Origin of the sequence: Bradyrhizobium agreste, assembly GCF_016031625.1 — a bacterium.
GTDB lineage: Bacteria > Pseudomonadota > Alphaproteobacteria > Rhizobiales > Xanthobacteraceae > Bradyrhizobium > Bradyrhizobium agreste.
Window position 1 is genome coordinate 55,621 of the sequence record NZ_JACCHP010000005.1, and the last position, 228,586, is coordinate 284,206.

The following is a 228,586-nucleotide window of genomic DNA, read 5'->3' on the forward strand; positions in this document are numbered from 1 at the left end:
GCCGGCCGCGGCGGGCACGATGAGACGAACGTTTTCGGTGGGCTTCCAGCCGGCAAGGCTCGATCGCGGCAGGATCGCTGCGGCGGAAAGGCCGGCAGCACCGGCGAGCACACGACGGCGGGACAACAAAGTGTTCTGAAATGTGTTCTGAATTTTCTTGGGCACGAATCCACTCCTTGCTTCTTGCTTTGCGGGAAGCGTAGGGAACAGCACGTGCGACCGCAAGTCGCGCGCGATGACAAGTGCCGCGCAGCGGGCGGCACGACGACGCAGGCGCAAACTCATTTACCTTGCGATGGAATTAAGCGGCTCTGGAGGCTCGCTCGATGCGCGTACTCGACGCGCAGCGACAGGCCGCTTCGATCGAATCCTTCGACGGCCTCAGTTGAAGCTGAGCAGCTTGAACAGCGGTGTAAGGTAGCTCATCTCCTGACCCGACGTCGGCGTGGTGCGGCTGATGAAGTCGAAGATCTTGCCATCCTGAAGGCCGTAATTCGCCAGCCGGCGCACGCGCCGGCTCTTGTCGAAATAGACCGCAATGACGCGCTGATCGACCACCCTCTGGTTCATGAAGGCGACCGGGCGCTCCGAGCGCTGCGAGATGTAGTAGAACACTTCACCGTCGAGGGTCGCGACCGTCGACGGCGTGCCCATCACGATCAGCACCTGATCCTGGCTCGCCCCGATCGGAATCTGCTCGAGCGCGCCGGGCGGCAGGATGTAGCCCTTCTGGAACTGCTCGCCGGTGCAGGCCGCAAGTGCCACGCCGACCACGGCGGTGGCCGCGAGCATGCGTAGGCCGCGCCAGCAGGCGTGAAGGCCGCGCCGCATGTCCGCGCGCGGGCTGATCTCGTTCGTTGTCGTCATAGCGGAACTGATTCCGTCCCCTTGCGTCGCGCGAGGCGCTGAAGTACCGGGCTGGGCGTCTGAATGCAACTCGCGCGCGCCCGCTTGCGGAAACCACAATGCTTTGGCCGTTCAATCACTTCAGGAAACCCCGGCGAACCCCGCCAGGCACCATTGAGGTCATCTATGGCATGATCGTGACGCAGGCGCGAGAACCCATATTTTACCGGGACTTGGGCGTGCCCGATACGGTTAACGGGCGCTTCGACCTGTTGCTGCTGCATCTGTGGCTGCTGCTGCGCCGCCTGCGCGCGGTTCAGGGCGCCACGGAGCTGTCCCAGGCGCTGTTCGACCGCTTCTGCGAGGACATGGACGACAATCTGCGCGAGATGGGGGTGGGCGACCAGACCGTGCCGAAGCGAATGCGGGCCTTCGGCGAGGCCTTCTACGGCCGCGTCCAGGCCTATGACCAGGCGATGGAAGCCGGCGGCGAGGCGCTGGCAGCGGCGATCTGCAAGAATATCTTGAATGGTACCGGCATGGACCAGGCGCGGCGGCTCGCGGCCTATGCGAGGGCCAGCGAGGCCGATCTTGGCCGGACCGACGAGGCCGCGCTGCTGCGCGCGTCCTTCAAGTTTCCCCCGGCGCTGCCAGAGGATGTCACGCCATGAGCCGACCAGATACCGAGCGCGATCCCTGGCGGGCGCCTGTCATCGTTGCGCAGATCCCGGATGCCGGGCTGCATCGCGATCTCGAGGCTTCGGTGGCCGAGAGGCAGGCGATGGCCGAGCTCGCGGGCCTGCGCGAGATCCTGTCCGCCCATGCCAGCTTCGATGTCGTGCCGAAAAGCGGCGGCCGGGTCCAGGTCATGGGCCTCGTCCGTGGCCGGATCGGCCAGACCTGTGTCGTCACGCTGGATCCGATCGAGAGCGAAATCGAGGAGGAGGTGGACCTGATGTTCGCCCCCGAAGCCGAGGCGCGCCGGCTGGCCGATCTGATCGAGGAGGCGCAGGACGACGAGGCGCTGCCCGAGGTTGCCGACCCGCCCGAGCCGATCACGGGCGGCATCATCGATCTCGGTCGCCTCGCCACCGACGTCCTGTTCCTGGCGATCGATCCCTATGCGCGCAAGCAGGGGGCCGTGTTCGAGGCGGAGGTCACCGCTCCCGACCCTGAAGACCATCCCTTCGCGGTGCTGAAGGCATTGCAGGACAAGAAGAAGGGCCGGTAGGGGCATTTTTCGCTCGCGACCGCCTTCCCAGGGCGCGAGCCATTTGCCTCGGTGGTTTGAGACAGCTGTTTATCTGTCTGATTTCAATGTATTCCTCGCGAAATCCGCGGCCGGTGGCCGGATCGCCCCGAATGCAAAAGGCTGGGGGCAAGAGGTTGTTTCGGGGGTACAAAACGCTATTGTCGCGCCCCGGTCCGGGTGCGGCGTGGCGCTTGGCCGGTCGTCATCCCGGTGGCGAACCCATTTTGCGGCCCCGCTGATTCCCAAGACCGCACCAGACCAGGTTTCCAGGACTTTCATGCCAAGCAAGGTTCGCATCGCGCTGGACGCCATGGGGGGCGATGTCGGCCCCGCGGTGGTCATTCCGGGTGCCGCGATCTCGCTTGGCCGGCATCGCGACACCGAGTTCCTGCTGGTCGGCGACCGGGCCAGGATCGAGCCCGAGCTCGACAAGCACCCGAATCTGAAAGCCGCCGCCAAAATCGTCCATACCGACGTCGCCGTCAGCATGGAGGACAAGCCGAGCCAGGCGCTGCGGCGCGGCCGCAAGACCTCCTCGATGTGGCTTGCCATCGATGCGGTCAAGAAGGGCGAGGCGGATGTCGCGATCTCCGCCGGCAATACCGGCGCGCTGATGGCGATGGCGCGCTTCCACCTGCGCACCCTGCCGGGGATCGACCGCCCGGCGATCTCCGCGATCTGGCCGACCCTGCGCGGGGAGTCCGTCGTGCTCGACCTCGGCGCCACCCTCGGCGGCGATGCCCACCATTTGGTCTCGATGGCAGTGATGGGCGCCGCCAAGGCGAGCGTGCTGTTCAACAAGACCCGGCCCACGGTCGGGCTGCTCAATATCGGCGCCGAGGAGATCAAGGGCCACGAGGAGATCCGCGAGGCCAGCGAGATCCTGCGGGCCCGGAACCTGCCGGAGCTGGATTATATCGGCTTCGTCGAGGGCGACGGCATCGGCAAGGGGCTCGCCGATGTGATCGTCACCGAAGGCTTCAGCGGCAACATCGCGCTGAAGGCGGCCGAGGGAACCGCACGGCAGATGGCGGAATTGCTCCGTCACGAGATGCAGCGGAGCTGGATGTCCAAGCTCGGCTACCTCTTCGCCCGCAGCGCCTTCCAGGCCCTGCGCGACAAGATGGACCCCAACAAGTCCAATGGCGGCGTGCTGCTGGGACTGAACGGGGTGGTGGTCAAGAGCCACGGCGGAACCAACGCCGAAGGCTTTGCCTATGCGATCGATGTTGGCTATGAGATGGCTCACTACGATCTCCTGAACAAGATCAATCAGATGCTCAACCGCGAGGGTGGTGCACTCAAATCCGTGCAGCCCGCGCCGGAGGATGTTTCGTGACTCAAATTCGTTCGGTCGTGCTCGGCTGCGGCTCGTATCTGCCGGAGCAGGTGGTGACCAACGCCCAATTGGCGGCGCGCATCGATACCTCCGACGAGTGGATCGTGCAGCGCACCGGCATTCGCGAGCGGCACATCGCGGCCGAGGGCGAGTTCACCTCGCATCTGGCGCTCAGGGCGGCGCAGGCCGCGCTCAACGACGCCGGCGTGGACGCGCAGTCGATCGAGCTGATCGTGCTGGCGACCTCGACGCCCGACAACACCTTCCCCGCGACCGCCGTCGCCGTGCAGCACGGGCTCGGCATCAATCATGGCGCGGCCTTCGATCTCCAGGCGGTGTGCTCGGGCTTCGTGTTCGCGCTTGCCACCGCCGACAATTTCCTGCGCACCGGCGCCTACAAGCGCGCGCTGGTGATCGGCGCGGAGACCTTCTCGCGCATCCTCGACTGGAACGATCGCGGCACCTGCGTGCTGTTCGGCGACGGCGCCGGCGCCGTGGTGCTGGAGGCGCAGGAGCAGCCCGGCCATGCCGCGACCGACCGCGGCATCGTGACCACTCACTTACGCTCCGACGGCCGCCACAAGGCCAAGCTGTTCGTCGACGGCGGGCCGTCCTCGACCCAGACCGTCGGCCATTTGCGCATGGAGGGCCGCGAGGTCTTCAAGCACGCGGTCGGCATGATAACCGACGTGATCGTCGACGCCTTCAAGGCGACCGGGCTCGATGCCGAAGGCATCGACTGGTTCGTTCCCCATCAGGCCAACAAGCGAATCATCGACGCCTCCGCGCACAAGCTGCACATCGCGCCGGAGAAGGTGGTGCTGACGGTGGACCGTCACGGCAACACCTCGGCGGCCTCGATCCCGCTGGCGCTCTCGGTGGCGCGCAAGGACGGTCGCATCAAGAAGGGCGACATGATCCTTCTGGAGGCCATGGGCGGCGGCTTCACCTGGGGTTCCGCGCTGGTGCGCTGGTAAGCCACATCGATAAAATTTTGCCGGAATCGCTGCCGATTATCGCTACCTCGCATTGATGTGCGGTGTTGACCGCACTATCGTAAGCTCATAATTTCAGACGAGAATTGTTCGCCGTGAGGTGGGGCAGGGCGATGAGCGAGACCAGCAAAACCGTAACGCGTGTCGACCTGTGCGAGGCCGTCTACCAGAAGGTGGGCCTGTCGCGCACGGAATCGTCCGCCTTCGTGGAACTCGTGCTGAAGGAGATCACCGACTGCCTGGAGAAGGGCGAGACGGTGAAATTGTCCTCGTTCGGGTCCTTCATGGTGCGCAAGAAGGGCCAGCGCATCGGCCGCAACCCCAAGACCGGCACCGAGGTGCCGATCTCGCCGCGCCGCGTCATGGTGTTCAAGCCGTCGGCGATCCTGAAGCAGCGGATCAACGCCCAGCACCGCACCAACGGCGACGCCACCAAGGCTCAAGAAGAGGCGTAACCGCCTTTCGGAAAGGACTGGCCTTTGGACAAGGCGCCGGATGCGTTCCGAACCATCAGCGAAGTAGCGCAGGAACTCGACATTCCGCAGCACGTGCTGCGGTTCTGGGAGACCCGCTTCTCCCAGATCAAGCCGATGAAGCGCAGCGGCGGCCGCCGCTATTACCGCCCCGACGACGTCGACCTGCTCAAGGGCATCCGCCGGCTGCTCTATGGCGAGGGCTACACCATCCGCGGGGTGCAGCGGATCCTGAAGGAGCACGGCGTCAAATCGGTGCAGGGCCTCGCCGACAGCGCGGCCGCGGTCTCGTTCGGCGCCATCGAGGACGCCATCGGCGCGAGCCTGATGGAGCCCGAGGACGAGGTCCCCATCAAGGGCGTCACCGACACCGACGATGACGACTACCAGGGCGATGAGGAGGAAGGCATCGACTTCCGCTTCACCGAGATCGACGACGAGGAGATCCTCACCACCTTCCGCAAGGGCGGCGCCGCACCCGCCGGCCCCAGCGCGCTCGACCGGGAGCGCCTGGGGCGGGCACTTGCCGACCTCGTCGCCTGCAGGGAAATGCTGGACCAGGCCCTGAAGGACGGCTAGGGGCGGGCCCGCGGGCTTTCCGGGCAGTTCCGGGGGCTTTGGGCGCGGACACACCAAAATGGTGTGACCTCGCCTTGCGCAAAGCGGCGATCCTAGCTAATGGAACGGCATTCGGAGCGTGGCGCAGCCCGGTTAGCGCACTAGTCTGGGAGACTAGGGGTCGGAGGTTCAAATCCTCTCGCTCCGACCAAATTTCCTCAATAAAATCAAAGTTGTTCTAGGGCGGTTGGTTTGCAGCCTACCGCCCGTTTGCAGATAGTTTGCAAATTCCGTTCACTCCCTGTTTCTCTTGGGCGACCCCTCAGTTAGTGAACGGGCAACTTGGAAGCATCTTCCACAATTGCAGTGAGACGAGTCAGCACTTCATGAGCGGCTGAGCTCGGAGAAATAGGCTGCCCGTCCGACGAAGTCGGCGGATCATATTTATCGCCGCGATCCCACACCGGCACGAGTCGAACACTCGCCGCTTTCAGTTCGACAAATTTGCTTTTCTGTGGGTCTTGGCCGCCCAGTGCCGTGACTTGAAGGGTCCCGCCCGGACCGAGGGTCCCATCAAAGCGCCAAGCCCCTGGTCCCACCCCTAATGCCACAGAGGCGGGCTCCCTATCAGTGATAGGCTCTAGGCCGTGCAAATCTGCGTTCCGGGCGTGATGGGTGTATCGCAAGATCGGCTTGGTTCGGCGAGCATGACGCATTTCGCTCCACCACCGATAACTTTCGGGCTCACCCTTGGCCCCTTGTTCTAGCTTTGAATAAACGCGTTGTGCGGCTGTGAGAAGATCCGACCATGCTAGTTCGATTTCGGTCAACTTCGTCGCCGTATCCATGGCATGAACGGCCGACTTTGCTTGTCCCAGTGCAACCTCAGCCTGCTGAAGCGCGATCGCTTTCATCCCACCTCTGATCTCAATGACCCATTCAAGACTGCCCAGCTCTGTCGCGGTAGTCCTCAAGTTTTTGGATAGCATTCGCCGCCAGCACGCCGCGCCTGGCAAGATAGGTATCAATGATCTTTTGTGCCTTATCCACAGTCCAGGTCATCGCCTCGGCGAGCTCCGGCGCCGTCGCCCCAGCCTCAGCTAGCAACGTCGCCGCGGTGCCTCGGTTGTCGTGGAAGTTTAGGTCACCGGCGCCAACGGCGTCCGAGTCCTCGCGCCAATGATCATTGAAGTATCGCTTGGTGTAGGCCTTGCCGGTGGGTGTCAACATCACTAGGGCGCCAACGCGGGGCAGGGTATCGAGATGCGCCTTCAGCTCCCGGGTAGCCGGAATCCAAAGCATCTTGCCGGTCTTGCTAGATCGGATTTGCACGCGTTGCCCATCGTATCGCGTCCAGGCGAACTTGCGAACGTCGCTGGCGCGCATAGCGGTGTTTCGGACCAGGATCATGGCGGTCACCATCGCAGGCCGCGCGGTCTTGATGAACTGCTGCTGTAGCTCCTCCGACCACGTCTTATCGGCCCGGTCGCTCTTGTAGAGCCGGTGGAAGGTCGGAATTGGGTGATGCTTGATCCGGCGCTGCTCTTTCGCGAACGACAGCACGCGGCATAGAGCCGACATGAGATTGTCTGCCGATCGGCGCGAGGTCTTGCCTAGCTCCTGGTGCCATGCGAGGGCGTCCGCTGCGAATGCGTCGGCGTCGTCCGCATTGTTGAACGTGTCCTCTGGGACCGTGCCCCACTTCTGCTCAATGCGCTTGAGCTTCCAGGGATACTGCTTGCGAAATTACGGTGACAGTGCACTCAACTGACCTAACGCGCGGCGCTGTATCGTGTCGCAGGGCTTTGCGTCGACCCAAATGAGTGCACACGGTAATCGTAGTGGCACGATCTTGGGTTCGTCGCAGGTGCGGGAACGATCGCAGTCGGCGGTGCTGCGTCGAACTAGCCTCACGTTGAAATAGGCCAGGACTGTTACTAAGCGACCGAAACACTGCGTCAGTCGCCCCGCTGAGAAGAACTCTTTGGGACAGAAACAAATCGCCCAAAAATTCCATCGTGAAATCATCAGGATAGGGCCATCAGTCAGGTTCATAAGGTCATCCGCACTTTTTTGCGTAAAGTGCAAGTGTGAGCGGTCACTCAGTAAGCCATTGTTTTACCACTCGAAACTGATTCTGTTTTGAAGCCCATTGCGAAAATTTGACAAGGCCGTCAAATCAAACGGTGACGGTCCGGCGAAGGTCCAAGAAATTGATTGGAGGACCATGCCGTGCGTCGAATGCCTAAATTGAAAGTGAAAGTACCAGGAGCTTCTGTTAGCGCCGACGGCACAATCGGAATTATTGGGGCCATCACCCGTCTTAGTGGTCTTATGCCTTGTCTGTCACTTTGCAGCCGTTCGTATGGCTCCGTTTCTTTTCAATTGAGTGTGGGGGATCAATAGATGCTCACTGTCTCTGCACTGATCGATGAATACATGACGGATCAAACTTCCAAATATCATGCACTCAGCTATCGCGTTCGCCTGAATAACGCTCGGTATCTCTCAAGGATTAGAGCAGATCGTGGCAATCAGGTTGTGAGTGGAATAACCCGTCGCATGTTGGGCTACTGGTATAAACGTTGGTCCGAGAAGGGCGAGACTTCTGGACGGATTTTTATTTCTCAACTTCGCGCCATAGCGTTTCACGGTGTTTTGCAGCGAGACGATTCTGATTGTTACCGCCTCGTACGAATACTGGATACCTTTGAACTTCCTTCCAGACCCGCGCGCGACGTTCGTCTTACGTTTGCTCACGCTGAAGCAATAATCGAAAGAGCTCATTTTTGCGGATGGTGTTCGATGGCGATTGGTCAAGCCTTCCAGTACGAACTGCTCATGAAGCAAAAGGATGTCATTGGGGAGTGGGTCCCTGCCGAAGCATTCAAAGGAGCTAGCGATGTTTGTCACGATGGCAAGTGTTGGACCTCAGGAATTCGATGGGAAGAAATCGACGACCAATTTATCCTCAGGCACCCGACGAAGAGCCGCGAGCGTCATATCAATGTTGACCTGAAACGTGCTCCGCTAGTCATGCAAGAACTGCGAACCTGGGCCCACCCAACGAAGGTCGGTCCCTTGCTGCGCAAAGAATATCCTAGCAATGGTCCAGTTCTTATCTGCGACGTAACTGGCCTGCCATGGATTGCCTCCGAATATAGGAGAAAGTGGCGAATACTGGCCGACGGGGCCGGGGTTCCCAAAACCGTAAAGAACATGGACAGTCGCGCGGGCGCAAAGGTCATTTCAATAGCAGGCCGCGACATCCGCGTGTTCGAGCGGCACCGACCCGGTTCGCTCGATTTAGTTGGAGTCCGTTAAATCACAGCTTGAAAAGGCGCGCGCTTGCTCCACGACGGCATTCTATTTGGGGGTGGCGCATTTGTGCATGCTGGGCTCTGCCTTCTTGTTTTATGCATGACGCGACGAATCGAGTTCGTCATGAGTAGATCTCTACTTTCTTTGAAGGGCTCAGCCCGCTGCCAGGCTGAGTCACCCTGAATAGGTGCGCCATCACCGCAATTTCCATCTACCTCAAATACCCCACCACCATCCTTGTCGTCTCGTCCACCAGCACCTTCACCATCTTCTCCGACAGCATCTCGGCGCCGTTCAGCACCGTGTTGTGCGCGATGGCTTCGATCGTGCTCACGCACATGAACGCTGCGAGCGCGGGGTCGATCTTGCGCATGTCCTTGCGGTGGCGTTCGAGATAGGCGCGCACGAGGGCGTGGATTTCGTGGCTGTAGGCCTCGACCTCGGCAAGGTGGCCGGAGCGGGGGATCTGCTCGGCGAGGATGCGGTGCAGGTCGGGGTCGATGTGATGGGCCTCGATCGCGACCGTGACGAGGCGGCGCACGGCTTTCTCGATCGGCAGGTCGGCAACCTCCGCGAAGGCAGCGCGGACGAGCCTCATGATCGCCTCGTTGTGACGGTCGATCACGGCGGCGACGAGCGCCTCCTTGCTGGGAAAATATTGATAGAGCGAGCCGACGCTGACGCCGGCGACGTCCGCGATGCGGTTGGTGCTGGCCTTCTCAAAGCCTTCCCTGACCAGAATGCGAGCAGTTGCCTCGACCAGCGCCTCGACCGTGGCGCGGGATCGCTGCTGCGAGGCTTTTTTCCGGGGTGTTGTCGGCGGTTTGCGGGCCACGGTCTTGTGATCTGAATGCGAGTGGAAAAAGCGAGTGAATGCTCGCATTATATCGACAAGTGGCGGCGGGTCGGCAAGCCTCTTCGTCGCCAGGTCGAAACAGGTGGAGGGGATGTGGCGATAAGCGTTGCAAGACTTGTATCGGCGTTTCAGTTCTGCCCGGGTGCTTGCGTATTCGGTGCGCGGGCCTCGCGCGATCCCGCCCCGAGCCTGCAAAGCCGCGCCTTCAACCTGCTGCTGCGGCAGCTCCCTTACAAGGCCCAGCTCGCATCCGCCGAAGCGGTGCAGGCGCGTGTGCAGAAGCTGGCACTGGCGCCGGCCTCTCATGAGCCGATTGGACTGGGCCGCGATGTCGAGGTGACCCTGACCAAGATGGGGGGATGGCCGGTCTACTACACCGCGCCGTCCTCGGGCCACGAGGGCTGCAACTACGTCATGTTCCTGCATGGCGGCGGCTACATCAACGAGATCGTGCCGGCGCATTGGCGCTTCGTCGGCGAGATGACGCGCAAGGCGCGCGTCTCGTGCGTCGTGCCGATCTACCCGCTGGCGCCGCGCGCGACCGCCAAGGACGTCGTGCCGGCGACGGCCGAGCTGCTGCGCATGCTGCTGGAAGACGCAGGCGAGGCAAAGGTGACGGTGGTCGGCAATTCGGCTGGCGCTGGCCTTGCGCTCGCCGCCTGCCAATGGCTGCGCGATCGCGGTCATCGGCAGCCGAGCCGGATGCTGCTGATCTCGCCCGCGGCAGATGCATCGGTCAGCCGTCCGGAGCAGCTTGCGATCGCGGCGCGCGATCCGATCCAGGACATTCCGGGCATCGTCGAGGCGGCACGGCTCTATGCCGGCGAGCTCGATGTCGGCCATCCCTTCGTCAGCCCGCTCAACGGCGGCTTCCGCGCGCTGGCGCCGATGACGATCTTTTCAGGCACGCGCGATCTGCTCTATCCCGACAGCGTCGATCTTGCCGCAAGGGCGAGGGTGGTCGGCGTGCCGGTCGAGCTGCATCTGCTGCGCGAGCAACCGCACAACTTCGCGCTGATGCCGACGCCGGAAGGGCGGCGGGCGCGTGCGATCATCTTGCGTGAGGTGGCTTAGAAGGAAGGCGTGATCATTGTCACAGAGCGCAGTGCCGCGATCGGTCTGGCGCTGGCGGTGTCAGCACGGAGGGATAAGTGGCCCCCGGGGCGTTTCCTCTTGGATCGGTCGTCCTGGTATCCGTGGTCCTGATACCAGTAGTTTTGCGGGGCCTTAGGCGCGGCCCTTGATCTCATAGTGACCCGGCACGCATTTGTAGCGCTCGAGGCGCCAGTTCGCGTGATAGATCGGATGCTCGCCCATCCATTTCGCTAAGGGCGCCTGCGCACCGATCGCACACTGCATCATCGAAATCTCGGGCGTCATGTTGCTGTCGGTCACGATCTCCTCGACGCAACTGCCCAAGCTGGCTGCGCCAAGCCGGCAAAGTACGGCAACGACGGTCACGAACATTCCTATCACCTCGTCGGTTGTTTCTGACCACGAAGAGGATGCAAGCGGAGTGCCAGAGCCTGTGACATGCAAACAACACGCGGGCCTAGTCGACTCAACCCAGCGTCCACCCCCCTTTTGGCGATTCGGATTGTAAAAAAATTGCCATTAACCCGAAGCCGGACAAACACGGGGAACCCGCCGAAAAACACCTGGGGATGATCGATCGCCAGGGCCGCGCGGCCTATGAGCCACGTCATAACGCCTGCAGAGCATCACGCGCAGCAGCGCGCGGGCCACAGGCGCCCGGTAGCCGTGGCGCGTTCAACGTGGCGTAGCTCGAGTGGCGCGAATAGTCCGTCCGCCGAAATAGGGAAGGCGAAGATGCCGGCACACCGGCTTTTACCCGCGGATGTCGCGCTGCTACAGTTTTGTGCGCGCTGCGGTCAGCGGCGCCGCGACCAAGAAAGACACCGACAAGGGGAGGGACCGAAGTCCCATGAAGGATTTTGCTGGAAAGATCGCAGTCATCACCGGCGGCGGCACGGGAATGGGGCGTGAGCTCGCGCGGCAGCTCGTCGCCGAAGGCTGCAATGTCGCGATGTGCGACGTCTCGGAAGCGGCCATGGCCGAGACCAAGCGGCTGTGCGAGGCCGAGAAGCTGCCGCAGGGCCTGCGCGTCACGACGCACATCGCCGACGTGGCGATCGAGGATCACCTGAAGCGGTTTCGCGACGAGCTCGCCGAGCAGCAGAACACGGACAGGATCCACCTGCTGTTCAACAATGCCGGCATCGGCGGCGGCGGCAGCCTGTTCACCAACACCCGCGAGCAATGGGAGCGCACCTTCAACATCTGCTGGGGCGGCGTCTATCTCGGCGTCCGCACCTTCCTGCCGATGCTGGTCGCCGCGGACGAGGCCCACATCGTCAACACCGCGAGCGTCAACGGCTTTTGGGCCTCGATCGGCATGAACCAGGCGCACACCGCCTACAGCGCGGCCAAGTTCGCGGTGAAGGGATTTACCGAAGCGCTGATCAACGACCTTCGCCTGCACGCCCCGCACGTCAAATGCTCGGTGGTGATGCCGGGCCACATCGGCACGTCCATCGTTTCCAATTCGCGCAAGGTGCAGAGCGGCGACGGCTCGGAGCGGCTCAATGCCGACGAGGTGGCGCTGACCCGCAAGCGCATGGCCGCGGCCGGGGCGCCGGATGCCGACACGATGTCGGACGAGGACATCCAGGCCGCGTTCGCCGAGCGCGCCCGCAGCTTCCTGGAGGACGCGCCGACCACCGCCGCGCAGGCGGCGAAGATCATTCTCGACGGCGTCAAGGCCGAGCGGTGGCGCATCCTCGTCGGCGAGGATGCGAGGCGCCTCGACGAGCGCGTGCGCGCCACGCCGGAGCAGGCTTACGACCGTGCCTTCTACGAAAGTTTCACGCAGGAGGTCGGCTGGCGGCTCGGTTGAGGCCGTCTCCATGCACGAGGCGGACGCGCAGCCCGCCGCCACGGGTCAGACTGGTTCGTGCGCCCAGCGAGGCGCGGCAATATGGGTATGATGATCGTCATGGCAAGAGATGCCCGAGTAATTCTACGTGCCAGCTGCTGCCAATGTTCGGCGCGCACCATGAGCTCTTGGAAGCTCACGCATCCGTCGTGACCTGTTCAAGCGATGTTGATCTCAAATGCCTGTAATGGCGCGCACGGCGGCTTGGTGGGGGACCTGAAATGGTTTAGTCAAGCGAGGTAACGCGACGACCAGAGCGTAGCTCCCGATGATGCCCGCATGCCTCTCCGACGACTGGACCTTTTGCCCGGAACGAGAGGACATTTCAGCTGAGTTCACGCGGCTGCTCACGGCGGCCCAGGAGGGCGGCGCCACGATCGCGGAATGCCTGATGATCGCGCGGCAGCTCAAGCGCGGCGACGACCGCTCCTGGCATCGCGAGTGGAAGAAGCTGGCGCAGACCAATCGGCAGCGCGCGGAGGCCGCGTTCGCGGAGGGGCACCTCGCCAGCGCGCAGCGCAATTGGCTGCGCGCGATGAACTATTATGGTGCCGCAGCGATGCCGCTCGACCCCGCCGACGAGCGCCGCTGGGTCGCGGTGCTGGCGATGCAGGAATGTGCGCGCCGCTACCTCGCCGCGCGCAGCCCGGCAGGCGAGGTGGTGACGATACCCTGGCTCGACGGGCATTCGCTGCAGGGTTACTTTCTGCTTGCGCCATCCGGGAAGGAGCCCGCTCCGACCGTGATCTGCATCGGCGAGCCTGGCCACCGCAAGGAAGAATTTCTGTTCAAGCTCGTGCCGCACGCGCGCGAGCGCGGCTTCTCGATGCTGGCGCTCGACCTGTTCGGCGATCAGCGCGACGACTTTCTCGAGGCGCTATTGCGGCGCCAGGATCTCGAGAGCGCGATCCCCGGCGTCATGGATTATCTGGAGACGCGGCAGGACGTCGACTTCGCGCGCGTCGGGATCATCGCCGATGGCTGGGGCTCGTCCTTCGTGGCGCGCGCGGTCTTGCAGGAGCCGCGGCTTGCCGCCGCCGTCTGCGACGGCGGCCTGTGGGACCTGCACGAGCGAGCCTTCTTCGCCAGCCGATTCGCGATGAGTGACGTCAGCATCGTCCCGGTGCCACATGCGCCGCTGATGGCCTCCAGCGCCGATTGCCCCGTGCTGATCACGCTCGGCGAGGACGGCTGGCTCAAGGCCGATCGGGCGCGTCAGCTCGTCCGGAACTCCCGGCTCGGCAGCTCGGATGTCATGCTGAAAGTGTTCACCGCGGCGGAGACCGGCGCAGCGCAGGCCCATGCCGACAATCCCAGCCTTGCCAACGAGTACATCTTCGACTGGCTCGAATCGCGCCTCCGCGCCGCCAGGCGGATCTAGCAGCCTTCTCCCGGGTCAGAAGTCGAGACTGAGGCGGACGCAGGCCTTTTCGAGACGGGTCTTCAGTGTCGCGAGCTTGGTGGTGAATTCCGTCAGCTCGGCCTCGTCGAACTCCTGAAAGACGAATTCCTTGATGGTCTTGTACTGCTCGTTGAGGCTTGCCAGGTGCTTCTGCGTCTTCTCGGTCAGGGATAGCCGGACCACGCGCGCGTCGGTCGGCGAGGGGCGGCGGCGCAACAGCCCCTTCTTTTCCAGCAGCTTGGACTGGGTGGTGACGAAGGACGGATCGACGTGGAGGAGCTTGGACACGACGTTGACCGGAATACCGTCGTCCTTGTCGAGGTCGGAGATGGCCATCAGGATCAGCCATTGCGGGCCGCTGATGCCGAGCGTCCTCGCCCAGAACTGACGCAGCTCCTCGAGATACATGTTGATCGACGATATCTCCCAGGTGAAGCGCCTGATGATATCCAGGTTGCCGATGGTGCGCAGGCGCGCTCCTTCCTTCCTCGTCGCGGACACAGCGTCACTCCCGCAAGCTGATTCTCTTCCGATCGTTCATTTGCGGCGGGCATAGTCCACGCAACTCTGCTCTGACGCAAGTGCAGAGCAGGCTAATTTTGTCACGAAAACTACAAATATGATCGGATCAGCATTTTTCGCTCAGCCCCCGGCCTGTTGCGCCGGAGACACAGGACTCGTGAAACCATAAAGCTGATCTAATAAACTATTTTGATTAACGGAACGGCGCGGGCATATTGCGTGACGACGGTGGGGGGTTCTCGATCGTCCCGTTGCAGGTGGTTCGCTCACGTCCCTCGCGAATGCGGGTACGTCCGAAAACGCGAAGCGGCCGAGCGGATTGATGAAGAGACGGGGATCTGGGGGGCCTTACGGTCCGGTCTCCGTGAATGAGCAACTTGGAGGTTTTAAATGAAAGTGGTGAAGAGCCTTTTGCTCGGCACTGCGGCGGGATTGATCGCCGTTGGTGGAGCTCAGGCAGCCGATCTTCCCGTGAAGGCCAAGGCGGTCGAATACGTGAAGATCTGCTCGCTGTACGGCGCCGGATTCTACTACATGCCGGGCACCGATACCTGCATCAAGCTGGGTGGTTACGTCCGCGCCGACATGATCCTCGGCGGCGCAGGCGATTATAACTTCCAGCAGGGCGCCAACGCGGGGTCGAACAACCGTTTGACCAACTACTATTTCGGTCGCGCTCGTTTCGACTTCAACGTCGACACGCGCACGGCGACCGAGTATGGCGTGGTCCGCACCTATGCCGACGCGGTCTTCACGTGGGATACGCAAAGCGTCACCGGCAGCAACCCGTCGACCATTTCGGGCACGCCCAACACTTCGGCCACGCTCGGTCTGTACCATGCGTTCATCCAGTTCGCCGGCTTCACCTTCGGCCGCACGGTCTCGATCTTCGACGCACCGTGGCAGAGCTATCCGGCTGGCGGGCCCGACACCATTCCGGGCGGCAGCAATCACACCAACGGTGTGAACCAGGTCGCCTACACGGCCGATTTCGGCCAGGGCATCACTGCGTCGTTCGCGTTGCAGGATGAGACGTCCGCGACGAACGGCCAATCGAACCTCTGGAACGTATCTTCGGGTACGGCTGCCCAGTTCGTGACGGGCGTCTATGGTGCCAACTCCTGGGGCGGCACGCGTTCGCCCGACATCATCGGTGCGGTTCGTGTCGACCAGGCCTGGGGTCTCGCCCAGCTGTCGGTTGCCGCGCATGAGCTCCATACAGCCTATTACGGCGCGACTGAACTCACCGGTCATCCCTCCGACAAGTGGGGCTGGGCCGTGCAGGGCGCTTTGTCGATCAAGAACATCCCGACCGGCGCGGGTGACGTGATCAACCTGCAGGCTGTCTACACGGACGGTGCGACGCGCTATAACTTCCAGAGCCTGTTCCCGCAGAGCTTCTTCATGTTCAGCGGAAGCAGCAATGGCGCGTATCAGAGCACCGGGTTCGCCGGTCTCGCCGACGGCGTGTTCGGGACTGCTACCGGCATCGATACCGTCAAGACCTGGGGCCTCCGCGGTGGCTATACCCACAACTGGAGCCCGAACTGGGCCAGCGCCATCTACGGTGGTTATGCCCAGCTGAGGTACGGCACGACGGGCAAGGCCCTGATCTGCACCAACTTCGCGGCGATCGCGTTGGCCGGCGCGACCTGTAATCCGGACTTCAACTTCGCGGTGGTCGGTGTGAACACCGTGTGGACTCCGGTCAAGGGCCTCGCCTTCACTGCCGACTTGAGCTGGTCGCGTCTGGACCAGAAGTACTCTGGCTCCATCGCGAGCCCGGGCATTGCCACCGCTGCGAAGCCGGCGGCTGTGTACGAGCTGAAGGACCAGAACTCAGTCGCCATGATGCTGCGCGCTCAGCGCAACTTCTGATCCTCGATCGCGCAAAATCGATCGGAGAACCCCGGCGGGAAACCGCCGGGTTTTTTTCACGGGCAGTGGTTTCGAAAAACCGAATGGCCATTGCGGAACACGAAGGCGAGCCATGCGATTCGATGGCCTCAAATTTATTTACTTACTTGAGCTACTAAGCTATATAGCGCTCAGCCAGATACGAAAGTTGCGGCTCTTAGCTTCACGCTAAGCCTCCAGAAACCTCCGGCGATGCCCCGCCGGAGGTTTTTTGTCGTCGAGATGGGCACTAAAGCGCGATGAGATTTGGACGAATTGTCATCGCGCTTTAGGTCTTTGTTTGAGCATGATCTTTTCGGAAAACCGCTGCACACTTTTCCGGATCATGCTCTAGCTCAGCCGCGTATCGCGCGGGTGCGCATAGGCGGCCGGTAGGCGAGGCGGCTATGGCCGGCGCAATAGGGCTGGCCGTCCGGTGCCATGTTGCCGCAGAAGCAGAAATCGTCTGCCCCCGGCGTCGAGATCGGCCAGCGGCAGCGATTCTCGGACAGCTCCAGCAGCGAGCAGCGGTTGGCCTCGTCGATCGGGCCTGCAAGTACCGGCGCATCGGTCTCGCCATAGAGCGTGGCGAGCATCTCGTATTGCAGCCGCGGCACCGCCTTGCGCATCCGCGCCGGCGCCAAGCCTTTGTCCTGGCCCTTGCGGTCGTCGACCGTCCGGCCGCGCGTCAGATTGAGCCGCGACAATTTCCCGATCACCGCGTTGCGGCTGACGCCGATGTCGGCGGCGATCTCGCGACAGGAGAGGCCGGCCTCGAAGTGCTGCTTCAGGAGTTCGATTCGTTCGTCGGTCCAGGTCGGTGAGAGAACAGGCATTTGTCGGCGATCCCAGGTTGCAGATGTCGGCCATCCGCCGGCTCGAGACCCATCCGCTTCACGCACCGCGTGCGCTCACGTCCTGCCATTGTCGCGGATCGACAGAAGACCGTCCTTGATGGCGAGACGGATGCCTTCCTCGATCAAGGTACGTGCGACGCCGGGAACGCTGGTGCCGTGGGTGCCCTGTCTCACCAGCTTCTCCAGATACGCGATGGTCGAGAGCGCCAGGGTTACGGGAATGCGGTCAGTCTCGGCTTTTTCGGTGGCCATGGCCCGAACGCTAGCCTCTTACTCGGGTACATAAAAGTAACGATTAAGAGTCTATTTAGGTTCGGGGGTGGAAGTCAAATCGCGCCAAAGCAGTGGCTCACCTGGTTGGAATCGCTTGGGAATTGGACGCGCCGCGGCGCGCCGCGGGGAAGTCCGCGCGGCCGCGGGAGGTTGGCAGGTTAGGGAAGGGCGCGGCGGCTCAGCCGTGCACGATCGCCTTTTCGATCATGCAATGGATGCCTTTGGCGCCGTTGACGGTTTGGGTCACCCGGAGATCGGCCGCGAGGCTGCACAGCGTGTAGGCATCCTCGCGTGACAGATTTCGCGTTTCGCCGAGCAGCGCGATCATGTCGCGCAGCGCGCGCACCACGCATTGGTCGAGATCGGGGTCCATCGCCATGGTCATGTAATGCGTCGGCGTCTCGGCGCGGGGGTAATCGAGCTTCAGGTCCTTGCGCAGCGTCAGGCGGAAGCGGCCCTGCAGCGCGGTCTCGATCGCGGTGACGCAGACCTCGCCGTCGCCCTGCACGCCATGGCCGTCGCCGCAGGAGAACATCGCCCCCGGCACGAACACCGGCAGGTACAGCGTCGCGCCGGCTCCCAACTCCTTGTTGTCGAGATTGCCGCCCATCGCGCGCGGGATCAGCGAGGAGATGCGGCCCCAGGCTGGCGGCGGCGATACGCCCATCACGCCGAAGAACGGCTTCAGCGGCAGGTCGAGACCCCACGGCATACGGCCGACCATCCGCGTCCGGTCGAGCGGGATGTTCAGGATCCGCGTCTCGTGGAAATCGTCGGGCAGGGTGCCGGCCAGCGGCTTGATCATGTTCCAGCCCCAGTCCTGCCGGAGCTGGACGTCGAGGATCTCGACCGCGAGCACGTCGCCGGGCTCTGCGCCCTCGATCGCGATCGGACCGGTGAGGATGTGGCCGGGCAGCATGCGTTCGTTTGTGGCATGAACCCGGTGCATCTCGGGCGGAATATGAAACTTGTCGCCATCAGGCAGCATGTCGGGACCGCCGCTGATGGTGTCGACTGTCACCTCGTCGCCGCTCTTGACGGTGAGGACGGGCTTGAGTGCGGCTTCGAAGAAGCCCCAATGGCAGGTTTCCGGGCTGGAATGCAGGTGATGATGGGTCATGTGCCGCGTCCGCTTCCGTTTCATCAGCGCGGGCTTGACCCGGCGATCGATCCTCTTTCAAGAAGATTTCTGAAGATGGCGGGCCCGGTCAAGCCCCGCACAGACAGGCAAGGTCAGACAACAAGTCAGACAGGCCAAGTCATTCAGGCCAGGTGATTTCAGCGAGGCTCCCCTGTTTTTCGTTCTTTCCAAGACCCTCGGTACCGCGCTGCTGCCGATCAACCTTCTGGTCGAGCTCGGAATTGTGGCTGTGGTGCTGATGGCGACGCGCTTTGCCGCCTTTGGCCGCAGGCTTGCCATCACCACGCTGGTGCTGCTGGCGCTCGCGGCGTTTTCGCCGCTCGGCAATCTCCTGATCTACCCGCTGGAGTCGCGCTTCCCGGCGTGGGACGCCTCGCGCGGCGCGCCCGACGGCATCATCGTGCTCGGCGGCTCGGTCGACACCGATCTGTCGGCGGCGCATCGCACGCCGGTCGTCGCGCACGCGGCCGATCGTCTGTTCGCGCCGGCCGAGCTGGCGCGCCGCTATCCCAATGCGCGCATCGTCTTCACCGGAGGCTCCGCGAACCTGGTGTCGAACGAGGCCAGGGAGGCCGACTATTCCGCGCCGATCCTGGAGAATCTCGGCATCGCGAAGGACCGCCTGATCCTCGAACGTAGCTCCCGCAACACCTGGGAGAATGCGATCTTCACCAAACAGCTGGTATCGCCAAAACCCGGCGAGCGCTGGCTGCTGGTGACGTCGGCCTATCACATGCCGCGCTCGATGGGGATCTTCCGCAAGGCTGGATTTGACGTCGAAGCCTATCCGGTCGACTGGCGGATGGGGGGACGGGAGGATCTGTTCTCCTTCACTAATATGGGCGCGGACGGCTTGGGACGAACCGAAGTTGCGGTGCGCGAGTGGATCGGTCTTACCGCTTACCGCCTGATGGGCAGGACCGCCGAGTTGCTTCCGGGACCCGCCAAGGACTAGAACGAAGCCGCAAAACAAGAATACGCGGCGCACCATCGCCAGCGCGGAGGAAGCCATGCAGCAGCAGAGTGCAGACAGGATCGATCTCGCCGGCCTGGTCACGGATATCAACAGCCTGTTGCGGCTGAAGACGAATGTGATTGGCATGAAGTTGTTCGCGAGCGTCACAGAGATGGAGGCGATCCCGAAGATCCGCCGCCCGAACGCAGTTCACACCACCGACCAGATCGTCAGCATGGCCGCGCGCCTGGGCTGGACTGTCGGCATCACCGCCGACGATCTCGTAGGCAGCCAATGCCGCGCGGTGATCGGTCTCAGCCCCCAGGACGAGAAATGGCTCGCCGGCGAAAACTATGTCGGGGTCTGGCATGGTACGGCGGAAGACGCGCGCAAGCGCCAGGAGGCCCTAGACGTGGTTCCGTTCGGGCAATATCAGGCGCTCGCCGTCAGCCCGCTCGCGAGCGGCCGGCTCGATCCGCCCGACATCTGCCTCGTCTATGCGACGCCGGGGCAGATGATCATCCTCATCAACGGGCTGCAATATACCGGCTACAAAAAGTTCGAATGGAGCGTGGTCGGCGAGACCGCCTGCGCGGATTCCTGGGGGCGGGCGCTCAAGACCGGGGAGCCCAGCCTGTCCTTGCCATGCTATGCCGAACGGCGCTATGGCGGCGTGCCGGACGAGGAGATGCTGATGGCCTTGAAGCCCTCGCATCTCGCCAAGGCAATTGAAGGCATGAAGGCGCTGGCGAAGAACGGCCTGCGCTACCCGATCCCGCCCTATGGTATTCAAAGCGACGTCCGCGCCGGCATGGGCGTGAGTTACGCGAAGAAGTAAAGGCCGATCATGAGCTCTGCGAAATTCGACATCGTCGTCTACGGCGCGACCGGTTTCACCGGCCAGCTCGTCGCCGAATATCTGGCGGCGCATTACAAGGACGACAAGGCGCTCACATGGGCGATGGCGGGACGCAGCCTCGACAAGCTGAAATCGGTGCGAGATGCGATCGGCGCGGCCGCCGATACGCCGTTGATCACGGCGGATGCGTCGGATGCGGCATCGCTGAAGGCAATGGTGGCGCAGACCAAATCGGTGATCACGACGGTCGGTCCTTACCAGTTCTACGGCGAGGATCTGCTCGCTGCCTGCGTCGCTGCGGGTGTGGATTATTTCGATCTCTGCGGCGAGCCGGTCTGGATGCGGCAGATGATCGACAAGTACGAGGCGGCAGCCAAGGCGAGCGGCGCGCGCATCGTGTTCTCCTGCGGCTATGATTCCGTGCCGTTCGAGCTCGGCACCTTCTTCGTGCAGGAAGAGGCAAAGCGTGTGTTCGGCGCGCCTGTAGCCCGCGTGAAAGGCCGCGTCCGCGACATGCGCGGCACGCTGTCAGGCGGCACCGCGGCAAGCGCGAAGGCGACCTTCGATGCCGTCGCTAAGGACCTCAGCCTCGTTGCCATCCTCAACGACCACTTCGCGCTGACGCCTGATTTCACCGGCCCGAAGCAGCCCAAGGGCAACAGGGCGGTGTTCGAGGAGGACCTGCAATCCTGGGCCGCGCCATTCATGATGGCGCTGATCAACACCCGCAACGTCCATCGCTCCAACATGCTGATGGGTTTTCCCTACGGGAAGGACTTCGTCTACGACGAGATGGTCCTGACCGGCCCCGGCGAGAAGGGCGAGGCCAACGCCAAGCGCGTGATGGCGGCCAATGCCGAGAAGACCGGGCCGAACGCGCCGAAGCCGGGCGAGGGGCCCTCGAAACAGGAGCGGGAGAACGGCCTGTTCAATCTGCTCTATGTCGCGATCGCCCCCGACGGCCGCATGGTCCGCGCCGGCGTCACCGGCGACCGCGATCCCGGCTACGGCTCGACCTCCAAGATGATCTCCGAATGCGCGATCTGCCTGCTGCGCGATGCGAGCGACGTCAAGGGCGGAATCTGGACGCCGGGCGCGGCAATGCAGCACAAGCTGATCAAGCGGCTGCAGGACAATGCGGGGCTGACGTTCAAGGTGGAGAAGTAGGCACCTCCTTCGCCTCGCCCCGCTTGCGGGGAGAGGCCGACGCGCGCAGCGCGGCGGGTGAGGGGGCTCTCCGCGAGTCCAACGCTCACCATTTTTGCGGAAGCGCCCCTCACCCCAACCCTCTCCCCGTAAGAACGGGGAGAGGGAGAAGAGATCACACCGCCCGCGCATCATACGCGTACATGAAATCCATGCCTTTGGCGCCCAGCGGCAGCAGCCATTTCAGCATCTGATTGCGCATCCAGGCGCCGGCGGCGCTGAACTCGCGCTTGCTGTTGCCGTTGCGGCGAGCCATGGCGACGATCTTCTCGGTGCGCGGGCGGCGCTCGGCTTCGAAGGCCTGGAAGGTGGCGCCGAGCTCCTGTCCCTCCTGCATCAGCCGCGCAAGCCGCATCGCGTCCTCCAGCGCCAGCGAGGCGCCCTGGCCGGCATGGGGGCTGGTCGCGTGAGCGGCATCGCCGATCAAGAGCGAACGCTTGCGCGACCAGGTCGGCAGGGTCGCGACGTCGAGCGTGTCGGTGACCACGATGTTCTCGGCCGCTTCGATGATGGCGGGGATCGGATCATGCCAGCCATGATGGAAGCTAAGCAGATGCTGCTTCAGCGTGGCATGGTCGAGCGCGCGGAACATCGCCGCGTCCATGCCGTGCGCCGGCTGCGTGCTCCACCACATCACGCCGTCCATCGGATCGGGGCTGCAATAGCCGTAGCCGAAGAAGCCGCTCTGGCCGAACGTCGTCTCGACGTGCTTGCCGATGGGTCTGCCGTCGAGCACGGCGTGCGGCACGAAGCCGCCGAAGCCGATCAGGCCGGTGTCGAACGGCTGCGGGCCATCAGGCACGACCTGGCGGCGCACCACCGAGTGCACGCCGTCGGCGCCGATCAGGAAGTCGCCTTCGGCGGTGGTGCCATCGGCGAAGTAGGCGATGATCGGCTGGTCGCCGCGGTCCTCGATCTTGATCAGGCGCTTCTCGAAATACAGCGAGACGCAGGCGCACCAGGCCTTGTCGATCAGGATCTCGTTCAGCGTGGCGCGCGAGATGTTGACGGCCGGCTGGCCGAAGCGCCGCGCCATGTCGCGATTGATCGAGCCGAGCTTCTCGCCGCCCTGCGAATAGAAGTCGAAGGCTTCCGCGACCGAACCGCGGCGGACCAGCTCGTTCGCGAGCCCGATCTCCTCCAGCACATGCATGCCGTTCGGTGCGATCTGCAGGCCGCCGCCGATACCTTTCGAGTAGGGCCAGGCCTCGTAGATCGCGGATTCAATTCCGGCGCGGCGCAGCAGGATCGCGGCGACGGGTCCGGCGATGCCGGCGCCGATGATCAGCGCCTTGCGGGGACGGTGGGCCATGGCTTGCTCCCGACGTTTGCGTGATGATACGAGAGTGTTACGGTTGCTAAATATCTTAGCGACTAAGATATATGCCGAGTAAGATAAGAGGCCGGTCTTGTCAAGGACGAAGGCGCGCGCGGCGCTGTTGCTGGAGCTCGAGGAGGCGATGCGCAGGTCGTCGGCGCAAGGCGTGCTCTACGGCCAGACCGTCGCCAACGTTGCCGGAATTGCCAATTCCGACCTCGAATGTATGGACATCCTGTACCTCGAGGGCCGCGTCACCGCAGGCCGGCTCGCCGAGGTCACGGGCCTGACGACCGGTGCGATCACCGGCGTCGTCGACCGGCTCGAGAAGGCCGGCCTCGTCCGCCGCGAGCGCGACGAGAAGGATCGCCGCAAGGTGTTCATCGCGGTCGTGCCCGAGGCGATCGCCAACCTCGGCCAATTCTACGTGCCGATGCAGCAGGCGATGGAGAAGGTCTTTGGCGCCTATTCCGACGAGGAGCTGCGCTTGCTGCTGCGCTTTGCCAATGAGGCTCACAAGGGCGCGCTGGCGGCAACCGAGGCGCTGAAGGGGCTGCTCGATACGCCCCCGGAGAAACGCCCCGAGCTCAAGCTGAAGAAGCGTCCTCGCCAGTCCTAGCCTTGTAGGCCTGCGCGGCCGCGATCATGGCCCACATCGCGCCCAGCATCATCCAGAAGTGCCGCCAGTGGTCGGTGTCGATGACGAAGCTTTCGCCGACGGTGCCGAGGAAGGCGGAAAACACCGCGAGATAGGCGCGCTGCCACGGCACGCGGACGAAGACGTGGCGGAAACCCATGATGACGGTGGTGAAGACCAGCGCGGGATAACACACACCGGAGAGCCAGCCGCCGGACATGAAGGCGTTGAGGTAGGAATTGTGGGTGTCCTCGGGGAAGTAGCGGTGGAATTGCAATGGACCGATGCCGAACGGCAGGTCGAGCGCCATCTCCGCACCTAGGATGTGGCGGCCGAACCGGCCGAAGCGGCCTTCGTCATAGCTCTGGCCGAAGCTCGCGCGCTGCTTGAACATCTCGGCGGTGGCATCTAACGACAGCAGCACGGCGATCAGCGCGAGGCCAAGCACGGCGGCGACGATCGCCATGATGACGATGCGCGAGCGCTGCGCGTTGGTGCGGCTGGTCAGCACCATCAGCGCCAGCATGAAGGCGGAGGTCAGCGCCAGGCCGCCCCAGGCGGCGCGCGAGAAGGCGAGCAGGATCGCCAGCGACATGATGCCGAAGGCGATGACGTTGCGGAACGCCTTGGCCAGTTTGTCGGAGACCACGCTCTGGAGCGCGAACAGCGCCGGCAGGATCAGGAAGGCGCCGAGCACGTTCGGGTCCTTGAAGGTGCCGCGCGCGCGGCCGTACAGCGTGAGGAGATCGTTGCCGCCGGGAATCAGGTGAAAGTAGCCGGCGATCGCCAGCAGCGCGGCAATCATCGCCCCGACCACGAGGCCGCGGCGGAGCATGTTGAGCCGGGCCTCGGTGTCCTCGGACATGACCATGGCGAAGAACAATACGGTCACCGCCATGTACCAGGAGGTCGCGATCCAGCTCACCACCTCCGTCTGCTCGAACAGCGGAATCGCGCTGATGGTGTAGCCGACATTGAGCAGGATCAGCATCAACACCAGCGGCATCAGCACGAGCCGCAGGCGCAGGCCGGTGGCGAAGAAGGTGACGGTCGCGAGCAGCGTCGCGATCTCGTAAGGGCTCGGCTCGATGAAGACGATGGCGCCGGAGGCGCCGACCAGCCACACCAGCGCGCGCTGCAGCGCCAGCACGCCGGGCGCGACCGGTGCGGCAACGTTCACTCCACCGGCTGTTGCCGCATACGCCATCACACGCTCATACGCTTACACAACTCGTCGTCACAAGCATTGCTGTCATGCCCCGGCTTGACCGGGGCATCCAGTACTCCGCAGCGCCAGCCGTTTTCCGCAATAGGCGCCGCAGAGTACTGGATCGCCCCTTCAAGCCGGGCGATGACAGAAAAATCAACTCAATACGCGTTCTCGTTCTTGGTCAGCAGCGAGATCGGCGTCTTCAGGAGAATGACGAGGTCGAACAGCACCGACCAGTTCTCGATGTAATAGAGGTCGAACTCGACCCGCTTCTGGATCTTCTCTTCGTTGTCGATCTCGCCGCGCCAGCCGTTGATCTGGGCCCAGCCGGTGATGCCCGGCTTGACGCGGTGGCGGGCGAAATAGCCGTCGACGGCTTCGTCGAACAGCCGGCTCTGGAGCTTGCCCTGGACCGCATGCGGGCGCGGGCCGACCAGGGAGAGATTGCCTGAAAACACCACGTTGAAGAGCTGCGGCAGCTCGTCCAGGCTGGTCTTGCGGATGAAGCGGCCGACGCGGGTGACGCGCGGATCGTTCTTGGTCACGACCTTCGAGGCGGTCGGATCGGCCTGATGGTGGTACATCGAGCGGAACTTGTAGACGTCGATGCGCTCGTTGTTGAAACCGAAGCGCTTCTGTCGGAACAGCACCGGGCCGGGGCTGTCGAGCTTCACGGCGAGCGCGACCAGTCCCATCACCGGCAGCGCTGCGAGCAGCGCGAGGCAGCCGACGATACGGTCGAACAGCCATTTCATCACCAGGTCCCAATCGGTGATCGGCGCCTCGAACACGTCGAGCGTCGGCACCTCGCCGAGATAGGAATAGGAGCGGGGCCGGAAGCGCAGCTTGTTGGTGTGCGCGGACAGGCGGATGTCGACCGGCAGCACCCAGAGCTTCTTCAGCATCTCCAGGATGCGCGTCTCGGCCGAGATCGGCAACGCGAACAGCACGAGGTCGACGCGGGTGCGGCGGGCGAACTCGACGATGTCGTCGACCTTGCCGAGCTTGCGCGCGCCGGCACAGGTGTCGAGCGCACGGCTGTCGTTGCGGTCGTCGAACACGCCGAGCACGTGGATGTCGGAATCCTCCTGCGCCTTCAGCGCTTCGACCAGCTGCTCGCCGTTGCTGTCGGAGCCGACGATGATGGTGCGGCGGTCGAGCCGACCCTGGCGCGCCCAGGCCCGGACCAGCGAGCGCAGCACCAGACGCTCGGCGATCAGGGCTGCGAGCCCGAGGAAGTAGAAGGCGGCCAACCACAGCCGCGACACCTCGCTGCCGAACTTGGCGAAGAAGGAGATGCCGATGAAGAGCAGGAAGACGAAGGACCAGGACGAGATCATCCGCGTCATCTGCCGGAGCTGACCACGGAACAGCTGCACCTGATAGATGTCGGCGGCCTGGAAGCAGACCACGGCGGCGATGGCGACGGCGATAACCTCGGCTGGATAGATCCAGCTGAACGCCCCCGCGAGCGGCAGGACATAGCCGAGATAGACCGCGATGCCGACGAGGCTCAGCAGCATGAAATCGGCCAGGCGCACGAAACCGGCGATCACGATCGGCGAATAGGCGCGGGCGACCTTCTGGTTGACGACGTCGAGCGCCGCAGGCGAAAGCCGACGACGGCGCTCCACGAAGGGCTGGTCAGCGGGCTTCGCCGCAGCGCTGGCCGCGGCGTCGAGCATCGAGCGTGCGTTGAGCGGTTCCACGGGCGTCCACGTCCATTCCAAAAACCCGCGGCACGGCCTTGCGCGCCCGGGCAAGCATCCCCTGGCGCTTCGCTTATCGAACAAATCGGAAGATTCTCTAAAGCCGGCTTAAGGATGGTTAATGATTGGCAAATGCGTCGCGATAGCCGGCGAGCACGCCCTCGACCATTGCGGCCTGCGAGAAGTGTGTCGAGATGCGTTCGCGCAAGGAGAGTGCGCGTTGCTCGGTCGTTGGCGGATCGTCCAGCGCTGCGGCGATCGCCTCCGCCATGGCTTCGGAATCGCTGGGCGCGAACAGCGCGGGGCTGTCGATGCCCAGGATCTCGGGGATGCCGCCGATCTTGGATGCGATCATCGGAATGCCCGCGGCGCCGGCCTCGATCACGACGTAGGGCATGGAATCGCCGCGCGATGGGACGACGAGCAGCCGCCCCTTGGAGAAGCCGTAGCGCGCCTTGACGTGACCGATGAAGCGGATGGCGCTCGAAAGGCCCAGCCGCTCGACCTGCGCCTTCAGCGCGGCCGTCTCCTCGCCGTCGCCGCCGAGCGTGAGCGTGACCTTCTTGCCGCCTTCATGCAGGCGCGCCACGGCGTCGACCAGCAGGTCGGCGCCCTTGATGTGCCTGAACTCGCCGACATAGCAGAGGTCGGTCGCATCCTCGGCCGTGGTGACTGGCTCGAATTCCTCCGGCGTCACGCCGTTGAAGACGCAATGCACCACGCCCTTGGGCGTGCCGACGATGCGCTGATAGGTGTCGCGAGCAAAGGCACTCTCGAACAGGAAGAGGTCGGTCGAGTCCATCAGCGCGCGTTCGAGCCGCGCGTAGAACTCGCCCTTGAAGGTGTTGAGCGGATAGTGCAGCGAGCCGCCATGCGGGGTGTAGATGCGGATCGTGTCGTCCGAGCGCCGCCGCATGCGGATGAAGGCGCCGGCCTTGGCGCCGTGGCCATGCATCACGTCGGGCTTGAGCGCGGCGATAAGCCGGCGCATGCGGAGCCATACCAGGACGTCGTCAGGCGACGGTTCGCGGCGGATCGCCATGCGGTGCACGCCGAGCTTCAAGCGCGGCGCGAGCTCGGTCAGCGCCTTGTCGGCGCGCTCGCCGCCCGTGAGGCTGTCGGCGAGAATGCCGACATGATGGCCGCGGTCGACCTGGCCGTTGGCGACGTCGAGGATATGACGGAAGATCCCGCCGACCGGAGCGCGCACGGCGTGCAGGATGCGAAGCGGCCGGTCAGGAGAGGGAGGCATGAATCAAAACCAGCTCGACGGCGACTGCCGAACAATTCTCACGAAATAATCGAGATGGATTAAGGGGTCTCGTGGTTAACAAACGGTGACGGGCGCACGCGCGTAAGATGCCTGCGGTCACGATTAACCCAGCGGCAACCTTAATGGAGTGTAATCGCCCCGGTTGAGGTAGAGTCGCAGCATTGCCCTGCGGGAGTGTTCGATGCGTTTAGCGTTCTGGCGTGCCGGCAAGGACAAGGCTGTGATCGCGCGAGCCGTCGCCAAGTCCAAAGGCGAGGCTGCGCCCAAGACCGAAGCCAAGATTGAAAAGATCGAAGCGAAGCCCGAAGCGAAGTCCGTGCCCGTCATCGCCAAGCCGGCGCAGATCGAATCCGGCGACATCGACCTGCACGCGCTCGGTGCGGCCCTGGCGCGCAAGCGCGGCTGGGTCATCGTTCCGACGGTGCTGGCGCTCGTTGCGTCGCTCGCCATCGTCAATCTCGTCACGCCGCGCTACAAGTCCGAAACCCGCATCCTGATCGACGGCCGCGAGAACGTGTTCCTGCGTCCGAACAGCGACCGCACCGAGGAGCGGCAGGCGCTCGACGCCGAGGCCGTCACCAGCCAGGTGCAGCTGGTGCTGTCGCGCGATCTGGCGCGCGAGATCATCAAAAAGAACAAGCTCGCCGAGCGCCCCGAATTCGATCCCGTCCTGCAGGGCCTCTCGCCGCTGAAGTCGCTTGCCGCGCTCGTCGGCATCGGCCGCGATCCGTTCGCGATGACGCCGGAAGAGCGCGTGCTCGATTCCTATTACGAACGGCTTCAGGCCTACGCCGTCGACAAGTCGCGCGTGATCGTGGTCGAATTCCAGTCCGCCGATCCGGATCTCGCCGCACGCGTCGCCAACGCGATCGCCGACGGGTATCTCGTGCTGCAGCAGGCGGCGCGCCAGGAGCAGGCCAAGAACGCCAGCCATTGGCTGGCCGGCGAGATCGAGAATTTGCGCAAGAAGGTGTCGGAGGCCGAGGCCAGGGTCGAGGACTTCCGTTCCAAGTCCAGCCTGTTCGTCGGCACCAACAACACCACGCTGTCGAACCAGCAGATGGGCGAGGTCAACACCCAGCTCAACAATGCGCGCTCGATGAAGGCGGATGCGGAATCCAAGGCACGGCTGATCAAGGAGATGCTGCAGAGCGGCAAGCCGATCGAGGCATCCGAGGTCGTGAACTCCGAATTGATGCGCCGGCTGTCGGAGCAGAGGGTGACGCTACGGGCGCAGCTCGCCGAACAATCGTCGACGCTGCTCGGCAATCATCCCCGGATCAAGGAGCTGAGGGCGCAGCTCGGCGACCTCGACAATCAGATTCGCGACGAAGCGGCCAAGATCTCGCGCTCGCTCGAGAATGACGCCCGGATCGCCAGCGGCCGGGTCGATGGCCTCACCGTGAGCCTCGAGCAGCTCAAGAAGCAGGCGGCCTCGACCAACGGTCAGGACGTCCAGCTCCGCGCGCTGGAGCGCGAGGCCAAGGCGCAGCGCGATCTGCTCGAGACCTATCTCGCCAAGTACCGCGAGGCCAACACCCGCGAGACCATCGACACCGCGCCGACCGATGGCCGCATCATTTCGCGCGCCATCGTCTCGAACATGCCGGCCTATCCGAAGAAGCTGCCGATCGTGCTGATCGCGACGATCGCAACGCTGCTGCTCTCGTCCGGCGTCGTCGTCACTGGCGAGCTGCTGCGCCAGACCGCGCCGCGCGCGGCAATGGGCTCCGCGCAGGCGCCGGTGCGCCAGGAGCCGCTGGTCGTCCAGCCTGCTATCGCGCCTGTGGTCGAGAGGGGCAGCGAACCCATGTTGGATCCGGTGTTGGCAGAGCCCGCGCCGCTGCAGCCGGAGATGGCCGCCGACGTGGACACGAGCGAATTCGTCGAGATCGAACGTCTGGCCGACGATCTGCGTGCGGCGGGCGCCGCGGCCAGGAAGGTCACGGTGCTCGGCACGGCGCCCGGCGAAGCCATCACGCTGTCGACGCTGACGCTGGCGCGGAACCTGGCGCGCGATGCACGTGTCGTCGTGGTCGATCTCGCCGCGTCCTCGCCGACGATTGCCGCGGTATCCGCCGATGCACAGGCTCCCGGACTTGCCGAGCTGATGCAGGGCGAGGTCTCGTTCGCGCAAGTGATCACCCGGGACAAGCTGTCGCGTCTGCATCTGGTGATGGCCGGTCGTCCCGGCTTCGACCGCAGCCTGCTGCAATCGCCGCGCGTCGCGCTCGCGATCGACGCGCTGCTGCGGGCTTACGACCACGTGCTGATCGACGCCGGCAGCGCCTCCGACCTTCCGGCCGAGCTGTTGACGGCGCATGCCCGCGCCGTCGTGGTGCCGGACGCCGCGATGGCGAGCGATGCGCGCACGCAGATGTGCGAGCAGCTGAGAGCCGTCGGCTTCAGCGAGGTGGCGATGCTGAGCAAGCCGGTGCAGGCCTCGGACGCCGCCGAGACGCCGCGCGTCGTGGCGGCGTAGGCGAGGGAAGTCGCTGCCGGTTTCTTTCAATTTCCGCGCGGCCTCTTTCTTACCCTCCCTGGGGAGGGTCGATCCCGCGCAGCGGGAGCGGGGTGGGGTGATCTCTCCACTCGGGCACCGTTGGATGTGGAGAGACCTTCACCCCACCCCGTCTCACATTACGCTGCGCTCCATGTGAGCCGACCCTCCCCCTCCAGGGGAGGGTAAGTGAGCAGATCGCAAGTGGAGAGAGCGTTCGGCGTCTACCCGAACGCCTGCCGCAGTCGGCGGGCCATGTCGAACAGCATCTGGTTCTGCTTCACCAGCCGCTTGCCGTGGCTGAGCGAGGACATCGCCGTTGCCGCGAGCCTGCCGCGCGAGGTCAGGGGGACGAAGCTGTCGAAGATGTCCTCGTCGTCCTTGCAGAACATCCGCTTGTAATCGTCCGAACCGATACCGAGGTCGAGCGAGCGGTAGCCGCGCTCGCCATAGCGGTCGATGATGTAGCGCATCAGGATCAGGCCGGGGCTGTAGCGGGCGTGCTCGGACATCGTGTAGGTGTTGAACATCATCGAGAAGCGCTCGCCGTCGGCGACGCCAGCGAAGATCGCGATCACCTCCTCGTCGCATTCCAGCGCATGGATGTCGATGACATGACCGTCGCCGCGCGGCGCAAGGCAGGCGCTGCGCACGAATTGCTCGACGCCGGGTTCGGCGAAGACGTTTGGCAGCTTCTGCTCCGCCATCCGCGCCGGCTTGACGCGGAAGAACCAGTCGAGCAGGCGGCTGATGTCTGCGTCCGACGTGGCCATGTGATAGCGATAGCCGGCGAGGGACTGAAGTTTCTTCTCCTTGCTCTTGAGGCGGCGGCGGAGGGAATTGCTGATCCGCGATGCCGGCGGGCCGCCCGGCTCCATCACCAGTCGCGGACAGCCGTTGATCGCGCGCTGCCGCGGCAGGGCTGCAAACGGGTTTTGCTGGTCGTGCCAGCGCTCGGGCTGCTGCGTCAGCGCGAGCACGTCGACGTGCTCACCGAGTGGCGCAAGCAGTGCGTCGAGATCGGCGCCGGCGGCCTCTGCTGCGAACTCGGCGTTCCACAGGCCCATATTGAAGGTCGTGTGCTTGCCGCCCATGAAACAGGCGGTGCGCATGCCGTGGGCCTGGCGCAGCGAGAGCGGCAGCAGCAGGAGCGGCCGGCGCTCGGCGTCCCGCGCGATCACGATGAACGGGCGGGCACCTTCACGGGCGCCGACGAGGCGCTGCCACGGGCCGAGCAGATCGAAGCGCTGGTACGGCGTGAAGAGATGGCCGCTCGCCTCGAAGCCGCGCCAGACCACCTCGGCCTCGGCGAGATCGGTGACGATATCGACCCCCGCGATACGGCTCGCTTTCGACCGCGCTGGCGCTTCTGCCGTCCGGCTTTGCATCGCCGCAGCCATGGTCATTCGCGAAACCTGTCGAGAAATCGAAAATACGGAGTTCGGCCTGTGGCCGACCTTTGCAAACAAAGGTCAACAAAGGGTAATGACAATGGCAGAGGGAACGGACTGCCGGCGCGCGCGAAGGATGGGATTTTGGCTTCCGACGACAGATGGCTGGAACGGCTGCGCCTCGAGCTGGCCTGGTTCAGCGGCCAGGCCGTGCTGCGCAGTCGCGGTGCCGGCGCCATCCTGCGCTTCCGCTACGTGCGGCCGCGGCGGCGCGGATTCCAGCCGCTGCGCGAACACGAGATCACGCCGCAATTCCTCGATCGCGTCATCCGCGCGCTGAAGCGGTGGAACTACGATTTCATCGGCATGGACGAGGTCTGCCGGCGCGCGGTGACGCTGCCGGAGAAGCGACGCTTCGTGGCGTTGACCTTCGATGGCGCCAACAAGGATCTCATCACCTTCGCCTATCCGGTGCTGGCGCGTCACGCGGTGCCCTTCACGATCTATGTGCCGACCGCCTTTCCCGACGGTGTCGGCGAGGCCTGGTGGCTCGGGCTGGAACAGGTGATCGCGCGCGAGAGCCGCGTCAGCCTGATGATGGGCGAGAAGGAGCAGCGTTTCACCGTCGCCGACAAGGCCGGGAAGCAGGCGTTGTTCTCGTATCTGGAGAGCTGGCTGCGCTCGCTACCGCCGGCGGATGTGTCGGCCGCGATTGCCGATCTCTGCACGCGGTACCGGATCGAACTCGCCGCGCTCACGCGCGAGGGGTCGATGGATTGGGAAGACCTCGTCAGGCTCGCTGCCGATCCGCGCGTGACGATCGGCAGCGCGACGGTGAACTATCCGGTGCTGGCCAACATGAAGGACGCAGCCGCACTGCGCGAGATGACGATGGGCAAGGCCGTGGCGGAAGCGGCCTTTCGCCGCGAGATCCGGCATTTCGCCTTTCCGTTCGGCGACCGCGCTTCGTTCCGGCGCAGCCATGTCGTGATGGCGGAGCAGGCGGGCTTCGCCAGCGCGGTCTCGACGATCCCGGGCATCGTGGAGGCGGAGGGACGCACGAACTTGCGCGCGCTGCCGCGGATCTCCTGGGACGGACGGGTGCGCTCGCTGCGGATGCTGCGCGTGCTGGTGTCGGGCGTCGCCTTTGCGCCGGTGAGGCCGACCGGGAGCGCTACGAGCCAGACCTGACGCGATCGGGCCGCTGCATCCAGCTCACGATCGGCATCGCCGGGAGCACCCAGCCCATGCCGATGACGATGTAGTAGATCGCCTGCCGCCAGCCGGATTCCGCGATCCACGGCATCTGCGCCGCCGCCATGCCGAGCAGGGACCAGACAGTGGCCAGTACCAGGAGCAGGATGGCGCCGAGGAACTTGCGGGTGCGGATCGTCATGGGGGGGACTTTAAGGCTTTCGCGTAACTTGCGCTGCGGGAGCGGGGGACTATAAGGGGCATTCTGGTGTTCGCAAGCATCCATCTGACTCCACATGGATCGCAGGCAAGTAATTGATCTTGCGAACGTTTCCTTCCTGGCCTTCAATACGTCTAAACCGAAGTCCATACCGCTGTTTTGGGCAAGGCGGGACACTCGGCGGGACACTCCGCAAGGCAATTACCGGGCATTTCGACGTCCTCCGATTTCTCGGCGGGACACTCGAAGAACAGAACGGGAAACGAGCACCAATGACCAGCCTTAGGACCAAGACGAAGCGCCTCCAACTGGAACGCCGCAAGAAGCCCTACTTCATGAACACCGCGCCTGGGATCAGCCTGGGTTATCGCCGCCTTGAACTCGCCGGCTCCTGGTGCGTTCGCGCCGCCGATGGAGCCGGCAACAGTTGGCTCCGCGGCATCGATGCCATCGCCGACGATTACGAGGACGCGAACGGGGACACGGTCCTGACGTTCGAACAGGCGATCGAGCGGGCCAAGGAGCGCGCCCGTGGACTGCAGACCGATGTAAAGGCCGACCACAGCAAGGCGCCGCTCACCGTCGATGACGCGGTCAATCTGTACGAGGATGACCTGAAGGCCCGCGGTGGCGGCGTGCGCAATGCAACCGACATCCGCATTCATGTAAAGCCTGGCATGTTGGCGACAGAGGTGCAGGCGCTGACCAGCAAGGAGCTGCGGCCCCGACCTGTTCCGCGCCGCCTGCCGCTTCAACCTGGAGGGCATCGTGTCCAAGCACCGCGAGCGACCTTACCGCGCCGGGCGCTGCGAGCACTGGCGCAAGGTCAAGAACAGCGAGCATCCCGCGTTCAGTCGGGTGCGAGACGAGTTCTAGTACATCCGCTTCCGGGCGGACAGCAGATCAGTTGTGCTCGACGTAAGTCTTTCCGACTTTGACCCAAAGCGGACATGAGCACCTGGGGCCATCGCTACACTAAGCCATGAGCTTCTCGCCGCTCAATTGCACTGCTTGGCCGTTAGCCGTAAGCTCCCCACCGGGGTAGGCTTGAGGGAAGCCATGGTTGTCGAGACGCGCTATGTGACCAGCGGCGAGGTCTTCGTTGCGTATCAAATATCCGGACAGGACGGTCCGGACTTGCTCATGACGCCAGGCTTTGTATCGCATCTGGAGCAAGCGTGGGAGAATCCCAACGTCGCGCGCTTCCTCAACGGCCTCGGCTCGTTCTCCCGACTGATCCGATTCGACAAACGCGGCACGGGTCTCAGTGATCGTGGTGTCGGTGTCCCGCATCTCGATGAAAGGATCGACGATATCCGCGCCGTGCTCGACGCCGCAGGTTCTGAGAGAGCCTATTTGTTCGGTGTCTCGGAGGGTGGGCCGATGTCTATCCTGTTCACGGCGACCTATCCTGGGCGGGTCGCTGGTCTCATCCTGTTCGGCACGTATGCGCGCACAGTGGGCGCCTCCGTTCCGTTTGACGATTTTGCGGCCTTGGAGCGCGATATCCGGGCCAACTGGGGAACTGGCAAGAGTCTGCCAAGCTTCTCCCCGTCGGCAGCCGCAACTCCCGGGGCCATTGAGCGGTTCGCCAAGTTCGAGCGCTCGGCGGCCAGCCCGTCTGATGTGATCAATTTGTTGCGCATGAACCGCGAGATCGACGTGACGGCCATCCTGCCGTCGGTCCGTGTTCCTACGCTGGTCATGCATCGGCGCGACGACGTGCGCATTCGCGCACTCGCCGGCCGTGAGCTTGGTGAAAGAATTTCTGGCGCACGCTACACCGAACTACCAGGTAACGATCACCTCCCATGGTTCGGAGATCAGAATCGGCTCCTCGAGGAGATCAGACAGTTCATGGGTGTTTCCGCTACCGCCATCGAGGTCGATCGCGTCCTCTCGACTGTGCTGTTCACCGATATCGTCGATTCGACAAGGAAAGCCTCTTCGGTGGGCGACAGGCAGTGGCGTTCAACTCTGGAAGCGCATCATGCCGCGGTGCGTTCGGAACTGGAGCGGCATCGCGGTCGCGAAGTTAAGACCACGGGCGACGGATTTCTGGCCCTGTTCGACGGTCCGGCGCGCGCTGTTCGCTGCGCCCAGGGGATCGTCAGCGCGGTGCGGCCGCTCGATCTCGAAGTGCGGGCCGGCGTCCACACGGGTGAGGTCGAGATGATGGGCGATGATGTGGGCGGCATCGCTGTGCACATCGCAGCACGGGTAGCTCAGCTTGCGCATGCGAGCGAAGTGCTGGCCTCGAGCACGGTAAAGGATCTAGTGGCAGGTGCCGGCCTCAAGTTCGTCGACCAAGGACGGGTCGAGCTTAAAGGTCTCGCCGAGCCCATGCGCCTATTCGCAGCCGTCTGAATGAGTTTCGGTGTCGCCGATCCCGCCTTAGAAAGCTTAGACGCTATCGATGTCCCTTTGTGGCCCATCGCTGCCCAGCGGAATGCTCGGTGGGGCGTCGGCTGTCGGGTGTAGAGCGGAAACTGATTGCAGCGGTCTGGACCGCCGATTTTGAACCGACTCGGACCTGACGCAGATAAGCTTGTCGCGACGCAGCACATCATTTTGCGTGGAGGGTTCCACTAGCCATGATAGGGTCCGCAATGTTGGTTGGTGGGAGGGAGCAATGTGGAAGAATACGGCCGGTATCATTGTCGGCTTGATGCTCTGTATGCCAATCGCACATGCTCAGTTTGCCCGGCAGGACTTCATTCCGATACCGATTGAGGACATGACGGAGGCGGAATTCCTGACTGGGCAAAAAGGCAGGATCGTTACGATTGCGGGGGCGCTGCGTCTCCCGAAAATCGGTGAGAAACTTCCCGTAGTGGTGCTGATGCACGGTGGGGGCGGCATCGGCGGATCCAAAAACTATGTCGAAGTGTGGGCATCCGTTCTGAACACGGCCGGATATGGTACGTTCACGGTGGACAGCTTCAACGGACGCGGCGCCTTTTCGCGTGCTGACGTGGGCATTCCGTTCGGAAAGGTTACGCCGATCTCGCGGACCATAGACGCGTACCGCGCGCTGCAGGTTCTCGCGAAGCATCCCGGTGTCGATCCGACTCGGATCGTCCTCATGGGATTTTCGCACGGCAGTCATGCTGCCCTCTACGCCAATACCGAACGCTTCCAAAAGCAATATGGCTCGCCGGATCTCCAATACGCGGCGTACATTTCTGTGTACAGTTACTGCATTACCAGATTTCGCGGTGACGAGGGTCTGACGAAGCCACTTCTCATGCTGCACGGCGTCGCTGACGATTGGCTGCCAATCACCAAGTGCCGCGAGTATGCAGCGCGGCTACAAAAAGCCGGACGGAAGGTAAGCCTCATCGAGTACGCGGACGCACCTCATGCGTTCGACGCACCGGCCCTTGCTGCCGAGATCAAGGTTCCTGATGCCTATTCGGTTATCAACTGCTCGCTCGAAGAGGGCGAGAATGGAGCTATCTTGAACGCCGTCTCGAAGCAGCCCCTCACGCCGGAAGACCCGTGCGTGCGCAAGGGCCCGACGGCAGGCTACAACGAAGCAGCGATGAAGAAGGCGCATGAGGATGTGAAAGCGTTCCTCTTAGAGGTGTTCGCACAAAAATAGCCGGGGTTGAATTGGCCACGCCTGCGAGGAACCATGGAGGCAGCTTGGACTGTTGTTGGCCCATCTCGGACCTTCCGGCGTGTTTGCTCTTGGGCGGCCAACGGGGCACGAGCGGACATCAAGCGACCAGACGGGGTGCGCCTCTAGGACGCCCGTTCTCATCTTCACCGGGCTGGTGAGATCGGCAGAGCGGGTTTCGCTCAGGGTTACAACGCCTACTGGTCCCCAAACCACTTGCCGGCAACGGGGGTTTCTTTTGCTGGCCGGGACACTCACTGCATTTGCATCAATGCGACGATGATTTCGCAGGGAAATTTTCTCTATAGACCGCTTGAAATTAGGTCCTATAAGGGGCACGCAGTCCGGTTCAAGTCTCTTTGCCACAGGCTTGGTTTTGTCTTTGAAATGACGACGATTTCCGCCCCATCCGAGCCGCATCGCGCCGTGCGCTGGTGGCTGATCTGCGTGGCCGCGCTGATCGCGCTGATGGTGCTGGTCGGCGGCGCGACACGGCTGACGGAATCCGGCTTGTCGATCGTCGAATGGAAACCGGTCACTGGCACTGTTCCGCCGCTGTCGGAAGCGGCGTGGGCCGAGGCGTTCGAGGCCTACAAGAAGATCCCGCAATATCGCGAGCTCAATTCAGGCATGAGCCTGTCCGAGTTCAAGACGATCTTCTGGTGGGAGTGGAGCCACCGTTTGCTTGGCCGCTTCATCGGCGTCGCCTATCTGCTGCCGTTCCTGTTCTTCCTCTGGCGCGGCGGATTGTCGGGTGAGCTGAAGCGCAGGCTGTGGCTGCTGTTCGCGCTCGGCGGCCTCCAGGGGGCGGTCGGCTGGTGGATGGTGGCCTCGGGCCTCACGGCGCGGGTCGAGGTGTCGCAATATCGGCTGGCGACGCATCTTTTGCTCGCGCTCCTGATCTTCGCCGGCATCGTCTGGACGGTGCGGCGGCTCAAGGAGCGGCCGCAGATCGCAGCGCCCGCGCGGCTGAGATTCACGAGCGCTCTGCTGCTCGTGGTGACCTTCGTGCAGATCTATTTCGGCGCGCTGGTCGCGGGCCTGCGTGCCGGGCGCGCCTACAACACCTGGCCTGAGATCGACGGCGCGTTCATCCCCGCGGCGGAGCGGCTGTGGTTCGAGACGCCGTGGTGGCGCAACATGTTCGACAATGTGCTGACCGTGCAGTTCGAGCACCGCATGACCGCCTACGCGCTGTTCGTGCTGGCGCTGCTGCACGCGATCGACGCGGTGGGCTCGCGGGCAGGCGCGGCTGCCAGCGGCGCGCTGTGGCTGTTCGCGGCGGTGAGCGTGCAGGCGGTACTCGGCGTCCTCACGCTGCTCAACCAGGTGCCGATCGGTCTCGCGCTGACGCATCAGGCGGTTGCGATCGTGGTGTTGACGCTTGCAGTGATGCAGGTCGAGCGGCTGGCGTCACGACAGTCTGCGCAGGCGCAGCCGCGCGTGGTGCCCGTGAGTCAGCCCGGCTGATCAGCAATAGCCGTAGACGCCGCACGCATAGGGCAGGCGCCAGAAATAATCGACCTGCTTCCCGCCGTAATAGGCGCCCTGATAATCGTAGCTCCAGGGGCGGCCGTAATAGCCCGGCAGCGTGTGGGAGCCGGGCAGCAGCGGCGTGCCCGGCAGGTTGTGGATGTAGCTGCCGATGCCATAGGCCGGCGAGATCAGCGCATCCGGATCGGTCTCGACATAGACTTGTGGCGGGTCCGGCGGCGGCCCGGCCGCGCGCCGCTTGTACACCGGCAGATCGGCGGCCATGGCAGCCGGGACCATCAGCATCATAGCCAGGGCGGGCACCATCCAGCGCAGCATCATTGCCTCCGAATCAAAGGGGCGATCCAAAGACGATGTATGGGGCCGATATGGTTAATGAGGGTTAACCGGCGATCATGAATGTCATTCCGGGGCGGTGCAAAGCACCGAACCCGGAATCCAGAGGTTGCAGCATAACGTCGAGATTCCGGGTTCGCGCTACGCGCCCCGGAATGACGATGAGGATTACGCCGCCAGCGCCTGCTCCAGATCCGCAATCAGGTCTTCCTTGTCCTCGATGCCGATCGAGAGCCGGACCACGTCGGGGCCGGCGCCGGATTTGATCTTGGCAGCGTCGTCGAGCTGGCTGTGCGTGGTCGAGGCCGGATGGATCACCAGCGAGCGGGTGTCGCCGACATTGGCGAGGTGCGAGAACAGCTGCAGCTTCGACACCAGGCTGACGCCGGCGTCGTAGCCGCCCTTCAGGCTGAAGGTGAACACCGCGCCGGCGCCCCGCGGTGCGTATTTGCGCGCGAGCCGGTTGTACTTGTCGCTCGGTAGGCCGGCATAGCTCACCGAGGCCACCGCCGGATGGCCGGCGAGATATTCGGCAACGGCCTTGGCGTTGTCGCAGTGCTTCTGCATGCGCAGCGGCAGCGTCTCGATGCCGGTCAGGATCATGAACGCGTTGAACGGCGACAGCGCCGGGCCGAGGTCGCGAAGGCCGAGCACGCGGCAGGCGATCGCGAAGGCGAAATTGCCGAAGGTCTCCTGCAGCCGGATGCCGTGATATTCGGGGCGTGGCTCCGACAGCATCGGATATTTGCCCCCCGTGGACCAGTCGAAGGTGCCGGCATCGACGATGATGCCGCCGAGCGAGTTGCCGTGGCCGCCCAAAAACTTCGTCAGCGAGTGCACGACGATGTCGGCACCGTGGTCTATGGGGCGGATCAGATAGGGCGAGGCCAGCGTGTTGTCGACGATCAGCGGCACGCCCGCCTTGCGTGCCACCGTCGAGATCGCCTCGATGTCGGTGATGCTGCCGGCGGGATTGGCGATGGACTCGATGAAGATCGCCTTGGTGCGCGGCGTCACCGCCCGCTCGAAGCTCGCAACGTCGTCGGGATCGGCCCACACCACGTTCCAGCCAAAGCTCTTGAACGCGTGCGTGAACTGGTTGATCGAGCCGCCATAGAGTTTTCGCGCGGCGATGAATTCGTCGCCGGGCTGGAGCAACTGCTGCAACACCACGACCTGCGCGGCATGGCCCGAGGCCACTGCAAGCGCGGCGGTGCCGCCTTCGAGCGCGGCGACGCGCTCTTCCAGCACCGCATTGGTGGGATTGCCGATGCGGGTATAGATGTTGCCGAACGCCTGCAGGCCAAACAGCGAGGCGGCGTGGTCGGCATCGTTGAAGACGAAAGAGGTCGTTTGATAAATCGGAGTCGCGCGCGCGCCGGTGGTGGGGTCGGGCTGTGCACCGGCATGCACTGCGAGCGTTGAAAATCCCGGAAGGCGATCGCTCATTTGGGCGTCCTGTTCGCGTGGTCTGAAAATCGCGCGGCATGCTGATCGGCGCCGTGCCCGCCGTCAAGGCGCGGCTTCACATCGGGAGATCGTGCTTCGCATTGTCGCGTTCGCGAAACGAAACCTTCGCGATTGCGTCAGCTTTGCTCGGTCTTGTTCTTCGCAGCGCGATCCGATGCGGCGGTGTTGCCGCCGCCGACACTCATCCGATTGAGGGACAGCCGCATGCCCTGCGTCGGCGCCGGCGCGCGCTTGGAGCTGAGCGTGCGCGAATTCACGCCCATCCAGGAGATTTCGGACGACAGGCGGCCATATTCGATCTTGGGGCAGCGGTTCATGACCACCTTGATACCGACTGATTCCGCCTTCGCCGCCGCCGCGTCGTCGCGCGCGCCGAGCTGCATCCAGATCACCTTCGGCAGCGGGTTGAGCGTGAGCGCCTCCTCGACAACAGGCATGATGTGGCTGGAGTTGCGGAAGATGTCGATCATGTCGACGGGACGGCCGATGTCCGACAGCGACGCGACGAACGGCTTGCCGAGCAGCTCCTTGCCGACATGGCCGGGATTAACCGGGATCATGTCGTAGCCGCGCTGCATCAGGTATTTGAACGCGAAATAGCTCGGCCGCACGTTGACCGGCGAGGCCCCGACCATCGCGATCGATTTCACGCTGTTGAGGATGCCGCGGATGTAATTGTCGGGATAGGCGTCGTGGTTCATCTTTTTCTTTCTCTCGTCATTCCGGGGCGATGCGCAGCATCGAACCCGGAATCTCGAGATTCCGGGTTCGGCTCTGCGAGCCGCCCCGGAATGACAGTGCTAGTGTTTCACTCATCCCGCCATGTCGGCGCGCGCTTCTCGATGAAGGCCTTGATGCCTTCCTCGGCGTCGCGCGCCATCATGTTCTCGGTCATCACCTCTGCGGCATAGCGATAAGCGTCCGCAAGGCTCATGTCGGCCTGGCGGTAGAAGGCCTCCTTGCCGAGCTTGATCGTGTAGGCGGATTTCAACGCGACCTGTTGCGCAAGCTCGATCGCGGCGCCGAGTTCGGTGCCGGCGGGAACGACGCGATTGACGAGGCCGATCTCGTGGGCGCGTTCGGCCGTGACAGGCTCGCCCGTCAGCAGCATCTCCATGGCCTGCTTGCGCGGGACGTTGCGCGACAGCGCCACCATCGGCGTCGAGCAGAACAGGCCGATGTCGACGCCGGGTGTGGCGAACTTCGCCTCGTCCGATGCGATCGCGAGATCGCAGCTGGCGACGAGCTGGCAGCCCGCCGCGGTGGCGATGCCCTGAACGGCAGCGACCACGGGCTTGGGCAGACGCACGATCGCCTGCATCATGGCACTGCACGCCGTCATGATCTGCGCAAAATAAGCCCGGCCGCGATCCGCATCGGTGCGGCGCGCGGTCAGTTCCTTCAGGTCGTGGCCGGCGGAAAAAGCGGGGCCGTTGGCGGCGATGACGGCCGCACGGATGTGCTTGTCTTCCGCGATGGCGTTGAGGCTCGCATGCAGCTGTCCGATCATCGCCTCCGAGAGGCTGTTGCGCGCCGCTGGTCGGTTCAGTGTGAGCACAGCGACGCTGCCGACGATCTCGCGCAGCAGGATCGGCGATTGCGGGGAGGGAGCGCGGGCGGCGTGGACGGACATTGACGCGATTTCCGCTAAATGATTGCAATTGGATGACACCGATAACTTAATGTAACAGGGCACGCGAAGCGAGGGTGGGGACGGCATGGCGTTAGCGAAAATGAGCGTGGCGGAGCTGGAGCAGTTCCTCCGTGTCGAGTTTCCCCAGGCCTTCAGCGGTGACGACATCACGATCGAGAGCGCAGACGGCCAGACCAGCCTCTTGCGCCAGCGCTACAGCGAACGGATGCTGCGGCCCGGCGGAACCGTGTCCGGCCCGACGCTGATGGCGCTCGCGGATTTCGCGATGTACGTGGTGCTGCTGTCCGCGATCGGGCCGATCGGGCTCGCGGTCACCACCAATCTCAACATCAACTTCCTGCGCAAGGGCCAGCCCGGGCAGGACGTGCTGGCCGAGGCCCGGCTGCTCAAGCTCGGCAAGCGCCTTGCGGTCGGGGAGGTGAACCTCTTGTCCGGAACCTCAGCCGACCCGATCGCCCATGTCACCTCGACCTATTCCATTCCAAATGTTTGAGCTTTTTGCAGGTAATATCGCACCATATTTTTAAGTCATTGATTTTACGCGACTAATTTCCGTTCTGAGGCATTGACCGTTGCGCCGCTCTTCTCTAGAAACCCGCGCAGTCCGGCGCGGTGTTCGCGCCGATGTCTCCCTCACGGAAATTCTGACATGAAAACCTTTTCGGCAAAGCCGGCCGAGGTGACGAAGAAGTGGGTGCTGATCGACGCCAAGGGTCTGGTCGTCGGCCGTCTCGCCACCATCGTCGCCATGCGCCTGCGCGGCAAGCACCTCCCGACCTACACCCCGCACGTCGATTGCGGCGACAACGTCATCATCATCAACGCGCAGCATGCGGTCCTCACCGGTCGCAAGCGCGAGCAGAAGACCTACTATAAGCACACCGGTTACGTCGGCCACGTCAAGGAGCGCACCGCGCGTCAGATCCTCGAGGGCCGTCATCCCGAGCGGGTGCTCGAGAAGGCCATCGAGCGCATGATCCCGCGTGGTCCGCTCGGCCGCGTCCAGATGGGCAACTTGCGCGTCTACGGCGGGGCTGATCATCCGCACGAGGCGCAGCAGCCCGAGAAGATCGACATCGCCAAGTTGAACCGCAAGAACATGAGGGCCGCATAACATGGCCGAATCCATCCAGTCGCTCGACCAGCTCTCGCAGCTCAAGACGGCGGCCGCGCCCGAGGCGCCCAAGCACGAGAAGAAGGTCGACAAGTTCAACCGCGCCTATGCGACCGGCAAGCGCAAGGACGCGGTCGCCCGGGTCTGGATCAAGCCGGGTGCCGGCAAGGTCACCGTCAACTCGCGCGAGGTCGAGGTCTATTTCGCCCGTCCCGTGCTGCGCATGATGATCGAGCAGCCGTTCTCCGTGGCCCAGCGTTCGGGCCAGTACGACGTGATCTGCACCGTCGCCGGTGGCGGTCTGTCCGGCCAGGCCGGCGCGGTCCGTCACGGCATCTCCAAGGCGCTCACCTATTTCGAGCCGGAGCTGCGCGGCGTGCTCAAGAAGGGCGGCTTCCTCACCCGCGACTCGCGCGTGGTCGAGCGCAAGAAGTACGGCAAGGCCAAGGCCCGCCGCTCCTTCCAGTTCTCGAAGCGTTAATCGCTTCTGTCGCATTCGCCGCGAAAGCGGCTTCAATGAGATGCAAAAGGGCGCTGATTTCAGCGCCCTTTTTGTTGTTCGTTTGTATGCAAATTCATAGCGTGTTTCCCGAAAACTTAGGGATCGGCGAAAACCTGAATGGAACCCGCTGCGACCTAGCGTCGCTTTCGGAAGGGCGCGCAAATCGGCTGGGCCGATCGCGTAACTGCTATGTTCTAGAGGGGGCCGACATGATGTCGCTCGATAGCATCACGCTCTATTTGGTCGCCACCATGGTCGCCGCACTGCTCGGCGCCATGATGGTGTTTTTCGGCAAGCAGGAGAACAGCCCGGCGCTGAAATGGTGGGGCACCGCCTATCTGCTCGGTGCCGTCTCCGTCGCGCTATGGACCGCGGCGGGGGACAGGCTGGGCCCGCAAATTTGCCTCGCACTGAACGCCGTCGGTTTCGTCGCCTGCGGCATGGTCTGGAACGCGGCGCGCGTCTTCCACGGCCGCAAGCCGAACTGGCCGGGGCTCGTCCTCGGCGCGCTCGCCTGGGTCGCAGCTGCGACGCTGCTCGATCCCACAGCGTCGATGCTGCGCATGCTCGTCGGCGCCGGCATCGTCTCGGTGTACGCGGCGCTGACTGCGAGCGAGCTCTGGACCGAACGGCGCAAGAGCGTGCAACGGCGCTGGCCCGCCTTCGTGATGCCGGTGATGCACGGCTGCGTGTTGATGCTGCCGATCCTGATCGGCAGCTTCCTGCGCCCGCATGATGCCGGCTTCTCCGCCAGCATCTGGGTCACCGTGTTCGCGGTCGAGCTCATCCTCTATGCCGTCGGTACCGTGTTCGTGATCTTCATGCTGGTGTCGGAACGCACCGTCACCGCGCACCGGACTGCGGCATCGACCGATCCCTTGACCGGCATGCTCAACCGGCGCGGCTTCTCGGAGGCCTGTGCGCGCGTGATCGAGCGCGAGGCCAAGGCCGGGCGGCCGGTGACCGTCATGATCTTCGACATCGACCACTTCAAGTCGATCAACGACCGCTTCGGCCATCCCGCGGGCGATGAGATGCTGAAGCTGTTCTCGACCGTCGTGGTCAGCAACTTGCGCATCTCCGACCTGTCCGGCCGCATCGGCGGCGAGGAGTTCGCCGCGCTATTGCCGTGCGCGCTGGAGGAGGGCGTGCTTGTCGCCGAGCGCGTGCGCGAGGCGTTCGAGACCTCCGGCGTCGTCGTCGACGAAGGTCCGGTCGATACCACCGTCAGCATCGGCGTTGCCGGAGGTCCGGCCGGCACCGAACTCGAGGTGCTGCTGGCCTCGGCGGACACCGCGCTCTACCAGGCCAAGCGCGGCGGCCGCAACCGCGTCGAGGCGGCCGAGGAGCTGCCGCTGTCGCTGGAGAACTGGCGACGCCAGAGCGCGGCGCGGGCCGGCGCATCGCAGGCGCGCCCGGCCACCGCGTGAGAATGCAGGGCGGGCTTGCGGTAAATCTCTGTTTACCATTCGATCCCTACCATCGTGGCCATGGAATCGATCCGTCGACAGAATCCGCAAGCCGCCCTGATGTCGCTCGAGGCCGAGGCTGCCTCGGCCCGCGGCGGTTTCGCCTGTCTGTTCTCCACCGCGGATGAATACGAGACGGCGCTGATCTCCGAGCGCCGCGCGCAAGGACGCTACACGCAGCACCGCAGCTACTGGCCGTTCGTGTTGTTCGCGGGTTGTGCGCTGATCGTGACGGGCACCGTCCTGCTGTTTGCCTGACGTATCAGCAATTTGGCCGGGCAGGGCGCCGTTTCGGCGCCTTTTTCTTTGGCGCCGGCTACGCTAGACACGGGCATCGAACAAACAGGGTGGAAAGCCGATGATCACCGAGATCGCGCAAATCGATGTCAAGCCGGGCAGCGAGAAGGACTTCGAGGCGGCCGTTGCCAAGGCCAAGGCCGCTTTCGGCCGCTCCAAGGGCTTTCACGGCTTCGAGCTGCACAAGTCGATCGAGAAGCCGCAGCGTTACCGGCTGATGGTGAAATGGGCGACGCTGGAGAACCACACCGTGGACTTCCGCGGCTCGGAGAATTTCACGGAATGGCGCGGCCTGGTCGGCCAGTATTTTGCCGCGCCTCCCGAGGTCGAGCACACCGAGACCGTGCTAACGACCTGAGGCTTTATGTCGGGAGCATGATCTTGTCGGAAAACCGCTCCACACTTTGCGCTAACGCGGCCCTTCGGGTCCGGATCATGCTCTAGGCCGCCTCCGCTAGAGCCGGCGCCTCATACGTCTTGACATGGTCGATCATGACCTTGGCGATCGCGACCAGCGGGAGCGCCAGCGCCAGGCCCCAGATGCCGAACACGACGCCGAGCAGGATCTGGAACGCGAACAGCGTGGCCGGCGGGATGTCGAGTGCCTGCCGCTGCAGGATCGGCGTCAGCACGTAGCTTTCCATGGCGTGCACGCCCATGAAGAGCAGAAACGCCGATAGCGCCGCGATCCAGCCCGAGGCGAGGCTCGCCAGCACCACGACGACGCCGGCGATGATGGCTCCGACGGTCGGGATGAAGGCCAGGAGGCCCGCCTGGATCCCTAAGATGAATGCGCCGGGGATGCCGATGACGGCAAGTCCTATCCAGGTCACGGCGCCGACCGCGATCATGACGATGATCTGGGCGATCAGCCAGCGCTCGAGCGTTTCGGCGATACGGTCGATGACGAGGGCGACACGGGTGCGGTGCCGCGCCGGCGCCAGGAACAGCAGGCCGTCATGATAGACGCTGGGCTGGGCGGCGAAGGCGAGGCCCAGGAACAGCACGATGAAGATGTTGCCGACGCCGTGAATGGTGCCGAGCAGCAGCTTGAGGGTCTGGCTCACGATCGCCCCGCCGCTCGAGGCGAGCGTGCCGGCACTAGGCAGCGGCGGCCGCGAAGGCGTTGCCGGCGCGGGCGTCGCCTCCGAGGACGCGTTGGTTGCGGACTCCGGCGCAGCGTTGCCGAGATCGAAGAAGCTGGTGTCGATGCCGTGGTTCTCGAGGAAGGACCTGACATTGGTGATCTGCGACTTGATGGTCTTGCTCAGGAGGGAGGCCTGTTCGGCAATGGTGGCGCCGCCGAGATAGGCGACGCCCGCCAGCAGCAGAGCGAGCGCGACGCACACGATAGCAAGCCGCATTGTGTGAGGCAGCTGGACCCGGCGACCGAGCGCATTGACCAGCGCGTTGAGACCGAGCCCGAGCAGCATGCCGGTGAAGATCAGCAGCAGGGTGGCCGCAAAATACCAGGTGAAGGCGAGCAGCGCGGTGAACAGCACGACGCCGATGCCTCCGACTGTGATCGCCCAGGCCTGATCCCGCGCGAGGTCGGCACGGGCGCGGGATCGTTCATCTGCGGGAAAGGTCACATCGTATCCTGTCTCTTGGTGGCGGCAATTGGGGCACTCTTTCGCGAAATCCCGGCAGGGATCAAGCGGCGCGCACCGGTTCGGGTGCCGGCCCGGTCCAGGCCCGGCATTTGCGCGAAAATAGCATTGCCGTCCCGCGATCCCCTCTGTTGAATTTGTTCCATCGGAGGGGCATGTTCGGGGAATCTTCTTATCAGGAGGCGCGGAACGACAGATGAGAAAGCCGGTCGTCGGCGTGATCGGGAATTCCCATCGCGTCGAAAATCGATTTCAGGTCCAGATGGTTGGCGAGCGAAACCTGCGCGCCGTGGCCGAAGTCTCCGGCGGCTTGCCGCTGATGTTCGCAGGCTCGCCCGACATCACCGATATCCCGGCGCTGCTCGATACCGTGGACGGCATCATCCTGACCGGGGCCCGGGCCAACGTTCACCCGACCCGCTTCAACGTCGATCCCTGCGAAAAGCACGAGCCCTACGACATCCACCGCGACGAGGTCGCTCTGGCGCTTTCGGTCGCCTGCGTCGCCCGCGGCATCCCGCTGTTCGGCATCTGCCGCGGCCTGCAGGAGATGAACGTCGCCTTCGGCGGCTCGCTGCATCCCGAGATCCGCGAGATCCCCGGCCGCATGAACCACCGCATGCCCCGGCTCGAGAACGGCGAGATCCATCCTGATCCGACCGTGGTGTTCGCCGATCGTCACGACGTCGAGCTGACGCCTGGCGGCGCCTTCGCCACGATTCTCGGCTGCGAGAAGATCCGGGTCAATTCGCTGCACGGGCAGGGCATCCTGGAGCCGGGCAAACGCGTGCTGATCGAGGGCATCGCCGAGGACGGCACCATCGAGGCGATCCGCATCGCGGACGCCCCGAGCTTTGCGCTCGGCGTGCAATGGCACGCGGAGTACGACCCGCAGCACAATCCAATCAACCGCAAGCTGTTCGAGGCCTTTGGCGAGGCGATGGTGACAAGGCAGAAGGCGGCGGCGTAGGCGGAGCGCGCAGCGAGAGGACTTCGGGCAGTCACTCGGCCAGTGACTTCACGCTCGTTTCCCGGACAAGCTGCAACGCGTGAGCGTTGCTGCGCAGAGCCGGGACCCAGGGCCCCTCGTGCGACATGGGCCCCGGCTCGATGGGCGCGTGTATGCCACAAATCCGAAATTCGGAAGGGAGGCCGATCCCGATTTTGCTGGAGCGCAGGTAGCTCGCGAGTGGCCATTATCCGTTCAAAGCCGCGCGGCCCTGCGCGGTAATGCGGTATTCGGTGTCGCCCGATGCTTGGGGGATTGCCTCAACCAGGCCAGACTCTACCAGGCGCGCGACGAGCTCGTGATCGAACAGCGGAGTGCTGATCCACGGTTCGGAAGTTAACTGCTGCAGAAACGCGCGTTCGATTTCGGTCAGGTCCACGGCTTGCCTCTCCGAGGATAACTCGACGGGCATCAGTGCCGTTCCGCTTCAGCAAGCGGGACAAACGGGTGATCTCGGCGGCTAACCTCAACGACACACCCGCCGCAAGGCGGGCCGCCTCAATTGGCCCCTTTGCAGGTCAGCACCAAACCTTGCGACAAGAACCACTAGCGCCGATTGCCAGGATCAAATCCGACCGCATCCCATGGGGGCTGGCCGGTCAGTTCAGGCACTCATCACCGAGATCTTCAAGGCGCCGGCTGGCGTTATAGGCCGCCTCGCCCTTCCCAGTAGGTGGGCATCCCATAATACCGGTGGGTTCGCGTTTCCCAGTCTCGATCTTCCCAGGAATCATCGCTGAACTCAGGCGCGTCTCTCAGCTGTTGCTCGGTGATTTGGGTTCGAAAACCGTCAAGCGACGTATCATATGTCAGAGCGCCCCAGGGAATGGGGTAGTGGCTGTGGCCCAAGCCAACAAATCCACCAAAGCTCATGACGGCATAGGCCACGCGGCCTGACACCTTGTCGATGATGAGGTGATCAATCTCACCGATATTCGTTCCATCAGCTCCATAAACCTTCGTTCCCTGAACGTCCTCGCTCGAGATGCAGTGATGATCCGGGTGGGCTGTTGCGCGGGCCATGACTTTGTCTCCTTCACAGATGGTTTTGCTGGCTTAACTCGGCCGCCACGGCGGTGTTCCTGGCCAGGAGAACATGCCGCAGCTCGATCACCAACCTAGCGTCGCTGACATCAATTGTAGCAACCCAGCCCTGGTCGTTCCGTCCTCCGAGAACAAGCGCCGGACTCGCACAGACGTCAGGGTTGAGCCCTTGCGAAACCCGGTCCCTGCTTTGCGGCAGGTACAGCGATCTGGGGGTGATGGTGCACTATCCCGGACGGAATAAACCAATCGGTAGGAATTGCTCCGACGCGATTTTCGCGGCTCTGATTTGTTCTTCGGGAACGAACTGGAGTCGGATGCAGAACGAAAGCTGAAGGCTCCGTGGCGCAAGGTCTATCTCTACCGTGTCGAATCGGTGAAGCGCTCAGGCGGCCGTCTGGCCTCAGCCCGATCCAGCTCGTTCAACTCGGCTTCGCCGCAGAACGAAGTCATGGAAGCGCAACCGGTGTTGCCGCAAAGGAGGCCGATGTCGGCCTGCCTCACACCGCCCGCTCCATCCGTCGCGCGCGATAGGTTTGCGGTGACATTAGTGTCAGCTTGCGGAACGCCTTGCCAAAGCTACTCTCGTCCTCGTAGCCGGCGGCGCGCGCGATGGTCTTGATCGGCTGCGTCGTCGATTCCAGCAGCGTGCGCGCGTGCTCGACACGGCGACGCATGAGGAAAGATTGCGGCGGCTCGTGCGTGAGTTCTTGGAATTTGCGGTTCAGCGTACGCTCGCTGAGACCGAGCGCGTCGGCCTGGTGCAGGGCGGATCAGGCTTCGGCATGGTCCGCCACTGCGTCCGCTCAGCCGATCACATCGCCATCCTGCATGGGCATTCCCATTGCGTTGCACAATCGCAATGTTGATCCCCACGCGCAGCATTGAGGTTCATGAGAAGAATACCATATGCTCCGCAAGGGAGCCCGTGCCGTGCAGACCATGAAGGCGGCCCTCGTTGCGGCGATCACCGTCGTGGCTTTGATCTGCTGCCTCCTTCCCAGCTCAGCGGAGGAGAGCAGCCGTGTTGCCCTGGTTGTTTCGATCGACGGGGCGGTTGGCCCGGCGTCAGCCAGCTACGTGCGGGAGGCTTTGGCCACGGCGAGCGAACGGCGCGCCGAGGTCGTGCTTCTGAGAATGAACACGCCCGGCGGGCTCAATTCCAGCATGCGCGAGATCATCGCGGATGTGCTCGCCTCGCCGGTCCCTGTCATTGGCTACGTCGCTCCCTCCGGCGCCCACGCGGCGAGTGCGGGGACCTATATCCTTTATGCGACCCACATCGCGGCGATGGCACCAGGTACCAACATCGGTGCAGCGACGCCGGTCCAGATTGGCGGGCCGCTGCCGGGCCTGCCGAGCGCCGCACCCGACAAGGATGGCAAAGACAAGAAGGATGAGCCGAAGGACGCGATGACGGCGAAGGCCACAAACGATGCCGTCGCCTTCATCCGCAGCCTTGCCGAGCTGCGCAACCGCAATGCGGACTGGGCGGAGAAGGCGGTCCGCGAGGCCGCAACACTCTCTGCCAACGGCGCGCTAGGGGCGCATGCCATTGATCTCGTCGCGCGCGATCAGGCTGAATTGCTGCGGCAGGTGGATGGCCGTGTGGTAGAGCTCGCAGGCGGCAGGACGCAACGCCTCGCAACAAAGGATGCTGTCGTCGAAGCCATCGAGCCCGGACGGATATCCCGGTTCCTGGCGGTCATCACCGACCCGAACGTGGCGTTCATTTTGCTGATGGTCGGCATCTACGGCCTGATCTTCGAGTTCATGTCTCCCGGAGCCGTCGCCCCGGGAGTCGCCGGCGCGATCTGCCTGCTGATCGGCCTCTATGCGCTCAATTTGCTGCCGATCAACTATGCCGGCCTCGCCCTGATGCTGGTGGGACTCGTGCTTCTCACCGTCGAAGCCTTCAACCCGACCGTGGTGATCGGCTTCGGCGGGATCATCGCTTTCGTGCTGGGAGCAATGATGCTCTTCAGGAGCGAGGCGCCTGGGTACCAACTGTCGTGGTGGGTGATCGGCACCGCTGCGGTCGTGTTCAGCGGCTTTGCTCTGGTCGTGCTTGGTTCGCTTCGGCGCGTCCGCAAAGCTCCTGCGCGGGTCGGCGCACAGGCCATGCGCGGCTTGCCCGCCGAGGTTCTCGACTGGAACGGGAACGAAGGTCATGTCTTCGCCCATGGTGAGCGCTGGCAGGCGCGCGGCGCCGAAACCTTCATGCCCGGAGAGACGGTGGAGGTCGCCAATGTCGTCGACCTGACGCTGCTGATACGCCGCACACCCGCCCGGACGGGCGAGGGAGGTACATCATGATGCTGGAATATCTGACGTATGCGGCGCTTGCGCTGCTTGTCATCGTGTTTCTATCCCAGGCTATTCGAATCCTGCGCGAATACGAGCGCGGCGTCGTCTTCACGCTCGGCCGCTTTACCGGTGTGAAGGGTCCGGGCCTCATCCTCCTCATTCCGATCGTGCAGCAACTCGTCAAGGTCGATCTGCGGGTGATGGTGCAGGTGGTGCCGCCGCAGGACGTGATTTCGCGAGACAACGTCTCCGTCAAGGTCAACGCCGTCCTGTACTTCCGCATCGTCGACCCCGAGCGCGCCATCATCAAAGTCGGTGACTACATGGCGGCGACCAGCCAGCTCGCCCAGACCACGTTGCGTTCGGTGCTCGGCAAGCATGAGCTCGACGAGATGCTTGCCGAGCGCGACAGGTTGAACGCCGATATCCAGGAGATCCTCGACAAGCAGACTGACGTCTGGGGCATCAAGGTCACCGGCATAGAGATCAAGGACGTCGATATCAATGAAACCATGGTTCGCGCGATTGCCAAACAGGCTGAGGCGGAGCGCCTGCGGCGGGCCAAGGTGATCAATGCGATGGGCGAGCAGCAGGCCGCCGAAAAGCTCGTCGAAGCCGGCCGGATCCTGGCGCAGGAGCCTCAGGCAATGCAGCTGCGTTACTTCGCGGCGCTGCACGACATCGCCGGTGAACGCTCGTCGACCGTGGTGTTTCCGCTTCCCACCGGCCTGCTCGACCATTTGATGCCGCGGCCTAACAACCCGTAACAGAAAGCGGAGGTGCTGATCGCGAGCGGCGTCACTGCTCCGGCCGAGCTGCAGCGGCGACGTGGTAGCGGTCGAGACTTCTCAAACGAAAAGGCGCCTCCTTCCGGAAGCGCCTTTTGCCTGTCTCGTCCTGAGCGGGCCGCTCAGCCCGAATAGTACATGTCGAACTCGACCGGGTGCGGGGTCATCTCGAAGCGCTCGACCTCGGTCATCTTCAGCTCGATATAGGCGTCGATGAAGTCGTCGTCGAACACGCCGCCGGCCTTGAGGAAGGCGCGGTCCTTGTCGAGGTTTTCAAGCGCCTCGCGAAGCGAGCCGCACACGGTCGGAATCTGCTTCAGCTCTTCCTTCGGCAGGTCGTAGAGGTCCTTGTCCATCGCTGGGCCCGGATCGATCTTGTTCTTGATGCCGTCGAGGCCGGCCATCAGCATCGCGGCGAAGCCGAGATAGGGATTGGCGAGCGGATCGGGGAAGCGCACCTCGACGCGCTTGGCCTTCGGCGAAGCGGTGTAGGGGATGCGGCAGGAGGCCGAGCGGTTGCGCGCGGAATAGGCGAGCAGCACGGGGGCCTCATAGCCCGGGACCAGACGCTTGTAGGAGTTGGTCGACGGGTTGGTGAAGGCGTTGATCGCCTTGGCGTGCTTGATGATGCCGCCGATATACTGCAGGCAGGTCTCCGACAGATCGGCGTACTTGTTGCCGGCGAACACCGGCTTGCCGTCCTTCCAGATCGACTGGTGCACGTGCATGCCCGAGCCGTTGTCGCCGAAGACCGGCTTCGGCATGAAGGTGGCGGTCTTGCCGTAGATGTGCGCGACCTGGTGGATGCAGTACTTGTAGATCTGGATGTGGTCGGCCATCAGCGTGAGCGTGTCGAACTTCATGCCGAGCTCGTGCTGGGCGGAAGCGACCTCGTGGTGATGCTTCTCGACCTTGACGCCCATCTTGGCCATGGCACCCAGCATCTCCGAGCGCATGTCCTGCACGGAGTCCTGCGGCGGAACCGGGAAATAGCCGCCCTTGGTGCGGACGCGGTGGCCGAGATTGCCGCCTTCATATTCGGTGTCGGAGTTGGTCGGCAGCTCCGAGGAGTCGAGGCGGAAGCCGGTGTTGTAGGGGGTGGCCGAGAAGCGCACGTCGTCGAACACGAAGAACTCGGCTTCGGGGCCGACGAACACGGCGTCGCCCACGCCCATCGACTTCACCATCGCCTCGGCCTTCTTGGCGATGCCGCGGGGGTCGCGGTTGTAGGGCTCGCCGGTGGTCGGCTCGAGCACGTCGCAGGTGATGACCATGGTGGTCTCGGCGAAGAACGGGTCGATCGTCGCGGTCACCGGATCGGGCATCAGGCACATGTCGGACTCGTTGATCGCCTTCCAGCCGGCGATTGAGGAGCCGTCGAACATCGTCCCTTCGGCGAAGATGTCTTCATCGATCATGCTGACGTCGAACGTGACGTGCTGCCACTTGCCGCGCGGATCGGTGAAGCGCAGGTCGACGTACTTCACGTCGTTGTCCTTGATCGATTTCAGGACGTCTTTGGCGGTCTTCATGCATACCCCTTATGGCTCTGCGGGTCGGTTTCCAGGTGAGCAGGATTGTTCTCGCTTTTGGCGAGTTCGCGCGACCGCACAAACGAAATCAGGCCGCCGAAGCAGCCTTATTTCTTGTCAGAGTGTCGCAAAATGCGGGATAGCACCCGGCTCAGATAGCGTCCAGCCCGGATTCGCCGGTTCGGATGCGGATCGCTTCTTCGATGTTGGAGACGAAAATCTTGCCGTCGCCGATGCGGCCGGTCTGCGCGGCGCGCCGGATCGCGTCGATGGCGCGCTCGACCAGATCGTCGCCGATCACGATCTCGATTTTGACCTTGGGCAGGAAGTCGACGATGTATTCTGCGCCGCGGTAAAGTTCGGCGTGCCCCTTCTGCCGGCCAAAGCCCTTGGCCTCGGTGACGGTGATGCCCTGGAGACCGACTTCCTGAAGCGCTTCCTTCACCTCGTCGAGCTTGAATGGCTTGATGATGGCTTCGATCTTCTTCACTGCGCGACTCCCGGCCTTTCGATCCAATAGCAACGTCTTCGTCAGGACGCGCATTTCTCAACGCACGATCTTGTCTTCTCTATGCCGGGATCCCTGACCAGTCCGGCAACAACGGCCGGCCACGCCCTTCAAGATGTCAGTGAGCACGACGAACCGAAGCGGCTTCCTCGAAAGCAGGGTCTATGCCAAGTTGCAAATGCCCTGGTTATCGGAGCGTTATCAGCCCTTTAACGAGCATCTCTGAGTGATGGTGCCGACCTGCGCAAAATACCGAAGACTACGAAATAGGCAAACGGTTCAATTTGTGTGCAGATCGACGTTCCCGCCGCCGGATCGGCGCCAAAAATGCCTGTTCATGAGGCTTTTGTACTAGGAAGTGGCATGGAAGTTCTGACCAACGCCGAAATGCAGCGCGCCGACCAGCTCGCCATCGCGGCCGGCACGCCCGGTTTCAAGCTGATGCTGAGCGCCGGCCAGGCGGTCGCCGAGGCCGCCCGTGGCTTGGTGGAGGAGGGGCCGATCCTGATCGTGGCCGGACCCGGCAACAATGGCGGGGACGGCTTCGTCGCCGCCGCCGAGCTCGCCGCGCAGGGGCGCGAGGTCTCGGTGATCCTGATGTGCGAGCGCGACCAGCTCCAGGGCGATGCCGCTTCCGCCGCGCGCGGCTGGAAGCATCCGGTGCTGCCGTTCAACCCGCAGGCGATCGGCAGACCTGCGCTGATCATCGATGCGCTGTTCGGCGCGGGCCTCAGCCGCTCTATCGGGGGCGAGGCGCGGGAGATGATCGAGGCGATCAACGCCAACGGTGCTCCGGTGCTGGCGGTGGATTTGCCGAGCGGCATCAACGGCACTAGCGCGGCCGTGATGGGCGTGGCGGTGAACGCCACCGAGACCGTGACCTTCTTCCGCAAGAAACCGGCGCACCTGCTGCTGCCCGGGCGTGTGCATTGCGGCCGCGTGCGCGTTGCCGACATCGGCATCGATGCGCAGGTGCTGGAGAAGATCGCGCCGCAGACCTTCGAAAATGATCTGGATGTCTGGGGCGGGGCCTTTCCGGTCCCGCGCATCGACGGCCACAAATACGCGCGCGGCCACGTGCTCGCGGTCTCGGGCGACGCAGCCGCAACCGGCGCGGCGCGGCTCGCCGCCCGCGGCGCACTGCGCGCCGGTGCAGGCCTCGTGACGCTGGCGAGCCCGCGCGATGCGCTCGCGATCAACGCGAGCGCGCTCACCGCGGTAATGGTGCGCCCCGTCGACAGCGCGATCGAGTTCGGCGAGCTGCTCGGCGACAAGCGCTACAACACCTGCATCATCGGTCCCGGTGCGGGCATCGGTGAGCGCACCTGCGACATGGTCCACACCGCGCTTGCCGCACAACGGCATCTGGTGCTGGACGCGGACGCGCTGACCAGCTTTGCGGCAACACCAGAGCACCTGTTTGAAGCGATCAAATCCTCGCAGGACAACGCGGTGGTGCTGACCCCGCATGAAGGCGAGTTCCCGCGCCTGTTCTCCGACCTCAGCAACAAGCATCCCGGCCGCTCCAAGCTCGAGCGCGTCCGCACCGCCGCCGAGCGCTCCGGCGCCGTCGTGCTGCTGAAGGGCCCGGACACCACCGTCGCCGCCCCCGACGGCCGCGCCACCATCGCCACCAATGCGCCGCCCTGGCTCGCCACGGCCGGCGCCGGCGACGTGCTGTCCGGGATCATCGCCGGGCTCTTGGCGCAGGGCGTGCCGGCGTTCGAGGCCGCCAGCATCGGCGTCTGGATGCACGGCGAGGCGGCGAGCGAAGCCGGCCCGGGTCTGATCGCGGAGGATCTGGCCGAGACGCTGCCGGCCGTGCACCGGCGGATCTATGATGTGCTGGGCGTGGAGTACTGAACGTTCACTCCACCCCATACCAGCGCACCAGGCGCGGTGCGGCCCAGTCGGTCGCGACGGATTCGATCAGCCAGCGTCCGGGTGAGGTCGCGGCAAACGCGATGCGCTGGGTCTGCCCGGGCTCGATCGCGAGCGTGTCGAGCCAGTAGGGCTTCCAGCCGTCGTCGAGCTTGTCGAGCAGCCGGAAATGGTGGCCGTGCAGGTGAAACACGGTGGTGATCGGGGCAGGGTTCTGCAGGGCCAGCACCACGGTGCGGCCGGTTCTGGCGCGGAAGGCGGGGGCGGAGGCGGTGGAGAAGGTCGCGGGCCGAACCCAGCCGGAATCGGTAGCGCCGAGCGCGACATCGAACCGCAGGGCACCTCTCAGATCGAGCTTCTCGGGGAGATCGTTCGACGGAAGCGGTTGCGGCGGCGACAGCGGGGCGCGCTCCAGCTTCCCGGAGATGGTCAGGTTTCCGACCTGGCGCGCCTCCATGCCGTCATGGAGCAGAAATGGGGCCGAGGCGGCCGCATCGACGAAGGCGTCGGCCCGCGCGCCCGGGGCCAGCACCAACGCGCCGTTGCGCGCGGGAAACGGCACGGCCGGCTGGCCGTCCAGGGCCATCACGTTGACCTCGTGGTTTTCCAATTTGATCGCGAGAGCAGAGCGTTGCGAGCCGTTGATAAAGCGCAGCCGCAGCCGCTCGCCCGCCGAAGCTGAGAGTTCGAATGAAGTCTTGCCGTTGATTGTATAAAGCGGTGTCGTGTCCTTCGGGTCCTGGCCCGGCGGGACCGCGGTGCCATCCGGCCGCAGCCGCCATTCCTCGATCAACAGGATCTCGTCGCGATCGACGGCGACCGCGCCGGTTTCGGCCACGATGATCGGAAGCGCGCGTGCGGGCTGCCTCAGGCCGTCCTCGAAGAGGCGGAAGTCGGCCAGCAGGGTCCCTGCATTAGACATTGAAATAATTGACGTTTCCGTCGTATCCGGCGGTGCCGGGGCGCGGCCGCGGAGCGGGTCGGCCGCCATCGGCGCGTGAAGGCCGTACCAGACTGGCGCAAGCGGCACAGGCAGGTTGTTGCTGAAGACCACCTGGCAGCGGTCGAAGCGCTTGAGACGCACGTCCCCGATATGGCTTACGGCGGCCAGCTCCCAGATCGGTGTAGCCGACTGACCCGGTCTCAGGGACAGCGTTGCCGGCCTCGCCTGCAGCGCGAGCTGGGCCGTCACAAGCCCGCCTGCGCCGCCGGCGATCAGCCCGGCTGCCGAGGCTCCGAGGCCTGCCAAAACCTCCCGTCTGTTCGGGTCAGAAATCCGCGTTGTCATGGCACGATCCGGACCACGCCGTGCTGGATAAGTCCAGCCGTCGTGCCTATTTGAAGCCTGCCTCCGTCAGGCCATTTTTTTGCTGCGAACAGTCAGGCGCATGCTATAAGCCCGGCCGCCCGCGGCATCGCGGCCGGTCTTGATGCAAATTCACGCGGGCGTGGCGGAACTGGTAGACGCGCTGGATTTAGGTTCCAGTGACGAAAGTTGTGGGGGTTCGAGTCCCTCCGCCCGCACCAAGCGCTTATCGCGTTTGCACGGATTACGAGGCCTGCTTCCGCGCGGATGATCGTCCGCAGGAAGCGGGTCCGATGAACCACCGGCGTGGAGGCGTTTGCCTCGCGCCGGATCGATTAATGACAGCGTCCCGACGCGCGACGTGCCGGGGCCGAACGAAAAGAAGATTGGACGCCATGCAGGTCACAGAAACCCTCTCGGAAGGTTTGAAGCACGAGTTCAAGATCAGCGTTCCCGCGTCTGATCTCGATGCCAAGGCCGGCGCCAAGCTCGTCGACCTCAAGGACAAGGTCCGCATCAACGGCTTCCGTCCGGGCAAGGTGCCGGTCTCGCACCTGAAGAAGGTCTATGGCCGCTCGGTGATGGCCGAGACCATCGACCAGACCATCCGCGACACCAACACGCAGCTGTTCTCCGAGCGCGGCTTCCGTCTCGCGACCGAGCCGAAGATCACCATGCCGACGGAGCAGAAGGACGTCGAGGAGCTGCTGAGCGGCAAGACGGATCTGACCTACACGGTCGCCATCGAGGTGGTGCCGGCGATCGCGCTCGCCGACTTCAAGAGCTTCCAGGTCGAGAAGCCCGTTGCCGAGGTCACCGACGCCGACGTCGACGAGGCGATCAAGCGCATCGCCGATTCCAACCGCACCTTTGCCGCCAGAGGCGAGGGCGCCAAGGCGGAACAGGGCGACCGCGTCACCATCAACTTCAAGGGCACCATCAACGGTGAAGTCTTCGAGGGCGGCACCGGCGAGGGCATCCAGGTCGTGATCGGCTCGAACAGCTTCATCCCGGGCTTCGAGGAGCAACTGATCGGGATCGGCGCGGGTGAGACGCGTACGCTGAAAGTGTCGTTCCCGAAGAACTACATGAACGACAAGCTCGCCGGCCAGCCGGCGGAGTTCGAGACCACCGCGACCCTGATCGAGGCGCCGCAGGACCTCGCAATCGACGACGAGTTCGCCAAGTCGCTCGGCCTGGAATCGCTGGACAAGCTGAAGGAGGCCGCACGCGAGCGGCTGACTGCGGAGTTCGCCACCGCCACGCGCCAACGCGTCAAGCGCGCGCTGCTCGACCGCCTCGACGAGGCCCATCGCTTCGAGGCTCCGCCCTCGCTGGTGGACGAGGAGTTCAATCTGATGTGGAACTCGGTCAAGGCGGAGATGGACTCCGCCGGCAAGACCTTTGCCGACGAGGACACCACCGAGGAGAAGGCGAAGGAGGAGTATCGCAAGATCGCCGATCGCCGCGTGCGGCTCGGCCTCGTGCTCTCCGAGATCGGCGAGAAGAACAAGATCACCGTGACCGACGACGAGGTCGGCCGCGCCGTGATCGAGCGCGCGCGCTCGATGCCCGGTCGCGAGAAGGAGGTCTGGGACTTCTACCGCAACAACGCCCAGGCGCTCGCCCAGCTTCGTGCGCCGATCTATGAGGACAAGGTGGTCGACTTCATCCTCGAGCTCGCCAACGTGACCGAGACGAAGGTCTCCCGCGAGGACCTCTACAAGGACGACGACGCGGAAAAGACCGCGGCCTGAAGGGTTTGAGGCAGCTGTCTATTAATGATGATCGACGAAGGGGCCCAGCTAGCCAGGTGGCCGGCTGGGCCTCTTTGTGCGAATCAGCTTCAACTGCCCCTCGGATTAAGCCTTAATGCGCTCCGCACTTGTCAGAAGCGAATTGGGCTATATCTGTCGCTACGCCTTCTACCTCTTACCCAAGTTCCTGCATCACAGGACGTCCATTCGCCTCCCGGCCAATCCAGCCAAAACTGGCAAGCCCGCCCGGCGGTGTCCGTCTCCGAAACCCTAGGTGACTCATGCGCGATCCGGTTGAAACCTACATGAACCTCGTGCCCATGGTGGTCGAGCAGACCAACCGTGGCGAGCGCGCCTACGACATTTTCTCGCGCCTCCTGAAGGAGCGCATCATCTTCGTGACCGGCCCGGTCGAGGACGGCATGTCGACGCTGATCGTCGCGCAGCTGCTGTTCCTCGAGGCGGAAAATCCGAAGAAGGAAATCTCGATGTACATCAACTCGCCGGGCGGCGTGGTGACGTCGGGCCTTGCGATCTACGACACGATGCAGTTCATCCGCCCGCCGGTCTCGACCCTGTGCACCGGTCAGGCGGCTTCGATGGGCTCGCTGCTGCTCGCCGCCGGCGAAAAGGACATGCGCTTCTCGCTGCCGAACGCGCGCATCATGGTGCACCAGCCCTCCGGCGGCTTCCAGGGCCAGGCTACCGACATCATGCTGCACGCCCAGGAAATCCTGAACCTGAAGAAGCGGCTCAACGAGATCTACGTCAAGCACACCGGCCAGACCTACAAGTCGATCGAGGATGCGTTGGAACGCGACAAGTTCCTCACTGCGAACGACGCCAAGGAGTTCGGCCTGGTCGACAAGGTGATCGACAAGCGCGCCGAGGAGCCGGCGCCGGCGAAAGTCCCGTAGCACTACTGGGGCGTCACGACGATCCCTCGGTTTGCCGTGGACCCGTCAGGGCGGCGTTCACGTTAGGTGTGCGCGCGCGCGGTGCAAAACGCGGTTTTGCGTCCTGAGACAAGCAGAAAGTTCCGCTTTCGTGCTTGTTTTTCGTGGCAATCCAGCAACGCCGGGGTGTTTTCGATCACTTCGCCCGTGCCAAGACCGGAAATCACGGTATTGTCACGGGTAGCCGGCGACCCCCGATTAGCGAATTCTTGATAGTCGGGTGACAGCATGGTTGGCTACGCTTGATCGGCTATGATCGCGGGAGAATCGAACAACCGTGATTCGCACGGACGTAGTAAAGCGTAGGGTCTTTTTTGGTACGGAATTTGCTCTACTTAAGCTTCATGCCGACTGTCGTGTCGGAATGGAGCGATCGAGCGGAACGGGATCGAACCGCGGACGGAGACATGAATGAGTAAGGTCGGCACGAGCGACTCCAAGAACACGCTATATTGCTCGTTCTGCGGCAAGAGCCAGCACGAAGTCCGCAAACTGATCGCGGGTCCCACGGTCTTCATCTGCGACGAGTGCGTCGAGCTCTGCATGGACATCATCCGCGAGGAGAACAAGTCCTCGCTGGTCAAGTCGCGCGACGGTATTCCGACGCCGAAGGAAATCTGCAAGGTGCTGGACGATTACGTCATCGGCCAGAGCCATGCGAAGAAGGTCCTCTCGGTCGCGGTGCACAACCACTACAAGCGCCTCAACCACCAGACCAAGCACAACGACGTCGAGCTCGCGAAGTCGAACATCCTGCTGATTGGTCCGACCGGCTCGGGCAAGACGCTGCTCGCGCAGACGCTCGCCCGCATCCTGGACGTCCCGTTCACCATGGCCGATGCGACGACGCTGACCGAAGCCGGCTATGTCGGCGAGGACGTCGAGAACATCATCCTGAAGCTGCTCCAGGCCGCCGACTACAACGTCGAGCGCGCCCAGCGCGGCATCGTCTACATCGACGAAATCGACAAGATCAGCCGCAAGTCCGACAACCCCTCGATCACGCGTGATGTGTCGGGTGAGGGCGTGCAGCAGGCGCTGCTCAAGATCATGGAAGGCACGGTGGCTTCGGTCCCGCCGCAGGGCGGCCGCAAGCATCCGCAGCAGGAGTTCCTGCAGGTGGATACCACCAACATCCTGTTCATCTGCGGCGGCGCTTTCGCCGGCCTCGAGAAGATCATCTCGGCACGCGGTCGGTCGACCTCGATCGGCTTCGGCGCCCAGGTGCTCGCGCCGGAGGATCGCCGGACCGGCGAGATCTTCCGTCACGTCGAGCCTGAGGACCTCCTGAAGTACGGCCTCATCCCCGAGTTCGTCGGTCGTCTGCCCGTCGTGGCGACGCTCGAGGACCTCGATGAGACCTCGCTGAAGAAGATCCTGACCGAGCCGAAGAACGCGCTGGTGAAACAGTACCAGCGGCTGTTCGAGATGGAGAACATCGAGCTGACCTTCGCCGACGAGGCGCTTGGCGCGGTCGCCCGCAAGGCGATCGAGCGCAAGACCGGCGCGCGGGGCCTCCGTTCGATCCTCGAGGCGATCCTGCTCGAGACCATGTTCGACCTGCCGGGCCTGGAAGGTGTGGAAGAAGTCGTGATTTCCCGCGAAGTGGTGGAAGGCACGGCCCGTCCGCTCTACATCTACGCCGATCGGTCCGATCGCGCCGTCGAGAACGCCAGCGCCTGATCTGACGGCGCTGGAACGCTCCAATCGTTTCCTCAAAGTAGGCTGCGGAACTGGTATGTCCGCAGCTGGTGTTGCGTCGCTTATTGCGTGCGTAAGCGCCTGATGGCGCGTGTCTTTCAATGACTTGACACCTCCCGGGTCGATAGCCACCTAATGTCGGCGGCGAGCGAAAATTCTCTTCAAGATTCGCCTCTGTTCCGTTCCGGCGAGCCGGTCCAACTTGTAGGACCGACCGGCTCTGCGGATCATCTCGGCACCTTGTGGCGGTTGCGCATGATCAGCGGGCTGCGTGCAAGGGGGCAAAGCAAAAGGAAAAGGCCATGAGCAATCCCAAACCCCGGCCAACCATCGTCCATGGCGAAGCGCACGCCTATCCCGTGCTGCCGCTGCGCGATATCGTCGTCTTCCCGCACATGATCGTTCCGCTCTTCGTCGGTCGCGAGAAGTCGATCCGCGCGCTCGAAGAGGTGATGAAGAACGACGCGCTGATCATGCTCGCCACGCAGAAGAACGCGTCCGACGATGATCCGGCGCCCGATGCGATTTACGAGACCGGGACGCTTGCCAGCGTGCTGCAGCTCTTGAAGCTCCCCGACGGCACGGTGAAGGTGCTGGTCGAAGGGCTCGAGCGCGCGCGCGTGGCGAAGTACACCGATCGCGCCGACTATTACGAGGCGACCGCCGTCGCGCTCGCCGACACCGATGCGAAATCGGTCGAGGCGGAAGCGCTGGCACGCTCGGTCGTGTCGGACTTCGAGAGCTATGTGAAGCTCAACAAGAAGATCTCGGCCGAGGTCGTCGGCGTCGTGCAGGCGATCACCGATTTCGCCAAGCTCGCCGACACCGTTGCCTCGCATCTCGCCGTCAAGATCGCGGATCGGCAGGGCATCCTGGAGACGCTGTCCGTCACCACGCGCCTGGAGAAGGTGCTGGGCCTGATGGAGAGCGAGATCTCGGTGCTGCAGGTCGAGAAGCGGATTCGTTCTCGCGTGAAGCGCCAGATGGAGAAGACCCAGCGCGAGTATTATCTCAACGAGCAGATGAAGGCGATCCAGAAGGAACTCGGCGACGACGACGGTCGCGACGAGCTCGCCGATCTCGAAGAGAAGATCTCCAAGACCAAGCTCTCCAAGGAAGCGCGCGAGAAGGCGCAGCATGAATTGAAGAAGCTGCGCCAGATGTCGCCGATGTCCGCGGAAGCGACCGTCGTGCGCAACTATCTGGATTGGCTGCTGTCGATCCCGTGGAACAAGAAGTCCAAGGTGAAGAAGGACCTGGAGGCCGCGCAGGCCATCCTGGACTCCGATCACTACGGGCTGGAGAAGGTCAAGGAACGCATCGTCGAGTACCTCGCGGTGCAGTCGCGCGCCAACAAGCTGACCGGGCCGATCCTGTGCCTGGTCGGGCCTCCCGGCGTCGGCAAGACCTCGCTCGGCAAGTCGATCGCGAAGGCGACGGGGCGCGAATTCGTGCGCGTCTCGCTCGGCGGCGTGCGCGATGAGGCCGAGATCCGCGGTCACCGCCGCACCTATATCGGCTCGATGCCCGGCAAGATCATCCAGTCGATGCGCAAGGCGAAGTCGTCCAATCCGCTGTTCCTGTTGGACGAGATCGACAAGATGGGCGCCGATTTCCGCGGCGATCCGTCCTCGGCGCTGCTCGAGGTGCTCGATCCCGAGCAGAACGGGACCTTCAACGACCACTATCTCGAGGTCGACTACGATCTCTCCAACGTGATGTTCATCACCACCGCGAATACGCTCAATATTCCCGGGCCGCTGATGGACCGCATGGAGATCATCCGGATCGCGGGCTACACCGAGAACGAGAAGGTCGAAATCGCGCGCAAGCACCTGATCCCGAACGCGGTGTCCAAGCACGGCCTGGACTCCAAGGAGTTCTCGATCGACGACGAGGCGCTGCTGCTTCTGATCCGCCGCTACACCCGCGAAGCGGGCGTGCGCAACCTGGAGCGTGAGCTCTCCACACTCGCCCGCAAGGCGGTGAAGGAGCTGATGATCTCCAAGAAGAAGTCGGTCAAGGTCACCGAGAAGACTCTGGAAGAGCTGCTCGGCGTGCCGAAGTACCGCTTCGGCGAGATCGAGAGCGAGCCGCAGGTCGGCATCGTCACCGGCCTTGCCTGGACCGACGTCGGCGGCGAGCTGCTGACGATCGAAGGCGTCATGATGCCCGGCAAGGGCAAGATGACCGTCACGGGCAATCTGCGCGACGTCATGAAGGAGTCGATTTCCGCGGCGGCGTCCTACGTCCGCTCGCGTGCGATCAACTACGGCGTCGAGCCGCCGCTGTTCGACAAGCGCGACATCCACGTGCACGTGCCGGAGGGCGCGACGCCGAAGGACGGCCCGTCCGCGGGCGTTGCGATGGCCACCGCGATCATCTCGGTCATGACCGGCATCCCGGTCCGCCATGATGTCGCGATGACCGGCGAGATCACGCTGCGCGGCCGCGTGCTGCCGATCGGCGGCCTCAAGGAGAAGCTGCTGGCTGCGGCCCGCGGCGGCATCAAGACGGTGCTGATCCCCGAGGACAACGCCAAGGATCTCACGGAGATTTCCGATGCGATCAAGGGCGGCATGGAGATCATCCCGGTTTCGCGCCTCGACGACGTCGTCGCCAAGGCGCTGGTCAAGAAGCCGGTCCCGATCGTCTGGGAAGAGGACACCAAGGTGACGGTGAAGCCGGACGGCGATGAGGCCGCGGGCGGCCTGACCGCTCACTGAGGTTCAACGCAAATGATAAAACGGCGCCTTCGGGCGCCGTTTTTGTTTTGGAGCTGGTGATGCGGATCGACGGACAGTGCCATTGCGGGAAGATCACCTATGAGGCCGAGGTCGATCCGGAGGCGGTGTCGGTCTGCCACTGTACGGATTGCCAGACCCTGACCGGCTCGCCGTTCCGGGTGACCGCGGTCTGTTCGGGCGCAGACGTCCGCCTGACGCGCGGCGCGCCCAAGATCTACGGCAAGCGCGGCGACAACGGCCGGATGCGCTTCCAGCATTTTTGCGGCGACTGCGGTTCCCCGCTGTTCACCAGCGGCGAGGGCGATCAGGCCGACGATTGGGGCATCCGTTGGGGCTCGATCCGCCAGCGTAGTCAGCTGCGGCCCGTTCGGCAGATCTGGTGCCAGTCGGCGGCGGTGTGGATCGACGCCGTGCCGCTGCTGCCGGGGCGGCCGCAGGATTGAGGTCGGGCTTGCCCAGCGAGGGCGGGTAGGGATAAAGAGGCGGCACGGGGCGGTTAGCTCAGCTGGTTAGAGCATCTCGTTTACACCGAGAGGGTCCGCGGTTCGAATCCGTGACCGCCCACCATTCCTAAAAGACATGTCGGCTTGGCGATCTACTCGCCCGCTGGATTGCGGCAGAGCTGAACGCCGGTGGCAATGCGCGCAGATGCGACTCGCTGCGCGCACCTGCCGCGCTCGCCCGGTCTCCACTCCTCAAGCCCTGCGTTGTACGGTCACGTCAACGGCCTTGCCGTTTCCTTCACCGCCTGCGCTGTCGTTGCCATGCCGGCGGCATAGGCAGCTCCTGCGCCGAGGAGAAGCGAGCAGAAGCTTGCAAACATCACGTATGAGAAGTGTTTGCGGGCCTCGTCGAGCTGGGCCGGCGTCGCCGGCCGAGCCGTCGCACCGACCGTGTCTCGACCCGTATTGTTCGTCCAATAGGCGATACGGGCGCTCGCTGTGTATGACGGGCCGACCAGGTTGCTGGCGATGCTGGTCGCGGACACCGGCATCATCGCTGCCGCAGCCACCACGACGACAGTCGTGACCGCCCAGGCGGCAAGTGCGTGGCCGACGCGGCCGAGGCCGGACTGATCCGGCGAGTTGGCTGCCGCAACGGCACCGCCAACAAAGGCAGCAATGATTCCCGACACCGCCCACCACACGAATGCGGCCCAGCTAGCGCCAGCGGGTGCCGTCGAGGCTGTGGGAATGTCGATTGCGAGCAGACCGATGCCGAGACCGAGCATGGTCAGCAAGATTTGGACGACCAACGATGCGAACATGCCAGCCAGTACGGCCGACCAGGTCCAGCCAAAGAAGGGGTTGGGTATTGCGCGTGTCACCATGGCGAGATCCTCCACGAACTTCCATTTCCCGTTCCAACGCGCCCTTAAATCTTCCGTTCCTGGATCTGGAACTCCCGACGGCTTCGTGGCTTGGTTTACGGCAAAGCTAGAAGAGGCCGGACACCATGACACTTGGTCGCGGCGCCCTATTGTGGCTGCTAGGAATTCCGCTCCCGGTCATCCTGCTGCTTGCGCTGTTCTGGCGTTAGCTTGCGGATCGGAGGGAGGGCGGAGAAGGCGCGGCGCTCGATGGCGGGCCCAGCGCACAATTCGGTTTTGCGACAAGAACGGGCCGTCAACAGCGCAGATGCCCCTCATTGGCTGAGCTCTCTTCCCCAACCTTCCATCAGACTTAGTCCTGACCTAAAGGCTGCATCGGCCCCCGCGACGTGATATGGCCGCTGTGCTGCTGCACCGCGGGATACCACCTGGCGGCCGCATCGCGCGAATGGCAACGACCGGGGACACCATGCAACAACCCAGCGGGCACGAGCAGAATGCCGACCAGATCGCCTATTGGAACGGCCCGAGCGGGCAGCGCTGGGCCGATCGCCACGCGGTGCAGGAAAAGCTGCTCGGACCCATTGCCGACGTCCTGATCGCGCGCGCCGCGCCGAGGCCGGGTGAGCGCGTGATCGACGTCGGCTGCGGCTCCGGTGCGACGACATTGGCGTTCGCGAAGGCGGTGGCGCCTGATGGCCTTGCGCTCGGCCTCGACGTCTCCGAGCCGATGCTGGCGCAGGCGCGGGCACTTGCGCCAAAGGGCTTGCCGCTCGATTTCGTGCTGGCGGACGCGACGGTCCACCCCTTCGAACCTGCGAGCTTCGATCTGCTCGCCTCGCGCTTCGGCGTGATGTTCTTCGCCGATCCGATCGCGTCCTTCGCCAATCTCCGCCGTGCGCTGAAGCCGACCGGACGGCTCGCCTTCGCCTGCTGGCGCGATCCGAAGGAAAACCCCTGGATGATGGCGCCGCTGATGGCGGTCTACAAGCACGTGCCGAAGATGCCGCCGGTCGGGCCGGAGGAGCCGGGCCCGTTCGCCTTCGCCTCGGAAGAGCGCGTGATGCGCATCCTCAAAGGTGCAGGCTTCGTAGACGTGGCAATGGAGCCGCACAATCTTCCGATGGATATCGCGATCGGCAGCGGGCTCGATGCAGCCGTGGACGGCGCGCTGCAGATCGGCCCGGCCAGCCGCGCGCTCCAGGGCCATCCGCCGGAGACCTACGAGGCCGCCAAGGTGTCGGTCCGCGAGATGCTCGAGCCGTTCTTGAAGGGGCAGAGCGTGACGTTGCAGGGCGCGATCTGGATCGTGACGGCGAAGGTGGCGTAGGCCGCAGCTCGCGCCACCGTCATTGCGAGCGAAGCGAAGCAATCCAGAATGCCTCCGCGGCGACAGTCAGGATTGCTTCGTCGTTTCGCTCCTCGCAATGACGACGTGGCACCCTCACACCACATCATCCGGCGCGAGCGCGCAGCCGTTGTCGGGATGCGTCTCGACCTGGAGCGTGCTGTGGCCGATGCGGAAGGATGTCTTGAGGAGCTGCGTCGTCTGCATCAGGAATGCGTCGTCGCTGCCTGCCGGCATGACGAGATGGCAGGTCAGCGCCGTCTCCGTGGTCGAGAGCGGCCAGACGTGGAGGTCGTGAATCCCTGAGACGCCCGGTCGCGCCAGCAGGAACGCCTTGATTGCAGGAAGGTCGGTGCCCTTCGGCACAGCTGCCATCGACATGTCGATGGAGCCGCGCAGGAGGCTGGTCGTGCTCCAGAGGATGGTGGCGCAGATGACGAGGCTCGTGACGGGATCGAGCCAGAGCCAGCCGGTCCAGATGATCAGCGCGGCCGAGACCACGACGCCGAACGAGACCGCGGCGTCGGCGGCCATGTGCAGATACGCGCCTTCGATGTTGATGTCGTCCTTGCGGCCGCTTGCGAACAGCAGGGCGGTGAAACCGTTGATGAGGATGCCGATGCCGGCGACCACCATCACGGTGATGCCTGCGACCGGCTCCGGCTCGCGCAGGCGCAGGATCGCCTCCCAGCCGATGGCGCCGGTCGCGACCAGCAGGAACACGGCATTGGCCAACGCGGCCAGGATGGTGGAGGCGCGAAAACCGTAGGTGAAGCGGCCGCTGGGGGCGCGGCGGGCTGCGATCGAGGCGCCCCAGGCAATGACGAGGCCGAGCACGTCCGACAAATTATGGCCGGCATCGGCGAGCAGGGCGGTGGAGTTGCCGACATAGCCGTACACCGCCTCGGCCACGACGAGCGCGGTGTTGAGCGTAATGCCGAGCGCGAACGCCTTGCCGAAATTGGCGGGCGCGTGGACATGGCCGGGCCCATGACCATGATGACCATGACCGTGATCGTGCCCATGTCCATCATCGTCTCCATGCGCATGCGAGTGGTCCGCATGATCGTGATGGTGATGACCGTGGTGGTCGTGGCTGGCCAATTCTAGCGCTCCCCGGACGCCGCCAAATCAGGCGCCATTGTAGGCGTTTCGCTTGCCACGTCACGGCGGAACAGCACGTAGAGCGCCGGCAGCACCAGTAGCGTCAGCACGGTCGAGGAGATGATGCCGCCGATCACGACGGTCGCGAGCGGCCGCTGCACCTCGGCGCCGGCGCCGGTGGCGAGCGCCATCGGCACGAAGCCGAGTGAGGCGACGAGCGCGGTCATCAGCACCGGGCGCAGCCGCGTCAGCGCGCCCTCGCGCACGGCCTCCGCGACCGAGCGTCCCTCGCTGCGGAGACGCTCGATGAAGGCGATGATGACGAGCCCATTGAGCACGGCGACGCCGGACAGCGCGATGAAGCCGACGCCAGCGCTGATCGACAACGGAATGTCGCGCAGCAGCAGCGCGGCGACGCCGCCGGTCAGCGCCAGCGGCACGCCGGAGAACACCAGCGCCGCATCCGCCGCCGATCCCATGCCCATGAACAGCAGCAGGAACACGAGCAGCAGCGCCACCGGCACCACGATGGTCAGCCGCTTGGTTGCCGAGACCAGCTGCTCGAACTGGCCGCCCCAGCCGATCCAGTAGCCCGCCGGCAGCTTGACCTTCTCGGCGACCGCGGCCTCGGCCTCCGCGACGAAAGAGCCGAGGTCGCGCGCACGGACATTGGCGGTGACGACGATGCGCCGCTTGCCGTTCTCGCGGCTGATCTGGTTCGGGCCCGGCGTCGCATCGACGGTGGCGACCGACGACAGCGGCACATAGCGCATCTGGGCGAGCGGAGAGCTGGCCAGCGCCGCTCGAACGGCGGCGCCGATTGCCGCGTCCTCGCCGGGCGGCAGCGGGATCGGGATCGCCCGGATCGCCTCGAGATTGCCGCGCAGGTGCTCCGGCAGGCGCACCACGATGTCGAAGCGGCGATCGCCTTCGAACAGCTTGCCGGCCGACTTGCCGCCGACCGCGATCTCGACGATGCCCTGCACCTCGGCGACGCTGAGGCCGTAGCGGGCGAGCGCCTGGCGGTCGAGCCGGACCGTGAGGATCGGCAGGCCCGCGACCTGCTCGATCTTGACGTCACTGGCGCCGCGGATGCCGCGGATCGCGGCTTCCACCTGCCTTGCGGCGCCTTGCAGGATGTCCAGGTCGTCCCCGAAGATCTTGACCCCGACATCGGTGCGTACGCCCGAGATCAGCTCGTTGACGCGGAACTGGATCGGCTGGGAGATTTCATAGGCGCTGCCGGGAATTTCGTCTGCAGCATGCTCGATGGCCTCGACCACGTCCGATTTCGACTTGCCCGGGTCGGGCCATTCGGCGCGCGGCTTCAGCATGACGTAGCCGTCGGTCTGCGCCGGCGACATCGGATCGGTGGCGATCTCGGCGGTGCCGATGCGGGTGAAGAACTCCTTCACCTCGGGGATCTGCTTGATGCGCTTTTCCAGCGCCTTCTGCAGGTCCAGCGACTGGGTGAGGCTGGTGCCGGGAATCCGGATCGAGGCCAGCGCGACGTCGCCTTCGTCGAGGCTCGGAATGAACTCGCCGCCCATCCGCGCAGCGGCGATGCCGCTCGCGGTCACGATGAGCACGGCCATGATCGCGACCGCGGCCCGATTATCGATGGCAAAATGGAGCAGGGGGAGGTAGGCGCGCTTCGCCATCCGCATGAACAGGTTTTCGTGCTCGGACACCTTGCCGGTCACCAAGATGGCGACAGCCGCCGGCACGAAGGTGATGGAGAACAGCACGGCTGCACCGAGCGCCATCAGCACGGTCAGCGCCATCGGCGTGAACATCTTGCCTTCGACGCCGGTCAGCGTCAGCACGGGCAAATAGACCACGGCGATGATCAGCGTTCCGAACAGGCTCGGCTTGATCACCTCGCTCGACCCGCGCAGGATCGCGCGCAGCCGTTCAGTGGTCGTGAGCAGACCGCCTTTCTCGCGTTGGGCCGCGGCCAGCATGCGCAGGCAGTTCTCGACGATGATGACGGCACCATCGACAATGATGCCGAAGTCGATTGCGCCAAGGCTCATCAGGTTCGCGCTGACCTTGGTCTCGACCATGCCGGTGATGGTCATCGCCATCGACAACGGAATGACGCAGGCCGTGACCAGCGCGGCGCGAATGTTGCCGAGGATCAGGAACAGCACGGCCACCACCAGCGCCGCGCCTTCCAGCAGGTTGTTCCTGACCGTGCGGATGGTGGCTTCGACGAGGTCGGTGCGGTCGTAGACGGTCCGCGTCACGATGCCCTCGGGCAGCGACTTGGCGATCTCCTCCAAACGTGCCGCGACGCGGCGGGCCACGGTCCGGCTATTCTCGCCGATCAGCAGCATGGCGGTGCCGAGCACGGTCTCCTCGCCGTTCCACGTCGCAGCGCCCGTGCGCAAATCGCGCCCCTCGGTGACAACAGCGACGTCCCTGATCCGGACGGGATTGCCGCCGCGCGAGCCGATGACGATGTCCTGGATCTCGCTGACATTGCCGACCTGGCCCGGCGAGCGAACCAGGTATTGCTCGCCGTTGCGCTCGATATAGCCGGCCCCGACATTGGCGTTGTTGGCGGCGAGCGCTGTCATCACGTCGCGAAAGCCGAGCCGGTAGGCCATCAGCTTGCCGGGGTCGGGCAGCACGTGAAATTGCCGCTCGAAGCCGCCGATCGTGTTGACCTCGATCACACCAGGCACGTAGCGAAGCTGCGGGCGGATGATCCAGTCCTGCACGGTGCGCAGATCGGTCAGCGAATAGTCGTGGCCGCCTTGCGTCTTCGCGCTCGCTTTGGCCTCGACGGTGTACATGAAGATTTCACCGAGGCCGGTCGAGACCGGACCCATCGCGACCTCGACGCCAACAGGCAGCTGGTCCTTGGCCTGCTGGATGCGCTCGCCGACGAGCTGGCGGGCGAAATAGATGTCGGTGCCGTCCTTGAACACGACCGTCACCTGGCTGAGGCCGTAGCGCGACAGCGAGCGGGTGTAGTCGAGCTTGGGCAGGCCGCCCATCGCGGTCTCGACCGGGAAGGTGATGCGCTGCTCGGTCTCGAGCGGCGAATAGCCGGGGGCCCAGGTGTTGATCTGGACCTGGACGTTGGTGATGTCGGGCACCGCGTCGATCGGCAGGCGCTGGAAATTCCAGGCGCCGAACGCGATGGCGCCGAGCGCGAGCAGGAGAACCAGCCAGCGCTGGGCAAGCGAGACGGCGATGAGGCGCTCAATCATGCTCGGCCTCGCCCTTGCCCATCTCCGCCTTCACGACGAAGCTGTTCTCGGCGACGTAATGCTCGCCGGCCGCAAGGCCCGCCTTGATCTCGACATGGCGCGGATCGGAATCGCCAAGCTCGACCGGGCGGGCCTCGATCTTGTCGCCGTCCTCGCGCACGAACACGATGGTCTTGTTCTCCAGCGTCTGGATCGCGCTGCGCCGCACCGCGACCGCGACATTGCGCGCCGCGAGGATCAGCCGTGCGGTGACGAAGAGGCCGGGACGCAGGCGTCCGTCCGGATTTGGCAGCACCACGCGCGCCAGCGCGGTCTGGGTCTCGCTACTGCCGATCGGCGCCATGTAGGAGATCGTGCCCTTGATCTCGCCGCGGCCGTCGTCGGGATCGATCAGCACCTCGTCGTTGAGGCGGACGCGGCGGAGATCCTGCCGGTAGATCGACAGGTCGACCCAGATGGTGGCGAGGTCGGCGACGACGAAGGCCGGCTTCTGCTCCGAGGCGTATTCGCCGAGCGAGATCTGCCTCTCGATGATGGTGCCGGCAATGGGCGCCTTCAGCTCGTAGACGGTGAGGCTCTGGTTGCTCTCGATCGCGGCGAGCAGGTCGTCCTTGGCGACCTTGTCACCGATGCGCTTCTGGATGGATTTGGCGAGGCCCGGAAAGCGCGGCGTCACCTGCACCACGGCTTCCTGGTTGGCGCGCAGGATGCCGTTGAAGGCCAGCGTGTCGGTCAGTGTGGCGCTGGCGGCTTCCGCCAGCGTGACGCCCGCGGCTGCCAGCTTGACGTCGGAGATGCGGATGCGGTCGGCGCCGTGCTCGTCCTGCTCGACATGATCGTTCGGCTTCTTCGGCTCGGAATGCTCGGCATGCTCGCTGTGCGCGGGCTTTGCCGGCGCGAGCAGGGAATAGCCGTAAGCGCCGAGCCCTGCGGCAATGACGGCCACGAGAATCGTGGAGGAGATCCTCATCGTGCGCTCTCCCGCGCGAGCGTGAAGGGATTGCCGACGAGACCTTCGATGGTCGCGACGCCGGCATGGAAATTCTGCAGCGCCTCCTGCTCGCGCAGCCGCGCCTGGGTGACGCTGGCCTGGGCGTCCAGCACTTCGAGCAGGGTGAAGCGGCCCTGGCCATAGCCTTGCGAGATCGCCTCGGAGGCCTCGACAGCCCTCGGGATCGCGGTCTCGCGCAGCACCGCGAGCTCGCGCAGCGAGCCCTGGAGCGAATCGTAGGCACGGCCGGCGATCACGATCAGCGCGTTGCGGTTGGCCTCGCGCTCGGCTTTGGTCTTGGCGAGGCTTTCCTGGGCCGAGAGGATGTTGCCCTGGTTCTGGTCGAACACGGGGATCGGCACCGACACGGAGAGCCGCACCGCATCGTCGTTGGTTTCGCTGTAGTGACGCCAGCCTGCCGCGATGCGCACGTCGGGATAGGGCTTGAGCCGCGCCAGCAAGAGCTCGGCATTGCGCTGGGCATAGACCGCGGTCCACCGCACCAGCTGCGGATTGGCGTCGATGGCGGCAACCACCGACTGGAACGTCGGCGGCTTGCCCATGGTGTCGAGCCGGCCGGACACCTCGCCGAATTTGGCGGACGCATCGCCCATCAGCACCGCAAGCTCGCGCCGGGCGCTTGCCAGCGTCGCCTTGAAGCGCTCGCGGTCGGCCTTCACCAGGGCGGAGGCGACCTCGGCGCGGCCCGTCTCGGCCGGCGAGGACGCGCCGGCCTCGACACGGCGGCGCAAAAGCGGTGTCAGCCGGTCGATCGCGGCGATCTGCTCGTCGAGGATCTGGATGCGCCGCTGCGCCCCGAGCACGCTGAGAAAGGCGATCGCGGTCTCTGACAGCACTTCCAGCCTGATCGCCTTGCGCTGGATCGCGGCGACCTCGACGCCGGCGGCTCCGGCTGCGATCCGCGCCTCGCGCTTGCCGAACAGCTCGAAAGCCTGGCTGATCTGGAGCGTGGTCTCGGCCGATCGGGTCCCGCGATATTTGCCGGAACCGAATGAATCGTCCTGCTCATAGGACAGTTCCGGATTGAGCAGGCGCCCGCCTGGATGCGCTGGCCCGTGGCGATGCCGACGTCGCGCTCCGCCGCCGTCAGGCGCGGGCTCGCCGCCAGCGCGCGCGCCAGCGCGGTTGGCATCGTCAACGTCTGGGCATGAGCCGGTGCAAGCGCCAATGCTGCAATCAGACACGCTGCCGCACGCGCGAGGCGCGCGGCCATTCCCCTGCGAAACATGAAACCGACCTGTAAAGGATGAACCTAATGGGCGCGCGGCGCCCGACCAATCCGTTCAGGCTATAGGTCTGGGAGGGGGAGAGTCGGTCTCGGGAGCAATTCCGGCGAGGCGAGGGGCCCTTTGTGGGCCCGGTGCCGACACGAGCGTGATCGCCGCGGTCGACGGCGCCGGCTGTGCCACCGTCAGCGAAAAGCAACCGTGGCAATGATGTCCGCCGATGGCTTTGTGGTCGCCATGGCCGGCCGCGCCATCGAGGGCCGCGGCGATCTCCGAACCGCCGCGGGGCGTGGTGACGTCGATGTCGTGCGCGCCGTGCAGCGCGCCCGCGAGCAGATAGACCGCCGCGATCAGCACGGACAGCAGCCCGCGCCAGGAGCGCGAGCGGCAGGATCCTGAGGGCCGGCGGTTTGCGAGCACGAGGTCACTCTGGTTGCGGTCTGTGCCCGCCCTAGCATGGGTGCGGGAACAGTGTCGACCCGCAACATTGTTACGTCTCTGGAACAATTGCCGCAGCAGTGTATACGTTTGCCAGCGCCTCTCACTGGCGGACAATGGCGCGCCGAAGTGGCGCCACGGCTTCGATCGTGGAGGCCGGAGCTTCGCTGCCATCGTCGCTTTCCATGGTGATAACGGCCCGACAGCTCGCTTCCATCGCCCGTTCCAGCCATTTGATGGCTTCGTCGATCCATTGGTCGTGGTGCTCGGGATCGGCGAGGGCCTTCTCCCGGAATGCATTCGCCTGATGCAGGCACGCCGTTCTGCGGTCCACGCGCCTCTCCTGATCTGGAGGTTCCGCCCTGATCGCATCATTGATGATCCCGGCTCCGGCGTCCTTAACATACGACAGGAGGGGACGAGCCGGCCGCAACGCGGAAAGGCCCCAGCCGGACGAGCCGGCTGAGGCCTCATGTGCTCACAATCTCTATCCTTGGGACTTGGACAGACAACCCGCATCTACCAAGTTCGTTCCATACGATCTGTCCAATTAGGAACGTTCCTCATAGCTCGCGATTAGCGAGCAGAAGAACTGAGGAGGACGGACTATGGACGGATTGATCTATCTGATCGGCCTGATCGTCGTCATCATGGCGATCCTGTCGTTCTTCGGCCTGCGCTGAGTGCGCCGCGATGACGGTCGAAACTCTGATGCGGGAAGAGGTCATGGAAGGCGGGCTGGCAGGCGAGGCGCCTCGAACCATCCAGTGGAGCTCGGTGTTCGCGGGCGCGCTTGCTGCGAGCGCAATGTCGTTCATCCTGATCGGATTTGGTGTCGCGATCGGTCTCGGTGTCAGTTCGGCCTCGCCGAGCTGGCGCGATGCCTCGGCGGCGCTGGCGCTGCTTTCCGGGCTGTATCTGATCATCCAGGCGATCGTCAGCTTCGGGTTCGGCGGTTACGTCGCCGGCCGGACGACCCGGTCCGAGCCTGCGCTCACAACCATCGAAGATGACCGCGAGCGGCGGGACGGGCTTCACGGGTTGACCGCCTGGGCGCTGGCGGTCCTGGCCGGCGCAGCGCTGCTGGCGCTTCTCGGCGCTGCCGCGATCGACCGCTCGCCGATGCGCAGTTCGGCGAGCAACACCTCGGCGGCCGAGCCGCTGCTGAGCTACGAGCTCGACAAGCTGTTCCGCGCGCCGCGCCGCGCACCGAACACCGACCTGAGGGAAGCGCGGGCAGAAGCGGGACGTATCCTGATGACGTCGTCCAGCCACAGCGGCGTCAGCACCGATGACCGAGCCTATCTCGTGCAACAGGTCGCCGGCGTCACGGGACTGGCGGCCCCCGATGCCGAGCGGCGGGTTGATGCGCTGATCGCAGAATCCAAGACGGCCATCAACCGCGCGCGACGCAACTCGATCATCGTGGCGTTCTCGGTCGCCGCCGCGACCCTGATCGGCGCCGCGGTGGCCTGGGCTGCGGCCGTTGCCGGCGGCCGGCATCGTGATGGAGAGCCGCTGCCGAAGTGGATGGCGAGCGCCAACCGCTTCCATCGCAATCCGCGCGCAATGCCGGTGCCGTAGGAGCGCTCACGCAAATGGAGCAAATGGAAATGGCCGGGCGGCAAGCCCGGCCATCGTCGACGTCTGCAGGAAGGGTCAGGCCTTCTCTTCCCAGATCATCGCCAGATGCACGATGGTCTCCACCGCCTTTTCCATGTCCTGCCGGCTGACCCATTCGAGCCGCGAATGGAACGCGTGCTCGCCGGCGAAGATGTTGGGGCAGGGCAGTCCCATGAACGACAGGCGGGAGCCGTCGGTGCCGCCGCGGATCGCGGTGCGCATCGGGCGCAGGCCGGCGCGGCGGATCGCCTCGATGGCGTATTCGAGCACGTGCGGGTGACGATCGATCACCTGCTTCATGTTGCGGTACTGCTCCTTGACCTCGAACGTGTAGGTCGAGCGCGGATAGTCCTTCATCACGTCCTTGACGATGCCCTCGAGCAGCACCTCCTTCTCCTTCAGCCCTTCCTCGGTGAAGTCGCGGACGATGAAGGAGAGCGTCGCCTGTTCGAGCGCGCCGTCGATGCCGATCGGATGCAGAAATCCTTGCTTGCCCGAGGTGGTCTCGGGCGAGCAGCCCTCCTTCGGCAGACGCTCGACGATGGCGGCGGCGATCTTGATCGCGTGCTCCATCTTGCCCTTGGCGTAGCCGGGATGGGCGCTGACGCCGTTGATGGTGATGGTGGCGCCGTCGGCCGAGAAGGTCTCGTCCTCGACGCAGCCGGCGCTCTCGCCGTCCATCGTGTAGCCGAAATCGGCGCCCAGCTTCTTCAGGTCGACATTGTCGACACCGCGCCCGATCTCCTCGTCCGGCGTGAACAGGATCTTGATGGTGCCGTGCTTCACGTCGGGGTTGTTGAGGAAGAAATGCGCGGCATCCATGATCTCGGCAACGCCGGCCTTGTTGTCGGCCCCCAACAGCGTGGTGCCGTCGGTGGTGATGATGTCGTTGCCGATCTGGTGCTTCAGCGCGGGGTGCTCGTTGAAGCGGATCACCTGACTGGTGTCGCCGGGCAGGACGATGTCGCCGCCGCGATAGTCCTTCACGATTTGCGGCTTGACGTCCTTGCCGGTGACGTCGGGCGAGGTGTCCATGTGCGAGCAGAAGCAGATCACCGGCACCTTCTTGTCGGTGTTGGCCGGGATCGTTCCATAGACGTAGCCGTAATCGTCGAGATGCGCGTCCGCAACGCCCATGGCCCGCAACTCGGCAGCGAGCACGCGGCCGAGATCCTTCTGCTTCTCGGTCGACGGCGAGCCGGGAGATTCCGGATCGGACTGGGTATCGATGGTGACGTAGCGCAGGAAGCGCTCGGTCACGGTATGCGAAAAAGTGAGGGAGGACATTTCTGGTCAAACCGCCGGGTGTCGGGAAGCTGGCGGTATAGCAGAAAAGCGGGCCGTGATGCGGCCGGAACGGGCTCGGCTCAGGGTTAGGTGGCCTCAGATCGCCTCCTTCAGTTCCTTCACCGGGCGGAACGCGACCTTCCGGGTGGCCTTGATGGGGATTGCTTCTCCGGTGGAAGGATTGCGGCCGGTGCGGGCGGCGCGCTTGCGGACCTGGAGGATGCCGAGGCCGACAATGCGGACCCGGTCGCCCTTCTTGAGGTGCTTGGCGATCAGATCGACCATGTCGGTCAGCACGGCCTCGGCGTGCTTTTTGGAGACATCCTGGCGCTCGGCAATGTCGGCGGCGAGGTGCTTGAGTGTGATCGTGGCGGGCGCGGCCGCCTTCTTCGCCGACTCCTTCTTGGCCGGATCCTTCTTAGCCATGTCTGGCCTCCTCATCGTCCAATGACAGGGAGTCCCAGAAAAGCCGATGATGTGGGATCCCTCTAAGTCCTTCCAGGCGTAGACGATTCGGGCGCGGGCTGACTATGCCTGGAGTTCCCGGCGGCCGCCTGAAATGGCGCGCGGAGCCGCGAAAGGCGTCGAGAAGTTCGGGCTAAGATGATGAGGGGATTGCCAAAAATGGCGCGAGAGACGGGGCTCGAACCCGCGACCTCCGGCGTGACAGGCCGGCGCTCTAACCAACTGAGCTACTCCCGCGTGGTTCGCTGAACGCGCGCGGAACGAGGGGGGACTTAAAGGGGGGACATGGTGAAGTCAAGGACGTTGCGCTTCCCCCGGCCGTCCCTGCTAAGCGTTGCTCTGGAAAACGAAAAAGGCCGCCCGGCGGCGGCCCATGGTCAGCCCAAAAGGCAGGCATCAGCGAATCTCGGACGTGCCGGCGCTGGTCACCACCACCGGCTTGCCGGCCTTGACGACGTGTGTGGATTGGGCCGTCTGGCTGTAATCGGCATGGGTGCGGGCCGCGATCCCGAAGCCGGCCACGGCAATGCCGGCCACCAGCGCCACCACCACGATCTTCAGGTGGGTCGCACGATCAGCAGAATGAATTGAGTGGTTCATCAGAGCCTCCCGACGGGCTTTGCCGCCGTCTATGGGCTCATCTTCTAAGGACCATCTGTTTCCGGATGGTTTCGCGGGTTCCGCAAAATGGTTTCATCTGCCCCAACCGGCGAGTTTTGTCCCGTGAGCCCGAGATCGCCGGTGCGGCGGCATGGGCCGGGGGAGGGGAGACCAGGCGAGCGGCCGGCTCCCGACGAGAATTCCGAAAATCTGAATTTGCCCGACTGCACGTTTGCCGCCACGCCGGAAAACGTTGGAGTGCTTCTAAGAGTCGTTCTAAGAGGCTTTCAATTAGGGAATTCGCGCGCCCTCACATAAGCGTCACCCCAAGCGCATGGCGTTCCGGGACAGGCGGCATGACGCATCGAACATGCAGCTTTGGGGTGGCGCGTTGTACAGTCTTGGAATGCTGCGGTCGGCCGTGTTGGCGACCGCATCCGCTTGGGTTTTGATGCCTCAGGCATCGCTTGCACAACCGTCCGCGCAGAGTGGCGCGCAGAACATTCCGTCGGTGACGGTCACGGCGCCGGAAGCGCGCCGCCGCGCGGCCGCCACGTCCCCTCAGCGCCGTACGCCGCGGTCATCGTCGGTGCAGACGGCCAACAGGAACAGGCCGCAGCCACGGCGCGAAGTCGGCTTCATCGAGACGCCGCGCGGTCCGGTGAACGGTTACGTCGCCGGCCGCAGTTCGTCGGGTACCAAGACCAACACGCCGATCATGGAGACGCCGCAGGCGGTGTCCGTGATCGGCGCCGAGCAGATCCGGGACCAGAAGCCGAACAAGCTCGACGAGGTCCTGCGCTACACCGCCGGCGTGCGGGCAGGGACCTTCGGTACGGACACCCGCAACGATTGGTGGCTGATCCGCGGCTTCAAGTCCGAGGATATCGGCCTGTTCCTCGACGGCATGCAGCTGTTCTACACCTCCTATGCCAGCTGGAAGCTGCAGACTCCCAACATGGAGCGGGTCGAGGTGCTGCGCGGGCCGTCGGCGGTGCTTTACGGCGGATCGAGTCCGAGCGGCATCGTCAACGTCATCAGCAAGATGCCGCCGGCCGAGCCGATCCGCTACATCGAGGCGGGCGTCAACAATTTCGGCAACGCCTATGTCAGCTTCGACATGGGCGGCCCTGTCGCGACCTCTTCTGACAACGGCAAGCTGTTCGCGCGCGTGGTCGGTCAGGTTCAGAACGGCGGCACGCAGGTCGACTTCACGCCTGATAACAACTACTTCATCGCGCCGTCGGTCACGTGGAAGCCGGATGCCGACACGAGCTTCACGGTGCTTGCTTCTGCCTCGAAGCAGGATACCCGCGGCATCAACTTCCTGCCCTATCAGGGCACGGTGACCAGCGCGCCCTTCGGCAAGATCCCGACCAGCTTCTTCGCCGGCGATCCCAGCGTCGACAAGTTCAAGCGCGAGCAGGAGATGCTCGGCTACCAGTTCGAGCGTCATCTCACCGACGACCTCACGTTCCGCCAGAATGCGCGGTTCGCGCATGTCGACATCACCTACCGCGGCTATGTCGGCAACGATTGGGCCAACATCAACACGGCCACGCTCAATCGCTACAATTGGTATGCGAAGAACACGGCCAATCAGGCCAATCTCGACAATCAGCTCGAGTATCGCTTCAACACCGGTCCGGTCAGGCACACGATGCTGTTCGGTGTCGATCTGCGGGGCTATCAGATCGACGATTACCAGGCCTTCGGGTTCGGTGTGCCCGCGATCAACGTCTTCAATCCGGCCTATGGCGGAGCCGAGGTTCCGTTGCCGGGCTCGCCGTTCCGCAACTTCCTGATCACGCAGAAGCAGGCCGGCACCTATCTGCAGGACCAGATGAAGCTCGGCAATTTCACGCTGGTGCTGAGCGGCCGCAACGATTGGGTTGAGACAACACAGGAAGCCCGGGATACCGGGGCGACCGTTGCCAGCCGCGACGACAGCAGGTTCAGCGGCCGTGCCGGGCTGATCTATAATTTCGACAATGGCATCGCGCCCTACGTCTCCTACTCGACGAGCTACAACCCGATTATCGGTCTCAACGCGCAGAACCAGCTGTTCCTGCCGGAGACCGGCAAGCAGGCCGAAATCGGCGTGAAGGTCGCGCCGAAGGGGTTCGACGGCTATTTCACCGCCTCGGTGTTCGATCTGGTGCGCCAGAACGTGACGACGACCACGGGCGCGGGGATCGTTCCGGTGCTGCAGAACCAGACAGGAGAGGTGACGTCGCGCGGCATCGAGTTGGAAGCGGTGGCCAATGCCACGAAGGAGCTGAAGTTCATCGGCGCCTTCACGGCCTATCATCTCTTCAACAGCAAGGATCTGGATCCGGCGCTGGTCGGCAAGACGCCGACCAACACGCCGGAGCTCCTGGTCTCGGGCTGGGCCGACTACACCTTCAAGGACGGCCCGCTTGAGGGCTTCGGCTTCGGCGGCGGCGTCCGCTATATCGGCTCGTCCTGGGCCGACACGGCGAACACGCTCGAAGTTCCCGCCGTCGTACTCGGCGATCTCGCGCTCCACTACGAATGGCAGAACTGGCGGACGGCACTCAACGTGATCAACGTGACTGACAAGATCTATGTCGCAAGCTGCGCGTCGGCTTCCTCCTGCTTCTACGGCGACCGTCGCCGCGTCACCGCCAGCGTCTCCTACAAATGGTGAGGACAGGCGAGGGCAGGGCCGGAAGGCTCTGGGACCAAGCGCAACTGATGGTGACGTTCGCTCGGCACTGCCCGGGCGTCCGCTGATCCGCCGTCACGATGAGCTCGCGGGCCATGCCCCCCGGCCCGAAGCTCATCCGAGCGCGGCGCGCGCGACGGGCAGGTCGCCGCCGCGCTCGCGGCCGGCTCGGAGCCAATTGCGGGCACATTCGCCGGACGAGCCCCGGTCCTGTGATGACGCATGGCTCCTCTGATTACTCAGGGCTGTGGACAGGTCCTGCACCTGAGGCGGCGGCACCAGCATTGGTCTCCTGGTCGCGCCGGCTTAAAGGACCATCGGCAAACTATGTCGCCGCGACAAGCGGGGGAAATCGCCCCCGCGGCGGCGATTGCCGGGGCCGGGTGCGCAGCCGCACCAAAGCCTAAGCATTTTGGTCGGTCAGCACACAGCGAATAGCTGCCTCGGCGCGAGCGCCGCAATGCCCGAACGGCTGACCTGCGAGACCGTGGCCCTTGCTGGCCATGGCGATCTGCTCCATACCTGCCGCGGGGTGATTCCGGGATTTTCACCGTTCTGGGGGCGGCAAAGGGCCTGAAAACAGCGTGTCTTGCGCCCATTGGTGCACTGCGCTAAGGCTCAGAATAATTCCAAATCGGACGAATCCGTGGCTGTCCCGAGGCTGCGGGAAAGAGGGCTCGCCAATGAGCGGCATTCTGCAGAACTATCTTCCACTCGTCGTCTTTATAGGGGTAGCGGGCCTCATCGGCCTCGTGCTGCTGATCGCGCCCTTCATCGTGGCGTTCCAGCAGCCGGACCCCGAAAAGCTGTCGGCCTATGAGTGCGGTTTCAACGCCTTCGACGACGCCCGCATGAAGTTCGACGTTCGCTTCTACCTGGTCGCCATCCTCTTCATCATCTTCGACCTCGAGGTGGCGTTTCTGTTTCCCTGGGCGGTGGCGTTCGGCAAGCTTGGCGCGACTGGCTTCTGGTCCATGGTGGTGTTCCTCGCCGTGCTGACGGTCGGGTTCGCCTATGAATGGAAAAAAGGGGCTCTGGAATGGGATTGAACCCTCCTACTCAGTCCTTGGCTCCGGTCGTTGCGCCGGCCCCCAAGGGCATCCTGGATCCCTCCACCGGCAAGCCGGTCGGGGCCAATGATCCGTTCTTCCTTGAGGTCAATTCCGAGCTGTCCGACAAGGGCTTCTTCGTCGCCGCGACCGACGACCTCATCACGTGGGCGCGCACCGGCTCGTTGATGTGGATGACCTTCGGTCTGGCCTGCTGCGCCGTCGAGATGATGCAGGTCTCGATGCCGCGCTACGACGTCGAGCGCTTCGGCTTCGCCCCGCGTGCCTCGCCGCGCCAGTCCGACGTGATGATCGTTGCGGGAACGCTGACCAACAAGATGGCGCCGGCGCTGCGCAAGGTCTACGACCAGATGCCCGAGCCGCGCTACGTCATCTCGATGGGCTCCTGTGCCAATGGCGGCGGCTATTATCACTATTCCTACTCGGTCGTGCGCGGCTGCGACCGCATCGTGCCGATCGACATCTACGTGCCGGGCTGCCCGCCCACGGCGGAAGCGCTGCTCTACGGCGTGCTGCTGCTGCAGAAGAAGATCCGGCGCACCGGCACCATCGAACGCTAAGGTTTAACGTCATGGACGACGCCAAGCTCGACGCCCTGGGGCAGACGATCGTTAGCGCGCTTCCGGGCGCCGCGACCGGTCACTCGGTGGCCTTCAACCAGCTCACCGTGGACGTCGAGGCCGCCAGGATCGTCGAGGTGGTCAAGTACCTCCGCGATGACCCGAACTGCCGTTTCGTCAACATCACCGACATCACGGCGGTGGACTACCCGGATCGCGAGAAGCGCTTCGACGTGATCTATCATTTCCTGTCGCCGACGCTGAACGCGCGGATCCGGCTCAAGGCGCAGGCCGACGAGACCACGCAGGTGCCGTCGCTGATCGACGTCTTCCCCGGCGCCGACTGGTTCGAGCGCGAAGCCTATGACCTCTACGGCGTGTTCTTCGTCGGCCACCCCGACATGCGCCGCATCCTCACGGATTACGGCTTCGAGGGCCATCCGCTGCGCAAGGATTTTCCGCTCACCGGCTTCGTCGAGGTCCGCTACGACGACCAGGAGAAGCGGGTGGTGTACGAGCCGGTCCGGCTCAACCAGGAATTCCGCAAGTTTGATTTCTTGTCGCCGTGGGAAGGGGCGGACTATCCGCTGCCGGGCGATGAAAAGGCGGGGCCGAAGGTCTGATCATGAATCAACAACCTGAGAACCTCCGTAACTTCACCATCAACTTTGGGCCGCAGCATCCTGCGGCGCACGGCGTGCTGCGTCTCGTGCTCGAATTGGACGGCGAGGTCGTCGAGCGCGTCGACCCGCATATCGGCCTGCTTCATCGCGGCACCGAGAAGCTGATCGAGCAGAAGACGTACTTGCAGGCGATCCCTTATTTCGACCGGCTCGACTACGTCGCGCCGATGAACCAGGAGCACGCCTTCTGCCTCGCCGCCGAAAAGCTGCTCGGCATCGAGGTGCCGCGCCGCGGCCAGCTGATCCGCGTGCTCTATTGCGAGATCGGCCGTATCCTGTCGCATCTGCTCAACGTCACCACACAGGCGATGGACGTCGGCGCGCTGACCCCGCCGCTGTGGGGCTTCGAAGAGCGCGAGAAGCTGATGGTGTTCTACGAGCGCGCCTCGGGCAGCCGCATGCATGCAGCCTATTTCCGCATCGGCGGCGTGCACCAGGACCTGCCGCAGAAGCTGATCGACGACATCGAGGCCTGGTGCGATCCGTTCCTGAAGGTCGTTGACGATCTCGACCGGCTGCTTACCGCCAATCGCATCTTCAAGCAGCGCAACGTCGATATCGGCGTGGTCCCGCTCAGGGAAGCCTGGGAATGGGGCTTCTCGGGCGTCATGGTGCGCGGCTCGGGCGCGGCCTGGGATCTGCGCAAGTCGCAGCCCTATGAATGCTACGCCGAGATGGATTTCGACATCCCCATCGGCAAGAACGGCGACTGCTACGACCGCTATCTGATCCGCATGGAAGAGATGCGCCAGTCCGTGCGCATCATGAAGCAGTGCATCCAGAAGCTGAATGCGCCCGACGGCAAGGGCCCCGTCGTCGTCGAGGACAACAAGGTGGCGCCGCCGCGCCGCGGCGAGATGAAGCGCTCGATGGAAGCGCTGATCCACCACTTCAAGCTCTACACCGAAGGCGTCCACGTGCCGGCCGGCGAAATCTATGCCGCGGTCGAGGCGCCCAAGGGCGAGTTCGGCGTCTATCTCGTCGCTGACGGCACCAACAAGCCCTACAAGTGCAAGATCCGCGCGCCGGGCTTTGCCCATCTGCAGGCGATGGATCACATCTGCCGCGGCCATCTGCTGGCCGACGTCTCGGCGATCCTCGGCTCGCTCGACATCGTGTTCGGAGAGGTCGATCGGTGATGGCGCAGGCGCCAATCCAGTTTGACCGCGCGTCGGGGGCCCTTGAAGGGGCCAACCTGTGGGAGCGGACGGCTGCCTTGGCGCTGGTGACGGGATCGAAGATCTCCTCGCACTTCTCGCATATGGGCTACATCGCCTGCGCGAATTTGCTGCGCAAGACGCTGCCCGAGCGCAACATCGCCATCAGGCTCAATCCCGACGCGGTGTTCGAATTCCCTTACGGCGACGGCTATTGGAGCAAGCTGCTCAACCGCTCCTACATCTACGAGGACGAGCTCGAGCTCTTGTTCGCCGACTCCATCGATGTCGACTACACGCTGCTCGATTGCGGCGCCAATTACGGCTATTGGTCGGTGCTGGTCTCGAGCAAGCCGTTCGGCGCGCACAAGGCGATCGCGATCGAGCCGTCGGGCCAGAACTACCCGAAGCTCGCCAACAATGCCCGCATCAACGCTGGCCGCTTCGAGACCGTGAAATGCGCCATCGGCGCGGCGCGCGGCACCGCGCGTCTGTCGGGCACCAAGCACGAGGCCTTCAGCATCGCCGGCGATCAGTCGGCGGGCGGCGAGGAGGTGCCGGTGATCGCGCTCGACAATTTGATCGAGGACGGCAAGGTCGCGGCCACCGGCAAGTACCTGATCAAGCTCGACGTCGAGGGCGTCGAGATCGAGGCGATCAAGGGCGGGGCACGGCTGCTTCAGGCCGACAGCGTCGTCATGTGCGAGGAGCACGGCAGCGACCGTTCTCATGCCGTGTCGCGCTTCATCCTCGAACAGACCCCGCTGAAGCTGATCGTGTTCGATCCGCGCAGCAACCGCATGGAGACCGTGACCGAGCTGTCGATCCTCGACCGCATCAAGGTCTCGACCCACGTCGGCTACAACGTTTTCGGCACCGCAAGCGCATTCTGGCAGGACAGGATCGAAGCCCTCAACGCCAAGAACCTGAATGCCAAAAATCTGAATGCCAAGTCCGCGCGCCGCATGCAGTGAGAGATCAAGCTATGTCCGTTCGCCGATTAGCACCGAAGGAAGTCCAGCCCGCGAGCTTTGCGTTCACGGAGGAGAACCTCGCATTCGCCCGGCAGCAGATCGCGAAATATCCCGCCGGCCGCCAGGCTTCCGCCGTCATCGCCATCCTCTGGCGCGCGCAGGAGCAGAACGAGGGCTGGGTGTCGGAAGCCGCCATCCGCGTCATCGCCGACATGCTCGACATGCCCTATATCCGCGTGCTGGAAGTCGCGACCTTCTACACCATGTTCCAGCTGGCCCCGGTCGGCAAGAAGGCCCACATCCAGGTCTGCGGCACCACGCCGTGCCGGCTGCGCGGCGCCGAGGACCTGATCCACGTCTGCGAGCACCGCATCCATCACGAGCCCTTTCATCTTTCCAAGGACGGCAATTTCAGCTGGGAAGAGGTGGAGTGCCTGGGCGCCTGCGTGAACGCGCCGATGGTGCTGATCGGCAAGGACACCTATGAGGACCTGACCAAGGAAAGCTTCGGCAAGGTGCTCGATGGCTTCGCTTCGGGCAATCCGCCCAAGCCGGGCCCGCAGAACGGCCGCCAGTTCTCGGCGCCGATCACCGGGCCGACCACGCTCAAGGAGACCACCTGATGCGTGATCTCTCGCAGCCTTTGGTGCAGAGGAGCGGTGGCATGAAGAAGTGGAGCTTCATCGCGATGCACGCCGCGGTGGCGGCCGCCTTCATCTTCCTGCTGCAGCGCTTCGGCCTGAACGCATCGCTGGAATCGGCTTCGCTCTGGGCGCTGACCTTCGCCGTCTGCGCCGCCGGACTTGCCTACAAGCAGTCCAATCGTTGATCGGAAAGCACTGATATGCTCGAGGACAAGGACCGTATCTTCAAGAATCTCTACGGCCTCCATGATTGGGGGCTGGAGGGTGCGCGGCGCCGCGGCGCCTGGGACGGCACCAAGAATATCATCGACAAGGGCCGCGACTGGATCATCAACGAGATGAAGGCCTCCGGCCTGCGCGGCCGCGGCGGCGCCGGCTTCCCGACCGGTCTGAAATGGTCCTTCATGCCGAAGGAATCGACCGACGGCCGGCCGAGCTATCTCGTCGTCAATGCCGACGAGTCCGAGCCCGGCACCTGCAAGGACCGCGAGATCATGCGGCACGATCCGCATCTGTTGGTCGAGGGCTGCCTGATCGCGAGCTTCGCGATGAACGCGCATGCCTGCTACATCTATGTCCGCGGCGAGTTCATCCGCGAGCGCGAGCGCCTGCAGGCCGCGATCGACCAGGCCTATGAAGCCAAGCTGATCGGCAAGGACAACGTCAACGGCTGGCCGTTCGACCTCTACGTCGCTCACGGCGCCGGCGCCTATATCTGCGGCGAGGAGACCGCGCTGCTCGAAAGCCTCGAGGGCAAGAAGGGCCAGCCGCGGCTGAAGCCGCCGTTCCCGGCGAACGTCGGTCTGTTCGGCTGCCCGACCACGGTCAACAACGTCGAGTCCATCGCCGTTGCGCCTGATATCCTGCGCCGCGGCGCGGCATGGTTCGCCGGCATCGGCCGTCCGAACAATGTCGGCACCAAACTGTTCTGCATCTCCGGCCATGTCGAGCGGCCCTGCAACGTCGAAGAGGCCATGGGCATCCCGTTCCGTGAGCTGATCGACAAGCATTGCGGAGGCATTCGCGGCGGCTGGGACAACCTCAAGGCCGTGATCCCGGGCGGCTCGTCGGTGCGCATGGTGCCGGCCGAGCAGATCATCGACACGCCGATGGATTTCGACTCCTTGAGCAAGCTGCGCTCGGGCCTCGGCACCGCCGCCGTGATCGTGATGGACAAGTCGACCGACCTGATCCGTGCGATTGCCCGCATCTCCTACTTCTACAAGCACGAGAGCTGCGGCCAGTGCACGCCGTGCCGCGAGGGCACGGGCTGGATGTGGCGCGTTCTCACCCGCATGGCTGAGGGCCGCGCCCACAAGCGCGAGATCGACATGCTGCTGGAGGTGACGAAGCAGGTCGAAGGCCACACCATCTGCGCGCTCGGCGATGCCGCGGCTTGGCCGATCCAGGGCCTGATCACGCACTTCCGTCACGAGATCGAAGCGCGCATCGACCAATATTCGCACAAGGCCGATGTCGACGACATCGGCGTCCGCGATCCCGTCAACATGGTCGCGGCGGAGTAGGAGAGGGTGATGACGGACCAGCCCGACAACATCGTGCTTCAGTACCTGCGTCGCTTCGATGAGAAGCTTGATCGCGTGGTTGATGAGATGCTTGACGTGAAGGTTCGGCTGACCTCGGTTGAGGAAGGATTGGCTGGTGTGAACCGTCGGCTCGACCGTCTCGAAGCACGTGTCGAGCGGATCGAGCGAAGGCTCGATCTCGTCGAGCAGCCGCATTGAGGAAGACTGACGTATGACCAAGCTCATCATCGACGGCAAAGAGATCGATGTCCCCGCCGAGTACACGCTGCTTCAGGCGTGCGAGGCGGCCGGCGCCGAGATTCCGCGCTTCTGCTATCACGAGCGGCTGTCGATCGCCGGCAATTGCCGGATGTGCCTCGTCGAGGTGAAGGGCGGCCCGAAGCCGGTCGCGAGCTGCGCCTGGGGCGTGCGCGACTGCCGTCCGGGCCCCAAGGGCGAGCCGCCGGAGATTTCGACGCGGTCGCCGATGGTGAAGAAGGCACGCGAAGGCGTGATGGAATTCCTTCTGATCAACCATCCGCTGGACTGCCCGATCTGCGATCAGGGCGGCGAGTGCGATCTGCAGGACCAGGCGATGGGCTATGGTGTCGACACCAGCCGCTTCGCCGAGAACAAGCGCGCGGTCGAGGACAAGTATCTCGGCGCGCTGGTTAAGACCTCGATGAACCGCTGCATCCAGTGCACGCGCTGCGTCCGCTTCTCGGCGGAAGTGGCCGGCGCGCCCGAGATGGGCGCCACCGGCCGCGGCGAGGACATGGAGATCACGACCTATCTCGAGCACGCGCTGACGTCGGAACTGCAGGGCAACCTCGTCGACATCTGCCCGGTTGGCGCGCTGACCTCGAAGCCCTATGCCTTCGCGGCGCGCCCGTGGGAGCTCGGCAAGACCCAGTCGATCGACGTCATGGACGGTCTTGGCTCTGCGATCCGCGTCGACACCCGCGGCCGTGAGGTGATGCGGATCCTGCCGCGCATCAACGAGGCCGTGAACGAGGAGTGGATCTCGGACAAGACCCGGCACGTGGTCGACGGCCTGCGCACCCAGCGTCTTGACCGGCCCTATATCCGCGAAGCCGGCAAGCTGCGCGCCGCGAGCTGGCCCGAGGCCTTCGCCGCCATTGCCGCCAAGGCGGCCCGCACCGACGGCAAGCGCATCGGCGCGATCGCCGGTGATCTCGCCGGCGTCGAGGAGATGTTCGCGCTGAAGGATCTCTTGGGCAAATATGGCTCGACCAATCTGGCGGTGCAGGGCGGCGACGCCTTCGATCCGGCGCTCGGCCGTGGCTCCTACATCTTCAACCCGACGCTCGCCGGCATCGAGCAGGCCGACGCGCTGCTCATCATCGGCGCGAACCCGCGGAAGGAGGCGGCCGTGTTCAACGCCCGCATCCGCAAGCGCTGGCGCGCCGGCGGCTTCAAGGTCGGTGTGATCGGTGCCAAGGCCGATCTGACCTATGATTACGACCATCTCGGCGCGGGCACCGAGACGCTGGGTGAGCTCGCGGCCGGCAAGCATTCCTTCATGGACGTGCTGAAGAACGCCAAGACCCCGGTCATCCTGGTCGGGGCGGGCGCGGCCGCCCGTCACGACGGCGCCGCCATTCTTGCTGCCGCTGCCAAGCTCGCGCTCGATGTCGGCGCAGTGAAGGACGGCTGGAACGGTTTTGGCGTGCTGCACGAGAGCGCCTCGCGCGTCGGCGCGCTCGACATCGGCTTTGCCGCAACCGGCGGCGGCCTCAATGCCGCGCAGATGACGACCTTCGGCACGCTCGACTTGCTGTTCCTGCTCGGGGCCGACGAGATCAAGGCGCCGGACGGCACCTTCGTCGTCTATATCGGCACCCATGGTGATCGCGGCGCACACCGCGCCGACGTCATCCTGCCGGCAGCCGCCTACACCGAGAAGTCCGCGATCTACGTCAACACCGAAGGCCGCGTGCAGATGACCGGCCGCGCCGCGTTCCCGCCGGGCGAGGCCCGCGAGGACTGGGCGATCATCCGTGCGCTGTCGGAAGCGCTCGGCAAGAAGCTCGGCTACGACTCGCTTGCGCAGCTGCGCCAGGCGGTGTTCAAGGCCGTGCCGCATCTGATCCGTCTCGATCAGATCGAGGCCGGATCGGCCGACCAGGTCAAGAAGCTGGCCGGGAAGGGCGGCTCGCCCGAGAAGGCGCCGTTCAAGCCCCTGGTCGAGGACTTTTATTTGACCAACCCAATCGCGCGTGCGTCCGCCGTGATGGCGGAATGCTCGCGCCTCGCCTCCGGGCAGATGCTGACCGCAGCGGAGTGAGCGTGATCTGATGGAATTCTTCGAAAGCGCATTCTGGACCGGATTTCTCTGGCCGCTGATCATCATGGTCGCGCAGAGCGTCCTGGTGCTCGTCGTCCTCTTGGTGGCGATCGCCTACATCCTGCTCGCCGACCGCAAGATCTGGGCGGCGGTGCAGATCCGCCGCGGCCCGAACGTGGTCGGCCCCTGGGGTCTGCTGCAGTCCTTCGCCGACCTTTTGAAGTTCGTGCTGAAGGAGCCGATCATCCCGGCCGGCGCCAACAAGGGCGTGTTCCTGCTGGCGCCGCTGGTGTCCTGCGTGCTCGCGCTCGCCGCCTGGGCGGTGATCCCCACCAATCTCGGCTGGGTGATCTCCGACATCAATGTCGGGGTCCTCTTCATCTTCGCGATCTCGTCGCTGTCGATCTACGGCATCATCATGGCCGGCTGGTCGTCGAACTCGAAATACCCGTTCCTGGCCGCGCTGCGCTCGGCGGCGCAGATGGTGTCCTACGAAGTCTCGATCGGCTTCGTCATCATCACCGTGCTGCTCTGCGCCGGAACGCTGAACCTCTCGGCCGTGGTCGAGGCCCAGCATGCGCGCGGCCTTGCCAGCCTGATCGGGCTGCCGCAGCTGACGATCCTGAACTGGTACGTCTGGCCGCTGTTCCCGATGTTCGTGGTGTTCTACGTCTCCGCGCTGGCGGAAACCAACCGTCCGCCCTTCGACCTCGTCGAAGCCGAATCCGAGCTCGTCGCCGGCTTCATGGTCGAATACGGCTCGACGCCGTACCTCTTGTTCATGCTCGGCGAGTATGTCGCGATCGTCACGATGTGCGCACTGGCGACGATCCTGTTCCTCGGTGGCTGGCTGCCGCCGGTGGACCTGCCGCCCTTCAACTGGGTTCCGGGGATCATCTGGTTCTCGCTCAAAGTGTTCTTCATGTTCTTCCTGTTCGCGATGGCAAAGGCGATTGTGCCGCGCTACCGCTACGATCAACTGATGCGCCTCGGCTGGAAGGTGTTCCTGCCGCTGTCGCTTGTGATGGTGGTCGTGGTGGCCGGCGTGCTGCATTTCGCCGGCATCGCGCCGAAGTGAGGGCCGTCATGGGTATCAACGTCAACGCCACTGCACGCTCGCTTCTGCTGTCGGAATTCGTCTCGGCGTTCTTCCTCGCCATGCGCTACTTCTTCCAGCCGAAGCCGACCATCAACTATCCGTTCGAGAAGAATCCGATCTCGCCGCGCTTCCGCGGCGAGCACGCGCTGCGCCGCTATCCGAACGGGGAAGAGCGCTGCATCGCCTGCAAGCTGTGCGAGGCGATCTGCCCGGCACAGGCCATCACCATCGAGGCCGGCCCGCGCCGCAACGACGGCACCCGCCGCACCGTGCGCTACGACATCGACATGGTGAAGTGCATCTATTGCGGCCTCTGCCAGGAGGCCTGTCCGGTCGACGCCATCGTCGAAGGCCCGAACTTCGAGTTCGCGACCGAGACCCGCGAGGAACTCTATTATGACAAGGCCAAGCTGCTCGCCAACGGCGACCGCTGGGAACGCGAGATCGCGAAGGCGATCGAGCTCGACGCGCCGTACCGGTGAGGTGAGGGCATGATCCTTCCCGCCATCCTCTCGTCATTCCGGGGCGCGCGAAGCGCGAACCCGGAATCTCGCGCCACAATCTCTGGATTCCGGGTTCGCGCTGGCGCGCGCCCCGGAATGACGGGAGTTTCTCGATGATCCTTCCCGCGCTGTTCTTCTACCTCTTCGCCGGCGTCTGCGTCGCCTCGGCCGTGATGGTGATTGTCTCGCGCAATCCCGTGCACTCCGTGCTGTACCTGATCCTGGCCTTCGTCAACGCTTCCGGCCTGTTCGTGCTGATGGGCGCCGAGTTCCTCGGCATGATGCTGATCGTCGTCTATGTCGGCGCGGTCGCGGTGCTGTTCCTGTTCGTGATCATGATGCTCGATGTCGACTTCCTCGAGCTGCGCGAGGGCTTCATCGAGTACTTGCCGGTCGGCCTCGTGATCGGCGGCATCTTCCTGTTCGAGCTGCTGCTCACCGTCGGCTTCTGGGTCATCAACCCCGGCGTCTCCAAGGCGATCACGGCGGCGATCCCGGCCAATGTCAGCAATACCGAGGCGCTCGGTCTCGTGCTCTATACGAAGTACATCCACTACTTCCAGCTCGCCGGCATGGTGCTGCTGGTCGCGATGATCGGTGCGATCGTGCTGACGCTGCGGCACAAGGCGAAGGTCAAGCGGCAGGACATCAACGTTCAGAACGCACGCACGCCCGACATGGCGATGGCGATGCGCAAGGTCGCGTCGGGGCAGGGGCTCTCGGACGCCGATGCTGCGGAGTGGGTGAAATGACGATCGGGCTCGGACATTATCTGGCGGTCGGCGCGATCCTGTTCACGCTCGGGATCCTCGGCATCTTCCTGAACCGCAAGAACATCATCGTCATCCTGATGTCGATCGAGCTGATCCTGCTCTCGGTCAACATCAACCTCGTGGCGTTCTCGACCTTCCTCGGCGACATCGTCGGCCAGGTCTTTGCGCTGCTGGTGCTGACGGTCGCTGCTGCGGAAGCTGCGATCGGCCTCGCCATCCTGGTGGTCTATTTCCGCAACCGCGGCTCGATCGCGGTTGAGGACGTCAATCTGATGAAGGGCTGAGCTCTCAAATGGTTCAGGCGATCGTTTTCCTGCCTCTGCTGGGCGCCATTTTGGCCGGCCTGATCGCGCTTGTGGGCGCGCATGCCCGCAACCCCTCGGGCGACGAGGTCGAGCATCACGGCGACCACGGCAACGGCGCGCATGCGCATGCGTCCGATACGATCAACGAGGATGCATCCGTCATTCACGAGACGCATCACGAGCCCGGTGACGGGCATGACGGTCACGGTCCGGCCGAGCCGCCTGCGGCGGGCTCGCGCGCTGCCGAGCTGATCACCACCGGACTGCTGTTCGTCGCGGCGGCGCTGTCCTGGATGACGCTGGTCGATGTCGGCTTCATGCACCATGACGCCCGTATCCAGCTGATGCCTTTCATCTTCTCCGGCGACCTCCAGGTCTGGTGGACGCTGCGCGTCGATACGCTCACGGCCGTGATGCTGGTGGTGGTGACGACCGTGTCCTCGCTCGTGCACCTCTATTCCATCGGTTACATGGACGAGGACCCGAACCGGCCGCGCTTCTTTGGCTATCTCTCGCTGTTCACCTTCGCCATGCTGATGCTGGTGACGGCCGACAACCTGGTGCAGCTGTTCTTTGGCTGGGAAGGCGTGGGCCTAGCCAGCTACCTGCTGATCGGCTTCTGGTATCAGAGGCCCTCGGCGAACGCCGCCGCCATCAAGGCCTTCGTGGTCAACCGCGTCGGCGATTTCGGCTTCGCGCTCGGCATCTTCGCGGTCTTCATGCTGGTCGGCTCGACCGATTTCGAGACCATCTTCCACGCCGCGCCCGGCCTCACCGGCAAGACCATCAACTTCCTGGGCTGGCACGCCGACGCGCTGACCCTGACCTGCCTGTTGCTGTTCATGGGCGCGATGGGCAAGTCCGCCCAGTTCCTGCTGCACACCTGGTTGCCGGACGCGATGGAAGGCCCGACCCCGGTGTCGGCGCTGATCCACGCCGCGACCATGGTCACCGCCGGCGTGTTCATGGTGGCGCGTCTGTCGCCGCTGTTCGAGCTCGCGCCGACCGCCCAGGCCGTCGTGATGTTCTTCGGCGCGACCACGGCGTTCTTTGCCGCGACCATCGGCCTCGTCCAGAACGACATCAAGCGCATCGTCGCCTACTCGACCTGCTCGCAGCTCGGCTACATGTTCGTGGCGATGGGGGCAGGGGCCTATTCGGTCGGCATGTTCCATTTGTTCACGCACGCCTTCTTCAAGGCGCTGCTGTTCTTAGGCTCCGGCTCGGTGATCTACGCGATGCACCACGAGCAGGACATCCGCAACATGGGCGGCCTCTGGAAGAAGATCCCCTACACCTATGCGGTGATGATGGTCGGCACGCTGGCCCTGACCGGCTTCCCGCTCACGGCCGGCTATTTCTCCAAGGACGCGATCATCGAGTCCGCCTACGCCTCGCACAATCCGTTCGCGGTGTACGGCTTCCTGATGACGGTCGTCGCCGCCGGCCTGACCTCGTTCTACTCCTGGCGCCTGATCTTCAAGACCTTCCACGGCGAGCCGCATGACGAGCATCATTACGAGGCCGCGCATGAGGCTCCGCTCTGGATCCTGATCCCGATCGGCGTGCTCGCGGTCGGCTCGATCCTGGCTGGTTTCCCGTTCAAGGAGCTGTTCGCCGGCCACGGCATCGAGGAGTTCTTCCGTGAGTCCGTGAAGATGAACCCGCACATCATCGAGGAGATGCACCACATCCCCGCGACCATCGCTTTCCTGCCGACGGTGATGATGGTGGTGGGCTTCCTGATCTCGTACCTGTTCTATATCCAGCGGCCCTACATCCCGGTCCAACTCGCCAAGGAGCAGCCGGGGCTGTACCAGTTCCTGCTCAACAAATGGTACTTCGACGAGCTCTACGACTTCATCTTCGTCCGTCCGGCGAAGTGGATCGGCTACCAGCTCTGGAAGAAGGGCGACGGCTTCATCATCGACGGCTTCGGCCCCGACGGCGTCTCGGCCCGCGTGCTGGACGTCACCCGCAATGTCGTCAAGATCCAGACCGGCTATCTCTATCACTATGCATTCGCCATGCTGATCGGCGCCGCCGGCCTGATCACCTGGTTCATGTTCGGCTTTGGAGGCCAGTAAATGACAACCTGGCCCATTCTTTCGGTCACGACGTTCCTGCCGCTGGTCGGCGCGCTGATCGTCTATCTCAGCCGTGGCGATGATGAGGCGGCCAAGCGCAATTCGCGCTGGATCGCGCTCTGGACCACGCTGATCACCTTCGCGGTGTCGGTGATCCTGGTCATGCGCTTCGATCCCGCAAATCCCGACTTCCAGTTCGTCGAGAAGGCGAACTGGCTCGCCACCGGCATCACCTACCACATGGGTGTCGACGGCATCTCGCTGCCGCTGGTGATCCTCACCACCGCCGTGATGCCGTTCTGCATCATCGCGAGCTGGAAGGCGATCACGAGCCGCGTCCGCGAATACATGATGGCGTTCCTGATCCTGGAGACGCTGATGGTCGGCACCTTCTCGGCGCTCGATCTGGTGCTGTTCTACCTGTTCTTCGAGGGCGGCCTGATCCCGATGTTCTTGATCATCGGCGTCTGGGGCGGCCCGCGGCGGGTCTACGCCTCGTTCAAGTTCTTCCTCTACACGCTGCTCGGCTCGGTCCTGATGCTGCTCGCCATCATGGCGCTGTACTGGAACGGCGGCACCACCGACATCCCGACCCTGATGCACACCGCCGTGCCGCGGTCCTTGCAGACCTGGGCATGGCTCGCCTTCTTCGCCTCCTTTGCGGTGAAGATGCCGATGTGGCCGGTGCACACCTGGCTGCCCGACGCCCACGTCGAGGCGCCGACCGCGGGCTCCGTCGTCCTTGCCGCGATCCTCTTGAAGATGGGCGGTTACGGCTTCCTGCGCTTCTCGCTGCCGATGTTCCCGTTGGCCTCGCACGACTTCGCGCCGCTGATCTTCACGCTCTCGGCCATCGCCATCATCTACACCTCGCTGGTGGCATTGATGCAGGAGGACATGAAGAAGCTGATTGCGTACTCGTCGGTCGCGCATATGGGCTTCGTCACCATGGGCATCTTCGCCGGCACCATGCAGGGTGTCGCCGGCGGTATGTTCCAGATGATCTCGCACGGCATCGTCTCCGGCGCGCTGTTCCTCTGCGTCGGCATCGTCTACGACCGCCTGCACACCCGCGAGATCGCGGCCTATGGCGGCCTCGTCAATCGGATGCCGCTCTACGCGATGACCTTCATGGTGTTCACCATGGCCAATGTCGGCCTGCCCGGCACGAGCGGCTTCGTCGGCGAGTTCATGACGCTGCTCGGTACCTTCAAGGTCTCGATCCCGACCGCGTTCTTCGCCAGCTTCGGCGTGATCCTCTCGGCCGCCTATGCGCTGTGGCTCTACCGCAAGGTCGTGTTCGGGGCGTTGGTCAAGCCGTCGCTGGCGAGCATGAAGGATCTCACCTTCCGGGAGTGCCTGACGCTGTTTCCCATGATCGCGCTGACGATCCTGTTCGGCGTCTGGCCGAAGCCGGTGCTCGACATGTCGGCCGCCTCGGTCCAGCAACTCGTCAACAATTACAACTCCGCCGTGACGGCCGTGAAGGCCGCCGCACTGCTCCAGTGATCGGGCAGGTCAGGATATCGCCATGAGCTTTTCGACTGCAGGTTATCAACTGGCGCCGGTGCTGCCCGAGCTCGTGCTCGCGGTCGGCGCCATGGCGCTTCTCATGCTCGGGGCCTATCGCGGGCAGGAGACGACCAGGACCGTGACGTCGCTGGCGGTGGTGCTTCTGATCGTGGTCGGCGCGCTCGTCTACATGCAGCCCGTGGGCAAGCAGGTGACGTTCGGCGGCAGCTTCATCGTTGACGATTTCGCCCGCTTCATGAAGATCCTTGCGCTGATCGGCTCGGCGGTGACGCTGATCCTGTCGACCGAGTTCCTGTCCGACCCGTCGCGCCGCATCTTCGAATATTCCATCCTGGTGCTGCTCTCGACCCTCGGCATGATGGTGCTGATCTCGGCCGGCGACCTGATCTCGCTCTATCTCGGCCTCGAATTGATGTCGCTGGCGCTCTACGTCGTGGCGGCCTCGAACCGCGACAACGCCAAGTCGACCGAAGCCGGCCTGAAGTATTTCGTGCTCGGCGCACTGTCCTCGGGCATGCTGCTGTACGGGGCATCGCTGGTCTATGGCTTCACCGGCACCGTCAGCTTCACCGGCATCGCCGCGGCCGCGACGGTCTCGAATGTCGGCCTCGTGTTCGGCCTTGTCTTCCTGCTCGTCGGCCTCTGCTTCAAGGTTTCGGCCGTGCCGTTCCACATGTGGACGCCAGACGTTTACGAGGGCGCGCCGACCCCGGTCACCGCCTTCTTCGCCTCGGCGCCGAAGGTCGCCGCGCTCGCCGTCTTCACCCGCGTCACGCTGACTGCATTCCCGGGCATCGTCTCGCAGTGGCAGCAGATCCTGGTGTTCGTGTCGATCGCCTCGATGGCGCTGGGCTCCTTCGCCGCGATCGGCCAGAGCAACATCAAGCGCCTGATGGCCTATTCCTCGATCGGCCACATGGGCTTCGCGCTGGTCGGCCTTGCCTCCGGCACGGTGGAAGGCGCGCAGGGCGTCCTGATGTACATCGTGATCTATGTCGCGATGACGCTGGGCTCGTTCTCCATCATCCTCGCCATGAAGCGCAACGGCCAGGCCGTCGAGCAGATCAGCGATTTCGCCGGCCTGTCGCGCACCAATCCGCTGCTCGCCTTCATGTTCGCGATGCTGCTGTTTTCGCTTGCCGGCATCCCGCCGCTCGCCGGCTTCTTCGCCAAATGGTACGTGTTCGTCGCTGCGATCAAGGCGAACCTGTTCACGCTCGCCGTGATCGGCGTGCTGACCAGCGTCGTCGGCGCCTATTATTATCTCGCCATCGTCAAGACGATGTATTTCGACGAGCCGGCCGGCCAGGTCGATCCGGTGCGCATCGAGGTGCGGACGGTGCTGGCGGTCGCGGGCCTGTTCAACATCCTGTTTGCGCTGTTCGCGGGGCCCGTGGTGAGCGTCGCCTCCGCCGCGGCAAAGTCGCTGTTCTAGCATGGGTTTCGCGCTCGGTCCTCGCGCATCGGCCGCGGGCTACAAGCTCGCGGCGTTCGAACGGACCGGCTCGACCAACACCGAGGCGATCGAGCACGCCCGCTCCGGCGAGCGTGGCCCGATGTGGTTCGTGACCTCCGAGCAGACCGCCGGTCGCGGCCGGCGCCAGCGCGCCTGGATCGCGCCGCGCGGCAATCTCGCCGCCAGCATTCTCGAAGTGATGGACGTCGCCCCCGCCGTCGCCGCCACGCTCGGCTTTGCCGCAGGGCTGGCCGAGGAGGCGGCGCTGGAGAAGGTGAGCCTCGAGGCCGCGCTCCGTCTCGGCGAAGGCCGTCCCTGCTACGCCCTGAAATGGCCGAATGACGTGCTCGCCGGCGGCAAGAAGCTGGTGGGCATCGGCCTCGAGGCCGAGGCCGTCGGTGGCGGCCTCGCCGTCGTCGTCGGCATCGGCACCAATGTGGTCGCCGCGCCCGAGGGCACCCCGACGCCTGCGGTGTCGCTGGCCGCCCTCGGCGTCCAGATCAACGCCGAAGAGCTGTTCGCGGCCCTGTCGGATGCCTGGGTCGAGTTCCGCGGCATCTGGGACAATGGCCGCGGCTTTGCCGAGATCCGCAAGCTCTGGCTGGAGCGCGCCGCCGGCCTCGGCGAGAAGGTTGCGATCCACACGGGAACCATGACGCTGGAAGGTGTTTTTGACACCATCGACGACACCGGCTGCCTGATCGTCCGCACCGCGGAGGGCCGCCTTGTGCCGGTGGCGGCGGGCGAGGTGTTCTTCGGCCCCGTCGCCTCGGTGGGAGCTGCGTGATGGCAAGCCCGGACGAATTGGTGTTTGCGCCGCTCGGCGGCGTCGGCGAGATCGGCATGAACCTGTCGATCTACGGCCTCGGCAACCGCCACCAGCGCGCCTGGCTCGCCGTCGATCTCGGAGTCTCCTTCGGCGACGAGGAGCATCTGCCGGGCATCGACCTGATCATGCCCGATATCTCCTTCCTGGAGAGGGAACGCAAGAACCTGATGGGCCTCGTGCTGACGCACGCCCATGAGGATCATTTCGGCGCCATTATCGATCTCTGGCCGAAGCTGAAATGCCCGATCTACGCCACCAGGTTCAGCGCCACGCTGTTCGAGGCCAAATGCGCCGCCGAGCGCAATGCGCCCGAGATTCCGGTCACTGTGGTGCCTTCAGGCGGCCGTGTCGATATCGGCCCGTTCAACGTCGAATTCATTCCCGTCGCGCATTCGATTCCTGAGGCGCATGCGCTCGCGATCCACACCGACGCCGGCATCGTGCTGCACACCGGCGACTGGAAGATCGACCCGACCCCGACGCTTGGCGCGCCGACCGACGAGAAGCGGCTGCGCGAATTGGGCGAAGAGGGCGTGCTCGCTTTGATCGGCGATTCCACCAATGCCGTGCGCGACGGTCGTTCGCCCTCCGAGGCCGAGGTCGCCAAAACCATCATCGACCTCGTGAAATCCGCAAAGGGCCGCGTCGCGGTGACGACGTTCGCCTCCAACGTCGCCCGTGTCAAAGCGGTGGCTGACGCCGCGAAAGCCGCCGACCGCGAGGTGGTCGTGGTCGGCCGGGCCATGGAGCGCGTGGTGCAGGTCGCGCGCGAGACCGGCTATCTCGAGGGCGTGCAGAATTTCCGTTCACCCGAGGTCTACGGCCACCTGCCGCAGGACAAGGTGCTGGCGCTGTGCACGGGAAGCCAGGGCGAGCCGCGCGCCGCGCTGGCCCGCATCGCCAATGACGACCATCCTGAGATCACGCTGAACCGCGGCGACAGCGTCATCTTCTCCTCGCGCACCATTCCCGGCAACGAGAAGGCGGTCGGCTCGATCATCAACAATCTGGTGCTGCAGGGCGTCGAGGTCATCACCGACCGCGATGCGCTGGTCCACGTCTCCGGTCATCCCCGCCGCGACGAGCTGCGCGATTTGATCTCCTGGGTGAAGCCGCAGCTGCTGATCCCGGTCCACGGCGAGGCGCTGCACCTGCACGAGCACGCCAAGCTCGCCCGCGCCGCCGGCGTGCCGCGCGTGCTGGTCTGCCGCAACGGCGACCTCGTCAAGCTCGGTCCCGGCGATCCCGGCATCGTCGGCGAGGTGCCCTCGGGGCGTCTCTACAAGGACGGCACGATCCTGGAGGATTCCAAATCCCGTGCCGTGATCGAGCGGCGGCGCATGGGCTTTTCCGGCTGCGCCTTCGTTGCCATCGCGATGACCGCGCAGGGCGAACTCGCCGACGAACCCGAGCTCGATCTGGTCGGCATCCCCGAGAAGAACAGGGCGGGCGAGGCCTTCGACGACATCGTCTTCGATGTCGTGATGTCGACCATCGAAGGCCTGCCGAGGGCACGCCGGCGCGATCCGGACGCTGTGGCTGAGTCGGTGCGACGCGCTGTCCGGGCCGTGATCAACGAACATTGGGGCAAAAAGCCCCCCTGTCTGGTACATGTACTGACGGTATAGGGAGGGGAATATGCTGGGCCGGCTCAACCATGTCGCGATCGCGACCAAGGACGCGGTCAAGGCCGCGAAGATCTACGGTGCGGCCTTCGGCGCCCAGATTTCCGAGGCCGTGCCGCTTCCGGAGCACGGCGTCACCACCGTGTTCGCGACCCTGCCCAACACCAAGATCGAGTTCATCGAGCCGCTCGGCGAGGCCTCGCCGATCGCGAAGTTCATCGAGCGCAATCCTGATGGCGGCATCCACCATGTCTGCTACGAGGTCGTCGACATCATCGCCTCGCGCGACACCTTGGTGAGGGAGGGCGCGCGGGTGCTCGGCGACGGCGTGCCGAAGATCGGCGCCCACGGCAAGCCGGTGCTGTTCCTGCACCCCAAGGATTTTTCCGGCGCCCTGGTCGAGATCGAGCAGGCGTAAGGCCGCGTCATGGCCATCCAGATCTCCACCGCGCTTGCGATCTACTTCGTCATCTGGTGGGTCGCGCTGTTCCTGACGCTGCCGTTCGGCGTGCGCAGCCAGCACGAGGAGGGCGTCGGCGCGCCCGGCACCGACCCCGGCGCGCCGATCCTGACGCGGATGGGCCGCAAGCTGATCTGGACCACGATCATCTCGGCCGTGATCTACGGCGTCGGCGTCGCCGCTTATCAGGCCGGCTATCTTTCGATCGAGCGCCTGTCGAAATTGATGGGAATGCCGTTTTAGTTTCATCTCTCACTTCGGCTACACGCTGGTGGCGGACAGCGTCGATTGTGATTACGATCCGGTCAAAAGAACGGCTGGGATCGGCTCGAGCTTCCTGGAGCGGGAGTAACGATCCGACCATGCCAAGCATGGGATGGGATCGTCATGGGGCAGGGGGACTACCGGATTCTGCATGAGGCCGACTTGCGGGCCTATCTCGCGGGCCTGCCGGACCTGAAGGGATTGCTCGGCGGCGAGCCGGCCGCGTGGGCGATCACCGAGGTCGGCGACGGCAACCTCAACCTCGTCTTCATCGTCAAGGGCGCGCGCGGCGGCATCGCCGTGAAGCAGGCGCTGCCCTATGTCCGCCTCGTCGGCGAGAGCTGGCCCTTGCCGTTGTCGCGCGCCCATTACGAATATCTCGCGCTGTCGCGCCAGGCCCAGCTCGCGCCCGGCCTCGTGCCGGCCGTGCTGCATCACGACGAGGCCCTGGCGCTGACCGTGATGGAGCTGCTCGAGCCCCACATCATCATGCGCAAGGGGCTGGTCGCGGCAACGCGCTATCCGCGCTTCGTCGACGACATCACGACCTTCATGGCGCGGACGCTGTTCTTCACCTCCGACCTTGCGCTATCAGCGGCGGAGAAGAAGGAGGCCATCGCGGCCTTTGCCGGCAACCACGCGCTGTGCAAGATCACCGAGGACCTGATCTTCACCGATCCCTACCGCATCGCCGAGCAGAACCGCTGGACCGCGCCCTATCTCGACGGCCTCGCCGCGAGCTTGCGTGACGATCTGGAGCTGCACGTTGCGGTCTCCCGGCTGAAGCTGAAATTCATGGCGAGCCCGGAAGCGCTGATCCATGGCGACCTCCACACCGGCTCGATCATGGTCACGGACAGCCAGACCCGGGTGATCGACCCGGAATTCGCGTTCTACGGTCCGATGGGTTTCGACGTCGGCGCCGTGCTCGCCAATCTCCTGATGGCCTATTTCGCCTCCGCCGGCCACGAGCGCACGCCTGGGGAGCGGCACGCGTTCGAGGGCTGGGTGCTGGAGACGGTCGAGCAGGTCTGGAACCAGTTTGCCCGAAAATTCCTCGACCTCTGGCGCGCCGGCGCGGCCGGTGACGCCTATCCGCGCTCTCTCTTTCCGGGCGAGAAGGGGGCCGCGCGGCTGGAGGCCGAGCGGCAGGCCACCATGCAGCGCCTGTTCAGCGATGCGGTCGGGTTCGCCGCTGCAAAAATCATCCGCCGCATCTTCGGTCTCGCCCACAACATCGACTTCGAGCTGATCGAGGATGCAAAGAAACGCGCCGTCAGCGAGGCCCGTGCCGTGCGGCTGGCGCGCGCGATGATGGCGGAGCCGGGGACATTTTCTGTGATCGCCGACGTCACCGCCGCCGCGCGAAATCTGCGCGATTGGATGCCGGAATTGTCAGGCTGAGAGGACTTCGCTCGCGCGCGCTCCACGCTCAGTCAGGGCGCCCCTCGGCATGCCCGCCCGATGACGCACCGCGTCAATGCCTCCGCCAAAGGACTGCCTCAGGAACCGGCATCGCCTGCCGTCAAAACGAAGCTTGCCTTCGGCCGCCGACGAATGATCAAATCGCGTGTCGGAATTCGCCTGCGTTGTCGGGGGGACACATGATATTCAAGACCATTGCGATCGTGGCCGGTTTGGGACTGGCGCTCAGCGCCACAGCGGAGGCCCAGGCCCCGCGCAAGGGCGGAACCATCCGCATGACGGCGCCCTACGGCTCGAGCTTCACCAGCCTCGACATTCACACCACGCAGCGCGCCCAGGACGAGATCTACGCCAAGGCCCTGCACCGTTCGCTCTACATCTGGAATTCGGCGGAAGGCAAGCCGGTGCTGGAGCTCGCCAAGGAGGACGTGGTCTCGGGCGGAGGCCTCGTTCACACCTTCAAGCTGCGGGACGATGCCTATTTCCACAGCGGCCGCAAGATGACCGCCGACGACGTCATCTGGTCCTACAATCGCATCATGGACGGCAGCAAGGCCTATCCCGGCGCGCGTTACGTCCGTGTGATCGAGGGCGCGGCCGCAGTCGAGAAGGGCCAGGCCAAGGAGATCTCCGGCCTGAAGAAGATCGACGACTTCACCATCGAGATGAAGCTGACCGAGAAGGTCGATCCGGGCTTCTATTTCTTCACCGCGCTGACCTCGATCTATCCCGCCGACGAGGCCGCCAAGGAGAGCTTCATCCAGAAGCCGATCGGTCTCGGGCCCTTCAAGTTCGTCGAGCACGTGCCGGGATCGCGCATCGTCCTGGAGCGCTGGGACCGGTTCTACAAGCCCGGCAAGCCCTATGCCGACAAGATCGTCGTGTCGGTCATGGGCGAGGCCGCGGCGCGCGACGTTGCCTTCCGCAACAAGGAGATCGACACCTCGGTGCTGGGCCCTGCGCAATACGTCGCCTACCAGTCCGATGCCGACCTCAAGGGCACCATCGTCGAGGTCGCCGAAGTGTTCACGCGCTATATGGGGATGAATCCCACATTCAAGCCGTTCTCCGACAAGCGCGTGAGGCAGGCGATCAATTACGCCATCGACACCGACTTGATCATCAACAAGCTGGTCAAGGGCAAGGCCTATCGCGCCACCAGCTGGCTGCCGCTGACCGCGCCGGGTTACGACAAGGCGATGAAGCCTTACCCCTACGATCCCGCCAAGGCCAAGCAGCTGCTCACCGAGGCCGGCTACGCGTCCGGCTTCGAGTTCGAATGGACCACCAGCCAGAATGAGAGCTGGGGCCTGCCGATCGTCTCGGCCGTCATCCCGATGCTCGACAAGGTCGGCATCAAGGCCAAGGTCAAGCAGGTCGAGACCGCCGTGCTGGCGGAGGTGGTTCGCACCGGCGATTACCAGGCTTTCATCTATTCCCAGGCAAGCGGCCCGGATCCGCAAGCCGCGCTGAAATGCTTCCATTCGTCGACGCCGCAGTCGGCCTGTAACTACACGGCCTTCAAGAATGCCGACTTCGACAAGATCCTCGACGAGGCCGGACAGGCCGACGATCCCGCAAAGCGCATCCAGCTGCTGCAGAAGGCCAATGCGCTGCTCTACGAGGAGGCGCCGGTCTGGTTCTTCAACTACAACAAGGCGGTCATGGCGGTGCAGCCGTGGCTGAAGGGCATTCAGCGGAACGCGACGGAGCTGACCCACCAGAACGTCGAGGACCTCTGGGTCGACGAGACCTCGCCCGCGAAGTGACACGCGCGCTCCCGCCTAGCGCCAAAGGCGAGGGAGGGAGCGGGGAAAAGTTGAGATGCTCGCGTTCCTGATCCGCCGCGTCCTGCAGACCATCCCGACCGTGCTCGCCGTGGTGCTGCTGGTGTTCGTGCTGTTCAGCGTCGTTCCCGGCAGCATCGTCTCGACCATGAGCGACGACAGCGATCCGCAAGTCGAGCTGCGCATGAAGAAGCAGCTCGGCCTCGATCAGCCCGTCTATATGCGCTTCGGCGCCTATGTCGCGCGACTCGCGACCGGCGATCTCGGGGCCTCGTTCCGGACCCGTGAGCCTGTCACGGCCATGATCGCCAAGCGGGCCTGGCCGACGCTGCAGCTGATCTTCGCATCCATGGCGTTTGCGGTTCTGCTCGGCGTGCCGCTCGGCTTCGTCGCGGCCTTGCGGCCGGGCAGCCTCGTCGACACCGTCTCGATGATGCTGGCGGTGTCGGGCCTGTCTTTGGCCAAGTTCTGGCTCGGACTGCTGTTGATGTACCTGTTCGCGCTCAAGCTCGGCTGGCTGCCGAGTTTCGGCTATGGCGACGGCAGCCTCAAATATCTGATCCTGCCCGCCGTGACGCTCGGCGTCTCGCCGATGGCGCTGCTGGCGCGAACGACGCGCGCCGCGGTGCTCGAGATCATGACCGCGGACTTCGTCCGCACGGCGCGCTCGAAGGGCATGAGCGAGACCAGGGTCGTCAAGTGGCACGTGATGCGCAATGCGCTCGTTCTCATCCTCACGACCATGGGCCTGCAATTCGGCGCGCTGATGGGGCAGGCTGTCGTGGTCGAGAAACTGTTCTCCTGGCCGGGCATCGGCTCGCTGCTGGTCGACAGCGTGCTCCAGCGCGATATTCCCGCCGTCCAGGGCTCCATCCTCGTCGTGGTGCTGTTCTTTCTGGCGATCAATCTCTTGATCGACGTGCTCTACGGCGTGATCGATCCCAGGATCAGATACGCATGAAGCTCCGCGCCAATCTCGTCATCGGCGGGTCGTTGTTCGCGCTGGCGATCGTCGTCGGCCTGCTCGCGCCCTGGCTGGCACACACCGATCCCGTCATGGACGCCAACCTCATGAATGCGGAGGAGCCCCCGAGCTGGACCTGGTGGTTCGGCACGGACGGGCAGGGCCGCGACATCTATTCCCGCGTCCTCTACGGCGCGCGCGTCTCGCTGACGGTCGGCATCGTCTCCCAGCTCATCAACAGCGTCATCGGCGTGGCGCTCGGCCTGAGCGCCGGCTACTTCGGCGGCTGGTGGGACGATATCGTCAACGCCCTGACCAATCTCATGCTGGCGATCCCCTCGCTGATCTTCGCGCTCGCCATCATGGCGGTGCTGGGTCCCGGCCTGACCAGCCTGTTGATCGCGCTCGGGCTGACCAACTGGTCGTTCACCTGCCGCCTCGCACGGGCCTCGGCGCTGTCGCTGCGGAGCCAGGGCTACGTGCAGGCGGCCACCGTCCTCGGCTACGGTGATGCGCGCATCATGATCACGCAGCTGCTGCCGAACATGCTGGGGCCCATCGTCGTCATCGGCACGCTGGGCATGGGCAGCGCGGTGCTGTCCGAAGCTGTATTGTCGTTCCTGGGCCTCGGCGTCCGCCCGCCCTTTCCGAGTTGGGGCAGCATGTTGTCGGAGGCGCGCGAGCAGATCACGACGGCGCCGTGGCTTTCGATTTTTCCCGGTCTTGCCATCTTCCTGACCGTGCTCGGCCTCAATCTGCTCGGCGACGGTCTGCGCGACATTCTCGATCCGCAATCGCGGAGCCGGCGCACATGACAGGCAGGCCGCTGCTCGAGGTAGAGGATCTCCGCATCGATCTCGATGACGGATCGAGGCGCGTTGCCGCGGCCGAAGGCGTTTCGTTCCGCATCGACCGCGGCGAGACGTTCGGCCTGGTCGGCGAGTCCGGCTGCGGCAAGAGCATCACGGCGCTCGCCTTGATCGGCCTGCTGCGGCCGCCCTTGTCGATCGGCGGCGGCGTCATCCGGTTCGAGGGACAGGAGATCCAGCACCTCTCCGCCGCCAGGCAACGGCAGCTGCGCGGCAATCGCATCGCCATGATCTTCCAGGAGCCGATGACGGCGCTGAACCCGGTCTCGCCGGTGGGGCGGCAGATCGCCGAGATGTTCGTGCTGCACAGGGGCAAGAGCTGGCGGGAGGCCAACCAGCTGGCGGTCGAGGCGCTCGCGAGCGTCCGCGTCCCCGCGCCCGAGCGGCGCGTGAAGGACTATCCGCATCAGCTGTCCGGCGGGATGCGCCAGCGCGTGATGATCGCCATTGCGCTCGCCTGCGGTCCGGACCTCTTGATCGCCGACGAGCCGACCACGGCGCTCGATGTCACCGTGCAGGCCGAGATCATCGAGCTGATGCGTAATCTGTGCGCCGAGCGCGGAACGGCGATCCTGATGATCAGTCACGATCTCGGCCTCGTTGCCAATGTCTGCCGCCGCGTCGCCGTCATGTATGCCGGCCGCATCGTCGAGGAGCGCGGCTCGGCCGACATCTTCCGCGCGCCCTCCCATCCCTATACGCAGGGCCTCGTCGACTCGCTGCCGCGGCTTGGCAGCCGCGCTGCGCTCGGCCGCAGCAGGCTGAAGGAGATCGCGGGCGTCGTGCCTGCGATCACGCGCTTCCCGGATGGCTGCCGGTTCAATCCGCGTTGCACGCAGGCGACGGACATTTGCCGAACCACCGCGCCGCAGGCGGATGGGCTGGAGGCGGGCGGTTTCGTCCGGTGTCACCACCATGCATGAACCGCAGGGGCGAACGGATGACGATGTGATCCTCAGCGTGGAGGATCTCGCCGTCCATTTTCCGCTTCGAGGCGGCCTGCTGGGCCGGGGCCGCCGGCTGCTCCGCGCCGTCGACGGCGTCGACCTCAGGCTGAAGCGCGGCGAATGCCTCGGCCTTGTCGGCGAGTCCGGCTCCGGCAAGTCGACCGTCGCGCTCTCGATCCTCGGCCTGCTCACGCCGACGCGCGGCCGCATCGTGCTGGACGGGCAGGTCGTCACGAACCGGCAATCCGGCGACCGGAAGGCGCTGGCCCGCATCGTGCAGATCGTGTTCCAGGATCCCTACGCCTCGCTCAATCCGCGCCAGACCGTTCGCCGCACGCTCGAAGATCCCCTGCGTGTGCACGGCGTGAGGGCGAAAAGCGAGATCGAGGACCGCGTCGCGACGATGCTGAGGCACGTCGGCCTGCGCCCCGAGCAGGCCGACCGCTATCCGCATGAATTCTCCGGCGGCCAGCGCCAGCGCATCGGCATCGCCCGCGCGCTGATCCTCAACCCCAGAATCGTCATCTGCGACGAGCCGGTCTCGGCGCTCGACGTCTCGATCCGCGCGCAGATCATCAACCTGCTGCTGGAATTGAAGGACACGCTCGGCCTGTCCTACATCATCATCAGCCACGACCTCGGCGTCGTCGAGCACATGAGCGACCGCGTCGCCGTGATGTATTTAGGCCGCATCGTGGAGAACGGCGACTGGCGCGAGATCTTCGAGCGTCCCGCGCACCCCTATACGCAGGCCCTGATCGCCGCCATCCCCGATCCGCTGCGCCACGCCCCGCTGGCCACGACCGGCGGCGACCTGCCCAATCCGCTCAACCCGCCGAACGGCTGCGCCTTCAGCCCGCGCTGTCGGTATGCGGAAGCGGTGTGTCGGAGCGAGCCGGGGCCGGCGTTGGAGACGCGGGGCGACGGGCATGCGGTGAGGTGCTTGCGAGTTGACGAGATCGCCAGTCAGACGGCATTGGCCGCGACGTAGCGACTTGCTCAATGTCCGCTTCGACCCGAAAGCGACCGAATTGCTGTGCCGCCGCGAAGTGACGCGATGGGCCGAGAGGCGACATTAAAGATTTTTCGATGTAGCGGGCCTATTTTGGTGGCGGACTGTCGGCGTTCCAAGTGTCGCGCCAATAGAGCCATTTACCGCCGACCTTTTTCGATACTGACAGAAACTTGCCGGTCTCGACCACATTCCCTGCCTTGTCCTTGATCGTATAGGAGCCCGAAGACCAGCCCTGGTTGCCGTTGGCGCCGCCATCCTGTTTGTCGGCGAAACTGAACACAAGACCGGCCTTGGCTGCTTCCGAAGACATGTTCGCCAGGAAAGTGCGAATGGCGTCGCGACCCGTCACAGCCGGTGCGTTGGGCGGCATCAACACTGCGCGTTCGTCGTACAACTTCGCCATCGCATCGCCGTCGGCGGCCGTGAAGCCTTTTAGCCAAGCCTGATCGGCCGCGTGGAGTGCCTTCACCTCCGCCTCCGGTCCGGCAGCCCACGCCGGCAAACCTACAACGGAGAACATCATGAAGAACGATATGACATTTGCGACTTGAGCTACTGTGCGCATAGCTATTCCTCCGCGTGGCCCACCCGCGCGCTCAAGCTAGCACTTCAGGCGCCAGAGGGAAGGCGGCTCAGGCGGTCGCATCTCGGCCTCGGCCTAGCGGCGCTGAAAAGCTCCAGGCCTCAGTGCGTAAGCTGACGGCCGCGTGCGAGGCCGAGGTCAAGTGCCGGAAAATCAGCAACAGATTGGTGGGTCATATAGAAACGGGAAATGTCCCTGCCATACTTTCGGGGATGCACCCATTTGGTCTCGGTCTAGAGGGGTCGCTAGACGCCGAGTTATTACGATTTTGCAGTCACCTCAACTTCCGACGCCGCCCACCAGACGCGGACGCCGGTTCGCGCGCGGGACGCGAACTTTCCGCTCTATCCCTGTGAACGGATTTCTAGCTACACAGCGTCAAAGGGGCGATGGGCCATAACCGGACACAGCGGCTGCTAACACGCTTATTCAATCACCTCATCCGCACGGGCGAGCAAGGATGGAGGCACAACAACTTTCAAGGCATTAGCCGTCTTTATATTGATGACCAGCTCGAATTTTGCCGGCTGTTGAATTGGAAGCTCGGCTGGTTTGACGCCTTTGATGATCTTGTCGACGTAAGCTGCGCCTCTCTTGAAAAGATCAACGAGGTCCGGGCCGTAGCTCATGAACGCTCCCATTTCGGTAGCATCGCGATAACCAAAGATCGTCGCTAGTTGTGCTTCCCGCGCAGCCTCAACGATATTGCGCCGATACGTCCATAGGAGTCCTTCTGGAAACACAATGAGCCCTTCAACGTTTCCGCGAAGCGAACGGAACACAACATCAATGTCTTCCGCTCGGCGCACATCGTACGCGTTGAGAGTAAGCTTTTCCGATTGCGCTGCCCGCTCTACCGCATCGAGGTAGAAACGGCTGCCAGGATTTGCAGAGTTCCAAAGCGCACCAATTCGAGTAATTTTAGGAGCGGCTTCGTGCAGAAGCTGGAGCATTTTGGCGTTTGTTTCGGGCGTGACCTCCAAGGAGAAGCCCGTCAAGTTGCCACCGGGATGGGAGATGCTCGCAGCTAAGCCGCCTCCCACGGGATTAACAACGGCAAGCGCGACGATTGGTGTCTGTACTATAGCTTTCTTGGCGGCAACAGCCGGAGGATGACCGGCCGTGACAATCACGTCCGGCTCGCTTTCCGCCAGCTCGCGCGCGACCTCCTCGTACTGGCTCTCATGGCCAGCCATCCAGCGGTACTGGATCGCAAGATTGTGTCCCTCACTATAGCCTAACTCCTTCAATCCTCGTCTGAAGGAATCCGCAAGTGGGTTCGGACCAGCCGCAACCGAAAAGAAAACAACTCGCCATACCTTTCCTGATTGCTGCGCACTAACCGATTGCGGCACGAGCATAGTGATAATCGCGCTCGTAATGAGCCTTCGTCTATCGATCATGCGACGGTCCTCCTAAAAGTTCGATTTCCGCCTAGCAACGGCACGCTACACCCGCGTTCCTGCTCGTGAAAGAAGGTCGCAGCGTGAGAGGTGGATTGAAGCCCCTTGGCTGCCCTGTTAATTCCGCTTGGGTCAAAAGCGGCAGTCTACGCTGCCTGCAAGCCGCTTCCGGTCTACACGAGACAGCCGACGCTTGGGCAAGCTTTGAGCTAGGCAACACCGGGCCATAATCGCACAAAGGTCCGGCTTCGCAGCTACTTCGGATTGCGCGGGAACGGGATGAACCCGTCCCGGTTCGGCATTCGCACCTCCGGCAACGAGTGCGCATCGATTACATCGTTCGGCCCAATGATCCCGTTGAGATGGAGGATGTAGGCCGAGACTGCGTAGACTTCGTCCGCGGTGAGCGATTTTGTATCTTGGAATGGCATTGCGCGACGGACATAGTCGAACAGGGTTGTTGCATAGGGCCAGAAACTTCCCACAGTTTTTATCGGTGTTTTATCCGGCGCCAGTGTGCCGATGCCGCCGACGAGCGCTCCAGCGAGCGCGACTTTGGGCCTCTCTCCCTTCTCGCCGTGGCAGGCCTGACATTTCGCTACATAGATGGCCTCACCCTCGATTGCGGTGCCTCGGCCAGGCGGCAGACCTGCGCCATCCGGTCCGATGCTGATGTCCCACGGGGTAATATCGGCCGGCGCGATCGGCTGCCCGAGCTGCGGGGCTTGGGCCTGTGCCGCCGGTGCGATGGTCAGCATGGATATGCACACTGCAATGGGTTTAAGCGTAAACATTGCTGACCTCCCCCATCTCGTCAATTCGCCAGCTTGCGATGGCGTTGTAGTGGTAGACCCCACGAAAGCCGCGTTCAGCCGCGAACTGCGCGCGTGTTGGCTGTACCATGCCGGTGTCGTCAGTGGCGCGACTCTGCAGCACGGCGGGACCGCCGTTCCATTGCCATGCCGTGCGGAAGCGTACGGGCGCCTTTGGCAGGATCGGGCCCTGCAAAGCCGCCGGCGCCCAGCTTCGTCCGCCGTCAGCCGACACGTCGACCTGCCGGATGCTGCCGTTGCCCGACCAGGCAAGCCCGGAGATCTCGTAGAATCCCGGGTCCCTCAGCGCGAGCCCCGGCGACGGCCGCGTGATGACGGATTTGACTTCGATCGGAAACACGAACTGCCAGGCCTTTTCGTCTTTGAGCAGGATCGTGTACTTCGATGTTTCGTCTTTGGTCATGGCGGGGCCAGCAGTCAGCTTGAGCCGGCGCAGCCACTTCACATTCATGTTGCCCTCGAAACCAGGCAGCAGCAGCCGCAACGGATAGCCGTTCGAAGGCCGCACTCGCTCTCCGTTCTGATAGAGACAGAGCAGCGCATCATCCATCGCCTTGGTGAGGGGGATGCTACGGCTCATGGCGGCAGCATCAGCGCCCTCGGCGATCACCCAGCGTGCCTCAGGTTCGATGCCGGCTTCATCGAGCAAAGTGGACAGCCGCACGCCGGTCCATTCCGAGCAACCCAGCAGGCCGTGAATAGCCGCCACATTGAGCGGCTGGGCCTGAGGCGCGTTGAGCGCCAGGCTGTTGCCGCCACACTCGATGAAGGCGATGCGCGATTGCATCGGATAGCGCGACAGCGCTTCGAGCGTAAACACAAGCGGGCGCTTCACAAGTCCATGGATCACCAGCCGGTGTTGATCGGGATCGATTTCTGGGACGCCGGAATGGCTACGTTCGAAATGCAGACCGGATGGCGTGATCATTCCTTCGAGCATGTGCAGCGGCGTGCGTGACGAGCCGACACCGGGTGGGTTCGGAGGCGGCGGAAATACTTTGACCACCTTGCTCTCGAACGGTGACGGCTGCCCATAGCCCGCAAATCCCGTACCCGGCACCTTCATCCAAGGCTGCACCGCAAGGGGTTCTGCCGATCCGCAGGATAAGCCCGCAGCGGTCGCACCGACAACGAGCGTGCCTTCGAGAAAGACGCGGCGGCTTAGAATTCCATTGCCCGCCGCCGGATCGACTAGTTCGGGATGTGTTTTTCTGATCATGAGCAGCACTCGCTTATCGCGGTCAATTGAAGCATCTCGTTGCCCGCGCGCACGGCTAGCGCTCGGTGAGAGACCGGCACAAGAGGACTGTCGGTTTTATTGAGCGTGCGATGCCAGCCGACGGCATTCCCTGCTGCCATTCGACAAGGAGACGTCGGCACGTCTCGAAAGCAGCTCCAAAGAAGCCTACAAGATCCAACGACTTTTCAAAAGACGTCCATTTTGACCAGAATGTCGCACAAACAAATCCGGTCAAAACCAGCGACTCGGATGTCGAGTTGGGTCATTTTCGACCAATGCAGCGGGCATTGTCGGCCGGTTGATTCCGCTTTGCTACAAGGAACACCGCTGCCGGGGTAGCTAGACGCCGAGTTATTACGGTTTGCGGTCACCTCAACTCCCGACGCCGCTGACCAGGCGCGGGCGCCGGTTTGCGCGCGGCTTCTCGGCCAGCAGGGCGCGCAGCCACGCGCGGAAACTCACGACTTCGGGACAATCCGCCGTGCCCTCGGGCGCAATCAGCCAATCACCGAGACCCGATCCTTCATCGATCCTGTCGCAGCGATAGCCCGGATGCCGGCCAAGACTGCGGGCGATCAACAGGTCGACTTTGCCTTCGACCAGCTCGTGCAGGCCGGCGGGCTGCAGCACGCGCAAACCGATCTCCGCATGCGCGCTGCGAAACGCCGCCAGGTCTAGGCGGCGCAGGTCGAGGCTGCCATGGACCCCCAATTGCAGCAGCACCGTGCCTGATGGTTTCAATTGCGAGGTCGCCTCGGCAATCTGGCGAAAGCCTTCGGAGATCCCGGGCAGATAGGCCTGGCCGGCTTCGGTCAGGATGAGCTGCTTATGCAGCCGCTCGAACAGTTGCACGCCGAGGCGCGCCTCCAGGGCTTTCACCTGCTGTCCCACGGCCGCGGGCGTGACGTGCAGTTCGTGGCCGGCCAGCTTGAAGCTGAGATGGCGCGCCGCGGCCTCGAAGGCGCGGAGCGCGTTGAGCGGGGGAAGGGCGTATGTCATCGCAACCGCACTTTGACACCGATGGGCCGCGGGCTTGCAATAGATTTTCTTGCGCTGAACTGCAGGAATGATGCTTTGCGCGGCCGTGATGCCTCCGGATACGTTTGACCCGCAAATCCGGAGAAACGCCATGTCCCCAGCCCACATCGTCAGCCACAATCCCGCAACGGTTCACCCGCCCGCCGGCGGCTACAGCATGGGACTAGAGCTGAAGCAGCATCGCCGCCTGCTGTTCATCAGCGGCCAGGTCCCTGAAAAATCCGATGGCACCGTGCCCGACGGCTTCGAGGCGCAATGCGAGCAGGCCTGGCGCAATGTCAGGGAAGTGCTCGCCGCGGCAGGTCTCGGCGTCGAGCACCTGGTCAAGGTAACCACGTTCCTGACCGACCGCGGTCAACTCGTCGCCAACCGCGCCATTCGTCGCGCGATGCTCGGGGAGCACGAGCCCGCGCTGACGGTCGTGGTCGTCGAGACCGTCGATAGCAAATGGCTGCTGGAGATCGAGGCGATCGCCGCGGAATGAAGCGGCGTCGCCCAGGCGCTGGCGGGTGGCGCAACCTACTGCAATTTCCGCTTCTCGCGGTTGCCATTGAATGTGAAGGCGGAGCGTTAGTCTCCATGCATGACTCTCGGCGATACAGCTGATCCCCGATCGCCCTTCTGCCGCCACATCGTCATTGCGAGCGCAGCGAAGCAATCCAGAAATGCATCCGCGGACAGTGTCCTGGATTGCTTCGCTGCGCTCGCAATGACGGAGGATGCACCGGCCTTTCAAAGCCGCTGCCGATGATGACATCCTAGCCCTGTTTTGCCCGACGAGTCAAAGCGGCTTCGGTAAATCCGTAAGCCCATGACGCGCGCCGGCAAGTCATTGATTCCGCTGGCCCTGGCTACTGTGCATGGGGTTGTTTTCGCACTTTTTGTTTGGCGGCCGTCTACTCCGCCGCCTTCTCCCTCAAGCGCTGCGCATAGACATTGATGACCAGCGCCGCCAACAGGATCAGGCCGCGGATCAGGATCTTGAGGAAGCTGTCGATGTTGACGTGGTCGAGGCCGTTGTTGAGCACGCCGAGCACGAACAGCCCGACGATGGTATTGCCGATGCCGCCGCGGCCGCCGAACAGGCTGGTGCCGCCGACCACGACGGCGGCGATGGAGTCGAGCAGGTAGGTGTCAAACTCGTTCTGCTGCGCGCTGCCGAAATGGGCAACGCCCAGCATGCCGCCGATCCCTGCGCACACTGCGGAGATCACCATGACCGCACCGAGGATCAGCTTGACGTTGAGACCCGAATATTCGGCTGCCTCGCGGTTTCCCCCGACCATGTACACGTAGCGGCCGAAGCGCGTGTAGGTCAGCACCAGATGGCCCGCGAGCAGCATGATGGCGGCGACGATGACGATCCAGGGGATGCCGCCGATCGAACCCGAACCGAGCGTCGTGATCAGGCTCGGCACCTTGTAGGCGATCTGGCCGCGGACGAGGAGCGCGGAGATGCCGGCCGCGATCTGCATCATCGCCAGTGTCATGATGAAGGAGGGGATGCCGATCACGGTCAGCCCCAGCGCGTTGACGAGGCCGAGCAGCGCGCAGAGCAGGAGCGACAGGATGATCGCGACCGCGCCGGGTAGGGGGATGTTGGCGATGTTGACGTAGGATTCCTGCAGCGTGAAGTAGGCGACCGCAATGCCGGTGACGTTGGCGATGCTGGCGATGGAGAGGTCGATCTCGGCGCAGAGGATCACGAAAGTGAGGCCGACGGCGATGATGCCCGTCACCGACACCTGGGTCAGGATGTTGCCGAGATTGTCGAGCGTCGCAAAGGAGGGACTGGCGAAGGCGAAGAAGCCGGACAGGAAGATCAGCGTCAGGAACGGGGCGATGTTGCGCATCTGAGAGCGCAGGAAGGGCGCAAGGCCCCGCGTCCGTTGTCCCGTCGCCATGGCCGTCTCGCTGCTCATGTGCTTCTCCGTCACGCCGCTTCCAGCAGGCGGTCCTTGCTGACCGGCTCGTTCTTGAATTCACGCACCAATGCGCCGCGCTTGAGCACGAGGATGCGGTCGGCCAGCGACAGCACCGTCTCCGGCTCGGTCGACAGCACGATGATCGCGAGCCCCCTCGTTCTGAGGTCGCGGACGATGTTGATGACGTCGTTCTTGGCGCCGACATCCATGCCGCGGGTCGGCTCGCACAGCACCAGCAGCTTGGGCGGGTAGGTCAGCCATTTCGCCAGCGCCACCTTCTGCTGGTTGCCGCCCGAGAGCATGCCGAGATCGAGGCCGACCACCGGCGGCCTGATCTGCAGCTGGTCGACCTGCCGTTTGGCGATGTCGCGCTCCTGCGCCGGCTTGAGCAGCAGCGAGGAGATGCGGTCGAGTATGCTGATCGAGATGTTCTTGTAGACCGGCTCCTGGTGAAACAGCATGTCGCGCCGGCTCTCCGGCACCAGCGCCACGCCGGCGCGTCGTGCCGCCGCCGTGCTGGCGAAGATTTTCGGCACGCCTTCGACTGCTAGCGTGCCGCTGTCCGGCTTCAGCTTGCCGAACAGGATGCGCGACAGCTCCTGCTGGCCACAACCCATGAAGCCGTAAATGCCGAGCACCTCGCCGGCGCGGGCTTCGAACGAGACGTCCTGAAGGCTGCGGGACAGCGACAGCTGGTCCGCCTCGAGAACGACCTTGCTGCCGCTCGGCTGCGGCAGCATCAGATCGTCGGTGTAGCTATGCTCGAGCGCCTCGCCGCCGCGGCCGATCATGGCCTCGATCAGCGCGCCCTTGCTGGTTGCGGCGCTCGCCGTCTCCGCAACCTTCCGGCCGTTGCGGAATACGGTCACTGTGTCGGACACCAGCAGGATGTCCTCGATGAAATGCGAGATGAAGACAATGGCAGTGCCTTCCTCGCGCAGCCGCCGAAGCGTTGTGAACAGGCGCTCGACCTCGGGCGGGGAAAGGGCGGAGGTCGGCTCGTCCAGGATGACGATGCGCGCGCCGGAGAACAGCACGCGCGCGATCTCGATCAGCTGCTGCAGCCCGATCGGAAGGTCGCCGAGCCGCGCCATCGGGTCGACGTCGATGCCGAAGCGGGCGAGCTGCTCGCCCGCCTCGCGCGCCATCCGCCGCCATTGCACGAGGCCAAGGGCGTTGGTCGGCTGGTTGCCGAGGAAGACGTTCTCCGCCACCGTCAGGTCGGGCGCGACGCTGAGCTCCTGGTGCACCATGGCGATGCCGGCGGCGTGCGCATCGCGCGCCGAGCGAAAATGCATGTCCCGGCCGTCGACCAGGAAGCGGCCGGAGAACTCGGTGTGCACGCCGGCGATGATCTTCATCAGCGTGCTCTTGCCGGCGCCGTTCTCGCCGACGAGACCATGGATCTCGCCGGGATAGAGCGCGAAGTCGACACCACGAAGCGCTTCGACGCCGCCGAAGCTCTTCGTGATGCCCTGCAGTTCCAGGATGGGCTGTTGTCCCACGCTCATGAAGATCTGGAGGCTCAGATCAGGAAGTGATCCTGCATCCACTGCATCCCGGCGGCATTGGCCTTGGTCACCACCGGGCCATCGGTGACGACGTTCTTCGGGATGCCCTGTCCGCTCTTCTCGCCGCCGACCACGGCTGAGACACCCGCGATGATCGCGCCGCCATGGATGCGGCAGGACGGATTGCGGACGGTCGCGAACATGCGGCCTTCGCTGACCGCCTGGATTGCCGGCGGCATGGCGTCGACCCCGCCGATCAGGATGTTGGTGCGATTGCGCGCCTTCATGATGTTGTAGGCGGCCAGCGCCATGTCGTCATTGTGGAAGAAGGCCGCGTCGATCTGGGGATATTTCGTGAGATACGTTTCCCAGAGACGCGCGGTCTTCGACACGTCCCAATCGGCCGGCTGGGTGTCCAGCACCTCGATGCCGGGGAATTGCTTGACCACCGAGTTGAAGCCCTTGGCGCGGCCCTGCGCACCGGTATGGCCGAGCGCGCCCTGCGTCATGATGATCTTGCCCTTGCCGCCCATGGCGTTGCACAGCGCCTGCGTCACCGAGGCGCCCATGAACTCGTTGTCGGGAGCGAGGAAGGAATGGACGTTGATCTGATCGAGCGGCGCGATCAGCGTGTCCATGTCGATCACGGGCGTGCCGGCGTCGATCATCTTCTGCACCGGCTGGGTGAGGGTGCCGATGCCGAAGGCCTGGATCGCGACGAAATCCCATTTCTGCGAGGCCATGTTGTCGATCGCCGCGCGCTGCTTCACCGCATCGAGCTGGCCGTCGAACCACGTGACTTCGACATTGAACAGCTTGCCCCAGAATTCCGCGGCCTGCTTGCCTTGCGCGCACCAGGTCGCCTGAAGGCCGGCATTGGAGAAGGCCGCCTTCAGCGGCTTTTCGCTGCGTCCGACCTCGGCCGCCAGCGCGGGGTTTATGCCCATGCTGCCGAGGAGGGCAGCTCCGGCGCCGGCGGTCGCTGCCGCCTGAAGAAGATCGCGCCTCGTCGTCGAGAAATCTTTCGTCCCGGACATCGCTCGCTCCCATATATTTGTCGTCGGCGCGTCATTGGTTGCGCGACCGATGTCCTAAAGTCTCTCACAAGAGTTGTTCGCACTCAATCTTCAATCAGCCGCGAGATCGCGGCAGCCTGAGTGCATCGTGCGAGGCGATCAGCTGGAAATTCCCGCGGCACTCGCCGGCGAAATTCAGAATGGCCGCCTGCGTTTCCGGAAGCGGTTCGAACAGAGGTTGTGGACGTGCGGCGTGAGATCGGCGCAGTGCGAGGCCGCGCGGTCGAGGCCGTCGTCGATCGGATGAAAGGCCGCGTTCATCGACAGTTCAGCCGCGCGGGCAAAAAAAGAGCGGGGCCCTGGCCCCGCTCAAAAATTGTGTCGACCCTATTATCCCCGATCTTAAGAATTGATCTTGATTGACGGGGCGACGCTGCGTTTTGCGCGCCAGGGGCTCCTCCCGAGACTTGGACCACTAGGCCTCGACCTCGCGGTCAGCGCCTGAGCAAGAGGGATGCTAGATCAACTTTTCTCACTTGTCATCATTTTCGGCAACGAATGTTCAAAATAGGAGCAGCTGACGAAACGATCGGGCTTCCGCTCAGCTAAATATATGACAAGTATAAGAAATTTGTGGATGGCCGGGCGGTTTCCCCTGCCTTAGATGCCGGCCCACGGGAGGGTCGGGTCGTCCGACCACAGTTTTCGAGCAATTTGCGCAGGGCCAAGCAGGCGGCTGAACTGGCCTCGACTCGGCTGCACCCGAGTGATTAGTTAGCGCACGAACGAATGGTCCGGCGGATGCGCGCACGCCTGCAAAAATTCCTGCCCCTGGTCCTGCTCGCCCTGGTGATGCAGGTGCTGGCGCCGATCGCCGCCTGTCTCGCGGCCGGCCAAGCTGCGGCCGATCCGCTGTCAGCTGCCGTCATCTGCCATAGTGCAAGCGAGCAGGGCGGCCCGGTCGACGAGACCGGGACACCGGCCGCAAAAGCTGGCACCTGTGCGCTTTGCTGCCTCGCGCACGCCGACGCCTCGCTTGACGCGCCGCCTCATGCGGCGTTCTCAACTCCCGTCCGCCCCATCGCCCGCATCGTCTGGCACGTGGCGAACGCGCCCGTCCTCGCCCCCGTCGACGGTTCGAGCGCCCGGGCACGCGCTCCCCCTCGCATTTCCTGATCCGCGAAACCTTCAGCTCCGCGCCGGCTTCGGCCGTGCCGGGATCGCAATGCGCCGGCTCTCTGCCGGCATCAGGAATGACCTCATGCCTCGTTCAGGCTTCTTTCGACTGCTTTCCGCACCCGGAATTCTGCTTGCCTCAGGTTCTGCCTTCGTTATGCCGTCCAATGCAATCGCGGAGGAAAACCGACGCGAACTTCCCCCTGTCACCGTCGACGCGCCGCGGGAGAAACGGGCCTCACCACCCCGCGCACAGCGAACCGCCGCGCGATCAACGCGGGCCCGCGCGCCTGCAACTGCGCCTGCGCAACCGACGGCAGCTTCCGAAGGGATCGCGGGCCCTGGTGCCCTGACGGTTCTCACCGCCCAGCAGGCGCTGAGCGAGATCAACCAGACGCCGGGCGGCGTAGCGCTGGTCACAGCGGAGGCCTACCGGAATTCTACTCCCGCAAGCACGATCAAGGACATCCTGGACTACGTGCCCGGCGTGTTTGCGCAGCCGAAATGGGGCGACGACACACGGCTTTCGATCCGCGGATCCGGCCTGTCGCGAAATTTCCATCTGCGTGGCGTGCAGCTTTACATGGACGGCATCCCGATCAACACGGCGGACGGCTACGGCGATTTCCAGGAGATCGACCCGACCGCCTACAAATACGTCGAGGTGTACAAGGGCGGGAATGCGCTGCAGTTCGGAGCCAATTCGCTGGGAGGCGCCGTCAACTTCGTGACGCCATCGGGACGCGACCGATTTCCGAATGGCGTCTCGCTCGACGTGGGAGCCTTCGGCTTCAGGCGGCTGCAGGCCAATGCGGGGGGCGCCAACGGGCCGTGGGATGGTTTCGTCACCGCATCGACGCAGGCCACGGACGGCTTCCGCGATCACAGCTTCGGCTCAGCCAACCGCGTGAGCGGCAATGTTGGCTACCAGTTCTCGCCGGATTTCGAGACGCGGTTCTATCTCAGCGCCAACGAGGTGCGGCAACGCATTCCAGGAACCGTCACCAAGGCGTCTGCCTTGACCAATCCGGAGGCCGCGGCTCCGGCGAACGTTGCCCTGGACCAGCAGCGCAACATCGACACGGTCAGGCTGGCAAACAAAACGACGATCCGGTTCGACGACACCAGGTTCGAGTTCGGCGCCTTCGGCGTCGACCGGCACCTCATGCATCCGATCTTCCAGTGGCTCGATTATCGCTACAAGGATTACGGCGGCTTCGCGAAGGTTACGGACGACCGCATCATCGGCGGCTACCGCAACAGGCTGGTCGCGGGCGTCAACCTGTTGAATGGCAGCATCGACAACCAGCAATTCGCCAACATTGCCGGACAGAAGGGGGCATTGCTGTCGTCGTCGTTCGATCGCTCGGAGAACACCTCGGTTTACGTCGAGGACAGCTTCTACTTTCTGCCGAACGTCGCCGCGATTGCCGGCGCGCAATTTCTGCATGCGACCCGCAATCGGCGGGACCGGTTTCTTAGCGACGGCGACCAGTCGGGAGCAACCCGCTTTGATCTTTGGTCGCCGAAGACGGGCCTGCTGTGGCAGATCGCCCCGACCTGGCAGGCCTTCGCCAACGTTTCGCGGAGCGCCGAAGTGCCGAGCTTCGGCGAGAGCGCGCGCGGTCCTGGCATTCCGACGATTCCGTTCACCAGCATCCGCCCGCAGATTGCGACGACCTACGAGATCGGGACGCGCATGAGACGGCCCGACTACACGTGGGAGCTGACCGCCTATCGCGCCAATATCCGCGATGAACTGCTGTGCCTCTACAGCGCCTTCGGCAATTGCAACGTGACCAATGCCGACCGAACCTTCCACCAGGGCGTGGAGGCTGGGGCAGGGGCAGCAATCTTCCGCGACATCTTCGTGACAGGAGGCGCGCCCGACAAGCTGTGGCTCAACATGGCCTATACTTATAGCGATTTTCGCTTCGATAGCGACACGAGGTTCGGCAACAACCAGCTGCCCGGTGCGCCACGTCACTATTTACGCGCCGAATTGCTCTACAAGCATCCGACTGGGTTCTATGCTGGTCCGAACGTCGAATGGGTGCCGCAAGCCTATTTTGTCGACAGTATGAACACGTTGACGACGGAGTCCTATGCGCTGCTCGGATTGAAAGCGGGCTTCGACAATGGCGGGCCGTTCTCCGCCTATATCGAGGGTCGAAACCTCACCAACAGGACCTACATTGCAAGCGCCAATATCATCGATCGCGCCACCGCGACGTCGGCGTTGTTTGAGCCAGGCGCCGGCCGGGCCGTCTACACCGGAATGAGGTATCGATGGTAAGCGCACTGAGGCTGCCGAAAACCACCACGACCGACCATGCTCGATCAGATCAAAGCCGAGGAAACCAAATGAACAGGATCAAGCTATCACTTCTCGCCGTCGCCATGCTGCTTGGCACCAGCGCGGGGGGCGCAGCCGAGGACGTCAAGACCGGCGATCTCGTCATCTCGCAGGCCTGGAGCCGGGCGACGCCGGGCGGCGCCAAGGTCGCCGGCGGCTATCTGACCATCGAAAACAAGGGCAGCGCGGCCGACAGGCTGGTCAGCGTGTCCGCCGATATCGCAGGCAAGGCCGAAATTCACGAGATGGCGATGGACAATGGCGTGATGAAGATGCGCCCGCTCGACAAGGGACTGGCGATCGATCCCGGCAAGACCGTGAAGCTCGCGCCCGGCGGCAATCATTTGATGCTGCAGGAGCTTAAGGGACCGTTCAAGCAGGGCGACAAGGTGCCGGTGACGCTTCAGTTCGAGAAGGCCGGAAAGGTCACTGTTGCACTCGACGTCCAGGGCGTCGGCGCACAGGCGCCGGGCGATGGCGGACACGCGGGTCACATGGACATGAAGAAAATGCCGGATCATTCGGGAATGAAGATGAAATGAGGCTGTTCTGGACTCTCGGGAGACCGAATATGCGATCCTGCCTGATCCTGATAGCCGCGCTCGCCGCATCACCAGTGGCGGCGCACGTCTCGCTCGAGACCAAGCAAGCCACCATCGGTGCATCCTACAAGGCCGTCTTCACCGTGCCGCATGGCTGCGCGGGTTCGCCGACGGTGAAGATCCGCGTGCAGATTCCGGAAGGGGTCATCGCGGTGAAACCGATGCCGAAGGCCGGCTGGACCATCGACCTCGTCGAGGGCAAATATGCCGGGGAATACGACTATCACGGCAATAAGCTCTCGTCCGGCGTCAAGGAGGTGGCGTGGTCCGGCGGCAGGCTGCCGGACAAGTACTATGACGAGTTCATCATGCACACGGTGCTGACCGACAGGCTCAAGCCGAACACGACCCTGTACTTCCCCGTGGTTCAGGAATGCGAGACCGGCGTCAGCCGCTGGATCGAAATCCCAGCCGAAGGGGCAGGGCATTCTCATGAGGGCAAGTCGCCGGCGCCTGGCGTGAAGCTCCTGCCGAAACCCTGATGCGTCTCCTCGCCGCGCTCGCGACGCTGCTCTTCGCTGCGGGCTTTGCAAGCGGTGCGCTCGCGCATGCGGCGCTGATCTCGGTCGAGCCGGCGAGCGGCAGCACGCTAGCAACCGCGCCCAAGGTGGTGGAGCTGCGGTTCAATGAACCGGTGACGCCGGGCGCGATCAGGCTGATCGACGGGGCCGGCAGGGCGCGGGACGAGACACGCGTCACTGCGTCGGGCGAGACGATTTCGATCGCGATGCCGTCGGATCTGCCGGAAGGGACCGCGGTCGTCAGCTATCGCGTGGTCTCGCAGGATGGCCATCCGGTCGTGGGATCGCTGATGTTTTCGATCGGCATGCCGTCGGAGACGAAGCTGCCCGCGAGTACGGACCATTGGTTGGGCGCGCTGATCTGGCTGGCGCGCGTTGGCCTCTATGTCGGTCTGTTCGTTGGCGTCGGCGGTGTGTGGTTCGCGCGCTGGATATCATGGTCTCTGGCCGGCATGACCGTGCCGCGCGTGGCGCTCGCGGTCGGCCTTTCGAGCGCGGTCGTGTCCCTCGGTGCGCTGGGTCTCGATCTTCTCGGCCTGCCGCCGGCGGCGCTCGCGGCGTTCGCGCCTTGGAAGGTCGCGGTCGCAACCAGTGCCGGCCGCGCGTCTCTTGTTGCCGCCGCCGCGATGCTGTTCGCTCTGCTGGCGCTGCGCAGCACATGGTCTTCGCGGGCGCTTGCGATCATTGCCATGGTCGGTGTGGGCTTGTCGCTCGCCATGAGCGGGCACGCCGCCACGACGCCGCCTCAAGTGATAATGCGACTGGCGATATTACTTCACGGCTTGTGCGTTGCGCTGTGGATCGGCGCTCTTGCTCCGCTGGCGGCATTGCTGTCGAAGCCGACGCCAGCAGCGCTTGCCGTCGTGAAGCGCTTCTCGGGAGTCGCCATGCCGGCGGTCGGCGTGCTGGCATTGACGGGCCTTGCCCTTGCGATTGTTCAGCTCGAGAAAGCTTCGGCGTTGGTCGAGACCCGCTATGGCCTCATCCTCTCGGTCAAGCTCGCGCTGGTCCTCATGCTGCTCGCACTTGCGGCGCTCAATCGTTTCCGCCTCACTCCGGTACTCGCACGTCGCGGAGCCCAGATCATCCTGAAGCGATCGATCCTCCTCGAATGCATGATTTCCCTCGCCATCTTCGCCGTTGTCGCCGGCTGGCGCTTCACGCCACCGCCGCGAACGATCGTTCCGGAGACGCCTTTGGCCATCCACATCCACAGCGACAAGGCAATGTTCCAGGTGCTGGTGTCTCCTGGAAAGGCGGGCAAGGACGATTTCGTGCTCCAGCTCATGACCGGCGAGGGGGTGCCCCTGGCGGCCAAAGAGGTGATCTTGACGCTCAGCCTGCCCGAACGCGGCATCGAGCCGATGGAACGGGGCGCCTCGCTCGGGCCGGATGGCTATTGGCATGTGCGCAAGGTCGAGCTGCCCTTTGCCGGCCGCTGGCGTGTGCGGATCGAGGCGCTCGTGAGCGATTTCGAGAAGATCTCGCTCTCGGATGAACTCGAGGTGCCGCCGCCCTAGGCTTGCCGGCTTCGCAGAGCACGCTGCTCCTCAAGTCAAACCTGAAGGCAACGGAAAAATGACAAGTATTTCGCCGCGTTAGCGGCTTTTCCTCATTCCCGCCTTGTGTTTTCGCTCCCAATCCGGTTTCACTGCAGGCGATCACTGATTCCCAGAGTATGACCATGCGGTTGTCGCGGTTCTTTCTGCCCATCCTGAAGGAAAACCCCAAAGAGGCGGAGATCGTCTCGCATCGGCTGATGCTGCGTGCCGGCATGATCCGGCAGGAGGCGGCGGGCATCTATGCCTGGCTGCCGCTCGGGTTTCGCGTGCTGAAGAAGATCGAGCAGATCGTCCGCGAGGAGCAGGACCGCTCCGGCGCGATCGAGGTCTTGATGCCGACGCTTCAGCTCGCCGATCTCTGGCGCGAGAGCGGCCGCTACGATGCGTACGGCCCGGAGATGCTACGCATCGCCGACCGCCACAAGCGCGAGCTATTGTACGGGCCGACCAACGAGGAAATGATCACCGAGATTTTCCGCGCCTACGTGAAGTCCTACAAGAACCTGCCGCTCAATCTCTATCATATCCAATGGAAATTCCGCGACGAGCAGCGTCCGCGTTTCGGCGTGATGCGCGGTCGCGAGTTTCTGATGAAGGACGCCTATTCCTTCGACCTCAACGAGGCCGCAGCACGCGTCGCCTACAACAAGATGTTCGTCGCATATTTGCGCACCTTTGCGCGGATGGGGCTGAAGGCGATCCCGATGCGCGCCGAGACCGGCCCGATCGGCGGCGATCTCAGCCACGAATTCATCGTGCTCGCCGAGACCGGCGAATCCGGCGTGTTCATCAATCGCGACGTGCTGGACCTGCCGGTGCCGGGCGAGGACGTCGATTATGAGAGCGACCTGACGCCGATCATCAAGCAATGGACCTCGCTCTACGCAGCGACCGAAGACGTCCACGACGCAGCACGGTTCGAGCAGGAGGTGCCCGTGGACAAGCGCGTGAACACCCGCGGCATCGAGGTCGGCCAGATCTTCTATTTCGGCACCAAATATTCCGAGCCGATGAAGGCGCTGGTGGCCGGGCCTGACGGCGTCGACGTGCCGATCCATGGCGGCTCGTACGGCGTCGGCGTATCGCGCCTGCTGGGCGCCATCATCGAGGCCTGCCATGACGATGCCGGCATCAAATGGCCGGAGGCGGTGGCACCGTTCCGCGTTTCGATCCTCAACCTGAAGCAGGGCGATGCCGCGGTCGATGCGGCCTGCGAGAAGCTCTATGCCGAGCTGACGGCCAAGCGCGTCGACGTACTCTATGACGACACCGACCAACGCGCCGGCGCCAAATTTGCCGCCGCCGACCTGATCGGCATCCCCTGGCAGATCATGATCGGGCCGAAGGGGCTCGCCGACGGCAAGGTCGAGATCAAGCGGCGCAGTGACGGCGCGCGCGAGACTATGTCGCCTGCCGACGCGGTCGCAAGACTTGTGGGCTGATCAGGCTGGCCGGCTGAATATTGTTCATCGCGCGATATCGCGGCCGCCAATCCGGCCACAATTGACCCCGAATCATGGGATTATCGAGCGATGGATGAGACCATGACCGAAACCGTGCAAACCGCGCCTTTCGCGCCCTTCGAGTGGATGCTGTCGGCGCGCTATTTGCGGGCGCGCCGCAAGGAGGGATTCATCTCGGTCATCGCCGGGTTCTCCTTTCTCGGCATCATGCTCGGCGTCGCGACGCTGATCATCGTCATGGCCGTGATGAACGGCTTCCGCAAGGAGCTGCTCGACAAGATCCTGGGCCTCAACGGCCACATCCTGGTCCAGCCCCTGGAATCGCCACTGACAGACTGGAAGGACGTCGCCGACCGCCTCAGCCAGGTCGAGGGCATTCGTCTTGCGGCACCCGTGGTGGACGGTCAGGCGCTGGCGTCATCGCCGTGGAACGCCTCGGGCGTCCTTGTGCGCGGCATTCGCTCCGACGATCTCAACAATCTCACCTCGATCGCCAAGAACATCAAGCAGGGCTCGCTCGAGGGGTTTGATGAAGGGCAGGGCGTTGCGATCGGCCGGCGCCTCGCCGACCAGCTGTCGCTGCATGCCGGCGACAGCATCACGCTGGTGGCGCCGAAGGGCGCGGTGACGCCGATGGGGACAACGCCGCGCATCAAGCCGTACAAGATCGTCGCGGTGTTCGAGATCGGCATGTCCGAGTACGATCTCGGTTTCGTGTTCATGCCGCTCGCCGAAGCGCAGGCCTATTTCAACCGCAGCAACGACGTCACCTCGATCGAGGTGTTCACCACCAACCCCGATAGGATCGATGCCTTCCGCAAGGCGGTGACGGAGGCGGCAGGCCGGCCGGTCTTCCTGGTCGACTGGCGGCAGCGCAACTCGACCTTCTTCAACGCGCTCCAGGTCGAGCGCAACGTGATGTTCCTGATCCTGACCATGATCGTGCTGGTCGCCGCGCTCAACATCGTCTCCGGCCTGATCATGCTGGTGAAGGACAAGGGCAGCGACATCGCGATCCTGCGCACCATGGGCGCCTCGCAGGGATCGATCATGCGGATCTTCCTGATCACGGGCGCTTCGATCGGCGTGGTGGGCACGCTGGTCGGCTTCTGCGTCGGCCTCGTGATCTGTCTCAATATCGAGTCGATCCGGCAATTCCTATCCTGGCTGACCTCGACCGAGCTGTTCTCGCCGGAGCTCTACTTCCTGTCGAAACTGCCCGCCGAGATCGACGTCGGCGAGACCACGGCCGTCGTCATCATGGCGCTGACGCTGTCGTTCCTGGCGACGCTGTATCCGTCGTGGCGCGCCGCGCGCCTCGATCCCGTCGAAGCGCTGCGGTACGAGTGAGGGCCTGATGGAGCAGCAGCAGGGGGCGGAAGATGTACCGGTCATTTATCTCCACGAGATAAAGCGGCAGTACTTGCAGGGCGAAGTACCGCTGACGATCCTCGACGGCGCCAAGCTGGCGCTGTGGGCGGGACAGTCGGTCGCGCTGGTGGCGCCGTCGGGCTCGGGCAAGTCGACGCTGCTGCATATCGCAGGCCTTCTGGAAGCGCCCGATTCCGGCGAGGTCTATGTCTCGGGCGCGCCGACCTCGCAACTGCCAGACATCGAGCGCACGCAGCTGCGCCGCACCGATATCGGCTTCGTCTATCAGTCGCACCGGCTGCTGCCGGAATTCTCGGCGCTCGAGAACGTCATGCTGCCGCAGATGATCCGCGGCCTGAAGAAGTCCGAGAGCATCAAGCGCGCCAAGGAGATCCTGGGCTATCTCGGCCTCGGAGACCGCATCACCCACCGCCCCGCCGAGCTGTCGGGCGGCGAGCAGCAGCGTGTCGCCATCGCCCGTGCAGTGGCCAACGCGCCGCGCGTGCTGTTTGCGGACGAGCCGACCGGCAACCTCGATCCTGCTACCGCCGAGCACGTGTTCCAGGCCCTGATGCAGCTGGTCAAGGCGACGCACGTGTCGATGCTGATCGCGACCCACAACATGGAGCTCGCCGGTCGCATGGACCGGCGCGTGTCGCTATCGCACGGCCAAGTGGTCGAGCTCGACTAAAAACCTTCGAAAACAACCCCATGCACAGTAGCCAAGTGCTTGATGGGACTTGCGAAAAAAATCGGCGGCGGCGCTCCGCCGCCGCCTCGGTGCTTCAAGGCCTGATCACCGTCAATTTGAACGCCCCGCCATTGGCCGCTGCGTGCTCCACGGCCTCGTTGGCATGATCGAGGTCGAAGGCTGTGGTCTCGTACTCCTCCAGCTTGAGCAACCCCGCGCGCACCAGCGCGATCAGGCGAGCCGCGGCATCGCGCGGATACATCCAGACGCCATGGATCGTGACGCATTCGCGCATGATCCAGTTGTAGGGCAGCTCCAGGCCCGGGCCGCCCTGCATGTTGACGCCGCCCATCAGCACGACACGGCCATTGGGCCGCACCGTCATGATCGCGGCGCGCACCACCGTCGTGGCGACGGAGGGCGGCATGATATCGAGCGCGCAATCGATGGGGCCAGGCGCTGTGCGCTTCATCAGCTCGCGGTCGTCATTCTCGTTGCCCGTCAGCTTCACCGGCCTGACGCGCGCGCCATAGCGACGCACGAGTTCGGCGAGCATCTTCTCGTTGCGGCCCGGCGCCACGACACAGGCCGCGCCCATCGCGAGCGCCACGGCCACGGCGGCGCTGCCGAAATTGCCGGTCGCGCCGCTCACGAGCACGGTCTCGCCGGGCTGCAGCCTTGCGGCAAGGAAGCCGCCATAGGGCACGAGCATGGTGCCGAGCACGCTCCATTGGGTGGCCTCGGCCTCGCTGAGTTCGCCGAGCCGCGTCACGTTCTCTGTCGGCACCCTCATCCGCTCGGCGAAGGAGCCGTGGTGGAAATATTTCTGCAGCCGCATGCCGCCTTCGCCGCGCGCGCTCACACCCTGCAGGTGAATGTCGGGAGCGATCGCGTCGTCGCGCGAGCGCACCGTCGGATCGCAGAGCACCCAGTCGCCCACGGACAATTTCGTTGCGTCCGGGCCGATCGCGCGCACGCGGCCGACGCCGCCGGCTCCGGGAATGACAGGCAAGTCCAACGCGTATTTGCGTTCGCCGCTGAACACCTCGTTGGAATAGGACAGCACGCGGGTGGCGACGACATCGACGATCACCTCGCCGGTGCCGAGCACAGGTTCGGGAACCTCCTCGACGGCCAGTGGGAATCCGAAAGATTTGAGTACGGCAGCCTTCATGATGTTGACCTTCGTTCGCACCTCATTGTGAGGTGCACGGAACATGCGAGGGCTGTTGTGCGGCAGGAAGGCCTGGTATTATCCTAGTATTCTGGGGGCCCTCCATCGAGGAGCGAAATCAATGGCCGATCCACGCCGCGTCGAATTCGGGGATTTCCTGAGGTCCCGCCGCGAAAAGCTGTCGCCAAAAGCGGTCGGACTCCCGATGGGCAGGCGTCGGCGCACCGCAGGGCTGCGCCGCGAGGAGGTCGCGCAGCTCGCCGGCATCGGCGTCGACTGGTACATCCGTCTCGAGCAGGGCCGCACGGTCAGCCCGTCCGTCACCACCGTGGATGCGCTGGCCCGGGCCCTCCGTCTCAGCAAGACGGAGCATGCGCATCTGAAGGCGCTGGCCCGTGATGGTGCAAGAAGCGCGTTCACGCGCGAAATCGTGCCACCGTCGATCCGGCGGATGATCGAGAGTCTGCATCAGCCGGCTTACATCACCGGGCGGCGCTGGGACGTGCTGGCCTGGAATGCGGCGGCGGAGGAGGTCTTTGGCTTTAGCCAGTTCCCAGAGCGGGATCGCAATACGCTGCTTCTGGTCTTGACGAACAAGCAGACTAGAAAATTCTACGGCGCGAGCTGGACCGAGGTCGCCAAGCGCATGGTCGCGATGTTCCGCGCCACGCACGACGTCTGGGCCGGAGATCCCGCCTTCACGGAGCTGCTGACGCGACTGCGCGAGGGCAGTCCGGAATTCGTCGAATGGTGGGAGGCGCACGACATCCGCAGCACCATCTCGGGCAGCAAGACCATGCACCATCCGACCAAGGGCGTGCTGCACTTCGAGCACACCAGCTTCCAGGCCAACGACGACCCGGCGCTGAAGCTCGTGATCTATACGCCGGTCGAGGGTGGGGACTGATCGACGCAGGCTTCAGCTTCTGAACAGCGACTGGCAAGCCTCGTCGCTCGCAGCGCGCTCATGGCGCGGCTGCGGCGGAAGGCGCTGCGCTGGCGTTCGGCAGGGGACCTGCTGTCCAGGGACTGTCCGTCCAGTTCGTGGGCTGCAGAGGATTCGCTGGCCAGGCGTTTGCCGGGGATGTCGTCGCCGATGTGCACGACGTCCCGAGCTGCGTCCACACCGACGGCAAACCGGTCAAATCGATGTTGAAGCGCGTGATGTCCGCCTTACCCACTGGTTCCGGAGTGGTTTCCCGGACCTGCAGGGAGTGCGAGGCCAGCACCGCTTTGACCATGTCGGCATCGACGGCGCCGTTCCAGACCTCGTACTTTCCGAACCGCACCGGAGGTCCTCCCGCTTGCTTGCTGAGGTCGGCACTGGCTGCCATCTGGATCGTTCTCTGGCCGGTGCCGGCTGCGTCGATCTCGCCCATGAACAGCAGCGGCACGCGCTTCTTGTTTTCGCAATACAGGCGCCATTCCATGGTCCGGAACGACGCATCGCTTTCCTTCTTCACCGCGGCCATCTTGCTGATGAAGGGCCGCGCTCCTTTCTCCAGCCGCCACATCGTTTCGGCGAGTGGTCGCGTGTCGATGCCGAACCCGTAGAGCTCGGATCGCGTCAGCACGTGCAGGCTTTCGAACTTCACCGTCCGGATCAGGGAATCGAGCTCGCGACTAATTCCCATCGCTGCGATGAACGCGGCGCGATCGCGATCGGCCGCCAGGAGCCGGCGACGCCTGTATTCCGCGACGGCCGCCGGATCAGGCCGTCCGGCAAAGGCGAGCACCAGCCTGGAATTATGCACCGCCATTGCGGCGTCGGGGGCAACTTCGCGCGATGTCGCCCCAAGAAACATGTATCCACAGGCCGAGTTGCACATGGCACGGTAAGTGGTGAGCTCGGCCTCGACCTCGCCGCTTGCGTTCTTGAGCTTCAGGCAGGCGCCATCCACCTGCGTGCCCGCCGCACAGGCGGTCGCGATCGTCCGGCCAACCCTGGCGATCGCCTTGCGGCTGCGCAGCAACCGCGCGATCGCGTAGGACTGCTCGACGTTGCCGCCGGGCGAATGGAGATAGATCGGACGCTGCAGGTCCTTGACGGCGGCGAGGAAGCGGCGAATGCGCAGCGCAGCCTCCCGATCGATCTCGCCCTCGATGGCGATCCAGCGGTCGCAGCCCGGCCCGCAGGCATCGGGTGGTCCCTTGGCGAGATAGATCGTCAGCCTGGAGGCAAATCCGGTTTTCTCGCCCGGCGTTGCTTCGGCACGCAAGGTGCCCGGAAGCAAGAGCAAGGCAACGAGGAGCAGGATGCGGGCGAGCATGGAAGGATCGACTGCGCGAAGGACGGCCGGGATGGACGCTATACGATGACTGGCGCGGTCACAACTTGCGGCCGCGCGATGCGCATTGTTTCGGACAGACGTCCGGCCCGCCAATGCTGCGTTCGAGAACGTGCCGGCGCCGCGCGGCTCGCGCGTCGCTGCAGCGAGCTGATCACCCGCGAGCGGCGGCGCGGCCCCAACGGCGAGGGATGGGGATGCGCATGCAGATCCGTTAGCTCGGATCATAGGTTCGCGCGCGCAGCTCCGCTTGCTCGAAGCATGCCGATGAGGGCAAGCATGCGTGCGGCGCGGTGTTCTCAGCGCGTAGGTGTCGGTCCTGCAATTATTCAGTCTCGGCTATCATCCCCCATGAGGCAGAAGGGATGATCGTCCGAACGCGCGCGGGCGAGCGTGCGATCGATGCGGTCACGAATGTGATGAAAGCGAGCGAAAATATGGCGACATTTCGACGAGGAACTCGAGCGCGTCTCTCGATTCTCCCATCACGCGAATGTGCGTGCGACGATGTTGCGCGCGCATGCAGTTTGTCTCGCCTCGTCGACATTGGAATTGCTGAAAACCCTTGTTTCAAAGGGTTTCCGCGCACGTGCCGATAAACATTCGTTGACGAGCGAGGTCCTTTCGATCGCACTGTTGCGTCGCGGTTACAGCAATTCCGTCGATCGCTGTTATGACCACGCCACGGCCCGGGGGCCTCTGAAGAAACTGGAACGGGAATCAAATGAAGAAGAAGTTGTTGCTCGCCGCTGTCAGCCTTGTCGCGCTCAGCGCGACTGCGCCGGCGCTGGCTGCCGATCTCGCGGCACGGCCTTACACCAAGGCTCCGCCGGCGGCGATCGCCGCCGTTTACGACTGGAGCGGCTTCTACATCGGTCTCAACGGCGGCGGCGGTTGGGCTCACACGACCTGGGACTTTGTTGGTGTCGGTCGTGAGGGTTCGCACGACGCGACCGGCGGCACGGTCGGTGGCCAGATCGGCTATCGCTGGCAGTCTGGCCAGTTCGTGTTCGGCCTGGAAGGCCAGGGCAACTGGGCTGACTTCTCGGGCGACAACATCAGCGCGCTGTTTGCCACCCGCAACCGGACCAAGATCGACGCGTTCGGTCTGATCACCGGCCAGGTCGGCTATGCCTGGAACAACGTGCTGCTCTACGTGAAGGGTGGTGCGGCTGTGGTCAGCGACAAGTACGAGATCTACGGCCTCGGTGGTCCGCTGCTGGCGTCGACCAGCGAGACCCGTTGGGGCGGCACTGTCGGTGCGGGCCTCGAGTACGGCTTCGCACCGAACTGGTCGGTTGGCGTCGAGTACAACCACATCTTCCTGGCCGACAAGGACGTCACCTTCGCCGGCTTTGCCGGTACAGAGCGCATCCGTCAGGACGTCGACATGGGCCTCGTCCGCCTGAACTACAAGTTCGGCGGCCCGCTCGTCGGCCGTTACTAATACCGATCGCTCTCTGCGAGCGGTCATCGAAAGCCCCGGCCGTCGGCCGGGGCTTTTTTATTGCGTGAATTCAGCAAGTTAACCATCACGCTGCGAGATCCCCGGTCAGGCTTGACTCCTGAGAACGAAATGAGAACAATGTTCTTCATACGTTCTAGCGAGGAAGCGACCATGTTCAAGATTTTCGTGGAAGAGGCGGCTGCACTGGCGTCCATCACGCTGTTCGTCGGGATGATCGCGATCTGGGCCCAGGTTATCCCGCAGCTTTGATCATCCGCAGCTTTGATCCGGCGGCTCCGGAGCAGGGCCGGCTGGGGAAAAGCCGGACGACGCGGCGAAGCGGCCGCTCCGGCGTGGACTCTGGCGGCGCGAGACCCCACCATTGTGATGCCGAGTCGGCCGCGCGAGTGCATGATGCCTTGAGGAGCCGGCGACCGCTCCATCTCATCTGCAAGAGGCCGTCACGCCACCATGCCGAGCGCCGGATTTGTTCACCTTCACGTTCACTCGGCCTATTCGCTGCTCAAGGGCTCGATCAAGATCGCCAAGCTCGCCGAGCTCGCCAAGAAGGATCACCAGCCGGCGCTGGCGCTGACCGACACCGACAATCTGTTCGGCGCGCTGGAATTCTCCGACAAGATGGCGGGCTCCGGCATCCAGCCGATCGTCGGCTGCGAGCTCGCCATCGATTTCGGCGATCAGGATCCCAATGCGCGCAACGCGATGGGGCCCTCGCGCGTGGTGCTGCTCGCCGCGCAGGAGCGCGGCTATCGCAGCCTGATGCGGCTGAACTCGCGCGCCTTCCTGGAATCGCCGGACAGCCACGCTCCGTTCATCAAGCTCGACTGGCTCGAGGGCGAGACCGAGGGCCTGATCGCGCTGACGGGCGGGCCGGACGGGCCGATCTCGCTGGCGCTCGCCGGCGGCATGGCCGAGCTCGCCGGCGCGCGGTGCGAGCGTCTGGCCAGCCTGTTCGGCGATCGTCTCTACGTCGAATTGCAGCGCCACAACACCGAGCAGGAGCGGCGCGTCGAAGGCGGCCTGATCGACATCGCCTACGCCAAGGGATTGCCGCTGGTTGCGACCAACGAGCCGTATTTCGCGACCACCGACGATTACGAAGCGCATGATGCGCTGCTCTGCATCGCCGGCGGCCGGCTGATCGCCGAGACCGACCGCGTGCAACTGACGCCGGATCATCGCTTCAAGACGCGCGCCGAGATGGCGGTGCTGTTCGCGGACATTCCGGAGGCGTTGGCCTCGACGGTGGAGATCGCCGAGCGCTGTTCGTTCCGGCCGATGACGCGCAAGCCCATCCTGCCGTTCTTCACCGTCGGCGCCGCCTCGAGCTCGGATGCGGCCGCGGTCGAGGCCGCCGAATTGAAGCGGCAGGCAGAGGAGGGCCTCGCCAAGCGCCTCAGCGTCCACGGCCTGTCGCAGGGCACGACGGAGGAGACCTACGCCAAGCGGCTCGCCTTCGAGCTCGACGTCATCACGCGCATGAAATACGCGGGCTACTTCCTGATCGTGTCCGACTTCATCAAATGGGCGAAGAGCCAGGGCATTCCGGTCGGGCCGGGCCGCGGCTCTGGCGCAGGCTCGCTGGTGGCGTGGGCGCTCACCATCACCGACCTCGACCCGATCAGGTTCGGCCTGCTGTTCGAGCGCTTTCTCAATCCCGAACGCGTCTCGATGCCGGACTTCGACATCGACTTCTGCCAGGACCGCCGCGGCGAGGTGATCAGTTACGTGCAGCAGCGCTACGGCCGTGACCAGGTCGCGCAGATCATCACCTTCGGCACGCTGCAGGCGCGCGGCGTCTTGCGCGACGTCGGCCGCGTGCTGCAGATGCCCTACGGCCAGGTCGACAAACTCACAAAACTGGTGCCGCAGAATCCTGCCGCACCGGTGACGCTGGCGGCCGCGATCGAGAGCGAGCCGAAGCTGCAGGCGTTCCGCGACGAAGATCCCGTGGTGGCGCGCGCCTTCGACATCGCCCAGCGTCTCGAAGGCCTGACCCGCCACGCCTCGACCCACGCGGCCGGCATCGTGATCGGCGATCGTCCGTTGAGCGAGCTCGTGCCGCTCTACCGCGATCCCAAGTCCGACATGCCGGTGACCCAGTTCAACATGAAATGGGTCGAGCCTGCGGGGCTCGTGAAGTTCGACTTCCTCGGCCTGAAGACGCTGACCGTGCTGGACGTCGCAGTGAAGCTGCTCAAGCCGCGCGGCATCGATGTCGATCTCGCCACGCTGCCGATCGACGATGCCGAGAGTTATCAGATGCTGGCGCGCGGCGACGTGGTCGGCGTGTTCCAGGTTGAAAGCCAGGGCATGCGGCGGGCGCTGATCGACATGCGGCCCGACCGTTTCGAGGACATCATCGCGCTGGTCGCGCTCTATCGGCCGGGCCCGATGGCGAACATCCCGACCTATTGCGCCCGCAAGCACGGCGACGAGGAGCCGGAATATCTGCATCCCGTGCTGGAGCCGATCCTGAAGGAGACCTTCGGCGTCATCATCTACCAGGAGCAGGTGATGCAGATCGCGCAGGTGATGTCGGGCTATTCGCTCGGCGACGCCGACCTCCTGCGCCGCGCCATGGGCAAGAAGATCCGCGCCGAGATGGACAAGCAGCGCGACATCTTCGTTGCGGGTGCGGTGAAGAACGGCGTGCCGAAGGGGCAGGCCGAGACCATCTTCGAGCTGCTCGCAAAATTCGCCGATTACGGCTTCAACAAGAGCCACGCGGCGGCTTATGCGCTGGTGTCCTACCACACCGCCTACATGAAGGCGCATTATCCGGTGGAGTTCATCGCCGCGTCCATGACGCTCGATCTGAACAACACCGACAAGCTGTCGGAATTCCGCTCCGAGGCGCAGCGCCTCGGCATCAAGGTCGAGCCGCCGAACATCAACCGCTCGGGCGCCACCTTCGAGGTCGGCGAGAACACGATCTACTATGCGCTCGCCGCGCTCAAGGGCGTCGGTATCCAGGCGATCGAGCAGATCATCGCGGAGCGCAACAGAGGCGGCCTGTTCACCTCGCTGGCCGATTTCGCCGCGCGCGTCTCGCCGCGCGCGATCAACAAGCGCATCATCGAAAGCCTCGCCGCCGCCGGCGCCTTCGACACGCTGGAGCCGAACCGGGCGCGCGTCTTTGCCGGTGCGGACGCGATCCTTGCCGCCTGCCAGCGCGCGCATGAAGCGGCGACGATCGGCCAGAACGACATGTTCGGCATGTCGGCGGATGCGCCGACCATCATGCTGCCGCAGGTCGAGCCGTGGCTGCCGGCCGAGCGGCTGCGCCGCGAATACGACGCGATCGGCTTCTTCCTGTCCGGACATCCGCTCGACGATTACGCGACCGTGCTGAAGCGCCTGCGGGTGCAGAGCTGGGCCGAGTTTTCGCGCGCGGTGAAGACCGGCGCCACCGCCGGCAAGGTCGCGGCGACCGTGGTCTCGCGCATGGAGCGGCGCACCAAGACCGGCAACAAGATGGGCATCATGGGCCTGTCCGATCCCACCGGCCATTTCGAGGCGGTGCTATTCTCCGAAGGCCTTGCGCAATACCGCGACGTGCTGGAGCCGGGCGCGGCCGTGCTGCTGCAGCTCGGGGCCGAGCTCCAGGGCGAGGACGTCCGCGCCCGCGTGCTGCACGCCGAGCCGCTCGACGATGCCGCGGCCAAGACGCAGAAGGGCTTGCGCATCTTCCTGCGCGACACCAAGCCGCTGGACTCGATCGCCAAGCGGCTCGCCGGGCCCGAGATGGCGGCGTCCAACGGCGGCGCGCCGAAGGTCGGCAGTCCCGGCATCGCACCGCGCGGAAACGGCGACGGCGAGGTCTCGCTGGTGATGATGCTCGACCTCGAGACCGAGGTGGAGATGAAGCTGCCCGGCCGCTTCAAGGTCTCGCCGCAGATCGCCGGCGCGATCAAGGCGGTGGCGGGCGTCGTCGACGTGCAGCAGTTGTGAGCCTCATCCACGGTTTGCAAAAGATCCATTGCAACCACGCGATGTTGTCCGATATGCTCGCAATCGGGCGAATTGGGGCATGGGGTAATGACGTTCTGGCGGGGGGTGTTCGCGCTGCTCATCGCGGTTTGGCTGGGCGGCTGCGAGACTGAACGAAAAGGGTTGGACTTTTCGGGAATGATGCAACGAGTCGGACCTCCCGCCGCGGGACGGTCGCGCATCGTCGTGCTTCGCGAGAAGGGGTATGCCGGCATCGGCGATGCCGGGTGGGACGTCAAGCTGGACGGCGGACCAATGGCCGACCTCAAGACCGGAACCTATGTTTATCTCGATCGTCCAGCGGGGCAGCATCAGCTTTCGGCGACGGCTGCGATGTTTCCGGGCACAAGCGAGCGGGAGTTTTCCACGCAAGCTGGCCGCACCTATTTCTTTCTGGCACGACCGAGCGAGAGGTCGAAAGTTCTGGGTGGAATGGCAATGGCGGGCGGCGTCGCCGGCCTGCTTGTCGGGGCCGCAGTCACGTCCAACAACAGTAATCCCGGGCCGCTCGATTTCTTTCCCCTGGAGGAAGATGCCGCCCGCACCACGATTGCCGAGCTTCGCCTCGCGCCGTAGCGGCAGTTCGCTCACGCGTTCGCTGACCCCGCGACAGTACAGGCCCCGCGCTTGACGGCGGGTGAGGCCCGGCCATGTCGCTGCCTCAATCCGGGCATCTCGTTCAAGTGCCATTCAGCTGGCCGCGCGCCTGATACGCGGTGGCCAACCTCAACAACAAAAGCGGGCACAGCCATGCGCGGGACGCTCAAAGTCTTTCTCTGCCTTCTCCTGCCGATGGCGGTCCTTGCCGCGGGCGCGCCGCATCAGGCTCGCGCGCAAGCGCAGGAAAAGCGCATCGCGCTTGTGGTCGGCAACGGCGCCTATGCCAAATCGCCGCTGGCGACCGCCGCGAACGATGCCGGTCTGATCGCGCAGACGCTCCAGGCGGCGGGCTTCGACGTGGTCGGCGCGCGCGATCTCGACGGCGACACGCTGCGCAAGAGCTTGCGCGATTTCATCCAGAAGGCCCAGGCGTCCGGCCCGGGCACCGTGGCGATGATCTATCTTGCCGGCTATGGCGTGCAGCTTGCCGGCGAGAACTATTTCATCCCGGTCGATTCCAACATCAGCCGCGACACCGACATACCGACCGAGGCGCTGCGCATCAGTGACTACGCGCGCCAGCTCGCCTCGATTCCGCTCAAAGCCAATATCGTCGTGCTCGATGCAGCCCGCGCGCAGCCCTTCATCGAGGGCGGACAGCCGATCGCAAGCGGTCTGGCGCTGGTCGAGCCCGAGCCGAACATGCTGATCGCCTTCAATGCCGCGCCCGGCACGGTGGCCCCGGAGGAGCCGGGGCCCTACGGCATCTACGCACAGTCGCTCGCCGAGATGATCCGCACCGGCGGCCTGCCGCTGCCCGAGGTGTTCGACCGCGTCCGCCTGCGCGTCAACGAGGCCTCCAAGGGCGCGCAGGTGCCCTGGAACGAGCAGAAGATCTCCTCGCCGTTCTCGTTCTTCGAGCGCGCGCCCGATGCGCCGCCGCCGGCGGCTGCGCCCGACCAGGTCGCCGCGATCCGCAGCAAGCCGATCCGCGATCTCGGCGTGCAGGACGCCTATGCCGCCGCGCTCGAGCGCGACACGCTGCCGGCCTATGAGGAGTTTCTCGCGGCCTATCCGAACGACCCGCTCGCCAAGCGCGTGATGGCGATCGTTGCCGCGCGCCGCGAAGCCATCACCTGGCGGCGGACCTACCGGACCGACACGCCGGAGGCCTATTGGTCGTATCTGCGCCGCTATCCGCGCGGGCCGCATGCGGCGGACGCGCGTCGGCGCCTTGCGATCCTCACCGCGCCGCCCGAGCCGCCGCCGACCTTTGCGATGATCGACTACGACGTGCCGCCACCGCCGCCGGAGGAGGTGGTCTATGTCGACCGTCCCGTGCTGTACTTCAGCGATCCCGATTTCGGCTTCGCGCCGCCACCGCCGCCGCCGGTCTATTACCTGCCGCCGCCGCCGCCGGATTTCGTCGTGCTGCCGCCGCCGCTGCCCGTCGTCGGCCTGTTCGTGCTGCCGCAGCCGGTGTTCGTGCCGATCCCGGTGTTCTACAGTCCGCCGGCCTATGTCGCGCCGCCGCTGAACAACATCATTTACCAGAACATCCACAACACCACGGTCATCAACACCGTGATCAACCAGCCGCCGGCGCCGCCGCCGGCAGCGGGGGCGGCGCCCGGACCGGCCAATCTGGCGCCGGCCGTTGCCGGCCGCGCCACGCCGGCAGGCCCCGCCGTGCCGCAGGCGGTCGTTCAGCGCGCCGCCCTGATTCAGCAGGGCAAGGCGCCGATGCCGCCGAGCGCGGCGATCCAGCCGCCGGCGCGGCCGGGTGTCGCGACACCGGCTCCGGCCAATGTCACGCCTGGCACGACCGCGCCGCCGCCCGCAGGCGCCAAGCTGCCGCAGGCCAATACCGTGCCGGCGCCGGGAGCTCCCGCCAGCCCGCCGGCCGGAGCACCGCCCGGGGTTGGGACACCGGGCGGCACACCCAAGCCGACCGCGAACGCTCCCGCCGGCACCGCCGCAGCAACCCGGCAAGCGCTGGCGCCGGCCAAGCCGCCGGCGGCCAATACGCTGCCAGTGCCCGGCACCCCCGGCGGGCCGCCGGCGCCGGCCGGGGCCGCGCACGGGACTGTCCCGTCCCCTGGCAAGCCCGCCGCGACCGCCACGGCGCCGAGCGGCAACGTCCCGCCGGCGCAGCAGCCGAGGGCGGCAACGACGCCCAATCAGCCGCCGGCTTCCGGAAACGCGACGCCCCCGTCAGTGGCCCTCCCCAGGCCGCCCGGCACGACGACCCCGCCCGCGCCCGACCTGCGCGGCAGGCCGGGCGGGCCGCAGCCGGGCGCTTTGCCGCCGCCGAGCGCGGCCACCGGCAAGCCCGTCGCGCCGAGTGCGGTCAAACCCGCGACACCTCCGCCGCCGCCCGTGGCGGCGCGGACACCGCCCGGAGTTCAGGACCGTCGGCCCGCGCCACCGCCGCCGCCGGCCACCAGACCCGCCGCTCCGCCGCCGCATCCCCAGGCTCTGGCAAGGCCGACGCCGCCGCCTCCGCCGCGCGTTCCGCCACCTCCACCGCCGCGAGCGGCGCCGCCGCCCGTGGCCGTGGCCCGGCCGGCGCCGCCTCCACCGCCTGTTGCCCGTCCGGCGCCGCCGCCGCCAGCGATAGCGCGGCCGGCACCACCTCCGCCGCCGGTCGCACGGCCAGCGCCGCCGCCGCCACCACCTCCGGTCGCCCGAGCCGCGCCGCCGCCGATGGCCGCCGCGCCGCGTCCGGCACCGCCTCCTCCGCGGCCGGCCGGCCCGCCACCGAAGAGCTGCCCGCCGGGCCAGCCCAAGTGCTAGGAAGTGTTAGGAGTGTTAGGAGGGGGCGCTGGGTTGCGACAGCAGCCTAGAAGCGTCCCCAACGGCCGTTATTTCCTTGCTTCTGGCCGAAATGGCGCTATATAGCGCGCCATCTCACACGGAAACATGGCTCACAAGGCCGTCCGGTGGCAGCCGGGGCGAGAACGCTCCGTTTTGCTCACACGTTTCCGGAGGAACCAACCGGAGAATTCAAACCATGGCGCTACCCGACTTCACCATGCGTCAGCTGCTCGAAGCTGGCGTGCACTTCGGCCACCAGGCCCACCGCTGGAATCCGAAAATGGCTCCGTTCATTTTCGGCACCCGCAACAACATCCACATCGTCGACCTCGCCCAGACCGTGCCGATGCTGCACCAGGCTCTCCAGGCCGTCAGCGATACGGTGGCCAAGGGCGGCCGCATCCTGTTCGTTGGCACCAAGCGCCAGGCGCAGGATGGCGTCGCGGACGCGGCCAAGCGCTGCGCGCAGTATTTCGTCAATTCGCGCTGGCTCGGCGGCACGCTGACCAACTGGAAGACGATCTCGGCCTCGATCAAGCGCCTGCGTCACCTCGACGACGTGCTCTCGGGCGGCGAAGCCAATTCCTACACCAAGAAGGAACGCCTGACGCTGCAGCGCGAGCGCGACAAGCTCGACCGCTCGCTCGGCGGCATCAAGGACATGGGCGGTCTGCCTGACCTGATCTTCGTGATCGACACCAACAAGGAAGACATCGCGATCCAGGAAGCCCAGCGGCTCAACATCCCGGTCGCAGCGATCGTCGACACCAATTCGGACCCGAAGGGCATCACCTATGTGGTGCCGGGCAACGACGACGCCGGCCGCGCCATCTCGCTGTACTGCGATCTCGTGGCGCGTGCGGCGATCGACGGCATCTCGCGGGCCCAGGGCGATTCGGGCATCGACGTCGGCGCTGCGGCCGAGCCGGTCGCCGAAGAGCTGCCGGCGGCTTCCTCGAGCGGCTTCCAGGGCCTTGCGGGTCCCCGCGGCACAGCCGACGACCTCAAGAAGCTCCCGGGCGTGTCGGGCGCGATCGAGAAGAAGTTCAACGATCTCGGCATCTTCCACTACTGGCAGCTCGCCGAGCTCGACCACGACACCGCGCACACGATCGGCGAGGAAGTCGGTCTGCCGAGCCGCGCGGATGCCTGGGTGGCCAAGGCCAAGGCGCTGACCGCGGAAGCGGAATAGTCAAAAAGAGCGATGGGTTGGCCGGATAGGATCCGGCCACCATTTCAGTTGACTCGAATTCCTGAGATGGACCGCGGCGGGGCGCCTCGACGCCACGCTGCGGCAAACCGGCAGGCACAAAGGATTTTCAACGATGGCAACGATCACTGCTGCGATGGTCAAGGACCTGCGCGAATCGACCGGCGCGGGCATGATGGACTGCAAGGCCGCGCTCACCGAGACCAATGGCGACATGGAAGCGGCGCAGGATTGGCTGCGCAAGAAGGGGCTGTCCAAGGCCGCCAAGAAGTCGGGCCGCGTCGCGGCCGAGGGCCTGATCGGCGCGCTCACCAAGGGCACCAAGGGCGTCGTGGTCGAGGTCAACTCCGAGACCGACTTCGTGGCGCGCAACGGCCAGTTCCAGGGCCTGGTCAAGATGATCGCGCAGGTCGCGTTCGACGTCGGTGCCGACGTCGAGAAGATCAAGGCCGCCAAGGTCGGCGACGTCACGGTCGAGACCGCGATCAATGATGCGATCGCCACCATCGGCGAGAACATGACGCTGCGCCGCGCCGCCCAGCTCGAGGTGAGCCAGGGCGTGGTCTCGCACTACGTCCACGGTGCCGTCATCGAGGGCGCAGGCAAGATGGGCGTGATCGTGGCGCTGGAATCGCCGGGCAAGGCCGATGAGCTCGCCGCGCTCGGCCGTCAGATCGCGATGCACGTTGCGGCCGCCAACCCGCTGGCGCTCGATCCGTCCGGTCTCGATCCGGCCGTGGTCAAGCGCGAGAAGGACGTGCTGGCCGACAAGTACCGTCAGCAGGGCAAGCCCGAGAACGTGATCGAGAAGATCGTCGAGTCCGGCCTCAAGACCTACTACAAGGAAGTCTGCCTGCTCGAGCAGGCCTTCATCCACGACACCGGCAAGTCGGTGGCGCAGGCGGTGAAGGAGGCCGAGGGCAAGGTCGGCGGCGCTGTGAAGATCGCCGGCTTTGTGCGTTATGCTCTCGGCGAGGGAATCGAGAAGCAGGAAAGCGACTTCGCGGCCGAGGTCGCCGCGGCCAGCGGCAAGAAGTAAGCGCCGGAACACCTCCTTCCGGCGAGCCGCCGGAAGCGGCGCCCGGAGAAGGAAAGTGCTCATGACTGATCCGGTCTATCGTCGCGTCGTGATCAAGCTGTCCGGCGAATATCTCGCGGGACAGCAAGGCTTTGGCATCGATCAGCCGACCGTCGACCGGGTTGCGGACGATCTGATCGCCGCCCGCCATCTCGGCACCGAGGTCGCGGTCGTGATCGGCGGCGGCAACATGGTCCGCGGCGTCGAGGTCTCATCCCGCGGGGTGTCGCGCACCACCGGCGACACCATGGGCATGCTTGCCACCATCATGAATTGTCTGGCGCTGGAAGCGGCGATCGAGCGCAAGGGAACGCCGGCACGGACGCTGTCGGCCTTCGTCATGCCCGAGATTTCCGAGCTGTTCACCCGCACTGCGGCGCACAAATACCTGGCCGAGGGCCGGATCGTGCTGCTTGGCGGCGGCACCGGCAATCCGTTCTTCACCACCGACACGACCGCGGTACTGCGGGCCGCCGAGATCGGCGCGCAGGCGGTCCTGAAGGCCACCAATGTCGACGGGGTCTACTCGGCCGATCCGAAGAAGGATCCGACCGCGACGCGGTTCGACCGCCTGACGCATTCGCAGGCGATCGAGGGCGATTACAGGGTGATGGATGCGACCGCCTTCGCGCTTGCCCGCGAGACATCGCTGCCTATCATCGTATTCTCGATCGCGGAGCCGGGCTCGATCGGCGCGATTCTGCGTGGCGTCGGCCGCGGAACCATCGTCGCCGGCTGACGGCTCATCTGGCGCGCCGAAAGGGACGGCGCGGGGCGGTCGCCGGGATTTTGAAGGAGAAACGTGATGGCCACGGGTAATTTCGACCTCAACGAAGTAAAACGCCGCATGCAGGGCGCCGTCCAGTCCCTCAAGCACGAGCTCGGCGGGCTGCGCACGGGACGCGCCTCCGCCTCGATGCTCGATCCGGTGCAGGTCGAGGCCTATGGCAGCCACATGCCGCTCAATCAGCTCGCCACCGTCAGCGTGCCGGAGCCGCGGCTGATCTCGGTGCAGGTCTGGGACAAGTCGATGGTCAAGGCCGTCGAGAAGGCGATCGTCGATTCCAATCTCGGTCTGTCGCCCGCGACCGAGGGCCAGGTGCTGCGCCTGCGCATTCCCGAGCTCAACGAGGAACGCCGCAAGGAGCTGGTGAAGGTCGCGCACAAATATGCCGAAGCGGCCAAGGTCGCCGCGCGCCATGTCCGCCGCGACGGTCTCGACGTGCTCAAGAAGCTCGAGAAGAATCACGAAATGTCGGAGGACGATCAGAAGCGACACGCCGACGAGGTGCAGAAGGCGACCGACGGCACCATCGCCGAGATCGACCAGTTGCTGGCCGCCAAGGAAAAAGAAATCCTCACCGTTTAAGGCATCGCCTTCATGTCCAACGCCGCCGCGCCCGCAACGGAAGGACCTGACAGGTCCGAGGCGCCTGCGCATGTCGCCATCATCATGGACGGCAACGGGCGTTGGGCAGCCGCGCGCGGTCTGCCGCGTGCGGAAGGGCATCGCCGCGGCGTCGACGCGCTGCGCCGCGTGGTGCGCGCCTCGCACGAGCTCGGCATCCGCTATCTCACCATCTTCTCGTTCTCGTCGGAGAACTGGTCGCGCCCGGCGAGCGAGATCGGCGACCTGTTCGGCCTGCTGCGGCGCTTCATCCGCAACGACCTGGCGAGCCTGCATCGCGACGGCGTCAAGGTCCGCATCATCGGCGAGCGCGAGGGGCTCGAGAGCGACATCTGCGCGTTGCTGAACGAGGCCGAGGAGCTGACGCGCGACAACACGCGCCTGACGCTCGTCGTCGCCTTCAACTACGGCTCGCGGCAGGAGATCGCGAAAGCGGCGCAGAAGCTGGCCCGCGAGGTCGCGGAGGGCAGGCGCGATCCGGCCACGATCGACGCCGAGACGCTCGGCGCGCATCTCGATGCGCCCGATATCCCCGATCCCGATCTCATCATCCGCACCAGCGGCGAGCAGCGCCTGTCCAACTTCCTGATGTGGCAGGCCGCCTATAGCGAGCTGGTGTTCGTGCCGATGCATTGGCCCGACTTCGACAAGGCGGCGTTGGAAAGCGCGATCGCCGAATTTGGCAGGCGCGAGCGCCGTTTCGGCGGCCTGGTCGCGAAGACCGCCTCGTGAACGAACCCGATGCTGCACCGGCGGGCGCCAAGCCTGCCCCGAGCAATCTGGTGATGCGGGTCCTCGCAGCACTGGTGCTGGCGCCGCTGGCCATCGCGATCGCCTATGCCGGGGGGTGGCTGTGGGCGCTTCTCGTCACCCTGGTCTCGATCGGGCTGTTCGCGGAATGGCTGATGGTGGTCGGCGCTGGATCGGCCGTGCTGACCGGGGCAGGGACGGTCGTGATCGCCATGATGGGAGCCTCCGTCGCTTTCGGCGCGCTCAAGACCTCCGTCGTCACCGGCCTCATCGGCGGTGCCATCGTGACGCTGATCGCCCGAGGCAAGTTCTTGTGGGCGGCCAGCGGGTTCGCCTATGCGGCGGCGGCGCTGCTGGCCTCGATCCTGCTGCGCAAGGATCTCGTCAACGGCTTCTCAGCGCTGATGTTCGTGTTGCTCGTGGTGTGGGCGACCGACATCGGCGGCTATTTCGCCGGACGCAGCATTGGCGGTCCGAAATTATGGCCGCGCGTGAGCCCGAAAAAGACCTGGGCCGGCGCGCTCGGCGGCTTTGCGGCGAGCCTTGCGGTCGCGGCCGGCTTTGCCGCCTGCGGGATCGGAAAGCCGGTTCCACTGCTGCTCGTCGGCGCCGTCCTGTCGGTGGTGTCGCAGCTCGGCGATCTCTTCGAATCCGCCGTGAAACGGCGCTTCGGTGTCAAGGATTCCAGTCACTTAATTCCCGGCCATGGCGGGCTTATGGACCGTCTGGACGGTTTTGTCGCCGCCATCCTGGCGGCCTGGATTATCGGCTTTTTCCGCCATGGTGTGCATAGCGCCGGAAGCGGTCTTATGGTTTGGTGATGATATGAGCGCCGTTCCCTTGCGTAACAACAGGCTTGCTGCGTCCGACATTCGCAGCGTCACGGTCCTCGGTGCCACCGGCTCGATCGGCGACAGCACGATGGATCTCTTGCGCGCCTCGCCCGAGCGCTACCGTGTCGAGGCGCTGACGGCGAACGGCAACGTCGCAGCGCTGGCCAAGCTCGCCAAGGAATTCAACGCCCGCTATGTCGCGATCGCCGACGCCTCCAAGCTCGCCGAGCTCAAGGCTGCGCTCGCGGGCACGAGCACCGAATGCGGCGCCGGCGAAAGCGCGGTGATCGAGGCCGGCGCGCGTCCGGCTGACTGGGTGATGGCGGCGGTGAGCGGCGCTGCCGGGCTGAAGCCGGCGCTTGCCGCGGTCGATCGCGGCGCGCATGTCGCGCTCGCCAACAAGGAGTGCCTGGTCTGCGCCGGCGACTTCTTCATGCAGCGTGCGGCAAAAGCGGGCGCCTGCATCCTGCCGGCCGATTCCGAGCACAACGCGCTGTTCCAGGCGCTGAGCTCAGGCAATCGCGACGAGCTCGTCCGCGTCATCATCACGGCCTCCGGCGGTCCGTTCCGGACCTGGAAGCCCGTAGACATCGAGCAGGCGACGCTCGAGCAGGCCCTGAAGCATCCGAACTGGAGCATGGGCCAGAAGATCACGATCGATTCGGCCTCCATGATGAACAAGGGGCTCGAAGTGATCGAGGCCTCCTATCTGTTCGCGCTCTCGCCGGACGAGATCGACGTGCTGGTGCATCCGCAGTCGATCATTCACGGCATGGTCGAGTTTTCCGACTGCTCGGTTGTGGCCCAGCTTGGCGCGCCCGACATGAGGACGCCGATCGCCCATTGCCTCGGCTGGCCCGATCGCATCAAGGGCCCGGCGGCCAAGCTCGACCTCGCCAAGATCGGCCAGCTGACCTTCGAAGCGCCGGACTTCGAGCGCTTCCCGGGACTGCGGCTCGCCTACGAATCGCTCCGGACCGGGAAGGGCGCGACCACCGTCTACAACGCTGCCAACGAGGTCGCGGTGGCCGCCTTCATCGCCGGCAAGATCCGGTTCGGCGCGATTGCCCGGCTGGTTGAGGCGACCCTCGAGGATTGGATCAAAGGCGGCAACCAGGCGCCCCTGACCTCCGCCGACGATGCAATCTCTGTTGACCATGTTGCGCGAAATAGGGCTGCCGCCCTATTGCCTCAAATTGCCTTAAAGGCATCCTAGTTGGTTCGGACCAGGGCCTTGCGGCGCTGGGTGAGGGAATTCGATGATCGATTTTTTCGTCCATAGTTTCAATACGTTGAGCAATGGGCTCCTCGGCTACGCGGTTCCCTTCCTGTTCGTCCTGACCATTGTCGTGTTCTTCCACGAGCTCGGCCATTTCCTGGTCGCGCGCTGGGCGGGCGTGCGCGTGTTGACCTTTTCGCTCGGCTTCGGCCCCGAACTGGTCGGCTTCAACGACCGCCAAGGCACCCGCTGGAAGATCTCGGCGATCCCACTCGGCGGCTACGTCAAGTTCTTCGGCGACGAGAGCGAGGCCTCGACCCCGTCGGCCCAGACGCTGGCGGCCATGTCGGCCGAGGAGCGCGCCGGCAGCTTCCACCACAAGAAGGTCGGCCCCCGGGCGGCGATCGTCGCGGCCGGACCGATCGCCAATTTCATCCTGGGCGCGCTGATCTTCGCCGGAATGGCGCTCTATTACGGCAAGCCGAGCACGATCGCCCGGGTCGATGGTGTGGTCGCTGACGGCGCGGCGGCCGCCGCCGGCTTCAAGGTCGGCGACGTCGTCGTCCAGATCGATGGCAAGCCGATCGAGAGCTTTGCCGACATGCAGCGAATCGTTGCGATGAACGCCGGTTCGGCGCTTACCTTCCAGGTGAAGCGCGACGGCGCCCTCGTCTCGTTGACGGCGACACCGGCGCTGCTGGAGCGCAAGGACCCGTTCGGCAACAGCCACCGGCTCGGCGTTCTCGGTGTCGAGCACAAGTCGCAGGCCGGTGAGGCCTCGACCACCCCGGTCGGGATCGGTGAAGCGCTCAAGATCGGCGTCGAGCAGGTCTGGTTCATCATCACCAGCACCTTCAAGTTCCTGGGCTCCCTGTTCGTCGGCCACGGCAATCCGAACGAGGTCAGCGGCGTCCTGGGAATCGCGAAAATGTCGGGGCAGGCGGCCAGCGCCGGGTTCCAGTTCGTGATCAATCTCTGCGCGGTGCTGTCGGTCTCGATCGGCCTTTTGAACCTGTTCCCGATCCCGCTGCTCGATGGCGGCCACCTGATGTTCTATGCGGCCGAGGTGGTCCGGGGCCGGCCCCTGTCCGAGCGGACCCAGGAAATGGGGTTCCGAATCGGGCTTGGCCTCGTACTGATGTTGATGGTGTTTGCGACCTACAACGACATCCTGCGGATGGCCGCTTCCTGATAGGGGCTTTTTTGTGGCGTTGCTGTTGAGCAACGTCTTGCAATGAAATTGAAATTACGGCGCTTTCGGCCGTTTGCGGCGTCGGGGAAATTGGCTACAAGCGGCCTGAACTTGGGGAATCTCCGGACCGGCGTTGGGGTTGGGTCTGGCACGGAATGATAAGGGCGCGTTGCGCGATGAAGTTTGGACTGCGACTCCGGGGGGGCTTGCTCGCAACCCTGATCTTGTTCGGCGCGCCGGTGGTTGCCCCGGTTGGGGCTGTTTTCGTGTCTTCGTCTGCGCTCGCTCAGACCGTTCAGTCGATTACCGTCCAGGGGAATCGCCGCGTCGAGGTGGAGACGATCCGGTCCTATTTCAAGCCGGGTCCCGGCGGCCGGCTGGATCAGGCCGCCATCGACGACGGCCTCAAGGCGTTGATCGAGACCGGCCTGTTCCAGGACGTCCGGATCAACCGCGGTTCCGGCGGCCAGCTCATCGTCTCCGTGGTTGAAAACCCGGTGATCGGCCGCATCGCCTTCGAGGGCAACAAGAAGATCAAGGACGAGCAGCTCACCGCTGAGGTCCAGTCCAAGGCGCGCGGCACCTTCTCCCGCGCCATGGTGCAGTCCGACACGCTCCGGATCGCCGAAATCTACCGCCGCTCCGGCCGCTACGACGTTCGCGTGACGCCCGAAATCATCGAGCAGCCGAACAATCGCGTCGACCTGATCTTCACGATCGAAGAGGGCGTCAAGACCGGGGTCAAGTCGATCGAGTTCGTCGGCAACAATGCCTTCTCGTCTTACCGCCTTCGCGACGTGATCAAGACGCGCGAAACCAATCTGCTGAGCTTTCTCGGCAGCGGCGACGTCTACGATCCCGACCGCGTCGAAGCCGATCGCGATCTGATCCGCCGATTCTACCTCAAGAACGGCTTCGCCGACGTGCAGGTCGTCGCGGCGCTCACCGAGTACGATCCGGAGAAGAAGGGCTTCAACGTCACCTTCAAGATCGAGGAAGGCGCACAATACCGTGTCGGCTCGGTCGATTTCCGCAGCTCCATTCCGAACTTCGATCCGAGCTCGATGCGCGGCTATTCGCGCGTCAATGTCGGCTCGCTCTACAACGTCGAATCGGTCGAGAAGTCGGTCGAGGAGATGCAGATCGAGGCCTCCCGCCGCGGCTATGCCTTCGCCGTAGTCCGGCCCGGCGGCGACCGCAACTTCGAAGCGCACACCGTGTCCGTCGTGTTCAACATCGACGAGGGCCCGCGCACCTATATCGAGCGCATCAACCTGCGCGGCAACACCCGCACGCGCGACTACGTGATCCGCCGCGAGTTCGACATCTCGGAAGGCGATGCCTACAATCGCGCGCTGGTCGACCGTGCCGAGCGGCGCCTGAAGAACCTCGACTATTTCAAGAACGTGAAGATCACGACCGAGCCGGGCTCGTCGAGCGACCGCGTCATCCTGATCGTCGACATGGAAGAAAAATCGACCGGCGACTTCTCGGTCTCGGGCGGTTATTCCACCACCGACGGTGCGCTGGCCGAAGTCTCGATCGCCGAGCGCAACCTGCTCGGTCGCGGCCTGTTCGCCAAGGCTTCGGTGACCTATGGCCAGTATGCGCGCGGCTATTCGCTGTCGTTCGTCGAGCCGTATCTGCTCGACTACCGCGTCGCGCTCGGCCTCGACCTCTATCAGCGTGAGCAGAAGTCCAACAGCTACATCTCCTACGGCACCAAGACGCTCGGCTTCTCGCCGCGCCTCGGCTTCTCCTTGCGTGAAGATCTCGCGCTCCAGCTGCGCTACTCGGTCTATCGGCAGGAGATCACGCTGCCGAGCTATTTGGCCAACTGTAACAACGACCCGCTCTCATCGGCGTTCAACCCCAGTCCGGCCTATTCGGCGCTGACAGGTACCCCCTTGGCCGCGTCCACCAACGGCCTCGGGTGCTACAACGATGGCGAAGCCTCACTGCCGGTGCGCAAGGAGCTCGCCAACGGCAAGACGCTGACCTCGGCGCTCGGCTACACGCTGACCTACAACACGCTCGACAACAACAAGAACCCGACCGACGGTCTGCTCGTCGACTTCCGGCAGGACTTCGCCGGCGTCGGCGGCGACGTCTCCTATCTGAAGTCGGTCGTCGACGCGAAGTACTACACCCCGCTCGTCTCCGACATCGTCGGCCTCGTCCGCGTGCAAGGCGGCATGCTGAACAAGATCGGCAGCGATCTGCGCATGCTCGACCACTTCCAGATGGGCCCGAACCTCGTCCGTGGCTTTGCCCCGAACGGCATCGGTCCGCGCGATCTGAACCCGTTCGGCACGCAGGATGCGCTCGGCGGCACCAAGTACTGGGGTGCTTCGTTCGAATTGCAGATGCCGTTCTGGTTCCTGCCCAAGGAAGTGGGTCTGAAGGGCGCGGTCTATGCCGACGCCGGCGGCCTCTACGACTACAGGGGACCGACGAGCTGGACCGCCACCAACGAGGTCAACACACCGGGCTGTATCCCGTCGACCATCAATCCCTCGAGCACGGGGACCTGCACAGGTCTCGTGTATGACGACAGCAAGGTCGTCCGCTCGTCGGTCGGTGTCGGCGTGATCTGGCAGTCGCCGTTCGGACCGCTGCGCTTCGACTACGCCGTGCCGCTCAGCAAGGGCAAGTACGACCGCACGCAGGAATTCCGGTTCGGCGGCGGCACCACGTTCTAGTTCGATCAGCACGGCACGATCCGGATCACCGGAGCCGGTTTCCGAAAGGGATCGTGCCGATCCAAGATATGGGGCATGATGCGGCCTGACCGCTTCATGCCGAAGCCGGACCGCGGCGGGGTGGAATGGCGCAGCCGACCTTCTTCACAAAGCCGCCTGCCGCAGCGTTGGCCGACATTGCCACACTGACCAAGGCGCAGCTTGTCGATCCCGCCAGGGGCGGCCACGTCATCACGGGCCTTGCTTCGCTCGACGAAGCGGGCCCGATGCATCTGGCGTTCTTCGACAACCTCAAATATGCCGATCAGCTCAGGGCGACCAGGGCGGGGGCCTGTCTGGTCAGTCCGCGCTTCGAGGCCGAGGTGCCCGAACACGTGGCCGTGCTGCGGGTGGCGCAGCCATTCCGCGCCTTCGTCCGAATCGCGCGGGAATGGCACGCCGACGCGCTGCGGCCGCAATCCTGGGTCGGCAACGACGGTATCGCGCCGTCGGCCATCATCGATCCCACGGCTCGGCTCGAGGACGGCGTGATCGTCGACGCCCTGGCCGTGATTGGCCCGGACGTCGAGATCGGCTGCGGCACCGTGATCGGCGTCGGAGCGGTGATCGGTCCCGGCGTCAAGATCGGCCGGGATTGCAATGTCGGCGCCCGGACCGCGATCCAGTGCGCCCTGATCGGCAACAACGTGCTGATCCATCCCGGCTGCTCCATCGGCCAGGACGGCTACGGCTTCATCTTCTTCGGCCCTGAAGGCCATCTGAAGGTGCCGCAGACCGGACGCGTGCTGATCCAGAACGACGTCGAGGTCGGGGCCAACACCACGATCGATCGGGGGTCCCTGCGCGACACCGTGATCGGCGAGGGGACCAAAATCGACAATCAGGTCCAGATCGGCCACAATGTGACGATCGGCCGGCACTGCCTGCTCGCGGCCCAGATCGGCCTCGCCGGCAGCCTGACCATCGGCGACAACGTGGCGCTCGGAGCGAAGGTTGGCATCAACAATCACCTCAAGATCGGCGACGGGGCGCAGGTGACGGCGATGAGCGCGGTCAAGGACGACATCCCGCCGGGCGGCCGCTGGGGCGGGCATTTCGCCAAGCCGACCAAGCAATGGTTCAAGGAGATCATCGCGGTGGAGCGCCTGGTACGCGACAGCAAGGCCGATCCGAAGGACGAGGGACGGGAATGACGGCGGAATCACCTGTTAAGTTCGAGCTGGTGGACATCAACGCGATCCTGCAGACGCTGCCGCACCGCTTTCCGATGCTGCTGATCGACCGCGTGATCAACATTCGCGCCGATTACAGCGGCATCGGCATCAAGAACGTCACCTTCAACGAGCCGGCGTTCCAGGGGCATTTCCCCGAGCGTCCGGTCTATCCCGGCGTCATGATGATCGAGGCGATGGCGCAGACTGCTGGCGTGATCGGCATCAAGTCGGTCGAGGGCACCGAGAAGCCGCGGGCGGTCTACTTTCTCACCATCGACAAGTGCAAGTTTCGCAAGCCGGTGCTGCCGGGCGATACGATCGAGTATCACATGCGCTCGCTCGGCCGCCGCAAGACCATGTGGTGGTTTCACGGCGATGCCAAGGTCAACGGTCAGGTCGTCGCTGAAGCCGACGTCGGCGCAATGCTGACGGACTGAGACGGCTCGGCGAATAGCGAATAGGGAATGGCGAGTAGTCCACTTTCCATTCGCTACTCCCTATTCGCCATTCGCCTTGAAATGCGCCGAGATGATACGTCACTGGACAGATCGGGCATAGTCGCGCTAACCAGCCGAAAACCCGAGCGACTTCAATACATAACCAGACCTTCTTGACGAGTAAGATTGGCTTGATGAGTAAGATCGACCCCACCGCGCGGGTGGAAGACGGCGCCGTGATCGGCGAAGGCACCGAGATCGGGCCTTTTTGCATCATCGGCCGCAACGCCCGGATCGGGGCCAATTGCAAGCTGATCGGACAGGTCACCGTCATCGGGCATACCACGGTCGGCGATTCCTGCGTCATCTCGCCGTTCGCGGTGCTCGGTGGCGCGCCGCAGGACCTTAGCTACAAGGGCGAGCCGACTACGCTCGAGATCGGCTCCGGCAACGTCATCCGCGAAGGCGCCACGATGAATGTCGGCACCATCAAGGGTGGAGGGCTGACACGCGTCGGCAACGGCGGCTATTTCATGAACAATAGCCATGTCGGCCATGACTGCATGGTCGGCGATAACGTGATCTTCGCGACCTCGGCGACGCTCGGCGGGCACTGCGAGATCGGCGATGCCGTCTACATCGGCGGCCTGTCCGCGGTGCATCAGTTCACGCGCATCGGCCCATACGTGATGGTCGGCGGGGTGTGTGGCGTGCGTGACGACGTCATCCCGTACGGGCTGGTCAATGGTCAGTACGCGGTGCTGGAGAGCCTCAACCTGATCGGCATGAAGCGCCGCAAGTTCACCAAGCAGCGCCTCGCCACCGTGCGCGCGTTCTACCAAAAACTCTTCCATGGCCCCGGCACCTTCGCCGAGCGGCTGGAAGCGACGCGGCCGCTGGCGGGCGAGGATCCCGCCATCGCCGAAATCCTCGACTTCATCGGCAAGGGCAAGCGCCCGCTCTGTCTTCCCGCCATCGCGAAGTGATGTTGGGATGGCCGCGGGCACGACATCGGCGGCTTTGCAGGTCTCGTCACCGGTCGGCATCGTCGCCGGCGGCGGCGCCATGCCGTTCGCGGTCGCCGACTCGCTCGCCGCGCGCGGCATCACCCCGGTGCTGTTTCCCCTCCGAGGGGCTTGCGATCCGGTGCAGGTCGAAAAATTCCGGCATCGCTGGATTTCGGTCGGCCAGCTCGGTCGCGCGATGCGGCTGTTCCGCGAGGAGGGCTGCCGCGACCTGATCTTCATCGGCACATTGGTGCGGCCTTCGCTGTCCGAGATCCGGTTCGACTTCAAGACGCTGCGCCTGCTCGGCAACGTCATCCGCGCCTTCCGCGGCGGCGACGATCATCTGCTGTCGGGTGTCGGCCGCATCCTCGAGCAGGACGGCTTCCGCATGGTTGGCATCAAGGACATTGCGCCGGATCTGTTGATGCCCGAGGGCTGCATCAGCCGGGCCTGGCCGAGCGAGGCCAGCAAGAGCGACATCGCGCGCGGGCGGGCGGTGCTGACCGCGCTCGGTCCGTTCGACATAGGCCAGGCTGCGGTCGTGATCGACGGCCACGTGGTGGCGGTCGAGGACATCGAGGGCACCGACGCGCTGCTCGCGCGCGTCGCGCGGCTGCGCGAGGAGGGCCGCATCCGCGCCCCCACCGGGCGCGGCGTGCTGGTGAAGGCGCCGAAGAGCGGCCAGGACCTGCGCTTCGACCTGCCGACGATCGGTCCGCGCACCATCGAGGGCGTCGCGGCCGCCGGCCTTGCCGGCATCGCCGTCATCGCGGGCAACACCGTCGCCGCCGAGCCGCAGGCGATGATCGCGCTTGCGGATGCGAAGTATCTCTTCGTCATCGGCCTGCCCGCGTGATGTCGCGTGATCCCCAGCGCAAGATCTTCCTGATCGCGACGGAGGAATCCGGCGACCGGCTCGGCAGCGCCCTGATGAAGGTGCTGCGCCAGCGCCTAGGCGACGGCGTGCAGTTCGTCGGCGTCGGCGGCCGCACCATGGCGCGCGAGGGCCTGGAATCGCTGTTTCCCATCGAGGAGCTATCGATCGTCGGGTTTGCCGCGGTGGTGCAGCAATTGCCGAAGATCCTGCGGCTGATCCGGCAGACGGCCGATGCCGTGACCGAGGCCGCGCCCGACGCGCTCGTCATCATCGACAGCCCCGACTTCACCCACCGCGTCGCCCGCCGCGTGCGCTCGCGCAGTCCCGCGATCCCGATCGTCGATTACGTTTCGCCGCAGCTGTGGGCATGGCGGCCGGGACGGGCGCGGACCATGCGCGGCTATGTCGACCACGTGCTCGGCCTGCTGCCGTTCGAGCCGGAGGAATACCGCAAGCTCGGCGGGCCGCCCTGCAGCTATGTCGGCCATCCCCTGATCGAGCAATTGGGCTCGCTGCGGCCGAGTGCGGAGGAGAAGAAGCGCCGCGACGCTGACCCCCCGGTGCTGCTGGTGCTGCCCGGCAGCCGCCGCAGCGAGGTCAGGCATCATCTCGACGTGTTCGGCGCAACGCTTGGCCGCTTAAGGGGTGAGGGCTGCGCGTTCGAATTGATGCTGCCGACCATGCCGCATCTCGAAGCCACCATCCGCGAAGGCACCGCGAGCTGGCCGGTCCAGCCGCAAATCGTGATCGGCGAGAACGAGAGGCGTGCGGCCTTCCGCATCGCGCATGTCGCGCTGGCGAAATCCGGCACGGTGACGCTCGAGCTCGCGCTATCAGGCATTCCGATGGTGACGGCCTATCGCGTCGGCGCCGTCGAGGCCTTCATCCTGCGCCGCGCGATCCGCGTCTCCTCGGTGATCCTCGCCAATCTCGTGATCGGCAAGGATGTCATTCCGGAGTATCTGCAGGAGGACTGCACGCCGGAGAAACTGGCACCTGCGCTGTCCGCGCTGCTGAAGGATTCGCCGCTCCGCCGCGCGCAGGTCGAGGCCTTCGCCAAGCTCGATCAGATCATGTCGACCGGCAACGCGTCACCCAGCGTACTCGCCGCCGACATCGTGCTCGCAACGATGCGCCACGGCCGGCGAACGAGTTAGGGTGTGTACGGACGCAGAGCGCGCTCCAAGTGTTCTATTTCGGAGTGCCCGTCTGGCCCGAACCGGTGGTCTGCCCACTTCCCGGCCGGCCCGGAGGATTCGCCGAAGCGGCCGGCTTATCCTGATCGGCCACGTATCCGGATTCTCCGGAGTTGCGGGTCTTGATGCCCTTGTCCGCATCGCGCTGCATCTGCTCGTTGGGCTGGCCAGCCTTGAGGCCTTGGTCTACATCGCGGTTCATCTCCTCCTTGGTTTGCTCACTGGGTGCGGCCTTTTGCTCTTGGGCCGTTGCTTGGAAGGTCATTGTGCTTCCGGCAACTACAATCAATGCGAGAAGTGCTGTTCGCATGTTTGTCCTCCATCGCTTGCTCCGGCCCCTAAACGCGCGAACCTCCCAAGGTTTCCTAGTTCCAATCGCTATTGTCGAAAGTCACGTCTTGCGATCAGGAGGGTTGCACTCAAGACGCCGATTGGTCCAGCGGCATGCATTGATGTGTGTGTGTGTGCGTCTCACTCGGACAACAATGCGGACCCGAAACGATTTTTATGAGCACCCGCTCTACGCAAGTCCGCCATCCACCCGAAAACACTGGCTGGTGATGCGCTGGCTTTCGTCGGATGCAAGGAACAGCGCCATGTTGGCGATGTCCTCGGGCGTCACCGCATCGGGCACCGCCTGGCGCGAGCGCATCTCGGCGATGACCCGATCGTCCGGATACCACAACCGGCGCTGGCGCTCGGTGATCACCATGCCCGGCGCGATCGCGTTGACGCGGATGCGGTCGGGACCGACCGACCGCGCCAGCGAGTTGGTGAAGCCGACGATCGCTGCTTTCGCCGCGGCATAGACCGGCAGCGCCGGCGCGCCGCGCATCCAGGCGATCGAGGACATGTTGATGATGGAGCCGCCGCCGCGCGCCTGCATCTGCGGCACCACCGCTTGCGCTGCGAAGAAGACGTGCTTGAGATTGACGCCGATCATCCAGTCGAACTCGGCCGGCGTCACCTCGGCGAGAACCTGACGCTGATCGTTGGCGGCGTTGTTGACGAGAACGGCGGCATTGCCGAGCGAACGGTGGGCCTCCGCCATCGCCGCGCGCAAGGCATCGATGTCGAGGAGATCGCAGGGCACGAACTGCGGCGCGGGCCCGGACGAAGCCGCAATCTCCCGCGCCAGGGCTTCGCCGGCGCCTCTATCGATGTCGAGGAAGGCGACCCGGGCGCCTTGGCCCGCGAAGGCCCGGACGAAGGCGGCGCCGATGCCGCTGGCGCCTCCGGTGATCAAGACCACGCGGCCCGCAAGGCTGGAATAGGTCGTCTTCGTCATGCGATCAGTCGCTCCGTCTCGGGGTCGAATAGGCAGATGCGGCGGGTGTCGAGGGCGAAGGCGGCAGACGTGCCGGGCGCGGGGCGGATATCCGGCGAGACCCGCGCCATCGCGGGCTCGCCGCCGAGCCGCAGCAGCACCATGGTCTCGGCACCGGTCGGCTCGACCAGCTCCACCGGCGCCTCGACCAGGACAGGCGCTTCTCTGGAAAACGTGCGGCTGCCTTCGGCAATGCATTCCGGCCTGATTCCGAACACCACCTTGCGCCCGACAAAGGGTGCTGCGGCGTCATACCCCCTCAGGCGCAGACGAAGCTCGTCGGGCCGTCCCGCGCCGATCACGACGACCGGGCCGTCATTTTCGGCCTCGAGCCGCGCCGGCATGGTGTTCATCGGCGGCGAGCCCATGAAGCGCGCGACGAACAGATTGGCGGGATAGCGATACACGGTGTCGGGATCGGCGAATTGCTGCACGCTGCCCTGATGCATCACGGCGATCCGTGTCGCCATCGTCATCGCCTCGATCTGGTCGTGGGTGACGTAGACGATGGTGGCGCCGATGCGCTGGTGCAGGCGCTTGATCTCCATCCGCATCTCGACGCGCAGCTTGGCATCGAGATTGGAGAGCGGTTCGTCGAACAGGAAGAGCAGGGGATTGCGCACCAGCGCGCGCCCCATCGCCACGCGCTGGCGCTGGCCGCCGGACAATTGCGACGGCTTGCGGCCGAGCAGCGGCTCGATCTGGAGCAGCTTTGCGACATTCGCGACCGCAGCGTCCTGCTCGGCCTTGGGAACGTGACGGCATTCCATGCCGAAGGTGATGTTCTGGCGCACGGTCATCGAGGGATAGAGCGCGTAGGACTGGAACACCATGGCGATGTCGCGGTCCTTCGGCGCGACGTCGTTGACGACGCGGCCGCCGATTTCGATCGTTCCCGCGCTCGGCCGGTCGAGCCCGGCGACGATGTTGAGCAGCGTGGACTTGCCGCAGCCGGACGGGCCCACCAGCACGGTGAACTCGCCGCTCTCGATGTCGAGCGCGATGTCCTTCAGAACCTCCAGATTGGCGTAGCGCTTGGACAGGGCGCGAATGCTCAGTGCTGCCATGACAACTCCATCATTTCACGGCCCCGGCAGTCAGGCCGCGGACGAAGTACTTGCCGCCGAGAAGGTAGATCAACAGCGTGGGCAGCGCGGCGATGATCACCGCTGCGCTCTGCACGCCATGCTGCGGGATATCGGCGACCGCGGCGGACAGCGCGATGAGGGCAGCGGTGACGGGCTGCTGCTGGCCGGTGGTGAACGTCACGCCATAGAGGAACTCGTTCCAGATATGGGTGAACTGCCAGATCACCGTGACGATCAGGATCGGTCCCGAGAGCGGCAGGATGATGCGCCAGAAGATGCGGAAGAAGCCCGCGCCGTCGATGCGCGCGGCCCTGATCAATTCATGGGGAATGGCGACATAATAGTTGCGGCAGAACAGCGTGGTGAAGGAGAGCCCCTGAATGGTGTGAATCAGCACGAGGCCCGTGAGCGTGTTGATGAGGCCGATGTCCCGCAGCACGATGGTCCAGGGCAACAGGCGCATCTGCTGGGGGAGGAACAGGCCGAGCGTCACGATGCCGTAGATCCAGTTGTCGCCGCGAAAGCGCCAGAGCGACACGGCGTAGCCGGCGATTGCGCCGAGCAGGGTCGAGATGATCGTCGCCGGAATCGTGACCAGCGCGGAGTTCAGCATGTAGGGCCGGATGCCGGCGCAGGTCTCGGCGACACAGAAACCGCTCCAGGCTGCGGCGTAGTTGCTCCAGGCCAGATGCTGCGGCCAGCCGATCATCGATCCCTGCGCGATCTCCTCGTTGGTCCGGAGCGAGTTCAGCACCACAACGACGAGAGGCGCGAGCCAGGCTGCGGCGATCAGGGCAACGGCGAGATAGATCAAGATCCGGCTTGGTGCGAAGCTGCGATCAGGCATGGGCGGCCCGCCGTCGCTGGACATATCGCCACGCCGCATAGGGCAGCAGCACGGCGAGAAGAATGAGCAACATCAGCACGGCCGCCGCTGCGCCGCGGCCGAGCAGGCTGCGCTGGAACATCAGGTCGTAGACGACGAGTGCCGGCAGCTGGGTCGCAATCCCCGGTCCGCCATTGGTGAGCGCGCGCACGAGATCGAAGGTCGAGATCGCGAACTGCAACTGGATCACCACGACGGTAACGGTGATCGGCCACAGCGACGGCAGGATGATGCGCCGGTAGGTTCGGACCGGACCCGCGCCGTCGATCTGCGCGGCCTTGATGATGTCGCTGTCGACGGAGCGAAGGCCGGCGAGGAACAGCGCCATGGCAAAGCCCGACGATTGCCAGATCGCAGCGATGACGATGGTCCAGATCGCCATGTCGCGGTCGATCAGCCAGTCGAACTTGAAGGAGGTCCAGCCGAGGTCGTGGATCAGCTTCTGGATCCCGAGGCCAGGATTGAGCAGCCAGCTCCAGACCGTGCCGGTGACGACGAACGACACCGCGAGGGGATAGAGGAAAATAGATCGCAGTACGTTCTCGCCGCGAATGCGCTGATCGAGCAGGATCGCGAGAATGAGGCCGGTCGCTGCGCTCAGCAGCACGAAGGCGCTGCCGAACAGCAAGAGATTGTCGAAGGCGATCTGCCAGTTGCGTGAGGCTGCGACCGCGGAATAATTGCGCAAGCCGACCCAGCCCGCAACGGGAACGAGCGTGGACGGCGTGAACGAGATCCAGATCGTCCATAGCGAAAACGAGACGAGGTGCGCGGCGGAGAGCAGCAGCGGCACCCAGATCATCAGATATTCGGGTAGCCGGCGCACCCATTCAGGAAGCGCCGGCCGGCCCGGTCTCATCGTGGCGGCATTGCTCAACGCGCGCCCTCGACGGCCTCGGCGAGGCGCATGGCGGCCTGCTCCGGCTTGATCGTCTTGTTCTTCACGTACTCGGTGATCACGTCGATCATCGCTGCCGTCATGCCGTTTTCCTGCGCCATGTTGTGCGCCATGCTGAGGACGGCCTGATTGCTGGCGATGGCGTCCTTCAGGGCCTTTGCGGTCGTTCGTTGCCCCTCGGACCAGCCTTCGCCGGACAGATCGACATCGGTGCGCACCGGAATCGATCCCGTGATCTGCGAATACATGGTCTGGATTGCCGGATCCATGACGAGCTGGGCCATCAGCGTCTGGCCGGCCTGCAGGTCGGGCTCCTTGCGCTGCCAGAAGATGAAGGCATCGGCATTCAACAGGAAGACCGGCTTGCCGTTGTCGCTCGGGCCTGGCGCAATCATGAAGTCCTCGAGCTTGAAGCCGGCATTGCGCAATACGCCCTGGGCCCAGCCGCCCATGATCATCATGCCCATGTCGCCGTCGATGAAGCGCTTCAGGTTGGTCGAAAAATGTTGGGCGCCGACGTTGGGATCCATCCAGTCCGCGATCTTGCGCACCTGGACGAACGCGGCCTTGATCTCGGGACCCTCGAGGGCCTTCTTTTCCAGATTCATGATGGCGGCGCGATAGGCGAGGGGACTGATGCCCGCGAGAGCCGCCTCGAATTTCTGTCCGTCGTCCGGGCGGGTGCCGCCGTTGGCGATAGGGAAGGCCACGTCGCCCGTCTTCATCTTTTCGGCGAGGTCGTTGAAGTCGGCCCAGGTGACAGGGACCTTGTCCGCCTTGGCCTTGTCCATCGCGCGTTTGGACAGGAACAGCATGTTGGTGCTGTAGATCTGCAGCGGTAGCGCAATCCATTTGCCGCCAGGCTTGTGCAGTTTTGCAAGGTCCGGCGCGACGACCTTCTCATAGCCGGCGGCCGCGACGAGCGCGTCGAGATTGACGGTCGGGGCAATCTTCGACCAGGCGGCAATCTCGGGACCCTTGAGCTGCGAGCAGGCAGGCGGATCACCGGCCATGATCTGCGCCCGCAGCTTGTTCATCATCTCGGTGGTGAAGCCGGGGACGGGCGAGTGCTGCCAGACACCGCCTTTCTCCTCGAATTTCTTGCCGAGCGCCGTGATGGCGGCCCCATCGCTGCCCGCCGACCATTGCGAGATCGCGGTTAGTCGCGGCTTGGCCGTGCCTTGCGCGCGGGCAAAGGCCGGAAATGCGAGCGCGGCAGCGGATCCAGCGAGCAGACGACGCCTTGTTGTTGTGATCGGCATGGCAGTTCCTCCCGGTGTGAAATCTTTCGCCCTTGCGGGCCATTCAGGCTCAGCGCATGTCAGGCCGCCTCCGTCGACGCCGCGGGCATACCGCCGCGGCTGGCAAGGCAGAAGGCGGCGAAGGCGAGCGCAGCCTGCGGGTCGTTGCCCGTCGACGGCGGCACGAAGGCGAGCGAGACCTGCGCCAATTCGCGTCCGCCCAGCAGGCAGGCGTCGATCCCGTCGACCAGTGCTTTTCGATCCTCTTCAGAGAGAAGCGACGGCCAGCCGCTGATCGCAACGCCGCCGCAGGGCTTGACGTTCAGCGTGTTGCCGATCGCAAGGCCAAGCCGGAACAGCCGCCGGCGCAATTCCTGCCGCACGCGCGATGAGATCGGGACCGTGTTCACCCATTCGTTGCCGAGCTGAAGCAGCTCGGCTTCGGACACGCCGAGAAGCTCGGCCAGCGCCGGAATCGACGCATAGGCCTCGACGCAGCCATGATGTCCGCAGCGGCAGCGCGGTCCGTCAGGCCCGAACACCATGTGGCCGAGCTCGATCGGCTGCAGGGCATCCGCCTCGGCCGGATTATCCATCCAGGCGCCGGCGACGCCATGGCTGACGAGCACGAACAGATGCGTGTCGTTGAACGGATAGTTTTCCGTGCGGCAGCAGTGAAAGGTGGCATGCGCGACGACCGAATTGGTGAATTCAATCGGCACGCCCGCGAACATCTCGCCGAACATGTCGCTGATGCGAGCGAGGTCGCAGGGAATGATCGGGTTGACCGAAATGCTGAGGCGGCCGAGGCCGGGAATCGAGACGCCGATCTGCGACAGGGTGATCCGGCGGCGCCGCGTCCAGTCGCGCAGCAACGTCATCGCTTCGCGAAACGCCCGGCCAACGGTCTCGACATTCGGCGTCTTCGGCAGCGGCACGCGCTCGGTGTAGTGCAATTCGCCCGACAGGCCACCGACACCGACACTGAGCCGCTGCGCCGTCAGCTCGAAGGCCGCCAGCGCCACCGCGCCGTCGAGCGACACGAGGCCCGTCGGGCCGCCGACGTAAGGGGCAGGGCGCCGTATTTCCTCGATCAGGCCTTCGGCCTTCAAGTCAAGCAGGATGCGCGACAGGCTCGCTTCCGACAGGCGCACGGCCTTGGCCAGAGGCGGACGAAACGAGCCGCCCGACTGAAGCAGATGAGTCAAAATGGCAGCGCGTGTCTGCCGCCGACTTCTCGGCTGCTCCGGCATTTCCATCTCTGTCGTCATTCTTACTTAGTGTAAGAATTTGCGCGCGAAGCGTTTCGGCTGTCAAGCATCGGTGAGCGAGATGACCCGACTTGTTGTTGTGCGCGGCAGCATGGATGAGTTGCGCGATCCGCCTCGCAAACGAAAAACGGCGCCATCTTGCGATGGCGCCGCTTCGAAAGCCGTGATGGCCTGACCTCAGCGCTTGTCGATCGGCACGTAGTCGCGCTTGGCGACACCGGTGTAGAGCTGGCGCGGACGGCCGATCTTCTGATGCGGATCCTCGATCATCTCGCTCCACTGGCTGATCCAGCCGACGGTGCGGGCGACTGCGAACAGCACGGTGAACATCGAGACCGGGAAGCCCATCGCCTTCAGCGTGATGCCCGAATAGAAGTCGACGTTCGGGTAGAGCTTGCGCTCGATGAAGTACTGGTCGCTGAGCGCGATCTTCTCGAGCTCCATCGCCACCTTCAGCATCGGATCGTCGCCATGGCCGGTCTCCTTGAGCACGGCGTGACACATCTTCTGCATGATCTTGGCGCGCGGATCGTAGTTCTTGTAGACCCGGTGGCCGAAGCCCATCAGGCGGACTTCAGAGTTCTTGTCCTTCACCTTGGCGATGAACTCGGGGATCTTGTCGACCGTGCCGATCTGATAGAGCATGTTCAGCGCGGCCTCGTTGGCGCCGCCGTGGGCCGGGCCCCAGAGGCAGGCGATGCCGGCTGCGATGCAGGCGAACGGGTTGGCGCCCGAGGAGCCGGCGATGCGCACCGTCGAGGTCGAGGCGTTCTGCTCGTGGTCGGCGTGCAGGATGAAGATCTTCTCCAGCGCGTCGGCGAGCACCGGGCTGATCTTGTAGTCCTCGCAGGGCACCGCAAAGCACATGTTCAGGAAGTTCTCGGCAAAGCCGAGCGAGTTCTTCGGATACACGAAGGGCTGGCCGACGGTGTACTTGTAGGCCATCGCAGCCAGCGTCGGGATCTTCGCGATCATGCGCATGGAGGCGATCATGCGCTGCTTCGGATCGTTGATGTCGGTGGAGTCGTGATAGAACGCGGCGAGCGCGCCGACGGCCGCAACCATGATCGCCATCGGATGAGCGTCGCGGCGGAAGCCCTGGAAGAAGCGGGCCATCTGCTCGTGCACCATCGTGTGATGGGTTACGCGATAGTCGAAATCCTTCTTCTGCGCGGCGGTCGGCAGGTTCCCGTAGAGCAGAAGGTAGCAGGTCTCCAGGAAGTCGCCGTGCTCGGCGAGCTGCTCGATCGGATAGCCGCGGTATTCCAGCACGCCGGCGTCGCCGTCGATATAGGTGATCTTGGACTGGCAGCTCGCGGTCGAGGTGAAGCCCGGATCGTAGGTGAACAGGCCGGACTGGCCATAGAGCTTGCCGATATCGATGACGTCAGGCCCGACGCTGCCGCTGAGGATCGGGAGATCGAAATTCTTGTTTCCGACCGTCAGCGTCGCGGTCTTTGGGCTTTCTTTTGCGTCCATCAGAGGTCCCCGATGTGTGGTGAAACGGGCCGGAGCCGGAGTCCCCCAAGGGAGAAAATGGGGCAGGCCGGATGTTCCAGAATGTACGGGGGAGATGGGTATATTATTGCTATGTGCGCTGCAAGATGGCCACTCGCATGCTCGACTTACGTCGTAGACTGGTCCTCGAGCCGGGCGAGGCTCTCCTGGCGTCCGAGGACGTCCAAAACCTCAAATATACCAGGCGACGTCGTCCGTCCGGTGAGCGCCGCCCTAAGCGGCTGGGCGACCGCGCCGAGCTTGAGACTATTTTCCTCGGCAAAGGCGCGCAGCGCGGCCTCGGTGGTGGCGCCGCTCCACGTCTCGACTTTCTCCAGCGCGGAATGTAGCTGGCCGATCAGCTTGCGGTTTTCGGGCGTCAGCAGCGCCTGCGCCTTGGGATCGGGCGCCAGCGGCCGGTCGGCGAAGATGAAATGGGCGCCGTCGATCAGCTCGATCAACGTCTTGGCGCGCTCCTTCAGGGCCGGCATGGCCTTGAGCAGCTGCGCGCGCGTGGTGTCGTTCAACTTGGCCTTAATCTCGTCGCGGCTCGGCACGATGTGGTCGAGCACGTCCTCGAACATCCTCACGAGCGATTGATCGTCGGCCTGGCGGATGTAGTGGCCGTTGAGGTTTTCCAGCTTGGCAAAATCGAAGCGGGCGGCGGCGCGGCCGACGCTGGCGAGATCGAACGCTTCGATCATCTCCTCGGTCGAGAAGATCTCCTGGTCGCCATGGCTCCAGCCGAGCCGGACGAGGTAGTTGCGCAGCGCCGCCGGGAGGTAGCCCATGGCGCGGTAGGCATCGACGCCGAGTGCGCCGTGCCGCTTGGACAGTTTCGAGCCGTCCGGGCCGTGGATCAGGGGGATGTGGGACATGCTCGGCAGCGCCCAGCCCATCGCATCGTAGATCTGCTTCTGGCGGGCGGCGTTGATCAAATGGTCGTCGCCGCGGATCACGTGGGTGACGCCCATATCGTGGTCGTCGACCACCACGGCGAGCATGTAGGTCGGGTTGCCATCGCCCCGCAGCAGGACGAGATCGTCGAGGTTCTCGTTCTGCCAGACCACGCGGCCCTGGACCTGGTCCTCGATCACGGTCTCGCCGGTCTGCGGCGCGCGCAGGCGGATGGTGGGCTTGACGTCGCCCGGAGCCGTCGCCGGGTCGCGGTCGCGCCACATGCCGTCATAGAGGCGGGTGCGCCCCTCGCTGCGCGCCTTCTCGCGCATGGCGGCGAGCTCCTCGGCGGTGGCGTAGCAACGGTAGGCCTTGCCGTCGGCCAGCAGCTGCTCGGCGACCTCGCGGTGGCGGGCGGCGCGGGCGAACTGGTAGATGACCTCGCCGTCCCAGCCGAGCTCCAGCCACTTCAGCCCATCAAGGATGGCGCCGATAGCGGCTTCCGTGGAACGCTCCCGGTCGGTGTCCTCGATCCGGAGCAGCATCTTGCCGCCGTGCTTCTTGGCGTAAAGCCAGTTGAACAGCGCCGTGCGGGCGCCCCCGATATGGAGGAAGCCGGTCGGCGAGGGAGCAAAGCGCGTGACGACGGAATCGGACATTCTTGGCAGGGCCTATGCATTGGAGGCGGTGGTGTATAGCAGGAACGGGACATAACTAAAGGGCGACGGCGGACCTGACAGGCCTTGCTTAAGCTCTTGGCGCGGCCACGCGAATTTGGCAGAAGAACCGCTGATTTCCCTACAGGATTTTCGTAATGACAGAACCGGTGGCAGCTGAGGTTGGGCGCGATTTCATTCGTGACATCATCCAGGCCGACCTCGACCAGGGCAAGTACAAGGAGATCGTGACCCGGTTCCCGCCGGAGCCGAACGGCTATTTGCACATCGGCCACGCCAAGGCGATCGCACTCAACTTCGGCATCGCCCAGGAGTTTCCCGGCCGCTGCCACTTGCGCTTCGACGACACCAACCCGGTCAAGGAAGAGCAGGAATATATCGATTCCATCCAGGCCGACGTGCGCTGGCTCGGCTTCGACTGGGGCAAGAACCTGTTCTTCGCTTCGGACTATTTCGACCAGCTCTACGAATGGGCGGAGAAGCTGATCCGCGACGGCCTCGCCTATGTCGACGACCAGACCCAGGAGGAGATCCGCACCTCGCGCGGCACGCTGACCGAGCCCGGCAAGAACTCGCCGTTCCGCGACCGCAGCGTGGAGGAGAACCTCGACCTGTTCCGCCGCATGAAGGCCGGCGAATTCCCCAACGGCGCACGCGTGCTGCGGGCCAAGATCGACATGGCCGCGGGCAACATCAACCTGCGCGATCCCGTGCTGTACCGCATCCTGCATGCGCATCATCCGCGCACCGGCAACGCATGGTGCATCTATCCGAGCTACGACTATGCCCACGGCCAGTCGGACGCAATCGAAGGCATCACGCACTCGATCTGCACGCTGGAGTTCGAGGACCACCGGCCGCTCTACGACTGGTTCATCGAGAAGCTGCCGGTGCCGTCGCAACCGCACCAGTATGAATTCGCGCGGCTCAACCTGACCTACACGCTGCTGTCCAAGCGGGTGCTGACCCAGCTCGTCCGCGACGGCCATGTCGCGGGCTGGGACGATCCGCGCATGCCGACCATGGCCGGCATGCGCCGCCGCGGCGTGCCGCCGGCGGCCCTGCGCGAGTTCGTCAAGCGCATCGGCGTCGCCAAAGCCAACAGCGTCGTCGATGTCGGCATGCTGGAATTCTGCATCCGCGAGGAGCTGAACCGCACGGCGCAGCGGCGCATGGCGGTCTTGAGGCCGCTCAAGGTCGTGATCGAGAATTATCCGGAAGGGCAGACCGAGGAGCTCGAGGCGATCAATCATCCGGACGATGCATCGGCCGGTACGCGGAAAATCACGTTCGGCCGCGAGCTCTATATCGAGCAGGACGATTTCATGGAGAACCCGCCGAAGAAGTTCTTCCGCCTGTCGCCGGGCAACGAGGTGCGGCTGCGTTACGCCTATTTCGTCAAGTGCACGGGCGTGATCAAGAACGACAAGGGCGAAGTGGTGGAGCTGCGCTGCACCTATGATCCCGCGACCAAGGGCGGCAATGCGCCCGACGGTCGCAAGGTCAAGGCCACCATGCACTGGCTGCCGGCGGCGGCCTCCAAGCCGGCGGAGATCCGCATCTACAACCAGCTGTTCGCCAATCCGAGCCCGGATGCTTCGAATTTCGCGGCCGATCTCAACCCGAACTCGCTGGAGATCCTCGCCGATGCGCGGGTCGAGGCGTCAGTTGCGGAGAGCAATTCGACCGACCCGATGCAGTTCGAGCGCCAGGGCTATTTCGTGCGCGACAAGGACTCGACGCCGGACAAGCCGGTGTTCTCGCGCACCATCGGCCTGCGCGATACTTTCGCGAAGGAAGTCGCGAAAGGCTGAGGCGAGGGCATGAGCAGCGAAGCCGACGCCATCGTTTCCGCCATCATCGCGAAATGGTGCGCCGGCTTCGCGACGCTCGATGCGGCCGCGCTGTCATCGCTCTATGCGAGGAACGCGTTCTTCTTCGGCTCCAACCCGAAGCTTTATCGCGGCCGAGATGGCGTCGCCGACTATTTCAATGGCCTGCCACGCTGGCGAAGGCCGAGCGCGACCTTCTCCGAGGTGAACGCCGCGCAGGCCGGCCCTGACCTGATCAACATGGCCGCGACCATCACGTTCGATCTCGCCGGCGAGCGGGACGATCTCGTCGTGAAGATGAGCTGGGTCATCATCCGCGAGGAAGACGACTGGAGGATCGTCAATCACCATGCTTCGGCCAAGGCGCCGCTGATCTAGCGCCGGAGGCGTACTTCATCGCATCCGCTTTCATCCGGTCGCTACAGCTTGTAGCCGATCTTTCTCAGGAGGTCCTTCCGCCACGCAATGTCGGCGTCGGTCTCGATACCCAGCGGTGAGGCGCCATCCACTATGCCGAGCACGCCACGGCCGAGCTCGGTTTGCGCGACGATCACCTGCGTGGCGTTGGCCGTCGCGCAGTAGATGCGGCAGACCTCCGGCACCGAGCGCACGGCAACCAGGACGTTGACCGGAAAGAAGCCGTCGCCCAGAAAGATCAGAAAAGTGTGGCCGGCGCCGATGGCCAATGCGTTGTTGCGGGCGTGGGTGAGGGCCGCTTCGTCATTGCCCGACCAGCGCACCAGCCGCTTGCCGGAGGCTTCGCAGAAGGCGATCCCGAAGCGGATGCCCGGAACCGTGCCAACGAGCGCCTCGTGGAGGTCTTCCACGGTCTTGATGAAATGCGACTGACCGAAGATGAAGTTGGCCGCGTCCGGCTTGACGATGGGTACGACGGTGAGTTCCATGGCCGCGCTCCTCCAGGAGAGGACGATTCATGTTAGGCCGACGGAAAGCGATTGTCAGCCGCCGCCCGAGCCGCTTCGTGGAACCGGCGGACTCGCTCCAGGTCCTTGGCGTGCGAACCGTCCTGATCCGTCTTCGTCTTGGAGTCGACGCCTGCCGGGCGGACAGCTTGGATCGCTCCTGCGACGTTGTCCGGTCCGAGGCCGCCTGCGAGGACGACCGGAATACGGACAACGTCCACGATGCGGCGACTGATATTCCAATCATGCGTCACGCCGAGCGCGCCGATCTGCTTGTCGGTGGATCGATAACTGTCGAGCAGCAGAAAGTCTGCAATGCCGACGTAGCTCTCGGCAATCGCGACGCTTTCCTCGGAGAACACCGGTATGCTTCTCATCACGACGATCCCGGGCAACATGCGTTTGAGCGAAGCAACATCTTGCGGGGAAAGCAGTTCGGCGCTGGCTCCCAAATGGACGATTGCGGGGTTGAGCTCGCGCGCCCAAGACGCAATCAAGGAAAGATCCCGGGTCAGAAACAGTGCCGAGAATTTCGATGGCGGTACAATTGCCGCGCCGATCCTGGAAGCCGCCGAGATCGGCAGTTCGCGCGGAAATTGGCCGTCTCCGACGAGCACGCCGATATGATCGACGCCAATGGCCGAAAGTGCTGACGCCTCTTCGGGGGTGGAGATTTCATAGATCTGGGTCAACATCGGGCGTCACCTCTCCGAGTCTCAGGCGCGAGGGGCCCCGAACGCCGCCATCACCTCGGCCAGCATCCGCTCCTGCTCTCCCCCATAGCGCGGAGAGAAATGAAAGGGCTCGACGCGGCGGACATTGGCTTCCCGTGCAACTTCTCCGGCAGCCGTGGTGGTAAGATGAGCCCGCTGCTTCGCTATTGTGGCGTCCGCGTCCGCAAACGCCGCCTCGATGAAGAGGATGTCTGCATTCTGAATCAGCGCCACGATGGCGGCACGATTGGCCGGCGTGTCGGCAACATCGGTCACATAGGCGATTTTCTGGCCGGCAGTGACCGTCACAAGATCGCGCAGGCTTGAGAGTGGCACGAGGCGATCCGACTTGGCCGCTTCTTCGATACGGATCAAATGATCTTCCGCGCGACGCTCGACGACGGCCTTCTTTAGCGACAGCAACCAGGAACCGACGGGCAGTCCACGCTCCGCCAGCCTATTCTTCCATACGTTGACATGGGCCGCTTCCTGCAGCGCAAAACCGAGGCAGGGCGTGCCATGCTCAAGGATCGCGGCTGACACGCGATGGGTCGGTTCATCGCAGAGTACGCCCGCAGTGGTCTTGCGAGAGGCGGATGGCTCTGCCGCGAAGCCTTTCCGCAGCCGGAACCGCGTGGTGGAGATGGAATCTTGCGCTCCAAGTTCGCTGACGTCGAAAACAAGATCGCAGGGATAGTTTTCGACCAGGTTCCAGCGATAGGCCTGAAGCTTGTGAAAGACGTGCTCGGCCAAGCCGGGCGGACCGAACAGCTGTACCGATTTCTCGTGCCCGACGAGCAAACGCAGCAGATGGTCGAAGCCAACGAAATGATCGATATGCGCATGCGAGACAAAGACCTGATCGACGCGTCGGATCTTCCGTGGCGCCAATGAAGCAATCTCTCCGATATCGAACAGCAGGCTTCGCTTCTCGAACAGTGTCTCGACATAGACCGTCGGATCGCCGTAGCGACCGTTGACCAGGCTAGGATGGAAAAGCGGTCGCATGACAACAATTCTGCTGCAACAGTTCCAAATGCATCTCCCCTCATCTTAGGGGACGGGGATGGATTCCGCACCGGGCAGGATCGAGCTAGAATACATCAATCGGATCGAGGAGAGAGCCATGAAACTCGTTTCAAGCGCCTTCGCCGATGGTGCCGCAATTCCGCGACGGTTTACCTGTGATGGCGAAAATCTTTCGCCACCTCTGCAATGGAGCGACGCGCCGGAGGGGACGCGGAGTCTCGTCCTGCTCTGCGACGATCCCGATGCGCCCGCCGGCAAATGGCATCATTGGGCAGTCTACGACATTCCGCCGGCGGTCACGGAATTTGCGATCAACGCCGCGCAGAACGCCAGAATGAAGCAAGCCGTCAACGATTTTCGGAAGGTGGGCTATGGCGGCCCGTGTCCGCCGCATGGCCATGGGCCTCATCACTATCATTTCCGACTGCTTGCCCTCTCGATGGAGGGCCTGCCGACAAAGGCCAATGCATCCTGCGCCGACATCGAGCGAGAGGCGCGCAAGCACGTGATCGCGGAGGCGACCCTCGTCGGTTGGTACGAGAGGTAGGCGAAAGAATGCCCTAAAGAGCGATGCGATCGGGATCAATCGTCATCGCACTTTAGGTTATTGTTTGAGCATGATCTCTTCGGAAAACCGCCACGCACTTTTCCGGATCATGCTCTAGATGTCGTAATACAAATGGAACTCGTAAGGATGCGGTCGCAGCCGGATCGGGTCGACCTCCTTCTTGCGCTTGTAGTCGAGCCAGGTTTCGATCACGTCAGTGGTGAAGACGTCCCCGCGTAGCATGAATGCGTGGTCGCGCTCGAGCGCGTCGAGCGCCTGGTCCAGCGATCCCGGCGTGGACTTCACCTCCTTCGCCTCCGCAGGCGGGAGGTCGTAGAGATTCTTGTCGATCGGGCTGCCAGGGTCGATCTGCTTGTCGATACCGTCGAGGCCGGCCATCAGCATTGCAGCGAAGGCCAGGTAGGGATTGCAGGAGGGATCGGGTGAACGAAACTCGACGCGCTTTGCGCGCGGATTCGGCGAATACATCGGAATCCGGCAGCAGGCGGAGCGATTGCGCTGGGAGTAGACGAGGTTGATCGGAGCTTCATAACCCGGCACGAGGCGCCGGTAGGAGTTCGTGGTGGGGGCGCAGAGCCCGCACAACGCCCAGGCGTGGCTCAAGAGCCCGCCGATATAGTAGCGCGCGAGCTGGCTCAGCTCGGCGTAGTCGCCCTTATCGTAGAACAAATTGGTCTCGCCCTTCCAGAGCGACTGGTGAACGTGCATGCCCGAAGCGTTGTCCTCGAACAGCGGCTTCGGCATGAAGGTCGCGGTCTTGCCATGCTGATGCGCGGTATTCTTCACCACGTATTTGTAGATCATCAAATTGTCGGCCATGCGGGTCAGCGTGGTGAAGCGCATGTCGATCTCGTTCTGGCCGCCGGTCGCGACCTCATGGTGATGGGCTTCGATCTGGATTCCCAGAGATTCCATCGTCAGCACCATTTCGGTGCGCAGCGCCTGCATGCTGTCGGTCGGAGGAACGGGAAAATACCCCTCCTTGGGGCGCGGCTTGTGCCCCAGATTCGGCCCCTCCTCGGCGCCGGTGTTCCAGCTGCCTTCGCTGGAATCGATCTCATGCATGGCGTAATTGATGCCCTGACCGTAGCGCACCTCGTCGAAGACGAAAAATTCCGCTTCCGGGCCGAAGTAACTCGTATCGGCGCGACCAGTACCCTTGAGATAGGTTTCAGCCTTCTGAGCGATATGGCGCGGATCGCGGCTATAGGATTGGCCGGTCACGGGGTCGCGGATGTTGCAGATGAGGACCAGCGTCTTTGCTGGGCTATAGGGGTCGAGGAAGGCCGTCGTCGGATCGGCGACGACCAGCATGTCGCTCTCCTGAATCTCCTGGAAGCCGCGGATCGATGAGCCGTCGAACCCGACGCCCTCCTCGAGCGCATCGATGCTCACCGCGCTCGGCGGGACGGAAAAATGTTGCCATACCCCCGGCAGGTCAGTGAACCGCAGATCGATCATCTCGATCTTGTCGTCCTTGATCGCCTTCACGAGATCTTCCGCCGTCGCACATTTTGGAAACATGGCTCGCTCCCTGCATCATTGAGATGCGCGTCTTGCGGGTCGCGTTGCCGTTCAGCCGCAGCCGAACGGCTTGCGACGGATTATGGTCCATACTCCGTTGCCGCCCCTCCAGCCTCAATCCGGCTTGGCGGCATTTGCAGTCAGCGGCACGCCAGCTGCTTCAGCTTTGGTGAGGCCCTCGCATCAGCTTCATGGCGTCTTCGATATGCCGCCAGGTCTTGGCGAGCTCAAGCTCGCCCTTCGACTCGAGCTCGATGGCATTCTGGGCGGCTTCCGCAATGGCCTTGGGGCCATGTGCTTCCAGCAACTGCCGAGCATAGTCGTGGATTTCGATTTCTCGCATGGCGTCACCTCCCTCTTGTCCTCGGCGCAATACGAATGACGTGCGGCCCGGGACGATAGACGTCGACACCTATCAAGCGCGGCTAGTCTGCATCCTGGTGCAGGCACTCGCAAGGGCTCTTTCCGGGGCATGGGCCGCGAGGATTTGGATGCGGCTCCAGTCGCGGCGACACGGCGCAGGTCGGAGGGATGCATTTTCGCAGTTGCGTCACCATCTAACCGGAAGAAGGGAGGTGAGCATCATGCGCATCCAACATTGGCAAGACGCTGCAAGCCTGCTCGTGGGCCTTTGGCTGGTCCTTTCTTCCTTTATCCTGGGCTGGTCCGGGGCGCCTGTCTGGGTCTCCATCGCGCTCGGGCTCGGTGTCGTGCTGTTTGCCATCGAGGCATTTGTCATCCCGTCCTATCTGGAAGAATGGGGAGAAATGCTGCTGGGCCTGGCTCTGCTACTGGCACCTTGGACCTTTGGCTATGAGCCGGTATCGGCCACGGTGAGCAGCGTGCTGTCCGGTATACTGGTGATCCTGCTCGCTGGCTGGGAGTTGATGACCGATCGCGATTTCAGCACCTGGTGGCACGATCGCTGGCATCGCCTGGCCGGCTGAAAAGAGGTGCTAGTCTGGCGCTCGCCGACCGCCATTTGCTGGCGGTCGGGAGTTCGAGATCGGCTCGCTCGGGCGCGTTGCCGACGCCTCGACGCGAACGCCGGTGCAGGGCCCCGCGGTCCTGCACCAGGATCAACCCATCACGATGCTGCCCTCGGCTCGATCGGCTGCCAGATGCTGATCTTGCGCGTCTCCGGCATCAGGAACAGCGCGAGCAGGAAGCATACCGCGGGGACCGCGATCGGATAGATCAACGCGTAGCCGATGCTCCCGGTCGCCGCGAATGCCGCCGACGTGATGAACGGCACCAGTCCGCCACCCCAGCCATTGCCGATGTGGTACGGCACCGAAACCGACGTGTACCTGATCCTGCCCGGAAAGAATTCCGCCAGGAACGCGCCGACCGGCCCGTAGACCATCCCAACGTAGCAAACGAGGATGAAGATGATGAAGATCGCGGTCGGATAGTTGATGTTGCCGGGCTGCGTGACCGCTCCCAGCCATAGATACAGCGGATAGTACGTGATCGCGGCGAGCAGCATGCCGCCCAGGATGACCGGCTTGCGGCCGATCTGATCCGACAGCCAGCCGAAGAAAATCAGGCTCGGTGTGGCAATCAACAGCGCTGCTCCCACGATGTAGGCGGAGGTCAGCGGGTCGACCTTGGAGACCTGCTGAAGGAAGTACAGCGCCCAGAACTGACCGCTGTACCAGACCACGCCCTGTCCAATCAGGACCACGATTGCGATCCCGATGAATTTGACGTTCGCGCTGAGGAATGCCTCCTTCCAGGGATTCCTCGTCATCTGGCCACGGGCCCTGATCTCCTGGAAGATCGGCGTCTCCTGGAGCTGGAGTCGAATGTAGATCGCGATGGCTACCAACAGGAAGGACACCAGGAACGGAACGCGCCAAGCCCATTCGTCGAAGGCCTGGTTGCCGAACCAGGTCCGTGTCAGGATGATCACCGCGAGTGACACCACGATCCCGAGAGTCGGAGAAGTCTGCAGCCAGCCCGTGTAGTAGCCGCGCTTGTCATCCGGCACATGCTCCGCGACATATGTGATGGCGCCGCCATATTCGCCGCCCAGGCACAGACCCTGGATCATGCGCAGGCCGAATAGAAGGAACGCCGCCGTGAGACCGATGGATTGGTAGGTCGGGATCAACCCGATTGCCCCCGTACCCAGTCCCATTCCGCTCAGTGTGATGAGGAAGGTATATTTTCGCCCGACCCGATCGCCCATCCATCCAAAGAGGAAAGCTCCCAACGGACGGATCAGGAACCCTGCAGTGAACAGCGCGATCGTGCTGAGGAGAGCCGCAACCGGGTGGGACGGCTCAAAGAACTTGACCGACAGAACTGCGGCCAGGCTGCCAAAGATATAGAAATCATACCATTCGATGACGTTTCCAACCGACGCGGCAACAATCACGCGGCGAAAATCGCTCGGTACTTGAACTGCCATGTGCTGCTCCTATCAATTCAAACGCTACTCCGGGCGCCTCTTCAGCGCTCATTCGCTCGCGGAGTACGCTTGGTGCGCGACGCTACAGGCGAGAATTGCGAGTTGCGTCCGCAACGCCTGGTCTCAGGGACGCTCGAGTCACCTGAGAAAAAGCTCCAGCGGTCTCTTCGATGCCGCGAGCTATCACGACCTGCCCGTCTGCCGGGGAGGTATAGAAGCAGTGTAATCCCGCTCGCGCTGGCCTCTTATGAGACTTTCGGCTCAATCGACCGAACCGAGGCTGACCCCCGCGTCGAGGGTGATCGCATCAAGCTGATCAAGAAGCACAGCGGGGGAAGGCAGCCACAAGGGGCACAATCACTTCATCGACAAGGGGCTCGTTGCCGATGTCGAAGGCAACAGGGTCAGGCTGTCCGGCAAGGCGTCGGTGGCCGTGACCATGGAGAAGGAAAAGTAGGGCGCTCCGCCGCTCGTTCCTGATCTGTACCGCTATTCGCACAGCTGCACGGTCCGGTAGCCTGCGTACCCGTCGTGTATCGTTGGGTGCAGGGGTATGGCGGAGCCGGGGCGGCCAGGACGCTCCCAGGGAGTTGCCGGGACGTGGCCGGTCGGCCGCGCCGCACCGGCTGGCGGCTTTGCGCCGGCGGGCTTTGGCGTCTGGCCGGCCATCGTCGAAACGCTGCGTCAATGGGCGCGCGCCGAGGCCGGGCCTGGCCGGCTGTTGCCCTGGGTGCCCGTCGCCTTCGGCGGCGGCATCGCGCTTTATTTCGCCGCAGATCATGAGCCGGTGCTGTGGGTGGTCGTCGCGACGGCGGCCGTTCTCGCCTTTGGCGCCGTGCTTCTGCGGCGGAGCCGGCTGTTTGCGCCCGCCATCATGCTCGCGGCGGTCGCCGCCGGCTTTGCCATGGCGACATGGAAGACGGCGCGCATCGCTCATCCCGTGCTGGCCAAGCCGCTCTACTCGGTGTCGCTGTCGGGCTTCGTCGAAGCGCGCGACATCCGCGAGCGCACCGATCGCTTCGTGCTGCGCGTCAGCGCGATGGAGGCGCAGCGCAGCGACGTCAGGCTCGAGCGCGTGCGCCTGTCGGTGCGCAAGGGCACGGCGCCCGAGGTCGGCAGCTTCGTGCAATTGAAAGCGCGGCTGTTGCCGCCGATCTCGCCGGTGCGCCCCGGCAGCTATGATTTCTCGCGCGACATGTTCTTTCAGGGCATCGGCGCCTCCGGCTTCGTGATGGGTGCGATCACGGCATCGACGCCGCCGGATGCCGGCGGCTTGCGGCTGCGCTACGCCGCCTTCATGCAGGGCCTGCGCGACGCGATCGACGCGCGCATCCGCGCAATACTCGAAGGCGACAACCGCGCGATCGCAACAGCGTTGCTCACCGGCCGGCGCGATGCGATCACCGCGCCCGTGAACGATGCCATGTTCGTCTCGGGGCTCGGCCATGTGCTGTCGATCTCCGGCTATCACATGGCGGTCGTCGCCGGCGTCATCTTCTTCGCGGTGCGCGCGCTGCTGGCCTTGATCCCGGGGTTGGCGGCCGGCTTTGCCATCAAGAAATGGTCGGCGGCCGCGGCGCTGGTCGCGGCCGCGTTCTACCTCTTGCTCTCGGGCGCGGAGGTCGCGACGCAACGCTCGTTCTTTATGACGGCGGTGGTGCTGATCGCCGTCATGGTCGACCGCCGTGCCATCACTTTCCGCACGCTGGCGGTGGCGGCGCTGATCGTGCTCGCGGTCGCGCCGGAGGCGTTGGTGCATCCGAGCTTCCAGATGTCCTTTGCCGCGACGCTCGGACTGGTGGCGCTGGTGCAGATCGGCATGCCGAACCTGCTCGCATCGCCCGATCATTCGGCGACAGCGCGGATCGCGCTGTGGGGCGGCCGCGAGATCGCGATGCTGTTCCTGGCCTCGCTGATCGCGGGGCTCGCGACCACGCCATACGCCGCGTTCCACTTCCATCGCGTGACCCCATACGGCGTGCTCGCCAATCTCGGCGCCATGCCGGTGGTCTCGGCGCTGGTGATGCCGGCCGGGCTGTTGGGGCTGCTCGCGGCACCCTTCGGGCTCGACGGCGTGTTCTGGTGGTTGATGGGGATCGGCATCGAGTGGATGGTCCAGGTCGCGCGCTGGGTGGCGGCCCTGCCGGGCGCGGTCGGCCGCATTCCCGCCTTCGGCATCGCGCCGCTGATCGCAGCCAGCTTCGGGCTCATCGTGATGGGGCTGTTGCGCACGCCTTTGCGCTGGTCCGGCGCCCTGGTGCTGCTGGCAGCGATCCTCTGGGGGCTGTCGGTGCGGCAGCCCGACATCCTGATTGCCGGGGACGGCGCGAGCGTCGCGGTCCGGGGCGGGGATGGACGCTTGCATGTGATCCGCGCCGGCAAGGACGGCTTCCTGCTGAAGGAGTGGTTGGCCGCCGATGCCGATCCGCGAGATGCCGGCAACGCCTCATTGGCGAGCGGCGTGTCGTGTGACGAGTCCGGTTGCGTAGCGCCGCTCGCGGATGGACGGCTGATCGCGTTGGCGATGCGCATCGACACGCTCGCCGATGATTGCAGCCGCGCCGCGCTGGTGGTGACGGCGCGGCCCGCGCCGTCCGATTGCGCGGCGATGGTGGTCGATCGGGCGCGTCTTGCCAGTCAGGGCGCGCTGGCCTTGATGCGGAGCGGAGAGGGTTTTTCGGTGCAGGCGGTGAGGGCGAGGGGAGCAAGCCGTCCCTGGCTGCCTGCCGGCGCCGGCGAGGGGGATTTCGACGGCAGCCTGGTGCCAAAGACAGCCGTGCCCCGCAACCGGGACGCAACGCCATCAGAGGCCGACTTGCAGGCCGACGATTGAGGATGATGCAGGGGAAATCGGTCCGAGGGGGATTCCCGCGGGAGGCAAAACCATACCATCTCGCCGGCCTCGGCCGGCGATGGCATGTAAATCTCGCCCTCGACTTCTCAGCCGGAGGGCAACGGCGTCAGCCGATCGGCAGGCGCGTGATCGTGGGCCGCGTGTCGGCGACGATCTGCGGCTTGTGCTCGCGCTCGGGGGCTGGCTGCGTCACCGGCAATTGCAGCACGGTCGCGCGCTGGCCTTCGACGAGCTGGGTCACCAGCACGTATTTGCCGTCGGGAAATTCGATCGCATCGTGATGGCGATCGGGAATGTGCGGGTCGATCTTGCCGAACTTGCCAACGCGGGAGTTGACGGTGCGCGTCCAGATCCAGCGGTTGTCGTAACGAACGTTGTCGGCGAAAGCGAGCTCCGTTCCCGGCAGCAGGCAGACCGCGACAGAGAGATCGGCTTCGGAGGCGAAGCCGCGTGTCGAGGTGCCGCGGAAGGTTGTCGTGACGATCGTCTCGCCGACTTGTGCGGGGCGGGTCGCAACGGCGTGCAGGCTGTAGTCACACATCGGGGTGCTCCTCTTGCGAAGATAGCAACCCGCGCCTCTTCTGAGGCGCAGGCCTCTATCAGAGTGGAAGTATGCAACGCTCTGCTTGGTTATAGGCAAATCTACGGCTGCGATTTGCAAGCTGCAATCACATTATCTTTCCCGAATCCAATAGGAACAAAGCCGACGTCTGTGCATTCTGAAGGCACCATGTCAGCGCCCCGCGGGCGCCGACCAATCCGAATATTGCCCACTCGAATTCGGAGGCTGTGCGATCGCATTCCGCGCCTTGCGGATATGCTCGTTGGTCGCCGATTGCTCGCGCACATGGCGGTGCGCTTGTGTGGCAATGGCTTGCGATGCCAATGGCGTCTCCTCGAACTCTCAGGTCGCGAAGCGATGTTGCTTCGCGTGGCGTGTCGAGGATGCTGCGCCGGAGCAGGGGCCGGACAATCTGAGCAGAACGGAAAAACCATCCAGCCGGAGCGGAAATGATACGCTCCAACAGGTGTCGAACGACCGCAGGACCGCTCAGTACTTCCGGTAAAGCCCGATCAGCTTGCCCTGGATCTTCACGCGGTTCGGCGGAAGAATGCGGACCTCGTAGGCGGCATTGGCGGGTTCGAGCGCGATCGAGGCGCCACGGCGGCGGAAGCGCTTCAGCGTGGCTTCCTCGTCATCGATCAGGGCCACCACGATGTCGCCGGTATCGGCGGTTTCGTTGCGCTGGATCAGCGCCATGTCGCCGTCGAGGATGCCGGCCTCGACCATCGAATCGCCGCGCACTTCGAGTGCATAGTGCTCGCCCGAGCCGAGCATATCCGGCGGTACGCTGATGGTGTGGCTGCGGGTCTGCAGCGCCTCGATCGGCGTGCCGGCCGCGATGCGGCCCATCACGGGCACCGCGACGGGGCGCTCGCCCTCGTCCGCAGGCGGGCTGGAGCTCGCGCGCACCTTGCCGAGATTGCCCTCGATCACGCTCGGGGTGAAGCCGCGGCGATTGCCGGCGGCGGCCTGGAGCTCGGGCAGCTTGATCACCTCGATGGCACGGGCACGGTTGGGCAGGCGGCGAATGAAGCCGCGCTCCTCGAGCGCCGTGATCAGGCGATGGATGCCTGACTTCGAGCGCAGGTCGAGCGCATCCTTCATCTCGTCGAAGGAGGGCGGCACGCCGCTTTCCTTCAGACGTTCGCTGATGAACCGCAGAAGCTCGTATTGTTTGCGCGTCAACATCTCGACCAAAGTCCCCCGGTTGATGTCGTTCGATTCCGAGACGATGAAGTCGGCAATAAGCCGCTACATCCTCGAAACAAATCATGAACGGACACTATATGTTCGATATGTGTTCCGCAACTGCTTAATTTACGGTGAACGAGGCCAAACTCGCGGAATACGTGTGGCCGGGCAGCTCAGACGGGCAGCCGGAGCACCTCGCAAGGCGTGCCGGCCTCTGCCTTCGGTGCGAACGGTGCGCGCACCAGAAGTACCTGTGCCGCAGCGAGATTCGCAAGCAGAGAGGAGTCCTGATGGCTGACGGGAAGGGCGACGCGCGTGCCGTCGTCGCGCACCTCCAGCCGAGCACGCAGATAATCCTCGCGCTGGTCGTTGGCGCCGAGATCGCGACCCAGCACGGCACGCTCGCGCTGATGATGAACCGCTGAACGGCCCGTCAGGGCGCGAATCAAGGGCACCATGAACAGGAAGGCGCACACATATGACGACACGGGATTGCCGGGCAGGCCGATCACGCGCATTGCCCCTATTCGACCGTGCATCATCGGCTTGCCCGGCCGGATCGCGATCTTCCAGAATGCCATCGCGATGCCTTCGCCCTTGAGCGCCTGCTGGACCAGATCGTGGTCGCCGACCGACGCACCTCCGGTCGTGATCAGGATGTCGGCACCGCTCTCGCGTGCGCGGCGGATGCCTGCGGACGTCGCCTCCAGCGTATCGGCGGCAATTCCGAGGTCGATGGTCTCGGCGCCCTCGCTGCGGGCGAGCGCGTGCAGGGCATAGCCGTTGGAATAGACGATCTGACCGGGACCGGGCGCGGCGCCCGGCATTACCAGCTCGTCGCCGCTGGCGAGAATCGCGACTTTCGGGCGGCGGATGACGGCGAGCTGCGGATGGTTCATTCCGGCGGCGAGGGCGAGATCGCGCTCGGTGAGGCGGATGCCCTTGCGCAGCAGCACGTCGCCTTCGCGGAAGTCGACGCCCGCAGGGCGGATGTGCCGGCCGCAAATGGCGGCTTCCTTGATCGTGACATGCTTGCCGTCGGCAATCGTGTCCTCCTGGATCACGACGGCATCGGCGCCGTCGGGAACGACGCCGCCGGTGAAGATCCGCACCGCTTCGCCGGGGCCGACCCTTCCCGCGAACGGCCGGCCCGCCGCGACCTCGCCGACGATGGTCAACCTGGAATCGATGGCCGCGTCGGCCGCGCGCACGGCATAGCCGTCCATCGCCGACATCGCCTCCGGCGGCTGCGTGCGCCGCGCCGCGACGTCGCGGGCGAGCACACGATGGTAGGCCTCGTCGAGGCCAACCATCTCTTCAGCCAGCGGCTCGGCGCCGGCCAGCACCGCGGCGAGCGCGTCAGAAACCGGCATCAGGGCCACGGGCGAACTCCTGCTGGGCGCATCAGTCAATGGACGGCGAGAGTTCTAGCCGAGCGGAGGCGTGAGGCAAAGCAGCGCGCAGGATGATTTGTGCCTGCGTGATCGCCGGTGAGTGGAGGGCGGCTCAACTCCGCCGCGGCATGATGCGGAAGGCGAGACAGACCGGCACGAGGATCGCCATGGCAAGGACGAGAACGACGAGTGCCACGGCCAACATCGGTCATCGCTCCGTCGGATCGCCCGGACTGATGTCCGCGACGTCGGGCGCCTTGGGGCCCTGATCCTTATCGGGCAGCGGATCCGCCTGGGATTTCAGGTCGGCGGCCTTGCTGATCAGCTTGGCGGAGAGGTCAGAATCCGAGGTGGTTCTGGCGAATTCGAGCAGGAGAGAGGCTTGCTTGGTGAGATAGGTCTTGCCCAGCACGTCGATCAGTCCAATGTAGAAGTCCCAACGGACTCATGAGTCCGACAGGCGGTATTCCGTTCCCGGAACTCTGTATAAAAATGCACAAAGTGATTGGGTTCCTCATCTCCAGCAAATTTAGCTCCGGGAACTGAGCACGATCCGGGCCTTCCGCGGCTCAGATCCCCAGTTCTTTCAATGCGTTCCCGACATCGCGCGGCGAGGTGACATGCACGGCGGTCAAGCCGCGCGCCCGCGCTCCCTCGATGTTCTCGGCGAGGTCGTCGAAGAACACGATGCGCTCGGCCGGCACGCCGATCGCCGCGACGACATGGTCGAACGCCTCGGCATCCGGTTTGCGCAGGCCGATGCTGGACGACAAATACAGCTCGCGGAAATGGCCGAGCAGACCGGCATATTCCTTTGAGAAAAAGTCGACGTGCGGCCGATTGGTGTTGGAGAAGGCGTAAAGCGGCATCTGCTTCGCCGCGCGCGGCAGCAGCTCGGCGATATCAGGCATCTCACCGGCGAAGATCGCGTTCCAGCCTTCCAGGAACTGCGCATCCGAGATGCCGATCCCGAGCGAGGACCGCAGCGAGGCGAAATAGTCCGCATCGCTGATCTTGCCCATCTCGTGCAGGCGGTAGGCCTCGTCACGCACATAGCGCGCGATGATGGCCTCGGGCTGACAGCCGGCATGTCCCGCCCAGCAGGCGATCGCCTTGGAGAAGTCGATGTCGAGCACCACGCGCCCGAGGTCGAACAGCAGCGCATCCGCGCTGCCGGGAGAGAGCGATGTCATTGCGTCCTTTTCACTTCAGTATGGCACGTCAGTAACGATAGGGCTCGTGGTCGAACAGCGGGAACGCGCTGAACACGCTGGGCGCGTTGGTGGCGGTCGCCGGATGCAGGCAGGATTTGTCGATCTCGGCGAATGAGGTGGCGCCGAGCAGGCCAAGGCAGCGCAGCACCTCGTCTTCGAGCAGCTCCAACATCCGTGCGACGCCGGCTTCGCCGGCTGCCGCGAGCGCCCAGCATTGCAGCCGGCCGATGCCGACGAGGTCGGCGCCCGCCGCGATCGCCTTGACGATATCGGTGCCGCGACAGAAGCCGCCGTCGACCATGATCCTGGCGCGGCCCTTCACGGCCTCGACGATCTCCGGCAGCACGTGCATGGCGCCACGGCCGTGGTCGAGCTGGCGTCCGCCATGGTTGGAGACGTAGATCCACTCGACGCCGTGATCGAGCGCGATCTGCGCATCCTCGGCCGTGGCGATGCCCTTGAGGATCAGCGGAATTTTGAACTTGTCCTTGATCATCTTCACGGTCCGCCACTCCAGGCCCTTCTGGAAATCGCCGCCCGTGGCGCGCAGGCGGCTCTCGCGAACGTAGCGCTTGGCGATGTCACGTTCGCGACGGCTGTAATGGGCGGTATCGACGGTCAGGCAGAAGGCGGCATAAGCGTTCCTCTCGGCCCGACTGACGACGTCGGCAACGAAGGCATCGTCGCCGCGGACATAGAGCTGATAGAGACGCAGTGCATCGGGGGCGGCCTCGGCGGTCTTCTCGAGGCCGGGCTCGGACACCGAGCTCAGCATGTGCGCCGCGCCGAACCTGCCTGCAGCGCGCGCGACGCTCGCCGCGCCATCCGGATCGAAGATCTCGAGTGCGCCGACGGGAGCCAGCACCACCGGCAGACGCAGCTTGCGGCCGAACTGCTCGACACTGCCATCGACCCTGCGCACGTCGCGCAGCACGCGCGGGCGGAAGGCGATCTCGTCGAGCGCCATGCGGTTGCGCCGCATCGTGGTCTCGGTCTCGGCGGCGCCGACGATGTAGTCCCACGCGTTCTGGTTGAGGTTGGCGCGCGCCTTCCGGATGAACTCGTGCAGGTTCTGGAACGGCTCGTCGCTGGCACCGAGCTCGACGTTCCGTTCCGGCCGGATGCGGGGCGCTTCATTCATTGTTGTCCTCCCGAGAATTTGAAGTCTTGTCGCCATCGCCTATCGCGTCCGGCCCTCCAAAACCATCCTAAAATCGCATAGCTGCGAAGCGTGGCCGGCCCGACCGGTGTGGTGTTGCTTCGAAACAGTTTCGGAACGTTGCCAAAAGTTTAGGTCAAGGCGAAGGGATTTCTTCGGCCTCCCCGGCGGCGGTGGCATCCCGGCCTTGAAGAAAACAGAATGGTATTGTGAGAGATGGGCTGGATCGCCATTTGCATGGCGCCTCCCAGCCTCAAGAGAACCGCCAAGCAAAAGGCACCCTCATCCATGCGGAAAACCCTGCTGTTCCCCTTGGGCGCGCTCACCGGAGCGTGTCTGACCCTTCTGGTAGCCAGCCCGCAGGGCGGCGTATGGGCGGCGCGGGCGGCAGTGAGCGCGGATGATGCTTATTCCCAGCTCAATCTGTTCGGCGCGGTGTTCGAGCGGGTCAAGGCCAGCTATGTCGAGAAGCCCGACAATGCCAAGCTGATCGAGGGGGCGATCACCGGCATGGTGACCTCGCTCGACCCGCATTCGCGCTACATGAACGCCAAGGCCTGGACCGAGATGCAGGAGACCACCTCCGGCGAGTTCGGCGGGCTCGGCATCGAGGTCACGATGGAAGATGGCCTCGTCAAGGTCGTCTCGCCGATCGACGACACGCCCGCTTCGAAAGCCGGCATCATGTCCGGCGACCTCATCAGCAAGATCGACGGCGAGGCCGTACAGGGCATGACGCTCGAGCAGGCGGTCAACAAGATGAAGGGACCGGTCGACACCAAGACCAAGCTGACCATCATCCGCAAGGGCGCGGATGCGCCGCTCGACGTTGCGATCACGCGCGAGATCATTCATGTGCGCCCGGTGCGCTTTCACGTCGAGAACGGCGACATCGGCTATATCCGCGTCACATCGTTCAACGAACAGACCACCGACGGCCTGAAGAAGGCGATCGCCTCCGTCTCCAAGCAGGTCCCGCCGGAGAAGCTCGCCGGCTACGTGGTTGATCTGCGCAACAATCCGGGCGGCCTGCTCGACCAGGCCGTCTCGGTGTCGAGCGCCTTCCTGCAGCGCGGAGAGGTGGTTTCGACCCGCGGCCGCAGTCCGGAAGAAACCCAGCGCTTCACCGCCCATGGCGGCGACCTCACCAAGGGCAAGCCGATCGTGGTGCTGATCAACGGCGGCTCGGCCTCGGCCTCGGAGATCGTTGCCGGCGCGCTGCACGACCACAAGCGCGCGACGCTGATCGGCACGCGATCGTTCGGCAAGGGCTCGGTTCAGACCATCATTCCGCTCGGCTCCGGCAATGGCGCGCTGGCGCTGACCACGGCGCGCTACTACACGCCGTCGGGCCGCTCGATCCAGGCCCAGGGCATCGCGCCCGATATCGAGATCCTCCAGGACGTGCCACCGGAGCTGAAGGGCCGGATGGACACCATGGCGGAATCCCAGATGCGCGGCCATCTGTCGGCCGGCGAGGGCGGCGAGCAGACCGGATCGCAATCCTACGTCCCGCCGGAAGAGAAGGACGACAAGGCCCTGCACGCGGCCTACGACTTCCTCCACGGCGTCACCGCGAATGCCGTCGCCGCCAAGCGCGCGACGAAGGCTGCAGTGCCGAACTAGATCTTACTAGCTCCAGATGATGGATCGCCCGGGAACGGATGACCGTTTCCGGGCGATTTCGTTTGCAGCGCCGCTTCGAAGAGCTAACCGACCTCGCGGCGGCGGCTCTCGCTGCCTTCGCGCCGGCCGCGCCGGCCGCGGTGCAGCGCGAACAGCTCCAGCATCTTGTCGGCGGGCTTGGCGGCGCTGAACAGATAGCCCTGCATCTCGGAGCAGCCGAGCGTGCGCAGCAGGCGCTGCTGCTCCTCGGTCTCGACGCCCTCGGCCGTCGTGGTCATGCGGCGGGCGGCGGCCAGGTTGACGACGGCCTGAACGATGCTGGCCGAGCCGTCGGGGCGGGCGATGTCCTCGACGAAGCAGCGGTCGATCTTGATCTTGTCGAACGGGAAACGGTGCAGATAGCTCAGGGACGAGTAGCCGGTGCCGAAATCGTCGAGCGCGATGCGCACGCCGATGGCACGGAGCTGGTGCAGGATCGCGAGCGCGGCATCGTCGTCGCGGATCAGGACCGCCTCGGTGATCTCGAGCTCGAGCCGGCTCGCCGGCAGGTTCGACGCGGCGAGCGCCGCCATGATCTTCAGTGCCAGCGTGCCGCTCTTGAACTGCACCGGCGAGACGTTGACGGCGAGGCGGATGTCGTCGGGCCAGCTTGCCGCGTCCCGGCACGCGGTCGCCAGCACCCATTCGCCGATCTCGTTGATCAGGCCGGTGTCTTCGGCGATCGGGATGAAGTCGGCCGGCGAGACCCAGCCGCGCTCGGGATGGCGCCAGCGCACCAAAGCCTCGCAGCCGGTGATGCGGTCGTCCTTCAGGCCGAGGCAGGGCTGGTAATAGACCTCGAGCCCGCCTTCGCGACCTCCTTGCGCGATGGCGTGGCGCAGGTCGCCCTCGAGCTGGCGGCGTTCGCGGACCTTGGCGTCCATGTCCGGCTCGAAGAAGCGGTAGGTGCGGCGTCCGGCGGACTTGGCCGCGTACATTGCCATGTCCGCGTTCTTCAGGATCTGGTCCAGCGCCGTGCCGTGCTCCGGCGCGAGCGCAATACCGATGCTGGCGTCGCTGGTGAGATGGTGGCCCATGCAGTCGAACGGCGTGCGGATGGTTTCGAAGATGCGCCCGACGAGCTCGTTGACCTGATCGAGCGACGTCACCGCGCCCTGCACGATGGCGAATTCGTCGCCGCCGAGGCGCGCCACGAAGTCTCCCGGGCCCGCACAGCGGCGGAGGTTGGTCGCGATCGATTTCAACAGCTCGTCGCCGACGAGATGGCCGAGCGCGTCGTTGACGCCCTTGAACTCGTCGATGTCGATGTAATGCACCGCGATCTGCTCGCCGTCGCGGGCCGCGGCCAGCTCCTGCCGCAGATGCTCGTGGAACATGGCGCGGTTGGGCAGGTCCGTCAGCGCGTCATAGTGGGCGAGGTGGGTGATGCGCTCCTCGATGCGCCGGCGCTCGGTGATGTCCTCGTGGGTCGCCACCCAGCCGCCATCCGCGAGCGGTTCGTTGAGGATGTGGATTGAGCGGCCGTCGGCGGTTTCGACCACCATGGAGTTGCGGACATGAATGTCGCGCAGCACGCGTTCGACATATTGATCGACGTCGCCGGTGAACGAGCCGGTCGTCTTGCGATGAGCGACGATGTCGCGGAAGCTGCAGCCCGGCGTCACCACAGCGGCCGACAGACCGTACATGTCGATATAGCGCTGATTGCACACCACGAGCCGCCGGTCCGCGTCGAACAGCAGCAAACCCTGGGTCATGTTGTTGACGGCGCGGTCGAGCCGCTGCTTCTCCAGCGTCAGCCGTTCGCGCGAAAGGCGGTGCTGCTCCAGCAGCTTGCGCACGACCGCAATCAGCACGCCTGCGATCGCGAGCGCGGAAGAGGCTGCGATCGAGATCAGGATGCCGATCTGCTCGCGCCAGTCCGCCAGGGCCGCCGCGCGCGTCGTGGTGGCCATCACCAGGATCGGGAAGTGGGGCAGGGCGCGGGAGGAGATCAGCCGGTCCTCACCGTCGATGGGGCTGTTGAAGCGGCCGGCGAAATGATCGAGCCCGAACACCCTCTGATGCACCAACGGACCGGTCTTGAAATTTCGTCCCATCAATTCGCCGGAATGCGGATAGCGGGCGAGCAGTGTTCCGTCGCGATGCAGCATCGAGATCGTCGCGCCTTCGCCGAGCACCACGGAGGCGAAGAACTTCTCGAAGTTGGCGGGCTCGATTCCGCGTCCGACCACACCGAGGAACTCGCCGCGTGGCCCGACGACCCTCCGGGCCACCAGAATGGTCCATGCACCGGAGATGCGGCTGTGCAGCGGCTCGATCAGGACGTCAGGCGCTTTGGGATCGTACTTGAAGGTGCGGAAGTAGGCACGATCGGCGACGTTCACCTTGGGAGCCGGCCATGCCGTCGACGAATTGATCAGATTGCCTTCGGCATCGATGATGTTGACGCCGCCCATATAGGGCAGCGCCTCGATCTTCGACCGCAGCATCCGGTGCACGTCCTCGCCCGCGAGGCGCTTGCGATAGTCCTCTCCGGTCGCAATTCCGGTGCTGCGGACGTGGTCGACAATATCCTTCTGGATGACGGCGAAATCCTGCAATTGCTGGTCGAAATGATGGGCGAGCAGCAGCACGGTGTTCTCCAGCTCGCGGCCCGAATTGCGCAGCGCCCGCTCCCGGAAGTTCTGCGCCATCAGGACCGAGCCTACGGCGATGGCCGCGATCAGCAGTGTGCCGCCCACCACCAGCCAGCGGATCGGTCCGCTGCGCACGAAGACCTGGTCAAAGAGACGACTGCCGAATTTCATCTTCATGCTGGATCGTTGCCGCGCACACGTCAGGATCAATTCATGAGCCTGAGAACATCCGTTGGTTTACGGCGACGATGTGGAGGTAAAGTTAGGAAGCGCGGTTAACGAGACGTGAATGCTCGCGCGCAAAAGCGATCCATGCGTGCGGCGCGAAGTGGGGTGCTAACGCAGGCCCGCCTCAGGCGCGGTAATGGCCGGATTTTCCGCCGAGCTTTTCGACGAGATGGATGCCCTCGATGCGCACGCCGCGCTCGACTGCCTTGATCATGTCGTAGATGGTGAGGCAGGCGACCGACACCGCCGTGAGCGCCTCCATCTCGACGCCGGTCGGTCCCGTTACCTTCACGCTGGCCCGTACCACGCAGCCCGGCAGCTTGGCGTCAGGCAGGATATCGACAATGACCTTCGACAGCGCGAGCGGATGACAGAGCGGGATCAGCTCCGAGGTGCGCTTGGCGGCCATGATGCCGGCGATGCGCGCGGTGCCGAGCACGTCGCCTTTCTTGGCGTTGCCGGACACGATCAAATCGAGCGTCGTCTTGGTCATGACGACACGTCCCTCGGCGACCGCCAGCCGCTCCGTCGCGGGCTTGTCCGAGACGTCGACCATCCGCGCCTCGCCGGAGGCGCCGATATGGGTGAGGGCGGGGCCGGGGCCGGCCTCGGCCTGCTTCGCCCTGGCTGGCCTCTTCGCTGGCTGGCGTGCCATGTCAGTGCGTGCCCGCCGTCGCCTCGCGCGCGAGCAGCGCGCGCGTCGCCGCCGTGACGTCGGCCTGTCGCATCAGGCTCTCGCCGACCAGGAACGTCGACATGCCGACGCGCTCGAGCCGGGCGAGGTCGGCGGGCGTGAAGATGCCGCTCTCTCCGACCATCAGCCGGTCCGAAGGGATCAGCGGAGCCAAAGCCTCGCTGGTCGCGAGCGTGGTTTCGAAGGTCCTGAGATTGCGGTTGTTGACCCCGATCATCGGCGAGCGAAGTCTCAGCGCCCGGTCGAGCTCGGCGCGGTCATGGATCTCGATCAGCACGTCCATACCGTAGGCGAGGGCGGCGTCTTCGAGGTCTCTTGCGGTGGCGTCATCGAGCGCCGCCATGATGATCAGAATGCAGTCGGCGCCATGCGCGCGCGCTTCCGCGACCTGATAGGTGTCGAACATGAAATCCTTGCGCAGCACCGGCAGCAAGGTCGCCGTGCGCGCGGCCACCATGAAGTCGAGATGGCCCTGGAACGAGGGCGTGTCGGTCAACACCGACAGGCAGGCGGCGCCGCCGGCCTCATAGGCCTTTGCGAGTGCTGGCGGGTCGAAATCGGCGCGAATGAGACCCTTGGAGGGCGAGGCCTTCTTGATCTCGGCGATCAGCGCGTAGCCGCCCTTGGCGTGCTTGGCCTTGATCGCGCGCAGGAAACCGCGCGGCGCGGAGGCGGCATTGGCTTGCGCCTCGACGGTGGAGAGCGGACGTGCGCGCTTCGCGGCCGCGATCTCCTCGCGCTTGTAGGTCTCGATCTTGGTCAGGATGTCGGACATGCGGGAGTTCAGCTGTTGGAGACCTTGACCAGGTGCTTCAGCTTCGCGTTGGCCGCGCCGCTGTCGATCGAGCGGACGCCGATCGCGACGCCTTCCTTGAGGTCCTTGGCGCGGCCTGCCACGACCAGTGCGGCGGCTGCGTTGAACAGCGCCACGTCGCGATAGGGACTCGGCTTGCCGTCGAGCACGCTCTGCAACGCGATCGCGTTGGCGTCGGCGTCACCGCCTTTGAGCGCACCGGCCTCGCAACGCGAGAGCCCGGCTTCCTCCGGCGTCACCTCGAAATTCCGGATTTCGCCGTTGTGCAGCGCGGAGACGAAGGTCGGGCCGGTGAGGGTGATCTCGTCGAGACCGTCGGAGCCGTGCACCACCCAGGCGGAGTCGGAGCCGAGGTTCTTCAGCACCTGCGCCAGCGGCTGCACCCATTGCCTGGAGAACACGCCGACCATCTGCCGCTTCACGCCGGCCGGGTTGGAGAGGGGGCCGAGCAGATTGAAGATCGTGCGCGTGGCGAGCTCGACCCGGGTCGGGCCGACGTTCTTCATGGCGGGATGGTGGGCGGGGGCGAACATGAAGCCGATGCCGCATTCGCGCACGCAGCGGCCGACCTGCTCCGGCTTGAGATCGATCTTCACCCCGAGCGAGGCCAGCACGTCGGCGGCGCCCGAGCGCGACGACAGCGCGCGGTTGCCGTGCTTGGCCACCGGCACGCCGGCGCCCGAGACGATGAAGGACGCGCAGGTCGAGACGTTGACCGAGCCGGAGCCGTCGCCGCCGGTGCCGACGATGTCGACCGCCTCGGGCGGCGCCTGGACGGTCAGCATCTTCGAGCGCATCGCCGCGACCGCGCCGGTGATCTCGTCCACGGTCTCGCCGCGCACCCGCAGCGCCATCAAGAGCCCGCCCATCTGCGAGGGCGTGGCCTCGCCGCTCATCATGGCATCGAAGGCGGAAGCGGCTTCGTCACGCGACAGGCTGGCGCCGGTCGCCACTTTTCCAATGATCGATTTCAGGTCGTCCATCGCGTGCTTTCAACTCACTGGTTCGCGCCGGTCACCTGCGCGAAGGCGGCCTGATTAATGGTGGTCCCGATGTCGGTTTCAAGCTTGTTGACGTAGGAAGCGACCTGCTCCTCGGTCTGGGCGCGGTCGAGGCTCTCCTTCAGCTTCTTGACCGCGTCGGAGGCAAAGTCGACCGCGGGATCGACGATGTCGGTGACGCGGAAGAGGATCACTTCGCTGCCGCCGCTCACGGCCGTCTGTCCGATGCCGTCCTTGGCGGTGCGGAAGGCGGCCGCCACGACGGTGCCGGGCACGCCGGCGGGCGAGTCGTCGCGCTTGAAGCCGGTCGTGGTCTCGACCCTGGCGCCGACAGCGGCGGCCTCGTCGGCGAGCTTGCCGCCGGCTTCGAGCTTCTGCACCATCTCGGTCGCCTTGGCCTTCAGCTTGGCCGCGATCTGGTCCTGGCGCCAGCGCGCCTCGACCTGATCGCGGACCTCGTCGAGATTGCGGTCGCGCGAGGGCGTGATGGCGAGCACGTCGTACCAGACATAGCCGCCCTTGAAAGAGATCGCGTCGTTGTCGACGCCGACGTCGGTGTTGAAGGCCTGCGACACCACGTCGAGGCCCTGCGGAATATTGGCGACCGGCTGGCCGTTCGGAGCGCGACCGGAGCGGTCGACGGCGTCGATGGTCACGGCGGTGAGGCCGAGCTTCTGCGCCGCGTCGATCACGCTGGAGCCGCCGCCGCGCTCGTCTTCCATCTTGTCGCGGAGGTCGGCCACCTTGACGCGCGCACGCTCAGTCGCGATCTCACGTTTGATGTCGCCGGCAAGCTTGGCGTAATCGGCCTCGGCGCCCGGCTCGATCTTGTCGACCCTGACGATCGCGACGCCGAGCCCGCTCTGGATCGGCTGACTGATCTCGCCGGCAGGCAGCGCGAACGCGGCATCGCCGACGGCGGGCGTGAGCGAAGACTTGGTCACCAGTCCAAGATCGACGTCGGAGGCGCTCAGCCCACGCTCCTTGCCGATGTCCTCGAACGACGTCCCGCCGACGAGGCGCTCGCGAGCGGCCTGCGCTTCGGCAACGTTCGGAAACACGATCTGCTGGATCTGGCGCTTTTCCGGCGTGCCGAGCCGGTCCTTGCGCTGCTCGAACAACTTCCTGGCGTCCTCATCGGAGACCTCGGTCCATTTGCCGATTTCTTCCGGCGAGATCACGACGAAGGCGATCTTGCGATATTCGGGCGCGCGGAACTGGACCTTGTGATCCTCGAAATAGGCGGCAAGCGCCTCGGGCGAGGGCGGGTCGATCGCACCGGCCTGCGCCGCGTCGAGCCGGACGAATTCGATCGCGCGTTGTTCGTTCTGGTAGCGCGTCAGGACGTCGATCATGGCCTTCGGCGGCTCGAGGCCGGCGCCGATCGTGCCGGTGATCTGCCGGCGCAGCGATACCTTGCGCTGCTCGGCGACATAGCGCTGCTCGGTGTAGCCGAAATTGCGGATCAAGGCCTGGAAGCGATTGGCGTCGAAATTACCGCCGACGCCCTTGAAGTTGGGGTCGTTCATGATGAGCTGGCGGATCTGCTCGTCGGACTGGCCGAGGCCGAGCCGGCGCGCCTCTTCGTCGAGTGCGGCCTCGGCAATGGTCTGCTGCAGCACCTGGCGGTCGAGGCCGAAGGCGCGCGCCTGGTCGGGCGTCAGCGGGCGGCCGAACTGGCGGCTGATCTGCTGCAGGCGGTCGGTGTAGATCTGACGGAACTCGTTGAGCGAAATTTCCGTGCGGCCGATCTTGGCCACCGTGGACTGCCCGAAGCCGCGGAAGATGTCGGCGATGCCCCAAATGCCGAAACTGACGATCAACACGCCCATCACCACGGCCATAATGGTCTTGCCGAGCCAGTTCGATGAGGCCTTGCGCATTCCTCGGAGCATTTGGTCCAACTTGTTTGGTCAGGAGGGGAACGGAGCGCGTCTTAATGCAGATTCCACAAAAGCGCGTCACCAAATTGATCAATCATCATAAAGTGGCGGCTTTCCCCCCGCAACCTTGCCTCATGCCAAGGCGCGGCGCTGCGGCGAAAGAGCCTCTGGTCTCTGGAACTGCGGGAGCACCTCTGCTAGCGCATGAACCAAACTCATTCTGCTGGATATTGACATGACCGACGCCATCCGGCCGCTGATCGCGGGCAATTGGAAAATGAACGGCCTGAAAGCCCAGGCTGCTGAATTCGACGCCATGCTCAACGGCGCGGCAGACGTGGCTGGCAAGGCCGATCTGCTGGTCTGCCCGCCGGCGACCCTGGTTGCGGCGTTCGCCGAGAAGGCGCGCGGCAAGAAGGTCGCGGTCGGGGCCCAGGACTGCCATCCCAAGGCCTCCGGCGCTCACACCGGCGATATCGCCGCCGAAATGCTCGCCGATGCGGGCGCGACCGCCATTATCGTCGGCCATTCCGAGCGCCGCGCCGACCACGGCGAGGGCGACGCGCTGATCCGCCAAAAGGCCGAGGCGGCCTGGCGCGCGGGGGCCATTGCGATCGTCTGCATCGGCGAAACGCAGGGCCAGCGCGACGCCGGCCAGACCCTGGACATCCTGCGCGGCCAGCTCGCCGGCTCGCTGCCGGATGGCTCGACGGCGGCCAATCTGGTCGTGGCCTATGAGCCGGTCTGGGCGATCGGCACCGGGCTGACCCCAACAGCCAAGGATGTCGAGCAGATTCATGAGTTTATCCGGGAACTCCTGACCTCCCGGTTCAAGGCTGAGGGCGCGAAGATGCGGATCCTTTACGGCGGCTCAGTCAAGCCCTCGAACGCAGCCGAGCTGATGGCGGTGAGGAACGTCAACGGGGCGCTGGTCGGCGGTGCCAGCCTGAAAGCGGCCGATTTCCTTGCCATAGCCAAGGGCTGCCCTAACTAAACGCTGCGAACCCGAACCGTGGGTCCCAGGCACGATCGGGGTGGCAATGCCACTTCCGATCGTGTAACACCGCGCAACTTCAGGAAAACCCGCGAAGCGCGATCGGCCGCCGTCAGGCGCCGCCCGCTTGTGACGGAAGGATATCATGCAGACCGTTGTCATCGTCATCCACCTCATGATCGTCGCCGTCATGATCAGCGCCGTCCTGCTCCAGAAGTCGGAAGGCGGCGGCCTCGGCATGGGCGGCGGCGCGGGCTTCATGTCGAGCCGCGGCACGGCGAACCTTCTGACGCGGACCACCGCGATCCTGGCCGTCGGCTTCTTCCTCACCAGCCTGTTCCTGTCCTGGTATGCCGGTTACGACCGCAAGCCGTCGTCGATCATCGGCCAGCCCTCGCAGACCCAGCCGGCCGGCGGATCGCCGATCGCGCCGCCGACCTCGGGCGGCATCCTGGATTCGCTGAAGAAGGCCGACGAGCAGCAGCAGGCACCGGCGCCGACAGGCCCGCAGGTGCCACGTTCGCAATAAAGCAGGGGGGCCATGCAGGGCGGTGGCTACCGTCCCGCATCAACAATCCCCATCAAGGCACTGTCATCACTCTTCGTTTCGGCTCACCCACAGGCCCGCAAAATCTTTGGGGTGGAAGACGAATCGCTTTGGCGAATCGTATTTGGGGGATTAGAGGTTAAGTCCCATGGCGCGGTACATATTCATCACCGGCGGCGTGGTTTCTTCGCTCGGCAAGGGTCTGGCTTCGGCGGCACTGGGTGCCCTGCTGCAGGCCCGGGGCTACAAGGTCCGCCTCCGCAAGCTCGACCCGTATCTCAACCTCGATCCCGGAACGATGTCGCCGTATCAGCACGGCGAGGTGTTCGTGACCGATGACGGCGCGGAGACCGATCTCGATCTCGGTCACTACGAGCGCTTCACCGGCCGGCCGGCGACCAAGGCCGACAACATCACCACCGGGCGCATCTACCAGGACATCATCTCCAAGGAGCGCCGCGGCGATTATCTCGGCGCGACCATCCAGGTGGTTCCGCACGTCACCAACGCCATCAAGGAATTCGTCCTCGACGGCAATGATGACTATGACTTCGTGCTGGTCGAGATCGGCGGCACCGTCGGCGACATCGAGGGCCTGCCGTTCTTCGAGGCGATCCGCCAGCTCAAGAACGAGCTGCCGCGCGATCACGCCGTCTACATCCATCTGACGCTGCTGCCCTACATTCCGAGCGCCGGCGAATTGAAGACCAAGCCGACGCAGCACTCGGTGAAGGAGCTGCGCTCGATCGGCATCCAGCCGGACATCCTGCTCTGCCGCACCGATCGCGAGATCCCGAAGGAGGAGCGGCGCAAGCTCGGGCTGTTCTGCAACGTGCGCGAAAGCGCCGTGATCGAGGCGCGCGATGTCGACAATATCTATGCGGTGCCCGAAGCCTATCACAATGCGGGCCTCGACGACGAAGTGCTCGCCGCCTTCGGCATCGCCTCGCGGATTCGGCCGGAGCTGCGCAGCTGGCAGGAGATCAACGAGCGCATCCGCAACCCCGAGGGCAACGTCACCATCGCCATCGTCGGCAAGTACACCGGCATGAAGGATGCGTACAAATCGCTGATCGAGGCGCTCTCGCATGGCGGCATCGCCAACAAGGTGAAGGTCAATCTCGACTGGATCGAGAGCGAGATCTTCGAGAAGGAGGATCCGGCGCCGTTCCTCGAGCACGTCAACGGCATCCTGGTGCCCGGCGGATTCGGCCAGCGCGGCGCCGAAGGCAAGATCAAGGCGGCGCAGTTCGCGCGCGAGCGCGACGTGCCGTATTTCGGCATCTGCTTCGGCATGCAGATGGCGGTGATCGAGGCCGCGCGCAACCTCGTCGGCATTGAGGACGCCAACTCCACCGAGTTCGGCCCGACCAAGGAGCCGCTGGTCGGCCTGATGACGGAATGGCTGCGCGGCAACGAGCTCGAGAAGCGCTCGCAGGCCGGCGATCTCGGCGGCACGATGCGGCTGGGCGCCTATCCGGCAACGCTCAGCCGCGGCAGCCGCGTCTCGCAGGTCTATGGCGGCGCGACTGAAATCTCCGAGCGTCACCGCCATCGCTACGAGGTCAACACCGCCTACAAGGACCGCCTCGAGCAGCACGGGCTGAAATTCTCAGGCCTCTCGCCTGACGGCGTGCTGCCTGAAATCGTCGAGTACGAGGATCATCCCTGGTTCATCGGCGTCCAATTCCACCCCGAGCTGAAGTCGCGCCCCTTCGAGCCGCACCCGCTGTTCGCCTCGTTCATTCAGGCGGCGATGGTGCAGAGCCGGCTAGTGTAGCGCACGCTCTCCCTTTGACGATCGCGCGTTTTGTTGCGACAAGGTCCCTGCAAGAACAACAATGCAGGGAATGAAGTCGATGATTTACGAAATGCGGATCTATCGTTGCGTGCCCGGCCGCCTGCCCGCGCTCCTGAAGCGCTTTGAGACCGCCACGCTGAAGATCTGGGAGAAGCACGGCATCAAGCAGGCCGGGTTCTTCACGACCGTAATCGGTGAATCCAACCAGGATCTGACCTATTTCCTGGCCTGGGAGTCGCTCGCCGAGCGCGAGACGAAGTGGGGCAAGTTCATCGCCGATCCCGACTGGACGAAAGCGCGCACCGAGAGCGAAGCCGACGGCCAGATCGTCGCCAACATCGTCAGCCAGATCCTGGCGCCGACCGCCTTCTCGGCGGTGAAGTAGCGATCCCCCGCAGCGGCGAGCTCTGGCGCAACCCTGATATTCGAACGGCTCGGGCCGAATAGGGTTGATCCGACCCTCATGGCGGCTATGGTCGCGCCGAAACGAGGGAATTGTCTTGAGCTCTTCGAATTCAGCGGCGCCGGTCGTCACGATCGGCGGGGTCAAATTCGGCAATGACCTGCCGATTGCGATCATTGCCGGGCCCTGCCAGCTCGAAAGCCGCCAGCATGCGCTGGAGGTGGCCTCCGCGCTGAAGGAGGTCGCGGCGCGGCTGAACATCGGCCTCGTCTACAAGACCTCGTTCGACAAGGCCAACCGCACCAGCGCGGCGGCGGCGCGCGGACTGGGCCTTGCGCAGTCGCTGCCGATCTTCGCCGAGATCCGATCCTCGCTCGGCTTGCCTGTCCTGACCGACGTGCACGAGGCCACGCAATGCGCCGAGGTCGCGCAGGCGGTGGACATCCTGCAAATTCCAGCCTTCCTGTGCCGGCAGACCGATCTGCTGCTGGCGGCGGCTGCCACCGGCAAGGTCGTCAACGTCAAGAAGGGCCAGTTCCTCGCGCCCTGGGACATGGCCAATGTCGTGACCAAGATCACCAGCGCCGGCAATCCCAACGTGCTCGTCACCGAGCGCGGTGCCTCCTTCGGCTACAACACGCTCGTGTCCGACATGCGCGCGCTGCCGATCCTGGCGCGCACCACCGGCGCGCCCGTCATCTTCGATGCCACCCATTCGGTGCAGCAGCCGGGCGGGAAGGGGACGTCCTCGGGCGGTGAGCGCGAGTTCGTGCCGGTGCTGGCGCGTGCAGCGGTCGCGGTCGGCGTTGCCGGCGTCTTCATCGAGACCCATCCCGATCCCGATCGTGCGCCATCGGACGGCCCCAACATGGTGCCGCTGCGCGAGTTCGAGGGGCTGGTTGCCCGGCTGATGGCATTCGACGCGCTGGCCAAGAACACGTCACAGAGCACCACGCGCTGATGCACCAGCCTGTGACCAGGCCGTCGTCCGATCAGAAATTTCCGCCCGCGATCAACATCATTGCGCTCGCCGGCTTCTCGGCCGCATTGTCGACGCGTGCGCTCGATCCCGTCCTGCCGCATGTCGCGGACGATTTCGCGATCAGCATCACGACGGCCGCCAGCATCGCGGCCGGCTTTGCCCTGATCTACGCGCTGGTTCAGCCGGCGATCGGAGCGGCCGCCGATCTGTTCGGCAAGGCGCGATTGATGACGGCGTGCCTGGCGCTGCTCGGCGTTGCCTGCATCCTCGGCGCGCTCGCCACCTCCTTCTCCGGATTGTTCGCAAGCCGCATCCTGGCCGGAATCGCCGCGGGCGGCGTGTTCCCCGTCGCGCTCGGCCTCACCGCCGATCTCGTTGCACCGGCCAAGCGGCAGGTTGCGATCGGGCGCACGATGGCGGGCTCGATGACCGGCAATCTGCTCGGCTCGTCCGCCAGCGGAATCATCGGTGATTTCATCGGCTGGCGCGGCGTGCTCGTGATCCTCGGCGCACTCGGCCTGATCGCGGCCGTGGCGGTTGCGGCTGGCTTTCGCGGTGCCGCGCTGACGGCGCCGCCGAAGACCGACTTCAGGACGTTGCGGCAGGGCTACCGCACCATCTTCTCCAATCCCAACACGCGCTACAGCTATTCGGCCGTCTTCGTCGAAGGTTGCTGCGTGTTCGGCTTGTTTCCCTTCATCGCCGCGTTCCTGTTCGATCTCGGCGAGAAATCGCTGTCGATCGCGGGCATCGTGATCGCTGGATTTGCGGTCGGCGGGTTGCTCTATACGCTCACCGTCTCGCGCATGCTGCCGCGGCTCGGCGTCAAGGGCATGATGATTGCCGGCGCGAGCCTCGTGGCGTTGCAGCTCGGCGCGCTCGCTTTTGGTCCCGGCTGGAAGCTGCAATTCGCCAGCATGCTGGCGATGGGCTGGGGCTTCTATATGATCCATGGTTGCCTGCAGGTGTTCGCCAGCGAGCTGTCGATCGGGGCGCGTGCGACCGCGATGTCGCTGCATTCGTTCTTCTTCTTCATGGGGCAGACGGTGGGGCCGCTCGCCTATGGCTTCGGGCTGCAGCATGGCGGCAAGGTGCCGACATTGCTCGCAAGCGCCGCGATCATGGTGGTGCTGGGCCTGCTCTGCGCCCGCTTGCTGCGGCAGCGGGCACCGTCGGATGCCCGCGTCTGAGGGCGCGTCCCTCGCGAGTGGTCTTTGAGGCGCTCAGGCGCCCGCGTGGGCCTCCTGCCAGAGGTCAAGCACCTCGTGCCGCGTAATGCCACGGGTGATGAACACAATGCGCGAACGGCGGTCGGCATTGGGCCATTTTGCAAGCGCCACCGGCGGATGGAAGACGTGGTGGACGCCATGGACCGCGACCGGCGTCGCTTCATCGCGGAGATTCAAGATGCCCTTGACCCGCAACAGGTCCTCTCCCCGGGCGGCGCGCAGATGCGCGAGCCAGCGCGATACGGCCATCCAGTCAAGGGGATCGTCGAATGCGATCATGAAGCTAAGGATCGATGCATCGTGGCTGTGATGCGCGTGATGGGCATGACCGCCATCGTGATGATGGCCGCGCTCATGCCCCGCTTTGGCGAAGTCGGCGAACGCCTGCTCGTTGAGCCAGCGCTCGATATCGGCCGTCTTCTTTTCGGGGTCGACGAGGGCGGCGCCGAAGAGTTGGGCCGGATCGACCTCGCCATGCACCACGCTCTCGATCCTGGCGCCAGGATTGAGGCGACGAAGCCGCAAGTCCAGTGCGTCAGTGTCCTTGACCAAATCGCGCTTGGTGATCAGCAGGCGGTCTGCGAGCGCGACCTGCTTCACCGCCTCGTATTGGCGGTCGAGCTGCCGCGCTGCATTGACGGCGTCGACGGTCGTCACCACGGTGTCTAGCCGCAGGAAATGCGAGACCAAGGGGTTGTTCAGCAGCAGCTGAGCGATGGGAGCGGGGTCAGCCAACCCCGTTGTCTCGATCAAAATCCTGCGGAACGGCGGTACCTCGCCACGATCGCGGCGCACCAGCAGCGCGCGCAGGGTCTCTTCCAGATCGCTGCGAATAGTGCAGCAAATACAACCGCTCGCGAGCACGGCGACTTCGCCGTCGACGCGTTCCACGAGGAGGTGGTCGAGGCTGACCTCGCCATATTCGTTGATGACGACGGCGCTGTCCTTCATCGCGTCATGGCGCAGCAGGCGGTTTAGCAGTGTCGTCTTGCCGCTGCCAAGAAAGCCGGTGATCAGTGACACTGGAGTCCGCTCGGCGGATTTGTCGCTCTCGAACAGGCTCATCGGCGTCCTCAACCCTGGTCTTATTTTTGTCGCTGGACAACAGCCTAATGGAGGACGAGCATTCCGAAAACAGGATCTTAAGCCCGATCTCAATGGGCACAACCCGGGAGGAAACGATGGACGATACCAAAGGCGATGAAGAGAAGGGTGGTGCCGCGACCGATCGGCGGACCTTGCTCCGCACGGCAGGCCTTGCTGGTGCGGCTGGGGCGGCATTCGCAGGTGCGATGCACGGCAAGTTCTCACTCGCACCGATTACAGCGGCGCAGGCCCAAACCGCAGCGATGCCAAAGGGCGTGGACAAGCCTTGGTGGCCCTCGAAATGGGGCAAAGACGACGAGGCTGGCGCGTCGAACCACATCACGCCGCAGAAGGTTCTCGATGCCGTGAAGTGGATCAAGGATGGCAAGATCTACAAGATCGGCCGCGTTTACGAGCAAGGCATGCCGTTGTTCGGCGCCCGCGCATTCTCGTTGCGCATTCCCGGCGGGCCGACTGGCGGCCCGTTCGGCGACAACAAGCTCGTCTATCACGATGAGTTTCTCGCCACCGAAATCGGCCAGACCGGTACGCAATTCGACGGGCTCGGCCATATCGGCATCCAGATGGGCAAGGACGGCGACAAGAGCGAGATGCGCTTCTACAACGGCTTCAGCGCCGCTGAGATCGGCGACGCCTACGGCCTGAAGAAGCTTGGCACCGAGAAACTCAAGCCGCTGTTCACACGCGCCCACTTGATCGATATGGTCGCGCTGAAGGGCGGCATGATGGATGCGGGCCAAGAGATCACCTCGGCCGATATCAAGGCGGCGCTCGCGAAGCAAAGCATCGCGGAGGGCGACATCAAGCCAGGCGATGCGATCATGTTCCACACGGGCTGGGGCTCCCTGTGGATGAAGAACAATGATCGCTTCAATAGCGGCGAGCCTGGAATTGGCCTCGATGCCGCGAAGTGGATCATCGAGAAGGATCTCGCGCTGACTGCGGCCGACACCTGGGCGGTCGAAGTGGTGCCCAATCCCGACAAGTCGCTCGCCTTCGTGGTTCACGCCGAATTGCAGACCAAGCACGGTATCCTCAACCACGAGAACCTGATCTTTGACGAGTTGATTGCCGACAAGAAGTACCAGTTCGTCTACTGCTTCACGCCGGCACCCATCAAAGGCGCTACCGGCAGCAATGGCTGTCCGATCGCGATCACCTGACGCGGATAAAATAGCGGGTGGGCGGGACGTCCCCGCCCACCACGCGAAGGGCTGCCCAATCACCCCGCCCGCGATAGGGCGCGGCGCCGAGGGGCATTGCTCCCCACGACACCATCAGCCCGGTATACATGGCACACGAATTGCTTCGATTCTGGGCGAATCGAGGTGTGAGACCGTGGACGTCCAGACCAGCCATTCGGCCAGCGCAGCAGGTACGCACCGTTCGACCGGATATCTCACCAAGCCGCCGCTGCGGCGTTTCCTGGCTGATTGCCACGCCGAATTCCGAACCGACAATTCCGGCGCGCTTGCCGACTACATTCCCGAGCTGAAGCGCGCCAATCCCGATCATTTCGGCATCGCGCTCGTCACCATCGACGGCCACGTCTATGAGGTCGGCGACAGCGAGGTGCCGTTCACGATCCAGTCGGTGTCCAAAGCCTTCGTGTTCGCGCTGGCGCTGGAGATGGTCGGCGAGGCGCGCGTTGCGGCCACGATCGGCGTCGAGCCGAGCGGCGAGGCCTTCAACTCGATTCGGCTCACCAATGACAACCGTCCCTTCAATCCCATGGTCAATGCCGGCGCCATCGCCTGCTCGGGCCTGATCTACGAGGTGGACGGGAAGGGCGCCTTCGAGCGCGTCCGCGCCAAGCTCAGCGCGTTCGCCGGCCGCGAGCTCGGCGTCGACGAGGCCGTGCACGCCTCGGAGACCGCGACCGGCAACCGCAACCGGGCGATCGCCTGGCTGCTGCGGAATTACGCGGTGCTGCCCGACGACGTCGATGCCGTGCTCGACGTCTATTTCCGCCAATGTGCGATCCTGGTCACCGCGCGCGATCTCGCGGTGATGGCGGCAACGCTCGCCAATCGCGGCATCAATCCGGTGACGGGCGTGCAGGTGATCACGCCGCATATCGTCGCGCGCACGCTCTCGGTGATGACGAGCTCGGGCATGTACGACTATGCCGGCGAGTGGACCTATCGCGTCGGCATTCCCGCCAAGAGCGGCGTCGGCGGCGGGATCGTCGCGGCGCTGCCCTCGCAGCTCGGGCTCGGCACCTTTTCGCCGCTGCTCGACAACCATTTCAACAGCGTGCGCGGCCTGAAGGTCTGCGAGGCGCTGTCGGCCCGGTTCGACCTGCACATGCTCAATCGCAACGCAGACGTCCGCACAAGCATCATGGCCGATTACGACGTCTACGGCATCTCCTCCCGTCGCAGCCGCCAGCCGCACGAGCAGCAGATCCTCGACGAACGGCACAGTGACATCCGCGTGCTCGAGCTGGTCGGCGCGATGAGTTTCGCCACGATCGATTATGTCACCCGGAGGCTCACCAGCGAGCCGCCGAACGCACCGCTGCTAATCATCGACTTCCGCCGCGTCCCCGACATCACCGCGGCCGGCGCTGCGCTGCTCGGCGAGACGCTGACTGCGCTCGGCAATGCCGGCGTCACCGCCATTCTGTCCGGCTTCGAGGGCACCTCCGCGGTGTGGAGCGCGATCGCCGCACGCACCGCCGAGCCGCGCCGGCTGCGCCGGTTCGCGCTGCTCGACGATGCCATCGAATGGGCCGAAGACCAGGTGATCTACCGCTGCGGCGGCTTCACCGATCTCAAGGAGAGCGCACATCTCGGCGAGCAGGCGCTGCTCGCCGAGCTCGACGCCGAGGAGATCGCTGCCATCGTCAAGCTGTCGACCACGCGGCATTACGCGGCCGGCCAGCGCATCGTCGCGGCCGGCGAGCCCGCCAATTCGCTGTTCTTTCTCCAGAGCGGCATGGTCAGCGTGAAGCTGCGCAGCGGCGTGCGGCTCGCCTCGCTTGGCCCCGGCATGGAATTCGGCGAGATGGCGATCCTGGAGCAAAGGCGCAGCGCCGACGTCTTCGCCGATACGCCCGTCACCTGCCTCGAACTGCCGCTCGACAGCTTTGCCGATTACCGCCGGCTGCACCCGGAAACGTCGTTGAAGATCATGCGCAACCTCGCCGCCATCCTGGCGCGGCGGCTGGTACTGGCGAATGCCAAGGTGGACTTGCTGAGCGCGTATTAACCCCGCCCGCGATAGGGCGCGACGCCTTGCTCGGGCACCCAGAGGCCCTTCGGGACGCGGCCGGTCTGCCAGAACACGTCGATCGGGATGCCGCCGCGCGGATGCCAATAGCCGCCGATGCGCAAGAATTTCGGCTTGATCTCGGAAGCGATGCGCTTGCCGATCATCACAGTGCAGTCCTCGTGGAAGGCGCCGTGATTGCGGAAGCTCGCGATATAGAGCTTGAGCGATTGCGACTCCCAGAGCCACGCCCCCGGAAAAAATGGCTGAGCGGCTGGTCGGCCGCCGGCACATTCGAGGGCGAATTCTCCGGTGTCACGCGCCCCTATGCAGGCAAGGGCGTGGTGCGGTACGCGTGGTGAACCCCGGATATGTGTAGGACCTAGCCGCGGATAGGGCGCGAGGATCATCGAGCTATATCCGGCGGCCTTGTAAATCCCCCGTACTCCCGTTCGAGCAATTGGGCGAAGGCGAGTGTGGTGCGGTCCTCGTACAGGGGACCGATGATCTGGACGCCGATGGGAAGGCCGGTCTTCGATTGCCCGGCTGGTATCACCGCTGCGGGCAGGCCGGGTGGCGTCGCGAGTGTTGCCCACACGATGAGGGACAAATAGGGATGGGTCATGCCATCGATATCGATCGTGCGATCCTCCTGATCCGGCCTTTGATCGTGCGGAAATGCAGTCACGGCAAACGGCGGACAGAGTACCACGTCGAACTCCCTGAACAGGCTGGTCCATTGTTGGCGCAGACGGGCACGCGCGATTTCCGCCGCCATCACCTCGTGGTGACTCAGCAGCGGCGCGCGCGTCCGCCAGGCCTTCAGACTGTCGTCATCCGGCTTCAGCGCTGCGACCTTCTCTTGAATCTCCTTGAAGAACTCGGGAGGGCGGCCGAAAGCAGCAAAATTGCGCACCAGGCGGGTATGCAAGCGAGCGGACTCGGCGAGGTCGGGTAACAGCGAACTGGATCGTGCAACCGTCGCACCTGTCGCCGCCAGTCGGTTCGCGAGTTGATCGATCGTGTCCCGTATCTCCTGCGCCACAGGCAACAGAGGATGACTATCGAGCACCAGAACGCGAAATTCCTTCAGCACATCGTGTCGCGGGGGAGGGAGTTGGAGGCGGTACGCCGCAGCCTCATAGTCGTCCGGTCCGGAGATGACATCCAATGCCAACGACAGATCAGCGGCAGTGCGCGCCATTGGCCCGCAGACGCCCAATCCATTGGTCAAATCAGTCCGCAGGGCCGGCGAGCGCGGCGGCGCATGGCCGCGCTGGGGGACCAGATTGAAGGTGGGCTTGTGGGCGAACACGCCGCACAGATGCGCGGGCACGCGCAGCGAAGCGCTGAGATCGGACCCGAGCTCCAGCGGCACATAGCCGGCCGCCAGCGCGGCAGCCGATCCGCCGGATGATCCGCCGGGCGTGCGCTTGAGATCCCACGGATTGTTCGTCGTCCCATAGATGGGATTGGAGCTTTGCCAGTCGGCAATGGACAAGGCGATATTGGTCTTGCCCAGGATCACGGCTCCCGCCGTCTTCAGCCGGGTGACCGCCACAGCATCTTCGGCGGCCCGCCAATCGCGGCCGTTCGGCAAACCCCACGTGGTCGGCAGGCCTCCGACGTTGAAGGCCTCCTTGACCGTCATGGGGATTCCGAGCAACGGCCGGCGCTCACCACGCGCGAGCGCAGCGTCCGCGTCGCGCGCCGCCGCGCGGGCCCGCTCGAAGTCACGGACGACCACCGCATTGACGCGGGGATCAAGGACCTCGATCCGGCCGATCGCGTGCTCGACCAATTCCGTTGCCGAGATCTTGCGTGCATCGAGCAACGCTCGCAATTCGCTAACATTGGCATAAGCCAGGTCTCGCCCCGAAGGGGACAAGGGCTGGGCCCCCTGGCCGGAGGCCGGGCTCGGCGCGGTCTCCCTCAGGGTCACAATAGTACTGGCGGCCACTCCAAGAAACGAACGTCGGTCCATGGTCATGGCTGGCTCCTCTTTCTGCGATCCCACGTGCCAATTCCCCTCGATTTCGATTAGCATTGCGGACCAGCGTGACGACGCCATCGTCGCCGCGGGAAAGCTTAGGCGCGCTGGCGCCGCGATACCCGAAAGAGCGCCGAATGAATGCCGAAATTGGCACGAAAACCAAACCGGGCCGGGCTGGTGGAGACGAATCGAGCCCGGCTTCTCGCCCACCTTCTCTTGGCACGCTTCATTTCGCCGGTTTTGACATCGACTTGGAGCGCGGCGAATTGCGTGTCTCCGGCGCTCCGGTCGCCTTGCGCCCGAAGAGCTTCGCGCTGCTGGTTTATCTCGCCCGTCATCCCGGCCGGCTGTTGAGCAAGGATGAACTGACGGATGCGGTTTGGCCCAATGTCGCGGTCACCGACGATTCCCTGGTCCAGTGCATCAGCGAGCTTCGAGCGGCATTGGGCGGCGGCGACCAGCAGTTGATCAAAACCGTGCCGCGCCGTGGCTATTTGCTGGACGCAACGTTGCTCGATGCGCCACCTGCTCTTGATGCGCCCGCCAGTGGGGAGAATGCCGCCCGCACGCAGGGCTTTTCGCCCACCGTACCGGCGCGCAGCCGATCATTGCCGTGGCTGGTTGCACTGGGGATCGCTTGCACCGTCTCGCTTGGCGCCGCGCTCTGGTTCGGGCTACCACACCGGGGGCCGACCGGCGGCCTCGTCGGCAAGAACACGATCACGATTTTGCCGCTCGCGGGTATCGGCGGCGAAAATGCCGCCGATCTCGCCGAGGCCGTTAGTGACGATCTCATGATCGAAATCTCGCGCCTGCCCGACACGCTCGTGATCGGACCTCCGATGGGGCATTCCGGGCCCGACAGCGATGCGTCGCAGCTCGGCCGCCGATTGCACGTTGCTTATGTTTTAAGTGGCAGCGTGCAGCGCCAGGGCGAGGCCGTCTCGATCGCCCTGAAGTTGCAGGCGAGTGCCACCGACGCAGTGCTGTGGTCAGGTCGGTTCGACTATGCTGAACAAGCCGGATGGAATTGGCGGCGCGACATCTCCGCGCGCATCGCCAATGAGCTGAAAGTCCGCATCGACGAGGCCGGACCGCCTTTTGAGAGGCCTTATGCCGGGCGCACCTTCGCAGCCATCGATCCGACGCTGCAGGGCTGGCGTTTACTGAAACGCGCGCACACGCAGAAGGAGGCGCAGCGGGCCCGGGCTTTGTTCGAGCAATCACTGCAACTAGATCCCGATTCCGCGTCTGCGTTGACGGGACTTGCCCTCAGTTACATCACAGAGGTGCTGGCCAGATGGAGCGAGGCGCCAGAGGGCCAAACTACGCTTGCGGCTCGGGCGATCGAACGATCTTTAGCGCTCCAGCCCAATGATCCCCGCGCAAATTACGTGCGCAGCCTCGTGTTGTCCGTGCAAGGTCGGATCGATGACGCGGAACAGGCCATCCATCGCGTGCTTGCGCTCTACCCGAACCAGCCGCGGGCGCTCCAGCGACTTGGCTTTCTGAGACTGCAACAAGGCCGTCCGGAAGAGGTTGCCGAGCCGGTCATGCTCTCGCTCCGTCTCGATCCCCTGGACTCCGAGCAGGTGAGCCGAGGCTACTTTACGCTCGGAATGGCCGAATTCCATCTGCACCACGACGATGTTGCCTACGCGCATATGCGCCAGGCGACGATCAGCAGTCCACAAAATGGCTTTGCCTGGCAATGGCTCGCCGCCATCGATGCGCTGCATGGGCGCAGCGAACAGGCCAGAGCCAACCTGAACGAGTATCAAAAACGTAGTCCGGGCCACACCGTCAGCAGCCTGAAAGCATCCGAGTACTCGCGTAACCCAGCGTTCTGGCTGGAGCGCAATCGCTTCTATGACGGTTTGAAGCTCGCCGGGCTGCCCGAATAGAAACCGCTTGCGATGCTTGCTTACCCCGCGGCATGGGCGCTCACGCCGGAGACTAACCCCGCCCCCGATAGGGCGCGACGCCTTGCTCGGGCACCCAGAGGCCCTTCGGGACGCGGCCGGTCTGCCAGAACACGTCGATCGGGATGCCGCCGCGCGGATACCAATAGCCGCCGATGCGCAAGAATTTCGGCTTGATCTCGGAAGCGATGCGCTTGCCGATCATCACGGTGCAGTCCTCGTGGAAGGCGCCGTGATTGCGGAAGCTCGCGATATAGAGCTTGAGCGATTTCGACTCCAGGAGCCACGCCCCCGGCGCGTAGTCGATCATCAGATGCGCGAAATCCGGCTGGCCCGTGACCGGGCAAAGCGAGGTGAATTCCGGCACGGTGAAGCGCACCAGATAATCCGTGCCTTTCTGCGGATTGGGCACGCGGTCGAGCTGGGCCTCTTCCGGTGTGTGCGGCCATTCGACCGCGCGGCCGAGCTGGAGGGACTTTTTCGCCATCGTCGTCACATCCTGTTTCGAGCCGGGATGGACGCAAACGGGCTTGTCGTCAACCGGCGGCGATCGTCTGGATCATGACGATCCGGTCGTTGCCGGACTCGCAGCCCCAAACCTCGCCCGGCCGCCCGTCGAGCTGGCGGACATTGGCGTTGGCCTTGTCGCTGGCGAAGACATTGAACTTCTCGATGGCGGGATCGAAGCGGACGATGGCGTTGGCGGAGAAATCGGTGAGCCAGACCTTGTCCTTGTCGTCGACATACACGGCATAGGCGCGCGGACGTTCGCCCGGCAGCTTCCAGGTCTTCCACGAGCCGTCTTCGGGATCATGCACCGCGACATGGCCGCTGTTCCACTCGCTGACCCAGATCCGGCCCCTCGAATCCGACCAGACGCGCCGCGAGCCCTGGTTTGGGGTCGGCGGCTCGACCACGGTCGCATTGCCGCCCACGCGGTCGATTTTCGCGATATGGCTGCCGGCGAGGGAGGCGTACCAGACGTCGCCTTTGGGCGTGACCGTGATGCCGTAGGGGCCGACCCCCTTCGGCGCCTTGAACACATTCATCTCGCCGGTCTTCGGAGACAGCCGGCCGTAATAGCCGGACTGTCCGGTGAACCAGTAGGTGCCGTCCTTGTCGAATACGCCGGTGTTGAGATTGGCGGAGGCGAACCTTTCCGGCAGACGGAACAGCGTGACGCTGAGGTCGGAAGGGTCGACCCGCGCAATCGCGTTCTGGCCGCCCTCGGTGATCCAGGGCGCGCCGTCAGGCCCGATGGTCACGCCGTGTGGGGCCGCGCCCTGGCCGAGGCTGACCGTCTTGAAACGGCCATCGCGTGGATCGAGCCTGCCGAGCAGGCCCTTGCCCTGCGCCGTGAACCAGATGGTGCCGTCACGGGCGGGCGTCAGATCGTGGAGGCCGATGCCCGGGCTGATGGGATAGTATCTCATCCGGAACGGGCCTTCCTGCGCAAAACCTGGGCGGGCCACGAGCAGCGCGGCGGTTGAGGCAAGAAATTGGCGGCGATTCATGGCGTTACCCCGACTGCTTGAGATTGAGGTTGGGCACGCGGACCAGATGCAGTCGAGCATATTCTGAGGCGCTTTGCGCGTCAGTCGGAGCGGTGCGTCCAAGCGTTCACATTTGCTTGCGGCCCGTGTAAGACCCGCGGCACCGATCAGCCCTAACGAACGGAAGTGGACATCATGACCGCCATCATCGACATCATCGGCCGCGAAATTCTCGATAGCCGGGGCAATCCCACCGTCGAAGTCGATGTCGTGCTGGAGGACGGCGCGCTCGGCCGCGCCGCGGTTCCATCCGGCGCCTCCACCGGCGCCCATGAGGCCGTGGAACTGCGCGACGGCGACAAGGCCCGCTATCTCGGCAAGGGCGTGACCAAGGCCGTCGGCGCCGTCAACGGCGAGATCTTCGAGGCCCTGAGCGGCCTCGACGTCGCGCAGCAGGCCCAGATCGACCAGATCATGATCGACCTCGACGGCACGCCGAACAAGAGCCGGCTCGGGGCCAACGCCATTCTCGGCGTCTCGCTGGCCTGCGCCAAGGCCGCCGCGAACTCGCTCGACATGCCGCTCTATCGTTACGTCGGCGGCACCTCGGCGCGCCTGCTGCCGGTGCCGATGATGAACATCATCAACGGCGGCGTGCACGCCGACAACCCGATCGACTTCCAGGAATTCATGATCCTGCCGGTCGGCGCATCCTCGTTCGCCGAAGGCCTGCGCTACGGCGCGGAAGTCTTCCACACGCTGAAGTCCGAATTGAAGAAGGCCGGCCACAACACCAATGTCGGCGACGAGGGCGGCTTCGCCCCGAACCTGCCGTCGGCGGACGCCGCGCTCGACTTCGTCATGAACGCGATCGGCAAGGCCGGCTTCAAGGCGGGCACCGATATCATGCTCGGCCTCGACTGCGCCTCGACCGAGTTCTTCAAGGACGGCAAATATGTCTATGAAGGCGAGGGCAAGACCCGCTCGATCTCCGAGCAGGCGAAGTATCTTGCAGATCTCGTCGCGCGCTATCCGATCGTGACCATCGAGGACGGCATGTCGGAAGACGACATGGACGGCTGGAAGGAGCTCACCGACCTGATCGGCAAGAAGTGCCAGCTGGTCGGCGACGACCTCTTCGTCACCAACGTCAAGCGCCTCGCCGAAGGCATCAAGACCGGCCGCGCCAACTCGATCCTGATCAAGGTCAACCAGATCGGCACGCTGACCGAGACGCTCGCCGCGGTCGAGATGGCGCACAAGGCCGGCTACACCTCGGTGATGTCGCACCGCTCCGGCGAGACCGAGGATTCCACCATCGCCGACCTCGCGGTCGCCACCAATTGCGGTCAGATCAAGACCGGCTCCCTTGCAAGGTCCGACCGGACCGCCAAATACAACCAGCTCTTGCGCATCGAGCAGCAGCTCGGCAAGCAGGCGCTCTATGGCGGCAGGGCGGCACTGAAGGCGCTGGCGTAAGCCGGCGTCGTGATCCGCGCGAAGAGAAGGACAGGGGAGGATCGACATGAACGATGGCAAGACCGGACTGGAATTGCGCTCGCTGCTGAAGAAGAGCGGCGAGCTCGAATTGTCGCTCGTGGAGGTCCCGACCCCGGAGCCGGCCGAGGATGAGGTCGTGGTTCGCGTCGAGGCCACCCCGATCAATCCGTCCGATCTCGGGCTCCTGATCGGGCCGGCCGACATGTCGGCCGCCAAGGCCTCCGGCACCAAGGAGATGCCGGTCATCACCGCGACGATGCCGGAGGCGGCGATGCGGACGATGGCGGCAAGGTTCGATCAGTCGCTGCCGGTCGGCAACGAGGGCGCCGGCACGGTGATCCGGACCGGATCGTCGGACGCGGCGAAGGCCCTGATGGGCAAAACGGTGTCGATGATCGGCGGCGGGATGTACACGCAGTACCGCGTGCTCAAGGTCCGCGACGTCATGGAGCTGCCGGCCGGCACCACGGCCGCCGACGGCGCTTCCTGGTTCGTCAATCCGCTGACCGCGCTCGGCATGACCGAGACGATGCGGCGGGAGAACCACAAGGCGCTCGTGCATACGGCCGCCGCGTCCAATCTCGGCCAGATGCTCAACAAGATCTGCATCAAGGACGGCATTCCCCTCGTCAACATCGTCAGGAACAAGGAGCAGGCCGACATCCTGCACAAGATCGGCGCCAAATACGTCGTGGATTCCAGCGCACCTGATTTCATGGACGATCTCACCAACGCGCTGGTCGAGACCGGCGCCACAATCGCCTTCGATGCCATCGGTGGCGGCAAGCTGGCGAGCCAGATCCTGACCGCGATGGAAATTGCGGCCAACAAGACCGCCAAGGAATACAGCCGCTACGGCTCCAACGTGTACAAGCAGGTCTACATCTATGGCAGCCTCGACACGCGGCCGACGGAGCTGAACCGCTCGTTTGGACTCAGCTGGGGCGTCGGCGGCTGGCTGCTCACGCCGTTCCTGCAGAAGATCGGTCCGGCCGAGATCGGCCGCCTGCGCCAGCGTGTGGCGTCCGAGCTCAAGACCACCTTCGCCAGCCACTATACCAAGGTGGTGTCGCTCGCCGAGGCGCTCGATCCCGCCAATATCGCGGTCTACGCCAAGCGCGCCACCGGCGAAAAATTCCTGATCAACCCGAACAAGTGATCGCTGAGGCCGGTTATCGCGACGCACCAGGCCGCCGCTTGGCGGCCTGATTGCTTTTGACCGTGGCTTTAATCGAGCGCAACGCGGACGCATTTCCAGAAACGCAGCGTTTCCAAATCGGACCGGTTCATGCACTTGCATCAATCGGCCCGGATGGCTTAAGTGCCGTCCCGGCATTTCCTCTCAAGCCTTCAAGGACACCAATGGCCTACAACATCGTCACGATCGCTGGCAGCCTGCGCAAGGACGGCTTCTCGCTCAAGATCGCCAATGCGCTCGCCAAGCTCGCGCCTGCCTCGCTCAAGCTCGAGGTGATCACGCCGGCGGGCATCTCGTTCTTCAACCAGGATCTCGAGGGCGCGCCGCCCGCGGACTGGCTCGCCTTCCGCGAGAAGCTGCGGGCGTCGAATGGCGTCCTGTTCGTCACGCCCGAATACAACCGCTCGATCCCGGGCGTCCTGAAGAACGCCATCGACGTCGCCTCGCGGCCCTATGGCAAGAGCTCGTTCCTCGGCAAGCCGGTCGGCATCATCTCCAACTCGCCGGGTCCGCTCGGCGGCGTCAGCGCTGCCAAGCATCTGCAGACGATCCTGCCTGGCATTTCCGGTCCGATCCTTCAGCAGCCGGAGATCTATCTCAACGGCGTCGGCGACGCCTTCGATGCGGAGGGCAACCTGACCAAGGACTCCCTCAAGACGGTGCTGCAGCAATACATCGACGCCTTCGCCGCGCATGTGGCGAAGAATCAGGGCTGAGGCCGAACGACCCGGCGGCCATACAGCAGGTCTGCATCCTGAAGGACAGGCCGATCAATGATCGGCCTGTCCGATCTGACCCCGAGAGCGCAGGTCTAGCTTGCCATGCGCTGCCTCAGGCTCTGGTAGAACGCCGTCTCGAAGTTCATGTAACCGATGAACGACGTTGGATCACCGAACGGGAGAATCTGGGTGGCCCAGAACCCGCCGACCCCATTCTGCCGGTCGATCCAGTAGAACAGGTTGGCGAGGCCGGCCCAGCCAAGCGCGCCGGCGGGACGTCCCGTCGGGGCTTCCTCGTCGTTGATCATGAAGGTCAGCCCCCACGACTTGGACTGGTCCGGGAAGAACTCCGCGTCATTGCACAGCGCGGGAATGACGCCGGTGATCGGTGTCACCTTCTTGTCGCCGAGATGGTTCTTCTCGGCCATGCGCACGGTTTCGGCCTTCAGCACGCGGCCGTGCTCGCCCACTCCGTCATTCAACCACATGCGGATGAACCGCATGTAGTCGCCGACGGTGCCATAGAGCCCGTGACCGCCCATATGAACTTCTGGCTTGGCCGGCAGTTCGAAATCCATCGGCGACAGCGAGCCGTCGGCACTTCGCGCGTGGATACCGGCCAGCCGTTGCCGCATCGGATCGGTCAGTTCGAAGGTCATGTCCTTGATCCCGAGCGGTTCGAAGATGCGTGCCTTGAAGACGTCGCCGAGCCGTCGGTCCGCGATGGCTTCGACGATCTGGCCGCACCAATCGATGTTGGTCCCATAGTCCCAGCGCTCGCCCGGATCGAATAGGAGCGGGGTCATCAGGCAGGCCTTGGTCGCGGTGATCACGCTTGGCTGACCCTTTTCCTCGGCCAGCCGATTGTAGGTGCGGTTGATGAAATCGTAGCTCAGGCCCGCGGTGTGAGTCATCAGCATGCGGGTGGTGATATCGCGCTTTGGCGGACGCAGGATCGGCTCGCCCCTGTCGTCAAAGCCATCGATCACCTGGAGCTTGCCAATCTCGGGCGCATAGCGCCTTGCAGGCGCGTCGAGATCGAGCTTGCCTTCCTCGACGAGTTGGAGGACCGCCGTACCGGTAATCGCCTTGGTCGTGGAGAAGATGGCGAAGATGCTATCGGTCGTCATGTCGGCGGCAGAATCGAGACGGCGCTTGCCGGCCGCGCCCTCGTAGATGTTGCGGTAGCGGTTCGTCACCATCGCGACGACGCCCGGCACGCGCGGCGTCGAGGTAACGACGCCGTCCAGAACGGCGTCTGCCGTCGCACCAAAATTCATGATCATGATCGTCCTCCCGTTTGGATTGGAATTGTCTGGTCGAGGTGTTTTGCGCACTCAGTTCATGGCGAAGCCCTGGTAACCGCTCGCCGCGACCTCGTCGCATTTCTGGCGATAGGCACCGACGCCGCCGCAGTAGGAGAGAACGCGGCGCGGCTTGCCTTCGACGTTCGAGCCCAGGTACCAGGAATTGGTCTTCGCGATCAGCGTTGCGTTGGCGATCTCGTCGTGATGCGCCACCCAGCCGTCTTCCGCGTCCTTGGTCGGCTCGATCACCTTCAGGTCCTTGGCCCGCATGTACCTGATGCAGTTGTCGATCCATTCGACTTGCTGCTGCAGGCACGTCGTCATGTTGCACAGCGCAGCCGAAGGCGCGAGCGGCACGGCGGTCGTGAACAGGTTGGGATAGCCGTGAACCTGCAGGCCCATCGTCGTGCGGATGTCCCTGGTCCAATCCTCTTTGAGCGATCGTCCGCCCCGTCCCCTGATGTCGATGCGCGTCAGGGCGCCAGTGCCGGCGTCGAAGCCGGTTGCGAGGATGATGATATCGAGCTCATGGACCGTGCCGTCGGCGGTCTGGATGCCCATCGGCGTCACCCGTTCGATCGGATTGTTCTTGACGCTGACGATCTCGACATTGGGCCGATGGAAAGCCTCGAGGAAGTTCTGCTCGAGCGGCACCCGGTGCGTCCCGAAACCATAGTCTGCGGGGATTAGGAGGTCGCACAGCTTCGGATCCTTGAGCCGCTCACGCATCTTCTCGCGGACGAATTCCGAGATTTCGGCATTGACCGCCTCTTCGAAGAACAGCTCGGCGAAGGACGAGATCCATAGCTTCAGCGAGCCGTCATTCCAGCAATCCTCGATCACCTCGCGGCGCTTCTCGGGCGACAGGCCGGCCCACGCATGCTCGAAGTCATATTCGAAACCCGTGAAGGTGTGCGGCAATCGCTGCGTGAAGTGCCCGAACTTGGACTTGTAGGCTTGCGCATCCGCCGCACTGAACTTGGGATTCTTCATCGGGATGATGTATTGGGGCGTGCGGATGAAGACCTTGAGATGGCCGACCTCGCCCGCGATCGTCTGGATGACCTGGATGCCGGTTGCGCCGTTGCCGATGATGCCGACGCGCTTGCCCGCGAGGTCGATCGGCTGCTTCGGCCAGCGCGCCGTGTGGAACAGGCGTCCCTTGAAAGTCTCCTGGCCCGGAAACGACACATAGGGCGCCGAGAGCATGCCGCAGCAGGTGACCAGGAACTGGGTGTCGATCACATCGCCCTTGTCGGTCGTGACCAGCCAGCGTTGCGTTGCTTCGTTGAAATGGGCGCTTTTGACCGTGGTGCTGAACTGGATGTCCTTGCGGAGATCGAGACGGTCGGCGACGTAGTTGAGCCAACGTTCGATTTCCGGCTGGCCGGGGAATTTCTCGCTCCAGCTCCATCCCTTGTAGAGCTCCTCGGAGAACAGGTACTGGTAGATGTAGGCTTCCGAGTCGAAGCGCGCGCCGGGATAGCGATTCCAGTACCAGGTGCCGCCGACGCTGGACGCTGCGTCGACCGCCCTGACGTTCAATCCCTGCTCGCGCAAACGATAGAGTTGATAGAGCCCGGCCACGCCGGCTCCTACCACGAGGGCATCGAGCCTGGCCGTCACATGCGCGCCGTTGCTTCCATTAGTCTTGCTTGCGGTTTCCATATCGGTCCTCCTCACGTTTCCAGAGCGCACGCGACCTTCCCCCGTCCGTGAGATCATCGGACGCTGGTGCATCGCGTCATTTTCGCTCCCGGCAGCGCGATAGATGGGCTCTTTTGGCCCGCGGCCGTTCCGCCGCTTCTCCTGCTCTGCCTGGAACGCGCGCAAGGCTACGTGGCGGCCGAGCCTTGGGGCTTGAACAGAATCGACAATCCTTTGAACGGAGCCCGGCGCCGGACCTCAACACAGTTTGCTTGGCAAACTGCAAAACCGGCTTATGCTCCCCCTGCCGTTCGGCCAATGAGAAGCGGAAGCAACCGCGCCATAAAATCCCAAGGAGGAGGCTCGTGCGATGGGCCAATTCATCACGGTCGAGGAGCTGCCACGCTACGCGCCCGGCCAGCTGATGCTGGACAGTTCGACGGTGGGCAAATCCGACTTTCGGTTGCGCGTCTTCCGCTATGCGCCATCCGACATCTGGGTCCCACCAAACGAGAACTTCCTGATCGTCGTGTACCGCGAAGGCACGACGTCGATGAATCGCCGTGTGACCGGCCTCTGGAAGCAGGATCATGTCGGCCGCGGCGTCACGACACTGCTGACGCGTGCCGAGCCTTCGAACTGGCGCTGGAGCCACGACATCGAGGTCAGCCATTTCTACATTTCCCCGACCTTGATGGCGAAGACGGCGAGCGAAGCGTTCGATCGCGATCCGGAAGGCATCGAGCTTCACGACCTGCTCAGGATCGAGGATCCGGTGCTGACCTGGATTGGCGACCGCATGGTGCAGGAGGTGTCCGAAGGAGCTCCGGGCGGGCGGCTCTGCTATGACGCGCTGGCACTTCAGGCGAGCGTGCACCTCCTGCGAAGATACGCCTCCGTGCAATTCAGGATACCCTGTGCACAGGGGCGCTTCAGGCCAGCCCACGCGCGGCTGATCGAGGACTATATCGAGCAGAACATATCGAGGAACATCACGCTCGAGGAACTCGCCAATATCTGCAATTGCACGCCAGTACAGTTTGCGCGCAAATTCCAGGTGCACTATGGTATGCGGCCGCATGCCTATGTGCTGAGCCGCAAGGTGCAGCGCGCGTGCCAACACCTGCGTAAGGACCGGCTTGCTCTGAAGGAGATTGCGCTCTTGAGCGGGTTTTCCGATCAGAGCCATCTCAACCGGATATTCCGCAGACAGCTGAACATCACGCCCGCAGAATATCGCAAGAGCTGCCTGAGTTAGTCTTGCTGCGTCACAATCGGACCGCTCCGGACCATGAAGGCTGGGTCTGCGATGGCGTGAAATTAGCACTCCCTTAACCAACCTGTCCCATCTTGCGAACATGGTCTCCCGCGCGCGCCTGAAATCGATCCTGACCGGTCTTGCCCTCTATGCGATGGCGGCGGCGATCGTCGGCTATTTCGGCGTCAACGCCTACACTGGCAAATACGGTCTCAACGCCCGCCAGGAACTCGACCAGGAGATCATCGCGCTGACCAGCGAGCTGGCTCAGCTCAAGCGCGAGCGCGCCCGGAGCGAACAACGGGTGTCGCTGCTGCGGTCCGAGAAGATCGACCCGGACATGCTGGACGAGCGCGCGCGCTTCCAGCTCGACTATGTCCATCCGCGCGATCTCGTTCGGATGATCCCGGCGAACTAGCGCATCCGAAAGCCGCTGCTGACATCACCTTGGCCTCCTCCGAAGGTCGCAACTCTGGGACCGGGCGATTGCCTTGACGGCGCCGCCGCGGCGGGCTCATGCCTTTGGTGGCGCTGAAGTTGACGGAGATCAACCGGGCAGCACCGGCACGTCCTACACTGCTATCCGGAGGAAACTGTGATGAATGGGACAATGCCCCGGCATCACGCGGCCCGCGTCGAAGCCGCCATCGCGTCAGGCCAGGCGGCCCGGTCCGCGCTCGTGGCCTCGTGGCGCCGTTCGTCCCGATTGCATCATCTCGATCCCGGCGGCCACGCCGCGCCGATGCGGCTGACCGAAGCCGAGCTGCAGCAGGCGCGCGAGCGCATCGCGCCGCTTCTGGCGGCTGCGCAGGGCGCGATGGACCGGCTTTATCAGGCCGTCGGGGCTGCGGGCTGCTGCGTGCTGCTCGCCGATCGCGAGGGCGTGCCGGTCGATCGCCGCGGCACGGTGGCGGATGATGCGACGTTTCAGTCCTGGGGCCTTTGGACCGGGGCACTCTGGAGCGAGGAGCATGAGGGCACCAACGGTATCGGCACCTGCCTCGTCGAGCAGCGTCCGCTGACGATCGATCGCGACCAGCACTTCTTTGCCCGCAACACGCTTCTGAGCTGCACCGCCGTTCCGATCTACGATCACGAGGCGGCGCTCGCGGGCGTGCTCGACGTCTCCTCCTGCCGCGCCGACCGCACCGACGCCTTCGCCAGCCTGATCGCGCTCGCGGCGGGCGAGGCGGCCAAGCGGATCGAGGCCGACCTGTTTCGCAAGGTCTTCGCCCATGCCCGTATCGTGCTGACGCAGGCGGCGGATGGAAGCTGCGGCGGCCTCGTTGCGGTCGATACGGACGATCTGGTGATCGGCGCAACGCGCTCCGCCCGGCTGGCACTCGGCATCGCGCCGGGCGGTGCGTTGCGGCCGGTGCCGGCGGCCGATCTTCTCGGCGGCGATGCCGCGCACGATCATCTCGCCGGAGGCCAACGTGCGGTGCTGCAACGGGCGCTGCTCCGTGCCGGCGGCAATGTCTCCGCCGCCGCCAAGGCCCTCGGCGTCAGCCGTGCCACTCTGCACCGGAAGCTGAAGCGGTTCGAGCTGAGCCACTGAGCGGCGTCGCGCCACGACTGTCGCAGAACTGCGACAGGTCGGCTCCGCCATCGCGTCCGCCCGGGCTGACAGAAAGCGCCTCTCGCATCATCGTCGGCGCAAGTCGCGAACACGCGACGACAAGCAGCAACATCGGGAGCGATCAATGAACAAGGTGGAATTCCTCAGCGTCACCAAAGTGCCCTTTGCCGAACGCTACGACAATTTCATCGGCGGCAAGTTCGTGGCGCCGATCTCCGGGAAATATTTCGACAATGCCTCGCCCCTGACCGGCCAGGTGGTCTGCAAGATCGCGCGCTCCGAGGCGCAGGACATCGAGGCGGCGCTCGACGCGGCGCATGCCGCCAAGGCCGCCTGGGGCCGCACCAGCGTCGCCGAGCGCGCCGCGATCCTGAACCGGATTGCCGACCGCATGGAAGAGAACCTCGAGCGCCTCGCGATTGCCGAGACCTGGGACAACGGCAAGCCGATCCGCGAGACGCGCGCCGCCGACCTGCCGCTCGCGATCGACCATTTCCGCTATTTCGCCGGTGTGGTGCGCGCCCAGGAAGGCTCGATCGGAGAGATCGACCACGACACCATCGCCTATCATTTCCATGAACCGCTCGGCGTGGTCGGCCAGATCATTCCCTGGAACTTCCCGCTTCTGATGGCCTGCTGGAAGCTCGCGCCGGCGCTGGCCGCCGGCAATTGCGTGGTGCTCAAGCCCGCCGAGCAGACCCCGGCCTCAATCATGGTCTTCGCCGAAATCATCGGCGACCTGCTGCCGCCTGGCGTGCTCAACATCGTCAACGGCTTTGGCCTCGAGGCCGGCAAGCCGCTGGCGTCGAGCCCGCGCATTGCCAAGATCGCCTTCACCGGTGAGACCACGACGGGCCGGCTGATCATGCAATATGCCAGCCAGAATCTGATTCCGGTCACGCTCGAGCTCGGCGGCAAGTCGCCGAACATCTTCTTCAAGGACGTCACCGCCGAGGACGACGATTTCTTCGACAAGGCGATCGAGGGCTTCGTCATGTTCTCGCTGAACCAGGGCGAGGTCTGCACCTGTCCGAGCCGGGCGCTGGTCCATGCCGACATCTACGACCGCTTCATGGAGCGGGCGCTCAAGCGCGTCGCCGCGATCAAGCAGGGCGATCCGCGCGATGCCACGACCATGATCGGCGCGCAGGCCTCGAGCGAGCAGCTCAGCAAGATCCTTTCCTATATCGACATCGGCAAGCAGGAGGGCGCCAAGGTGCTGGCCGGCGGCGGACGCGCCGATCTCGGCGGCGATCTCGCCGGCGGCTTCTACGTCCAGCCGACCGTGTTCGAGGGCCACAACAAGATGCGAATCTTCCAAGAGGAGATTTTCGGCCCCGTTGTCTCGGTCACCACCTTCAAGACCGACGAAGAGGCGCTCGCGATCGCCAACGACACGCTCTACGGCCTGGGCGCCGGCGTCTGGAGCCGCGACGCCAACCGCTGCTACCGCTTCGGCCGGGAGATCCAGGCCGGTCGGGTCTGGACCAATTGCTACCACGCCTATCCCGCCCATGCGGCGTTTGGCGGTTACAAGCAGTCGGGCGTCGGGCGCGAGACCCACAAGATGATGCTCGATCATTACCAGCAGACCAAGAACCTCCTGGTCAGCTACAGCCCGAAAAAGCTCGGCTTCTTCTGATCAAGAACGCCGCGCGCACGAGGCGTCATGCCCGGGCTTGTCCCGGGCATCCACGTTCTTCCTGCCGCTGTGGGCCAAGGCGTGGATGGCCGGGACAAGCCCGGCCATGACGTTGCGGAAGCTGCAGCGCCCTAATTGTGGGAGACCAGTTCTTGACCGGCAGGATAATGTTGGTTCGCCGCTCTTGATCCGGTCACGAATCTGCGCACGCGGATGGCGCGCATCGATTTGTTGCCCGATCCGCGCCAAAGATTTTGCAATATTTCGATCAGGTTGCAGTGCGGCATAATGAAAGTCGTGCCATGCCGCCGCGGTGCTTTCCAAGGGCGTTTGACTTGGGTTAGAGAGGGCGAAAGTTTTCTCTGACCCGGAATTCCCATGGCCGCACCCAAGAAAGCCGCCGCAAGCGCTGCACAGGACAAGACCGACGGCGGTTCGCCCCCGGAATTCACGAAGGAGCAGGAACTCAAGGCGCTCCGCGACATGCTCCTGATCCGGCGGTTCGAGGAAAAGGCCGGCCAGCTCTACGGCATGGGTGCCATCGGCGGCTTCTGCCACCTCTATATCGGGCAGGAGGCCGTGGTGGTCGGCATGCAGATGGCCCTGAAGGAGGGCGATCAGGTCATCACCGGCTATCGCGACCACGGTCACATGCTCGCCACCGGCATGGACGCCAACGGTGTCATGGCCGAGCTGACGGGACGCCGTGGCGGCTATTCCAAGGGCAAGGGCGGCTCCATGCACATGTTCAGCAAGGAGAAGCACTTCTACGGCGGCCACGGCATCGTCGGCGCCCAGGTCTCGCTCGGCACGGGCCTTGCCTTCGCCAATCACTATCGCGGCAACGGCAATGTCAGCGTCACTTATTTCGGCGACGGCGCGGCCAACCAGGGCCAGGTCTACGAGAGCTTCAACATGGCGGAGCTCTGGAAGCTGCCGGTAATTTTCGTCATCGAGAACAACCGCTACGCCATGGGCACCTCGGTCTCGCGCGCCTCCGCCCAGCAGGATTTCTCCAAGCGCGGTGCATCCTTCAACATTCCCGGCAAGCAGGTCGATGGCATGGACGTCCGCGCTGTCAAGGCTGCGGGCGAGGAGGCGGCAGCCTGGTGCCGTGCCGGCAAGGGCCCCTACATCCTGGAGATGCAGACCTATCGCTACCGCGGCCATTCGATGTCCGATCCTGCAAAATATCGCACCCGCGAGGAGGTCGAGAAGGTTCGCCACGACCAGGATCCGATCGAGCAGGTGCGCAATCGCTTGCTCGCCGCCAAGGTCAGCGAAGCTGATCTGAAGGCGATCGATGCCGAGGTGCGCGACATCGTCAACGCCTCCGCCGATTTCGCCCAGCACGATCCCGAGCCGGATGCCGCCGAGCTCTGGACCGACGTGTACCGCTGAACGCGCGCAAGCTTTCTTTGGAGAAGATATGCCAATTCAAGTGCTGATGCCCGCGTTGTCGCCCACGATGGAGAAGGGCAACCTCGCCAAATGGCTGAAGAAAGAGGGCGAGACGATCAAGTCCGGCGACGTGATCGCCGAGATCGAGACCGACAAGGCGACCATGGAGGTCGAGGCGACCGACGAGGGCACGCTCGGCAAGATCCTGATCCCCGAGGGCACCGCTGACGTCGCGGTGAACACGCCGATCGCGACCATCCTCGCCGACGGCGAGAGCGCGGCTGATCTTGCAAAGGCAAGCGCGCCGGCCAAGCAGGAGAAGGCGGCGGAGTCCGCGCCGCCCGCCGCTGCAAAGGCTGAAGCGCCCGCGCCAAAGGCAGCACCCGCTCCGCAGGCCATCGCTGAGCCCGATCCGGAAGTCCCCGCCGGCACCGAAATGGTGACGCAGACCATCCGCGAAGCGCTGCGCGATGCCATGGCCGAAGAGATGCGCCGCGACCCGGACGTGTTCGTGATGGGCGAAGAAGTGGCCGAATATCAGGGCGCCTACAAGGTGACCCAGGGCCTGCTCCAGGAGTTCGGCGCCAAGCGCGTGATCGACACGCCGATCACCGAGCACGGCTTTGCCGGCGTCGGCGTCGGCGCCGCGATGACCGGCCTCAAGCCCATCGTCGAGTTCATGACCTTCAACTTCGCCATGCAGGCGATCGACCAGATCATCAACTCGGCGGCCAAGACGCTCTACATGTCGGGTGGTCAGATGGGCTGCTCGATCGTGTTCCGCGGCCCGAACGGTGCGGCCGCGCGCGTCGCCGCCCAGCACAGCCAGGACTATTCGGCGTGGTACTCGCACGTCCCGGGCCTCAAGGTGGTCGCGCCATATTCGGCCGCCGACGCCAAGGGCCTGCTCAAGGCCGCGATCCGCGATCCCAATCCGGTGATCTTCCTCGAGAACGAGGTGCTGTACGGCCACACCGGCGAAGTGCCGAAGCTCGACGACTTCATCATCCCGATCGGCAAGGCGCGGATCGTCCGCGCCGGCAGCCACGTCACCATTATCTCCTGGTCGAACGGCATGACCTATGCCCTGAAGGCCGCCGACGAGCTCGCGAAGGAGGGTATCGAGGCCGAGGTGATCGATCTGCGCACGCTGCGTCCCATGGACACCGAGACCATCATCAATTCGGTCAAGAAGACGGGCCGCGCCGTCACGGTGGAAGAGGGCTGGGCCCAGAGCGGCGTCGGCGCCGAGATTGCCGCGCGCATCATGGAGAACGCCTTCGATTATCTCGACGCGCCGGTGACGCGCGTGTCCGGCAAGGACGTGCCGATGCCCTATGCTTCGAACCTGGAGAAGCTCGCGCTGCCCTCGGCGGCGGAAGTCGTCGAGGCCGCCAAAGCCGTCTGCTACAGGTAGACCATGGCAGGCCCGAAGGAGCAGCCACTGCCGCCCGACGTCATGACCCGCGACGATGCGGTCGAGATCCTGCGCGTGTTCGTGCTGGACGGCGGGCTGTCGATGGCATTCCAGCGCGCCTTCGAGGAGCCCGACATGTGGGGCCTCCTGCTCGTCGATCTCGCCCGCCATGCCGCACGCGCCTATGCGCGCGAGAGCGAATACACCGAGGAGGACGCGCTGAACCGGATCCTCGACATGTTCCAGGCCGAGATCGAGCGTCCCACCGACACCGGTACCACGACGCCGCGCGGCAAGGGGCACTGACCATGGCGATCGAAGCCTATCATTACGATTTCATGCTGGAGGCGATCCGCGAGGCGGAAGCCTCGATCGCGCAGGGCGGCCTGCCGATCGGCGCCGTGCTGACCCGCGACAACAAGATCATCGCCCGCGGTCACAACAACCGCGTGCAGGAGAACAATCCGATCCTGCACGGCGAGATGAGCTGCCTGCGCGAGGCCGGCGCGATCTCGTTCCACGACACCGTCATGTACACCACGCTGTCGCCATGTTCGATGTGCGCCGGCGCGCTCGCGCTGTTCAAGGTCAAGCTGGTGGTGATCGGAGAGTCCATTACCTTCCCCGGCTCCAAGGACATCCTCGACAAGTTCGGCATCCCCTGGATCGATCTTGCCGACGACCGCTCCATCACCATGATGAAGAATTGGCGTTCCATCCCTGCCAATGAGCGCCTGTGGCAGGGCGACATCGGCAACTAAACCTGGTCTGTTCGTCTTCGCTGTCGCAAGACGACGTTTTGCAAAGTTCTTCTTGAGGTCAGCATGCCCATCAACATCCTGATGCCCGCTCTCTCGCCGACGATGGAGAAGGGCAACCTCGCCAAGTGGCTGAAGAAGGAGGGCGACAAGGTCAAGTCCGGCGACGTCATCGCCGAGATCGAGACCGACAAGGCGACCATGGAGGTCGAGGCGATCGACGAGGGCACGATCGCCAAGATCCTGGTGCCCGAGGGCACGCAGGACGTTCCGGTCAACGACGTCATCGCCGTGCTCGCCGGAGAAGGCGAGGACGTGAAGGCGGCCGGCGCTGCGAAGCCGACCGCCTCGGCTACACCCCCCAAGACCGCTGAGGCACCCGCTGCTGCTCCGGCACCTGCTCCGGCCGCACCGAAGGCGGCGCCGGCACCTGCCGCCGCACCGGCCCCGCAGCCCGCCGCACCGGCCGTACAGGGCAACGGCCATGGCGGCCGCGTGTTCTCATCGCCACTGGCGCGCCGTCTCGCCAAGGAAGCCGGCATCGATGTCGCCATGGTCACCGGTACCGGTCCGCATGGCCGCGTGGTCGCGCGCGACGTCGAGCAGGCCAAGTCCGGCAAGGGTCTGAAAGCACCCACTGCTGCGCCATCAGGCGCGCCCGTGATCGCGCCGACCATGTCGGACAAGCAGATCCTGTCGCTGTTCGAGCGCGGCTCCTACGACATCGTCCCGCATGACGGCATGCGCCGCACCATCGCCCAACGCCTGACCGCGTCGATCCAGAACGTCCCGCACTTCTATCTCACCATCGACTGCGACATCGGCAAGCTGCTCACTGCCCGCGAGGAGATCAATGCGGCGGCTCCCAAGGACAAGGAGAAGAAGCCGCTCTACAAGATCTCGGTCAACGACTTCGTCATCAAGGCGATGGCGGTCGCGCTGCAGAAGATCCCGAACTGCAACGTCAGCTGGACCGAAAGCGGCATGGTCAAGCACCACCATTCCGACGTCGGCGTTGCCGTGGCGATGCCCGGCGGCCTGATCACGCCGATCATCCGCAAGGCCGAGACCAAGACGCTGTCGACCATCTCCAACGAGATGAAGGATTTTGCCGCGCGGGCCCGCTCGCGCAAGCTGAAGCCTGAGGAATATCAGGGCGGCACCACCGCCGTCTCCAACCTCGGCATGTACGGCATCAGCCATTTCACCGCCGTGATCAACCCGCCGCATGCGACCATCCTCGCGGTCGGCACCAGCGAGGAGCGCCCCGTGGTGCGCGGCGGCAAGATCGAGATCGCGCACATGATGAGCGTGACCCTGTCCTGCGATCACCGCGCCATCGACGGCGCGCTCGGCGCCGAGCTGATCGGCGCCTTCAAGCAGCTGATCGAAAACCCCGTCATGATGATGGTCTAGAGCCGCCGCATGACGACGCGCTGGCCCTGGATCTCGATGCTGCTGTCGATCATCATCCTCGTCAGCCCGCTCGGCACCGGCGTTCTGCGCGACGCCTTCTTCAGCGGCGAGCTGCTCTCGCGCAGCATTGCCCAGCCGATCGTCTTCATCGGTCTTGCGATCCTGATCTCGATCTGCGTCATCGAATGGCTGGTCAGGTCGATCATTTCAAAACGCCGCTCCGGCGGCGCAACGACCTCTTGAGTTGAACGGGAGCCGCCATGGCCGATACATCCTTCGACGTCATCATCATCGGCTCCGGCCCCGGCGGCTATGTCACCGCAATCCGGGCCGCGCAGCTCGGCTTCAAGACCGCGATTGTCGAAAAATCCTATCTCGGCGGCATCTGCCTGAACTGGGGCTGCATTCCGACCAAGGCGCTTTTACGCTCGGCCGAGATCTACCACTACATGCAGCACGCCAAGGACTATGGCCTGTCGGCCGAGAAGGTCTCGTTCGATCCGAAGGCCGTGGTGCAGCGCTCGCGCGGTGTCTCGAAGCAGCTGAACACGGGCGTCGGCTTCCTGATGAAGAAGAACAAGGTCAGCGTGATCTGGGGCGCGGCCGCGATCGACGCGCCCGGCAAGGTCACCGTGAAGAAGTCCGACGTCGAGGCGCCGAAGGGCTCGCTGGGCGAGGGGACCTACCAGGCCAAGCACATCATCGTCGCGACCGGCGCACGGCCGCGCGTGCTGCCCGGGCTCGAGTCCGACCAGAAGCTGGTCTGGACCTATTTCGAGGCGATGGTGCCGGATCGGATTCCGAAGTCGCTGCTGGTGGTCGGCTCCGGTGCGATCGGCATCGAGTTCGCCTCGTTCTTCCACACCATGGGGTCCGACGTCACGGTCGTCGAGGTGCTGCCGCAGATCCTTCCCGTGGAGGACGCGGAGATCGCAGGGCTCGCGCGGAAACGCTTTGAGAAGATGGGCATGAAAATCATGTCCTCGACCAAAGTCACAAAGCTCGAGAAGAACACCGATAGCGTCGTCGCCACCATCGACGACGGCAAGGGCAAGCCCGTGACGACCGAGTTCGAACGGGTGATCTCGGCGGTCGGCGTCGTGGGCAACATCGAGAATCTCGGCCTGGAAAAACTGGGGGTCAAGACCGACCGCGGTATCATCGTGGTCGACGGTCACGGCAAGACCAACGTTCCCGGCATCTACGCCATCGGCGATGTCGCCGGTCCGCCGATGCTCGCTCACAAAGCCGAGCATGAGGGCGTGATCTGCGTCGAGGCGATCAAGGGCCTCAATCCGCACCCCATGGACAAAAACATGATCCCGGGCTGCACCTATTGCCATCCGCAGGTCGCCTCCGTGGGCCTCACCGAAGCCAAGGCCAAGGAGAACGGCCGCGAGATCCGCGTCGGCCGCTTCCCCTTCGTCGGCAACGGCAAGGCGATCGCGCTCGGCGAGGACCAGGGTCTGGTCAAGGTGATCTTCGACAAGAAGACCGGTCAGCTGTTAGGGGCCCACATGGTTGGCGCCGAGGTCACCGAGCTGATCCAGGGCTACGTGGTCGCCATGAACCTGGAGACCACCGAAGAAGAGCTGATGCATACGGTGTTCCCGCATCCGACCCTGTCAGAGATGATGAAGGAAGCCGTGCTGGATGCGTACGGACGGGTGTTGAATATTTGACGACCGCCGTCATTGCGAGCGAAGCGAAGCAATCCAGAATGCCTCCGCGGACATGGTCTGGATTGCTTCGTCGCAAGAGCTCCTCGCAATGACGAGTGGAAAGAGCGGATCAATAAGCAAAAAGAAAGAAGCAGCATGCACGACAACGATAACCTCATCATCGAACGCCCGACCTTCGTCACCCACCTCGAATGCGCGATGGAGGGCGATCATTACGCCGCCGACCAGGTGCACAATCTCTCCAAGGCCGACAAGCCGCTTCTGGTGCGCTACGACCTCGCGGGCGTGAAGAAGGCGCTGACCAAGGACGCGCTTAGCCAGCGGCCCGGCGACATGTGGCGATACCGGGAGCTGCTACCGGTGCGCAAATGCAAGGACATCGTCTCGCTCGGCGAGGTCACGACGCCGCTGATCCGGCTGCCGAAGCTCGGCGCCAAACTCGGCGGCGGCGAGATCATCGTCAAGGACGAGGGACGGCTGCCGACCGGCTCGTTCAAGGCGCGCGGCCTCGTGATGGCGGTGTCGATGGGCAAGGCGCTCGGCATCAAGCACATGGCGATGCCGACCAACGGCAATGCCGGCGCGGCGCTCGCGGCTTACGCGACGAGCTGCGGCATCAAGACCACGATCTTCTGCCCGGCCGACACGCCCGAAGTGAACGTCAGCGAGATCGAGCTGCAGGGCGCGACCGTCTACCGGGTCAACGGCTATATCGACGATTGCGGCAAGATCGTCGGCGAGGGCAAGGCGAAAGTCGGCTGGTTCGACACCTCGACCTTGAAGGAGCCGTACCGCATCGAGGGCAAGAAGACGATGGGCCTGGAGCTCGCCGAGCAGCTCGGCTGGGACGTGCCCGACGTGATCTTCTATCCGACCGGCGGCGGCACCGGCCTGATCGGCATGTGGAAAGCGTTCGACGAGCTGGAGAAGATCGGCTTCATCGGCTCAAAGCGCCCGCGCATGGTCGCGGTGCAGGCCTCCGGCTGCGCGCCGATGGTGCGCGCCTTTGATGCCGGGACGGAGCATGCGACGCGCTGGGAGGACGCCCACACCATCGCCTCGGGCATCCGCGTGCCGCAAGCGATCGGCGATTTCCTCATCCTGCGCGCGGTGCGCGAGAGCAAGGGCTTTGCCATCGCGGTCGACGACGACAAGATCTCGGCGGCGTTGAACGAGGTCGCGCGCGAGGAGGGGCTGCTGCTCTGCCCCGAGGGCGCCGCGACCTACGCCGCTTACAAGGAAAGTCTCGCCGACGGCCGCGTCAGCAAGACCGATCGTGTCATGCTGTTCAACTGCGCGACCGGCCTGAAATATCCGCTGCCGCCGGTCACCCGCACGCTCGATCGCCACAAGCCGATCGACTATTCCCAATTCTAGCAGTTCTCCCTCTCCCCGTTCTTACGGGGGGCGCGACGAGCTTCGCTCGCGCTGGGAGGGTTGGGGTGAGGGGCCTCTCTCCGCGAATGAGATATTCGTGAGACCTGTACCCCCTCACCCGAATTGCTTCGCAAATCGACCTCTCCCCGCAAGCGGGGAGAGGTGAAGAAGAGCAAAAAGACATCGCTGGGGAGAAGACAATGACGAAGGCCGTCTGGGCTGCGCTGATTGCTGTTCTCGCTGTTGCAGGCGTCGCGCACGCCGACGATTATCCCTCGCGTCCGATCACCATCATCGTGCCGTTCGCGGCCGGGGGCCCTTCGGACGCAATGGCGCGCGTGCTCGCCGAGCGCATGCGGGTGCCGCTCGGCCAGCCGGTCGTGGTCGAGAACGTCACCGGCGCCGGCGGCTCCATCGGTGTGGCCCGCGCCGTGCAATCGCCGCCCGACGGCTACACCATCTCGTTCGGCCATCTCGGCACCCACGTCGCCAACGGCGCCGTCTACAAGCTCAAATACGACCTCGTCACCGATCTCGAGCCGGTGGTGCTGCTGCCGAGCAACCCGATGATCGTGGTCAGCAAGAATGCGGTGCCCGCGACCTCGCTGAAGGAGTTGATCGAATGGCTGAAGTCGCGGCCGTCGCCGCCGACCGCGGGCACGGCCGGCGCGGGCTCCGGCAGCCACATCGCCGGCGTCTATTTCGAGAACGTCTCCGGCATCAGGCTGCAATACGTGCCGTATCGCGGCACTGCGCCGGCATTGAACGATCTCATCGCCGGCCAGATCGACATCATCGTCGACCAGACCTCCAACTCCATCAGCCAGGTCCGCGCCGGCACCATCCGCGCCTACGCCGTCACCGACGACAAGCGCCTCGCCTCCGCGCCCGAGATCCCGACAGCGGACGAGGCGGGCCTGAAAGGCTTCAACATGACGCTGTGGTCGGGCATGTGGGTGCCGAAGGGCACGCCGAAGGAGATCGTGGCAAAGCTCAACGCCGCGGCCGTGGAGGCGCTGAACGATCCGGCCGTGCGGAAGCAGCTCGAAAGCCAGGGCCTCGAGATGACGCCCAAGGACCAGCTCACGCCCGAAGCGCTCGGCTCGCGGCAAAAGTCCGAAATCGCGAAATGGTGGCCGATCATCAAGGCGGCCAACATCAAGGTGGATTGAGCGCCGGGCGACACAGGCCTCGCCGTTGTGGCGAGATTCCGCGATCCTTCTGAGCAGGCCGCCAACGCGGCCGTCTCGGTCACCGCCGCGTTTGCTGGCGGCGGGGCGCTCACGACGTGGTTTGGTGACCTGGTGCCAGCGCACGGTCCAGGCATTGCATCAGATCGGAGGCGGCGAACGGCTTACCGAGGAAACAGATTGCGCCCGCATCGAGCGCCCGCACACGCACGCCCTCGTCCGGGAAAGCTGTGATGAATATGAACGGCGTAGCCGAACCCTGCGCCCGCATCTGCGTCAACAGATCGATTCCGCTCATCAGCGGCATCTGCACGTCGGCGATCACGCACGAGGTGTCGCTCGAATCGGTCGAGCTCAAGAACTCTTCCGCCGAGGCGAATGTGTGGACGTTGTATCCGCGCGATTCCAGGAGATTGTTGATCGCGGCCCGAACGTAGGGGTCGTCGTCAAGCACCGAGATGACCGAAGCCACTGACAAGACGTCCGCTCCTCGCCGGGAATTACGCTTGCCGTCGCCGCGGCTAGAACATGAAGGGGTAAGGTGGACCTGCCGGTCGCGATTGGAAACTCATACTTAGGTTTGTGCATCGGGCTTGTTCGGGCCAATCCCGAGCGCCTCGCTCATTCTCACCAGATCGGCCAGCGACTTCGCGCCCATTTTCCGCATGATCTGGCCGCGGTAGATTTTGACGGTGATTTCGGCCAATCCGAGCTGGGCGGCCACCTGCTTGTTCATCAGGCCGGACGTCACCAGTGACAATACGTCTCGCTCCCGCGAGGACAGTGACTCGAAGCGTGATCTGACCGTCGAGACCGTCCTGTTGAGGTCGCGGCGCTTGCGGTCTCGCTCGATCGCGGCCTGGACTGCGTCGAGAATGTCTTGATCGCGGACTGGCTTGGTCAAGAAGTCGATGGCCCCGCTCTTCATGGCCCGAACCGTCATGGGGATATCGCCATGACCGGTAATGAAGATGATCGGCGTGTGGATATTTGCCTTGGCAAGGTCGGTCTGCAACTCGAGGCCGCTCGTTCCGGGCAGGCGGATGTCCAGCACCAGGCAGCTCGGGACGTCTGGCGGCTTGGCCTGGAGGAGCTGCGGCGCCGAGCCGAATGCTTCGACCTTGAGACCGACCGACTCGAACAGATTGGTGAGCGCACGGCGCATGGACGCGTCGTCGTCGACGATGAGGACAAGGGGCTGATCGCCATTCTTCTGCGGCGGCGAAGAGTCCGCGCGCTCGGTCACGATGGTTCCTCTCGGTGGAGGGGCACGGTGATCTGAAAAGTCGCGCCGCGCTCCTGATTTGGTGTAGCGGAAAGTCGTCCGCCATGGGCCTCGATGATCGATCGACAGATCGACAGGCCCATGCCCATGCCGGAGGACTTCGTGGTGAAGAACGGCGTGAACAGGCGGTCTATCGCCTGTTCGCTGATGCCGGTTCCGCAATCGGAAACGCTCAGCTGCATCGCGCCATCGCCGTTCGCCTGTGAGCGGATCACCAGCTCGCGCGGGCGATCGCGGACGTCCTCCATGGCTTCGATCCCGTTCATGATCAGGTTGATCAGGACCTGCTGCAATTGGATCCGATCGCCAAAGATCGGCGGCAGTGCCGACGACAGCTCCATGCGGACAGACACGGCGTGGCTGGCCATCTCGCGCTGAACGAGCGCGACGGCCTCCCGCACGACCGCATTGGCATCGAGCGGAACCATCTCGATGTCAGACCGCTTGGCGAGCGCCCGAACGTGACGGATCACGTCGCCGGCACGCCTGCCGTCCTCGATGATCCACTCCACGGAGCGGCGGGCCGCTTTGATATCCGGCGGACTGCGCTGCAGCCAGGCGAGGCAGGCGTCGGCGTTTGCGATGACTGCAGCGAGCGGCTGATTGATCTCGTGGGCGATCGAAGCGGTCAGCTCACCCAGTGTCGTCACACGTGTCACATGGGCGAGCTCGGCCTGAGCCTTGCGCAGCGCGTCTTCGGCTTGATTGGCCCGGATCGCCGCGGTTACGTCCGTGCAAACGCCACGGTAGCCCAGGAAAGTGCCGTCCGCGTCGAAGAACGGCTTGCCGCTGGTCCGGACGTAGATCGGCTGCCCATTGCGGTCCTTGCTGCGATACACCAAGTCGCGGAACGGGACGTGGGCGTCGAGCGCCGCTCGGTGTTGTCGCCATTTTTCGGGTTCGAGAGCGGCGTCGGGCGCAATGTCCCAACGCGTGAGCCCGATCAGGCCGGCGGGGGCGGTGATGGTATCGGAGTGCTCGCATACCCGGGTGACCCGGTGGTCCGGCCCGGTTTCCCAGAACCAATCAGACGCAGTTTCGGCATAATCGCGAAAGCGCTGCTCGCTGTCACGAAGCCGGCGTTCTGCCTCCTTGGTCGCCGTGATGTCGCTGACCGATCCGACGAACTCGACGCGACCGTTCGCATCTCGCGTTGCCCGTGCCACCGCTCGGACGTGTTTGATGGAACCGTCGGGCATCACCAGCCGGTATTCGTGATCATAGTCCTTGCCCTCGCGCGCCGCCTGGCCCGTC

The 228,586-nt window shown here is 64.5% G+C and carries 207 protein-coding genes, 4 tRNA genes and 4 pseudogenes (2 of these 215 running past the window's edge); 130 read left to right on the top strand and 85 right to left on the bottom strand.

Annotation, left to right across the window (positions count from 1 at the left end; all coding sequences use genetic code 11):
* Nucleotides 1-165: the 5' end (the start) of a Bug family tripartite tricarboxylate transporter substrate binding protein gene (locus tag HZZ13_RS08760; RefSeq protein WP_311972613.1), read on the bottom strand. Its footprint begins 861 nt before the window's first position; only the first 165 of its 1,026 coding nucleotides appear in the window; it begins with the start codon at nt 163-165; the stop codon falls past the left edge of the window.
* A 216-nt stretch (nt 166-381) separates the two neighbouring features.
* The gene (locus HZZ13_RS08765; RefSeq protein ID WP_197959238.1) at nt 382-867 is read right to left on the bottom strand and encodes an outer membrane protein assembly factor BamE; all 486 of its coding nucleotides are present in this window, start codon (nt 865-867) and stop codon (nt 382-384) included.
* 98 nt (nt 868-965) lie between these two features.
* Between HZZ13_RS08765 and HZZ13_RS08770 the strand changes: the two genes are divergently transcribed.
* The 7 genes from HZZ13_RS08770 (at nt 966) to HZZ13_RS08800 (ending at nt 5,674) form a co-directional block, all read left to right on the top strand.
* Nucleotides 966-1,517 carry a ubiquinol-cytochrome C chaperone family protein gene (locus HZZ13_RS08770; RefSeq protein WP_197959239.1) on the top strand — a complete coding sequence of 184 codons (552 nt, stop codon included), beginning with the start codon at nt 966-968 and terminating at the stop codon, nt 1,515-1,517.
* Nucleotides 1,514-2,077, top strand: a complete 564-nt coding sequence (locus HZZ13_RS08775) for a YceD family protein (RefSeq protein WP_197959240.1) — start codon at nt 1,514-1,516, stop codon at nt 2,075-2,077. Before HZZ13_RS08770 ends, HZZ13_RS08775 begins: the two co-directional genes overlap by 4 nt.
* 298 nt (nt 2,078-2,375) lie before the next feature.
* Nucleotides 2,376-3,437, top strand: coding sequence for a phosphate acyltransferase PlsX (gene plsX / locus HZZ13_RS08780; protein WP_197959241.1), 1,062 nt, complete (start codon nt 2,376-2,378; stop codon nt 3,435-3,437).
* Nucleotides 3,434-4,414 carry a beta-ketoacyl-ACP synthase III gene (locus HZZ13_RS08785; protein ID WP_197959242.1) on the top strand — a complete coding sequence of 327 codons (981 nt, stop codon included), beginning with the start codon at nt 3,434-3,436 and terminating at the stop codon, nt 4,412-4,414. The genes plsX and HZZ13_RS08785 overlap by 4 nt, the downstream gene beginning before the upstream one ends.
* Before the next feature lie 131 nt (nt 4,415-4,545).
* The gene (locus tag HZZ13_RS08790) at nt 4,546-4,887 is read left to right on the top strand and encodes an integration host factor subunit alpha (protein WP_025036680.1); all 342 of its coding nucleotides are present in this window, start codon (nt 4,546-4,548) and stop codon (nt 4,885-4,887) included.
* 24 nt (nt 4,888-4,911) lie between these two features.
* A complete protein-coding gene (locus tag HZZ13_RS08795; protein WP_197959243.1) occupies nt 4,912-5,484 on the top strand; it encodes a MerR family transcriptional regulator in 573 nt (190 codons plus the stop codon).
* 112 nt (nt 5,485-5,596) lie between these two features.
* Nucleotides 5,597-5,674 (top strand) — tRNA-Pro (locus HZZ13_RS08800).
* A 115-nt stretch (nt 5,675-5,789) separates the two neighbouring features.
* On the opposite strand, the gene HZZ13_RS08805 is transcribed toward HZZ13_RS08800, so the two are convergent.
* The gene (locus tag HZZ13_RS08805; RefSeq protein ID WP_197959244.1) at nt 5,790-6,377 is read right to left on the bottom strand and encodes a hypothetical protein; all 588 of its coding nucleotides are present in this window, start codon (nt 6,375-6,377) and stop codon (nt 5,790-5,792) included.
* A gap of 25 nt (nt 6,378-6,402) precedes the next feature.
* Nucleotides 6,403-7,044: a tyrosine-type recombinase/integrase gene (locus HZZ13_RS08810; protein WP_246504354.1), complete on the bottom strand. Its 642-nt coding sequence runs from the start codon at nt 7,042-7,044 to the stop codon at nt 6,403-6,405.
* 825 nt (nt 7,045-7,869) lie between these two features.
* Here HZZ13_RS08810 and HZZ13_RS08815 point away from each other — a divergent pair.
* Nucleotides 7,870-8,787, top strand: a complete 918-nt coding sequence (locus HZZ13_RS08815; protein ID WP_197959245.1) for a hypothetical protein — start codon at nt 7,870-7,872, stop codon at nt 8,785-8,787.
* 208 nt (nt 8,788-8,995) lie between these two features.
* Here the strand turns inward: HZZ13_RS08815 and HZZ13_RS08820 are convergent, their stop codons facing one another.
* Complete coding sequence (locus HZZ13_RS08820; RefSeq protein WP_311972614.1) at nt 8,996-9,619, bottom strand: TetR/AcrR family transcriptional regulator; 624 nt, start codon at nt 9,617-9,619, stop codon at nt 8,996-8,998.
* A 114-nt stretch (nt 9,620-9,733) separates the two neighbouring features.
* Between HZZ13_RS08820 and HZZ13_RS36725 the strand changes: the two genes are divergently transcribed.
* Nucleotides 9,734-10,714 (top strand): alpha/beta hydrolase fold domain-containing protein, encoded by a 981-nt coding sequence (locus HZZ13_RS36725; protein WP_311972615.1) that lies wholly within the window; start codon nt 9,734-9,736, stop codon nt 10,712-10,714.
* A 153-nt stretch (nt 10,715-10,867) separates the two neighbouring features.
* Here HZZ13_RS36725 and HZZ13_RS08830 read toward each other — a convergent pair whose 3' ends face one another.
* Nucleotides 10,868-11,107 carry a hypothetical protein gene (locus HZZ13_RS08830; protein ID WP_197959247.1) on the bottom strand — a complete coding sequence of 80 codons (240 nt, stop codon included), beginning with the start codon at nt 11,105-11,107 and terminating at the stop codon, nt 10,868-10,870.
* A 478-nt stretch (nt 11,108-11,585) separates the two neighbouring features.
* On the opposite strand from HZZ13_RS08830, the gene HZZ13_RS08835 reads away from it, so the two are divergent.
* On the top strand, nt 11,586-12,557 hold the full coding sequence (locus HZZ13_RS08835; protein WP_197959248.1) for an SDR family NAD(P)-dependent oxidoreductase: 972 nt from the start codon (nt 11,586-11,588) through the stop codon (nt 12,555-12,557).
* Between the two features lie 307 nt (nt 12,558-12,864).
* Nucleotides 12,865-13,977, top strand: a complete 1,113-nt coding sequence (locus HZZ13_RS08840; RefSeq protein WP_197959249.1) for an alpha/beta hydrolase family protein — start codon at nt 12,865-12,867, stop codon at nt 13,975-13,977.
* A gap of 15 nt (nt 13,978-13,992) precedes the next feature.
* On the opposite strand, the gene HZZ13_RS08845 is transcribed toward HZZ13_RS08840, so the two are convergent.
* Entirely contained in the window at nt 13,993-14,499 is a 507-nt protein-coding gene (locus tag HZZ13_RS08845; RefSeq protein ID WP_197959250.1) for a MarR family winged helix-turn-helix transcriptional regulator, read from the bottom strand.
* Between the two features lie 411 nt (nt 14,500-14,910).
* Between HZZ13_RS08845 and HZZ13_RS08850 the strand changes: the two genes are divergently transcribed.
* Nucleotides 14,911-16,398, top strand: a complete 1,488-nt coding sequence (locus HZZ13_RS08850; RefSeq protein ID WP_197959251.1) for a porin — start codon at nt 14,911-14,913, stop codon at nt 16,396-16,398.
* Between the two features lie 374 nt (nt 16,399-16,772).
* Here the strand turns inward: HZZ13_RS08850 and HZZ13_RS08855 are convergent, their stop codons facing one another.
* The 3 genes from HZZ13_RS08855 to HZZ13_RS08865 form a co-directional block, all read right to left on the bottom strand.
* Complete coding sequence (locus tag HZZ13_RS08855) at nt 16,773-17,252, bottom strand: GcrA family cell cycle regulator (protein WP_197959252.1); 480 nt, start codon at nt 17,250-17,252, stop codon at nt 16,773-16,775.
* 75 nt (nt 17,253-17,327) lie between these two features.
* Nucleotides 17,328-17,525 (bottom strand): hypothetical protein, encoded by a 198-nt coding sequence (locus tag HZZ13_RS08860; protein WP_024341172.1) that lies wholly within the window; start codon nt 17,523-17,525, stop codon nt 17,328-17,330.
* A gap of 199 nt (nt 17,526-17,724) precedes the next feature.
* Nucleotides 17,725-18,666, bottom strand: a complete 942-nt coding sequence (locus tag HZZ13_RS08865; RefSeq protein WP_197959253.1) for an acetamidase/formamidase family protein — start codon at nt 18,664-18,666, stop codon at nt 17,725-17,727.
* 208 nt (nt 18,667-18,874) lie between these two features.
* On the opposite strand from HZZ13_RS08865, the gene HZZ13_RS08870 reads away from it, so the two are divergent.
* The 3 genes from HZZ13_RS08870 to HZZ13_RS08880 are packed head-to-tail and all read left to right on the top strand — an operon-like array spanning nt 18,875 to nt 21,668.
* Nucleotides 18,875-19,642 carry a YdcF family protein gene (locus HZZ13_RS08870; protein ID WP_197959484.1) on the top strand — a complete coding sequence of 256 codons (768 nt, stop codon included), beginning with the start codon at nt 18,875-18,877 and terminating at the stop codon, nt 19,640-19,642.
* Between the two features lie 55 nt (nt 19,643-19,697).
* Nucleotides 19,698-20,480, top strand: a complete 783-nt coding sequence (locus HZZ13_RS08875) for a DUF169 domain-containing protein (protein WP_197959254.1) — start codon at nt 19,698-19,700, stop codon at nt 20,478-20,480.
* A 9-nt stretch (nt 20,481-20,489) separates the two neighbouring features.
* Complete coding sequence (locus HZZ13_RS08880) at nt 20,490-21,668, top strand: saccharopine dehydrogenase family protein (protein WP_197959255.1); 1,179 nt, start codon at nt 20,490-20,492, stop codon at nt 21,666-21,668.
* A 154-nt stretch (nt 21,669-21,822) separates the two neighbouring features.
* Here the strand turns inward: HZZ13_RS08880 and HZZ13_RS08885 are convergent, their stop codons facing one another.
* On the bottom strand, nt 21,823-23,019 hold the full coding sequence (locus HZZ13_RS08885) for an FAD-dependent monooxygenase (protein ID WP_197959256.1): 1,197 nt from the start codon (nt 23,017-23,019) through the stop codon (nt 21,823-21,825).
* Between the two features lie 148 nt (nt 23,020-23,167).
* Between HZZ13_RS08885 and HZZ13_RS08890 the strand changes: the two genes are divergently transcribed.
* Nucleotides 23,168-23,644: a MarR family winged helix-turn-helix transcriptional regulator gene (locus HZZ13_RS08890; RefSeq protein WP_197959485.1), complete on the top strand. Its 477-nt coding sequence runs from the start codon at nt 23,168-23,170 to the stop codon at nt 23,642-23,644.
* On the opposite strand, the gene HZZ13_RS08895 is transcribed toward HZZ13_RS08890, so the two are convergent.
* The 3 genes from HZZ13_RS08895 to HZZ13_RS08905 all read right to left on the bottom strand — a co-directional run bounded on the left by HZZ13_RS08895 (nt 23,613) and on the right by HZZ13_RS08905 (nt 27,833).
* Nucleotides 23,613-24,869, bottom strand: coding sequence for an O-antigen ligase family protein (locus HZZ13_RS08895; RefSeq protein WP_197959257.1), 1,257 nt, complete (start codon nt 24,867-24,869; stop codon nt 23,613-23,615). The genes HZZ13_RS08890 and HZZ13_RS08895 overlap by 32 nt on opposite strands.
* A gap of 161 nt (nt 24,870-25,030) precedes the next feature.
* Nucleotides 25,031-26,581: an undecaprenyl-phosphate glucose phosphotransferase gene (locus HZZ13_RS08900; RefSeq protein WP_197959258.1), complete on the bottom strand. Its 1,551-nt coding sequence runs from the start codon at nt 26,579-26,581 to the stop codon at nt 25,031-25,033.
* Between the two features lie 118 nt (nt 26,582-26,699).
* Nucleotides 26,700-27,833 (bottom strand): glycosyltransferase family 4 protein, encoded by a 1,134-nt coding sequence (locus HZZ13_RS08905; RefSeq protein ID WP_197959259.1) that lies wholly within the window; start codon nt 27,831-27,833, stop codon nt 26,700-26,702.
* 202 nt (nt 27,834-28,035) lie between these two features.
* Here HZZ13_RS08905 and HZZ13_RS08910 point away from each other — a divergent pair, with 202 nt between their 5' ends.
* Complete coding sequence (locus HZZ13_RS08910) at nt 28,036-30,336, top strand: GumC family protein (RefSeq protein ID WP_197959260.1); 2,301 nt, start codon at nt 28,036-28,038, stop codon at nt 30,334-30,336.
* A gap of 242 nt (nt 30,337-30,578) precedes the next feature.
* Here the strand turns inward: HZZ13_RS08910 and HZZ13_RS08915 are convergent, their stop codons facing one another.
* Nucleotides 30,579-31,760 carry a GNAT family N-acetyltransferase gene (locus HZZ13_RS08915; RefSeq protein WP_197959261.1) on the bottom strand — a complete coding sequence of 394 codons (1,182 nt, stop codon included), beginning with the start codon at nt 31,758-31,760 and terminating at the stop codon, nt 30,579-30,581.
* A 129-nt stretch (nt 31,761-31,889) separates the two neighbouring features.
* Between HZZ13_RS08915 and HZZ13_RS08920 the strand changes: the two genes are divergently transcribed.
* The gene (locus tag HZZ13_RS08920) at nt 31,890-32,936 is read left to right on the top strand and encodes a polysaccharide deacetylase family protein (RefSeq protein WP_197959262.1); all 1,047 of its coding nucleotides are present in this window, start codon (nt 31,890-31,892) and stop codon (nt 32,934-32,936) included.
* On the opposite strand, the gene HZZ13_RS08925 is transcribed toward HZZ13_RS08920, so the two are convergent.
* A complete protein-coding gene (locus HZZ13_RS08925) occupies nt 32,920-33,141 on the bottom strand; it encodes a DUF2842 domain-containing protein (RefSeq protein WP_197959263.1) in 222 nt (73 codons plus the stop codon). The two genes, HZZ13_RS08920 and HZZ13_RS08925, sit on opposite strands and share 17 nt — an antisense overlap.
* Nucleotides 33,142-33,431: 290 nt before the next feature.
* Between HZZ13_RS08925 and HZZ13_RS08930 the strand changes: the two genes are divergently transcribed.
* From HZZ13_RS08930 to HZZ13_RS08945, 4 genes are all read left to right on the top strand, one after another.
* Nucleotides 33,432-34,097 (top strand): hypothetical protein, encoded by a 666-nt coding sequence (locus tag HZZ13_RS08930; protein ID WP_197959264.1) that lies wholly within the window; start codon nt 33,432-33,434, stop codon nt 34,095-34,097.
* Nucleotides 34,098-34,218: 121 nt separating this feature from the next.
* The gene (locus tag HZZ13_RS08935; RefSeq protein ID WP_197959265.1) at nt 34,219-35,526 is read left to right on the top strand and encodes an adenylate/guanylate cyclase domain-containing protein; all 1,308 of its coding nucleotides are present in this window, start codon (nt 34,219-34,221) and stop codon (nt 35,524-35,526) included.
* 265 nt (nt 35,527-35,791) lie between these two features.
* Nucleotides 35,792-36,763 carry a dienelactone hydrolase family protein gene (locus HZZ13_RS08940; RefSeq protein ID WP_197959266.1) on the top strand — a complete coding sequence of 324 codons (972 nt, stop codon included), beginning with the start codon at nt 35,792-35,794 and terminating at the stop codon, nt 36,761-36,763.
* Nucleotides 36,764-37,168: 405 nt separating this feature from the next.
* The gene (locus tag HZZ13_RS08945) at nt 37,169-38,251 is read left to right on the top strand and encodes a COX15/CtaA family protein (protein WP_197959267.1); all 1,083 of its coding nucleotides are present in this window, start codon (nt 37,169-37,171) and stop codon (nt 38,249-38,251) included.
* Here HZZ13_RS08945 and HZZ13_RS08950 read toward each other — a convergent pair whose 3' ends face one another.
* The 4 genes from HZZ13_RS08950 to HZZ13_RS08965 form a co-directional block, all read right to left on the bottom strand.
* The gene (locus HZZ13_RS08950; RefSeq protein ID WP_197959486.1) at nt 38,252-38,593 is read right to left on the bottom strand and encodes a hypothetical protein; all 342 of its coding nucleotides are present in this window, start codon (nt 38,591-38,593) and stop codon (nt 38,252-38,254) included.
* A 186-nt stretch (nt 38,594-38,779) separates the two neighbouring features.
* Complete coding sequence (locus HZZ13_RS08955) at nt 38,780-40,060, bottom strand: O-acetylhomoserine aminocarboxypropyltransferase (protein WP_197959268.1); 1,281 nt, start codon at nt 40,058-40,060, stop codon at nt 38,780-38,782.
* A gap of 137 nt (nt 40,061-40,197) precedes the next feature.
* Nucleotides 40,198-40,782 carry a CoA-binding protein gene (locus HZZ13_RS08960; protein ID WP_197959269.1) on the bottom strand — a complete coding sequence of 195 codons (585 nt, stop codon included), beginning with the start codon at nt 40,780-40,782 and terminating at the stop codon, nt 40,198-40,200.
* A 107-nt stretch (nt 40,783-40,889) separates the two neighbouring features.
* On the bottom strand, nt 40,890-41,714 hold the full coding sequence (locus tag HZZ13_RS08965) for an enoyl-CoA hydratase (RefSeq protein ID WP_197959270.1): 825 nt from the start codon (nt 41,712-41,714) through the stop codon (nt 40,890-40,892).
* 85 nt (nt 41,715-41,799) lie between these two features.
* On the opposite strand from HZZ13_RS08965, the gene HZZ13_RS08970 reads away from it, so the two are divergent.
* From HZZ13_RS08970 to HZZ13_RS08995, 6 genes are all read left to right on the top strand, one after another.
* Complete coding sequence (locus HZZ13_RS08970) at nt 41,800-42,228, top strand: PaaI family thioesterase (protein ID WP_197959271.1); 429 nt, start codon at nt 41,800-41,802, stop codon at nt 42,226-42,228.
* 156 nt (nt 42,229-42,384) lie between these two features.
* The gene (rplM, locus tag HZZ13_RS08975; RefSeq protein ID WP_197949969.1) at nt 42,385-42,849 is read left to right on the top strand and encodes a 50S ribosomal protein L13; all 465 of its coding nucleotides are present in this window, start codon (nt 42,385-42,387) and stop codon (nt 42,847-42,849) included.
* A 1-nt stretch (nt 42,850) separates the two neighbouring features.
* Nucleotides 42,851-43,330: a 30S ribosomal protein S9 gene (gene rpsI / locus HZZ13_RS08980; RefSeq protein WP_028178828.1), complete on the top strand. Its 480-nt coding sequence runs from the start codon at nt 42,851-42,853 to the stop codon at nt 43,328-43,330.
* A gap of 230 nt (nt 43,331-43,560) precedes the next feature.
* Nucleotides 43,561-44,781 carry a GGDEF domain-containing protein gene (locus tag HZZ13_RS08985; RefSeq protein ID WP_197959272.1) on the top strand — a complete coding sequence of 407 codons (1,221 nt, stop codon included), beginning with the start codon at nt 43,561-43,563 and terminating at the stop codon, nt 44,779-44,781.
* Nucleotides 44,782-44,841: 60 nt separating this feature from the next.
* Nucleotides 44,842-45,078 carry a hypothetical protein gene (locus tag HZZ13_RS08990; RefSeq protein WP_197959273.1) on the top strand — a complete coding sequence of 79 codons (237 nt, stop codon included), beginning with the start codon at nt 44,842-44,844 and terminating at the stop codon, nt 45,076-45,078.
* 100 nt (nt 45,079-45,178) lie between these two features.
* The gene (locus tag HZZ13_RS08995) at nt 45,179-45,475 is read left to right on the top strand and encodes an antibiotic biosynthesis monooxygenase family protein (RefSeq protein ID WP_025036647.1); all 297 of its coding nucleotides are present in this window, start codon (nt 45,179-45,181) and stop codon (nt 45,473-45,475) included.
* Nucleotides 45,476-45,557: 82 nt separating this feature from the next.
* Here the strand turns inward: HZZ13_RS08995 and HZZ13_RS09000 are convergent, their stop codons facing one another.
* Entirely contained in the window at nt 45,558-46,709 is a 1,152-nt protein-coding gene (locus HZZ13_RS09000; RefSeq protein WP_197959274.1) for an AI-2E family transporter, read from the bottom strand.
* Nucleotides 46,710-46,923: 214 nt separating this feature from the next.
* Between HZZ13_RS09000 and HZZ13_RS09005 the strand changes: the two genes are divergently transcribed.
* Nucleotides 46,924-47,697, top strand: a complete 774-nt coding sequence (locus HZZ13_RS09005; RefSeq protein ID WP_197959275.1) for a gamma-glutamyl-gamma-aminobutyrate hydrolase family protein — start codon at nt 46,924-46,926, stop codon at nt 47,695-47,697.
* A 226-nt stretch (nt 47,698-47,923) separates the two neighbouring features.
* Here HZZ13_RS09005 and HZZ13_RS09010 read toward each other — a convergent pair whose 3' ends face one another.
* From HZZ13_RS09010 to HZZ13_RS09020, 3 genes are all read right to left on the bottom strand, one after another.
* Nucleotides 47,924-48,115 (bottom strand): thioredoxin domain-containing protein, encoded by a 192-nt coding sequence (locus tag HZZ13_RS09010; RefSeq protein WP_197959276.1) that lies wholly within the window; start codon nt 48,113-48,115, stop codon nt 47,924-47,926.
* Nucleotides 48,116-48,381: 266 nt separating this feature from the next.
* The gene (locus HZZ13_RS09015) at nt 48,382-48,759 is read right to left on the bottom strand and encodes a PRC-barrel domain-containing protein (RefSeq protein ID WP_197959277.1); all 378 of its coding nucleotides are present in this window, start codon (nt 48,757-48,759) and stop codon (nt 48,382-48,384) included.
* A 521-nt stretch (nt 48,760-49,280) separates the two neighbouring features.
* On the bottom strand, nt 49,281-49,547 hold the full coding sequence (locus tag HZZ13_RS09020; protein ID WP_283817142.1) for a helix-turn-helix domain-containing protein: 267 nt from the start codon (nt 49,545-49,547) through the stop codon (nt 49,281-49,283).
* Nucleotides 49,548-49,713: 166 nt separating this feature from the next.
* Between HZZ13_RS09020 and HZZ13_RS09025 the strand changes: the two genes are divergently transcribed.
* Nucleotides 49,714-51,096 (top strand): NfeD family protein, encoded by a 1,383-nt coding sequence (locus tag HZZ13_RS09025; protein ID WP_197959278.1) that lies wholly within the window; start codon nt 49,714-49,716, stop codon nt 51,094-51,096.
* Nucleotides 51,093-51,854 (top strand): slipin family protein, encoded by a 762-nt coding sequence (locus tag HZZ13_RS09030; RefSeq protein WP_124158033.1) that lies wholly within the window; start codon nt 51,093-51,095, stop codon nt 51,852-51,854. Before HZZ13_RS09025 ends, HZZ13_RS09030 begins: the two co-directional genes overlap by 4 nt.
* Nucleotides 51,855-51,997: 143 nt before the next feature.
* Here HZZ13_RS09030 and glnA (HZZ13_RS09035) read toward each other — a convergent pair whose 3' ends face one another.
* Together glnA (HZZ13_RS09035) and HZZ13_RS09040 are read right to left on the bottom strand one after the other, a co-directional pair.
* Nucleotides 51,998-53,407, bottom strand: a complete 1,410-nt coding sequence (glnA, locus tag HZZ13_RS09035; RefSeq protein WP_197959279.1) for a type I glutamate--ammonia ligase — start codon at nt 53,405-53,407, stop codon at nt 51,998-52,000.
* A 151-nt stretch (nt 53,408-53,558) separates the two neighbouring features.
* Nucleotides 53,559-53,897: a P-II family nitrogen regulator gene (locus tag HZZ13_RS09040; RefSeq protein WP_007603495.1), complete on the bottom strand. Its 339-nt coding sequence runs from the start codon at nt 53,895-53,897 to the stop codon at nt 53,559-53,561.
* 381 nt (nt 53,898-54,278) lie between these two features.
* Between HZZ13_RS09040 and HZZ13_RS09045 the strand changes: the two genes are divergently transcribed.
* Complete coding sequence (locus tag HZZ13_RS09045; protein WP_197959280.1) at nt 54,279-55,778, top strand: NAD(P)H-hydrate dehydratase; 1,500 nt, start codon at nt 54,279-54,281, stop codon at nt 55,776-55,778.
* A 4-nt stretch (nt 55,779-55,782) separates the two neighbouring features.
* On the opposite strand, the gene HZZ13_RS09050 is transcribed toward HZZ13_RS09045, so the two are convergent.
* Complete coding sequence (locus HZZ13_RS09050; protein WP_197959281.1) at nt 55,783-57,084, bottom strand: multicopper oxidase family protein; 1,302 nt, start codon at nt 57,082-57,084, stop codon at nt 55,783-55,785.
* Between the two features lie 154 nt (nt 57,085-57,238).
* Between HZZ13_RS09050 and HZZ13_RS09055 the strand changes: the two genes are divergently transcribed.
* The 3 genes from HZZ13_RS09055 (at nt 57,239) to HZZ13_RS09065 (ending at nt 59,776) form a co-directional block, all read left to right on the top strand.
* A tRNA-Leu gene (locus tag HZZ13_RS09055) sits at nt 57,239-57,323 on the top strand.
* 174 nt (nt 57,324-57,497) lie between these two features.
* Nucleotides 57,498-58,859, top strand: a complete 1,362-nt coding sequence (gene tig, locus HZZ13_RS09060; protein WP_197959282.1) for a trigger factor — start codon at nt 57,498-57,500, stop codon at nt 58,857-58,859.
* A 281-nt stretch (nt 58,860-59,140) separates the two neighbouring features.
* Nucleotides 59,141-59,776, top strand: a complete 636-nt coding sequence (locus HZZ13_RS09065) for an ATP-dependent Clp protease proteolytic subunit (RefSeq protein ID WP_197959283.1) — start codon at nt 59,141-59,143, stop codon at nt 59,774-59,776.
* Nucleotides 59,777-59,838: 62 nt separating this feature from the next.
* Here HZZ13_RS09065 and HZZ13_RS09070 read toward each other — a convergent pair whose 3' ends face one another.
* The gene (locus HZZ13_RS09070; protein ID WP_197959284.1) at nt 59,839-60,045 is read right to left on the bottom strand and encodes a hypothetical protein; all 207 of its coding nucleotides are present in this window, start codon (nt 60,043-60,045) and stop codon (nt 59,839-59,841) included.
* Nucleotides 60,046-60,226: 181 nt separating this feature from the next.
* Here HZZ13_RS09070 and clpX point away from each other — a divergent pair, with 181 nt between their 5' ends.
* The 4 genes from clpX to HZZ13_RS09090 all read left to right on the top strand — a co-directional run bounded on the left by clpX (nt 60,227) and on the right by HZZ13_RS09090 (nt 64,830).
* Complete coding sequence (gene clpX / locus HZZ13_RS09075; RefSeq protein WP_008547851.1) at nt 60,227-61,498, top strand: ATP-dependent Clp protease ATP-binding subunit ClpX; 1,272 nt, start codon at nt 60,227-60,229, stop codon at nt 61,496-61,498.
* A 320-nt stretch (nt 61,499-61,818) separates the two neighbouring features.
* On the top strand, nt 61,819-64,242 hold the full coding sequence (gene lon / locus HZZ13_RS09080; protein WP_197959285.1) for an endopeptidase La: 2,424 nt from the start codon (nt 61,819-61,821) through the stop codon (nt 64,240-64,242).
* Nucleotides 64,243-64,301: 59 nt separating this feature from the next.
* Entirely contained in the window at nt 64,302-64,706 is a 405-nt protein-coding gene (locus HZZ13_RS09085) for a GFA family protein (protein ID WP_197950001.1), read from the top strand.
* 47 nt (nt 64,707-64,753) lie between these two features.
* Nucleotides 64,754-64,830: transfer RNA gene (locus tag HZZ13_RS09090), tRNA-Val, on the top strand.
* A gap of 148 nt (nt 64,831-64,978) precedes the next feature.
* Here the strand turns inward: HZZ13_RS09090 and HZZ13_RS09095 are convergent.
* Complete coding sequence (locus HZZ13_RS09095) at nt 64,979-65,608, bottom strand: hypothetical protein (protein WP_197959286.1); 630 nt, start codon at nt 65,606-65,608, stop codon at nt 64,979-64,981.
* Nucleotides 65,609-66,062: 454 nt separating this feature from the next.
* Between HZZ13_RS09095 and HZZ13_RS09100 the strand changes: the two genes are divergently transcribed.
* Complete coding sequence (locus HZZ13_RS09100; protein ID WP_197959287.1) at nt 66,063-66,923, top strand: class I SAM-dependent methyltransferase; 861 nt, start codon at nt 66,063-66,065, stop codon at nt 66,921-66,923.
* A 114-nt stretch (nt 66,924-67,037) separates the two neighbouring features.
* On the opposite strand, the gene HZZ13_RS09105 is transcribed toward HZZ13_RS09100, so the two are convergent.
* The 6 genes and pseudogenes from HZZ13_RS09105 to HZZ13_RS09130 all read right to left on the bottom strand — a co-directional run bounded on the left by HZZ13_RS09105 (nt 67,038) and on the right by HZZ13_RS09130 (nt 74,276).
* Entirely contained in the window at nt 67,038-68,045 is a 1,008-nt protein-coding gene (locus tag HZZ13_RS09105) for a cation diffusion facilitator family transporter (RefSeq protein WP_197959288.1), read from the bottom strand.
* 2 nt (nt 68,046-68,047) lie between these two features.
* Nucleotides 68,048-71,266, bottom strand: coding sequence for an efflux RND transporter permease subunit (locus HZZ13_RS09110; RefSeq protein ID WP_197959289.1), 3,219 nt, complete (start codon nt 71,264-71,266; stop codon nt 68,048-68,050).
* Nucleotides 71,259-72,236, bottom strand: coding sequence for a divalent metal ion exporter adaptor subunit IhpB (ihpB, locus tag HZZ13_RS09115; protein WP_197959290.1), 978 nt, complete (start codon nt 72,234-72,236; stop codon nt 71,259-71,261). The genes HZZ13_RS09110 and ihpB overlap by 8 nt, the downstream gene beginning before the upstream one ends.
* Nucleotides 72,233-73,506: pseudogene (gene ihpA / locus HZZ13_RS09120) on the bottom strand (divalent metal ion exporter subunit IhpA). Before ihpA ends, ihpB begins: the two are co-directional and overlap by 4 nt.
* Nucleotides 73,507-73,561: 55 nt before the next feature.
* Nucleotides 73,562-73,924 carry a hypothetical protein gene (locus HZZ13_RS09125; protein WP_197959291.1) on the bottom strand — a complete coding sequence of 121 codons (363 nt, stop codon included), beginning with the start codon at nt 73,922-73,924 and terminating at the stop codon, nt 73,562-73,564.
* Nucleotides 73,925-74,045: 121 nt separating this feature from the next.
* Nucleotides 74,046-74,276 carry a hypothetical protein gene (locus tag HZZ13_RS09130; protein WP_197959292.1) on the bottom strand — a complete coding sequence of 77 codons (231 nt, stop codon included), beginning with the start codon at nt 74,274-74,276 and terminating at the stop codon, nt 74,046-74,048.
* Between the two features lie 359 nt (nt 74,277-74,635).
* On the opposite strand from HZZ13_RS09130, the gene HZZ13_RS09135 reads away from it, so the two are divergent.
* The gene (locus HZZ13_RS09135) at nt 74,636-75,526 is read left to right on the top strand and encodes a hypothetical protein (RefSeq protein ID WP_197959293.1); all 891 of its coding nucleotides are present in this window, start codon (nt 74,636-74,638) and stop codon (nt 75,524-75,526) included.
* 75 nt (nt 75,527-75,601) lie between these two features.
* Here HZZ13_RS09135 and pepT read toward each other — a convergent pair whose 3' ends face one another.
* From pepT to HZZ13_RS09155, 4 genes are all read right to left on the bottom strand, one after another.
* Entirely contained in the window at nt 75,602-76,852 is a 1,251-nt protein-coding gene (pepT, locus tag HZZ13_RS09140) for a peptidase T (RefSeq protein WP_197959294.1), read from the bottom strand.
* Between the two features lie 96 nt (nt 76,853-76,948).
* The gene (locus HZZ13_RS09145; RefSeq protein ID WP_197959295.1) at nt 76,949-77,278 is read right to left on the bottom strand and encodes an HU family DNA-binding protein; all 330 of its coding nucleotides are present in this window, start codon (nt 77,276-77,278) and stop codon (nt 76,949-76,951) included.
* A 199-nt stretch (nt 77,279-77,477) separates the two neighbouring features.
* Nucleotides 77,478-77,554, bottom strand: a tRNA-Asp gene (locus HZZ13_RS09150).
* A gap of 159 nt (nt 77,555-77,713) precedes the next feature.
* Nucleotides 77,714-77,917: a hypothetical protein gene (locus HZZ13_RS09155; protein ID WP_197959296.1), complete on the bottom strand. Its 204-nt coding sequence runs from the start codon at nt 77,915-77,917 to the stop codon at nt 77,714-77,716.
* Between the two features lie 406 nt (nt 77,918-78,323).
* On the opposite strand from HZZ13_RS09155, the gene HZZ13_RS09160 reads away from it, so the two are divergent.
* The 28 genes from HZZ13_RS09160 to HZZ13_RS09295 all read left to right on the top strand — a co-directional run bounded on the left by HZZ13_RS09160 (nt 78,324) and on the right by HZZ13_RS09295 (nt 107,445).
* Complete coding sequence (locus HZZ13_RS09160) at nt 78,324-80,588, top strand: TonB-dependent siderophore receptor (RefSeq protein WP_197959297.1); 2,265 nt, start codon at nt 78,324-78,326, stop codon at nt 80,586-80,588.
* A 701-nt stretch (nt 80,589-81,289) separates the two neighbouring features.
* The gene (locus HZZ13_RS09165; protein ID WP_008136158.1) at nt 81,290-81,655 is read left to right on the top strand and encodes an NADH-quinone oxidoreductase subunit A; all 366 of its coding nucleotides are present in this window, start codon (nt 81,290-81,292) and stop codon (nt 81,653-81,655) included.
* Nucleotides 81,646-82,236, top strand: coding sequence for a NuoB/complex I 20 kDa subunit family protein (locus HZZ13_RS09170; RefSeq protein WP_197959298.1), 591 nt, complete (start codon nt 81,646-81,648; stop codon nt 82,234-82,236). Before HZZ13_RS09165 ends, HZZ13_RS09170 begins: the two co-directional genes overlap by 10 nt.
* An 11-nt stretch (nt 82,237-82,247) precedes the next feature.
* Nucleotides 82,248-82,859: an NADH-quinone oxidoreductase subunit C gene (locus tag HZZ13_RS09175; RefSeq protein ID WP_197959299.1), complete on the top strand. Its 612-nt coding sequence runs from the start codon at nt 82,248-82,250 to the stop codon at nt 82,857-82,859.
* A gap of 2 nt (nt 82,860-82,861) precedes the next feature.
* Nucleotides 82,862-84,058, top strand: coding sequence for an NADH-quinone oxidoreductase subunit D (locus HZZ13_RS09180; RefSeq protein WP_197959300.1), 1,197 nt, complete (start codon nt 82,862-82,864; stop codon nt 84,056-84,058).
* On the top strand, nt 84,058-85,050 hold the full coding sequence (locus tag HZZ13_RS09185) for an FkbM family methyltransferase (RefSeq protein ID WP_197959301.1): 993 nt from the start codon (nt 84,058-84,060) through the stop codon (nt 85,048-85,050). Before HZZ13_RS09180 ends, HZZ13_RS09185 begins: the two co-directional genes overlap by 1 nt.
* Before the next feature lie 11 nt (nt 85,051-85,061).
* On the top strand, nt 85,062-85,673 hold the full coding sequence (gene nuoE, locus HZZ13_RS09190) for an NADH-quinone oxidoreductase subunit NuoE (RefSeq protein WP_197959302.1): 612 nt from the start codon (nt 85,062-85,064) through the stop codon (nt 85,671-85,673).
* Nucleotides 85,673-85,879 carry a hypothetical protein gene (locus HZZ13_RS09195; RefSeq protein ID WP_197959303.1) on the top strand — a complete coding sequence of 69 codons (207 nt, stop codon included), beginning with the start codon at nt 85,673-85,675 and terminating at the stop codon, nt 85,877-85,879. Before nuoE ends, HZZ13_RS09195 begins: the two co-directional genes overlap by 1 nt.
* Before the next feature lie 15 nt (nt 85,880-85,894).
* Nucleotides 85,895-87,220 carry an NADH-quinone oxidoreductase subunit NuoF gene (nuoF, locus tag HZZ13_RS09200; protein WP_183238902.1) on the top strand — a complete coding sequence of 442 codons (1,326 nt, stop codon included), beginning with the start codon at nt 85,895-85,897 and terminating at the stop codon, nt 87,218-87,220.
* A gap of 9 nt (nt 87,221-87,229) precedes the next feature.
* Nucleotides 87,230-87,439: a hypothetical protein gene (locus HZZ13_RS09205; RefSeq protein WP_197959304.1), complete on the top strand. Its 210-nt coding sequence runs from the start codon at nt 87,230-87,232 to the stop codon at nt 87,437-87,439.
* Nucleotides 87,440-87,452: 13 nt separating this feature from the next.
* Nucleotides 87,453-89,528: an NADH-quinone oxidoreductase subunit NuoG gene (nuoG, locus tag HZZ13_RS09210; protein WP_197959305.1), complete on the top strand. Its 2,076-nt coding sequence runs from the start codon at nt 87,453-87,455 to the stop codon at nt 89,526-89,528.
* Between the two features lie 10 nt (nt 89,529-89,538).
* Nucleotides 89,539-90,606, top strand: coding sequence for an NADH-quinone oxidoreductase subunit NuoH (gene nuoH / locus HZZ13_RS09215; RefSeq protein ID WP_197959306.1), 1,068 nt, complete (start codon nt 89,539-89,541; stop codon nt 90,604-90,606).
* Nucleotides 90,607-90,614: 8 nt separating this feature from the next.
* Nucleotides 90,615-91,109 (top strand): NADH-quinone oxidoreductase subunit NuoI, encoded by a 495-nt coding sequence (gene nuoI, locus HZZ13_RS09220; RefSeq protein WP_210342510.1) that lies wholly within the window; start codon nt 90,615-90,617, stop codon nt 91,107-91,109.
* 134 nt (nt 91,110-91,243) lie between these two features.
* Nucleotides 91,244-91,882 (top strand): NADH-quinone oxidoreductase subunit J, encoded by a 639-nt coding sequence (locus HZZ13_RS09225; RefSeq protein ID WP_197950045.1) that lies wholly within the window; start codon nt 91,244-91,246, stop codon nt 91,880-91,882.
* The gene (gene nuoK, locus HZZ13_RS09230; RefSeq protein WP_008547737.1) at nt 91,879-92,187 is read left to right on the top strand and encodes an NADH-quinone oxidoreductase subunit NuoK; all 309 of its coding nucleotides are present in this window, start codon (nt 91,879-91,881) and stop codon (nt 92,185-92,187) included. The genes HZZ13_RS09225 and nuoK overlap by 4 nt, the downstream gene beginning before the upstream one ends.
* 8 nt (nt 92,188-92,195) lie before the next feature.
* Nucleotides 92,196-94,295: an NADH-quinone oxidoreductase subunit L gene (gene nuoL, locus HZZ13_RS09235; protein ID WP_197959307.1), complete on the top strand. Its 2,100-nt coding sequence runs from the start codon at nt 92,196-92,198 to the stop codon at nt 94,293-94,295.
* Nucleotides 94,296-95,804, top strand: coding sequence for an NADH-quinone oxidoreductase subunit M (locus tag HZZ13_RS09240; RefSeq protein ID WP_197959308.1), 1,509 nt, complete (start codon nt 94,296-94,298; stop codon nt 95,802-95,804).
* 22 nt (nt 95,805-95,826) lie between these two features.
* Nucleotides 95,827-97,263: an NADH-quinone oxidoreductase subunit NuoN gene (gene nuoN, locus HZZ13_RS09245; RefSeq protein ID WP_197959309.1), complete on the top strand. Its 1,437-nt coding sequence runs from the start codon at nt 95,827-95,829 to the stop codon at nt 97,261-97,263.
* A gap of 1 nt (nt 97,264) precedes the next feature.
* Nucleotides 97,265-98,071 (top strand): biotin--[acetyl-CoA-carboxylase] ligase, encoded by an 807-nt coding sequence (locus HZZ13_RS09250; RefSeq protein WP_197959310.1) that lies wholly within the window; start codon nt 97,265-97,267, stop codon nt 98,069-98,071.
* Entirely contained in the window at nt 98,071-99,741 is a 1,671-nt protein-coding gene (locus HZZ13_RS09255) for a ribonuclease J (protein ID WP_197959311.1), read from the top strand. Before HZZ13_RS09250 ends, HZZ13_RS09255 begins: the two co-directional genes overlap by 1 nt.
* A gap of 10 nt (nt 99,742-99,751) precedes the next feature.
* Complete coding sequence (mce, locus tag HZZ13_RS09260) at nt 99,752-100,156, top strand: methylmalonyl-CoA epimerase (RefSeq protein ID WP_197959312.1); 405 nt, start codon at nt 99,752-99,754, stop codon at nt 100,154-100,156.
* Nucleotides 100,157-100,165: 9 nt separating this feature from the next.
* Complete coding sequence (locus tag HZZ13_RS09265; RefSeq protein WP_197959313.1) at nt 100,166-100,441, top strand: DUF1467 family protein; 276 nt, start codon at nt 100,166-100,168, stop codon at nt 100,439-100,441.
* Nucleotides 100,442-100,585: 144 nt separating this feature from the next.
* The gene (gene mtnK, locus HZZ13_RS09270; RefSeq protein WP_197959314.1) at nt 100,586-101,866 is read left to right on the top strand and encodes an S-methyl-5-thioribose kinase; all 1,281 of its coding nucleotides are present in this window, start codon (nt 100,586-100,588) and stop codon (nt 101,864-101,866) included.
* Between the two features lie 200 nt (nt 101,867-102,066).
* The gene (locus HZZ13_RS09275) at nt 102,067-103,656 is read left to right on the top strand and encodes an ABC transporter substrate-binding protein (RefSeq protein WP_197959315.1); all 1,590 of its coding nucleotides are present in this window, start codon (nt 102,067-102,069) and stop codon (nt 103,654-103,656) included.
* A 55-nt stretch (nt 103,657-103,711) separates the two neighbouring features.
* Nucleotides 103,712-104,635 (top strand): ABC transporter permease, encoded by a 924-nt coding sequence (locus tag HZZ13_RS09280; protein ID WP_197959316.1) that lies wholly within the window; start codon nt 103,712-103,714, stop codon nt 104,633-104,635.
* Entirely contained in the window at nt 104,632-105,453 is an 822-nt protein-coding gene (locus tag HZZ13_RS09285) for an ABC transporter permease (RefSeq protein ID WP_197959317.1), read from the top strand. The genes HZZ13_RS09280 and HZZ13_RS09285 overlap by 4 nt, the downstream gene beginning before the upstream one ends.
* Entirely contained in the window at nt 105,450-106,430 is a 981-nt protein-coding gene (locus HZZ13_RS09290; protein WP_197959318.1) for an ABC transporter ATP-binding protein, read from the top strand. The genes HZZ13_RS09285 and HZZ13_RS09290 overlap by 4 nt, the downstream gene beginning before the upstream one ends.
* A complete protein-coding gene (locus HZZ13_RS09295) occupies nt 106,423-107,445 on the top strand; it encodes an ABC transporter ATP-binding protein (RefSeq protein ID WP_197959319.1) in 1,023 nt (340 codons plus the stop codon). The genes HZZ13_RS09290 and HZZ13_RS09295 overlap by 8 nt, the downstream gene beginning before the upstream one ends.
* Before the next feature lie 109 nt (nt 107,446-107,554).
* Here HZZ13_RS09295 and HZZ13_RS09300 read toward each other — a convergent pair whose 3' ends face one another.
* From HZZ13_RS09300 to HZZ13_RS09320, 5 genes are all read right to left on the bottom strand, one after another.
* Nucleotides 107,555-108,034: a YybH family protein gene (locus HZZ13_RS09300; RefSeq protein ID WP_197950074.1), complete on the bottom strand. Its 480-nt coding sequence runs from the start codon at nt 108,032-108,034 to the stop codon at nt 107,555-107,557.
* A gap of 443 nt (nt 108,035-108,477) precedes the next feature.
* Nucleotides 108,478-109,455: an ABC transporter substrate-binding protein gene (locus tag HZZ13_RS09305; protein WP_197959320.1), complete on the bottom strand. Its 978-nt coding sequence runs from the start codon at nt 109,453-109,455 to the stop codon at nt 108,478-108,480.
* 254 nt (nt 109,456-109,709) lie between these two features.
* Nucleotides 109,710-110,249: a c-type cytochrome gene (locus tag HZZ13_RS09310; protein ID WP_197959321.1), complete on the bottom strand. Its 540-nt coding sequence runs from the start codon at nt 110,247-110,249 to the stop codon at nt 109,710-109,712.
* Nucleotides 110,236-111,507 carry a sulfite dehydrogenase gene (gene soxC / locus HZZ13_RS09315; RefSeq protein ID WP_197959487.1) on the bottom strand — a complete coding sequence of 424 codons (1,272 nt, stop codon included), beginning with the start codon at nt 111,505-111,507 and terminating at the stop codon, nt 110,236-110,238. The genes HZZ13_RS09310 and soxC overlap by 14 nt, the downstream gene beginning before the upstream one ends.
* A gap of 393 nt (nt 111,508-111,900) precedes the next feature.
* Nucleotides 111,901-112,527: a LysR family transcriptional regulator gene (locus tag HZZ13_RS09320; protein WP_197959488.1), complete on the bottom strand. Its 627-nt coding sequence runs from the start codon at nt 112,525-112,527 to the stop codon at nt 111,901-111,903.
* 130 nt (nt 112,528-112,657) lie between these two features.
* On the opposite strand from HZZ13_RS09320, the gene HZZ13_RS09325 reads away from it, so the two are divergent.
* On the top strand, nt 112,658-113,050 hold the full coding sequence (locus HZZ13_RS09325; protein ID WP_197959322.1) for a RidA family protein: 393 nt from the start codon (nt 112,658-112,660) through the stop codon (nt 113,048-113,050).
* A 412-nt stretch (nt 113,051-113,462) separates the two neighbouring features.
* Here HZZ13_RS09325 and HZZ13_RS09330 read toward each other — a convergent pair whose 3' ends face one another.
* The 3 genes from HZZ13_RS09330 to HZZ13_RS09340 are packed head-to-tail and all read right to left on the bottom strand — an operon-like array spanning nt 113,463 to nt 117,039.
* Nucleotides 113,463-114,488 (bottom strand): ABC transporter permease, encoded by a 1,026-nt coding sequence (locus HZZ13_RS09330; RefSeq protein ID WP_197959323.1) that lies wholly within the window; start codon nt 114,486-114,488, stop codon nt 113,463-113,465.
* Nucleotides 114,489-114,499: 11 nt separating this feature from the next.
* Nucleotides 114,500-116,002 carry a sugar ABC transporter ATP-binding protein gene (locus HZZ13_RS09335; protein ID WP_197959324.1) on the bottom strand — a complete coding sequence of 501 codons (1,503 nt, stop codon included), beginning with the start codon at nt 116,000-116,002 and terminating at the stop codon, nt 114,500-114,502.
* Nucleotides 116,003-116,016: 14 nt separating this feature from the next.
* A complete protein-coding gene (locus HZZ13_RS09340; protein ID WP_197959325.1) occupies nt 116,017-117,039 on the bottom strand; it encodes a sugar ABC transporter substrate-binding protein in 1,023 nt (340 codons plus the stop codon).
* A gap of 780 nt (nt 117,040-117,819) precedes the next feature.
* On the opposite strand from HZZ13_RS09340, the gene HZZ13_RS09345 reads away from it, so the two are divergent.
* The 8 genes from HZZ13_RS09345 (at nt 117,820) to HZZ13_RS09380 (ending at nt 126,760) form a co-directional block, all read left to right on the top strand.
* Nucleotides 117,820-118,194: a DUF2946 family protein gene (locus HZZ13_RS09345; RefSeq protein WP_197959326.1), complete on the top strand. Its 375-nt coding sequence runs from the start codon at nt 117,820-117,822 to the stop codon at nt 118,192-118,194.
* Nucleotides 118,195-118,279: 85 nt separating this feature from the next.
* The gene (locus HZZ13_RS09350; protein WP_376707025.1) at nt 118,280-120,490 is read left to right on the top strand and encodes a TonB-dependent receptor family protein; all 2,211 of its coding nucleotides are present in this window, start codon (nt 118,280-118,282) and stop codon (nt 120,488-120,490) included.
* Nucleotides 120,491-120,558: 68 nt separating this feature from the next.
* Nucleotides 120,559-121,092 carry a copper chaperone PCu(A)C gene (locus HZZ13_RS09355; protein ID WP_197959328.1) on the top strand — a complete coding sequence of 178 codons (534 nt, stop codon included), beginning with the start codon at nt 120,559-120,561 and terminating at the stop codon, nt 121,090-121,092.
* Between the two features lie 29 nt (nt 121,093-121,121).
* Nucleotides 121,122-121,634, top strand: a complete 513-nt coding sequence (locus HZZ13_RS09360) for a YcnI family protein (RefSeq protein WP_197959329.1) — start codon at nt 121,122-121,124, stop codon at nt 121,632-121,634.
* Nucleotides 121,634-123,193, top strand: a complete 1,560-nt coding sequence (locus tag HZZ13_RS09365; protein ID WP_197959330.1) for a copper resistance CopC/CopD family protein — start codon at nt 121,634-121,636, stop codon at nt 123,191-123,193. Before HZZ13_RS09360 ends, HZZ13_RS09365 begins: the two co-directional genes overlap by 1 nt.
* 164 nt (nt 123,194-123,357) lie before the next feature.
* Nucleotides 123,358-124,677, top strand: a complete 1,320-nt coding sequence (proS, locus tag HZZ13_RS09370) for a proline--tRNA ligase (RefSeq protein WP_197959489.1) — start codon at nt 123,358-123,360, stop codon at nt 124,675-124,677.
* Nucleotides 124,678-124,767: 90 nt separating this feature from the next.
* Nucleotides 124,768-126,048: a lipoprotein-releasing ABC transporter permease subunit gene (locus HZZ13_RS09375; RefSeq protein ID WP_197959331.1), complete on the top strand. Its 1,281-nt coding sequence runs from the start codon at nt 124,768-124,770 to the stop codon at nt 126,046-126,048.
* A gap of 7 nt (nt 126,049-126,055) precedes the next feature.
* Nucleotides 126,056-126,760: an ABC transporter ATP-binding protein gene (locus tag HZZ13_RS09380; protein ID WP_197959332.1), complete on the top strand. Its 705-nt coding sequence runs from the start codon at nt 126,056-126,058 to the stop codon at nt 126,758-126,760.
* Nucleotides 126,761-126,854: 94 nt separating this feature from the next.
* Here HZZ13_RS09380 and HZZ13_RS09385 read toward each other — a convergent pair whose 3' ends face one another.
* Nucleotides 126,855-127,934, bottom strand: coding sequence for a quinone oxidoreductase family protein (locus HZZ13_RS09385; RefSeq protein ID WP_197959333.1), 1,080 nt, complete (start codon nt 127,932-127,934; stop codon nt 126,855-126,857).
* Between the two features lie 121 nt (nt 127,935-128,055).
* Here HZZ13_RS09385 and HZZ13_RS09390 point away from each other — a divergent pair, with 121 nt between their 5' ends.
* Nucleotides 128,056-128,841, top strand: a complete 786-nt coding sequence (locus HZZ13_RS09390; RefSeq protein WP_197959334.1) for a helix-turn-helix transcriptional regulator — start codon at nt 128,056-128,058, stop codon at nt 128,839-128,841.
* A gap of 58 nt (nt 128,842-128,899) precedes the next feature.
* On the opposite strand, the gene HZZ13_RS09395 is transcribed toward HZZ13_RS09390, so the two are convergent.
* Entirely contained in the window at nt 128,900-130,204 is a 1,305-nt protein-coding gene (locus HZZ13_RS09395; protein ID WP_197959335.1) for a hypothetical protein, read from the bottom strand.
* A 742-nt stretch (nt 130,205-130,946) separates the two neighbouring features.
* Between HZZ13_RS09395 and HZZ13_RS09400 the strand changes: the two genes are divergently transcribed.
* The 18 genes from HZZ13_RS09400 to lpxB all read left to right on the top strand — a co-directional run bounded on the left by HZZ13_RS09400 (nt 130,947) and on the right by lpxB (nt 154,184).
* On the top strand, nt 130,947-131,669 hold the full coding sequence (locus tag HZZ13_RS09400) for an outer membrane protein (protein ID WP_197959336.1): 723 nt from the start codon (nt 130,947-130,949) through the stop codon (nt 131,667-131,669).
* A gap of 471 nt (nt 131,670-132,140) precedes the next feature.
* The gene (gene dnaE / locus HZZ13_RS09405; RefSeq protein WP_197959337.1) at nt 132,141-135,644 is read left to right on the top strand and encodes a DNA polymerase III subunit alpha; all 3,504 of its coding nucleotides are present in this window, start codon (nt 132,141-132,143) and stop codon (nt 135,642-135,644) included.
* A gap of 105 nt (nt 135,645-135,749) precedes the next feature.
* Nucleotides 135,750-136,259: a DUF2846 domain-containing protein gene (locus HZZ13_RS09410; protein WP_311972616.1), complete on the top strand. Its 510-nt coding sequence runs from the start codon at nt 135,750-135,752 to the stop codon at nt 136,257-136,259.
* Nucleotides 136,260-136,433: 174 nt separating this feature from the next.
* Complete coding sequence (locus HZZ13_RS09415) at nt 136,434-139,079, top strand: caspase family protein (RefSeq protein ID WP_197959339.1); 2,646 nt, start codon at nt 136,434-136,436, stop codon at nt 139,077-139,079.
* Between the two features lie 217 nt (nt 139,080-139,296).
* Entirely contained in the window at nt 139,297-140,292 is a 996-nt protein-coding gene (locus tag HZZ13_RS09420) for a 30S ribosomal protein S2 (protein WP_197959340.1), read from the top strand.
* A gap of 133 nt (nt 140,293-140,425) precedes the next feature.
* Nucleotides 140,426-141,349 carry a translation elongation factor Ts gene (gene tsf / locus HZZ13_RS09425; RefSeq protein WP_197950120.1) on the top strand — a complete coding sequence of 308 codons (924 nt, stop codon included), beginning with the start codon at nt 140,426-140,428 and terminating at the stop codon, nt 141,347-141,349.
* 61 nt (nt 141,350-141,410) lie between these two features.
* Entirely contained in the window at nt 141,411-142,127 is a 717-nt protein-coding gene (gene pyrH, locus HZZ13_RS09430; RefSeq protein ID WP_197959341.1) for a UMP kinase, read from the top strand.
* Nucleotides 142,128-142,193: 66 nt separating this feature from the next.
* Nucleotides 142,194-142,757: a ribosome recycling factor gene (frr, locus tag HZZ13_RS09435; RefSeq protein WP_027575609.1), complete on the top strand. Its 564-nt coding sequence runs from the start codon at nt 142,194-142,196 to the stop codon at nt 142,755-142,757.
* A 12-nt stretch (nt 142,758-142,769) separates the two neighbouring features.
* Nucleotides 142,770-143,528 (top strand): isoprenyl transferase, encoded by a 759-nt coding sequence (locus HZZ13_RS09440; protein ID WP_197959342.1) that lies wholly within the window; start codon nt 142,770-142,772, stop codon nt 143,526-143,528.
* Nucleotides 143,525-144,367, top strand: coding sequence for a phosphatidate cytidylyltransferase (locus tag HZZ13_RS09445; protein ID WP_197959343.1), 843 nt, complete (start codon nt 143,525-143,527; stop codon nt 144,365-144,367). Before HZZ13_RS09440 ends, HZZ13_RS09445 begins: the two co-directional genes overlap by 4 nt.
* Before the next feature lie 4 nt (nt 144,368-144,371).
* Entirely contained in the window at nt 144,372-145,595 is a 1,224-nt protein-coding gene (gene dxr, locus HZZ13_RS09450) for a 1-deoxy-D-xylulose-5-phosphate reductoisomerase (protein WP_197959344.1), read from the top strand.
* A gap of 43 nt (nt 145,596-145,638) precedes the next feature.
* Nucleotides 145,639-146,790, top strand: coding sequence for an RIP metalloprotease RseP (gene rseP, locus HZZ13_RS09455; RefSeq protein WP_197959345.1), 1,152 nt, complete (start codon nt 145,639-145,641; stop codon nt 146,788-146,790).
* A gap of 176 nt (nt 146,791-146,966) precedes the next feature.
* Nucleotides 146,967-149,492, top strand: a complete 2,526-nt coding sequence (gene bamA, locus HZZ13_RS09460; protein WP_197959346.1) for an outer membrane protein assembly factor BamA — start codon at nt 146,967-146,969, stop codon at nt 149,490-149,492.
* 125 nt (nt 149,493-149,617) lie between these two features.
* Entirely contained in the window at nt 149,618-150,685 is a 1,068-nt protein-coding gene (gene lpxD, locus HZZ13_RS09465) for a UDP-3-O-(3-hydroxymyristoyl)glucosamine N-acyltransferase (protein WP_197959347.1), read from the top strand.
* Entirely contained in the window at nt 150,682-151,143 is a 462-nt protein-coding gene (gene fabZ, locus HZZ13_RS09470) for a 3-hydroxyacyl-ACP dehydratase FabZ (protein WP_036010015.1), read from the top strand. The genes lpxD and fabZ overlap by 4 nt, the downstream gene beginning before the upstream one ends.
* 194 nt (nt 151,144-151,337) lie before the next feature.
* Nucleotides 151,338-152,129 carry an acyl-ACP--UDP-N-acetylglucosamine O-acyltransferase gene (gene lpxA / locus HZZ13_RS09475; protein WP_197959348.1) on the top strand — a complete coding sequence of 264 codons (792 nt, stop codon included), beginning with the start codon at nt 151,338-151,340 and terminating at the stop codon, nt 152,127-152,129.
* A 7-nt stretch (nt 152,130-152,136) separates the two neighbouring features.
* Nucleotides 152,137-153,006 (top strand): LpxI family protein, encoded by an 870-nt coding sequence (locus HZZ13_RS09480; RefSeq protein WP_197959349.1) that lies wholly within the window; start codon nt 152,137-152,139, stop codon nt 153,004-153,006.
* Nucleotides 153,006-154,184, top strand: coding sequence for a lipid-A-disaccharide synthase (gene lpxB, locus HZZ13_RS09485; protein ID WP_197959350.1), 1,179 nt, complete (start codon nt 153,006-153,008; stop codon nt 154,182-154,184). Before HZZ13_RS09480 ends, lpxB begins: the two co-directional genes overlap by 1 nt.
* Nucleotides 154,185-154,218: 34 nt before the next feature.
* Here the strand turns inward: lpxB and HZZ13_RS09490 are convergent, their stop codons facing one another.
* From HZZ13_RS09490 to gltX, 9 genes are all read right to left on the bottom strand, one after another.
* The gene (locus HZZ13_RS09490) at nt 154,219-154,488 is read right to left on the bottom strand and encodes a hypothetical protein (protein ID WP_197959351.1); all 270 of its coding nucleotides are present in this window, start codon (nt 154,486-154,488) and stop codon (nt 154,219-154,221) included.
* Between the two features lie 255 nt (nt 154,489-154,743).
* Nucleotides 154,744-155,511 (bottom strand): SDR family NAD(P)-dependent oxidoreductase, encoded by a 768-nt coding sequence (locus HZZ13_RS09495; RefSeq protein WP_197959352.1) that lies wholly within the window; start codon nt 155,509-155,511, stop codon nt 154,744-154,746.
* The gene (locus HZZ13_RS09500; protein WP_197959353.1) at nt 155,508-156,617 is read right to left on the bottom strand and encodes an ABC transporter ATP-binding protein; all 1,110 of its coding nucleotides are present in this window, start codon (nt 156,615-156,617) and stop codon (nt 155,508-155,510) included. Before HZZ13_RS09500 ends, HZZ13_RS09495 begins: the two co-directional genes overlap by 4 nt.
* Before the next feature lie 10 nt (nt 156,618-156,627).
* Nucleotides 156,628-157,485, bottom strand: a complete 858-nt coding sequence (locus HZZ13_RS09505) for a carbohydrate ABC transporter permease (RefSeq protein WP_197959354.1) — start codon at nt 157,483-157,485, stop codon at nt 156,628-156,630.
* Nucleotides 157,478-158,383 carry a carbohydrate ABC transporter permease gene (locus HZZ13_RS09510; protein ID WP_376707026.1) on the bottom strand — a complete coding sequence of 302 codons (906 nt, stop codon included), beginning with the start codon at nt 158,381-158,383 and terminating at the stop codon, nt 157,478-157,480. Before HZZ13_RS09510 ends, HZZ13_RS09505 begins: the two co-directional genes overlap by 8 nt.
* A gap of 14 nt (nt 158,384-158,397) precedes the next feature.
* Complete coding sequence (locus HZZ13_RS09515; RefSeq protein ID WP_197959356.1) at nt 158,398-159,684, bottom strand: ABC transporter substrate-binding protein; 1,287 nt, start codon at nt 159,682-159,684, stop codon at nt 158,398-158,400.
* A 59-nt stretch (nt 159,685-159,743) separates the two neighbouring features.
* Nucleotides 159,744-160,922, bottom strand: coding sequence for an ROK family transcriptional regulator (locus HZZ13_RS09520; RefSeq protein WP_197959490.1), 1,179 nt, complete (start codon nt 160,920-160,922; stop codon nt 159,744-159,746).
* 189 nt (nt 160,923-161,111) lie between these two features.
* Nucleotides 161,112-162,413, bottom strand: coding sequence for a citrate synthase (gltA, locus tag HZZ13_RS09525; RefSeq protein ID WP_197959357.1), 1,302 nt, complete (start codon nt 162,411-162,413; stop codon nt 161,112-161,114).
* A 146-nt stretch (nt 162,414-162,559) separates the two neighbouring features.
* Complete coding sequence (gene gltX, locus HZZ13_RS09530) at nt 162,560-163,987, bottom strand: glutamate--tRNA ligase (protein WP_197959358.1); 1,428 nt, start codon at nt 163,985-163,987, stop codon at nt 162,560-162,562.
* 155 nt (nt 163,988-164,142) lie between these two features.
* On the opposite strand from gltX, the gene HZZ13_RS09535 reads away from it, so the two are divergent.
* Complete coding sequence (locus HZZ13_RS09535; RefSeq protein WP_197959359.1) at nt 164,143-165,819, top strand: glutamine--tRNA ligase/YqeY domain fusion protein; 1,677 nt, start codon at nt 164,143-164,145, stop codon at nt 165,817-165,819.
* Between the two features lie 9 nt (nt 165,820-165,828).
* On the top strand, nt 165,829-166,215 hold the full coding sequence (locus HZZ13_RS09540) for a nuclear transport factor 2 family protein (protein ID WP_197959360.1): 387 nt from the start codon (nt 165,829-165,831) through the stop codon (nt 166,213-166,215).
* A 41-nt stretch (nt 166,216-166,256) separates the two neighbouring features.
* Here HZZ13_RS09540 and HZZ13_RS09545 read toward each other — a convergent pair whose 3' ends face one another.
* The 3 genes from HZZ13_RS09545 to HZZ13_RS09555 are packed head-to-tail and all read right to left on the bottom strand — an operon-like array spanning nt 166,257 to nt 168,481.
* A complete protein-coding gene (locus HZZ13_RS09545) occupies nt 166,257-166,742 on the bottom strand; it encodes an adenosine-specific kinase (protein WP_197959361.1) in 486 nt (161 codons plus the stop codon).
* Nucleotides 166,743-166,774: 32 nt separating this feature from the next.
* On the bottom strand, nt 166,775-167,455 hold the full coding sequence (locus HZZ13_RS09550; protein WP_197959362.1) for a phosphoribosylanthranilate isomerase: 681 nt from the start codon (nt 167,453-167,455) through the stop codon (nt 166,775-166,777).
* Nucleotides 167,456-167,476: 21 nt separating this feature from the next.
* Complete coding sequence (locus HZZ13_RS09555; protein ID WP_197959363.1) at nt 167,477-168,481, bottom strand: ribonuclease Z; 1,005 nt, start codon at nt 168,479-168,481, stop codon at nt 167,477-167,479.
* Nucleotides 168,482-168,599: 118 nt separating this feature from the next.
* Here HZZ13_RS09555 and HZZ13_RS09560 point away from each other — a divergent pair, with 118 nt between their 5' ends.
* Complete coding sequence (locus HZZ13_RS09560) at nt 168,600-169,049, top strand: YbhB/YbcL family Raf kinase inhibitor-like protein (protein ID WP_197959364.1); 450 nt, start codon at nt 168,600-168,602, stop codon at nt 169,047-169,049.
* 114 nt (nt 169,050-169,163) lie between these two features.
* Here HZZ13_RS09560 and glnA (HZZ13_RS09565) read toward each other — a convergent pair whose 3' ends face one another.
* Both glnA (HZZ13_RS09565) and HZZ13_RS09570 read right to left on the bottom strand, forming a co-directional pair.
* Nucleotides 169,164-170,594, bottom strand: a complete 1,431-nt coding sequence (gene glnA / locus HZZ13_RS09565; RefSeq protein WP_197959365.1) for a type I glutamate--ammonia ligase — start codon at nt 170,592-170,594, stop codon at nt 169,164-169,166.
* 160 nt (nt 170,595-170,754) lie between these two features.
* Nucleotides 170,755-170,937, bottom strand: a complete 183-nt coding sequence (locus HZZ13_RS09570) for a hypothetical protein (RefSeq protein WP_074120097.1) — start codon at nt 170,935-170,937, stop codon at nt 170,755-170,757.
* A 241-nt stretch (nt 170,938-171,178) separates the two neighbouring features.
* Between HZZ13_RS09570 and HZZ13_RS09575 the strand changes: the two genes are divergently transcribed.
* Complete coding sequence (locus tag HZZ13_RS09575; RefSeq protein ID WP_197959366.1) at nt 171,179-171,541, top strand: SPW repeat domain-containing protein; 363 nt, start codon at nt 171,179-171,181, stop codon at nt 171,539-171,541.
* A gap of 140 nt (nt 171,542-171,681) precedes the next feature.
* Here HZZ13_RS09575 and HZZ13_RS09580 read toward each other — a convergent pair whose 3' ends face one another.
* Complete coding sequence (locus HZZ13_RS09580; RefSeq protein WP_197959367.1) at nt 171,682-173,010, bottom strand: MFS transporter; 1,329 nt, start codon at nt 173,008-173,010, stop codon at nt 171,682-171,684.
* A gap of 288 nt (nt 173,011-173,298) precedes the next feature.
* Here HZZ13_RS09580 and HZZ13_RS36730 point away from each other — a divergent pair.
* A pseudogene (locus tag HZZ13_RS36730) lies at nt 173,299-173,467 on the top strand (DUF2171 domain-containing protein); the annotation flags it as partial.
* Nucleotides 173,468-173,563: 96 nt separating this feature from the next.
* A complete protein-coding gene (locus HZZ13_RS09585) occupies nt 173,564-175,843 on the top strand; it encodes a ComEC/Rec2 family competence protein (protein WP_197959368.1) in 2,280 nt (759 codons plus the stop codon).
* Nucleotides 175,844-175,970: 127 nt separating this feature from the next.
* Here the strand turns inward: HZZ13_RS09585 and HZZ13_RS09590 are convergent, their stop codons facing one another.
* From HZZ13_RS09590 to HZZ13_RS09615, 6 genes are all read right to left on the bottom strand, one after another.
* Nucleotides 175,971-176,405 carry a hypothetical protein gene (locus HZZ13_RS09590; RefSeq protein ID WP_197950186.1) on the bottom strand — a complete coding sequence of 145 codons (435 nt, stop codon included), beginning with the start codon at nt 176,403-176,405 and terminating at the stop codon, nt 175,971-175,973.
* Nucleotides 176,406-176,915: 510 nt separating this feature from the next.
* Nucleotides 176,916-177,617, bottom strand: a complete 702-nt coding sequence (gene lexA, locus HZZ13_RS09595; RefSeq protein WP_197959369.1) for a transcriptional repressor LexA — start codon at nt 177,615-177,617, stop codon at nt 176,916-176,918.
* A 176-nt stretch (nt 177,618-177,793) separates the two neighbouring features.
* Complete coding sequence (locus HZZ13_RS09600; RefSeq protein WP_197959370.1) at nt 177,794-179,002, bottom strand: molybdopterin molybdotransferase MoeA; 1,209 nt, start codon at nt 179,000-179,002, stop codon at nt 177,794-177,796.
* Nucleotides 179,003-179,222: 220 nt separating this feature from the next.
* Nucleotides 179,223-179,426: a hypothetical protein gene (locus HZZ13_RS09605; RefSeq protein WP_197959371.1), complete on the bottom strand. Its 204-nt coding sequence runs from the start codon at nt 179,424-179,426 to the stop codon at nt 179,223-179,225.
* A gap of 157 nt (nt 179,427-179,583) precedes the next feature.
* A complete protein-coding gene (locus HZZ13_RS09610) occupies nt 179,584-180,207 on the bottom strand; it encodes an HAD family hydrolase (protein ID WP_197959372.1) in 624 nt (207 codons plus the stop codon).
* Between the two features lie 28 nt (nt 180,208-180,235).
* Nucleotides 180,236-181,369: an alpha-hydroxy acid oxidase gene (locus HZZ13_RS09615; protein ID WP_197959373.1), complete on the bottom strand. Its 1,134-nt coding sequence runs from the start codon at nt 181,367-181,369 to the stop codon at nt 180,236-180,238.
* Between the two features lie 306 nt (nt 181,370-181,675).
* Here HZZ13_RS09615 and HZZ13_RS09620 point away from each other — a divergent pair, with 306 nt between their 5' ends.
* Entirely contained in the window at nt 181,676-183,013 is a 1,338-nt protein-coding gene (locus tag HZZ13_RS09620; protein WP_197959374.1) for a S41 family peptidase, read from the top strand.
* Nucleotides 183,014-183,096: 83 nt separating this feature from the next.
* Here the strand turns inward: HZZ13_RS09620 and HZZ13_RS09625 are convergent, their stop codons facing one another.
* From HZZ13_RS09625 to HZZ13_RS09645, 5 genes are all read right to left on the bottom strand, one after another.
* Nucleotides 183,097-185,829, bottom strand: coding sequence for a bifunctional diguanylate cyclase/phosphodiesterase (locus HZZ13_RS09625; RefSeq protein ID WP_197959375.1), 2,733 nt, complete (start codon nt 185,827-185,829; stop codon nt 183,097-183,099).
* A gap of 175 nt (nt 185,830-186,004) precedes the next feature.
* Complete coding sequence (moaC, locus tag HZZ13_RS09630) at nt 186,005-186,535, bottom strand: cyclic pyranopterin monophosphate synthase MoaC (RefSeq protein WP_197959376.1); 531 nt, start codon at nt 186,533-186,535, stop codon at nt 186,005-186,007.
* A 1-nt stretch (nt 186,536) separates the two neighbouring features.
* A complete protein-coding gene (trpC, locus tag HZZ13_RS09635) occupies nt 186,537-187,349 on the bottom strand; it encodes an indole-3-glycerol phosphate synthase TrpC (protein WP_197959377.1) in 813 nt (270 codons plus the stop codon).
* 8 nt (nt 187,350-187,357) lie between these two features.
* Complete coding sequence (trpD, locus tag HZZ13_RS09640) at nt 187,358-188,371, bottom strand: anthranilate phosphoribosyltransferase (protein WP_197959378.1); 1,014 nt, start codon at nt 188,369-188,371, stop codon at nt 187,358-187,360.
* A gap of 14 nt (nt 188,372-188,385) precedes the next feature.
* Nucleotides 188,386-190,284, bottom strand: a complete 1,899-nt coding sequence (locus HZZ13_RS09645; RefSeq protein WP_197959379.1) for a SurA N-terminal domain-containing protein — start codon at nt 190,282-190,284, stop codon at nt 188,386-188,388.
* 223 nt (nt 190,285-190,507) lie between these two features.
* On the opposite strand from HZZ13_RS09645, the gene tpiA reads away from it, so the two are divergent.
* The 6 genes from tpiA (at nt 190,508) to HZZ13_RS09675 (ending at nt 196,189) form a co-directional block, all read left to right on the top strand.
* The gene (tpiA, locus tag HZZ13_RS09650; protein ID WP_197959380.1) at nt 190,508-191,266 is read left to right on the top strand and encodes a triose-phosphate isomerase; all 759 of its coding nucleotides are present in this window, start codon (nt 190,508-190,510) and stop codon (nt 191,264-191,266) included.
* A gap of 145 nt (nt 191,267-191,411) precedes the next feature.
* Nucleotides 191,412-191,795, top strand: a complete 384-nt coding sequence (gene secG, locus HZZ13_RS09655; protein WP_197959381.1) for a preprotein translocase subunit SecG — start codon at nt 191,412-191,414, stop codon at nt 191,793-191,795.
* 166 nt (nt 191,796-191,961) lie between these two features.
* Nucleotides 191,962-193,593 (top strand): CTP synthase, encoded by a 1,632-nt coding sequence (gene pyrG / locus HZZ13_RS09660; RefSeq protein WP_197959382.1) that lies wholly within the window; start codon nt 191,962-191,964, stop codon nt 193,591-193,593.
* Nucleotides 193,594-193,672: 79 nt separating this feature from the next.
* Entirely contained in the window at nt 193,673-193,999 is a 327-nt protein-coding gene (locus HZZ13_RS09665) for an NIPSNAP family protein (RefSeq protein WP_197959383.1), read from the top strand.
* A 115-nt stretch (nt 194,000-194,114) separates the two neighbouring features.
* Nucleotides 194,115-194,978 carry a 3-deoxy-8-phosphooctulonate synthase gene (kdsA, locus tag HZZ13_RS09670; RefSeq protein WP_197959384.1) on the top strand — a complete coding sequence of 288 codons (864 nt, stop codon included), beginning with the start codon at nt 194,115-194,117 and terminating at the stop codon, nt 194,976-194,978.
* Nucleotides 194,978-196,189, top strand: a complete 1,212-nt coding sequence (locus tag HZZ13_RS09675) for an MFS transporter (protein WP_197959385.1) — start codon at nt 194,978-194,980, stop codon at nt 196,187-196,189. Before kdsA ends, HZZ13_RS09675 begins: the two co-directional genes overlap by 1 nt.
* Nucleotides 196,190-196,222: 33 nt before the next feature.
* Here the strand turns inward: HZZ13_RS09675 and HZZ13_RS09680 are convergent, their stop codons facing one another.
* On the bottom strand, nt 196,223-197,293 hold the full coding sequence (locus HZZ13_RS09680; protein WP_197959386.1) for a CobW family GTP-binding protein: 1,071 nt from the start codon (nt 197,291-197,293) through the stop codon (nt 196,223-196,225).
* A 116-nt stretch (nt 197,294-197,409) separates the two neighbouring features.
* Between HZZ13_RS09680 and HZZ13_RS09685 the strand changes: the two genes are divergently transcribed.
* Nucleotides 197,410-198,498 (top strand): cyclase family protein, encoded by a 1,089-nt coding sequence (locus HZZ13_RS09685; RefSeq protein WP_197959387.1) that lies wholly within the window; start codon nt 197,410-197,412, stop codon nt 198,496-198,498.
* 175 nt (nt 198,499-198,673) lie between these two features.
* Complete coding sequence (gene glsA, locus HZZ13_RS09690; protein ID WP_197959388.1) at nt 198,674-200,548, top strand: glutaminase A; 1,875 nt, start codon at nt 198,674-198,676, stop codon at nt 200,546-200,548.
* Here the strand turns inward: glsA and HZZ13_RS09695 are convergent.
* Nucleotides 200,545-200,811 (bottom strand): annotated as a pseudogene (locus tag HZZ13_RS09695) (preQ(1) synthase); the annotation flags it as partial. The gene glsA and the pseudogene HZZ13_RS09695 sit on opposite strands and share 4 nt — an antisense overlap.
* Between HZZ13_RS09695 and HZZ13_RS37610 the strand changes: the two are divergent.
* Nucleotides 200,809-200,910: pseudogene (locus HZZ13_RS37610) on the top strand (autotransporter outer membrane beta-barrel domain-containing protein); the annotation flags it as partial. The pseudogenes HZZ13_RS09695 and HZZ13_RS37610 sit on opposite strands and share 3 nt — an antisense overlap.
* Before the next feature lie 44 nt (nt 200,911-200,954).
* Here HZZ13_RS37610 and HZZ13_RS09700 read toward each other — a convergent pair.
* Complete coding sequence (locus tag HZZ13_RS09700) at nt 200,955-202,538, bottom strand: amidase (protein ID WP_246504355.1); 1,584 nt, start codon at nt 202,536-202,538, stop codon at nt 200,955-200,957.
* 137 nt (nt 202,539-202,675) lie between these two features.
* On the opposite strand from HZZ13_RS09700, the gene HZZ13_RS09705 reads away from it, so the two are divergent.
* On the top strand, nt 202,676-204,445 hold the full coding sequence (locus HZZ13_RS09705) for a transcriptional regulator (RefSeq protein WP_197959389.1): 1,770 nt from the start codon (nt 202,676-202,678) through the stop codon (nt 204,443-204,445).
* A gap of 52 nt (nt 204,446-204,497) precedes the next feature.
* Here the strand turns inward: HZZ13_RS09705 and queF are convergent, their stop codons facing one another.
* Nucleotides 204,498-204,950, bottom strand: coding sequence for a preQ(1) synthase (gene queF, locus HZZ13_RS09710; RefSeq protein ID WP_061881832.1), 453 nt, complete (start codon nt 204,948-204,950; stop codon nt 204,498-204,500).
* 49 nt (nt 204,951-204,999) lie between these two features.
* Nucleotides 205,000-205,977, bottom strand: coding sequence for a Vgb family protein (locus HZZ13_RS09715; RefSeq protein WP_197959390.1), 978 nt, complete (start codon nt 205,975-205,977; stop codon nt 205,000-205,002).
* A 174-nt stretch (nt 205,978-206,151) separates the two neighbouring features.
* On the opposite strand from HZZ13_RS09715, the gene eno reads away from it, so the two are divergent.
* From eno to HZZ13_RS09730, 3 genes are all read left to right on the top strand, one after another.
* Complete coding sequence (gene eno / locus HZZ13_RS09720) at nt 206,152-207,435, top strand: phosphopyruvate hydratase (protein ID WP_197959391.1); 1,284 nt, start codon at nt 206,152-206,154, stop codon at nt 207,433-207,435.
* A 46-nt stretch (nt 207,436-207,481) separates the two neighbouring features.
* Entirely contained in the window at nt 207,482-208,615 is a 1,134-nt protein-coding gene (locus tag HZZ13_RS09725) for a zinc-binding dehydrogenase (protein ID WP_197959392.1), read from the top strand.
* Between the two features lie 203 nt (nt 208,616-208,818).
* Nucleotides 208,819-209,370: an NADPH-dependent FMN reductase gene (locus HZZ13_RS09730; protein ID WP_197959393.1), complete on the top strand. Its 552-nt coding sequence runs from the start codon at nt 208,819-208,821 to the stop codon at nt 209,368-209,370.
* A 95-nt stretch (nt 209,371-209,465) separates the two neighbouring features.
* Here HZZ13_RS09730 and acmB read toward each other — a convergent pair whose 3' ends face one another.
* Together acmB and HZZ13_RS09740 are read right to left on the bottom strand one after the other, a co-directional pair.
* On the bottom strand, nt 209,466-210,659 hold the full coding sequence (gene acmB / locus HZZ13_RS09735; protein ID WP_197959394.1) for a methyl acetate hydrolase AcmB: 1,194 nt from the start codon (nt 210,657-210,659) through the stop codon (nt 209,466-209,468).
* A gap of 51 nt (nt 210,660-210,710) precedes the next feature.
* Complete coding sequence (locus tag HZZ13_RS09740; protein WP_197959395.1) at nt 210,711-212,348, bottom strand: flavin-containing monooxygenase; 1,638 nt, start codon at nt 212,346-212,348, stop codon at nt 210,711-210,713.
* A gap of 349 nt (nt 212,349-212,697) precedes the next feature.
* On the opposite strand from HZZ13_RS09740, the gene HZZ13_RS09745 reads away from it, so the two are divergent.
* From HZZ13_RS09745 to HZZ13_RS09805, 13 genes are all read left to right on the top strand, one after another.
* On the top strand, nt 212,698-213,585 hold the full coding sequence (locus HZZ13_RS09745) for a helix-turn-helix domain-containing protein (protein ID WP_197959396.1): 888 nt from the start codon (nt 212,698-212,700) through the stop codon (nt 213,583-213,585).
* Nucleotides 213,586-213,685: 100 nt separating this feature from the next.
* Nucleotides 213,686-214,003: an FtsB family cell division protein gene (locus tag HZZ13_RS09750; protein WP_025036496.1), complete on the top strand. Its 318-nt coding sequence runs from the start codon at nt 213,686-213,688 to the stop codon at nt 214,001-214,003.
* 180 nt (nt 214,004-214,183) lie between these two features.
* Nucleotides 214,184-215,143: a helix-turn-helix domain-containing protein gene (locus HZZ13_RS09755; protein ID WP_197959397.1), complete on the top strand. Its 960-nt coding sequence runs from the start codon at nt 214,184-214,186 to the stop codon at nt 215,141-215,143.
* Nucleotides 215,144-215,288: 145 nt separating this feature from the next.
* Complete coding sequence (adh, locus tag HZZ13_RS09760; protein WP_197959398.1) at nt 215,289-216,806, top strand: aldehyde dehydrogenase; 1,518 nt, start codon at nt 215,289-215,291, stop codon at nt 216,804-216,806.
* A 378-nt stretch (nt 216,807-217,184) separates the two neighbouring features.
* Nucleotides 217,185-218,207 (top strand): pyruvate dehydrogenase (acetyl-transferring) E1 component subunit alpha, encoded by a 1,023-nt coding sequence (pdhA, locus tag HZZ13_RS09765; protein ID WP_197959399.1) that lies wholly within the window; start codon nt 217,185-217,187, stop codon nt 218,205-218,207.
* Nucleotides 218,208-218,235: 28 nt separating this feature from the next.
* A complete protein-coding gene (locus HZZ13_RS09770) occupies nt 218,236-219,624 on the top strand; it encodes a pyruvate dehydrogenase complex E1 component subunit beta (protein WP_197959400.1) in 1,389 nt (462 codons plus the stop codon).
* A 3-nt stretch (nt 219,625-219,627) separates the two neighbouring features.
* On the top strand, nt 219,628-219,930 hold the full coding sequence (locus HZZ13_RS09775) for a DUF5076 domain-containing protein (RefSeq protein WP_008547332.1): 303 nt from the start codon (nt 219,628-219,630) through the stop codon (nt 219,928-219,930).
* Between the two features lie 2 nt (nt 219,931-219,932).
* On the top strand, nt 219,933-220,385 hold the full coding sequence (locus tag HZZ13_RS09780) for a nucleoside deaminase (protein WP_197959401.1): 453 nt from the start codon (nt 219,933-219,935) through the stop codon (nt 220,383-220,385).
* Nucleotides 220,386-220,448: 63 nt separating this feature from the next.
* Nucleotides 220,449-221,798, top strand: a complete 1,350-nt coding sequence (locus tag HZZ13_RS09785) for a pyruvate dehydrogenase complex dihydrolipoamide acetyltransferase (protein ID WP_197959402.1) — start codon at nt 220,449-220,451, stop codon at nt 221,796-221,798.
* A gap of 9 nt (nt 221,799-221,807) precedes the next feature.
* Entirely contained in the window at nt 221,808-222,041 is a 234-nt protein-coding gene (locus HZZ13_RS09790) for a hypothetical protein (protein WP_027574345.1), read from the top strand.
* Between the two features lie 17 nt (nt 222,042-222,058).
* Complete coding sequence (gene lpdA, locus HZZ13_RS09795; protein WP_197959403.1) at nt 222,059-223,480, top strand: dihydrolipoyl dehydrogenase; 1,422 nt, start codon at nt 222,059-222,061, stop codon at nt 223,478-223,480.
* Nucleotides 223,481-223,615: 135 nt separating this feature from the next.
* Nucleotides 223,616-224,857 (top strand): threonine synthase, encoded by a 1,242-nt coding sequence (locus tag HZZ13_RS09800; protein ID WP_197959404.1) that lies wholly within the window; start codon nt 223,616-223,618, stop codon nt 224,855-224,857.
* Between the two features lie 200 nt (nt 224,858-225,057).
* Nucleotides 225,058-226,029, top strand: a complete 972-nt coding sequence (locus HZZ13_RS09805) for a tripartite tricarboxylate transporter substrate binding protein BugD (protein WP_197959405.1) — start codon at nt 225,058-225,060, stop codon at nt 226,027-226,029.
* Nucleotides 226,030-226,138: 109 nt separating this feature from the next.
* On the opposite strand, the gene HZZ13_RS09810 is transcribed toward HZZ13_RS09805, so the two are convergent.
* From HZZ13_RS09810 to HZZ13_RS09820, 3 genes are all read right to left on the bottom strand, one after another.
* The gene (locus HZZ13_RS09810) at nt 226,139-226,525 is read right to left on the bottom strand and encodes a response regulator transcription factor (protein ID WP_109143649.1); all 387 of its coding nucleotides are present in this window, start codon (nt 226,523-226,525) and stop codon (nt 226,139-226,141) included.
* A gap of 96 nt (nt 226,526-226,621) precedes the next feature.
* On the bottom strand, nt 226,622-227,293 hold the full coding sequence (locus tag HZZ13_RS09815) for a response regulator transcription factor (protein WP_311972618.1): 672 nt from the start codon (nt 227,291-227,293) through the stop codon (nt 226,622-226,624).
* A protein-coding gene (locus tag HZZ13_RS09820) for a PAS domain S-box protein (protein ID WP_197959492.1) crosses the window boundary here: on the bottom strand, nt 227,290-228,586 show its 3' portion. Its footprint extends 689 nt past the window's final position; the window shows 1,297 of its 1,986 coding nt (coding positions 690-1,986); the start codon falls outside the window, past its right edge; its stop codon occupies nt 227,290-227,292. The genes HZZ13_RS09815 and HZZ13_RS09820 overlap by 4 nt, the downstream gene beginning before the upstream one ends.

Coding starts and splice junctions, on each gene's coding strand:
- clpX (WP_008547851.1), top strand. CDS start 60,227: ATGAGTAAGGTCGGCACGAGCGACTCCAAGAACACGCTATATTGCTCG.
- HZZ13_RS09070 (WP_197959284.1), bottom strand. CDS start 60,045: ATGCTGTCACCCGACTATCAAGAATTCGCTAATCGGGGGTCGCCGGCT.
- HZZ13_RS09805 (WP_197959405.1), top strand. CDS start 225,058: ATGACGAAGGCCGTCTGGGCTGCGCTGATTGCTGTTCTCGCTGTTGCA.
- HZZ13_RS09515 (WP_197959356.1), bottom strand. CDS start 159,684: ATGCCGATCACAACAACAAGGCGTCGTCTGCTCGCTGGATCCGCTGCC.
- HZZ13_RS09355 (WP_197959328.1), top strand. CDS start 120,559: ATGAACAGGATCAAGCTATCACTTCTCGCCGTCGCCATGCTGCTTGGC.
- HZZ13_RS09610 (WP_197959372.1), bottom strand. CDS start 180,207: ATGACATCGCTCTCTCCCGGCAGCGCGGATGCGCTGCTGTTCGACCTC.
- HZZ13_RS09325 (WP_197959322.1), top strand. CDS start 112,658: ATGTCCCCAGCCCACATCGTCAGCCACAATCCCGCAACGGTTCACCCG.
- HZZ13_RS09680 (WP_197959386.1), bottom strand. CDS start 197,293: ATGAGCCTGTTCGAGAGCGACAAATCCGCCGAGCGGACTCCAGTGTCA.
- HZZ13_RS08830 (WP_197959247.1), bottom strand. CDS start 11,107: ATGTTCGTGACCGTCGTTGCCGTACTTTGCCGGCTTGGCGCAGCCAGC.
- HZZ13_RS09390 (WP_197959334.1), top strand. CDS start 128,056: ATGGCCGATCCACGCCGCGTCGAATTCGGGGATTTCCTGAGGTCCCGC.
- HZZ13_RS08775 (WP_197959240.1), top strand. CDS start 1,514: ATGAGCCGACCAGATACCGAGCGCGATCCCTGGCGGGCGCCTGTCATC.
- HZZ13_RS09005 (WP_197959275.1), top strand. CDS start 46,924: ATGAGAAAGCCGGTCGTCGGCGTGATCGGGAATTCCCATCGCGTCGAA.
- HZZ13_RS09100 (WP_197959287.1), top strand. CDS start 66,063: ATGCAACAACCCAGCGGGCACGAGCAGAATGCCGACCAGATCGCCTAT.
- HZZ13_RS09290 (WP_197959318.1), top strand. CDS start 105,450: ATGACAGGCAGGCCGCTGCTCGAGGTAGAGGATCTCCGCATCGATCTC.
- lon (WP_197959285.1), top strand. CDS start 61,819: ATGAGCAATCCCAAACCCCGGCCAACCATCGTCCATGGCGAAGCGCAC.
- HZZ13_RS09305 (WP_197959320.1), bottom strand. CDS start 109,455: ATGATCGATAGACGAAGGCTCATTACGAGCGCGATTATCACTATGCTC.
- HZZ13_RS09560 (WP_197959364.1), top strand. CDS start 168,600: ATGAAACTCGTTTCAAGCGCCTTCGCCGATGGTGCCGCAATTCCGCGA.
- HZZ13_RS09015 (WP_197959277.1), bottom strand. CDS start 48,759: ATGGCCCGCGCAACAGCCCACCCGGATCATCACTGCATCTCGAGCGAG.
- HZZ13_RS08910 (WP_197959260.1), top strand. CDS start 28,036: ATGCGTTTAGCGTTCTGGCGTGCCGGCAAGGACAAGGCTGTGATCGCG.
- plsX (WP_197959241.1), top strand. CDS start 2,376: ATGCCAAGCAAGGTTCGCATCGCGCTGGACGCCATGGGGGGCGATGTC.
- HZZ13_RS08880 (WP_197959255.1), top strand. CDS start 20,490: ATGAGCTCTGCGAAATTCGACATCGTCGTCTACGGCGCGACCGGTTTC.
- lpxD (WP_197959347.1), top strand. CDS start 149,618: ATGGCGCAGCCGACCTTCTTCACAAAGCCGCCTGCCGCAGCGTTGGCC.
- HZZ13_RS09555 (WP_197959363.1), bottom strand. CDS start 168,481: ATGCGACCGCTTTTCCATCCTAGCCTGGTCAACGGTCGCTACGGCGAT.
- HZZ13_RS09030 (WP_124158033.1), top strand. CDS start 51,093: ATGATGCTGGAATATCTGACGTATGCGGCGCTTGCGCTGCTTGTCATC.
- HZZ13_RS09495 (WP_197959352.1), bottom strand. CDS start 155,511: ATGACGAAGACGACCTATTCCAGCCTTGCGGGCCGCGTGGTCTTGATC.
- HZZ13_RS08970 (WP_197959271.1), top strand. CDS start 41,800: ATGGCGTTAGCGAAAATGAGCGTGGCGGAGCTGGAGCAGTTCCTCCGT.
- HZZ13_RS08965 (WP_197959270.1), bottom strand. CDS start 41,714: ATGTCCGTCCACGCCGCCCGCGCTCCCTCCCCGCAATCGCCGATCCTG.
- HZZ13_RS08915 (WP_197959261.1), bottom strand. CDS start 31,760: ATGACCATGGCTGCGGCGATGCAAAGCCGGACGGCAGAAGCGCCAGCG.
- HZZ13_RS09625 (WP_197959375.1), bottom strand. CDS start 185,829: ATGAAGATGAAATTCGGCAGTCGTCTCTTTGACCAGGTCTTCGTGCGC.
- HZZ13_RS09045 (WP_197959280.1), top strand. CDS start 54,279: ATGGAAGTTCTGACCAACGCCGAAATGCAGCGCGCCGACCAGCTCGCC.
- HZZ13_RS09395 (WP_197959335.1), bottom strand. CDS start 130,204: ATGCTCGCCCGCATCCTGCTCCTCGTTGCCTTGCTCTTGCTTCCGGGC.
- rpsI (WP_028178828.1), top strand. CDS start 42,851: ATGGCCGAATCCATCCAGTCGCTCGACCAGCTCTCGCAGCTCAAGACG.
- dxr (WP_197959344.1), top strand. CDS start 144,372: ATGAGCGCCGTTCCCTTGCGTAACAACAGGCTTGCTGCGTCCGACATT.
- HZZ13_RS08995 (WP_025036647.1), top strand. CDS start 45,179: ATGATCACCGAGATCGCGCAAATCGATGTCAAGCCGGGCAGCGAGAAG.
- HZZ13_RS08955 (WP_197959268.1), bottom strand. CDS start 40,060: ATGAGCGATCGCCTTCCGGGATTTTCAACGCTCGCAGTGCATGCCGGT.
- proS (WP_197959489.1), top strand. CDS start 123,358: ATGCGGTTGTCGCGGTTCTTTCTGCCCATCCTGAAGGAAAACCCCAAA.
- gltX (WP_197959358.1), bottom strand. CDS start 163,987: ATGTCCGATTCCGTCGTCACGCGCTTTGCTCCCTCGCCGACCGGCTTC.
- HZZ13_RS09320 (WP_197959488.1), bottom strand. CDS start 112,527: ATGACATACGCCCTTCCCCCGCTCAACGCGCTCCGCGCCTTCGAGGCC.
- HZZ13_RS09175 (WP_197959299.1), top strand. CDS start 82,248: ATGGACGACGCCAAGCTCGACGCCCTGGGGCAGACGATCGTTAGCGCG.
- HZZ13_RS09615 (WP_197959373.1), bottom strand. CDS start 181,369: ATGAATGAAGCGCCCCGCATCCGGCCGGAACGGAACGTCGAGCTCGGT.
- HZZ13_RS09440 (WP_197959342.1), top strand. CDS start 142,770: ATGTCCAACGCCGCCGCGCCCGCAACGGAAGGACCTGACAGGTCCGAG.
- HZZ13_RS09085 (WP_197950001.1), top strand. CDS start 64,302: ATGCGGATCGACGGACAGTGCCATTGCGGGAAGATCACCTATGAGGCC.
- HZZ13_RS09800 (WP_197959404.1), top strand. CDS start 223,616: ATGCACGACAACGATAACCTCATCATCGAACGCCCGACCTTCGTCACC.
- HZZ13_RS09750 (WP_025036496.1), top strand. CDS start 213,686: ATGGTCTCCCGCGCGCGCCTGAAATCGATCCTGACCGGTCTTGCCCTC.
- HZZ13_RS09275 (WP_197959315.1), top strand. CDS start 102,067: ATGATATTCAAGACCATTGCGATCGTGGCCGGTTTGGGACTGGCGCTC.
- nuoE (WP_197959302.1), top strand. CDS start 85,062: ATGTCCGTTCGCCGATTAGCACCGAAGGAAGTCCAGCCCGCGAGCTTT.
- glnA (WP_197959365.1), bottom strand. CDS start 170,594: ATGTTTCCAAAATGTGCGACGGCGGAAGATCTCGTGAAGGCGATCAAG.
- tsf (WP_197950120.1), top strand. CDS start 140,426: ATGGCAACGATCACTGCTGCGATGGTCAAGGACCTGCGCGAATCGACC.
- eno (WP_197959391.1), top strand. CDS start 206,152: ATGACCGCCATCATCGACATCATCGGCCGCGAAATTCTCGATAGCCGG.
- nuoG (WP_197959305.1), top strand. CDS start 87,453: ATGACCAAGCTCATCATCGACGGCAAAGAGATCGATGTCCCCGCCGAG.
- HZZ13_RS08790 (WP_025036680.1), top strand. CDS start 4,546: ATGAGCGAGACCAGCAAAACCGTAACGCGTGTCGACCTGTGCGAGGCC.
- HZZ13_RS09550 (WP_197959362.1), bottom strand. CDS start 167,455: ATGTTGACCCAGATCTATGAAATCTCCACCCCCGAAGAGGCGTCAGCA.
- acmB (WP_197959394.1), bottom strand. CDS start 210,659: ATGATCATGAATTTTGGTGCGACGGCAGACGCCGTTCTGGACGGCGTC.
- HZZ13_RS09240 (WP_197959308.1), top strand. CDS start 94,296: ATGACAACCTGGCCCATTCTTTCGGTCACGACGTTCCTGCCGCTGGTC.
- HZZ13_RS09585 (WP_197959368.1), top strand. CDS start 173,564: ATGGCGGAGCCGGGGCGGCCAGGACGCTCCCAGGGAGTTGCCGGGACG.
- HZZ13_RS09665 (WP_197959383.1), top strand. CDS start 193,673: ATGATTTACGAAATGCGGATCTATCGTTGCGTGCCCGGCCGCCTGCCC.
- HZZ13_RS08945 (WP_197959267.1), top strand. CDS start 37,169: ATGACGACGATTTCCGCCCCATCCGAGCCGCATCGCGCCGTGCGCTGG.
- HZZ13_RS09170 (WP_197959298.1), top strand. CDS start 81,646: ATGGGATTGAACCCTCCTACTCAGTCCTTGGCTCCGGTCGTTGCGCCG.
- HZZ13_RS09490 (WP_197959351.1), bottom strand. CDS start 154,488: ATGACCTTCCAAGCAACGGCCCAAGAGCAAAAGGCCGCACCCAGTGAG.
- HZZ13_RS09165 (WP_008136158.1), top strand. CDS start 81,290: ATGAGCGGCATTCTGCAGAACTATCTTCCACTCGTCGTCTTTATAGGG.
- HZZ13_RS08860 (WP_024341172.1), bottom strand. CDS start 17,525: ATGGCCACCGAAAAAGCCGAGACTGACCGCATTCCCGTAACCCTGGCG.
- HZZ13_RS09225 (WP_197950045.1), top strand. CDS start 91,244: ATGATCCTTCCCGCGCTGTTCTTCTACCTCTTCGCCGGCGTCTGCGTC.
- HZZ13_RS09135 (WP_197959293.1), top strand. CDS start 74,636: ATGACGGTCGAAACTCTGATGCGGGAAGAGGTCATGGAAGGCGGGCTG.
- adh (WP_197959398.1), top strand. CDS start 215,289: ATGAACAAGGTGGAATTCCTCAGCGTCACCAAAGTGCCCTTTGCCGAA.
- HZZ13_RS09770 (WP_197959400.1), top strand. CDS start 218,236: ATGCCAATTCAAGTGCTGATGCCCGCGTTGTCGCCCACGATGGAGAAG.
- HZZ13_RS08850 (WP_197959251.1), top strand. CDS start 14,911: ATGAAAGTGGTGAAGAGCCTTTTGCTCGGCACTGCGGCGGGATTGATC.
- lpxB (WP_197959350.1), top strand. CDS start 153,006: ATGTCGCGTGATCCCCAGCGCAAGATCTTCCTGATCGCGACGGAGGAA.
- HZZ13_RS09180 (WP_197959300.1), top strand. CDS start 82,862: ATGAATCAACAACCTGAGAACCTCCGTAACTTCACCATCAACTTTGGG.
- HZZ13_RS09350 (WP_376707025.1), top strand. CDS start 118,280: ATGCCTCGTTCAGGCTTCTTTCGACTGCTTTCCGCACCCGGAATTCTG.
- HZZ13_RS08805 (WP_197959244.1), bottom strand. CDS start 6,377: ATGAAAGCGATCGCGCTTCAGCAGGCTGAGGTTGCACTGGGACAAGCA.
- HZZ13_RS08960 (WP_197959269.1), bottom strand. CDS start 40,782: ATGAACCACGACGCCTATCCCGACAATTACATCCGCGGCATCCTCAAC.
- HZZ13_RS09345 (WP_197959326.1), top strand. CDS start 117,820: ATGCGCGCACGCCTGCAAAAATTCCTGCCCCTGGTCCTGCTCGCCCTG.
- HZZ13_RS09510 (WP_376707026.1), bottom strand. CDS start 158,383: ATGAGACCGGGCCGGCCGGCGCTTCCTGAATGGGTGCGCCGGCTACCC.
- pyrH (WP_197959341.1), top strand. CDS start 141,411: ATGACTGATCCGGTCTATCGTCGCGTCGTGATCAAGCTGTCCGGCGAA.
- lpdA (WP_197959403.1), top strand. CDS start 222,059: ATGGCCGATACATCCTTCGACGTCATCATCATCGGCTCCGGCCCCGGC.
- HZZ13_RS09570 (WP_074120097.1), bottom strand. CDS start 170,937: ATGCGAGAAATCGAAATCCACGACTATGCTCGGCAGTTGCTGGAAGCA.
- HZZ13_RS08985 (WP_197959272.1), top strand. CDS start 43,561: ATGATGTCGCTCGATAGCATCACGCTCTATTTGGTCGCCACCATGGTC.
- mce (WP_197959312.1), top strand. CDS start 99,752: ATGCTGGGCCGGCTCAACCATGTCGCGATCGCGACCAAGGACGCGGTC.
- HZZ13_RS09380 (WP_197959332.1), top strand. CDS start 126,056: ATGGAGCAGCAGCAGGGGGCGGAAGATGTACCGGTCATTTATCTCCAC.
- HZZ13_RS08885 (WP_197959256.1), bottom strand. CDS start 23,019: ATGGCCCACCGTCCCCGCAAGGCGCTGATCATCGGCGCCGGCATCGCC.
- HZZ13_RS09740 (WP_197959395.1), bottom strand. CDS start 212,348: ATGGAAACCGCAAGCAAGACTAATGGAAGCAACGGCGCGCATGTGACG.
- HZZ13_RS08930 (WP_197959264.1), top strand. CDS start 33,432: ATGACCAGCCTTAGGACCAAGACGAAGCGCCTCCAACTGGAACGCCGC.
- HZZ13_RS09575 (WP_197959366.1), top strand. CDS start 171,179: ATGCGCATCCAACATTGGCAAGACGCTGCAAGCCTGCTCGTGGGCCTT.
- HZZ13_RS09540 (WP_197959360.1), top strand. CDS start 165,829: ATGAGCAGCGAAGCCGACGCCATCGTTTCCGCCATCATCGCGAAATGG.
- HZZ13_RS09310 (WP_197959321.1), bottom strand. CDS start 110,249: ATGTTTACGCTTAAACCCATTGCAGTGTGCATATCCATGCTGACCATC.
- HZZ13_RS09050 (WP_197959281.1), bottom strand. CDS start 57,084: ATGACAACGCGGATTTCTGACCCGAACAGACGGGAGGTTTTGGCAGGC.
- HZZ13_RS09205 (WP_197959304.1), top strand. CDS start 87,230: ATGACGGACCAGCCCGACAACATCGTGCTTCAGTACCTGCGTCGCTTC.
- trpD (WP_197959378.1), bottom strand. CDS start 188,371: ATGGACGACCTGAAATCGATCATTGGAAAAGTGGCGACCGGCGCCAGC.
- bamA (WP_197959346.1), top strand. CDS start 146,967: ATGAAGTTTGGACTGCGACTCCGGGGGGGCTTGCTCGCAACCCTGATC.
- HZZ13_RS09790 (WP_027574345.1), top strand. CDS start 221,808: ATGACGACGCGCTGGCCCTGGATCTCGATGCTGCTGTCGATCATCATC.
- HZZ13_RS08770 (WP_197959239.1), top strand. CDS start 966: ATGCTTTGGCCGTTCAATCACTTCAGGAAACCCCGGCGAACCCCGCCA.
- tig (WP_197959282.1), top strand. CDS start 57,498: ATGCAGGTCACAGAAACCCTCTCGGAAGGTTTGAAGCACGAGTTCAAG.
- HZZ13_RS09480 (WP_197959349.1), top strand. CDS start 152,137: ATGGCCGCGGGCACGACATCGGCGGCTTTGCAGGTCTCGTCACCGGTC.
- HZZ13_RS09280 (WP_197959316.1), top strand. CDS start 103,712: ATGCTCGCGTTCCTGATCCGCCGCGTCCTGCAGACCATCCCGACCGTG.
- HZZ13_RS09185 (WP_197959301.1), top strand. CDS start 84,058: ATGGCGCAGGCGCCAATCCAGTTTGACCGCGCGTCGGGGGCCCTTGAA.
- HZZ13_RS08835 (WP_197959248.1), top strand. CDS start 11,586: ATGAAGGATTTTGCTGGAAAGATCGCAGTCATCACCGGCGGCGGCACG.
- HZZ13_RS09535 (WP_197959359.1), top strand. CDS start 164,143: ATGACAGAACCGGTGGCAGCTGAGGTTGGGCGCGATTTCATTCGTGAC.
- ihpB (WP_197959290.1), bottom strand. CDS start 72,236: ATGAGGATCTCCTCCACGATTCTCGTGGCCGTCATTGCCGCAGGGCTC.
- HZZ13_RS09580 (WP_197959367.1), bottom strand. CDS start 173,010: ATGGCAGTTCAAGTACCGAGCGATTTTCGCCGCGTGATTGTTGCCGCG.
- HZZ13_RS09420 (WP_197959340.1), top strand. CDS start 139,297: ATGGCGCTACCCGACTTCACCATGCGTCAGCTGCTCGAAGCTGGCGTG.
- queF (WP_061881832.1), bottom strand. CDS start 204,950: ATGGCGAAAAAGTCCCTCCAGCTCGGCCGCGCGGTCGAATGGCCGCAC.
- nuoN (WP_197959309.1), top strand. CDS start 95,827: ATGAGCTTTTCGACTGCAGGTTATCAACTGGCGCCGGTGCTGCCCGAG.
- pyrG (WP_197959382.1), top strand. CDS start 191,962: ATGGCGCGGTACATATTCATCACCGGCGGCGTGGTTTCTTCGCTCGGC.
- HZZ13_RS08815 (WP_197959245.1), top strand. CDS start 7,870: ATGCTCACTGTCTCTGCACTGATCGATGAATACATGACGGATCAAACT.
- HZZ13_RS09745 (WP_197959396.1), top strand. CDS start 212,698: ATGGGCCAATTCATCACGGTCGAGGAGCTGCCACGCTACGCGCCCGGC.
- HZZ13_RS09400 (WP_197959336.1), top strand. CDS start 130,947: ATGAAGAAGAAGTTGTTGCTCGCCGCTGTCAGCCTTGTCGCGCTCAGC.
- fabZ (WP_036010015.1), top strand. CDS start 150,682: ATGACGGCGGAATCACCTGTTAAGTTCGAGCTGGTGGACATCAACGCG.
- HZZ13_RS09705 (WP_197959389.1), top strand. CDS start 202,676: ATGAATGCCGAAATTGGCACGAAAACCAAACCGGGCCGGGCTGGTGGA.
- HZZ13_RS09375 (WP_197959331.1), top strand. CDS start 124,768: ATGGATGAGACCATGACCGAAACCGTGCAAACCGCGCCTTTCGCGCCC.
- HZZ13_RS09520 (WP_197959490.1), bottom strand. CDS start 160,922: ATGGAAATGCCGGAGCAGCCGAGAAGTCGGCGGCAGACACGCGCTGCC.
- nuoI (WP_210342510.1), top strand. CDS start 90,615: ATGGGTATCAACGTCAACGCCACTGCACGCTCGCTTCTGCTGTCGGAA.
- HZZ13_RS08905 (WP_197959259.1), bottom strand. CDS start 27,833: ATGCCTCCCTCTCCTGACCGGCCGCTTCGCATCCTGCACGCCGTGCGC.
- nuoK (WP_008547737.1), top strand. CDS start 91,879: ATGACGATCGGGCTCGGACATTATCTGGCGGTCGGCGCGATCCTGTTC.
- HZZ13_RS09360 (WP_197959329.1), top strand. CDS start 121,122: ATGCGATCCTGCCTGATCCTGATAGCCGCGCTCGCCGCATCACCAGTG.
- HZZ13_RS09500 (WP_197959353.1), bottom strand. CDS start 156,617: ATGGCAGCACTGAGCATTCGCGCCCTGTCCAAGCGCTACGCCAATCTG.
- HZZ13_RS09685 (WP_197959387.1), top strand. CDS start 197,410: ATGGACGATACCAAAGGCGATGAAGAGAAGGGTGGTGCCGCGACCGAT.
- HZZ13_RS08855 (WP_197959252.1), bottom strand. CDS start 17,252: ATGCCTGTTCTCTCACCGACCTGGACCGACGAACGAATCGAACTCCTG.
- HZZ13_RS09415 (WP_197959339.1), top strand. CDS start 136,434: ATGCGCGGGACGCTCAAAGTCTTTCTCTGCCTTCTCCTGCCGATGGCG.
- HZZ13_RS08865 (WP_197959253.1), bottom strand. CDS start 18,666: ATGACCCATCATCACCTGCATTCCAGCCCGGAAACCTGCCATTGGGGC.
- HZZ13_RS08935 (WP_197959265.1), top strand. CDS start 34,219: ATGGTTGTCGAGACGCGCTATGTGACCAGCGGCGAGGTCTTCGTTGCG.
- HZZ13_RS09385 (WP_197959333.1), bottom strand. CDS start 127,934: ATGAAGGCTGCCGTACTCAAATCTTTCGGATTCCCACTGGCCGTCGAG.
- HZZ13_RS09785 (WP_197959402.1), top strand. CDS start 220,449: ATGCCCATCAACATCCTGATGCCCGCTCTCTCGCCGACGATGGAGAAG.
- HZZ13_RS08895 (WP_197959257.1), bottom strand. CDS start 24,869: ATGGCGTATGCGGCAACAGCCGGTGGAGTGAACGTTGCCGCACCGGTC.
- HZZ13_RS09775 (WP_008547332.1), top strand. CDS start 219,628: ATGGCAGGCCCGAAGGAGCAGCCACTGCCGCCCGACGTCATGACCCGC.
- HZZ13_RS08950 (WP_197959486.1), bottom strand. CDS start 38,593: ATGCTGCGCTGGATGGTGCCCGCCCTGGCTATGATGCTGATGGTCCCG.
- nuoL (WP_197959307.1), top strand. CDS start 92,196: ATGGTTCAGGCGATCGTTTTCCTGCCTCTGCTGGGCGCCATTTTGGCC.
- rplM (WP_197949969.1), top strand. CDS start 42,385: ATGAAAACCTTTTCGGCAAAGCCGGCCGAGGTGACGAAGAAGTGGGTG.
- moaC (WP_197959376.1), bottom strand. CDS start 186,535: ATGGCACGCCAGCCAGCGAAGAGGCCAGCCAGGGCGAAGCAGGCCGAG.
- rseP (WP_197959345.1), top strand. CDS start 145,639: ATGATCGATTTTTTCGTCCATAGTTTCAATACGTTGAGCAATGGGCTC.
- HZZ13_RS08840 (WP_197959249.1), top strand. CDS start 12,865: ATGATGCCCGCATGCCTCTCCGACGACTGGACCTTTTGCCCGGAACGA.
- soxC (WP_197959487.1), bottom strand. CDS start 111,507: ATGATCAGAAAAACACATCCCGAACTAGTCGATCCGGCGGCGGGCAAT.
- tpiA (WP_197959380.1), top strand. CDS start 190,508: ATGACCGACGCCATCCGGCCGCTGATCGCGGGCAATTGGAAAATGAAC.
- HZZ13_RS08810 (WP_246504354.1), bottom strand. CDS start 7,044: ATGTCGGCTCTATGCCGCGTGCTGTCGTTCGCGAAAGAGCAGCGCCGG.
- HZZ13_RS08940 (WP_197959266.1), top strand. CDS start 35,792: ATGTGGAAGAATACGGCCGGTATCATTGTCGGCTTGATGCTCTGTATG.
- HZZ13_RS09730 (WP_197959393.1), top strand. CDS start 208,819: ATGGCCTACAACATCGTCACGATCGCTGGCAGCCTGCGCAAGGACGGC.
- HZZ13_RS09295 (WP_197959319.1), top strand. CDS start 106,423: ATGCATGAACCGCAGGGGCGAACGGATGACGATGTGATCCTCAGCGTG.
- HZZ13_RS09545 (WP_197959361.1), bottom strand. CDS start 166,742: ATGGAACTCACCGTCGTACCCATCGTCAAGCCGGACGCGGCCAACTTC.
- HZZ13_RS09700 (WP_246504355.1), bottom strand. CDS start 202,538: ATGACCATGGACCGACGTTCGTTTCTTGGAGTGGCCGCCAGTACTATT.
- HZZ13_RS09675 (WP_197959385.1), top strand. CDS start 194,978: ATGCACCAGCCTGTGACCAGGCCGTCGTCCGATCAGAAATTTCCGCCC.
- HZZ13_RS09365 (WP_197959330.1), top strand. CDS start 121,634: ATGCGTCTCCTCGCCGCGCTCGCGACGCTGCTCTTCGCTGCGGGCTTT.
- HZZ13_RS09300 (WP_197950074.1), bottom strand. CDS start 108,034: ATGCGCACAGTAGCTCAAGTCGCAAATGTCATATCGTTCTTCATGATG.
- HZZ13_RS09155 (WP_197959296.1), bottom strand. CDS start 77,917: ATGAACCACTCAATTCATTCTGCTGATCGTGCGACCCACCTGAAGATC.
- HZZ13_RS09505 (WP_197959354.1), bottom strand. CDS start 157,485: ATGCCTGATCGCAGCTTCGCACCAAGCCGGATCTTGATCTATCTCGCC.
- HZZ13_RS09725 (WP_197959392.1), top strand. CDS start 207,482: ATGAACGATGGCAAGACCGGACTGGAATTGCGCTCGCTGCTGAAGAAG.
- HZZ13_RS08990 (WP_197959273.1), top strand. CDS start 44,842: ATGGAATCGATCCGTCGACAGAATCCGCAAGCCGCCCTGATGTCGCTC.
- nuoF (WP_183238902.1), top strand. CDS start 85,895: ATGCTCGAGGACAAGGACCGTATCTTCAAGAATCTCTACGGCCTCCAT.
- HZZ13_RS09335 (WP_197959324.1), bottom strand. CDS start 116,002: ATGAGCGTGGGACAACAGCCCATCCTGGAACTGCAGGGCATCACGAAG.
- HZZ13_RS09330 (WP_197959323.1), bottom strand. CDS start 114,488: ATGAGCAGCGAGACGGCCATGGCGACGGGACAACGGACGCGGGGCCTT.
- HZZ13_RS09285 (WP_197959317.1), top strand. CDS start 104,632: ATGAAGCTCCGCGCCAATCTCGTCATCGGCGGGTCGTTGTTCGCGCTG.
- glnA (WP_197959279.1), bottom strand. CDS start 53,407: ATGAAGACCGCCAAAGACGTCCTGAAATCGATCAAGGACAACGACGTG.
- HZZ13_RS09755 (WP_197959397.1), top strand. CDS start 214,184: ATGAATGGGACAATGCCCCGGCATCACGCGGCCCGCGTCGAAGCCGCC.
- HZZ13_RS09195 (WP_197959303.1), top strand. CDS start 85,673: ATGCGTGATCTCTCGCAGCCTTTGGTGCAGAGGAGCGGTGGCATGAAG.
- HZZ13_RS09110 (WP_197959289.1), bottom strand. CDS start 71,266: ATGATTGAGCGCCTCATCGCCGTCTCGCTTGCCCAGCGCTGGCTGGTT.
- gltA (WP_197959357.1), bottom strand. CDS start 162,413: ATGGACGCAAAAGAAAGCCCAAAGACCGCGACGCTGACGGTCGGAAAC.
- frr (WP_027575609.1), top strand. CDS start 142,194: ATGGCCACGGGTAATTTCGACCTCAACGAAGTAAAACGCCGCATGCAG.
- dnaE (WP_197959337.1), top strand. CDS start 132,141: ATGCCGAGCGCCGGATTTGTTCACCTTCACGTTCACTCGGCCTATTCG.
- HZZ13_RS09255 (WP_197959311.1), top strand. CDS start 98,071: ATGGCAAGCCCGGACGAATTGGTGTTTGCGCCGCTCGGCGGCGTCGGC.
- HZZ13_RS08890 (WP_197959485.1), top strand. CDS start 23,168: ATGCGCAGGTCGTCGGCGCAAGGCGTGCTCTACGGCCAGACCGTCGCC.
- nuoH (WP_197959306.1), top strand. CDS start 89,539: ATGGAATTCTTCGAAAGCGCATTCTGGACCGGATTTCTCTGGCCGCTG.
- HZZ13_RS08875 (WP_197959254.1), top strand. CDS start 19,698: ATGCAGCAGCAGAGTGCAGACAGGATCGATCTCGCCGGCCTGGTCACG.
- pepT (WP_197959294.1), bottom strand. CDS start 76,852: ATGTCCTCCCTCACTTTTTCGCATACCGTGACCGAGCGCTTCCTGCGC.
- HZZ13_RS09065 (WP_197959283.1), top strand. CDS start 59,141: ATGCGCGATCCGGTTGAAACCTACATGAACCTCGTGCCCATGGTGGTC.
- HZZ13_RS09250 (WP_197959310.1), top strand. CDS start 97,265: ATGGGTTTCGCGCTCGGTCCTCGCGCATCGGCCGCGGGCTACAAGCTC.
- HZZ13_RS09715 (WP_197959390.1), bottom strand. CDS start 205,977: ATGAATCGCCGCCAATTTCTTGCCTCAACCGCCGCGCTGCTCGTGGCC.
- HZZ13_RS09160 (WP_197959297.1), top strand. CDS start 78,324: ATGCTGCGGTCGGCCGTGTTGGCGACCGCATCCGCTTGGGTTTTGATG.
- lpxA (WP_197959348.1), top strand. CDS start 151,338: ATGAGTAAGATCGACCCCACCGCGCGGGTGGAAGACGGCGCCGTGATC.
- pdhA (WP_197959399.1), top strand. CDS start 217,185: ATGGCCGCACCCAAGAAAGCCGCCGCAAGCGCTGCACAGGACAAGACC.
- HZZ13_RS09265 (WP_197959313.1), top strand. CDS start 100,166: ATGGCCATCCAGATCTCCACCGCGCTTGCGATCTACTTCGTCATCTGG.
- mtnK (WP_197959314.1), top strand. CDS start 100,586: ATGGGGCAGGGGGACTACCGGATTCTGCATGAGGCCGACTTGCGGGCC.
- HZZ13_RS09340 (WP_197959325.1), bottom strand. CDS start 117,039: ATGTCCGGGACGAAAGATTTCTCGACGACGAGGCGCGATCTTCTTCAG.
- HZZ13_RS08925 (WP_197959263.1), bottom strand. CDS start 33,141: ATGACGATCCGCACCCGCAAGTTCCTCGGCGCCATCCTGCTCCTGGTA.
- HZZ13_RS09645 (WP_197959379.1), bottom strand. CDS start 190,284: ATGCTCCGAGGAATGCGCAAGGCCTCATCGAACTGGCTCGGCAAGACC.
- HZZ13_RS09780 (WP_197959401.1), top strand. CDS start 219,933: ATGGCGATCGAAGCCTATCATTACGATTTCATGCTGGAGGCGATCCGC.
- HZZ13_RS09145 (WP_197959295.1), bottom strand. CDS start 77,278: ATGGCTAAGAAGGATCCGGCCAAGAAGGAGTCGGCGAAGAAGGCGGCC.
- trpC (WP_197959377.1), bottom strand. CDS start 187,349: ATGTCCGACATCCTGACCAAGATCGAGACCTACAAGCGCGAGGAGATC.
- secG (WP_197959381.1), top strand. CDS start 191,412: ATGCAGACCGTTGTCATCGTCATCCACCTCATGATCGTCGCCGTCATG.
- lexA (WP_197959369.1), bottom strand. CDS start 177,617: ATGTTGACGCGCAAACAATACGAGCTTCTGCGGTTCATCAGCGAACGT.
- HZZ13_RS09620 (WP_197959374.1), top strand. CDS start 181,676: ATGCGGAAAACCCTGCTGTTCCCCTTGGGCGCGCTCACCGGAGCGTGT.
- HZZ13_RS09590 (WP_197950186.1), bottom strand. CDS start 176,405: ATGTGTGACTACAGCCTGCACGCCGTTGCGACCCGCCCCGCACAAGTC.
- HZZ13_RS08765 (WP_197959238.1), bottom strand. CDS start 867: ATGACGACAACGAACGAGATCAGCCCGCGCGCGGACATGCGGCGCGGC.